212 protein-coding genes, 5 tRNA genes, 3 pseudogenes and 1 riboswitch (2 of these 221 running past the window's edge) are annotated in these 227,265 nt (G+C 62.9%); of the genes and pseudogenes, 98 read left to right on the top strand and 122 right to left on the bottom strand.

Going from position 1 to position 227,265, the window contains the following annotated elements; genetic code table 11:
* Positions 1–1,160 carry the 5' portion of a cysteine desulfurase family protein gene (locus EJ074_RS28800; RefSeq protein ID WP_095806169.1) on the bottom strand. 19 nt of this gene lie to the left of the window's left edge, so only the first 1,160 of its 1,179 coding nucleotides appear in the window; the start codon lies at positions 1,158–1,160; its stop codon lies off the left edge, out of view.
* 245 nt (positions 1,161–1,405) lie between these two features.
* Between EJ074_RS28800 and EJ074_RS28795 the strand changes: the two genes are divergently transcribed.
* On the top strand, positions 1,406–2,080 hold the full coding sequence (locus EJ074_RS28795) for an alpha/beta hydrolase (RefSeq protein WP_095806051.1): 675 nt from the start codon (positions 1,406–1,408) through the stop codon (positions 2,078–2,080).
* Positions 2,081–2,139: 59 nt separating this feature from the next.
* On the opposite strand, the gene EJ074_RS28790 is transcribed toward EJ074_RS28795, so the two are convergent.
* Both EJ074_RS28790 and EJ074_RS28785 read right to left on the bottom strand, forming a co-directional pair.
* Complete coding sequence (locus tag EJ074_RS28790; RefSeq protein ID WP_095806052.1) at positions 2,140–2,955, bottom strand: phosphatase PAP2 family protein; 816 nt, start codon at positions 2,953–2,955, stop codon at positions 2,140–2,142.
* Positions 2,956–2,999: 44 nt separating this feature from the next.
* Complete coding sequence (locus EJ074_RS28785; RefSeq protein ID WP_095806053.1) at positions 3,000–4,643, bottom strand: glycosyltransferase family 39 protein; 1,644 nt, start codon at positions 4,641–4,643, stop codon at positions 3,000–3,002.
* Positions 4,644–4,982: 339 nt separating this feature from the next.
* Between EJ074_RS28785 and tyrS the strand changes: the two genes are divergently transcribed.
* Positions 4,983–6,236: a tyrosine--tRNA ligase gene (tyrS, locus tag EJ074_RS28780; RefSeq protein ID WP_095806054.1), complete on the top strand. Its 1,254-nt coding sequence runs from the start codon at positions 4,983–4,985 to the stop codon at positions 6,234–6,236.
* Between the two features lie 9 nt (positions 6,237–6,245).
* Here the strand turns inward: tyrS and EJ074_RS28775 are convergent, their stop codons facing one another.
* Positions 6,246–9,644, bottom strand: a complete 3,399-nt coding sequence (locus tag EJ074_RS28775; RefSeq protein ID WP_095806055.1) for a DUF3971 domain-containing protein — start codon at positions 9,642–9,644, stop codon at positions 6,246–6,248.
* Between the two features lie 95 nt (positions 9,645–9,739).
* Between EJ074_RS28775 and EJ074_RS28770 the strand changes: the two genes are divergently transcribed.
* The gene (locus EJ074_RS28770; protein ID WP_095806056.1) at positions 9,740–10,207 is read left to right on the top strand and encodes a peroxiredoxin; all 468 of its coding nucleotides are present in this window, start codon (positions 9,740–9,742) and stop codon (positions 10,205–10,207) included.
* A gap of 140 nt (positions 10,208–10,347) precedes the next feature.
* A complete protein-coding gene (locus EJ074_RS28765) occupies positions 10,348–11,625 on the top strand; it encodes a M23 family metallopeptidase (RefSeq protein ID WP_095806057.1) in 1,278 nt (425 codons plus the stop codon).
* 64 nt (positions 11,626–11,689) lie between these two features.
* Here the strand turns inward: EJ074_RS28765 and EJ074_RS28760 are convergent.
* A tRNA-Val gene (locus EJ074_RS28760) sits at positions 11,690–11,765 on the bottom strand.
* 218 nt (positions 11,766–11,983) lie between these two features.
* On the opposite strand from EJ074_RS28760, the gene EJ074_RS28755 reads away from it, so the two are divergent.
* Both EJ074_RS28755 and EJ074_RS28750 read left to right on the top strand, forming a co-directional pair.
* Positions 11,984–12,060, top strand: a tRNA-Asp gene (locus tag EJ074_RS28755).
* A gap of 387 nt (positions 12,061–12,447) precedes the next feature.
* A complete protein-coding gene (locus EJ074_RS28750; protein ID WP_095806058.1) occupies positions 12,448–12,660 on the top strand; it encodes a hypothetical protein in 213 nt (70 codons plus the stop codon).
* A gap of 155 nt (positions 12,661–12,815) precedes the next feature.
* Here the strand turns inward: EJ074_RS28750 and rbsK are convergent, their stop codons facing one another.
* Genes rbsK through ugpC form a run of 3 tightly spaced genes read right to left on the bottom strand, consistent with a single transcriptional unit; the run spans position 12,816 to position 15,302 of the window.
* Positions 12,816–13,760: a ribokinase gene (rbsK, locus tag EJ074_RS28745; RefSeq protein WP_095806059.1), complete on the bottom strand. Its 945-nt coding sequence runs from the start codon at positions 13,758–13,760 to the stop codon at positions 12,816–12,818.
* Between the two features lie 4 nt (positions 13,761–13,764).
* Positions 13,765–14,217, bottom strand: a complete 453-nt coding sequence (locus EJ074_RS28740) for an RbsD/FucU family protein (protein WP_095806060.1) — start codon at positions 14,215–14,217, stop codon at positions 13,765–13,767.
* Between the two features lie 26 nt (positions 14,218–14,243).
* Complete coding sequence (gene ugpC, locus EJ074_RS28735) at positions 14,244–15,302, bottom strand: sn-glycerol-3-phosphate ABC transporter ATP-binding protein UgpC (protein WP_095806061.1); 1,059 nt, start codon at positions 15,300–15,302, stop codon at positions 14,244–14,246.
* A 279-nt stretch (positions 15,303–15,581) separates the two neighbouring features.
* On the opposite strand from ugpC, the gene EJ074_RS28730 reads away from it, so the two are divergent.
* The 3 genes from EJ074_RS28730 to EJ074_RS28720 all read left to right on the top strand — a co-directional run bounded on the left by EJ074_RS28730 (position 15,582) and on the right by EJ074_RS28720 (position 19,395).
* Positions 15,582–17,246: a sugar ABC transporter substrate-binding protein gene (locus tag EJ074_RS28730; protein WP_095806062.1), complete on the top strand. Its 1,665-nt coding sequence runs from the start codon at positions 15,582–15,584 to the stop codon at positions 17,244–17,246.
* 97 nt (positions 17,247–17,343) lie between these two features.
* Positions 17,344–18,465 (top strand): sugar ABC transporter permease, encoded by a 1,122-nt coding sequence (locus tag EJ074_RS28725; protein WP_095806063.1) that lies wholly within the window; start codon positions 17,344–17,346, stop codon positions 18,463–18,465.
* Positions 18,466–18,477: 12 nt separating this feature from the next.
* Positions 18,478–19,395 (top strand): carbohydrate ABC transporter permease, encoded by a 918-nt coding sequence (locus EJ074_RS28720; protein ID WP_095806064.1) that lies wholly within the window; start codon positions 18,478–18,480, stop codon positions 19,393–19,395.
* A gap of 43 nt (positions 19,396–19,438) precedes the next feature.
* Here EJ074_RS28720 and EJ074_RS30500 read toward each other — a convergent pair whose 3' ends face one another.
* From EJ074_RS30500 to EJ074_RS28705, 3 genes are all read right to left on the bottom strand, one after another.
* Positions 19,439–19,633 carry a hypothetical protein gene (locus EJ074_RS30500; RefSeq protein WP_245420342.1) on the bottom strand — a complete coding sequence of 65 codons (195 nt, stop codon included), beginning with the start codon at positions 19,631–19,633 and terminating at the stop codon, positions 19,439–19,441.
* Between the two features lie 260 nt (positions 19,634–19,893).
* The gene (locus tag EJ074_RS28710) at positions 19,894–20,640 is read right to left on the bottom strand and encodes a creatininase family protein (protein ID WP_095806066.1); all 747 of its coding nucleotides are present in this window, start codon (positions 20,638–20,640) and stop codon (positions 19,894–19,896) included.
* Between the two features lie 4 nt (positions 20,641–20,644).
* Positions 20,645–21,199: an SIS domain-containing protein gene (locus EJ074_RS28705; RefSeq protein WP_095806067.1), complete on the bottom strand. Its 555-nt coding sequence runs from the start codon at positions 21,197–21,199 to the stop codon at positions 20,645–20,647.
* 181 nt (positions 21,200–21,380) lie between these two features.
* Here EJ074_RS28705 and EJ074_RS28700 point away from each other — a divergent pair, with 181 nt between their 5' ends.
* Positions 21,381–22,403, top strand: coding sequence for an aldo/keto reductase (locus tag EJ074_RS28700; RefSeq protein WP_095806068.1), 1,023 nt, complete (start codon positions 21,381–21,383; stop codon positions 22,401–22,403).
* 87 nt (positions 22,404–22,490) lie between these two features.
* Here the strand turns inward: EJ074_RS28700 and hupB are convergent, their stop codons facing one another.
* From hupB to clpP, 4 genes are all read right to left on the bottom strand, one after another.
* On the bottom strand, positions 22,491–22,763 hold the full coding sequence (hupB, locus tag EJ074_RS28695; protein ID WP_027166452.1) for a DNA-binding protein HupB: 273 nt from the start codon (positions 22,761–22,763) through the stop codon (positions 22,491–22,493).
* A gap of 197 nt (positions 22,764–22,960) precedes the next feature.
* Positions 22,961–25,372 (bottom strand): endopeptidase La, encoded by a 2,412-nt coding sequence (lon, locus tag EJ074_RS28690; protein WP_095806069.1) that lies wholly within the window; start codon positions 25,370–25,372, stop codon positions 22,961–22,963.
* A 283-nt stretch (positions 25,373–25,655) separates the two neighbouring features.
* Positions 25,656–26,930: an ATP-dependent Clp protease ATP-binding subunit ClpX gene (gene clpX, locus EJ074_RS28685; RefSeq protein WP_040969491.1), complete on the bottom strand. Its 1,275-nt coding sequence runs from the start codon at positions 26,928–26,930 to the stop codon at positions 25,656–25,658.
* Positions 26,931–27,225: 295 nt separating this feature from the next.
* Entirely contained in the window at positions 27,226–27,855 is a 630-nt protein-coding gene (gene clpP / locus EJ074_RS28680; RefSeq protein ID WP_095806070.1) for an ATP-dependent Clp endopeptidase proteolytic subunit ClpP, read from the bottom strand.
* 343 nt (positions 27,856–28,198) lie between these two features.
* On the opposite strand from clpP, the gene EJ074_RS28675 reads away from it, so the two are divergent.
* Positions 28,199–28,792 carry a hypothetical protein gene (locus tag EJ074_RS28675; protein WP_095806071.1) on the top strand — a complete coding sequence of 198 codons (594 nt, stop codon included), beginning with the start codon at positions 28,199–28,201 and terminating at the stop codon, positions 28,790–28,792.
* A gap of 64 nt (positions 28,793–28,856) precedes the next feature.
* On the opposite strand, the gene EJ074_RS28670 is transcribed toward EJ074_RS28675, so the two are convergent.
* Both EJ074_RS28670 and cysE read right to left on the bottom strand, forming a co-directional pair.
* Positions 28,857–29,060, bottom strand: coding sequence for a DUF3126 family protein (locus EJ074_RS28670; protein WP_042644432.1), 204 nt, complete (start codon positions 29,058–29,060; stop codon positions 28,857–28,859).
* 229 nt (positions 29,061–29,289) lie between these two features.
* Positions 29,290–30,138 carry a serine O-acetyltransferase gene (gene cysE, locus EJ074_RS28665; protein WP_095806170.1) on the bottom strand — a complete coding sequence of 283 codons (849 nt, stop codon included), beginning with the start codon at positions 30,136–30,138 and terminating at the stop codon, positions 29,290–29,292.
* A 123-nt stretch (positions 30,139–30,261) separates the two neighbouring features.
* On the opposite strand from cysE, the gene EJ074_RS28660 reads away from it, so the two are divergent.
* Positions 30,262–30,864, top strand: coding sequence for a hypothetical protein (locus EJ074_RS28660; protein ID WP_095806072.1), 603 nt, complete (start codon positions 30,262–30,264; stop codon positions 30,862–30,864).
* A 6-nt stretch (positions 30,865–30,870) separates the two neighbouring features.
* Here EJ074_RS28660 and EJ074_RS28655 read toward each other — a convergent pair whose 3' ends face one another.
* Genes EJ074_RS28655 through EJ074_RS28645 form a run of 3 tightly spaced genes read right to left on the bottom strand, consistent with a single transcriptional unit; the run spans position 30,871 to position 32,787 of the window.
* Positions 30,871–31,638: an alpha/beta hydrolase gene (locus EJ074_RS28655; protein ID WP_095806073.1), complete on the bottom strand. Its 768-nt coding sequence runs from the start codon at positions 31,636–31,638 to the stop codon at positions 30,871–30,873.
* A 14-nt stretch (positions 31,639–31,652) separates the two neighbouring features.
* Positions 31,653–32,165 (bottom strand): DUF192 domain-containing protein, encoded by a 513-nt coding sequence (locus EJ074_RS28650; RefSeq protein WP_095806074.1) that lies wholly within the window; start codon positions 32,163–32,165, stop codon positions 31,653–31,655.
* Between the two features lie 25 nt (positions 32,166–32,190).
* Positions 32,191–32,787 (bottom strand): cold-shock protein, encoded by a 597-nt coding sequence (locus tag EJ074_RS28645; protein ID WP_095806075.1) that lies wholly within the window; start codon positions 32,785–32,787, stop codon positions 32,191–32,193.
* Positions 32,788–33,047: 260 nt separating this feature from the next.
* On the opposite strand from EJ074_RS28645, the gene gloA reads away from it, so the two are divergent.
* Positions 33,048–33,488, top strand: a complete 441-nt coding sequence (gene gloA, locus EJ074_RS28640; protein WP_095806076.1) for a lactoylglutathione lyase — start codon at positions 33,048–33,050, stop codon at positions 33,486–33,488.
* Positions 33,489–33,491: 3 nt separating this feature from the next.
* Here the strand turns inward: gloA and EJ074_RS28635 are convergent, their stop codons facing one another.
* Positions 33,492–33,761, bottom strand: a complete 270-nt coding sequence (locus EJ074_RS28635; protein WP_095806077.1) for an SDR family NAD(P)-dependent oxidoreductase — start codon at positions 33,759–33,761, stop codon at positions 33,492–33,494.
* Between the two features lie 321 nt (positions 33,762–34,082).
* Between EJ074_RS28635 and EJ074_RS28630 the strand changes: the two genes are divergently transcribed.
* The gene (locus EJ074_RS28630; protein WP_095806078.1) at positions 34,083–34,382 is read left to right on the top strand and encodes a DUF2218 domain-containing protein; all 300 of its coding nucleotides are present in this window, start codon (positions 34,083–34,085) and stop codon (positions 34,380–34,382) included.
* Between the two features lie 5 nt (positions 34,383–34,387).
* On the opposite strand, the gene EJ074_RS28625 is transcribed toward EJ074_RS28630, so the two are convergent.
* Positions 34,388–34,948 (bottom strand): DUF1697 domain-containing protein, encoded by a 561-nt coding sequence (locus EJ074_RS28625; RefSeq protein WP_095806079.1) that lies wholly within the window; start codon positions 34,946–34,948, stop codon positions 34,388–34,390.
* Entirely contained in the window at positions 34,945–36,201 is a 1,257-nt protein-coding gene (gene ilvA / locus EJ074_RS28620; RefSeq protein ID WP_095806080.1) for a threonine ammonia-lyase IlvA, read from the bottom strand. The genes EJ074_RS28625 and ilvA overlap by 4 nt, the downstream gene beginning before the upstream one ends.
* Positions 36,202–36,327: 126 nt before the next feature.
* On the opposite strand from ilvA, the gene EJ074_RS28615 reads away from it, so the two are divergent.
* The 3 genes from EJ074_RS28615 to EJ074_RS28605 all read left to right on the top strand — a co-directional run bounded on the left by EJ074_RS28615 (position 36,328) and on the right by EJ074_RS28605 (position 40,193).
* Positions 36,328–37,731: a M24 family metallopeptidase gene (locus EJ074_RS28615; RefSeq protein WP_129553931.1), complete on the top strand. Its 1,404-nt coding sequence runs from the start codon at positions 36,328–36,330 to the stop codon at positions 37,729–37,731.
* Positions 37,732–37,832: 101 nt separating this feature from the next.
* Complete coding sequence (locus tag EJ074_RS28610; RefSeq protein ID WP_095806171.1) at positions 37,833–38,909, top strand: alpha/beta hydrolase; 1,077 nt, start codon at positions 37,833–37,835, stop codon at positions 38,907–38,909.
* 120 nt (positions 38,910–39,029) lie between these two features.
* Entirely contained in the window at positions 39,030–40,193 is a 1,164-nt protein-coding gene (locus tag EJ074_RS28605) for an alpha/beta hydrolase (protein WP_095806082.1), read from the top strand.
* Positions 40,194–40,301: 108 nt separating this feature from the next.
* On the opposite strand, the gene ade is transcribed toward EJ074_RS28605, so the two are convergent.
* Positions 40,302–42,134 carry an adenine deaminase gene (ade, locus tag EJ074_RS28600; RefSeq protein WP_095806083.1) on the bottom strand — a complete coding sequence of 611 codons (1,833 nt, stop codon included), beginning with the start codon at positions 42,132–42,134 and terminating at the stop codon, positions 40,302–40,304.
* Positions 42,135–42,279: 145 nt separating this feature from the next.
* On the opposite strand from ade, the gene EJ074_RS28595 reads away from it, so the two are divergent.
* From EJ074_RS28595 to EJ074_RS28585, 3 genes are all read left to right on the top strand, one after another.
* Complete coding sequence (locus EJ074_RS28595; protein ID WP_095806084.1) at positions 42,280–43,131, top strand: alpha/beta hydrolase; 852 nt, start codon at positions 42,280–42,282, stop codon at positions 43,129–43,131.
* A gap of 33 nt (positions 43,132–43,164) precedes the next feature.
* Positions 43,165–43,377 (top strand): hypothetical protein, encoded by a 213-nt coding sequence (locus EJ074_RS28590; RefSeq protein ID WP_095806085.1) that lies wholly within the window; start codon positions 43,165–43,167, stop codon positions 43,375–43,377.
* Positions 43,378–43,468: 91 nt separating this feature from the next.
* Complete coding sequence (locus tag EJ074_RS28585) at positions 43,469–44,134, top strand: outer membrane protein (protein ID WP_095806172.1); 666 nt, start codon at positions 43,469–43,471, stop codon at positions 44,132–44,134.
* A gap of 243 nt (positions 44,135–44,377) precedes the next feature.
* On the opposite strand, the gene EJ074_RS28580 is transcribed toward EJ074_RS28585, so the two are convergent.
* The gene (locus tag EJ074_RS28580) at positions 44,378–44,602 is read right to left on the bottom strand and encodes a hypothetical protein (protein WP_095806086.1); all 225 of its coding nucleotides are present in this window, start codon (positions 44,600–44,602) and stop codon (positions 44,378–44,380) included.
* A gap of 365 nt (positions 44,603–44,967) precedes the next feature.
* On the opposite strand from EJ074_RS28580, the gene EJ074_RS28575 reads away from it, so the two are divergent.
* Positions 44,968–45,228 (top strand): hypothetical protein, encoded by a 261-nt coding sequence (locus tag EJ074_RS28575; RefSeq protein WP_245420343.1) that lies wholly within the window; start codon positions 44,968–44,970, stop codon positions 45,226–45,228.
* 119 nt (positions 45,229–45,347) lie between these two features.
* Here the strand turns inward: EJ074_RS28575 and EJ074_RS28570 are convergent.
* Positions 45,348–45,433, bottom strand: a tRNA-Leu gene (locus tag EJ074_RS28570).
* 724 nt (positions 45,434–46,157) lie between these two features.
* Positions 46,158–46,736 (bottom strand): NUDIX domain-containing protein, encoded by a 579-nt coding sequence (locus EJ074_RS28565; RefSeq protein WP_095806087.1) that lies wholly within the window; start codon positions 46,734–46,736, stop codon positions 46,158–46,160.
* A gap of 150 nt (positions 46,737–46,886) precedes the next feature.
* Here EJ074_RS28565 and EJ074_RS28560 point away from each other — a divergent pair, with 150 nt between their 5' ends.
* The 8 genes from EJ074_RS28560 (at position 46,887) to EJ074_RS28525 (ending at position 52,364) form a co-directional block, all read left to right on the top strand.
* On the top strand, positions 46,887–47,990 hold the full coding sequence (locus tag EJ074_RS28560; RefSeq protein ID WP_095806088.1) for an NADH:flavin oxidoreductase/NADH oxidase: 1,104 nt from the start codon (positions 46,887–46,889) through the stop codon (positions 47,988–47,990).
* A gap of 86 nt (positions 47,991–48,076) precedes the next feature.
* A complete protein-coding gene (locus EJ074_RS28555; RefSeq protein ID WP_095806089.1) occupies positions 48,077–48,355 on the top strand; it encodes a DUF982 domain-containing protein in 279 nt (92 codons plus the stop codon).
* A gap of 31 nt (positions 48,356–48,386) precedes the next feature.
* Positions 48,387–48,626 (top strand): DUF2188 domain-containing protein, encoded by a 240-nt coding sequence (locus EJ074_RS28550; protein ID WP_095806090.1) that lies wholly within the window; start codon positions 48,387–48,389, stop codon positions 48,624–48,626.
* Positions 48,627–48,849: 223 nt separating this feature from the next.
* Complete coding sequence (locus tag EJ074_RS28545) at positions 48,850–49,590, top strand: competence/damage-inducible protein A (protein ID WP_095806091.1); 741 nt, start codon at positions 48,850–48,852, stop codon at positions 49,588–49,590.
* Between the two features lie 87 nt (positions 49,591–49,677).
* Positions 49,678–50,511, top strand: coding sequence for a universal stress protein (locus EJ074_RS28540; RefSeq protein ID WP_095806174.1), 834 nt, complete (start codon positions 49,678–49,680; stop codon positions 50,509–50,511).
* 110 nt (positions 50,512–50,621) lie between these two features.
* Positions 50,622–51,122: a xanthine phosphoribosyltransferase gene (gene gpt, locus EJ074_RS28535; RefSeq protein ID WP_095806092.1), complete on the top strand. Its 501-nt coding sequence runs from the start codon at positions 50,622–50,624 to the stop codon at positions 51,120–51,122.
* Positions 51,123–51,333: 211 nt separating this feature from the next.
* Positions 51,334–51,822: an NUDIX hydrolase gene (locus EJ074_RS28530; RefSeq protein WP_095806093.1), complete on the top strand. Its 489-nt coding sequence runs from the start codon at positions 51,334–51,336 to the stop codon at positions 51,820–51,822.
* Between the two features lie 230 nt (positions 51,823–52,052).
* Entirely contained in the window at positions 52,053–52,364 is a 312-nt protein-coding gene (locus tag EJ074_RS28525; RefSeq protein WP_095806094.1) for a PilZ domain-containing protein, read from the top strand.
* Between the two features lie 43 nt (positions 52,365–52,407).
* On the opposite strand, the gene EJ074_RS28520 is transcribed toward EJ074_RS28525, so the two are convergent.
* From EJ074_RS28520 to EJ074_RS28510, 3 genes are all read right to left on the bottom strand, one after another.
* The gene (locus tag EJ074_RS28520) at positions 52,408–54,213 is read right to left on the bottom strand and encodes an ABC transporter ATP-binding protein (protein ID WP_095806175.1); all 1,806 of its coding nucleotides are present in this window, start codon (positions 54,211–54,213) and stop codon (positions 52,408–52,410) included.
* A gap of 366 nt (positions 54,214–54,579) precedes the next feature.
* Entirely contained in the window at positions 54,580–56,259 is a 1,680-nt protein-coding gene (locus EJ074_RS28515; RefSeq protein ID WP_095806095.1) for an NAD+ synthase, read from the bottom strand.
* A gap of 123 nt (positions 56,260–56,382) precedes the next feature.
* Positions 56,383–57,102: a DNA-3-methyladenine glycosylase I gene (locus EJ074_RS28510; RefSeq protein ID WP_095806096.1), complete on the bottom strand. Its 720-nt coding sequence runs from the start codon at positions 57,100–57,102 to the stop codon at positions 56,383–56,385.
* A 319-nt stretch (positions 57,103–57,421) separates the two neighbouring features.
* Between EJ074_RS28510 and EJ074_RS28505 the strand changes: the two genes are divergently transcribed.
* Positions 57,422–57,985: a DUF1003 domain-containing protein gene (locus EJ074_RS28505; protein WP_095806176.1), complete on the top strand. Its 564-nt coding sequence runs from the start codon at positions 57,422–57,424 to the stop codon at positions 57,983–57,985.
* Positions 57,982–58,590 carry a DedA family protein gene (locus EJ074_RS28500; protein WP_095806097.1) on the top strand — a complete coding sequence of 203 codons (609 nt, stop codon included), beginning with the start codon at positions 57,982–57,984 and terminating at the stop codon, positions 58,588–58,590. Before EJ074_RS28505 ends, EJ074_RS28500 begins: the two co-directional genes overlap by 4 nt.
* Positions 58,591–58,608: 18 nt before the next feature.
* Here the strand turns inward: EJ074_RS28500 and EJ074_RS28495 are convergent, their stop codons facing one another.
* A complete protein-coding gene (locus EJ074_RS28495) occupies positions 58,609–58,968 on the bottom strand; it encodes a diacylglycerol kinase (RefSeq protein WP_095806177.1) in 360 nt (119 codons plus the stop codon).
* A gap of 77 nt (positions 58,969–59,045) precedes the next feature.
* Positions 59,046–59,465, bottom strand: a complete 420-nt coding sequence (locus EJ074_RS28490; protein WP_095806098.1) for a GFA family protein — start codon at positions 59,463–59,465, stop codon at positions 59,046–59,048.
* 323 nt (positions 59,466–59,788) lie between these two features.
* Here EJ074_RS28490 and EJ074_RS28485 point away from each other — a divergent pair, with 323 nt between their 5' ends.
* From EJ074_RS28485 to EJ074_RS28475, 3 genes are all read left to right on the top strand, one after another.
* Positions 59,789–60,859: a GGDEF domain-containing protein gene (locus EJ074_RS28485; protein ID WP_095806099.1), complete on the top strand. Its 1,071-nt coding sequence runs from the start codon at positions 59,789–59,791 to the stop codon at positions 60,857–60,859.
* A gap of 70 nt (positions 60,860–60,929) precedes the next feature.
* Positions 60,930–61,307, top strand: coding sequence for an MbcA/ParS/Xre antitoxin family protein (locus EJ074_RS28480; RefSeq protein WP_095806178.1), 378 nt, complete (start codon positions 60,930–60,932; stop codon positions 61,305–61,307).
* Positions 61,267–62,034, top strand: a complete 768-nt coding sequence (locus EJ074_RS28475; RefSeq protein WP_095806100.1) for an RES family NAD+ phosphorylase — start codon at positions 61,267–61,269, stop codon at positions 62,032–62,034. The genes EJ074_RS28480 and EJ074_RS28475 overlap by 41 nt, the downstream gene beginning before the upstream one ends.
* Before the next feature lie 66 nt (positions 62,035–62,100).
* Here EJ074_RS28475 and EJ074_RS28470 read toward each other — a convergent pair whose 3' ends face one another.
* The 4 genes from EJ074_RS28470 to EJ074_RS28455 form a co-directional block, all read right to left on the bottom strand.
* Positions 62,101–62,805 carry a hypothetical protein gene (locus tag EJ074_RS28470; RefSeq protein WP_095806179.1) on the bottom strand — a complete coding sequence of 235 codons (705 nt, stop codon included), beginning with the start codon at positions 62,803–62,805 and terminating at the stop codon, positions 62,101–62,103.
* Between the two features lie 180 nt (positions 62,806–62,985).
* Positions 62,986–64,359, bottom strand: coding sequence for a 3-deoxy-7-phosphoheptulonate synthase class II (locus tag EJ074_RS28465; protein ID WP_095806101.1), 1,374 nt, complete (start codon positions 64,357–64,359; stop codon positions 62,986–62,988).
* A gap of 156 nt (positions 64,360–64,515) precedes the next feature.
* Complete coding sequence (gene mfd / locus EJ074_RS28460) at positions 64,516–68,013, bottom strand: transcription-repair coupling factor (RefSeq protein WP_095806102.1); 3,498 nt, start codon at positions 68,011–68,013, stop codon at positions 64,516–64,518.
* An 11-nt stretch (positions 68,014–68,024) separates the two neighbouring features.
* Complete coding sequence (locus tag EJ074_RS28455) at positions 68,025–68,312, bottom strand: succinate dehydrogenase assembly factor 2 (RefSeq protein ID WP_095806180.1); 288 nt, start codon at positions 68,310–68,312, stop codon at positions 68,025–68,027.
* Positions 68,313–68,626: 314 nt separating this feature from the next.
* On the opposite strand from EJ074_RS28455, the gene recG reads away from it, so the two are divergent.
* Positions 68,627–70,735, top strand: a complete 2,109-nt coding sequence (recG, locus tag EJ074_RS28450; RefSeq protein WP_095806181.1) for an ATP-dependent DNA helicase RecG — start codon at positions 68,627–68,629, stop codon at positions 70,733–70,735.
* On the opposite strand, the gene EJ074_RS28445 is transcribed toward recG, so the two are convergent.
* The 3 genes from EJ074_RS28445 to glmS form a co-directional block, all read right to left on the bottom strand.
* A complete protein-coding gene (locus EJ074_RS28445; protein WP_095806182.1) occupies positions 70,687–71,442 on the bottom strand; it encodes a DUF502 domain-containing protein in 756 nt (251 codons plus the stop codon). The genes recG and EJ074_RS28445 overlap by 49 nt on opposite strands.
* Before the next feature lie 83 nt (positions 71,443–71,525).
* The gene (locus EJ074_RS28440) at positions 71,526–71,825 is read right to left on the bottom strand and encodes a HigA family addiction module antitoxin (protein ID WP_095806103.1); all 300 of its coding nucleotides are present in this window, start codon (positions 71,823–71,825) and stop codon (positions 71,526–71,528) included.
* Positions 71,826–71,986: 161 nt separating this feature from the next.
* Positions 71,987–73,810 carry a glutamine--fructose-6-phosphate transaminase (isomerizing) gene (gene glmS, locus EJ074_RS28435; RefSeq protein ID WP_095806104.1) on the bottom strand — a complete coding sequence of 608 codons (1,824 nt, stop codon included), beginning with the start codon at positions 73,808–73,810 and terminating at the stop codon, positions 71,987–71,989.
* Positions 73,811–73,919: 109 nt separating this feature from the next.
* Between glmS and EJ074_RS28430 the strand changes: the two genes are divergently transcribed.
* Positions 73,920–74,504: an MAPEG family protein gene (locus EJ074_RS28430; RefSeq protein WP_348626981.1), complete on the top strand. Its 585-nt coding sequence runs from the start codon at positions 73,920–73,922 to the stop codon at positions 74,502–74,504.
* 110 nt (positions 74,505–74,614) lie between these two features.
* Here EJ074_RS28430 and glmU read toward each other — a convergent pair whose 3' ends face one another.
* On the bottom strand, positions 74,615–75,982 hold the full coding sequence (gene glmU, locus EJ074_RS28425; protein ID WP_095806106.1) for a bifunctional UDP-N-acetylglucosamine diphosphorylase/glucosamine-1-phosphate N-acetyltransferase GlmU: 1,368 nt from the start codon (positions 75,980–75,982) through the stop codon (positions 74,615–74,617).
* A gap of 362 nt (positions 75,983–76,344) precedes the next feature.
* Between glmU and EJ074_RS28420 the strand changes: the two genes are divergently transcribed.
* A complete protein-coding gene (locus EJ074_RS28420; RefSeq protein WP_245420345.1) occupies positions 76,345–78,177 on the top strand; it encodes an adenylate/guanylate cyclase domain-containing protein in 1,833 nt (610 codons plus the stop codon).
* Positions 78,178–78,263: 86 nt separating this feature from the next.
* On the opposite strand, the gene EJ074_RS28415 is transcribed toward EJ074_RS28420, so the two are convergent.
* Positions 78,264–79,010 carry a cytochrome c biogenesis CcdA family protein gene (locus EJ074_RS28415; RefSeq protein WP_095806108.1) on the bottom strand — a complete coding sequence of 249 codons (747 nt, stop codon included), beginning with the start codon at positions 79,008–79,010 and terminating at the stop codon, positions 78,264–78,266.
* A gap of 162 nt (positions 79,011–79,172) precedes the next feature.
* On the opposite strand from EJ074_RS28415, the gene EJ074_RS28410 reads away from it, so the two are divergent.
* From EJ074_RS28410 to rpmG, 8 genes are all read left to right on the top strand, one after another.
* Entirely contained in the window at positions 79,173–79,550 is a 378-nt protein-coding gene (locus EJ074_RS28410) for a hypothetical protein (protein ID WP_095806109.1), read from the top strand.
* A 324-nt stretch (positions 79,551–79,874) separates the two neighbouring features.
* On the top strand, positions 79,875–82,442 hold the full coding sequence (gene topA / locus EJ074_RS28405; protein WP_129553930.1) for a type I DNA topoisomerase: 2,568 nt from the start codon (positions 79,875–79,877) through the stop codon (positions 82,440–82,442).
* A 5-nt stretch (positions 82,443–82,447) separates the two neighbouring features.
* Positions 82,448–84,757, top strand: a complete 2,310-nt coding sequence (gene rnr, locus EJ074_RS28400) for a ribonuclease R (protein WP_095806111.1) — start codon at positions 82,448–82,450, stop codon at positions 84,755–84,757.
* On the top strand, positions 84,757–85,191 hold the full coding sequence (locus EJ074_RS28395) for a DUF983 domain-containing protein (RefSeq protein ID WP_095806112.1): 435 nt from the start codon (positions 84,757–84,759) through the stop codon (positions 85,189–85,191). The genes rnr and EJ074_RS28395 overlap by 1 nt, the downstream gene beginning before the upstream one ends.
* An 85-nt stretch (positions 85,192–85,276) precedes the next feature.
* Positions 85,277–86,017 (top strand): NUDIX hydrolase, encoded by a 741-nt coding sequence (locus EJ074_RS28390; protein WP_095806113.1) that lies wholly within the window; start codon positions 85,277–85,279, stop codon positions 86,015–86,017.
* A 20-nt stretch (positions 86,018–86,037) separates the two neighbouring features.
* Entirely contained in the window at positions 86,038–87,213 is a 1,176-nt protein-coding gene (locus tag EJ074_RS28385; protein ID WP_095806114.1) for an MFS transporter, read from the top strand.
* Between the two features lie 98 nt (positions 87,214–87,311).
* Entirely contained in the window at positions 87,312–87,770 is a 459-nt protein-coding gene (locus EJ074_RS28380) for a hypothetical protein (protein ID WP_095806115.1), read from the top strand.
* A 211-nt stretch (positions 87,771–87,981) separates the two neighbouring features.
* Complete coding sequence (rpmG, locus tag EJ074_RS28375; protein WP_040995604.1) at positions 87,982–88,149, top strand: 50S ribosomal protein L33; 168 nt, start codon at positions 87,982–87,984, stop codon at positions 88,147–88,149.
* Positions 88,150–88,652: 503 nt separating this feature from the next.
* On the opposite strand, the gene EJ074_RS28365 is transcribed toward rpmG, so the two are convergent.
* Positions 88,653–90,026, bottom strand: coding sequence for a PleD family two-component system response regulator (locus EJ074_RS28365; protein WP_095806116.1), 1,374 nt, complete (start codon positions 90,024–90,026; stop codon positions 88,653–88,655).
* Between the two features lie 27 nt (positions 90,027–90,053).
* Positions 90,054–90,425, bottom strand: a complete 372-nt coding sequence (locus tag EJ074_RS28360; protein WP_027166515.1) for a response regulator — start codon at positions 90,423–90,425, stop codon at positions 90,054–90,056.
* A gap of 240 nt (positions 90,426–90,665) precedes the next feature.
* On the opposite strand from EJ074_RS28360, the gene EJ074_RS28355 reads away from it, so the two are divergent.
* Entirely contained in the window at positions 90,666–90,965 is a 300-nt protein-coding gene (locus EJ074_RS28355; protein ID WP_095806117.1) for a DUF3572 domain-containing protein, read from the top strand.
* Positions 90,962–91,615, top strand: a complete 654-nt coding sequence (locus EJ074_RS28350) for a hypothetical protein (protein WP_095806118.1) — start codon at positions 90,962–90,964, stop codon at positions 91,613–91,615. Before EJ074_RS28355 ends, EJ074_RS28350 begins: the two co-directional genes overlap by 4 nt.
* A gap of 9 nt (positions 91,616–91,624) precedes the next feature.
* On the opposite strand, the gene EJ074_RS28345 is transcribed toward EJ074_RS28350, so the two are convergent.
* On the bottom strand, positions 91,625–93,169 hold the full coding sequence (locus EJ074_RS28345; RefSeq protein ID WP_095806119.1) for a hypothetical protein: 1,545 nt from the start codon (positions 93,167–93,169) through the stop codon (positions 91,625–91,627).
* A gap of 87 nt (positions 93,170–93,256) precedes the next feature.
* Positions 93,257–93,832, bottom strand: a complete 576-nt coding sequence (locus EJ074_RS28340) for a GNAT family N-acetyltransferase (RefSeq protein ID WP_095806120.1) — start codon at positions 93,830–93,832, stop codon at positions 93,257–93,259.
* A 65-nt stretch (positions 93,833–93,897) separates the two neighbouring features.
* Here EJ074_RS28340 and EJ074_RS28335 point away from each other — a divergent pair, with 65 nt between their 5' ends.
* Complete coding sequence (locus EJ074_RS28335) at positions 93,898–95,226, top strand: DNA polymerase IV (protein ID WP_095806121.1); 1,329 nt, start codon at positions 93,898–93,900, stop codon at positions 95,224–95,226.
* Between the two features lie 18 nt (positions 95,227–95,244).
* Here EJ074_RS28335 and EJ074_RS28330 read toward each other — a convergent pair whose 3' ends face one another.
* The 5 genes from EJ074_RS28330 to EJ074_RS28310 form a co-directional block, all read right to left on the bottom strand.
* Positions 95,245–95,748: a hypothetical protein gene (locus EJ074_RS28330; RefSeq protein ID WP_095806122.1), complete on the bottom strand. Its 504-nt coding sequence runs from the start codon at positions 95,746–95,748 to the stop codon at positions 95,245–95,247.
* Between the two features lie 156 nt (positions 95,749–95,904).
* Complete coding sequence (locus tag EJ074_RS28325; protein WP_129553929.1) at positions 95,905–97,083, bottom strand: hypothetical protein; 1,179 nt, start codon at positions 97,081–97,083, stop codon at positions 95,905–95,907.
* A 42-nt stretch (positions 97,084–97,125) separates the two neighbouring features.
* Entirely contained in the window at positions 97,126–98,136 is a 1,011-nt protein-coding gene (locus EJ074_RS28320) for a succinylglutamate desuccinylase/aspartoacylase family protein (RefSeq protein WP_095806124.1), read from the bottom strand.
* 9 nt (positions 98,137–98,145) lie between these two features.
* On the bottom strand, positions 98,146–98,490 hold the full coding sequence (locus EJ074_RS28315; RefSeq protein WP_095806125.1) for a RidA family protein: 345 nt from the start codon (positions 98,488–98,490) through the stop codon (positions 98,146–98,148).
* A gap of 37 nt (positions 98,491–98,527) precedes the next feature.
* A complete protein-coding gene (locus EJ074_RS28310; RefSeq protein ID WP_095806126.1) occupies positions 98,528–99,853 on the bottom strand; it encodes an alanine racemase in 1,326 nt (441 codons plus the stop codon).
* A gap of 59 nt (positions 99,854–99,912) precedes the next feature.
* Here EJ074_RS28310 and EJ074_RS28305 point away from each other — a divergent pair, with 59 nt between their 5' ends.
* The gene (locus EJ074_RS28305) at positions 99,913–100,848 is read left to right on the top strand and encodes an amidohydrolase family protein (RefSeq protein WP_095806127.1); all 936 of its coding nucleotides are present in this window, start codon (positions 99,913–99,915) and stop codon (positions 100,846–100,848) included.
* Here EJ074_RS28305 and EJ074_RS28300 read toward each other — a convergent pair.
* From EJ074_RS28300 to EJ074_RS28285, 4 genes are read right to left on the bottom strand one after another with little or no spacing between them, the layout of a single operon-like run.
* On the bottom strand, positions 100,822–101,793 hold the full coding sequence (locus EJ074_RS28300; protein ID WP_095806128.1) for an ABC transporter permease: 972 nt from the start codon (positions 101,791–101,793) through the stop codon (positions 100,822–100,824). The two genes, EJ074_RS28305 and EJ074_RS28300, sit on opposite strands and share 27 nt — an antisense overlap.
* Entirely contained in the window at positions 101,790–102,755 is a 966-nt protein-coding gene (locus EJ074_RS28295; protein WP_095806129.1) for an ABC transporter permease, read from the bottom strand. Before EJ074_RS28295 ends, EJ074_RS28300 begins: the two co-directional genes overlap by 4 nt.
* Positions 102,752–104,260, bottom strand: a complete 1,509-nt coding sequence (locus EJ074_RS28290; protein ID WP_095806130.1) for a sugar ABC transporter ATP-binding protein — start codon at positions 104,258–104,260, stop codon at positions 102,752–102,754. Before EJ074_RS28290 ends, EJ074_RS28295 begins: the two co-directional genes overlap by 4 nt.
* Before the next feature lie 18 nt (positions 104,261–104,278).
* A complete protein-coding gene (locus EJ074_RS28285; protein WP_245420346.1) occupies positions 104,279–105,328 on the bottom strand; it encodes an ABC transporter substrate-binding protein in 1,050 nt (349 codons plus the stop codon).
* Positions 105,329–105,569: 241 nt separating this feature from the next.
* Between EJ074_RS28285 and EJ074_RS28280 the strand changes: the two genes are divergently transcribed.
* Together EJ074_RS28280 and EJ074_RS28275 are read left to right on the top strand one after the other, a co-directional pair.
* Positions 105,570–106,370, top strand: a complete 801-nt coding sequence (locus EJ074_RS28280) for an IclR family transcriptional regulator (protein WP_095806131.1) — start codon at positions 105,570–105,572, stop codon at positions 106,368–106,370.
* Positions 106,371–106,451: 81 nt separating this feature from the next.
* Positions 106,452–107,339, top strand: a complete 888-nt coding sequence (locus EJ074_RS28275) for a DMT family transporter (protein ID WP_095806132.1) — start codon at positions 106,452–106,454, stop codon at positions 107,337–107,339.
* Position 107,340: 1 nt separating this feature from the next.
* On the opposite strand, the gene dnaE is transcribed toward EJ074_RS28275, so the two are convergent.
* Complete coding sequence (dnaE, locus tag EJ074_RS28270; RefSeq protein WP_095806184.1) at positions 107,341–110,823, bottom strand: DNA polymerase III subunit alpha; 3,483 nt, start codon at positions 110,821–110,823, stop codon at positions 107,341–107,343.
* 264 nt (positions 110,824–111,087) lie between these two features.
* The gene (locus tag EJ074_RS28265; RefSeq protein ID WP_095807245.1) at positions 111,088–113,100 is read right to left on the bottom strand and encodes an acetyl/propionyl/methylcrotonyl-CoA carboxylase subunit alpha; all 2,013 of its coding nucleotides are present in this window, start codon (positions 113,098–113,100) and stop codon (positions 111,088–111,090) included.
* A 267-nt stretch (positions 113,101–113,367) separates the two neighbouring features.
* Here EJ074_RS28265 and EJ074_RS28260 point away from each other — a divergent pair, with 267 nt between their 5' ends.
* The 7 genes from EJ074_RS28260 (at position 113,368) to EJ074_RS28230 (ending at position 119,024) form a co-directional block, all read left to right on the top strand.
* Positions 113,368–114,495 (top strand): S-(hydroxymethyl)glutathione dehydrogenase/class III alcohol dehydrogenase, encoded by a 1,128-nt coding sequence (locus EJ074_RS28260; protein WP_095807244.1) that lies wholly within the window; start codon positions 113,368–113,370, stop codon positions 114,493–114,495.
* A 61-nt stretch (positions 114,496–114,556) separates the two neighbouring features.
* Positions 114,557–115,126: an S-(hydroxymethyl)glutathione synthase gene (gene gfa, locus EJ074_RS28255; protein WP_095807243.1), complete on the top strand. Its 570-nt coding sequence runs from the start codon at positions 114,557–114,559 to the stop codon at positions 115,124–115,126.
* A 63-nt stretch (positions 115,127–115,189) separates the two neighbouring features.
* Positions 115,190–115,657, top strand: coding sequence for a YaiI/YqxD family protein (locus EJ074_RS28250; protein ID WP_165350028.1), 468 nt, complete (start codon positions 115,190–115,192; stop codon positions 115,655–115,657).
* Positions 115,658–115,677: 20 nt separating this feature from the next.
* Positions 115,678–116,355 carry a DUF1345 domain-containing protein gene (locus tag EJ074_RS28245; protein ID WP_095807281.1) on the top strand — a complete coding sequence of 226 codons (678 nt, stop codon included), beginning with the start codon at positions 115,678–115,680 and terminating at the stop codon, positions 116,353–116,355.
* A gap of 98 nt (positions 116,356–116,453) precedes the next feature.
* Positions 116,454–117,332 (top strand): cytochrome b/b6 domain-containing protein, encoded by an 879-nt coding sequence (locus tag EJ074_RS28240; protein ID WP_095807241.1) that lies wholly within the window; start codon positions 116,454–116,456, stop codon positions 117,330–117,332.
* A gap of 1 nt (position 117,333) precedes the next feature.
* The gene (locus EJ074_RS28235) at positions 117,334–118,143 is read left to right on the top strand and encodes a molybdopterin-binding protein (RefSeq protein ID WP_095807240.1); all 810 of its coding nucleotides are present in this window, start codon (positions 117,334–117,336) and stop codon (positions 118,141–118,143) included.
* Between the two features lie 254 nt (positions 118,144–118,397).
* Positions 118,398–119,024, top strand: a complete 627-nt coding sequence (locus EJ074_RS28230; protein WP_095807239.1) for a Fic family protein — start codon at positions 118,398–118,400, stop codon at positions 119,022–119,024.
* A gap of 36 nt (positions 119,025–119,060) precedes the next feature.
* Here the strand turns inward: EJ074_RS28230 and EJ074_RS28225 are convergent, their stop codons facing one another.
* The gene (locus tag EJ074_RS28225) at positions 119,061–120,065 is read right to left on the bottom strand and encodes a hypothetical protein (protein WP_095807238.1); all 1,005 of its coding nucleotides are present in this window, start codon (positions 120,063–120,065) and stop codon (positions 119,061–119,063) included.
* Between the two features lie 166 nt (positions 120,066–120,231).
* Positions 120,232–121,431, bottom strand: a complete 1,200-nt coding sequence (locus tag EJ074_RS28220) for an IS256 family transposase (RefSeq protein WP_127863054.1) — start codon at positions 121,429–121,431, stop codon at positions 120,232–120,234.
* A 354-nt stretch (positions 121,432–121,785) separates the two neighbouring features.
* A riboswitch (glycine riboswitch) is annotated at positions 121,786–121,872 on the top strand.
* 151 nt (positions 121,873–122,023) lie between these two features.
* Between EJ074_RS28220 and gcvT the strand changes: the two genes are divergently transcribed.
* Genes gcvT through gcvP form a run of 3 tightly spaced genes read left to right on the top strand, consistent with a single transcriptional unit; the run spans position 122,024 to position 126,326 of the window.
* Positions 122,024–123,124: a glycine cleavage system aminomethyltransferase GcvT gene (gene gcvT, locus EJ074_RS28215; protein ID WP_095807237.1), complete on the top strand. Its 1,101-nt coding sequence runs from the start codon at positions 122,024–122,026 to the stop codon at positions 123,122–123,124.
* A 6-nt stretch (positions 123,125–123,130) separates the two neighbouring features.
* Positions 123,131–123,499, top strand: a complete 369-nt coding sequence (gcvH, locus tag EJ074_RS28210; RefSeq protein WP_095807236.1) for a glycine cleavage system protein GcvH — start codon at positions 123,131–123,133, stop codon at positions 123,497–123,499.
* A 16-nt stretch (positions 123,500–123,515) separates the two neighbouring features.
* A complete protein-coding gene (gene gcvP, locus EJ074_RS28205) occupies positions 123,516–126,326 on the top strand; it encodes an aminomethyl-transferring glycine dehydrogenase (RefSeq protein ID WP_095807235.1) in 2,811 nt (936 codons plus the stop codon).
* Positions 126,327–126,332: 6 nt separating this feature from the next.
* Here gcvP and EJ074_RS28200 read toward each other — a convergent pair whose 3' ends face one another.
* The 9 genes from EJ074_RS28200 to cpaB form a co-directional block, all read right to left on the bottom strand.
* Positions 126,333–127,511, bottom strand: a complete 1,179-nt coding sequence (locus EJ074_RS28200) for a GGDEF domain-containing protein (protein WP_095807234.1) — start codon at positions 127,509–127,511, stop codon at positions 126,333–126,335.
* A gap of 263 nt (positions 127,512–127,774) precedes the next feature.
* Positions 127,775–128,248 carry a hypothetical protein gene (locus EJ074_RS28195; protein ID WP_095807280.1) on the bottom strand — a complete coding sequence of 158 codons (474 nt, stop codon included), beginning with the start codon at positions 128,246–128,248 and terminating at the stop codon, positions 127,775–127,777.
* Between the two features lie 171 nt (positions 128,249–128,419).
* Complete coding sequence (locus EJ074_RS28190; protein WP_095807279.1) at positions 128,420–129,382, bottom strand: type II secretion system F family protein; 963 nt, start codon at positions 129,380–129,382, stop codon at positions 128,420–128,422.
* 4 nt (positions 129,383–129,386) lie between these two features.
* Positions 129,387–130,352 (bottom strand): type II secretion system F family protein, encoded by a 966-nt coding sequence (locus EJ074_RS28185; RefSeq protein WP_095807233.1) that lies wholly within the window; start codon positions 130,350–130,352, stop codon positions 129,387–129,389.
* A gap of 3 nt (positions 130,353–130,355) precedes the next feature.
* Complete coding sequence (locus EJ074_RS28180; protein ID WP_095807232.1) at positions 130,356–131,777, bottom strand: CpaF family protein; 1,422 nt, start codon at positions 131,775–131,777, stop codon at positions 130,356–130,358.
* A complete protein-coding gene (locus EJ074_RS28175) occupies positions 131,774–132,988 on the bottom strand; it encodes a response regulator/pilus assembly protein (protein WP_095807231.1) in 1,215 nt (404 codons plus the stop codon). The genes EJ074_RS28180 and EJ074_RS28175 overlap by 4 nt, the downstream gene beginning before the upstream one ends.
* Before the next feature lie 13 nt (positions 132,989–133,001).
* Positions 133,002–133,274 (bottom strand): hypothetical protein, encoded by a 273-nt coding sequence (locus EJ074_RS28170; RefSeq protein ID WP_095807278.1) that lies wholly within the window; start codon positions 133,272–133,274, stop codon positions 133,002–133,004.
* 3 nt (positions 133,275–133,277) lie between these two features.
* The gene (locus tag EJ074_RS28165; RefSeq protein ID WP_245454757.1) at positions 133,278–134,639 is read right to left on the bottom strand and encodes a type II and III secretion system protein family protein; all 1,362 of its coding nucleotides are present in this window, start codon (positions 134,637–134,639) and stop codon (positions 133,278–133,280) included.
* Positions 134,640–134,754: 115 nt separating this feature from the next.
* Complete coding sequence (gene cpaB / locus EJ074_RS28160) at positions 134,755–135,693, bottom strand: Flp pilus assembly protein CpaB (RefSeq protein WP_095807229.1); 939 nt, start codon at positions 135,691–135,693, stop codon at positions 134,755–134,757.
* A gap of 255 nt (positions 135,694–135,948) precedes the next feature.
* Here cpaB and parE point away from each other — a divergent pair, with 255 nt between their 5' ends.
* Complete coding sequence (gene parE, locus EJ074_RS28155) at positions 135,949–138,003, top strand: DNA topoisomerase IV subunit B (RefSeq protein ID WP_095807277.1); 2,055 nt, start codon at positions 135,949–135,951, stop codon at positions 138,001–138,003.
* A 43-nt stretch (positions 138,004–138,046) separates the two neighbouring features.
* Complete coding sequence (locus EJ074_RS28150) at positions 138,047–140,119, top strand: FUSC family protein (protein WP_095807228.1); 2,073 nt, start codon at positions 138,047–138,049, stop codon at positions 140,117–140,119.
* A gap of 78 nt (positions 140,120–140,197) precedes the next feature.
* Here the strand turns inward: EJ074_RS28150 and EJ074_RS28145 are convergent, their stop codons facing one another.
* A complete protein-coding gene (locus EJ074_RS28145; protein WP_095807227.1) occupies positions 140,198–141,319 on the bottom strand; it encodes a DUF2336 domain-containing protein in 1,122 nt (373 codons plus the stop codon).
* A gap of 150 nt (positions 141,320–141,469) precedes the next feature.
* Between EJ074_RS28145 and EJ074_RS28140 the strand changes: the two genes are divergently transcribed.
* Both EJ074_RS28140 and EJ074_RS28135 read left to right on the top strand, forming a co-directional pair.
* On the top strand, positions 141,470–141,922 hold the full coding sequence (locus EJ074_RS28140) for a MaoC family dehydratase (RefSeq protein WP_095807275.1): 453 nt from the start codon (positions 141,470–141,472) through the stop codon (positions 141,920–141,922).
* A complete protein-coding gene (locus EJ074_RS28135) occupies positions 141,922–142,803 on the top strand; it encodes a CoA ester lyase (protein ID WP_095807276.1) in 882 nt (293 codons plus the stop codon). Before EJ074_RS28140 ends, EJ074_RS28135 begins: the two co-directional genes overlap by 1 nt.
* A gap of 11 nt (positions 142,804–142,814) precedes the next feature.
* Here the strand turns inward: EJ074_RS28135 and EJ074_RS28130 are convergent.
* From EJ074_RS28130 to EJ074_RS28120, 3 genes and pseudogenes are all read right to left on the bottom strand, one after another.
* A pseudogene (locus EJ074_RS28130) lies at positions 142,815–142,943 on the bottom strand (isoprenylcysteine carboxylmethyltransferase family protein); the annotation flags it as partial.
* 18 nt (positions 142,944–142,961) lie between these two features.
* Positions 142,962–143,570, bottom strand: a complete 609-nt coding sequence (locus EJ074_RS28125) for a flavin reductase family protein (protein ID WP_095807226.1) — start codon at positions 143,568–143,570, stop codon at positions 142,962–142,964.
* Positions 143,571–144,155: a nitroreductase gene (locus tag EJ074_RS28120; RefSeq protein WP_095807225.1), complete on the bottom strand. Its 585-nt coding sequence runs from the start codon at positions 144,153–144,155 to the stop codon at positions 143,571–143,573.
* A gap of 161 nt (positions 144,156–144,316) precedes the next feature.
* Here EJ074_RS28120 and EJ074_RS28115 point away from each other — a divergent pair, with 161 nt between their 5' ends.
* Entirely contained in the window at positions 144,317–145,282 is a 966-nt protein-coding gene (locus EJ074_RS28115; protein ID WP_095807224.1) for a hypothetical protein, read from the top strand.
* A gap of 164 nt (positions 145,283–145,446) precedes the next feature.
* Here EJ074_RS28115 and thrS read toward each other — a convergent pair whose 3' ends face one another.
* The 4 genes from thrS to EJ074_RS28095 all read right to left on the bottom strand — a co-directional run bounded on the left by thrS (position 145,447) and on the right by EJ074_RS28095 (position 149,874).
* Entirely contained in the window at positions 145,447–147,420 is a 1,974-nt protein-coding gene (thrS, locus tag EJ074_RS28110) for a threonine--tRNA ligase (RefSeq protein WP_095807223.1), read from the bottom strand.
* Positions 147,421–147,564: 144 nt separating this feature from the next.
* Entirely contained in the window at positions 147,565–148,374 is an 810-nt protein-coding gene (blaOXA, locus tag EJ074_RS28105) for a class D beta-lactamase (protein WP_095807222.1), read from the bottom strand.
* Between the two features lie 141 nt (positions 148,375–148,515).
* Entirely contained in the window at positions 148,516–148,890 is a 375-nt protein-coding gene (gene yidD / locus EJ074_RS28100) for a membrane protein insertion efficiency factor YidD (protein ID WP_095807221.1), read from the bottom strand.
* A 537-nt stretch (positions 148,891–149,427) separates the two neighbouring features.
* Positions 149,428–149,874, bottom strand: coding sequence for an iron-sulfur cluster assembly scaffold protein (locus EJ074_RS28095; protein ID WP_095807220.1), 447 nt, complete (start codon positions 149,872–149,874; stop codon positions 149,428–149,430).
* 240 nt (positions 149,875–150,114) lie between these two features.
* On the opposite strand from EJ074_RS28095, the gene folE reads away from it, so the two are divergent.
* The 3 genes from folE to EJ074_RS28080 all read left to right on the top strand — a co-directional run bounded on the left by folE (position 150,115) and on the right by EJ074_RS28080 (position 152,421).
* A complete protein-coding gene (gene folE, locus EJ074_RS28090; protein WP_095807219.1) occupies positions 150,115–150,741 on the top strand; it encodes a GTP cyclohydrolase I FolE in 627 nt (208 codons plus the stop codon).
* A 168-nt stretch (positions 150,742–150,909) separates the two neighbouring features.
* Complete coding sequence (gene hisI, locus EJ074_RS28085) at positions 150,910–151,368, top strand: phosphoribosyl-AMP cyclohydrolase (protein ID WP_095807218.1); 459 nt, start codon at positions 150,910–150,912, stop codon at positions 151,366–151,368.
* A gap of 84 nt (positions 151,369–151,452) precedes the next feature.
* On the top strand, positions 151,453–152,421 hold the full coding sequence (locus EJ074_RS28080) for a patatin family protein (RefSeq protein ID WP_095807274.1): 969 nt from the start codon (positions 151,453–151,455) through the stop codon (positions 152,419–152,421).
* A 25-nt stretch (positions 152,422–152,446) separates the two neighbouring features.
* Here EJ074_RS28080 and recJ read toward each other — a convergent pair whose 3' ends face one another.
* The 5 genes from recJ to EJ074_RS28055 form a co-directional block, all read right to left on the bottom strand.
* Positions 152,447–154,231 (bottom strand): single-stranded-DNA-specific exonuclease RecJ, encoded by a 1,785-nt coding sequence (gene recJ / locus EJ074_RS28075; protein WP_095807273.1) that lies wholly within the window; start codon positions 154,229–154,231, stop codon positions 152,447–152,449.
* A gap of 143 nt (positions 154,232–154,374) precedes the next feature.
* Positions 154,375–155,358 carry a class II fructose-bisphosphatase gene (gene glpX, locus EJ074_RS28070; protein ID WP_095807217.1) on the bottom strand — a complete coding sequence of 328 codons (984 nt, stop codon included), beginning with the start codon at positions 155,356–155,358 and terminating at the stop codon, positions 154,375–154,377.
* Between the two features lie 154 nt (positions 155,359–155,512).
* Complete coding sequence (locus EJ074_RS28065) at positions 155,513–156,826, bottom strand: homoserine dehydrogenase (RefSeq protein ID WP_095807216.1); 1,314 nt, start codon at positions 156,824–156,826, stop codon at positions 155,513–155,515.
* A gap of 49 nt (positions 156,827–156,875) precedes the next feature.
* Positions 156,876–158,093 carry an LL-diaminopimelate aminotransferase gene (locus EJ074_RS28060; RefSeq protein ID WP_095807215.1) on the bottom strand — a complete coding sequence of 406 codons (1,218 nt, stop codon included), beginning with the start codon at positions 158,091–158,093 and terminating at the stop codon, positions 156,876–156,878.
* Between the two features lie 47 nt (positions 158,094–158,140).
* Positions 158,141–158,491, bottom strand: coding sequence for a hypothetical protein (locus EJ074_RS28055; protein WP_245420405.1), 351 nt, complete (start codon positions 158,489–158,491; stop codon positions 158,141–158,143).
* Positions 158,492–158,641: 150 nt separating this feature from the next.
* On the opposite strand from EJ074_RS28055, the gene phaC reads away from it, so the two are divergent.
* The 3 genes from phaC to EJ074_RS28040 all read left to right on the top strand — a co-directional run bounded on the left by phaC (position 158,642) and on the right by EJ074_RS28040 (position 162,190).
* Positions 158,642–160,477 carry a class I poly(R)-hydroxyalkanoic acid synthase gene (gene phaC, locus EJ074_RS28050; RefSeq protein ID WP_129553928.1) on the top strand — a complete coding sequence of 612 codons (1,836 nt, stop codon included), beginning with the start codon at positions 158,642–158,644 and terminating at the stop codon, positions 160,475–160,477.
* A 222-nt stretch (positions 160,478–160,699) separates the two neighbouring features.
* Complete coding sequence (locus EJ074_RS28045) at positions 160,700–161,959, top strand: YcbK family protein (protein WP_245420404.1); 1,260 nt, start codon at positions 160,700–160,702, stop codon at positions 161,957–161,959.
* A gap of 156 nt (positions 161,960–162,115) precedes the next feature.
* Positions 162,116–162,190: transfer RNA gene (locus tag EJ074_RS28040), tRNA-Glu, on the top strand.
* 19 nt (positions 162,191–162,209) lie between these two features.
* Here EJ074_RS28040 and EJ074_RS28035 read toward each other — a convergent pair.
* Positions 162,210–162,929, bottom strand: coding sequence for a DUF4145 domain-containing protein (locus EJ074_RS28035; RefSeq protein WP_165350027.1), 720 nt, complete (start codon positions 162,927–162,929; stop codon positions 162,210–162,212).
* A gap of 299 nt (positions 162,930–163,228) precedes the next feature.
* Between EJ074_RS28035 and EJ074_RS28030 the strand changes: the two genes are divergently transcribed.
* Positions 163,229–163,939, top strand: a complete 711-nt coding sequence (locus EJ074_RS28030; protein WP_129553926.1) for a hypothetical protein — start codon at positions 163,229–163,231, stop codon at positions 163,937–163,939.
* Between the two features lie 4 nt (positions 163,940–163,943).
* Positions 163,944–165,011 (top strand): XRE family transcriptional regulator, encoded by a 1,068-nt coding sequence (locus EJ074_RS28025; RefSeq protein ID WP_129553925.1) that lies wholly within the window; start codon positions 163,944–163,946, stop codon positions 165,009–165,011.
* 54 nt (positions 165,012–165,065) lie between these two features.
* Here the strand turns inward: EJ074_RS28025 and EJ074_RS28020 are convergent, their stop codons facing one another.
* The 4 genes from EJ074_RS28020 to EJ074_RS28005 all read right to left on the bottom strand — a co-directional run bounded on the left by EJ074_RS28020 (position 165,066) and on the right by EJ074_RS28005 (position 170,212).
* Positions 165,066–167,324 (bottom strand): CHAT domain-containing protein, encoded by a 2,259-nt coding sequence (locus tag EJ074_RS28020; protein ID WP_129553924.1) that lies wholly within the window; start codon positions 167,322–167,324, stop codon positions 165,066–165,068.
* A 249-nt stretch (positions 167,325–167,573) separates the two neighbouring features.
* The gene (locus EJ074_RS28015) at positions 167,574–168,263 is read right to left on the bottom strand and encodes a hypothetical protein (RefSeq protein WP_129553923.1); all 690 of its coding nucleotides are present in this window, start codon (positions 168,261–168,263) and stop codon (positions 167,574–167,576) included.
* Positions 168,264–168,362: 99 nt separating this feature from the next.
* Positions 168,363–169,799 carry a hypothetical protein gene (locus EJ074_RS28010; protein WP_129553922.1) on the bottom strand — a complete coding sequence of 479 codons (1,437 nt, stop codon included), beginning with the start codon at positions 169,797–169,799 and terminating at the stop codon, positions 168,363–168,365.
* On the bottom strand, positions 169,796–170,212 hold the full coding sequence (locus EJ074_RS28005; RefSeq protein WP_245454756.1) for a hypothetical protein: 417 nt from the start codon (positions 170,210–170,212) through the stop codon (positions 169,796–169,798). Before EJ074_RS28005 ends, EJ074_RS28010 begins: the two co-directional genes overlap by 4 nt.
* A gap of 618 nt (positions 170,213–170,830) precedes the next feature.
* Here EJ074_RS28005 and EJ074_RS28000 point away from each other — a divergent pair.
* From EJ074_RS28000 to EJ074_RS27990, 3 genes are all read left to right on the top strand, one after another.
* The gene (locus EJ074_RS28000; protein WP_129553921.1) at positions 170,831–171,301 is read left to right on the top strand and encodes a hypothetical protein; all 471 of its coding nucleotides are present in this window, start codon (positions 170,831–170,833) and stop codon (positions 171,299–171,301) included.
* Positions 171,298–171,915, top strand: coding sequence for a hypothetical protein (locus EJ074_RS27995; protein WP_129553920.1), 618 nt, complete (start codon positions 171,298–171,300; stop codon positions 171,913–171,915). The genes EJ074_RS28000 and EJ074_RS27995 overlap by 4 nt, the downstream gene beginning before the upstream one ends.
* A gap of 251 nt (positions 171,916–172,166) precedes the next feature.
* The gene (locus tag EJ074_RS27990) at positions 172,167–173,582 is read left to right on the top strand and encodes a caspase family protein (protein WP_165350026.1); all 1,416 of its coding nucleotides are present in this window, start codon (positions 172,167–172,169) and stop codon (positions 173,580–173,582) included.
* 228 nt (positions 173,583–173,810) lie between these two features.
* Here EJ074_RS27990 and EJ074_RS27985 read toward each other — a convergent pair whose 3' ends face one another.
* The 5 genes from EJ074_RS27985 to EJ074_RS27965 all read right to left on the bottom strand — a co-directional run bounded on the left by EJ074_RS27985 (position 173,811) and on the right by EJ074_RS27965 (position 179,017).
* On the bottom strand, positions 173,811–174,314 hold the full coding sequence (locus tag EJ074_RS27985; RefSeq protein ID WP_129553918.1) for a hypothetical protein: 504 nt from the start codon (positions 174,312–174,314) through the stop codon (positions 173,811–173,813).
* A gap of 248 nt (positions 174,315–174,562) precedes the next feature.
* On the bottom strand, positions 174,563–176,644 hold the full coding sequence (locus EJ074_RS27980; protein ID WP_129553917.1) for an AAA family ATPase: 2,082 nt from the start codon (positions 176,642–176,644) through the stop codon (positions 174,563–174,565).
* Positions 176,634–177,095: a hypothetical protein gene (locus tag EJ074_RS27975; RefSeq protein ID WP_129553916.1), complete on the bottom strand. Its 462-nt coding sequence runs from the start codon at positions 177,093–177,095 to the stop codon at positions 176,634–176,636. The genes EJ074_RS27980 and EJ074_RS27975 overlap by 11 nt, the downstream gene beginning before the upstream one ends.
* Positions 177,096–177,099: 4 nt before the next feature.
* Positions 177,100–177,372 carry a hypothetical protein gene (locus EJ074_RS27970; RefSeq protein WP_129553915.1) on the bottom strand — a complete coding sequence of 91 codons (273 nt, stop codon included), beginning with the start codon at positions 177,370–177,372 and terminating at the stop codon, positions 177,100–177,102.
* Positions 177,373–177,847: 475 nt separating this feature from the next.
* Positions 177,848–179,017, bottom strand: a complete 1,170-nt coding sequence (locus tag EJ074_RS27965; protein WP_245454755.1) for a site-specific integrase — start codon at positions 179,015–179,017, stop codon at positions 177,848–177,850.
* A 447-nt stretch (positions 179,018–179,464) separates the two neighbouring features.
* On the opposite strand from EJ074_RS27965, the gene EJ074_RS27960 reads away from it, so the two are divergent.
* Complete coding sequence (locus tag EJ074_RS27960) at positions 179,465–180,046, top strand: hypothetical protein (protein ID WP_129553913.1); 582 nt, start codon at positions 179,465–179,467, stop codon at positions 180,044–180,046.
* Positions 180,047–180,392: 346 nt separating this feature from the next.
* Here EJ074_RS27960 and EJ074_RS27955 read toward each other — a convergent pair whose 3' ends face one another.
* The 5 genes from EJ074_RS27955 to EJ074_RS27935 form a co-directional block, all read right to left on the bottom strand.
* The gene (locus tag EJ074_RS27955; RefSeq protein WP_129553912.1) at positions 180,393–180,656 is read right to left on the bottom strand and encodes a hypothetical protein; all 264 of its coding nucleotides are present in this window, start codon (positions 180,654–180,656) and stop codon (positions 180,393–180,395) included.
* The gene (locus EJ074_RS27950; protein ID WP_129553911.1) at positions 180,619–180,930 is read right to left on the bottom strand and encodes a hypothetical protein; all 312 of its coding nucleotides are present in this window, start codon (positions 180,928–180,930) and stop codon (positions 180,619–180,621) included. Before EJ074_RS27950 ends, EJ074_RS27955 begins: the two co-directional genes overlap by 38 nt.
* Positions 180,927–181,337 carry a hypothetical protein gene (locus EJ074_RS27945; protein ID WP_129553910.1) on the bottom strand — a complete coding sequence of 137 codons (411 nt, stop codon included), beginning with the start codon at positions 181,335–181,337 and terminating at the stop codon, positions 180,927–180,929. Before EJ074_RS27945 ends, EJ074_RS27950 begins: the two co-directional genes overlap by 4 nt.
* Positions 181,338–181,743: 406 nt before the next feature.
* On the bottom strand, positions 181,744–182,826 hold the full coding sequence (locus tag EJ074_RS27940) for an AAA family ATPase (protein ID WP_129553909.1): 1,083 nt from the start codon (positions 182,824–182,826) through the stop codon (positions 181,744–181,746).
* Positions 182,826–183,101 (bottom strand): hypothetical protein, encoded by a 276-nt coding sequence (locus EJ074_RS27935; protein ID WP_129553908.1) that lies wholly within the window; start codon positions 183,099–183,101, stop codon positions 182,826–182,828. The genes EJ074_RS27940 and EJ074_RS27935 overlap by 1 nt, the downstream gene beginning before the upstream one ends.
* Before the next feature lie 324 nt (positions 183,102–183,425).
* Between EJ074_RS27935 and EJ074_RS29850 the strand changes: the two genes are divergently transcribed.
* On the top strand, positions 183,426–183,632 hold the full coding sequence (locus EJ074_RS29850) for a hypothetical protein (RefSeq protein WP_150827876.1): 207 nt from the start codon (positions 183,426–183,428) through the stop codon (positions 183,630–183,632).
* Here the strand turns inward: EJ074_RS29850 and EJ074_RS27930 are convergent.
* The 3 genes from EJ074_RS27930 to EJ074_RS27920 form a co-directional block, all read right to left on the bottom strand.
* A complete protein-coding gene (locus tag EJ074_RS27930) occupies positions 183,629–183,820 on the bottom strand; it encodes a helix-turn-helix domain-containing protein (RefSeq protein WP_129553907.1) in 192 nt (63 codons plus the stop codon). The two genes, EJ074_RS29850 and EJ074_RS27930, sit on opposite strands and share 4 nt — an antisense overlap.
* A 93-nt stretch (positions 183,821–183,913) precedes the next feature.
* Entirely contained in the window at positions 183,914–184,435 is a 522-nt protein-coding gene (locus tag EJ074_RS27925) for a hypothetical protein (protein ID WP_129553906.1), read from the bottom strand.
* Positions 184,432–185,706 (bottom strand): site-specific integrase, encoded by a 1,275-nt coding sequence (locus EJ074_RS27920; RefSeq protein WP_129553905.1) that lies wholly within the window; start codon positions 185,704–185,706, stop codon positions 184,432–184,434. Before EJ074_RS27920 ends, EJ074_RS27925 begins: the two co-directional genes overlap by 4 nt.
* 239 nt (positions 185,707–185,945) lie before the next feature.
* Here EJ074_RS27920 and EJ074_RS27915 point away from each other — a divergent pair, with 239 nt between their 5' ends.
* Positions 185,946–186,293, top strand: coding sequence for a VanZ family protein (locus tag EJ074_RS27915; RefSeq protein ID WP_095807211.1), 348 nt, complete (start codon positions 185,946–185,948; stop codon positions 186,291–186,293).
* 74 nt (positions 186,294–186,367) lie between these two features.
* Here the strand turns inward: EJ074_RS27915 and EJ074_RS27910 are convergent, their stop codons facing one another.
* Positions 186,368–186,682 carry a DUF982 domain-containing protein gene (locus EJ074_RS27910; protein WP_095807210.1) on the bottom strand — a complete coding sequence of 105 codons (315 nt, stop codon included), beginning with the start codon at positions 186,680–186,682 and terminating at the stop codon, positions 186,368–186,370.
* Positions 186,683–187,151: 469 nt separating this feature from the next.
* On the opposite strand from EJ074_RS27910, the gene map reads away from it, so the two are divergent.
* Together map and radC are read left to right on the top strand one after the other, a co-directional pair.
* Positions 187,152–187,979: a type I methionyl aminopeptidase gene (map, locus tag EJ074_RS27905; RefSeq protein WP_095807209.1), complete on the top strand. Its 828-nt coding sequence runs from the start codon at positions 187,152–187,154 to the stop codon at positions 187,977–187,979.
* Between the two features lie 32 nt (positions 187,980–188,011).
* Positions 188,012–188,773 (top strand): DNA repair protein RadC, encoded by a 762-nt coding sequence (gene radC / locus EJ074_RS27900; RefSeq protein ID WP_095807208.1) that lies wholly within the window; start codon positions 188,012–188,014, stop codon positions 188,771–188,773.
* A 67-nt stretch (positions 188,774–188,840) separates the two neighbouring features.
* On the opposite strand, the gene EJ074_RS27895 is transcribed toward radC, so the two are convergent.
* Positions 188,841–190,895 carry an NADH:flavin oxidoreductase gene (locus EJ074_RS27895; RefSeq protein WP_129553904.1) on the bottom strand — a complete coding sequence of 685 codons (2,055 nt, stop codon included), beginning with the start codon at positions 190,893–190,895 and terminating at the stop codon, positions 188,841–188,843.
* 92 nt (positions 190,896–190,987) lie between these two features.
* On the opposite strand from EJ074_RS27895, the gene EJ074_RS27890 reads away from it, so the two are divergent.
* The 7 genes from EJ074_RS27890 (at position 190,988) to EJ074_RS27860 (ending at position 197,212) form a co-directional block, all read left to right on the top strand.
* Positions 190,988–191,929 carry a LysR substrate-binding domain-containing protein gene (locus EJ074_RS27890; protein ID WP_095807207.1) on the top strand — a complete coding sequence of 314 codons (942 nt, stop codon included), beginning with the start codon at positions 190,988–190,990 and terminating at the stop codon, positions 191,927–191,929.
* A 142-nt stretch (positions 191,930–192,071) separates the two neighbouring features.
* A complete protein-coding gene (locus EJ074_RS27885) occupies positions 192,072–192,956 on the top strand; it encodes a cytochrome c oxidase subunit II (protein WP_095807271.1) in 885 nt (294 codons plus the stop codon).
* Between the two features lie 21 nt (positions 192,957–192,977).
* Positions 192,978–194,747 carry a cbb3-type cytochrome c oxidase subunit I gene (locus tag EJ074_RS27880; RefSeq protein WP_129553903.1) on the top strand — a complete coding sequence of 590 codons (1,770 nt, stop codon included), beginning with the start codon at positions 192,978–192,980 and terminating at the stop codon, positions 194,745–194,747.
* Positions 194,744–195,448 (top strand): cytochrome c oxidase subunit 3, encoded by a 705-nt coding sequence (locus tag EJ074_RS27875; RefSeq protein ID WP_095807205.1) that lies wholly within the window; start codon positions 194,744–194,746, stop codon positions 195,446–195,448. Before EJ074_RS27880 ends, EJ074_RS27875 begins: the two co-directional genes overlap by 4 nt.
* Positions 195,449–195,458: 10 nt before the next feature.
* Positions 195,459–196,178: a heme-copper oxidase subunit III family protein gene (locus tag EJ074_RS27870; protein WP_095807204.1), complete on the top strand. Its 720-nt coding sequence runs from the start codon at positions 195,459–195,461 to the stop codon at positions 196,176–196,178.
* A gap of 9 nt (positions 196,179–196,187) precedes the next feature.
* The gene (locus EJ074_RS27865) at positions 196,188–196,580 is read left to right on the top strand and encodes a cytochrome C oxidase subunit IV family protein (protein WP_095807203.1); all 393 of its coding nucleotides are present in this window, start codon (positions 196,188–196,190) and stop codon (positions 196,578–196,580) included.
* A 158-nt stretch (positions 196,581–196,738) separates the two neighbouring features.
* Positions 196,739–197,212, top strand: a complete 474-nt coding sequence (locus EJ074_RS27860; protein ID WP_095807202.1) for an aminoacyl-tRNA deacylase — start codon at positions 196,739–196,741, stop codon at positions 197,210–197,212.
* Between the two features lie 42 nt (positions 197,213–197,254).
* Here the strand turns inward: EJ074_RS27860 and EJ074_RS27855 are convergent, their stop codons facing one another.
* Positions 197,255–198,073: a DUF2189 domain-containing protein gene (locus EJ074_RS27855; RefSeq protein ID WP_095807270.1), complete on the bottom strand. Its 819-nt coding sequence runs from the start codon at positions 198,071–198,073 to the stop codon at positions 197,255–197,257.
* Between EJ074_RS27855 and EJ074_RS27850 the strand changes: the two genes are divergently transcribed.
* Positions 198,072–198,374 (top strand): hypothetical protein, encoded by a 303-nt coding sequence (locus EJ074_RS27850; protein WP_135905077.1) that lies wholly within the window; start codon positions 198,072–198,074, stop codon positions 198,372–198,374. The genes EJ074_RS27855 and EJ074_RS27850 overlap by 2 nt on opposite strands.
* Positions 198,375–198,432: 58 nt before the next feature.
* Here EJ074_RS27850 and EJ074_RS27845 read toward each other — a convergent pair whose 3' ends face one another.
* From EJ074_RS27845 to tig, 4 genes are all read right to left on the bottom strand, one after another.
* A complete protein-coding gene (locus EJ074_RS27845; RefSeq protein WP_095807200.1) occupies positions 198,433–199,359 on the bottom strand; it encodes a heme o synthase in 927 nt (308 codons plus the stop codon).
* A 32-nt stretch (positions 199,360–199,391) separates the two neighbouring features.
* Positions 199,392–199,772: a cytochrome c family protein gene (locus EJ074_RS27840; RefSeq protein ID WP_095807199.1), complete on the bottom strand. Its 381-nt coding sequence runs from the start codon at positions 199,770–199,772 to the stop codon at positions 199,392–199,394.
* Between the two features lie 267 nt (positions 199,773–200,039).
* Positions 200,040–200,558, bottom strand: coding sequence for a hypothetical protein (locus EJ074_RS27835; protein WP_245420403.1), 519 nt, complete (start codon positions 200,556–200,558; stop codon positions 200,040–200,042).
* A gap of 178 nt (positions 200,559–200,736) precedes the next feature.
* The gene (gene tig, locus EJ074_RS27830) at positions 200,737–202,221 is read right to left on the bottom strand and encodes a trigger factor (RefSeq protein ID WP_129553902.1); all 1,485 of its coding nucleotides are present in this window, start codon (positions 202,219–202,221) and stop codon (positions 200,737–200,739) included.
* 342 nt (positions 202,222–202,563) lie between these two features.
* Here tig and EJ074_RS27825 point away from each other — a divergent pair.
* Together EJ074_RS27825 and EJ074_RS27820 are read left to right on the top strand one after the other, a co-directional pair.
* Positions 202,564–202,648, top strand: a tRNA-Leu gene (locus EJ074_RS27825).
* 612 nt (positions 202,649–203,260) lie between these two features.
* On the top strand, positions 203,261–203,920 hold the full coding sequence (locus tag EJ074_RS27820; RefSeq protein WP_129553901.1) for a hypothetical protein: 660 nt from the start codon (positions 203,261–203,263) through the stop codon (positions 203,918–203,920).
* 48 nt (positions 203,921–203,968) lie between these two features.
* On the opposite strand, the gene EJ074_RS27815 is transcribed toward EJ074_RS27820, so the two are convergent.
* Entirely contained in the window at positions 203,969–204,550 is a 582-nt protein-coding gene (locus tag EJ074_RS27815) for a GDYXXLXY domain-containing protein (protein ID WP_095807196.1), read from the bottom strand.
* Positions 204,547–205,665 carry a DUF2157 domain-containing protein gene (locus tag EJ074_RS27810; protein ID WP_095807195.1) on the bottom strand — a complete coding sequence of 373 codons (1,119 nt, stop codon included), beginning with the start codon at positions 205,663–205,665 and terminating at the stop codon, positions 204,547–204,549. Before EJ074_RS27810 ends, EJ074_RS27815 begins: the two co-directional genes overlap by 4 nt.
* 234 nt (positions 205,666–205,899) lie before the next feature.
* On the opposite strand from EJ074_RS27810, the gene EJ074_RS27805 reads away from it, so the two are divergent.
* The 4 genes and pseudogenes from EJ074_RS27805 to EJ074_RS30495 all read left to right on the top strand — a co-directional run.
* Positions 205,900–206,040, top strand: a complete 141-nt coding sequence (locus EJ074_RS27805; protein ID WP_006335194.1) for a DUF1127 domain-containing protein — start codon at positions 205,900–205,902, stop codon at positions 206,038–206,040.
* Positions 206,041–206,091: 51 nt separating this feature from the next.
* Complete coding sequence (locus tag EJ074_RS27800) at positions 206,092–206,232, top strand: DUF1127 domain-containing protein (protein WP_095807194.1); 141 nt, start codon at positions 206,092–206,094, stop codon at positions 206,230–206,232.
* Positions 206,233–206,589: 357 nt separating this feature from the next.
* Entirely contained in the window at positions 206,590–207,999 is a 1,410-nt protein-coding gene (trmFO, locus tag EJ074_RS27795; protein WP_095807193.1) for a methylenetetrahydrofolate--tRNA-(uracil(54)-C(5))-methyltransferase (FADH(2)-oxidizing) TrmFO, read from the top strand.
* A 31-nt stretch (positions 208,000–208,030) separates the two neighbouring features.
* Positions 208,031–208,235: pseudogene (locus EJ074_RS30495) on the top strand (type II toxin-antitoxin system RelE/ParE family toxin); the annotation flags it as partial.
* Positions 208,236–208,244: 9 nt separating this feature from the next.
* Here EJ074_RS30495 and EJ074_RS27790 read toward each other — a convergent pair.
* From EJ074_RS27790 to yajC, 4 genes are all read right to left on the bottom strand, one after another.
* Positions 208,245–209,093 carry a phytoene/squalene synthase family protein gene (locus EJ074_RS27790; RefSeq protein WP_165350025.1) on the bottom strand — a complete coding sequence of 283 codons (849 nt, stop codon included), beginning with the start codon at positions 209,091–209,093 and terminating at the stop codon, positions 208,245–208,247.
* The gene (locus EJ074_RS27785) at positions 209,094–209,483 is read right to left on the bottom strand and encodes an Mth938-like domain-containing protein (protein WP_095807192.1); all 390 of its coding nucleotides are present in this window, start codon (positions 209,481–209,483) and stop codon (positions 209,094–209,096) included. It lies immediately after the preceding gene.
* A gap of 117 nt (positions 209,484–209,600) precedes the next feature.
* Positions 209,601–212,150, bottom strand: coding sequence for a protein translocase subunit SecDF (gene secDF, locus EJ074_RS27780; protein ID WP_095807191.1), 2,550 nt, complete (start codon positions 212,148–212,150; stop codon positions 209,601–209,603).
* A 55-nt stretch (positions 212,151–212,205) separates the two neighbouring features.
* Positions 212,206–212,544 carry a preprotein translocase subunit YajC gene (yajC, locus tag EJ074_RS27775; protein ID WP_095807190.1) on the bottom strand — a complete coding sequence of 113 codons (339 nt, stop codon included), beginning with the start codon at positions 212,542–212,544 and terminating at the stop codon, positions 212,206–212,208.
* Positions 212,545–212,786: 242 nt separating this feature from the next.
* Between yajC and EJ074_RS27770 the strand changes: the two genes are divergently transcribed.
* Positions 212,787–213,659 (top strand): ATP-binding protein, encoded by an 873-nt coding sequence (locus EJ074_RS27770; RefSeq protein ID WP_095807189.1) that lies wholly within the window; start codon positions 212,787–212,789, stop codon positions 213,657–213,659.
* 115 nt (positions 213,660–213,774) lie between these two features.
* A pseudogene (locus EJ074_RS27765) lies at positions 213,775–214,599 on the top strand (isocitrate lyase/phosphoenolpyruvate mutase family protein).
* Positions 214,600–214,726: 127 nt separating this feature from the next.
* On the opposite strand, the gene EJ074_RS27760 reads toward EJ074_RS27765, so the two are convergent.
* From EJ074_RS27760 to EJ074_RS27710, 11 genes are all read right to left on the bottom strand, one after another.
* On the bottom strand, positions 214,727–216,253 hold the full coding sequence (locus tag EJ074_RS27760) for a peptidoglycan DD-metalloendopeptidase family protein (protein WP_095807188.1): 1,527 nt from the start codon (positions 216,251–216,253) through the stop codon (positions 214,727–214,729).
* A gap of 226 nt (positions 216,254–216,479) precedes the next feature.
* Positions 216,480–217,133 (bottom strand): protein-L-isoaspartate(D-aspartate) O-methyltransferase, encoded by a 654-nt coding sequence (locus EJ074_RS27755; protein ID WP_095807187.1) that lies wholly within the window; start codon positions 217,131–217,133, stop codon positions 216,480–216,482.
* A complete protein-coding gene (gene surE, locus EJ074_RS27750) occupies positions 217,130–217,888 on the bottom strand; it encodes a 5'/3'-nucleotidase SurE (protein WP_129553900.1) in 759 nt (252 codons plus the stop codon). The genes EJ074_RS27755 and surE overlap by 4 nt, the downstream gene beginning before the upstream one ends.
* A 4-nt stretch (positions 217,889–217,892) precedes the next feature.
* Positions 217,893–219,197, bottom strand: coding sequence for a serine--tRNA ligase (gene serS, locus EJ074_RS27745; RefSeq protein WP_095807185.1), 1,305 nt, complete (start codon positions 219,195–219,197; stop codon positions 217,893–217,895).
* Positions 219,198–219,393: 196 nt separating this feature from the next.
* The gene (gene tatC, locus EJ074_RS27740) at positions 219,394–220,257 is read right to left on the bottom strand and encodes a twin-arginine translocase subunit TatC (protein ID WP_095807184.1); all 864 of its coding nucleotides are present in this window, start codon (positions 220,255–220,257) and stop codon (positions 219,394–219,396) included.
* Entirely contained in the window at positions 220,254–220,979 is a 726-nt protein-coding gene (gene tatB / locus EJ074_RS27735) for a Sec-independent protein translocase protein TatB (RefSeq protein ID WP_095807183.1), read from the bottom strand. The genes tatC and tatB overlap by 4 nt, the downstream gene beginning before the upstream one ends.
* 83 nt (positions 220,980–221,062) lie before the next feature.
* On the bottom strand, positions 221,063–221,284 hold the full coding sequence (locus EJ074_RS27730) for a twin-arginine translocase TatA/TatE family subunit (RefSeq protein ID WP_095807182.1): 222 nt from the start codon (positions 221,282–221,284) through the stop codon (positions 221,063–221,065).
* A gap of 180 nt (positions 221,285–221,464) precedes the next feature.
* Positions 221,465–222,220 (bottom strand): SMC-Scp complex subunit ScpB, encoded by a 756-nt coding sequence (gene scpB / locus EJ074_RS27725; RefSeq protein WP_095807181.1) that lies wholly within the window; start codon positions 222,218–222,220, stop codon positions 221,465–221,467.
* Positions 222,217–223,017, bottom strand: a complete 801-nt coding sequence (locus EJ074_RS27720) for a ScpA family protein (RefSeq protein WP_095807180.1) — start codon at positions 223,015–223,017, stop codon at positions 222,217–222,219. The genes scpB and EJ074_RS27720 overlap by 4 nt, the downstream gene beginning before the upstream one ends.
* A gap of 62 nt (positions 223,018–223,079) precedes the next feature.
* Complete coding sequence (gene nagZ, locus EJ074_RS27715) at positions 223,080–224,099, bottom strand: beta-N-acetylhexosaminidase (protein ID WP_095807179.1); 1,020 nt, start codon at positions 224,097–224,099, stop codon at positions 223,080–223,082.
* Positions 224,100–224,232: 133 nt separating this feature from the next.
* Positions 224,233–227,265: the 3' portion of an SPOR domain-containing protein gene (locus EJ074_RS27710; RefSeq protein WP_095807178.1), read on the bottom strand. 444 nt of this gene lie beyond the right edge of the window; only the last 3,033 of its 3,477 coding nucleotides appear in the window; the start codon falls outside the window, past its right edge — the gene reads right to left on this strand; it ends in the stop codon at positions 224,233–224,235.

Raw genomic sequence — 227,265 nt, 5'->3', positions numbered from 1 at the left:
CCGGCCTTGTCCCGGCCGGCTTGCCGCGCGGCGATGTCCGCCAAGGCAGTCCGGAACAAGGCCACTTCTTCCGCGCTCGTCGCCGCGCCGATCGAAACCCGCAGCGCGCCGAGGCTGTCGCCGTGCCCCATTGCTTTCAGGACATGGCTCGGTCCGACTTTTCCAGACGAGCAGGCGGAACCCGCCGACAGCGCCACGCCGGCAAGATCAAAGGCGATCTGCGCCGTCTCGGCCTTGACGCCCGCAATAGCGAAGAATGTCGTATTGGCAAGCCTCGGCGCGCCATTTCCGAAAATTTCCGCATCCGGCGTCAATTCCCGCACAATCGCCTCGATGGCATCGCGCCGACGCGCGACGGCACGCATGGCGTTCAAGCCGGCGAACGCGACCCGCGCGGCGGCGCCGAAGCCGGCAATGCCGGCAAGGTTCTCGGTGCCGGCGCGATGGCCCTTCTCCTGGCCGCCGCCGTTGACCAGCGGCTTCGGCATCATCAGGTCGGATGCAGCGACGATGGCGCCGACACCCTTCGGGCCGCCGATCTTGTGCGAGGACAGGATCAGGTAATCGGCATAACCGGCCGACATATCGATCGGAATCCGGCCCGCCGCCTGCACGGCGTCGACGATCAGCACGCCGCCAGCAGCCTTGACGATCTCGGCGATGCGGCCGATCGGCTGGATCACCCCGGTCTCGTTGTTGGCGGCATGGATCGCTACCAGGGGCAGGCCGTCGGCCTTGTCATGCGCGGCCAATGCCTTGGTCAGCGCATCGAGATCGGCAATGCCATTTCGGTCGACGCCGGTCCGCGTCACCTGCCCCGCCGCAAACCGCCCGCCGCCTAAGATGCAGGGATGGTCGGCCTCCGAGACATAGAGATGGCTCATCCGAACGGCGCCGCGACCCATCTGCCAGTCGGAGGTCAGCAGCGTCGATGCAGCCTCCGTCGCGCCTGAGGTGAACACGACATGTTCCGGCCTTGCGTTGACCAGCCTCGCCACATCGCGCCGGCCATCCTCGATCAGCCGCCGCGCTGCGCGGCCCTCGCTATGAACCGACGACGGATTGCCGGCGACATCGAGCGCAGCGACCATCGCCGCCCGCGATTCCGCGATGAGCGGCGCGCTGGCGTTGTAGTCGAGATAGGCGCGGGTTGCGGCCATTTTCCTTCGGTCGATCCTGTCAGCAGCCATTCCGCGAGGATGGAGCGTTATTTCCTTGAAATCACAAGGCAAGCCGTCCTATTTACGCGGCTTGCGGCGCGGGCGGACGGACGGATGTGTTCGGCCACCCAGTTTTGAACAATTCTAAACTAGCTTCTAGGAAGACGCTTGCCCGGCGTCAAGGCCACAGTCGGGCCACAGAAGAGTTCCGGGCCTGCGCCTTCGTATGCCACGTGGAGTGTTTTATGCCTGAGGTCATTTTCGCCGGTCCGGCCGGTCGCTTGGAAGGTCGTTACCAGCCGTCCAAGGAAAAGAGCGCGCCGATCGCCATCGTGCTGCATCCGCACCCGCAATTCGGCGGCACGATGAACAACAAGATCGTCTACGACCTCTTCTACATGTTCCAGAAGCGGAATTTCACCACGCTTCGCTTCAATTTCCGCGGCATCGGCCGCAGCCAGGGCGAGTTCGACCACGGCACCGGCGAACTTTCGGACGCGGCCGCCGCACTTGACTGGGTGCAGTCGCTGCATCCGGATTCCAAAAGCTGCTGGGTCGCCGGCTATTCGTTCGGATCGTGGATCGGCATGCAGCTCCTGATGCGTCGTCCCGAGATCGAAGGCTTCATCTCGGTCGCGCCGCAGCCCAACACCTACGATTTCTCCTTCCTCGCGCCCTGCCCCTCGTCGGGCCTGATCATCCACGGCGATGCCGACAAGGTTGCGCCGCCGAAGGACGTGCAGGCGCTGGTCGACAAGCTGCACACGCAAAAGGGCATCACCATCACGCAGAAGACGCTGTCGGGCGCCAACCATTTCTTCGCCAACGACACCGAACTGCTGATCGAGGAATGCGCCGACTATCTCGACCGGCGGCTGGCCGGCGAATTGGCCGATCCGAGGCCGAAGCGGCTGAGATAGGTTTTCGGGCCCTCAGGGCTCCTCCAGGGGTAGCTGGCCGACAGATGCTCGCGGCTCTATCACGCCAGCGATGTTTTTCTCTTCGACCTGTTGGGCCATCGCAGCCGGAAGGTGCGCTTGGACACCGGCCTTGCCGAAGACGGCCGGCGGAAGATGAAACCCAGCCGCGCGAACACCAGCCCTGACGCAATCGCGAAGGCGAGGCCAAGCCCGAAGCCGGCCACCGTGTCGCTCGGATAGTGCGCGCCGACGAAGACGCGCGTCGAGGCAATGCAGGCGGTGGCTGCCAGCGCGATATGCCAGCGCCTCGGGAAGAGAAGCAGCAGGACACCAAAAACCGCGCCCATTGTCGTGGCATGACCAGAAGGAAAGCCTGCAAAGCGCGCGTCCATGGCGAAGGGATGCAGCGACAGCACCCCAAAACTGTCGAAATAAAGCGGCCGCGCGCGGCCGATGCCGTATTTCAAAAGATTGACCGCGAGCCCGGAAAGTCCGACGGCGCAAAGCACCAGGAAAGCCAGGCAGGTCCAGTTGTAGACGAACAGGCGCGACTGGCGCGAAAGGCTCCGCCAGTCCGTCAGATTGGCCGCCACGAGGCAGAGCGCCGCGGGGATGAGATACCAGCCGCCGAGGCCGAAATCCGTGAAGAAATCGGTGACGTGGACGAAGCTCGGGCCCCACCCTGCGCGAAGCCTGCCGGCGCCGCTGTCGAGCATGAGGCCGACAGCAACGGCCAACAGAAGCCATCCTGCCACCCAAACGAGCCACGGAATCTCAGGATAGCGCGCCCGGCGCACGGCAAAACGCCGCCTCACGATCGCGATCGTATCGACAAGATTGCCGAGCGAGCGGCGGTAGAGGGTGACGGCGGACATGGCCGACGCAGAGCCTGCGGGAGCTTTCGATGGCCCGATGCTGTTCACGGAGCCACTCGATAAAGGCCGAGCGCCAGCTTGTCTCCTGACGAATAGTTGAGCCCGTCGATTTCGGTAAGGCGCTTTGCCGTCTTGCCCTGCCCCGCAAGCAAGCCGTTGAGTTTCTGCTCTTCCCCAACCGGCGCCAGCCCGAGCGCGCAGGCCGGATCGGCCAGCAGGTGCTTGGCGACCCCGTCGACATCGGTGAGCAAAGTCTTGGTGCCGACGAGGAATACGAGGCTCGGCTCATGATAGGGCGCCGAGGCGAGCACGGTGGTATCGCATGGACGGTTGGCCTCGACCGCTGCCTTGATGGCCGGGCTCAGCCAGATCGGCTTCAGCGAGGGCGCAATCACGCCGAACAGCAGGCTGAAGGTGATGCCTGCGCCGACAGCAATCGCCGCGATGCGCCCGAGCGGGATCTGCAATTGTCGCGGGAAAGCCAGCCAGCCGGTGACGAGCGCCGCCATGGCCGCCGGGACGCTCCACCAGGAAAAGCTCTTCGACAGGTAAAGAGGGGCTCCGATGCATATCACCGCCAGGCCGACCGCAACCACGCCTAGGCCGAAGGCGGTCGCCCACCACAGCCATGTCTGCCAGCGCTTCAACGGTGCGTTCGCCTCTTCGGCCGGCAAGGTCAGCAGCCAGCCGATCAGCAGCGCCATGCCGGGATAGGCCGGCATCACATAATGCGGCAGCTTGGTCGGGATCGCCTCGAAGACCAGCCAGAACGGTATATACCAGGCTAGGCAGAAACGCAGGCGCGGGTCGTCCCAGAAGCGGTTCATGGCCTGCAGGCCCGCGCCGACCGCGATCAATCCGAACGGCCACATGAACAGCGAATAGGTCAGCATGTAGAAGCCCGGCGGCAGCCCGTGCGATTCCTCTCCCTGAGCCACCTTGTTCAGCATGTCCTTGCCGACCGCTTCCTGGAAGAAGGCGCCGCCGCTCTTCAGCGTGATGAGGATGAGCCAGGGCAGCACGATGACGAGCACGATGGCGATGCCGCGCACGAGCTTCAGTTTCAGGAGCCATCGCCAATCGCGCTCGAACGCGAACAACGTGGCGGCCGTCAGCAGCGACAAGACCGGCGCCACCGGGCCCTTGATGAGGATGCCGAGTCCCTGCGCGATCCAGAATATCCACGGCAGTTGCGCCGCCACCGGCTCGTTGCGGCGCGCCGCCAGGTAGACTTGCGCCAGCGCGCCTTGCGCGGCCACGCAGCAGGCCAGAAGCATGGCGTCTGTCTTTGCGTCGCGGCCCTCGAAAGCAGTGGCGAAGATCGCCGCCATCATCAGTCCGGCGGCGAGACCGGCTTCGGCGCCGAATAGCTTCTTGCCGGTCCAGGCGATGCCGACGACGGCAAAGGCGATGCCGAGCATCGAGACCAGCCGGTAGACCCAGATCGGCGCCGCGGCGCCGTCGCCGCTCAGCGCCACGACCGCCGACTGAAGCCAGTATATGCCGACGGGCTTCTTGTAGCGCGAAGTTTCCTGGAAGCGGATATCGACATAGTCGCCGGTCTCGACCATCTGTTTCGTCGCCTGCACGAAGCGGGACTCGTCGCGGTCGATCGGCGGCAGGCTGACCAGCCCGCCGAAAGTCATCAGCAGGCTGAACAGAAGGAGGATGAGGTAGTTTCTGTTCATCGCGGGAGCGTTCCGGACATGATCTGCGGGATTGCCCCGTCGCGGCGGCTTGTGGGCCGCCCTTGCGCGGGCGCCTCATTACGCCAGCAGAAGGGATGAGGCAAGGACGTGCGCCCGGCCGCAAGGCGGACTCGAACCGACCAACGGCGGATCGCTGGCTTGGTTTGGCGGGCGATCGGACGCAAAACCGGAAACCACTTTTGCTGATCCGCCCGTCTTTGCCTGGCGGGCGATCGGACGCAAAACCGGAAACCACTTTTGCTGATCGCCCGCGGATGCTAAACGCGCGCCTTCATGTCACGCCTGGCTGAGAGCCGGGCGATCTCCGGGAAGAAACAGATGTCCGCCTACAAGTCCGATTTCCTGCGCATCATGAGCGAGCGCGGCTTCATCCACCAGATTTCGGATGAGGCCGGCCTTGACCAGCTCTTCGCCACGGAGACGGTGAGTGCCTATATCGGCTTCGACGCAACGGCCAAGAGCCTGCATGCCGGATCGCTGATCCAGATCATGATGCTGCACTGGCTGCAGCAGACCGGGCACCGGCCGATCGCGCTGATGGGCGGCGGCACCTCGATGATCGGCGATCCATCCTTCAAGGACGAGGCGCGCAAGCTGCTGACGCCGCAGGATATCGAGGACAATCTCGTCGGCATCCGCCGCAATTTCGCGCCTTACCTGAAGTTTGGCAGCGGCGCTGGCGATGCGGTCATGGTCAACAATGCCGACTGGCTAATGGAGATCAACTACGTCAATTTCCTGCGCGATGTCGGCCGGCATTTCTCCGTCAACCGCATGCTCGCCTTTGACTCTGTCAAGCTCAGGCTCGATCGCGAGCAGTCGCTGTCCTTCCTCGAATTCAACTACATGATCCTGCAGGCCTATGACTTCGTCGAGCTCTACAAGCGCCTCGGCTGCCGCCTGCAGATGGGCGGCTCCGACCAGTGGGGCAACATCGTCAACGGCATCGACCTCGGTCACCGCATGGAGGGCGTGCAGTTGTTCGCGATGACCACGCCGCTGCTTACCACCTCTTCAGGCGCCAAGATGGGGAAGTCGGCCTCGGGCGCGGTCTGGCTCGACGGCGACATGCTGTCGCCTTACGAGTTCTGGCAGTACTGGCGCAACACCGAGGACGCCGACGTCGGCCGCTTCCTGAAGCTCTATACGACGCTGCCGCTGGACGAGGTCGCCCGCCTCGAAAAGCTCGGCGGCTCGGAGATCAACGAAGCCAAGAAGATCCTCGCCACCGAGATCACTGCCATGCTGCACGGCCGCGTGGCCGCCGACACTGCCAGCGAGACAGCCCGCAAGACCTTCGAGGAAGGCGCGCTCGCCGACACGCTGCCCAGCGTCGAGGTGGCCAAGGGGGAGCTCGAGGCCGGTATCGGCATCCTGTCGCTCTTCGTCACCGCGGGGCTCGCCACCTCCAACGGCGAGGCACGCAGGCACGTCCAGGGCGGTGCAGTGCGGCTCAACGACCAGCCGGTGACGGATGACCGGCGCATGGTGACGCGCCAAGATCTGGGCGCTGAGGGCGTCGTAAAGCTCTCGCTAGGCAGGAAGAAGCACGTTCTGGTGCGTCCGATCTGATCTGCCGGATCAGCGGTATTCGAAGATCGACCGGAATATTCCGGGCGCAATCACCGAGAGCGGGTTGATGTCGAGGCTCGGCTTGTTGGCGTTGCCCCTCAGCCGGAAGGTGACGCCGATCAGGCCGCGGTCCCGGCCGTTGCCGAGCAGCGGACCGAAAAGCGGCAGTTCGCCGAAGATGCGGTTGAGGCCGTAGACCGGCATGAAGGTGCCGGTCATATCCATGTTGTTGTTCTGATCGTAAAGGATGCCCTGGAAGGTGGTGCCGATGCGCGGTCCGCGCAGCACGCCGTTCGCCAGCCTCAGATAGCCCTCCCCCTTGTCGATCTCGGCAAAGCCGCGCTCGAACTGAACCCTCGATGTGTCGATGTCGGCCTTGACCGCCTGGTTCAGGCTGCGCGTGTCGCCGGCGGGCTTGGTCGACACGATCGAGGCGAGCTTGGGCTCGTTGACGACATAGAAGTTGCTGGCATCGACCTGGCCCTTCATCGGACCGTCGGCCGCACCCGAGAGCGACAGCGTGATCGCCCCACCCTCCATGTGCTCGTATATGTTGAGGAACCGCAGGATCGCACCGGCATCGGCCGACTTCATCCTGAGCGTGCGCCCGGCGTCGCCGGTGGTGTTGCTTACGCTGACCGCGGCGCCGGAACTCGCCGTTGCGCTGACTTCGAGTCCCTTCACCTTTGACCCGGCGCCGCTGTAATCCAGCTTGAGATTGGACAAGACCTCGTCGTGAAAGCCGGTCAGCGATTTCACGTCGGCGCTGACCGAGATCGCATCGGCCCCGGCGCCTTTTGTGGCCGTATCGACGTCGGAGGTGAACTGCTTGATCAGCGAGCGGGCATCGAGCGACTCGCCGCTGACATCGACCGCATAGCTCTTGCCCGACCGCTTCACCGAGACGGCGACATTGTCGCCCCGGTTGAGCGCGACCTTGCTGAAGCGGGCCGAGGTCAGCGCGCCGTTGACGAGAGTCACATCCCCATCGATGGAGAAGCTTTTTCCGTCGAGATCGAAATCCGACAACGTGGTGGTGCCGCCGGACTTGGCCATTGTGAAGTTAACCTTCGCGGGGATGCCGGCGCCCTTGCTCCACCCCGCCCATGGGATATCGAGTTTCGCACTGGTTAGGTCGGCGGAGACCTCCTGACTGCCCTCGCCGCTCTTGTCGATCGCCACCTTGATCGTTCCGGAAAGCAGCGGCGACAGCCCCGGCATCATCGCCGCGCGCGTCTGGTCGTCGATCAGGAGCGTAACCTTGCGGCCCCGCGGCGGCCCGTTGTCCTCGAGCGGCTCGACCAGATCGAGTGCTGCCGGAATACCGTTGAGCCTGGCGTCGGCCGAGATCACCGCCCGGTCGGGGCTGACCGTGATCGAGCCGTCGGCTTCCGTGACCGTCTGGTCCTCGAAGGGCTTGGCGAGCGACAGATCCTTGTAGTCCAGAGCCACCTGCCAATCGAGCGTCGAGGTGTCGACACCGGAGGTCAGCGGGATATCGGCGCGGACGTGTCCGGTAACCGTTCCGGTCAGGTCTTCCGGTGCCAGTCCGACATGGCGCATGGCGTTGATCGGCTCATAGGAAGCGAGTTCGGCGATCGCCGGCGCCTCGCCGGCGACGTCGATGTCGAGCGCGCCGATCACCGGCGAGTGGTTCGCCTCCTTCACCGTCAGCGTGCCGCCGCTTGCTGCCACCGTGCGGCCGCTCGCCATGAAGACGCTGCCCGAGGAGAGCGAGATGTCGACGTCGTTGCCGTGGAAGGCGACGACGCCGACCGCGTCGCGGATCGGCGGGATGCGTCCCGCCGTGTCGAAACGCGAGCCCTCGACCTGGAAGCGGCCGAACACCTCGTTGCCCGAGAGCGGAACGCCATTGCCGAGCCGGCCCGGCGCCACCTGGAACTGCAGGTTGGCATCGACGACGCGTCCGCCGAACAGATTGTCTAGCACCCAAAGGCGCGCGTTGCGCGCCGAGAACCAGGGCCACAATTGCTTGACATGCGAGACCGGCATGTCGTGCACGTTGAGCGAGAGGGAAATTCCCGGCGGACCATTGTCGATGAAGGCGAGCGCCGCCGAACCCAGTACCTCGCTCTGGCTGCCGGAGCGCACGCCGATCTGCTCGGCGACAAGCTTGCGGCTCTTCGTCTGGTAGACGCCGGCGATGCGGGCGAGGAATTTGAGCGCCGGCTCCGGCGATTCCGAAGGCGCAAGCGTCGAGCCGTCGCTGGTGAGGTCGTAGCGATAGGAGGGCTCGCCCGCCGCGCTCGCCGGCTTCGGCCCGATCGAGCCAGCGAAATCGAAGCTCGAGCGGCCGGTCTTGATCTGCAGCCTGTCGACAGAAATCTTGTTCGAGCCAGCCACCAGCGTGGCATCGGCATCGACATCGGCCGACAGTTGGCCGCGCGTGCCGAGATCGAGCACCGAGCCGGTGAGCGCCAGCGAGACCGACAGGCGCGACGGCGTTTCGCCGGACGCTTCCGCGCCCGAAAGCTTCAGCGCAACCGTCCCGAGCCGGCCTCCATCGGCAGCCGCTGTGTCGCTGGCGGTTGAGTGTGCGGCGGCGTCAGCCATCTGAAGATCGGCGTCGAGCGTCGCCACCCGCCTGGCGTTGGCGTCGCGGGTGGCGGATGCGATCAAGGTGACGTGCCTGCCGTCGACATCGGCATCGGCTGAAAGCTGCATGCTGCCCGTGCCGCTTTGGGCGACCGTCGCGTCGCCGACAGTCACGCGCTTTATCGGTCCCGAATTGGGTAATTCGAACTCGACATTGCGAAGCTCGATCCGGCGCATCGAGTCCTCGCGCACGGCGTCCAGCGCATCATTGACGCCGGCAAACACCACGGCCGCCACCTTTTCGGGATCGACAAGCCCGTCCTCGTTGCGCAGCGCCGCCGCCCAGTCGCCGCCGCCGGACGGCATTGCCGCGGTCACGATGCGCGCGTCGGAGAACCTGGCGCTCGTCAATCGCACCTCCCCCGACAGGAGCGGCAGAAGGCGGATGCCGAAGCGGACGCGACCGACATCGGCCATCGGCCTGCCGTCGGCGCTTTTCAGGCTGACATCGCTGACCTGCAGGGCAACGAAGCTCGATCCGTCGAGCGTCAGCCGCGCCGGGCCGACGGCGACGTTGACATCGACGCCGGCCAGTTTCTCGATCGCCGCCTCGGCCTCGGCCCGCAGCCGATCGGTGCCGATGCCCGAGGAGCCGAGCACATAGAGTGCAGCGGCGGCGAGAAGCACGAGCGTGCAGAGCCCGGCAAACAACCGGCCGAGAATACGGAAACGGCGGCGGACCGAAGCCCGGCCGAGCGGCGGCACGCTGCACGCGGACGGAAACGTCCCCAGGTCGGTGATCTCGTCACGCCTGAACCTGATCTTCTCGTGCTGCGGTTGCTCCTGATCCACGCAATATTCCGTTGTGACGAACTCGTCATGGACGAATCCCCGCTTCACGTTATATCGATGCCTTCCCGCGCGTAACCATAAACAGGGGCATCGATATGGCAGATCTCGAGGTGGGCGACCTTGCGCCGCAGTTCGATCTCCCGCGCGACGGAGGCGGCACTCTCAGCCTCGCCGCGTTGCGGGGAAAGCCAGTCGTACTCTACTTCTATCCCCAGGACGACACCACGGGCTGCACCAACGAGGCGATCGGCTTTTCGCAGCTGAAGCCGGAGTTCGAGAAGGCTGGCGCCGCAGTAATCGGGCTTTCGCCGGACAGCGTCAAGAAGCACGACAAATTCAAACAGAAGTACGACCTCACCGTCGATCTCGTCGCCGACGAGGAGCGGAAGGTGATCGAGGCCTTCCACCTGTGGGTCGAAAAGGCCATGTACGGACGCAAATACATGGGCGTTGAGCGCGCCACCTTCCTGATCGGCAGGGACGGACGCATAGCCCGCATCTGGCGCCGGGTGCGGGTCAAGGGTCATGCCGAGGACGTGCTGGAGGCGGTGCGAACCCTCTGAGGCTCCCGGTCCCGGCACCGCAGGGCACTCTCGCGGCCGCATACATTCGTTACCGCGAGCATCCAGTCCGCAAAGCTTTGTTAACCCTAATAATGTGTAATTCGGGCTCGTCGTCGGCGTTGCAACGAAAGCTCGGTCCCGTGAAGTCAACCGGTCAGTCAGCAGTTTTCGGCAGGCGCAAGGAACCCCACACGGTCATCATCGCGCGCGGCAACGAGATCCGGCATTTCACCATACGCCCCTGGCTGGCGGCCCTCATCGGATCCGCCCTGGCGGCAATCGCCATCGGCTACCTGCTCGCCACGTCCTATCTGGTGCTGCGCGATGACCTGATCGGCGCGGCTACGGCCAGACAGGCGCGCATGCAGCAGGCCTATGAGGATCGCATCTCCGCGCTCCGCGCACAGGTCGACCGCATTACCAGCCGCCAGCTTCTCGACCAGCAACTCATGGAAACCAAGGTCGGCGAGCTCCTGGCCAGGCAGACCCAGCTCAGCCAGCGTCACGGACGGCTTGGACCGCTCCTTGAACGCGCCGAAACCGAAGTCGGCGATGCGCCGGCGACCGGCGATGCGGCGACCAAACCCGACGACCGCGCCGAAGTGACGGGCAGCATCTCGCAGGCGCCGACCTACTCCGTCAGCCTCGGCGCCGGTGACACCAGGCCGTTCTCGCTGTGGGCGACGAGATCGGATCCGCTGGACAACGAGACTGCCGCCGATCGCGCCGACAAGCTGTTCGTGTCGATCAACGCCTCGCTCAAAGCCATCGAAACCCAGCAACTCTCCCGCATCGCCACCCTTGCCGACAACGCCTACCGGAACGCCGACGCGATCACGCAAGCACTGCAGACAGCCGGCCTGCCTGTCGACAGCGAACTCGACAAGAACGACGTCGGCGGCCCTCTGGTCCCGCTCGATTCCGCGATGATCTTCGACAGCAAGGTCAAGGAGCTGGACGAGGCCCTTGATGCGCTTGACCAGATCAAGAAAGAGGCACGTAAGCTGCCACTTACCAACCCTGCCCCCGGCCATAACGTGACCAGCCCGTTCGGCGTGCGTACCGACCCGATCCTCGGCACGGCGGCCTTGCACACGGGAATGGATTTCAGGGCCCCGATCGGCATGCCGGCCAAGGTCACCGCGGCAGGCACCGTCACCAAGGCCGGCTGGGCCGGCGGCTACGGCCGCATGGTCGAGGTCGATCACGGTAACGGCTTTTCCACACGCTACGGGCATCTCAGCGAAATCGACGTGACCGTCGGCCAGAAGCTTGCCGCCGGCGACGAGATCGGCAAGACCGGCAGCAGCGGCCGCTCGACCGGCCCGCATCTCCACTATGAAGTGCGCCACAACGGCGAAGCGGTCGACCCGCTGCGGTTCCTGATCGTCGGCAAGAAGCTCGCGCAATACCTCTAAGCTTGCAAAGCCGGCGACCCGAGAAGGGGCGCCACGGCAGACTTGTTTCGGTGATCCGACGAAATGGTGGGCGATGACGGGCTCGAACCGCCGACATCTTCGGTGTAAACGAAGCGCTCTACCAACTGAGCTAATCGCCCGCTCCGGGCCGGACCTTTAAGCAGTTAGGGCGGCATTCGCAAGGCCAAATGAACCGACGCGAGGCTGGTCGTCGAGCGGAATTCCGCAACTGCTGTGTGCCTGTCAAAAAACCTTCTCCTGTTTGCGTTTATGAACAAATGCCGCGCTTGACACCCGCAGGCGAACCCCTTATCCAGCGCCCCAACGACGAACACGGCTGACACGTGCTCGTCAGTGCGCGGGTGTAGCTCAGTCGGTTAGAGTGCCGGCCTGTCACGCCGGAGGTCGCGGGTTCGAGCCCCGTCACTCGCGCCATTTGGATCACGGATAATCCTGCCTTATCGCCGCGTCATGACATCCAGGACCGTCGTTCGCTTTCTCGTGGCAGCACTCTGCGACCGCGAGACGTCCGATCTGGGATAGTCGTGGAAACTCCATAACCCGACGAGCGCGTCGAACCAATTCTTCGCAAGACCCGATGCGGTGCCCGCAGAAAGCGGTCAGCTCCCACCAGCAGCGGTATTTTGACCTGCTCCCGATGCGAGAAGGCCGGGAGTGAGTTCACCCCTGGCCTGCCCATGGAAGACTTCTCTGCCTGCGACGCGAAGCCCAATGCGACGACCTGTGCGAGCCGTGTGTCGGAACCAATCCGGTGCGCACCGATTTCGAACTTGAAGGGATGTCAAATCCGAAGGAAGGGCAATGGCCGAAATCATCAGCTTTGAACTGGCCCAGGCGAGACAGCGCCTGAAGCGGGCCGAGCGGGCTCTTAACCGCGCTAACGAATTGCTCGACGATGGCTGCGGCGGCGTTGGTCTCAATCTTGCGCTTTGCTGCAGGATCCGGTCCGAACAGGCGCGAGTGATCGACGCACGAACGCGCCTCGGGAAGATCAATCTCACCGCGCACTACTGAGGGTCACCTCACGATCGCGACCTTCGCCCTCGAGACTGCAAAAACATAGCGACTCGTATCGTGCGGCCAGGCTTGCGCTTTTGGCTACTGGGTTATCCGGCACATCGCTTGCGCCAAATTCGCCACCGCGAGGCAAAAGTCCTTGCTGACGGAAATCAGCGCCCGGCCAGCAGCGCCTCGACTTCCTCCAGCGTCGGCATCGACGGGGCGGTGCCGGGTCGGGTTACCGAAATGCCGGCGACCGCGCAGGCAAAGCGCACGGCGTGCAGGGGCGCATCGCCCTTGGCCAGCGCCGCCGCCAGGCCGCCATTGAAGGCATCGCCCGCCCCGGTGGTCTCGACCACAGGGCCGGCGTTCACGGCGCCGACATGGTCCGAGCGATCTTTCGTGTGCAGCAGCGCGCCCTTGTCGCCAAGGGTGATGATCGCCGCGCCGCAGCCCTTCGCGAGCAGCTTGTCGGCGGCCCGGCGCGCGTCGTCGACCGACGACACCTTGATGCCCGTCAGTCCTTCGGCTTCCGTCTCATTCGGCGTGACATAATCGCAAAGCGCATAGATGCGGTCCGGCAGGCTGGCGGCCGGTGCGGGGTTGAGGATGGTGGTCACCCCTGCCCCGCGCGCGATCTCCAGTGCCTTCAGCGCCGCCTCGATCGGCTGCTCGAGCTGGGTGACGAAAACGCCCGCTGAGCGGATCAGATCGGCATGCGCCTCGATATCCGCGGGCGAGATCAGCATCGCCGCGCCCGGGCTGACGATGATGGCATTGTTGCCGCTACCCTCCTCCACGAAGATATAGGCGGCACCGGTGTAGCTGTCCGGCGTGTCGATGACGGCGCTCTTGACGCCAGCGCCGCCCCAGGTCTGCTTCGCCATATCGGCGAAGGCATCCACGCCGAGCCTGGTCAGGAAGGTGACGTCGGCGCCGAGCTTGCCGGCGGCCACCGCCTGGTTCGACCCCTTGCCGCCCGGCCCCAGCTTGAACGAATTGCCGAGGATCGTCTCGCCCATGCGCGGCTGGCGATCGGCGCGGTAGGCGGTGTCCGCGACGAAGACACCCAAAATCACGATAGGCTTAGTGACGACAGACTTGCCGGCAGCCATCTCCTTACTCCGCGTCCGGCGGAATGACGCCCTTGCGGAAGGCGAAGCAGCCATAGAAGCGGCGCTCACCGGTCTGGATGACGCAATAGGCCTTCTTGGCCCGCTCATAGAAGGCGTAGCGCTCGATCGAGATCATCGGCCACGACTTGCCTTCCGCCGCGTCGATCTCCTTCTGCACCTCCTTCTGAACCGGCGGGATCTCGTTCGGCTTGCCGACAATCTCCATGCGGGCGGCTGCATCGTTCACAAAGGTGTCGAGCGGATAGATGGACAGCACGGCCTTCGCCACCGCCGCCGCCGGCGCGTCGATGCGCAGCAGCTTGCCGAGCACGGTCCGTTTGGCAACCGAGTCGGAGGGGAAATTGGTGTCGGCGATGATCAGGTCGTCGCCATGTCCCATGGCGCGCAGCGCCTGGAGCACATCAGCATTGAGCAGCGGATCGATTCCTTTGAGCATGATTCCCTCATGAAGTCTGGTTGCGGTCAGAGACGAATGCCGGTCCCTGCGTCGAAGAGATGGACATGGTCGAGCCGCGGCCTGAGCTTCAGCGTATCGCCCGGCTTGAAGTCGTGGCGCTCGCGGAACAGCGCCACCATTTCGCCCTCGCCGAAACGCACGAACACCAGCGTTTCCGAGCCGGTCGGCTCGACCACCGAGATCGTGGCCGCGACGCCTTCGGGATGAATCTCCAGATGCTCCGGCCGCACGCCATAGACGACGGCCTGTCCTTCCTGCGCGGAACTGCCGGCCGGAAGCGGAAACGCCGTGCCTGCAATGTCGACAACCGCCTTCTCGCCTTTGCGCACGGTGCCCTTGAGCAGGTTCATCGCCGGCGAGCCGATGAAGCCGGCAACGAACAGGTTGGCCGGCCGGTCGAACAGCTGGAGCGGCGCCCCGACCTGCTCGATGCGCCCATCGCGCATGACCACGATCTTGTCGGCCATGGTCATGGCCTCGATCTGGTCGTGGGTGACATAGATGGTGGTGGTCTTCAGCCGCTGGTGCAGTTCCTTGATCTCGGTGCGCATCTGCACCCTGAGCTTGGCGTCGAGATTGGAGAGCGGCTCGTCGAACAGGAACACCTGCGGATTGCGCACAATGGCGCGGCCCATGGCGACGCGCTGGCGCTGGCCGCCGGAAAGCTGGCGCGGATAGCGCTTGAGGTAGGGATTGAGATCGAGGATGTCGGCCGCGCGCTTGACGCGTTCGGCCACCACCGCGGGATCGGTTTTGCGCAGCTTCAGAGCGAAGGCCATGTTCTGCTCGACCGTCTTGTGCGGATAGAGCGCATAGTTCTGGAACACCATGGCAATATCGCGCTTGGCGGGCGGCAGGTTGTTAACAATGCGGTCACCGATCGAAATGGTTCCGCCGGAGACTGTTTCCAGTCCCGCCACCATCCTCAACAGCGTGGACTTGCCGCACCCCGAAGGTCCGACCAGAACGACGAACTGGCCGTCGGCAATGTCGACGCTGACCTCATGCAGAACCTTGACGGGTCCGAATGCCTTGGCCACATTGGTAATCGCGACTTGAGCCATCGTCTCCCCTATCGTTTTGGGTCAAGCTAGCCATTGCCAACAGCAAGGGCAAGTCGGTATCTTATAGATAAAAAGCCATTCTTGTTGACAGGGTAATCGATTACGCGAATAGTGGAGTGCGCCAATCCGAACAACCGATCCTTGTCCCCGGAATCGGATCTCCAGGCGACGCAGGGTGGGGTCCGACGTCCCCCTATGGTATAGGAGAACCGCAGACGTTTCGGCGTCCGAGAGATTGGCAATTCAATTCACGACTGAAGTTCTGGGAGGAACCTTGCGATGAGAGTCGATCTTTACGAAAAACTGGTGCGTGCCGGGGCGTCCCGCCGCGATGTGTTGAAAGGTGCGGCCAGCATGGCTGCAATCGCCGCGGCATCGGGCGCCGGGCTTGGCGCGCTGACCCGGCCGGCCGCTGCGGCTGACGATCTGCGCGCGAAAATCCTGCAGATTCCGGGCGTCGGCAAAGGCCAGCCGACGGACGCCGACTTCCAGAAAGTCGGCGAGCTTTGCCTGGAAGCGACCAAGGCGAACGTCAAGGAAGGTGAATTCGCCGGCGTCGAGCTCACCTTCATGGGCCTCAACAACCAGAACCTCCACAACGTGCTGTTCCGCGGTTTCCTGAAGCCTTGGGAGGCCTATACGGGCGCGAAGATCAGCTGGATCGACCTCGCCCAGGCTGACTACAACGCCCGCCTGCAGCAGTCGATCGCCACCGGCACCGTCGACTTCGACATCATCGAGATGGGCGCGCCCTTCGAGGGCGACGTCTGCGGCAAGGGCCTTACCTCCGAAATGCCCGATTGGGTCAAGAAGCAGATCGACATGGACGATCTCGTCAACTACCTGAAGCCGCCGGTCGGCACCTGGGACGGGAAGCAGTACCGCGTCACCATCGACGGCGACACGCACAACTTCAACTACCGGACTGACGTGTTCTCCGATCCGGACCTCGCCAAGGCGTGGAAGGAAAGCGGCGCGACGACCGAATGGGGCGTTCCGAAGACCTGGCAGGAAGTGCAGGCCGTCACCAAGTTCCTCAAGGGCAAGCAGTTCAAGGGCCAGGACGTCTACGGCTATCTCGACGCGCCCAAGCCCTGGGGCGGTTTCGGCTTCTACTTCCTCGGCAGCCGCGCCAGCGCCTATGCCAAGCATCCCGACGACAAGGCCTGGCTGTTCGATGCCGACACCATGAAGCCGCGCATCAACAACCCAGCCTGGGTGCGGGCCATCCAGGACGTGATCGACGCGCTGCCCTCCGAGCCGCCGGATCAGATCAACGCCGACCCGAACACCACCGGCTTCCAGCAGTTCCTGGCCGGCACAGGTTCGATGATCCCCTGGTGGGGCGACATCGGCTCCAACGTCAAGACCAACGATTCCTCGGTGATCGGCGACGTCACCGGCTTCTCGATCCTGCCGGGTTCGGACGACGTCTACAACTCCAAGACCGGCAAGTGGGACAAGCTCGCCAGCGGCCCGAACTATGCGCCGAACTGCGCCTATCTCGGCTGGGGTGTCTATGTCATGGCCCGCGTCGACAGCGACGAGAAGAAGAAGAAGGCGGCGTGGTCGGCCGCGGCCCATCTCGGCGGCAAGGACCTGTCGCTGTGGTGCGCGGCCTATCCTTCCGGCTTCCAGCCCTACCGCAACTCCCACTTCAACATTCCGGAATGGGTGGCTGCGGGCTACGACGAAGCTTTCATCACTTCCTATCTCAAATCGGAAGGCGATTCGTACAACCATCCCAACGCAGCCATCGAGCCGCGCATCCCCGGCATCTTCCAGTATTATTCTACCGCCGAGGACATCCTGGCCAACACCTTCGCCGGCAAGATGAAAGCGCAGGAAGGCGCCGACGCGATCGCCGCCGCCTGGGAAAAGCTGACCGACCAGATCGGTCGCGAGAACCAGATCAAGCTCTACAAGGCCTCGCTTGGCATGTAGGCAGGCGTTATGATCAACTCGTGGCCCGGCGGCATGTCGTCGCCGGGCCATATTTTTAGACCGGCAGGACGGTCATCGGCGCAAAGAGGCGAACGGCGTGGCTGATCAGATTTCGACCGCGAATGCGTGGCCGGCACATTCCGCTTCCACCGATCTTGTTCCACCGGGCCGCAAGCGCCTCGGCTGGGCCTTGATGGCCGCGGCCTCGCTCGGCCTTCTGGCGATGATCGTGGTTCAGATTCTCTACAAGACTGAAGTCGACACGGTCGGCTTCGACAATTGGCGTCCCGTCGTCTACGCCTACGTTCTATGGGGCATAGCGCTTGGTGTCGGTCAGGTTCTGACGCGCGGCGAGGACGGCCAGCGCGCGCTGTTTCTCCTGCCGGCGCTGCTGTTCACCATCGCCATGGTGGTCTTCCCGACCCTGTTCGGCTTCTACATCGCGCTCACCGACTGGAACCTCAGCTCTTTCTCGGGCCGAAAATTCAACGGACTCGACAATTTCTGGCAGATGCTGCGCGACCCCTACTACCGCAATGCGCTGTTCAACATGGTGCTCTATGTGCTGGCGGTGCTGGTGGAATACGTCATCGCCTTCGGCTTGGCACTGCTCCTCAACGCGCAGATCAAGGCGCGAAAATTCTGGCGCGTCGTCTTCCTTCTGCCGCTGATGCTGTCGCCGGTCGCCGTGTCGTGGATGGTCGGCAAGTCGCTGATGGAATATCGGTTCGGGCCGGCTGCGACGCTGGCACGGCATCTCGGCTGGGATAACCCCGCCTTCTTCTCGAACCCGATCACGGCCCGCATCTCGATCATGGTGCTCGATGCCTGGACTTTCATCCCGTTCATGATGATCATGCTGCTTGCCGGCCTGCAGGCGATGTCGCGCGAGGTGCTGGAGGCGGCGCGCGTCGACGGCGCGACCCCGTGGCAGACCTTCTGGCAGGTCACCTTCCCGCTGATGCTGCCGGTTTCGGTGACGGCGGTGATCCTGCGCATCATCTTCAAACTGAAGCTTGCCGACATCATCATCACGGTGACCTCCGGCGGCCCCGGCGGCGCGACCGACTCGATATCGAGCTTCATCTACCGCGAGTACCGCGACCGTTCGAATGTCGGATACGGCACGATGCTTGCCATGGCGTATCTGATCATCATCATCGTGTTCGTGACCTGGCTGCTGAAACTCGCCAGCCGCTTCGTGCGTAACGTCAACTGAGCGGTCGAGATCATGAGCGTCCAGACCACCGATTACACCGTCTCCGACATCCGCTCGCCGGCCGCCTTCATCACCAGCCGCATCTTCATTTACGGAGCGCTGGTGTTCTGGGCCTTCATCTGCCTGTTCCCGATCTATTGGACGATATCGACGTCTTTCAAATCGGCGGTCGACGTCACGCAAGGCCATCTCATCCCCTTCGTGGATTACCAGCCCGACTGGAAAGGCTGGCGCTCGCTCGGGCTGTCGCCGGACTCGATCTTCCAGACCTCCACCGTGCGTGACGAGTTCCTCAAGCGTTTCATGAATTCGGTCATCACCTCGGTCGGCGCTTCGAGCCTTGCCATCGTCATCGGCAGCCTCGCCGCTTACGGTCTCACCCGCTATCGCTATCACTTCGCCTGGTTCAAGAACGAGGATATCTCCTTCTTCTTCCTGTCGCAGTTGATCCTGCCCCCAGTGGTTCTGGCGCTCCCGTTCCTGGTCCTCTACCGGGAGGTCGGGCTGCTCGACACACGCATCGGGCTGGTCCTGCTCTACACGCTGATGGTGCTGCCGATCGTCATCTGGATCATGCGCGACCAATTCAATTCGATCCCGGTCGAGCTCGAGGAAGCCGCCCTCGTTGATGGGCTCACGATCTGGGGTGCCTTCTTCCGCATCGTCATGCCGATCGCCTTGCCCGGCATGGTCGCCGCCTTCATCCTGGCGATGGTGCTGTGCTGGAATGAATACTTCTTTGCCGCGCTGCTGACATCCACCGACGCCAAGACCATCCCCGTCATGGTCGCGAGCCAGACCGGATCGCAAGGCATCAACTGGTGGTCGATGGCGGCCCTTGCCACCGCCGCCATCACCCCGCTGGCGGTCATCGGCATCCTGCTCGAACGCTACCTGATCATGGGCATGACCGCCGGTGCGGTGAAGTAGCAGTCCGTGCGGATCAATTGGCGGGCGAACCCGGACGACAGACCTACATCGCCTCAGCCGGCGCAAAGAAGCAGTTCTCATGCTCTTCGGTCGGATGCAGGCAGATGTGAAATCTCTCGTCCCCTGATGGAATGACGCTGTCATAGGGGACGAAATAACGATTCTGGTGGGTAACCTTGCGATGATCGCCCGGTCGAAGGATGATCACATAGCCACCAGCTTCAGGCGTGACCGTCATGCTGGGAATGCTGCCGCAGTCGCCTGTAGTCCTATCACCCCGACAGCAGGCTGGCGGATATGTCCAGCCGCCGTCAGCTTTGTGCGCAGATGCAGACACAGGCTCAAGGATCGCAGTCATGACAATCATGCCTGCAATGCACGCCATTCGTCGGCCTACGACCCCGCGCACCGCTCCATATGCCCTCGGCGTTGGTCGCATAGTATAATATTATGAGTATCTAATATATAGGGAGCCTTGCCACGCCTGAGAAGCGACCATCAGCGCGCCGTGAGCGCCGTCCGCAAATGCTCGAGGATCATGGCGACGCCCGTCTGGCCCAGCTCGGCCGACGCGTCCGATGCGCCTTTCGTGTACCAGCTTGTATTGTCGGCGAAGCGGCCCGCATCGACCGCCTCGGGACAGAGTGCGAGCATCAGCGAGGTCTCGCCGATGCCGGCATGGTCGAACGGATACTTGCCGATCACCGCGGCCGGCATCAGCGGGTGCACCTGGACCCAGTTGAAGACGTTCTCGCCCTGGGCGTGGCCGGCATAGTAGTCGGCCATCTTGTCGGAGCCCCACCACCCCTCGCCGCGCTCCTTCTCCAGAAAGCGAAAGATCGCTTGCCGGCCGGCGGTCTTGAAGGCGAGATCGGTCGGCATGCCGGCGACGAAGTTCTCGGTCTGGTGGTGGACAATGGCGTGGATGTTGCGAAAGCCGACGCGCAGCAGGCTGAAGAACAGCTCCTCCGCGAATGGCGCCAACTGTCCGCCGCCGACCTGGATCGATCCGCTGCCTTCCGGGGCCGCCACCGCATAGCTCGCCGCGCCATAGTAGAAGGGCGGCAGGATGACGATGTCGGCCTCCTTCTCGAACAGCTCCAGCATCTTGACGACCGCCAGCGTGTCCATGCCGACCGCCATGTGCTCGCCGTGGTATTCGAGCACGCCAAGCGGCAGCACGACCGGCCAGTTCTCGTCGATCGCCGTGCGGATCTGGTGCGGCAGCATCAATTCGTAGCGCATCGCCCTACTCCATGTTCGTATGGCGGGCGCGCATTGTTTCCGGCGTCGCGCCGGTGAGCGCCTTGAGTTTCAACACCATGATCTCGAACAGCAGGAACAGCGCGCCTTCGAACAGCGAGCCCATCGGCAGCACCGAGGTTCTGGCGGCCCCCTGATCGCTGGCCATGGTCTGCGCCGGAATGAGCAGCGCAAAGTCGGCGAGCTTCGTTGCGCTGCCAGCGGCCTCCGCCGTGACCAGCAGCCGCTTGGCGCCCGCCTCGCGCGCCACCCGCATCAAGGTCAGCACCGTTGTTGTCTCGCCTGGTCCGGAACTTGCCAGGAAGACATCGCCCGGCCCCAGCGGCGGCGTGGTCATGTCGCCGACGACCGAGACCGGGAGACCGAGATGGAACAGCCGCATGGCGAAGCCTTTGAGTTGCAGTGCTTCGCGGCCACAGCCATAGACGACAATCTTGCCGGCGCCGGCCAGCATTTCGCAGGCGGCATCGACCCGGGTGTCGTCGATGCGCCGCACGACGGCGGCAAGCTCGTCCAGCGCGGTATCGAACATCTGCGTCATGACGGTTTCATCCTATCGACACTGGAAAGGCGGAACGACCGCGACAGCATTTCCAGCGAAAGGCTTGTTTTTGTTCATGCTATCACCGCGAAAATTCGTCGCCAACGAGCCGCGGCGCTTTTGCTGAGCCGCCAGCGTGATAGTGTCATGTCTGACAAATCAATCCAGGATATCGCAGCAGATGAAGACACGGCATTTCGAACGTATCGGCAATGGCGGCATCACCTTCACCGAACTCGGCTTCGGCACCGCTCCGCTCGGCAATCTCTACCGCGCCATCTCCGACGAGGACGCCAACGCCGCACTTGAGGCGGCATGGCAGACCGGCTGTCGTTACTTCGACACCGCGCCGCTCTACGGGCTCGGCTTGTCGGAGACCCGACTGAACCCGTTCCTGCGATCGAAGAAGCGCGACGACTACGTGCTCTCCACGAAGGTCGGGCGCCTGATGCGCGCCTGCCCGCCGGGCGAACGCACCGGCATCGGCAAGTTCTTCGACACGCCCTCGCGCAAGGAGGTCTACGACTACAGCTATGACGGCGTCATGCGCTCCTTCGAGGCCTCGCTGGAGCGGCTGGGCGTCGACCGCATCGACATCCTTTTCGTGCACGATGTCGACATCTTCACGCATGGCAGCAAGGAGACGTCGGACCGGCGCATCGAGGAATTCATGTCGTCCGGCTATTACGGCCTGCTGGCGCTGCGCGACCAGGGCGTGATCAAGGCGTTCGGCGGCGGCATCAACGAATGGCAGGTCTGCCAGACTTTGGCCGAGCGCGGGGATTTCGACCTCTTCCTGCTTGCCGGCCGCTATACGCTGCTCGAGCAGGAGGCGCTGGCTACCTTTCTGCCGCTCTGCGAAAAGCGCGGCATCGGCATCGTTCTCGGCGGCCCCTACAACTCCGGCATCCTGGCCACAGGTCCGAAGCCCGGCGCCTTCTACAATTATAGCGAGGCGCCAAAGGATGTGCTTGACCGCGTGGCGCGCATCGAGGCGGTCTGCAAGCGCCACGGCGTGCGGCTGATCGAGGCGGCGTTGCAGTTCCCGCTTCGGCACCCTTCAGTCGTGTCGGTGATCCCCGGCGGCCAGCGTCCGGCCGAGGTTCAAGGCAACCGCGCGCTGCTCGACACCAAGATACCGGCTGGCCTGTGGGCGGATCTCAAGCAGGACGGGCTGATGCGCGCCGATGCGCCGACGGCCTAGTCTAGTTCGAAGCTTTGGCTTTCCGAGGCGGGGGCAAAAAGAAAAGCCGGGCACGCCCGGCTTTTCTGGACTTAAAGAAAAAAGGTCTTAGTTGACCGCGTCCTTGAGGCCCTTGCCGGCCGAGAACTTCGGCACCGTGCGGGCCGGAATCTTCACTTCGGCGCCGGTCTGCGGGTTGCGGCCGGTCGAAGCAGCGCGTTTTGACACGGTGAAATTTCCGAAGCCGACAAGCCGGACATCGCCGCCCTTCTTCAATTCGCCAGTGATCACGGAGAACACCGCATCGACGGCCGACTGCGCGTCAGCCTTCGAAATGCTTGCGGAGTCGGCGACAGCGGACACCAGTTCGTTCTTGTTCATCAAAATTCCCTTCCATGAGAAAACCGGGACTTACGACTCGTCCCGGCAGGAAACGGACTTTAGAAAGAAGCGTCTCGGAACCCAAGTCGAAAAGCGACCGGGAATGCGAAAAAAGCCCGGAATTCTGCGGTTTTTAACATGAAAAAGCCGGGCGCGAAGCCCGGCTCTCTCTTTGTGCAATGCAACCTTAGCAAGATCTAATGCGCGAGCGACTTGCCAGCGTCGTCCCCGGCCTCGACATCGGCCGGAGGATTGACAGGCTCGACCCACTCGATCGGCTCCGGCATGCGGACCAGCGCATGACGCAGGACCTCGCCGACCCGTGAGACCGGGACGATCTCCATGCCGTTCTTCACATTGTCCGGAATCTCCGCCAGATCCTTGGCGTTATCTTCCGGGATCAGCACCTTCTTGATGCCGCCGCGAAGCGCTGCAAGCAGCTTCTCCTTCAGGCCGCCGATCGGCAGCACCCTGCCGCGCAGCGTGATCTCGCCGGTCATCGCTACATCGGCCCTGATCGGAATGCCCGTCAGGACGGAGATGATCGCGGTGGCCATCGCCACGCCGGCCGACGGGCCGTCCTTGGGCGTGGCACCCTCCGGCACGTGGACGTGGATGTCACGCTTGTCGAACAGCGGCGGCTCGACGCCGAAATCGAGCGCTCTGCTGCGGACATACGAAGCCGCCGCGGAGATCGATTCCTTCATCACGTCGCGCAGATTGCCGGTCACCGTCATGCGGCCCTTGCCGGGCATCATAACGCCTTCGACAGTCAGCAGTTCGCCGCCGACTTCCGTCCAGGCAAGCCCGGTGACCACGCCGACCTGATCGTCGGCCTCGACCTGGCCGAAGCGGAAGCGCGGCACACCGAGATAGTCGGCCAGATTGGCCGGCGTGATGTTGACCGTCTTCTTCTTCGTCCTCAGGATCTCGGTCACAGCCTTGCGTCCGAGCTTCATCAGCTCGCGCTCCAGGCTGCGCACCCCGGCTTCCCTTGTGTAGGTCTGAATGATGCCGCGGATCGCGTCGTCGGAGACGGAGAACTCCTTCGCCTGCAATGCATGATCGCGCACCACCTTGGGCATCAGGTGCCGCTTGGCGATCTCGATCTTTTCATCCTCTGTATAGCCGGCGATGCGGATGATCTCCATGCGATCCATCAGCGGCGCGGGGATGTTCAACGTGTTCGCCGTCGTCACGAACATCACGCTCGACAGGTCGTATTCGACCTCGAGGTAATGGTCCATGAACGTCGAGTTCTGCTCGGGATCGAGCACCTCGAGCAGGGCCGAGGACGGATCGCCGCGGAAGTCCTGGCCCATCTTGTCGATCTCGTCGAGCAGGAAGAGCGGGTTGGACTTCTTGGCCTTCTTCATCGACTGGATGACCTTGCCGGGCATCGAGCCGATATAGGTGCGCCTGTGGCCACGGATCTCGGCCTCGTCACGCACTCCGCCGAGCGCCATGCGGATGAACTCGCGGCCGGTCGCCTTGGCGATCGACTTGCCGAGCGAGGTCTTGCCGACGCCGGGAGGACCGACGAGGCACAGGATCGGCCCCTTCAGCTTCTTCTGGCGGCTCTGCACGGCAAGGTACTCGACAATGCGCTCCTTGACCTTGTCGAGGCCGAAATGGTCGGCGTCGAGCACGTTCTGCGCGAAGGCGAGATCATGCTTGACCTTGGAGTTCTTGCCCCACGGGATCGACAGCAGCCAGTCGAGATAGTTGCGCACGACGGTCGATTCAGCCGACATCGGCGACATCGACCTGAGCTTCTTCAACTCGGCCTCCGCCTTCTCGCGGGCCTCCTTGGAGAGCTTGGTCTTCTTGATGCGCGCCTCGATCTCGGCGGCCTCGTCGCGGCCGTCCTCGCCCTCGCCGAGTTCCTTCTGGATCGCCTTCATCTGCTCGTTGAGGTAGTATTCGCGCTGGGTCTTCTCCATCTGGCGCTTGACCCTGCTGCGGATGCGCTTCTCCACCTGGAGCACCGAAATCTCGGCTTCCATGAAGCCCATCGCCTTCTCGAGACGCTCCTTGACGGACAGCGTAGCTAGCATCTCCTGCTTCTCGGGGATCTTGATGGCGAGGTGCGAGGCAACCGTGTCGGCGAGCTTGGAATAATCGTCGATCTGGCTAGCGGCGCCAACCACTTCGGGCGAGATCTTCTTGTTCAACTTCACGTAGTTCTCGAAGTCGGTGACGACCGAGCGGGCCAGTGCCTCGATCTCGACCTCTTCCTCCTCCGGCTCGACCAGCGCGGTGGCGCAGGCCTCGTGGAAGTCGGGACGGTCGGTGAACGAGACGATCTTGGCGCGCGAGGCGCCCTCGACCAGCACCTTCACGGTGCCGTCGGGAAGTTTCAGCAGCTGCAGCACGTTGGCGAGCGTGCCGATGTCGAAGATGGCATCCGGCTCGGGATCGTCGTCAGCCGCGTTCATCTGGGTGGCAAGCAGGATCTGCTTTTCCTGACCCATCACTTCTTCCAGCGCCTTGATCGACTTTTCGCGCCCGACGAAGAGCGGGACGATCATGTGCGGAAACACAACGATGTCGCGCAGCGGGAGGACCGCGAAAACGCCGTCGCCGGAAGCCCTGGATGTTTTGGCCATTGTCCAACCTTTCATGTCGCGGCCGCTAATCAAGCCAGCCGCGAATCTTATATTAACGACCGAGCGTCGTTCCGCCTACCACCCTTTGTGACGGGAGTTTTACAGCACAGAATTCGGCACCTCGGCCTTCCGCTGTTAGGTGGATGCTTGCGCGGCAAAGATCAAGGGTCAACATGTCCGCTGATCCATTCCGTGAACTGGCGAGCCCCCCATTGAAGGCCCTTCACAGCAAAACGGCGCCGCACCGGCGCCGTTCCACGAAAATTGCGGCTTCAGGTCCATTTCAGGCGCTGACGTTGCCCTTCTTTTCCTTCTGCTCGGAATAGATGTAGAGCGGCCTGGCGTTGCCGGAAACGACCTCCTCCGAGATCACCACTTCGCGCACGCCTTCCAGCGCGGGAAGCTCGAACATGGTGTCGAGCAGGATCGCTTCCATGATGGAGCGCAGCCCGCGCGCACCGGTCTTGCGCTCGATGGCGCGCTTGGCGATGGCCGACAGCGCGTTCTCGTGGAATGTCAGGTCGACATTTTCCATCTCGAACAGCCGCTGATACTGCTTGACCAGCGCGTTCTTCGGCTCGGTCAGGATCTGGATCAGCGCCGGTTCGTCGAGATCTTCCAGCGTTGCCAGAACAGGCAGACGGCCGACGAACTCAGGGATCAGGCCGAACTTCAGCAGATCCTCCGGCTCGACCTGGCGGAACAGGTCGCCGGTGCGGCGATCCTCGGGCGAGGCGACGGTGGCGCCGAAACCGATCGAGGTCTTGCGGCCGCGATCCGAGATGATCTTGTCCAGCCCGGCGAAGGCGCCGCCGCAGATGAACAGGATGTTGGCGGTGTCGACCTGCAGGAACTCCTGCTGCGGATGCTTGCGGCCGCCCTGCGGCGGCACCGAGGCGACGGTGCCTTCCATGATTTTTAGCAGCGCCTGCTGCACGCCCTCGCCCGACACGTCGCGGGTGATCGAGGGGTTGTCCGACTTGCGCGAGATCTTGTCGATCTCGTCGATGTAGACGATGCCGCGCTGCGCCCGCTCGACATTGTAATCGGCCGACTGCAGGAGCTTCAGGATGATGTTCTCGACGTCCTCGCCGACGTAACCCGCTTCTGTCAGCGTCGTGGCGTCGGCCATGGTGAAGGGCACGTCGATGATGCGGGCGAGCGTCTGCGCCAGCAGCGTCTTGCCGCAGCCGGTCGGCCCGATCAGCAGGATGTTGGACTTCGCCAGCTCGACGTCGTTGTTCTTGCCGGCATGCGCAAGGCGCTTGTAGTGGTTGTGGACGGCCACCGACAGCACGCGCTTGGCGTAGGGTTGGCCGATGACGTAGTCGTCGAGGACCTTGAGGATCTCCTGCGGGGTCGGCACACCCTCGCGCGACTTCACCATCGAGGTCTTGTTCTCCTCGCGGATGATGTCCATGCAGAGCTCGACGCATTCGTCGCAGATGAAGACCGTCGGACCGGCAATCAGCTTGCGCACTTCGTGCTGGCTTTTGCCGCAAAACGAGCAATAAAGCGTGTTCTTTGAATCACCGCCGTTGTTGCCTACCTTGCTCATTTTCCTGTCCTTTCATGGACGCCCGCCGATGGTCTGACTGCTGGGCGTCTACCCCAATCTATCGCGGGAACCCGCCGGCGCCAGTGTCCCGGCTCACACAGCGAATTCCGTACGAAACACAAATCAGAAAACGCGGCAATGATTCGCAGCACCCCCACGCAAAGCTAAGCCGTCGAAAATCAACATAGCCTTAACGTAGGCAATCCCATCCGTCGAGGGAACAGGCAATTGTGGCCGAAATGCCGCAAGCCGCGCCAAAAGCACGTTTTCCCGCTATTCAGCTGACAATCAGGGCCTATGCGAGGACGCCCTCGACCGGCTCTCGCGTGGTGATGACCTTGTCGATAAGGCCGAACTCCCTGGCCTCGTCGGCGGTCATGAAGTGATCGCGGTCGAGCGTCCGCTCGATCTCGTCATAGCTCTTGCCGGTGTGCTTGACATAGACCTCGTTGAGCCGGCGCTTCAGTTTGATGATGTCCTGCGCATGACGTTCGATGTCTGATGCCTGACCCTGGAAACCGCCGGACGGCTGATGGACCATGATGCGGGCGTTCGGCGTCGCGAAGCGCATGTCCTTGTGGCCGGCGCAAAGCAGCAGCGAGCCCATCGAGGCCGCCTGGCCGATGCAGAGCGTCGACACTGCCGGCTTGATGAACTGCATTGTGTCGTAGATCGCCATGCCCGAGGTGACCACGCCGCCCGGCGAATTGATGTAGAGGTTGATTTCCTTCTTGGGGTTCTCCGCCTCGAGGAACAAAAGCTGTGCACAAACCAGCGTCGCCATGCCGTCTTCGACCGGGCCGGTGATGAAGATGATGCGCTCTTTCAGCAGGCGCGAGAAGATGTCGTAGGCGCGCTCGCCGCGATTGGTCTGTTCGACCACCATCGGAACGAGGTTCATGTAGGTTTCGACGGGGTTCTTCATGGATTACCCTTGTTGGATAAGATTCCGGCGCCGGGAACGATGAGCATTCGGGCAGAATCGGTTCTGGATCGTTAGGACCTAAATAGGATGCCGGCTCACCCTAGCGCAAGGCCGCCACTCCTAGCCACCTGGTTAAGTCGAATCAAGCGTCCGGACCGTTGAACACCTTGATCGCGCCCTGGGAAAACGGCTCTGCCGACCCGCCCCGAACGCCGCCGTCCGACACGATAGCAATTTCTTAACCGCACCGCTTAACGAAAAGCTTTGAAAGCCCTGTGCGGCAACGGAGCTTTGGCTACAGTCCTGCGTTGAACCGGCGTCCTTTTTTCAACGGGGGAATGTCATGATCCGCAACAGCTCCGTCTCCCTGGCCGCGGCCAGCCTCGCCATGCTTGCCACCATCCCGCAAACCGCAGCCGGCGGCCGGGTGCTCGAATGCTACGAAGCGCGGCACCGGCCGGCCCTCTATGACACTGTCTATGAGGATGTGATGGTCAGCCCCGGCGGGCAGTTTGTACACTATGACGCGCCCATCTACGGCACGCGCGAGAGCGTAGAGCCGATCGGTCCGGCTCGCGTCACTTATGAAGCGGTGCCGGCGGTCACGCGCACAGTCTACCGCACGGTCAAGGTCGACAATGGCGGCTACGGCTGGGAATGGCGCGTCATCCATGGCCGCAAGGTGCTGTGCAAAGTGTGGCGCAAGGCACGCTATGCGCGCATCGCCGAGACTGTGGTCGTCGAGCCTGAGCGCGTCCGGCGCGTCGTTCTGCCGGCGGAGTATGAAAGTGTCGCGCGAGAAGTGCTGGTGCGGCCCGGGCAGCGCCGCATCACAGAAATCCCGCCTTCATACCGGACCGTGGCGCGTCGGGTGGTGCTGCGGGACGGCTCGACCAGTTGGCGCCGGGTGCATATCCGGCAGCACTGTCCGGGTTAGCCGGTGGTCCGTCTGAGCTTGGTTCCGACCGGGCAGTCGCGCGCCCGGCCGGCGATGGCTTGGTTTAGCCGAGATCGATATCGAGGATCGCCATCGAGAAATTGTAGTCGCCGTCGTCCTCGTCCTTGAAGACGATGCCGAGGAACTCGTCGCCGACATAGACCTCGGCCGAGTCTTCCTTGCGCGGCCGCGCCTTCACCTGCAGCTTGGGGTTCTGGAAGACGCGCTTGAAATAGGCGTCCAGCTTTCTGATCTCGTCAGGCTTCAAAAGTCTTCTCCGAAATGTCGGGCTTGCTCGTTGGAGCGCGCTTCTGACACGCCGACAATGGCGATGTAAAGGCAAGCTGGCAGATAACCCGGGACAACAACCCGGAAACGGCGGCCGCAGCCCGGCCGCCGTCGTCGGCCGCCCAATGCACGCCGGCCGGAACACGACATCAAATCAAAAACATAAAGCGCGTCGCCTGAATCCGTTCGCCACGACGTGCTTTAAAAAGTCAGATGTCGAAGCTGACGACGTGATCCATCGTCTGCGACGGCAGAAGCTGGTCCATCTGCCGCGAAGGCTGGTCGCAACCGGTCTCGCCGACGACGCGTGCCGGCACGCCCGCGACCGTCTTGTTGTGCGGCACGGGCGACAACACCACCGAACCGGCCGCGATCTTCGAGCAGTGGCCGATTTCGATGTTGCCGAGGATCTTGGCGCCGGCGCCGATCAGCACGCCACGGCGGATCTTAGGATGGCGATCGCCGCAAGCCTTGCCGGTGCCGCCGAGGGTGACGCCATGCAGGATGGAAACGTCGTCCTCGATGACGGCCGTCTGGCCGACCACCAGGCCGGTGGCATGGTCGAGGAAGATGCCCTTGCCGATGCGGGCGGCTGGATTGATGTCGGTCTGGAACACCGAGGACGAGCGGCTCTGCAGATAGAGCGCGAAGTCCCTGCGGCCCTGGTTCCACAGCCAATGCGCCAGCCGATGCGTCTGGATGGCATGGAAGCCCTTGAAATAGAGCACCGGCATGATGAAGCGGTCGCAGGCCGGATCGCGGTCGTAATAAGCCTGGATGTCGACACGAACCGTCGTGCTCCACTCTGGATCGTCGGTGAGCATCGCCTTGAACGTCTGCCGGATGAGATCGGAACCGATATCCTGATGCGCCAGACGTTCGGCCAGCCGGTGAATGACCGCTTCCTCGAGGCTCTCCTGGTTGAGGATGGTGGAATAGAGGAAGGCCGCGAGCAACGGATCGCGATCGACTGCTTCCATCGCCTCGTCGCGGATCGAGCGCCAGATCGGATCGACCGGCTGCACCATGCTGGGGCGGGCAATCGTAATGCTGTTCATCGGCGTCTCCGGCTTGCCGGCTCTTTTTCCGGCCGCACATATAGGCCAGATCATAGCACGGGTGAACTCAATTTTCCTTAGTGCTTTGTCAAATGGTTTTGGTTCACGCAGATTCAAGCGGCCATGGAAAACGAACCCTTGATCGACGAAGCCCTGAAAAGCGAGCTTTCGGCCCTCTATCAAGCCGAGGATCGGCACTACCACAGCCTGGCTCATATCGAGGCCATGCTGGCCCTGGCCGCGGACTGCAGGCACCTGCTCCATGACCCGGATGCCGTTGCCGCTGCGATCTGGTTCCACGACGCGGTCTACGACAGCCGGGCCAAGGACAACGAACCAAAAAGCGCGGGATTGGCGGAGCAGAGATTGTCCGGCCGCGCCGACGCGCAGCGCCTCGCCCGCATCGCAGCAATGATCAATGCCACCGCCACGCACCAGCTGCCGTCGTTCGCCGATACGAAGGCGGCACATGACGCGGCGCTGTTCCTCGACATGGACCTCGCTGTCCTCGGCGCCGAGCCGGACGCGTTCGAGGCTTATGAGACGGCAGTCCGGCGCGAGTACGATTGGGTCGAAGAGCCGATGTGGCGCGCCGGCCGCGCGGCGGTCTTGAAGAATTTTCTAGCTCGCCCGCACATCTATCACACCGACGAATTTCGGCAGCGTTTCGAACCCCAAGCCAGGCGGAACCTGGAACGCTCGCTCGCCGCGCTCCAAGCCGGGTAGCCTCGTTCAGAGCGGGTTTTCGGCATAGAACTCCAGCACGCGTTGCTTGAAGCTCTTGTCGCCGACCGCAAGCATGTGATCGCGGCCCTCGATGTGAAAGGCCGTTGCATTGGGCATCAAGGCGGCGAGTTCGTCGGGCGAGCCGCCGATGTCGTCCTTCGTTCCGACGGCGACCAGCGTCGGCGGGGCTATGCGCGCCAGGTCGTGCTCGGTCAGCAATGCGCGCGAGGTGGAAATGCAGGCGGCGAGCGCATGGCGGTCGCTGCGCGTCTGGTCGGCGAAGGCGCGAAACGAGCGGCCGCGCGGATCCGTGATGGTCGCCGGATCCTGCGCCAGCAGCGCTGCCGCGATCGGGTCCCAGTCGCCGACGCCGTCGACCATGCCGATGCCGAGGCCGCCGAACACCAGCGTCGCCACCTTGTCGGGGTCGGAGAGGGCCAGGAAGGCGGAGATGCGCGCGCCCATGGAATAACCCATCACGTGCGCGCGGCCGATGCCGAGATGCTCGAGCAGCGCGGCCGCGTCCGAAGCCATCTTCGGCGGCGTGTAGTCGGCCTCGTCATAGCTCTTGGACGACGAGCCATGGCCGCGGTTGTCAAAGGCGATCGCCCGGTAGCCCGCGTCGTTCAGCGTCTTGAACCAGCCGGGTGCCACCCAGTTGACATAGTGGCTCGACGCAAAGCCGTGGATCATCAGGACCGGATCACCCTGACCCGATGCAGGCTGGCGATCGAGGTAGGCAAGCTCGAAACCATCGTGGGAAAAGACTTGCATCGGTGCCGCCGCGATCAGTCGGAGCCGGCGTGGGACGCCTTGGCGATCACCGGATGTCGCAGAAGATCGCCGTCCTTGAGGCCTTCCTTTGCGGCCGTTCCCGCCTTCAGCTCGAGCACGAAGCGAACCGGTTGCCCCGGCGAGATGATCGCCTCCGATTCCGGTTCGCCGCGCTTGATCGCCTTGATCCTTCCGTCCTGGCCGACAAAGACCAGGTCGAGCGCCATCGGCGTGTTCTTCATCCAGAAATTCACCTCGCCCGCCTTCTCGAACACGAACAACATGCCGTGATCGTTGGCCATGGTCTGGCGGAACATCAGACCGGCCTCGCGCTCGGCCGAGCTGTCGGCGATTTCGATGGAGAAGGAATGCTTGCCGGAACCGGTTACCGCGACCAGCGGCGCGGGATCCACCGGCAGCACCATTGCCTGGCCGTCCGCCGAACTCGGCTGCAGCGAATAGACATGGACAAGGACGACGATCGCAGCGCTGACAACGCCAGCAGTCAGCCAGTTCCGACGAGCCATTCGATATCCTCTGCCGGTCTCGGCCCTAGTGCGAGACCGGCAAGGTGCCCATATCGGGATGAATTTCGGCAGCCATAAGGCCTTTGTCGCCGCGCCCGAAGCGAACCAGCACGACCTGGCCGGGCCGCAGCTCGGTAATGCCGTACCGGCGCAGAGTCTCCATATGGATGAAAATATCCTCGGTGCCCTCGCCCCGGGTCAGGAAGCCGAAGCCCTTGGTGCGGTTGAACCACTTGACCAGCGCCCGCTCGAGGCCGCTCTCAGGCGTCACCGTGACATGCGTGCGCTGTTCCTGCTGCTCGGCCGGATGGATCGCGGTCGAAGCGTCCATCGACAACACACGGAAGGCCTGCAAGCCACGTTCGCCCTGCCTGACGAGGCAGACGACGCGCGCGCCCTCCAGCGCGGTCTGGAAGCCGTCTCTTCGAAGGCAGGTCACATGGAGGAGGACATCGCCCGAAACGCCATCGTCCGGGAGAATGAAACCGTAGCCCTTGGCCACGTCGAACCATTTGATTGCGCCGGCGATTTCGACAAACTCGGCGGCATCGCCGCCGCTGTCGCGTCTCAAGGCGTCCTCAAGGCTTCCGTCTCGCCTCGTGAAAGAGGCTTTTTCCCCCATAAGAATGCCCCCTTTTTTCAACTGCAACCGGTGCTGATTCTTGACATGAGATTAACACTGCCGCTTCCGGGGTGTGCAAGACCTGACGTGCCTTTTTTCACCGTTGAGCACCGGAAAGCCTTAATAGTTGTTTGCCGGAGCTGCCGGACGCCTGTCTGCACGAGCTGAAATCGACCGCACCACCCGCTTTTTGTCGGACGATTGCCCTTTGGCCGGGCGACTTCTATGGTGCACTGCAACGCAACTCGCGAGGACTCCCCATGCGCTACCTCCACACAATGGTCCGCATCACCGACATCGATCAGTCGCTCGACTTCTACTGCAAGAAGCTCGGCATGAAGGAAGTGCGCCGCTACGAAAACGAGCAGGGACGCTACACGCTGATCTTCCTTGCTGCCCCGCAAGACGAGCAAAGCGGCATCGCCGACAAGGCGCCACTGGTCGAGTTGACCTACAACTGGGATCCGGAAGACTACAAGGGCGGCCGCAATTTCGGCCATCTCGCCTATGAGGTCGACGACATCTACGCCACCTGCCAGAAGCTGATGGACAATGGCGTGACCATCAATCGGCCGCCGCGCGACGGCAACATGGCCTTCATCCGCTCGCCCGACGGCATTTCGATCGAGTTGCTGCAGAAAGGTCCGGCAAAACCCAAGGCCGAGCCCTGGCTCTCGATGCCGAACACGGGGAGCTGGTAGCCGTCAGTCCAGCGCAACGCGCTTCTTATCGTAAGTGGCTTGAACAGCTCGATTTACCTGCTCGTCGATCGCGACATCAGCCTCGATGAATAGAACTTGGTGGCCCTCGTTGCGCAGCCTGGTCTCCAAGGCACGTCCGGCGTTGCCATTGCGGTCGACAAACGCCACTTTCGCGCCCTCCTCAAGGAAAGCAACCACTGATGCTGCACCTGCGCCGTTGGCGCCTCCGGTTATTAGAGCGGTCTGCCCTTCCAATCGATTGCGCTTACCCATACGTCTCCTCAGTCGACCTTTCTATCTGATCCAAGGCCCCATCCCGGCCTGTTGGCGCATTGTCGGTCCGTTTGATGGCCTGCGCCAGCATAAGGACTTGGCTTTATCCTGAACACCATTTTTGCATAGCGACCGAGGCCGGTTTCGAAGCTGCGCCGGGAACTCTGGCTCGCGCAAATTTGAAGCCGTTCCGGTCCAGGCGAACGAGAGCGCCCAATGGGGGCAGCGGGTCGCCCTCGCGTTTCGCAACAGGGTGCCTATCTATGCAGCTGACGGCAGCCGGCCAGGCTGACGCTTTTTCTGATCCGCGAGGAGAATTTTATGCTGACCAGCCGCGCCGACGTCGCCACCGAACATGCCAGTCGCTATCTGCAGCAGCTCTGCAAGCATTGGGCGCACAAGTTTCCGGTCGAATTCGACCCGCATCACGGCGCCATTCAGCTGTCGCTCGGCCGCACCGTCATGGATGCTGATGCCGCCGCGCTCCACATTGCTGTCGCCGCCGATGATGCGGCCACGCTGGAACGGTTGGAAACCGTCGTCGCCGACCATATCAAGCGCTTCGCCTTCCGCGAGGAACTGACCTTCGATTGGAAGCAGGCTCCAAGCGAGGCTGCATAAAACGGCTATGCGTGACCGGCCTTGCCCGCCATCTCGAGCAGGGCAAGGACGCTGCGCCAGTTCCGCGCCGTGACCGGCACCTTGAGCGTTCGCCCGATGAGATTGGCAAACACCGATTTGCCGAGCCCGTCCGGCGCATGCAGATAGAGCACGTCACCCTTGATCTCGAACCGCTCCGGCCCGGTGCATTTTTCCGCGAGCCGCTTTGTCTCCTCCGCGGTTGGCTCGCGCTCAAGCACACAGGCGTGCAGCTTGGTCGGCTCGCCGGCAACCTCCGGATAGGGGTTGTCCTTCACCATCTGCTCGAACCAGGCACAATCGCGCACCATGATGCGCGAATGGAATCCCCATTTCTTCTCGAAGGCCGCTTCGAGTTGCTTCCTCAGCGCCGCGGCATCCCCATTCGCGCAGAACACCGCGTTGCCGCTCTGCACATAGGTCGCGACGCCGCGAAAGCCGAGTTCCTCGAAGAATGTCCGAAGCTCCGCCATCTTGACGATGCGGTTGCCCCCGACATTGATGCCGGAGAAGAGCGCCACGAAGGTCTTTGCCTCGGGCCCGCTCATATGATGAACCCGGCCAGCGTCTCGTTGTCGGTGATGTCCTGATATTGCACGCCCTCGGCGTCGAAATTGGCTTTCAGCAGGTCGAAATTGCGTCGGTCCTTGGTCTCGATGCCGATCAGCACCGAGCCGAAATTGCGCGCCGACTTCTTGAGATACTCGAAGCGAGCGATGTCGTCGTCCGGACCGAGCATCTCGAGGAAATCGCGCAGTGCGCCCGGCCGCTGCGGGAAACGGATGATGAAATACTTCTTCAGGCCCTCGAAGCGTAGCGCCCTCTCCTTCACGTCCGGCAACCGTTCGAAGTCGAAATTGCCGCCCGAAACCACCGCGACGATCGTCTTGCCCCTGATCTCCTTGCGCGAAAAATCCTTGAGCGCATCGATTGCCAATGCGCCGGCGGGCTCGAGCACCACGCCTTCGACATTGAGCATTTCGATCATCGTCGCGCAGAGCCGGTTCTCCGGAATGAGCCGCATGGCGTCGGCCGTGAATTCCTTCAGGTAGCGCAACGGCTCGCGACCGATTTCCGCCACCGCCGCGCCATCGACGAAATTGTCGACCTTGGCAAGCCTTACCCGCTTGCCGCTGGCGAGACTCTCCTTGAGGCTTGGCGCTCCCGCCGGCTCGCAGAAGACGAAGCGCGTGTCGCGGTGCAGGTCGGCGAAGTAGTGCGTTACTCCGGCGGCGAGCCCTCCGCCTCCGACCGGAAGCATGATGAAGTCGGGCATGCGCCCGCCGGGCATCTGAGCGGCGATCTCGCAGGCGACCGTCGCCTGGCCCTCGATGATGTCTTTGTGATCGAAGGGCGGCACCATATGCGCGCCGGCGCTCTCGGTGAATTCGAAGGCGGCGCGGTAGCAATCGTCGAAGAAATCGCCGATCAGCCTGATCTCGACGAAATCGCCGCCGAACAGCCGCGTCTTGTCGATTTTCTGCTGCGGCGTCGTCACCGGCATGAAGACGACGCCCTTCTTGCCGAAATGGCGGCAGACGAAGGCGAAGCCCTGCGCGTGGTTGCCGGCCGAGGCGCACACGAACAGTTCCGCGTTGTTGCCGGCGGCGAGCGCCTTGCGGAAGAAGTTGAAGGCCCCCCTGATCTTGTAGGAGCGGACTGGCGTCAGGTCCTCGCGCTTGAGAAGAATGCGTGCGCCGGTCTTCTTCGACAGATAGTCGTTCTCCTGCAGCGGCGTTTCCGGAAAGATCCCGCGGATCGCCTCGGCCGCAGCGGCGACACGAGAAGGAAAACTATTCATCAGGCTACCGGCTCCGGGATCACATGGTTTGCTGCAAGCCTATTGCATAGTTTGCCTTTTGCGGCCACCGATGCAGGGTGGCCTCGCCGGGGCCGCCCCCACGATAGTCCCCGCGGAGCCCTAACCATGCCCGTTTCGGCCGTTGCCCTGAAGACCGTGTCACTCCCAGAATTCGGCGAGCCGACGGTGATGCCGCGGCTCCCGCGCTCCGCTTACCTGGCACGTATCGAAATGCTGCTGGAGCGCGCCGGCAAGGCCGGCTTCGACGCCGTGGCCGTATATGGCGACCGCGAGCATGCGGCCAACATCGCATATCTTTCAGGTTATGACCCGCGCTTCGAAGAGGCGTTGCTCGTCGTCGCTCCCGGCAGGGAACCGAGTCTGCTGGTCGGAAATGAGGGCTGGGGCTACGCCGAGCTTTGCGACGGGCCCTATCGGCGCATCCTCTACCAGACCTTTTCGCTTCCGGCGCAGCCGCGCGACCGCTCCAAGGCCTTGCCCGACATACTGGCCGATTGCGGTTTGAAAGCCGGTCAGCGCATCGGAGCCATCGGTTGGAAGCCATTCGGCGCCGACGATGCCGGCTTTGGCCAAGCGACGCTCGATCTGCCCTCCTTCATCGCCGACAGCTTGCGCGGACTTGCCGGCGAGCGCGGCTTGGTTCTGAACGCGGCGGACCTCCTGATGAACCCGGCGGATGGCCTGCGCGCCATCAACGAGGCCGACCAGCTTGCCAGCTTCGAATTCGCCGCCACCTATACCTCGCAAGGGCTGCGCAACGTCCTGCAAGGCATCGAGCCCGGCATGACCGAATTGCAGGCCGCCAGGCTGATGGGCATCAACGGCCTGCCCCAGTGCTGCCATCCGATGCTCTCGGCCGGCCGGCGTGCTGCTTACGGCCTGCCCAGCCCCAGCCTGGACTTAATCAAGCGCGGCGATCCGATCACCATGGCCTACGGTATCCGGGGCTCGCTCAATGCCCGCGCCGGCTTCCTGGCCGAAAGCGCCGCCGAACTGCCGAAGGCGATCGGCGACTACGTCGAAAAGCTGGTATCGCCCTATTTCGCCGCGGTCGTCGACTGGTACGAGACGATCGGCATCGGCGTTCGCGGTGGCGACCTGTGGAAGGCAATCCATGACCGGATCGGCGACCCGTTCTTTGGCGTGTCGCTCAATCCCGGTCACCTCATCCACATCGACGAATGGATGCACTCTCCAGTGTTCCCCGGCTCGACGATCGAGCTCAAATCCGGCATGGCGCTGCAGGTCGACGTCATCCCGGCGACCGGCACAGACTACTTCACCACCAATATCGAGGACGGCATCGCTCTCGCCGACCAGGCGCTGCGCGAGGAAATCGCGGCGCGATACCCGCAGGCCTGGGCCCGCATCGAGGCGCGCCGAGCCTTCATGGCCGAGGCGCTGGGCATCCGGCTGAAGCCGGAGGTGCTGCCCTTCTCCAACATTCCGGCCTTCCTGCCGCCCTTTTGGCTTTCGCGCAACAGTGCCATGGCCGTCACCCGGCGCTGACGAAATTTCCCCTGGGCGCGACTTACTTCCGCCGCACTTCGCCTGTCGGGGAGATTTCGCGGAGGCAGTTGGCCATTTTGGGCCGGAGCGGATTTTTCGACGTGCATCTGAAGACGATTTGCATCATTGCCCTGGCCCTGTTGACGGCAGGCTGCGGCGGGCGGAAGACAGAGGAAATTCTGGGCAGCGTTGTCGTGCCGACGACGGCGACGGAGATCGCCGGCAACCACTCGATCTTCATCGCCACCACGCGCAAGCGTTCCGACGACCCGAACCAGGTCTTCGACGGCGAACGCTCGGCGACGCTCAACTACGCCCGCGTCAACGTCACCGTTCCGCCGGTTCACCAGACTGGGCAGATCGAGCGGCGCTCGCGCGGCAAGTCGAACGACCCGACCAAATATTTCATGGCTTCCGAGGTCGTCGGCTACGACACGCAGCCGAAATTCGCCAGCGCCCTCAATACCGACATCGACGCCCGCGGCGGTCGCGTCATGGTCTTCGTCCACGGCTACAACACCGGCTTCGACGACGCCGTCTACCGGTTGACCCAGATAGTCCACGATTCCGGCTACCCCGGCACCCCGGTGCTGTTTTCCTGGGCCTCCGGCGCCAAGACCACCGACTATGTCTATGACAAGGAAAGCGCCAGCGCCGCCCGTGACCAGTTGGAGGTGACGCTGAGAATGCTCGCGCAGACAAGCGCGCGGCGCATCGATATCGTCGCGCATTCGATGGGAACCTGGGTGACGATGGAGACGCTGCGGCAGCTCGCCATCACCGGCGACCGCGATCTGAGCGGCAAGCTGGGCGACGTGGTGCTGGCCTCGCCCGACATCGATGTCGACGTCTTCAAGAGCCAGATGCGCCGCTACGGCAAGCCGGACAAGCCCTTCATCCTGCTGCTGTCGGACGACGACCGCGCGCTGAGACTGTCTGGCCTGATTGCAGGTGCCCGGCCGCGCGTCGGCGACTACAAGGACGCCGCCGACCTTGCTTCCTACGGCGTAACGGTTGTCGACCTCTCAACCATCAAGGGCAACGACAGTTTCAACCACACCAAGTTCGCCGATAATCCGGTGCTGGTGAAAATGATCGGCCAGCGGCTGCGCGAGGACGACGGCTTTGCCAGCGACCGCGAGGTGACCGACCGCATCAGCCAGGCTGCCGGCCAGTAGCTCACCTTTTCGGCGCGTGGCCAGAGCGCACCGCTGCGCTCGCACCGAACTGGGATTGTTCCGGCTTTATCGGAACAGCCGGAGACGCTATAAGAATGCGGTGCCCTTGGGGGATCCTGGGTGGTCGTGCGTTCGAAGATCGTCGTGCTTGCGTTCGCGCTCGCCCTTGCCGGCTGCGCCGGCCGCAACACCCATGAGCTGTTGAACAAGACGAATGTCGCCGTTCCCGCCTCTGCCATCGCCGCGACACATGAGATTTTCGTGGCGACGACCCGTGAGCCGGCGACGAAGGATCCGCGCCAAGTCTTCGACGGTGACCGCTCGCTGACCACCAGCTACGCCCGGGTCGACGTGACCGTGCCAAAGCTGCACCACCTCGGTGCGATCGAGCGCGCCAAGGGTTCCACCGACAGCGATCCTGCCAAGCAGTTCAGCGCCACCGAGGTGGTCCACTATGGCGACGCGCAGCAGTTCGCCAAGGCGGTCGGCGCCGACATTTCCGTTCGCGGCGACCGCGCTCTGGTCTTCGTGCACGGCTTCAACAACGGCTTTGACGACGGCGTCTACCGGCTGACGCAGATCGCGCATGATACCAATTATCCCGGCACGCCGATCCTGTTCTCATGGGCGTCGCGCGGCAAGGCGACCGGCTACATCTACGACAAGGATAGTTCCACCGCCGCACGCGACGACCTCGAGGCGACGCTGAGGATGCTTGCCAAAACACGGGTGAAGAGCATCGACATCATCGCGCATTCGATGGGAACCTGGCTGACGATGGAGGCGCTGCGCCAGCTCGCCATCACCGGCGACCGCGATCTTGGCGGCAAGATCGGCTATGTCGTCCTGGCGTCCCCTGATATCGACGTCGATGTCTTCAAGAAGCAGATGATCCGCTACGGCAAGCCAGACAAGCCGTTCGCCATCCTGCTCTCTGGTGACGACAAGGCGCTCAAGCTGTCCAGCTTGATCTCAGGCGACAAGCCGCGCGTCGGCGACTATGGCAATGCGGCCGACCTCGCCAGCTACGGCGTGGTCGTTGCGGATCTGACCAAGACCAAGAGCGGCGATCGCTTGAACCATGCCAAATTCGCCGACAATCCGGTCTTGGTTCAACTGCTCGGCGACCGGCTGCGCACCCCGGCGGCCCTGCGAGCGGCCGAACCCGAATCGGCCCGGTTGGACAATATCGGCCAGGGTATCGGCAAGGCCGTGGGATCGGTCGCCGAAGTGGTCATCACCACACCCTTCAAGGTGCTGACCATCGCCACCGACGGCGAGTGATCAGCCCAATAAGAGCGCGACAGGCCGTGATGCATGTCGCGCAAAAATGTGCAGCGGTTTTGCGAAAACGTTCATAAAACAAAGACTTAAAGCGCGCCTGGATCCGTCTCAGCGCGACGCACTTTGGACGAAAAGGTCGACCTTCTGGAACGTCGTCACGTCGACCAGGCCGACATCGGAAATTCTGAGTTCCGGAATGACGACCAGCGCCAGCAGCGAGTGCTGCATATAGGCATTGTTGAGCGAGCAGCCGACCTTGCGCATGGCTTGCGTCAACTGTTCGGCCTTGGCCGCGACGATCTCCGCGCGCTCGTTTGACATCAGCCCCGCGATCGGCATCTCGACCAGCGCCAGTTCCTTGCCTTTGGAGTAGAGCACGACGCCGCCGCCCACCTCGGCCAGTCGGTTAACAGCCAACGCCATGTCCTGCTTGTTGGTGCCGACGACGATGATGTGATGGGCGTCATGCGCCACGCTCGATGCCATCGCGCAGTCCTCGACATAGCCGAAGCCCGAGACGAAGGCGTTGGTGACGCCGCCCGTGCCCCGGTGGCGTTCAACGAGGGCGATCTGGCAGACGTCGTTGCGGCGGTCCATGGCGACCAGCCCGTCCTCGACCGGCAGGTCGGCCTCGAGCGCCCGCGTCGGCGCCTGGTTCTCGATCACGCCGATCACCCGGGCCCGCACCTCGTTGGCGCCCTGAGGTGCGGAGATGTCGAAATCCGCGGCGTTGAGTTTCTTGCCGAGCCTGACCGTGTTCTTCGCCGATTTCGGATAGTCGTAGGCGGGAATGTCGATCTCGAGCTTGCCGGCCTTGGCCAGCCTGATGCCGCGGCCATAGACCTCGTCTATTGCCATTTGAGCAAGATCCGAGACGATCAACAGGTCGGCCAGCCGCCCCGGCGCGATCGATCCGATTTCGCGCTCCAGCCTGAAATGCTGCGCTGTGTTGAGCGTCGCCATCTGGATCGCGGTCACGGGCTTCAGGCCTTGGCTGATGGCATGCCGCACCACCCTGTCCATATGGCCTTCGTGCACCAGCGTGCCCGAATGGCTGTCGTCCGTGCACAGGATGAAATTACGGGGGTCGATGCCGCCTTCGGTGACCGCCTTGATCTGCGCTGCAACGTCGTACCAGGCGGAACCCAGCCGAAGCATCGCCTTCATGCCCTGGCGCACCCTGGCGATCGCATCCTCCGCTCGCGTCCCTTCGTGGTCGTCCTCGGCGCCGCCGGCGACATAGCCGTGAAACGGCAGCCCAAGATCGCGCGAGGCATAGTGCCCGCCGACCGTCTTGCCTGCCCTGACAGTCTCGGCGATCTCGCCCGACATCACCGGGTTGTTCGCGGCGACGCCCGGAAAGTTCATCACTTCGCCGAGCCCGATTATATTTTCCCAGGTCATCGCCTCGGCAACATCGGCGACCGTCAGTTCGGCGCCGGCATGTTCCAGCCCTGGCGCCGACGGCACGCAGGAGGGCATCTGCACATGCACGTTGATCGGCATTGCGACGGCCTCGTCATGCATCAGGCGAACGCCCGGCAGGCCCAGCACATTGGCAATCTCATGCGGATCGATGAACATCGAGGTGGTGCCGTGGGGGATCACCGCGCGGCAGAATTCCGTCACCGTCACCATGCCGCTCTCGACATGCATATGCGCGTCGCAGAGCCCCGGCACCAGATAGCGACCGTCGGCATCGACCACCTTGGTCCCCCGCCCGATCGCATGGCCGGCATTGGGCCCGCAATAGGCGAACCTTCCGGCCGCAATCGCGAGATCCGTGCCAGCGATGATCTCGCCCGAGTGGACATTCACCCAACGTCCGTTGCGGATGACGAGATCGGCGGGCTTGCGCCCCATCGCTACGTCGACGAGATGCGTCGCCACCTCCGTCCAGGGCTTGGGCTTTGCGGCGTTTGCGGGTCTGGCATCTGTCATCGGCGTGTCCTCTGTTGCTGCCAATCTGGCAAAAGTCGGCACCCGGAGCCAGAGCCGTTTGCCCGACCGCGGCGGGCAAGCGCCAATGTTGACTATTCGAGTGAGAAAGCGATGCTGCGTATCCACTGAACTGTAAGAGGGAACCATGACCCGTTTCTGGAAAGCGTTCGCCGCCGTCATCCTGTTCATCACGTCAACCACGTTGGTGGCTGCCGAGGAACGCTGGCAGACCTTGCCGGAACCGGCCGGGATGCCCAAGCCGGAGCAAAGCGGCTATGCGCCGGTCAACGGCATTCAGATGTATTACGCTGTTTTCGGCACAGGTGAGCCGGTGCTGCTCATTCACGGGGGGCTTGGCCATGCCGACATCTGGGCCAGCCAGGTGGCAACACTCTCCAAGACCCACAAGGTGATCGTCGCCGACAGCCGCGGCCACGGCCGTTCTACCCGCACGGATGAGCCCTTTGGCTACGACCTTATGGCCTCCGACTATCTGGCGCTGCTGGACTACCTCAAGATCGACAAGACCGCCCTTGTCGGCTGGAGCGACGGCGGCATCATCGGCATCGACATAGAGCTCCATCATCCGGAGCGGCTGACGAGGCTGTTCGCACAGGCCGCCAATGTCACCACCGACGGCGTCGACCCCGGCGTGATGACCAACAAGACCTTTGCCGCCTACATCGAACGCTCCGGGCGGGACTACAAGAAGATGTCGAAGACGCCGGACCAGTATGACGCCTTCGTCGCGCAAATCAGCCACATGTGGGAATCGCAGCCGGCCTGGACCAAGGAACAGCTCGGCAAGATCACCACGCCGACAGCCATCGTCGCCGGCGACCATGACGAGGCGATCAAGCGCGAGCACACCGAATACATGGCTTCCGTCATTCCCGGCGCGAAGCTTATCATCCTGCCCAACGCCAGCCATTTCGCCATGCTTCAGGCGCCCGACAAATACAGCCAGGCGGTGGCGGACTTCATTGACGCCAAGTAGCGCAAATTCACACGGCTTCTAGCGGACGGAAAAATGGCACAGACGGTCCGCTTTGCAATCTTCGCCGCATCGGCCGGCTTGGCTGGCCTCGCCTTCTTTGTCCTGCATTCTTTCTGGACGTGGGCCGGGCCGGTCCTGATCGTCGTCGTCGGCTCCGTGCTTGCCGAACATGCTTTCAAAAAGCTGGCCTCCCACGACGACAAGCAGCGCGATCTGGAAGACCGCGTGCGCAATCCACCGATGTAGACCAGTGTTGCATGGAAGCAATTCCGTTTCGCTGAGAATGCGTCTAGGTTGTGGCGAGGAGTTTTTCGAAACCGCCATTTCGGAGCGCTCGATGCGTCGGCTGACATTTGCCAGTGCTGGCTTTCTCACCCTGATGTCCGGGTCGGCTTTGGCCGCGGATGTCGGCGCCGACCTGCCCATGACCGCGCCCGGCTTTGACTGGACCGGCTATTATGCCGGCATGCAGGCGGGCTATGGCTGGGGATCGGCTGACATTACCGGCACCGAGGGCGAGCCTTTTTCGGTCTCGACCAGCCCCAAGGGCGGTTTCGTCGGCGGTCATATCGCCGGACTCTGGCAGTTCGACCAGGCGGTACTGGGCGCGGAAGCCGACCTGAACTATGCCTCGATCAATGGCACGACCGAAGCAGAGCCTGGAAACACCTTCGGCACCGACATCACCTGGTTCGGGTCGATGAACGCCAAGGCTGGCTATGCGGCGGATCGCCTGCTGGTTTACGGCATCGGCGGCGTCGCCTTCGCCGGCATCGAGACCTCGCAGGCTGCGGGCACGGCCTTTGCACAGACCCGCACCAGCACCGGCTGGACGCTCGGCGCCGGCGTCGACTATGCATTCACCAACAATGTCGTCGTCGGCGCGCAGTACCGCTACTACGATTTCGGCACGGAGCACTTCGATGTCCCGGACGGCTTCACCGACCGCGACCAGGACGTCAAGCTTCAGACGCTCGGCGTGAACTTCAGCTACAAATTCTGATTGCCGCCGTCGTAACCCGCGAAACATTGACGTGGCCGGCGCCCGCAGGGGGCGGGGGGAATGGGTTGGACCTGATGGACGCCGGCCTCGGCGGATCAGGTCCGCCGCATGCACCATCTTAGACTTCTCCCATGGCGGCGAAATTCCGTGATCGCACCACTTTCCGGCCCGCCTTCGGACCCCAGGGAGACGACGGAGAACCTCGCAATAAGCCAGACTGTTGCATGTTCGGCTTGGTCGCGATCAGGCTGCCGACGCCGCCTTTCCGGTGGGCATGGCGGCGAGGCATTCTTCAAGCCGCTCCAGCCGCGCCTTCTGCCGCCGCAGTTCATGCGCGATCTCGTGCAGGTTCCATTTGGCTTTCGAGTTGGCGGCCTGGATCAGATCCAGCTCGAGCTGGACGATCTCGCTGCGCAACTGCAGCGCCTCGGCTTCCCGCAGTCCCTTGATCCAGCCCGCCCCACGCATGGTCTGACGCGTTCCCAGCCGTCTACGCCCTCGGATATGATGGCGCCAAGGTGCTAACGAGAGTGATCCGCACAATCTCGCATTTTAAATACCGCTAACATTGCGAGGCCTCTCAGGCAGGCGTTTGCGCCATGCATCTCGCCATGTCCCACAGTGCTCTAACCGATCTGCGGCTGAAATGACGCGGTCTGCTTTGAGCAGTTTCATGGCAGGGCCAAGCATCGAGCATGGCGGGACGACTGGTTCACAAGAATGATCATCGCCTGGCCCCCTCATCCATAAGGAGAGGAGTGGAGGAATTGCAACCGTTGAGGCCCATGCGGGTTGCTGCTAGGCTGTTCGGGCGGCAAGGAGAGGAAGGGGGAATGCACATGCTCAGTCGCAGCTCATTCTATCGCATGGCCGTCATTTGCGGCATGTTCGCGATCTCGGTGGTCGGCAACGGTCTGGACATCCCTGCAGCGCAAGCAAAGGCAGTCGTGATCCAGAAGACGACTATCTACATCACCACGCTGCCCAAGGGATGCGTGAAGACCACCTACAGCGGCGGAATCGTGGTCTGGAAATGCGGCACGAAATATTACCAGCCCTACAAGGGCCGCTTCGTCCTGGTTTACATCAAGTAGGCCGCTCGGTCCGCGAGGGATAGCGAAACCAGCCGGGCAAGATCTGTCACCGGCCGCGGTCCATCCGGGGTTCCCCGTTGGGCGTAGGACTTGCTTTGCCCGAAAGCACCGCAGACTCCTGGTGCGGACGACGGGAATCGAACCCGTACGATCGGAGATCGAGGGATTTTAAGTCCCTTGCGTCTACCACTTCCGCCACGTCCGCGCCCGTTGCTTTTCGAGGCTCCGGATCAAAACGTCAACCGCTCAAAGCCTGCCGCGTGGGCGAAAGTGCCGAACCTACCCGACGATCGAGCGCAATTTCCGATGCTAGATCGGGATGATGGTCTTGGCATCGATGATGATGCGGCCGTCGGCAGGCCGACCAGCGACGCAGGCTGGGACAGTACCGGCCGACAACACCACTCAGCGCGAGCGGCGCGCACAGGCCGGCCCGGGGCCCCGCATGTAGTAGAGCTCCGGCCGGTAGCGCGGTGCGACGAATTCGCGAAAGGCTGAGGCCAACCGAGTGATCAAGGACCACATGAAATGCCTCCTATGACCTTGTGACGGTCGGCGGACATGGCGGCAAAGACCGCGACGCCGACGCCGATACGGCCGCAGCTGATGCACCGCTTGAACAAAAGATTGAATGGGATTGGATTTCAGTCAGAAGTCGCCAGGCAGTCTCGGATGAGAAGAAGGCTATCCCGAGGGCCGTGGCCAAGAACAGTGCGGGAAGTCCAAACAGAACCTTGTGCGACAGCATTGTCCCAACCTCACACACGCCGGTGTTGATGTGGAACAGGGTCTACGCGCCCGGCGCGCCTGAAATTGCAACAGCAAGAACCGTGCCACGCTTGCATACGGACGAAGGAACTGCCCGACCATCAGCAGAAAGCCTGCGCTGCCGGGCAGCCAGCCTTGCCGCGTCGGCGAAAGTGCCGAATCTATCCGACGATCGCGTGCAATTTCAGATGCTGGATCAGGATGATCGTTTTGGCGTCGATGATACGGCCGTCGGCAATACCGGCCAGCGCATCGTCGAGCGACACTTCCAGAACCTCGATGTCCTCGCCCTCTTCCGGCGCGCCGCCGCCGTCGGAAATGCGGTCGGCGGGCGTGTAATGCGCTATGAAGAACCAGAGCCGCTCGGTCACGCTGCCGGGGCTCATATAGGGCGAGAACAGCCGTTCCACGTCCCTCAACCGATATCCGAGCTCCTCCTCCGCTTCCTTGCGGATGCAGGTTTCCGGGTCGTTTTCGTCGAGCAGACCTGCACAGGCCTCGATCAGCGGCTCACGATGGCCGGTGACATAGGCCGGATAGCGGAACTGCCGCACCAGAAGCACGGTCGACCGGTCCGGATCGTATGGCAGGATCACCGCGCCGTCGCCGCGATCGTATGTCTGCCGGACCTGTCGCTCCCAGGTTCCGTCACGGCGGCGATAGTCGAGCACCGTCTTTTTCAGAACCGCCCAGTCATCGGACAGGATTTCCTCGGAGCGGACGCGAACGCGATCTTCCATGACGATCTCCCTGCTGAGGCGGGCAGCGGTAGCCCGGAACTTGTCCCCGTGCAATCCAGTGAAGCTGCTGGTCCAGCAGGTGTTTGACTTCTCGTCTGGCCGCGGCCGCATCACTTGCCTAAATAGGCTTGTCCCTTCCGGAGCCCTTCCATGACCTCATCGCTTTTCCGGCCGATCACCCTTGGCGGCATCACCTTTCCGAACCGCATCGCCGTGGCGCCGATGTGCCAGTACTCGGCGCAGGACGGCTCGGCCAGCGATTGGCATCTCTACCACTGGATGAATCTGGCCATGGCGGGTGCCGGCATGGTCACGGTCGAGATGACCGATGTCGAACGGCGCGGACGCATCTCGCATGGCTGCCTTGGCCTCTATTGCGACGATAACGAAGCGGCTGCGCGGCGCGCGCTCGATGCCGCCAAGCGTGTCGCCGCGCCCAACACCAAATTCGGCGTCCAACTGGCTCATGCCGGCCGCAAGGCCTCCAACCGCAAACCTTGGGAAGGCGGAGGTCCCTTGCAGCCCGGCGAGGACCCCTGGCAGACAGTCTCGGCCTCGGCCGTTGCCTACGACACTGGCTGGAATGTACCGCGCGCGCTCGGGGAAGAAGAAATCCTGAGGCTCGTCGAGCACTTTGCCGACGCCGCCCGGCGGGCCGAACGCGCAGGCTTCGATTTCATCGAACTGCATGCCGCGCACGGATATTTGATCTTCCAGTTCCTCTCGCCACTCTCCAATCAGCGCACCGACCGCTGGGGTGGCCCGCTGGAAAACCGCATGCGCTTTCTCCTTGAGATCGCCAGGGCGGTAAGGAAAGCCGTTCCGAACCTGATGCTCGGCGCTCGTCTTTCGGTCAAGGAATGGGTCGATGGCGGTTTCGACGTCGAGGATGCCATCGAAGTCGCTAAGGCGCTGAAGGCGGAGGGCCTTGCCTATCTCTGCTGTTCCAGCGGCGGCAATTCGCCGCTGCAGAAGCTGCCGAGCGGGCCGGGCTACCAGGTGCATCTGGCCGAGGCCGTGCGCAAGGGTGCCAGCATTCCGACGCGCGCGGTGGGATTGATCGACGATCCGAAACAGGCCGAGGCGATCGTCGCCGATGGCCGCGCCGACATGGTGGCGCTGGCGCGCGCCTTCCTTGCCGATCCACGCTGGGGCTGGCGCGCGGCGGCGGCATTCGGCGAGGAAATCCACCCCGCGCCGCAGCTGGCGCGTTCGGTCACGACGATGCGGCACTGGATGAAGCCGGCCAGCTGAATCTGCGAACCGACGCAGGCTGAGACCTTTGGGCGCAGGGGTTTTGCCACGATTGCAACCAAATTGCCCGCTTTGCGTTGGCGGCCATGACAGACAACAAGCCGTTTGAAAAGCCGGTGGTGGTCGAGCTCGGCCATGTCGGCAAATATCGCCAGATCCGCAGCACCCGGGAAGCCGCCGAGTGCCTGATGACCGTGTGGCCACTCAATCGCGGCCAGCGGCATCGTGATGCGTTGGACACTTGCCTCAAGGCGCTGGAGGGATATCGTTCGACCGCGGACGCTCGCCGCGCCTTGATAGAGGCAGCCGAGGAATCGGAAGTATTGGTTCCCGAAGACAGGTTGCCGGACGCAAGACTGCATTGAGCAGGCAGGAGCTTCTGAAGCGGAGGATCCCATGGCGAAACTGACCTACAAGATCGTCGAGCACGATGGCGGCTGGGCCTACAAGGTCGGCTCGACCTTCTCGGAGACGTTCCCCACCCACCAGGACGCGCTGCGCGCTGCCGAAATCGCTTCGGCCGAGCAGCAGATCGCCGGCACCACTGACGGCATCCAGTACGAGGACGCCGACGGCAAATGGCACGACGAACTGGCCGACGGCCGCGACCGGCCCCAAACCGAAGTGTCGGACTAGCTCTTCGCCTCTCCCGCCCCCGCGGAGCGCGCCCGAGCCGTTCATTCCGGCCGCTCGGAGCGGGACGGTCACTTGCCGCAATACCCGTCGTTGACGTTCTGCCCGACATCGGCGCCAAGCCCGGGCGCACCTTACCCTGTCACAAGAGCGCAAATTGCTTGTCGCATTGCTGCCTCGCACAGGTCGCGCTATCTCAGGCGACCCTCGTCCGCCGGAGCTCGCCATGCCTGAAATCGTCACCGCCGCCATGCTCGTCATCGGCGACGAGATCCTGTCCGGCCGCACCAAGGACAAGAATATCGGTCACCTCGCCGACATCATGACCGCGATCGGTATCGACCTGAAGGAGGTGCGCATCGTTCCGGACGAGGAGGACGAGATCGTCGCCGCCGTGAACGCCGTTCGCTCCCGCTACGCTTACGTCTTCACCACCGGCGGGATCGGGCCCACCCACGACGATATCACCGCCGATTCCGTCGCCAAGGCGTTCGGCGTGCCCTGCGAATACGACGCCAAGGCCTACGCCATGCTGGAGGCAAGCTATGCCCAGCGCGGCATCGAGTTCACCGAGGCGCGCAAGCGCATGGCGCGCATGCCGCGCGGCGCTGACCACATCGACAATCCCGTCTCGACCGCGCCCGGCTTCCGCATCGGCAATGTCCATGTCATGGCCGGCGTGCCAGCGATCTTCCAGGCCATGCTCGACAATGTCGTGCCGACGCTGAGGGCCGGCACCAAGATGCTGTCGGCGACTGTGCACTGCCCGTTCGGCGAAGGCCTGGTCGGCGGACCGCTGGCCGACATCCAGAAGGCGCATCCGCACACAATCATCGGCTCCTACCCGAAATATGGCGACGGCAAGTTCTGGACCGAACTTGTCGTCCGCGCCCGCAGCGAAGACGCCCTCGAAGCCGCGCGGAAGGACGTCGAGGCCATGGTTGCGGGCTTCGCCACCGCTGGTTGACCGGCGGCGCTGCCCCCGCCGGAACCAAGCGCCGCACTGGCACGTTTCCTTGGCGCGCCGATGCGCCGGCAATTTGAGGGAACCATCATGCGCTTCAAGACAATCGTCGCCATTCTCCAGAACGAACAGGACGCCGAGCGTGTGCTCGACTGCGCCATTCCGCTGGCCGAGCGTTTCGAAAGCCATCTCGTCGGCATCCACGCCGAGGCGCTCCCGGTGCCTTACACTTCCGCCACCGGTTTCCCCGACACCGAATTCCTGCAGGTCTCGTCGGAGATGAACAAGGAGCGCGCCGGCAAACTTAAGGCTGTGTTTCTGGGGCGCGTCGAGGAATCCGGCCTGTCCTTCGAATGGCGCAGCCTTGAGAGCTTTTCCGGCGACAGTGCGCTGACCGGCATTTCGAGCGTTCGCGCGGCGGACCTGATCATTGCCGCGCAGCGCGATACCGGCGGCGATCCCGGCGCCGATGTCGACACGCTGGTCTACGATGCCGGCCGCCCGGTGCTCGTCGTGCCGCATGCAGGCCCGAACATCACCACCTTCAGGCGCGTGCTGCTTGCCTGGAACGGCAGCAAGGAGGCGGCCCGCGCCGCCTTCGATGCCCTGCCCTTCATTGTCGAGGCGGACAAGACCGACATTCTGGTCATCGATCCGCCGGAGACGCTCGACGAAACGCCGGAGGCTGCCGGCGCCGAAATCGCCGCGGCACTTTCCCGCCATGGCGCCAATGTCAGCGTCTGCGTGCAGAAATCGGCCGGCCATTCCGTCGACGACATGATCCAGGCCAGGATCGCCGAATCCGGCGCCGATCTGCTGGTGCTTGGCGCCTACAGCCACTCATGGCTGCGCCAGCTATTGTTCGGCGGAGTCACGCGGACGGTTCTGCGTACGGCGGACGTGGCGGCATTCCTTTCCAGATAAGTCCAGCCTTCGCCAGCCCGACCTTGCCAAGCCAGGTTCTTTCCGGCTAATTCCGCCTGCATTCCATCGTGTTTGCGCGCTCGGCGCGCGCCTTGCGGAGTGCGTCAATCATGTCCCTTCCCGAAAAAGCCTTCCCGGTCTCCTGGGATCAGTTCCATCGCGACGCCCGTGCGCTCGCCTGGCGGCTTTCAGGCACCAACAAGGGGCAATGGAAGGCGATCGTCTGCATCACGCGCGGCGGCCTCGTGCCCGCCGCCATCATCTCGCGCGAACTCGGCATCCGGGTCATCGAGACGGTCTGCGTCGCTTCCTACCACGACTACACCAGCCAGGGGCAGTTGCAGGTGCTGAAGGAAATCTCCCCGGCCCTGCTCGCTGACGACGGCGCCGGCGTGCTGATCATCGACGACCTGACCGACACCGGCAAGACCGCGGGCATCGTGCGCGCCATGATGCCGAAGGCGCATTTCGCCACTGTCTATGCCAAGCCGAAGGGTCGGCCGCTGGTCGACACATTCGTCACCGAAGTCAGCCAGGACACCTGGATCTACTTCCCTTGGGATATGGGCTTCACCTACCAGAAGCCGATCGCCGACGATCACGCCGGCTGATTCGTCAAAAAAGTTATTTTCTGTCCGGCCCTCCTCCAAGAGCATGCTTTGCTTCGCCACGCCCTAAGCGAAAAGGACGATATTTCGTGAAATCGTCCCACTTTGGTTGAGCTTAACCAATCGGAGTGAAGTTTTTTACTTTTGTTGTCCACGATACCTCGTAAGATTCGGAAGGTGATAACGATTCTGGAGGCTGGGGGCAGCTTCTTCAATGCTGACGAAGCCGACGATGCACAATCTCATGGCCGAAAGAGTCCGCAAGCTCTTCGGCACGGCGCCGTGCCGTCTCCAGGTCGCCGCCCTGCCTTGGCGCGAGGGCGAAGACGGCGTCGAGATCATGCTGATAACCAGCCGCGATACCGGACGCTGGGTCTTGCCTAAAGGCTGGCCTGAAGCCAGGGAGCCGCTTTGCGAGGCGGCTGCCCGCGAGGCGGGCGAAGAGGCCGGATTGCGCGGCACCATCTCGCATTTCGAGGCCGGCCGTTACTTCTACGGCAAAGTGCTTGCTTCCGGTGAGGAAGTGCCCTGCGAAGTGCTCGTGTTTCCGCTCAAGGTCGAGCGTATCGCCGATCGCTGGAAGGAAAGGCGGGCGCGGACCCGCAAATGGGTCGGCTCCGCGGACGCGGTTCGCATGGTCAACGAGCCCGATCTTTGCCACATCATCGCAAATTTCTGCGCCGATCCTCATCGGCTGGGCTGAGTCATCAAACAGCACTGCAATTTGCAGCCTGAACGCGTCGCACTGGAACGGATTCGGGCGTCGCGCTTTAAGTGTTTGTTTTGATGCATGTTGTTGGCCGGAAATGCTGCACGCGTGAGGATGACATGCATCAAAGCGCGTCGCGCTGAAGGGACGCGCATTGCGCCCGGCTTGATTGGGTGCTTTGTTGCGGCATCCGGGGGCGGAGATTTGTCTTTTGGCGTTTTGTTATGGCCAGCACCCGAAACCCGCCCGAACAGGGCTCCAGCGAGCATCGACGCCAGCATCGCCAGCGGGTGCTCAAGGGTGGGACGATCATCGCCGGCATCCAGAATTCCGAGGTGAGTTGCACCTTGCGCAACCAGAATGCCGGGGGCGCCGAGTTGAAGGTCGCGCCGGAATCGCGCGTTCCTGATCAGTTTCTGCTCTACGTTCCGGTCGATGGAGTAGCCTACCGGGCACAAGTGCGCTGGCGCCGCAATGACCGCGTCGGTGTCCAGTTCACCGGCACCGAGCCTAAACCCAGGCTGCACTACGGCTGACGGCTCAGGCGGCACCCGGCAGAAGCCCGATGCCGCTGCTTCTTCAGGCGACGAGCCCCTTGGTGAGCTCGAGCGCCTGGCGTTCGAACAAGCGACGGTAGACGCCACCGCTCAGGCGGATCAATTCGTCATGCGCACCTTCCTCGATGATGCGGCCGCGGTCGAACACCATGAGCCGGTCGAGCGCCCGTACGGTCGAGAGCCGGTGCGCGATGACGAGCGTCGTGCGCCCGACCATCAGCCGCTCCATCGCCTTCTGGATCAGCACCTCCGATTCCGAATCGAGGCTCGATGTCGCTTCGTCGAGGATCAGGATGCGCGCATCGGCCAGGAAGGCGCGTGCGATCGCCACGCGTTGGCGCTCGCCGCCGGACAGCTTCACGCCGCGCTCGCCGACCAGGGTTCCGTAGCCCTTGGGCAGGTTGGCGATGAAATCGTGCGCGCTGGCGAGCTTCGCTGCCTGCTCGATCTCGGCCTGGGTGGCGCTCGGCCGGGCATAGGCGATGTTTTCGGCCAGCGACCGGTGGAACAGGATCGGCTCCTGCTGGACGATGGCGATCTGGCTGCGCAGCGAGGCTTGCGCCACCTGGGAAATGTCCTGGCCGTCGATCAGGATGCGGCCCGCATTCACGTCATAGAGACGCTGGATCAGCTTGACGAAGGTGGTCTTGCCCGATCCCGAATGCCCGACCAGGCCGATGCGCTCGCCCGCAGCGATCTCGACCGAGAAGTCGCGATAGAGCGGCAGCCGGTGATTGCCGTAGTGAAACGTCACCTTGTCGAAAGCGATGCGGCCGTCGCTGATCAGGATCGGCCCGGCTGCGGGGCGATCCTCGATCCCGAGCGGCTCGGACTGGAAGTCGACCAGTTCCTCCATGTCGTTGACCGAGCGCTGCAGGTTGCGGATATGCGTGCCGATATCGCGCAGATAGCCTTGCAGGACGAAGAACGAGGTCAGCACGAAAGCGACATCACCAGCGCTCGCCTCGCCCCATGACCAGAGCACCAGAGACAGGCCAATGACGGCTGCCCTGAGCAGCATCAGCATGACGCCCTGAGTGGTGCCGTTGATGGTACCGCGCACCCAGGTGCGGCCGGTGCGCAGGCGCCATTTGCCGACAACGCGGGCAAGGCGTGCCTCCTCACGCATCTCGGCGCCGAAGCTCTTGACGACAGCGTTGCAGCTCACCGCGTCGGCCAGCGCGCCGCCGAGGCGCGTGTCCCATGCGTTGGCGAGCCGTGCCGCGGGCGCGACATAGCCGAGCGAGAGCGCGGCGGTGACGGCAATGAACAGCACGGAGCCGGTGGCGACCACCAGGCCCATCAGCGGCCAGAACCAGCCGAGCAGCAGTGTCGAGCCGACCAGCATCACCAGCGACGGCAGCAGCGCAATCAGGATTGTGTCGTTGAGCAGGTCGAGCGCCCACATGCCGCGCGTGACCTTGCGCACGGTGGACCCGGCAAAGGCGTTGGCGTGCCAGTCCGTCGAGAACCGCTGCACTCGGTGAAAGGCATCGGCGGCGATGTCCGACATCATCTTCAGCGTCAATTCGACGATGCCCATGAACGCGGCATTGCGCAGCATGACGCCGGCCAGCGCCAGTGCCACCAGGATCGAGAAGGCCGTCATTGCGGCTTGCCACGCCATCGCATCCGCGCCGGCGCTGCTGGCGACCGCATCGACCAGCCGGCCGGAATAGAGCGGCGTCAGCACGTCGGCCAGAGTCGAGAGCAGGAACGCGACCATGATCAGCGACAGCCGCCACGGCTGGCGCCGCCAGTGCGCGAGCGTGAAGCCGAGCACGCTGCGGAAGGCGCTCGCGCGCAGATCGATCTTGAAACGAGCCATGATGTCATCCAGGCGCAAACGAGCCCGGTCCTATAAATGCGAAATTGGAAAACCCGCGTCGGCGCCGTGCAGCGCCTGGGTAGGCGGAGGTTCAGTATGGTCGGCCGCGCGCCCTAAGGACGGTGACCGGCAGCGGCAAAGGCCTTTGCTGGTGCGGCCTTCCGAACGAACTTCGGAATGCCGGAGCAGAGCTAGGCTTCGCGGCCTCGCACAACGATGTCAAATCCTGCCATACGGTCCTCCCGCAAGGGAAAGCGCGGAGAAGCTCTTATAAGGATGCGCCATCGAGCCGCCAAGACAGACCATGACTGAAAGCGGATCTGCTCCAAGCACTGAGGCGATTTTGCAACAGTAGTGGGTACGCGGCTAACCGCGATCGCGAAATCGGTTGGTGATCGGGTAGCGGCGGTCGCGGCCGAAATTCTTCCTGGTGATCTTCACACCGGGTGCTGCCTGCCGGCGCTTGTACTCGGCGATGTAGAGCAGGTGCTCGACCCGCGTCACGGTCGCCCGGTCATGGCCGCGCGCGACGATCTCCTCGACGCCCATCTCGTGTTCCACCAGGCATTCGAGAATATCGTCCAGCACCGGATAGGGCGGCAGCGAATCCTGGTCGGTCTGGTTTTCGCGGAGCTCGGCCGACGGCGCCTTGTCGATGATGTTCTTCGGGATCACCTCGCCCGAGGGGCCGAGCGCGCCCGGCGGCACATGCGAATTGCGCCAGCGCGACAGCCCGTAGACCTGCATCTTGTAGAGGTCCTTGATCGGATTGAAGCCGCCATTCATGTCGCCATAGAGCGTGGCGTAGCCGACCGACATCTCGCTCTTGTTGCCGGTGGTGACGACCATGGAGCCGAACTTGTTCGAGATCGCCATCAGGATCGTGCCGCGTGCGCGGCTCTGCAGGTTTTCCTCGGTGATGCCTTCCTGCGTGCCCTCGAAGAGCTGCGTCAGCGCATGTCGGAAGCCTTCGACAGGCTCCGAGATCGGCACGATGTCGTAGCGGCAGCCCAGCGCCCTGGCGCAGTCCTCGGCATCCTTGAGCGAATCCTTCGAGGTATAGCGGTAGGGCATCATGACGGTGCGCAGCCGCTCCTCGCCGAGCGCGTCGACTGTCAATGCAGCACAGATGGCCGAATCGATGCCGCCCGAGAGGCCAAGCACAACGTTCTTGAAGCCGTTCTTGTTGACGTAATCGCGCAGGCCCAGCATGCAGGCCCGGTAGTCGGCCTCCTCGCGCTCCGGGATCTTCGACATCGGGCCTTGCGAACAGACCCAGGTGCCGTCCTTTCGCTTCCAGGTGGAGACGTCGACGGTCTCCTCGAATTGGCTCATCTGGAAGGCAAGCGTCTTGTCGGCGCCGATGGCGAAGGAGGCGCCGTCGAAGATGAGCTCGTCCTGGCCGCCGAGCTGATTGGCGTAGATCATCGGCAATCCGCATTCGATGACCTGCCGGATCACCACCTGATGGCGGACGTCGATCTTGGCGCGATAATAGGGCGAGCCGTTCGGCACCAGCAGGATCTCGGCCCCGCTTTCGGCCAGCGTTTCGCAAACGGCGATATCGCCCCAGATGTCCTCGCAGATCGGAATGCCGATCCGCACGCCGCGGAAATTGACCGGACCTTGCAGTTCCGGCCCGGCCTGGAAGACACGCTTCTCGTCGAACTCGCCATAATTCGGCAGGTCGAGCTTGTAGCGCTCGGCGATGACCTTGCCGCCATCGGCGAAGATGATCGAATTGTGTGTGCCGCTCTTGCGCTTCAGCGGCGTGCCTATGATCACGCCAGGCCCGCCGTCGGCCGTCTCCTTGGCGAAATCCTCCGCCGCCTTTTCACAGGTCCTCAGGAAGGCCGGCTTCAGCACCAGGTCTTCCGGCGGGTAACCGGCAAGGAACAGCTCCGTATAGAGGACGAGATCGGCGCCCTGTCGCGCTGCATCGGCCCTTGCCTCCCTCGCCTTGGCAAGGTTGCCGGCGACGTCTCCGACGGTTGGATTGAGCTGGGCGACGGCGATGCGCAGGATCTCGGGAGCGGACTGGGTCATGCTGCGGATTTAGCGTGGCGGCAATCGTCCGGCAATGGCCATTGCTTGTGCCACCCAGGATCGATCGACCCTTGTCGATCGTATCCGATCGATCGAAAGATCGTATCCTGCCCAATCTCCTGCCTAGGCCTGCTCGCCCATATATTCGCGCAACGCCTCCGGCGAGTGGTTTTCGCCAATAGACATGGCCAGGATGCGGGATATGTGCCGCCGTGGCAGCCCGGTTTCCCCCGACCAATGGTTGATCTGGCCTTGGATCTTGTCGAGATCGCGCTTTGAGCTGGGGCTTTCGGCGATGTCCAGGCCAGCGTCTCGCAAGGCCGCCGCCATGTCGGCCGTGACGATGAAGGTGTCCCACTCCAGCCAGCGCAGGAAATACTGGCCGGTGTTGCCGCCAAGCCGGCTGCCGTGCTTGCCGAGATAGGCTGTCAACCCGACCTGATCGTCGGCCGGCCACTCGGCGAGGAATTTGCCGAAGCCGCCATGCTCCTTCGAGACGCTGTCGACGAAGGCTGCGTTATCGCGCACGGATCTGATCTTCTGCGGATTGCGCACGATGCGCTTGTCGGCGGCGAGTTCGTGCCAGAAATCATCCGGCTGGAACAGAAGCCGCTTCGGCTCGAAGCCGAGGAATGCCTCCTCGAAGCCAGGCCATTTCTGCTCGATGACGCGCCAGACGAAGCCCGCGGCGAAGATGCGCTCGGCCATGGTGGAGAGAATGCGGTCATCAGGGATTTTCGCCACCGCCGCGTTATCGGGGATCGGTCCGAGCAGAGATGCCAGCGCATCCTCGCCGCCCTTGCGGCTTGCCGCCCGGGCCCGGATCGTCTCGAAATCAAGCATCTCAACCTCGCTGGTTTCGGGGCAAATCTATCCACTTCCCGTCCGGACCGGTAGCCTCTACCTCTATGAGCAATTCCAGGAAAAGTGTGCTGCGGTTTTCCGTCCGGAATTGCGTGAAAAAAAGAGCAATTCCAGGAAAATTGTGCTGCGGTTTTCCGTCCGGAATTGCGTGAAAAAAAGAGCAATTCCAGGAAAATTGTGCTGCGGTTTTCCATCCGGAATTGCGTGAAAAAAAGAGCAATTCCAGGAAAAGTGCACCGCGGTTTTCAGTCCGGAATTGCGTGAGAACGAATATGTGGTGCTGAAGACGGAGGCGAGGATGAACAAGACGATCGACGACCTGGCACACCGCTGGATGAAGCGCAAACCCGACGGCCTCTCGGCGCTCGAAAGCCGCGTGCTGCAAAGCGCGCTCGAACGCACCACCATCACCAAGGATACCAACAAGGCCGTCGCCTTTCACTCGACCTATGGCGATCGCGTCGCCGACACCATCGCCCGGATCGGCGGCTCATGGTCCTTCATCCTCGGCTTCATTGCCTTTCTCATCCTTTGGACTTTCGGCAATGTCTGGCTTTTGACGCGCAATGCCTTCGATCCCTACCCGTTCATCTTCCTCAATCTCGTCCTCTCAATGGTCGCCGCCCTGCAGGCGCCGGTGATCATGATGTCGCAGAACCGGCAGACCGAGCGCGACCGCATCGACGCCGCTCACGACTACGAGGTCAATCTGAAGGCCGAGATCGAGATCATGGCTCTGCACGAAAAGCTCGACGAACTGCGCCACAGCGAGATCATCGGGCTGCGCGACGAGATCCTGCGCATGGCCGATCAGATCAAACGGATAGACGAGAAGCTCTCGGCCTGGCCGGCAAGCCGATGACCGAAACCATCCATCGTCTCGTCGAGCAGTATGGGCTGGTCGCGGTCTTCCTGGGCTGTGTCGCCGAGGGCGAAAGCGCCGCCATCCTCGGCGGCTTCTTCGCGCATCAGCATGTGTTCGTGCTCTGGCAGGCATTCGTGGCAACGTTTCTGGGCGCCTTCGTGGGCGACACCTTCTTCTTCACGCTCGGCCGCAGCTTTGCTGATCACCCCTACGTCGTCAGACTGCGCAAGCGGCCCGGATTCCACCGCGCCTACCGTCTGCTCAACACGCACCCGAATATTTTCGTGCTGACCAACCGCTATGTCTACGGAATGCGGCTCGTCGGCGGGATCGCCGCCGGCCTTTCGAGCGTGTCGGTGCCACGCTTCGTCGTCCTCAACGCCATCTCATCCGCCGCCTGGGCGGCCCTGTTCGGGACCCTCGGCTATGTCTTCGGCTTGGGCGCCGAGCGCATGGTCGGCCAGGCGCTCGCTCGCCACGAGCGAGTCGTTGTCGCGCTCGCGGTTGGGGTAGGCATCGCTGTCCTCGCCTGGCTGGTCGCTCGCCATTTCGCCGGAAGGGAGCGCGCCAAGGACGCGCGGGAAGGCCAGACAAATCAGTGAGGTTGCTCTCGTAGCGGACTAGATCGGAACCCCGGTCAAACGTTCGATGAGGGCGATCCCCCAGACGCCGGCAACGATGACGATCGAGATCAGGACGGCCAGCGAGCCGCAGTCCTTGGCGAGTTGGATGTCGACGTTGAATTCGCGGCTGAAGGCGTCGCAGGCCGCCTCGATCCCGGTGTTGAGCACCTCCACGATGATCAGAAGCAGCACCGCGGCGATCAAAAGCGCGTAGCCGCGCCATGATACAGAGATGAACCAGCCGGCAGGCAGGGCAAGCGCCAGCAGCAGCAGTTCCTGCTGGAAGGCTGCTTCATGCCCAGCCAGCTTGCGGAAGGCCCGCACGGAATTGATGAAAGCGTCGATCAGCCGCTGCATGCTCAGCCCTTTTCCCATTAACCGGCAGGGGATATCCCAATGGCCGGATCAAGGGAATAAGGCAGCAAGCCCAAAATTCATTCGTCCGCGACCTTGACCGATGGGGTCGACTTCTCGAACTGCGGCAATCCGTCGTCGATGGAGTAGTAGTCGCCCTTGTCGCCAACGAAGATGTGGCAGAGCCCTTGGAGTCCTGTCGGTTCCTCGAACGACCCTGCCAGCACCGATGTGTAGGCATGGTCCCTCGGCTTCCAGAACAGCAGCGAGCCGCAGTTCCTGCAAAAACCGCGTTTCGCAAAGGAAGACGCCTCATACCAGCTGATGTTTTCCGTGCCTTCGATTGCGATATTGGCGTCGGGAATATTGGTTGCGGCATAGAAGGATCCGCTTTGCTTGCGGCACTGAGAGCAGTGGCAATAGATCACTCCGCGCAACGGCCCTCTGGTCCTGAAACGCACCGCGCCGCACAAGCATGACCCACTGTGATTTTCGTCCATTCCCAGCTCCTTCCCATGTCGCCCGATTCGGTCACTGTCGGACAGAATTCCATTTTGCGCTCGTCGGGGCATAGGCAAATGCGACACCGGATTGGCGCTATTCGAAGGCCGTCCGCACCGGATTGCATCCTGTGGTAGCAGAGACGATGAGGAAATTCCGGCCATTAAGGAAACTTTAGCGCGGCTGCACATATGATTTATGCAAGCGAAGGTCGCGTTGGGGACGCGCCGCCGCATCGCATTTCTCAATCAAATCCCCGTATGCGCGACGTCTGGCGGTGGCAGATTCCCGGTCGCTCTGAAGGGGTACAGTGAAGCAGAATATGCAGCCGGCAGCCGTCCCGACCGAGAGGAACACCGACCTCGCCAGCAGCGTGGTGGCGACCATGCGCCAGCTCGGCGTGCTTGGGTTGCCGCGCAACTACGAGATCTTCTACGAGGCGCTCAGCGGCAGTAACCACGAACTCAGCCTTGCCGTCGTCTCTTTGAGCAATCGGCCGACCCAGGAGGATCTCGACCGCATCGGCCGCACCTTCTTCCCCCAGCATCACGGCCCAGCGATTGTCGAGCATGCCAGGGAAGTGGTCGCGAAGGAACTCGAGGACGTTGCCGCGCTGCTGCGCAGCGAGCGCACGCATGTCGAGAAATACGGCCGCATCCTCGATGAGACGTCGAGCGGCTTGAGCAATCGCAGCCTGCTGTCGCAAGAACTGCTGCACAAGATTGCAGGGGCCATGTCAGCCGCCACCAGCTCCACGCTGGACCACAACCGCCAGATCGCCAGCACGCTCAGCGAAAAGACCGCCGAGCTCGAGAGCGTCAAAACCAAGCTCGAGGAATACAAGCGGCTGGCCGATACCGATCCGTTGACGCAGATCAGGAACCGTCGCGCCTTCGACAAGGAAATCACGCGCATCTACAACAGCAATCGCGGCATCCTGTTCAATGCGCTGATCCTTGCCGACATCGATCGCTTCAAGGACATCAACGACCGTTTCGGCCACCCGGTTGGAGACAGGATCATCCAGATCGTCGCCGAAATCTTCCAGTCCAGCGTTCGCGGCGACATGTTCGTGGCTCGCACCGGCGGCGAGGAATTCGCGCTCATCGTCGAAGGCGCCAGCGAGGACACCACTTTCGAGATCGCCGAGCGCATCCGCGTGCTGATCGAGCAGACGCCGTTCACCAGCAGCCAAACCGGCATGAACTACGGCACGGTGACCGTCTCCATGGGCGTTTGCATGGCTTCCGAGGCCGACAGCCCCGAGGATCTGTACACCAAGGCCGATCGGGCGCTCTACCGCTCCAAGGTGAGCGGTCGCAACCGCGTGACCAGGCACTCGAGCATGGCGGGCCGCAACGGCAAGGGTTGGCAGCTCTACAAGAAAGACTGACGCTCAGCGCGACTCTTTCCAAATGAATTTCTGTGACTTATATTTTCCACAGAAATAGATGGGTGCGCACATGCAACGTCCAGTCGCCGCCGCGACGGCGGCAGAGAATGCCGTCATCACCAAGGCCACGCTGCGAGCGGCCGACCTGCTCGACATCACCGCGAGAACGCTTTCCCTCGTCATCGGCGTCTCGGAGGCGAGCGTTTCGCGCATGCGCAAGCAGGAGTTCCTGCTCGAGCGTGGCACCAAGCCATTCGAGCTTGCAGTGCTGTTCGTCCGCCTGTTCCGCTCGCTCGATGCCATCGTCGGCGGCGACGAGACCGTCGCCCGGGCGTGGCTGAAGAACCCGAATACCGCGTTCGACGGCACGCCGCTCCAAAAGATCCTGACGATTGCCGGACTTGTCGATGTCATTGCCTACCTGGACTCCCGACGCGCTCTTGTCTGAGGCCGTGAGGCTCGAAGGCAAGTATTGGCGCATGGTGGAGGCGCAGCACCGCGTCTCGACGTTGAAGCTCGTCGACACGCTCGACGAGCAGGGCCTGCTCGAGGATCTCATCGAGGACACCAAGCCGCAGATCCCGCTGGAATGCCGCCATCTTCACTACCTGCTGGCGACGCCCTTCCGCTACGGCTCGGTCTATCCGCACGGCTCGCGCTTTCGCCGGGCGGGCAAGACCAAGGGCGTCTACTATGCCGCTGAGACGGTGCTCACGGCAGTGGCGGAGATGGCCTTCTATCGCTTGCTGTTCTTCGCCGAGTCGCCACAGACCCAGTGGCCGAGCGATGCCGCGGAATACACGGCCTTCGCTGCGGCGATCAGATGCGAGCTGGCCATCGACCTCTCCCGGCCGCCGCTCGACCACGACGAGACCGCGTGGACGCGTCCGACCGACTATGCCGCCTGCCAGGCCATCGCCGATGTCGCGCGCGAGGCCGGGATGCAGGCGATCCGCTACCGCTCGGCGCGCGATCCGAAGGGCGCCAACATCGCGCTCTTGACCTGCAAGGGATTTGCCAAGGCCAAGCCGCTGGAGCCCCACACCTGGCGCATCCGCATCGGCCCGCTGGGTGTCCAGGCGATCTGCGAATTTCCGGACAGGCGCCTCGAATTCTCGCGGACAGCTTTTGCCGATCCGAGGCTGGCGAACATGCGCTGGGAGCGCGGCCGCTAGTGCATGTCGCCCACAAATGTGCGCGGTTCTGGGCCAACGACATGCATGAACAGCAAAGCCAGCCTCCTATCCCAGGATATTCACCGCCCGCGCCGCCACCAGCGCGATCGTCAGCAGCGAGATCATCGCCTCCGCCATCATCAGCAGCTTGGCGCGCTGGGAGAGCGGCAACGTGTCGGTCGGCGAAAATGCGGTCGCGTTGGTGAACGCCAGGAAGACATAGTCGACGAAGCCGGGCAGCCACCCCTGGATTTCCCGGTCGGGCAGAGTCATCTGCGGAAACAGGAAGTCGGCATGCGCGCGCTTGACCAGGCCGCAGGTCGGGGGACCGCCACGATCGGTGCTCCAGAACCACAACGCGAAGACGATGACGTTGGTGAGCCAGATGTTGAGCGCATCGACGAGCAGCGTCGTGCCGGCGCCCGCATGCCCTTCGAGCAGCGCCCGCACCAGGAAGACCAGCGCTCCGCAGTTCATGAAGCTGATGACGCCGGTCATGGCCAAGGCGGCGCGTCGAATGAAGAGTCTAAACCGGCCGATCGCGTACCAATGTTCGTGGTCGACGGCCTTCTGCGTCGCCATTTGGGTCCACGCCGTTGCGATTGACAGCGGAGCAAGCAGCGCCGCTTCGATCGACGGCGCCAGCCAGCGCGGGCCGAACGATAGATCGTTGATGACCAGAAGCTGCAGGCAGATGACGACGAGCACGGCGGCACGCGCGGACCAGAAGTCGACCGCGCGGTGATGAATGATGGCATGCTCGTGGCGCATGAGGATCGCGAACAGGTTCAAATGCAGCGATGCATTCCAACGCAATCCCGGTTTTGCAATGGCCGCGCAGGGACACTTTTTTGTCAGTCCGACGTGACCGCACTCCGTCTGTTTCATCGCACAAGGAAAAGGCGCCGGATCTCTCCAGCGCCCGATCAGTCAATCAAATATCGCAACAGTTCAGCCGTTGGCAGCCTGCTTGTGCTGGATCGAATGGCTCTTCTTGAGCAGGTCCGAGACCAGGAAGGCCAGCTCGATCGCCTGGTCGGCATTCAGGCGCGGATCGCAATGGGTATGATAGCGGTCCTGCAGGTCTTCCGCCGTTATGGCGCGAGCGCCGCCGGTGCATTCTGTGACGTTCTTGCCGGTCATCTCGACATGGATGCCGCCCGGATGCGTGCCTTCGGCGCGGTGCACCTCGAAGAAGGTCTGCACTTCCTTGAGAATGCGGTCGAAAGGACGGGTCTTGTAACCTGCCGCCTCGATCGTGTTGCCATGCATCGGGTCGGACGACCAGACCACGCTGCGGCCTTCCTTCTGCACCGCGCGCACCAGCTTCGGCAGGTGCTCGGCAACCTTGTCCGAGCCGAAACGTGCAATCAGCGTCAGCCGGCCCGGTTCGTTTTCCGGATTGAGCAGGTCGATGAGTTCAAGCAGTCCGTCCGGCGTCAGCGACGGCCCGCACTTCAGGCCGAGCGGGTTCTTGATGCCGCGGCAATATTCGACATGCGCATGGTCGGGCTGGCGGGTGCGGTCGCCGATCCAGATCATGTGGCCCGAGGTCGCGTACCAGTCGCCGGACGTGGAGTCGACACGGGTCAGCGCCTCCTCATAGCCGAGCAGCAGCGCCTCGTGGCTGGTGTAGAAGTCGGTCTCGCGCAGCGCGAAATTGGTTTCCGACGTGATGCCCACCGCGCGCATGAATTCCATCGTCTCGGTGATGCGATTGGCGAGCGACTCGTATTTCTCGCCCTGCGGGCTGTCGGCGACGAAACCCAGCATCCAGCGGTGAACGTTCTCCAGGCTGGCATAGCCGCCCTGCGCGAAGGCGCGCAGAAGGTTGAGGGTCGCCGCCGACTGGCGGTAGGCCATCTCCTGCCGGGCAGGATCGGGGATGCGCGACTTGGCGTCGAACTCGATGCCGTTGATGATGTCGCCGCGATAGCTCGGCAGCGTCACGCCGGCCTTGGTCTCGTTGTCGGAGGAGCGCGGCTTGGCGAACTGGCCGGCGACGCGTCCGACTTTCACCACCGGCTGGGCGCCGGCGAAGGTCAGCACCACCGACATCTGCAGGAAGACGCGGAAGAAGTCGCGGATATTGTCGGCGCCATGCTCGGCGAAGCTTTCGGCGCAATCGCCGCCCTGGAGCAGGAAGGCGTCGCCCGCGGCAACCGCGGCCAGTTGCTTCTTCAGCTTGCGCGCCTCACCGGCGAAGACCAGTGGCGGATAGGTGGCAAGTTGGGCCTCCGTGGTCTTCAACGCGGCAAGGTCCGGATAGGCAGGGACCTGCTTGATCGGCTTTGCTCTCCACGAATTCGGCGACCATTTCGTCATCGCTGTACCCAACACTTCTTCCCGGCGAGCGCCCTCGCCCGCCATTGCTGCCCCAATACGAGGTGGCGGCTCCTTACACGAAGCCGATTTGCTATTCTAGACGGGAATTTCGGCAGTGGCGAATGCTTGTCCTGCTGGAAACCCGTGGCGTGCCGGTTAGGCGGCTTTGTCGACCAAACGCGCCAATTGCGTCATGACGACAGCGGAGCCCGCCAAGCGCTTTTCAGCGTTCGGCCATTCGCGCATGAAGACGACGCTGTGGTCCGCCCTGATCTTGGCCAAGGAGCCCTGTTCGCCGATGAACTTGACCAGCCCGACCGGGTTGGGGAACTCGCGTTTGCGGAAATGGATGACGACGCCCTTGGGGCCGGCATCGAGCTTCTCGACATTGGCCTTCCGGCACAGCGCCTTGATGAAGACGATCTTGAGCAGATGCGTCACTTCCTCGGGCAGCGGCCCGAAACGGTCGATAAGCTCGGCGCCGAAGCCATCGATTTCCTCGGTCGTCTCGAGGTCGCCAAGACGGCGGTAGAGTGCCATGCGGAGCTGCAGGTCGGGCACGTAGCTCTCCGGGATCATCACGGCGGTGCCGACCGCGATCTGCGGCGACCAACCGCCGTCCTGCACCTCGCCTGAATCCTTCACCTCGGCCACCGCCTCTTCCAGCATCTGCTGGTAGAGCTCGAAGCCCACCTCCTTGATATGGCCGGACTGTTCTTCGCCGAGAAGATTGCCGGCGCCCCTGATGTCGAGGTCGTGGCTGGCGAGCTGGAAGCCGGCGCCGAGCGTGTCGAGCGACTGCAGCACCTTCAGCCGGCGCTCGGCCGTGTCGGTGAGCTTGCGGTTTGCCGGCAGCGTGAACAGCGCATAGGCCCTCACCTTGGAGCGGCCGACACGACCGCGCAGCTGGTAGAGCTGCGCCAGGCCGAACATGTCGGCGCGGTGGATGATCAGCGTGTTGGCGGTCGGGATATCGAGGCCGGATTCGACGATGGTCGTCGACAGCAGCACGTCGTACTGGCCGTCGTAAAAGGCGTTCATGATGTCGTCGAGCTCGCCCGGCGGCATCTGGCCATGGGCCACTGCCACCTTCAGCTCCGGCACTGATCCCTTCAGGAAATCATGGATTTCCGAGAGGTCGCTGATGCGCGGCACGACATAGAAGGAATGGCCCCCGCGATAGCGTTCGCGCAGCAGCGTCTCGCGTATGACCAGCGGATCGAAGGGTGAAATGAAAGTGCGCACGGCCATGCGGTCGACCGGCGGCGTCGCGATCAGCGACAATTCGCGCACGCCGGTCAGCGCCAGTTGCAGCGTGCGCGGAATCGGCGTCGCCGACAGCGTCAGCACATGCACGTCGTTCTTGAGCTCCTTCAACCGCTCCTTGTGCTTGACGCCGAAATGCTGCTCCTCGTCGATGATCAGCAGGCCGAGATTCTTGAACGAGATCGAGCTGCCGAGCAGCGCGTGCGTGCCGACGACGATATCGACCGTGCCTTCGCTGATGCCCTTCTTCGTTTCCGCCAATTCCTTGGCGCCGACCAGGCGCGAGGCCTGAGCGATACGGATCGGCAGGCCGGAGAAGCGTTGCGAGAAGGTCTTGAAGTGCTGGCGAGAGAGCAGCGTCGTGGGCACCACGACCGCGACCTGGAAGCCTTCCATTGCGGCGATGAAGGCAGCGCGCAGCGCGACCTCCGTCTTGCCGAAGCCGACATCGCCGCAGACCAGCCGATCCATCGGCTTACCGGCGCCGAGATCATCCATGACGGAATCGATCGCAGTCTGCTGGTCGTCGGTTTCCTCATAAGGGAAGCGCGCGGCGAACTCGCCATAAAGCCCATCCGCGGGGATCATGGCGGGTGCGGCGCGCATCTGCCGCTCGGCAGCAAGCCGGATCAACTGGCCCGCCATGTCGAGCAGCCGCCGCTTCAGCCGCGCCTTGCGCGCCTGCCAGGCGCCGCCGCCGAGCTTGTCGAGCGGCGCTTCGGCCGAATCCGAGCCGTAGCGCGACAAGAGCTCGATGTTTTCGACCGGCAGGAACAGCCGATCATCGCCGGCATAGTGGATTTCGAGGCAGTCATGCGGCGCGCCGACCGCCTCGATGGTGCGCAGGCCGATGAAGCGGCCGATGCCGTGGTCGGCGTGGACAACGATATCGCCCGAGGACAGCGACGAGGCCTCGGCGATGAAATCGGATGCCTTCTTCTTGCGCTTCGAGCGGCGAATCAGCCTGTCGCCGAGAATGTCCTGTTCGGCAACGACGACCATGGCGTCGGTTTCGAAGCCGGATTCCAGCGGCAGCACGGCGAGACCCGCCTGCCCCGGCTCGAGCTTTTCGACCTCGGCAAGCGTCGCAACCGGCTTCAGATTGCCAAGATGATGTTCGGCGAGGATCTGGCCGAGCCGGTCGAGCGAGCCTTCGGTCCAGCCGGCGACGATGACGCGGCGGCGCGCGGCGCGCTCGTCGGCGATATGCTTCACCACCACGTCGAAGACGTTGGTGTTGGGATCGGCGCGCTCCTCGGCGAAGCTGCGGCCGTGCCGCGAGCCGGCGTGAAAGACCTTTTTAGCTCCAACGTCTGGCGCGTCGAAAACGGTGAAGTCGATGTCTTCACGCGGGCCGAGCGAGGCTTTGAGGTTCTCCGGCGAAAGATAAAGCAGGTCCGGCGCCACCGGCTTGTAGGGCACCGCGTCCTTCAGCGCGCTGTCGGCCTGCTTCCGGCGCGCCTCGTAGTGGTCGAGGATCAGCGTGTGCCGCTCAGCCAGCGCCTCATGTGCCAGATGGTCGAAGACGACAGGCGCATCCGGCAGATAGTCGAACACCGTCTCCAGCCGCTCGTAGAAGAAGGGCAGCCAGTGTTCCATGCCGGCAAAGCGGCGGCCTTCGCTGACTGCCGCATAAAGCGCGTCGTCGCGCGACGGCGCGCCAAAGGCCTCGATGTAGGAGCGGCGGAAGCGGCTGATCGTCTCCGGCGTCAGCGCCACCTCGCTCATCGCTTGCAAGGACATCGACTTGCGCTGCCCGGTCGTGCGCTGGGTCGCCACGTCGAAGACGCGGATCGATTCCAGTGTGTCGCCGAAGAAGTCGAGCCGCAGCGCCTCGCTCCAGCCCGGCGCGAAGAGATCGAGGATGCCGCCGCGGACCGCGAATTCGCCCAGGCCGCGCACCGTCGGCACGCGCTCGAAGCCGGAGGTCTCCAGCCGCGCGATCAGCGCGTTCATGTCGACCTGGTTGCCGGGCTTGGCGTGGAAGGTCTGCGCCTCGATCAGTTCGGCTGGGGGAATGCGCTGCAGCAGCGCGTTGGCGGTGGTGAGGATCACGGCGCGATGCGGCTTCTTCGCCAGCGCGATCATGGCGGAGAGCGCATCGAGCCGCCGCGCGGCCGCATCCGCTCCCGGCGAGACGCGGTCGTAGGGTAGACAGTCCCAGGCCGGCAGTTCCAGCACCGGCAGGCCGGGCGCCGCAAAGGCGAGCGCCTCGATGATCGCCGGCAGCCGCTGGCCATCGCGCGCCACGAACAGCACCGGCTTGTCGGGAGCGATCTCCTGCGCCGTCTGCACCAATGCAAAGGCTTCATAGCCGTCGGCGACGCCGTCGACGATGAACTGGCCGGCCCGGCCCTTTGGCAGACCGATGATAGGAATGAGGCTCATGCTTGATACGTTCAAAATGTCATCGTTCGGCGCGACGCCAGGATCTTCTGCAGCACCGCGCAATCGATATCGGGCGGAACCGGGCGCTCGCCGGTGATCAACGGAAGGAATTCGGTATCGGGGATTTCGAGGAGCTTTTCATATTGGGCGATTTCGTCGCCGGTCAAGGCGCCGATCTCGGCATCGGCGAAGGTACCCAGGATGAGATCCATCTCGCGCATGCCGCGATGCCAGGAGCGGAACAGGAGCTTGCGGCGGCGGGCATCCAGCCCCTCGCTTGATCGCTGTGTACCGGTCATGGCGCCGCATCCCTGTTCGAAGCGGCGCATATAGCGTGGATAGAGATCGGTGTCAGCCTTGCAAGGCAAAGTAAGACAGCCGACAATCAATTTGAAATGACTGCATTCCTTCATGCCCCCCTCGGTCCTGCCGGACATCTCCCCTACGAGGGGGGAGATCAGCCTGCACGTCCGTTTTCGCCAACCTTCAACGTTACGGAATGGGTGAGGCGCCGAAGCTGGCAATCTCCCCCCTTGTGGGGGAGATGTCCGGCAGGACAGAGGGGGGCGCGAAGGAACTCGGCCTTTCCGGATACGCAACAGGCGCTGCGCTGATGCGTCCCTCCGTCCTCGACCCATTATTCGTTCCGATAACCTCGCTTGCCGGCGTTGGTCCGAAAGTGGGAACGCTGATCGAGCGGGTCGTGCCGGCCGATCTCGGCGACCGCGCCGCGCGCGCCGCCGATCTTCTGTTCGTACTGCCCAACACGGTGATCGACCGGCGCAACCGGCCCGGCATCGCGCTCTCCGCCGAGGGCCAGATCGTCACGCTCGAGGTGCGCGTCGACCGCCATCAGCCGCCGCCGCGCGGCAACAGGTCGGTGCCCTACCGGGTCTACGCTCACGACGACACCGGCGAGATCGCGCTGACCTTTTTTCATGCCCATGCCGCCTATCTGCAGAAGATGCTGCCGGAAGGCGAACGGGTCGTCATCTCCGGCCGCATGGAATGGTTCAACGGCCGGCCGAGCATGGTTCATCCCGACCATATCGCGCCGATTGACGAGGCCGAGGGCCTGCCGTTGGTCGAGCCGGTCTATCCGCTGACGGCAGGCTTGTCGGCTAAGGTGCTGCGCCGAGCCATCGGGCAGGCGCTCAGCCGTCTGCCCGACTTGCCGGAATGGCTGGATGACGCTTTCATGCGCCGCCACACCTTTCCGTCCTTCGGCGACGCGCTCGCCCGCATTCATTCTCCCGCCGACCCGATCGACGTTGCCGTCGAAGGCCCGGCCTGGCGGCGCCTCGCCTATGACGAATTGCTGGCCGGCCAGGTCTCGCTGGCGCTGGTTCGGGCAAAGATCCGTCGTCTGTCGGGCCGCCCGCTCACTGGCGACGGCCGCATTGTCGAGAAACTGCGCTCGGCCCTGCCCTACAAGCTCACCCCTAGCCAGGAATTCGCGCTCGGCGAGATCAATGCCGATCTCGCCGATCCCGAGCGCATGCTGCGCCTGCTGCAGGGCGACGTCGGCTCCGGCAAGACTGTGGTCGCGCTGCTTGCCATGGGCCGCGCGGTGGAGGCTGGCGGCCAGGCCGCGTTGATGGCGCCGACCGAAATCCTGGCGCGCCAACACCTGGCAACCATCGCACCATTGGCAGAGCAAGCCGGCCTGCGCACCGCTATCCTCACCGGGCGCGAAAAGGGCCATGAGCGCACAGAGACGCTGGAAGGCCTCGCCAGCGGTGCGATCGACATCGTCGTCGGCACGCATGCGCTGTTCCAGGAATCCGTGACCTTCCACGACCTCGTCCTTGCCGTGGTCGACGAGCAGCACCGCTTCGGCGTCCACCAGCGGCTGGCGATCACCGCCAAGGGCGACGCGCCCGACATGCTGGTGATGACGGCGACGCCGATCCCGCGCACGCTGGTGCTCACCGCCTTCGGCGACATGGACGTTTCGAAACTGACCGAAAAACCGGCCGGCCGGCAGCCGATCCGCACCGTCACCTTGCCCCTGGAGCGGCTGGATGAGCTGGTCGCACGGATGCGCGATGCCGTCGCCGAAGGTCAGAAGATCTACTGGATCTGCCCGCTGGTCGAGGAATCCGAAGAGATCAAGCTGATGTCGGCGGAAGACCGCTTCGCTTCACTCAAGCCGCTCTTCGGCGACCAGATCGGCCTGGTTCACGGGCGCATGAAGGGGGCCGAGAAGGACGAGGCGATGCGCGCCTTCAAGCAGGGCGAAACACGCATATTGATCGCCACCACCGTCATCGAGGTCGGCGTCGATGTGCCGGACGCCACGATCATCGTCATCGAACACGCCGAGCGCTTCGGCCTTGCCCAGTTGCACCAGTTGCGCGGCCGGGTCGGGCGCGGCGACAAGCCCTCCTCCTGCGTGCTGCTCTACAAAGACCCGCTCGGCGAGACGGCGAAGCGCCGTCTGTCGGTTATGCGCGAGACTGAGGACGGTTTCCGGATCGCCGAGGAGGACCTCAAGCTGCGCGGCGAAGGCGAGCTTCTTGGGACCCGGCAATCCGGCACGCCTGGCTTCCAGGTCGCACGCATCGAGTTCCATGCCGACCTGCTCGAAGGCGCGCGCGACGACGCAAGGCTGATCCTGTCGCGCGATCCGGAACTGCAGTCCGAACGCGGACAGGCGCTTAGGCTGTTGCTTTACCTGTTCGGGCGCGATGAGGCGGTGCGGCTGCTGCGCGCCGGCTGAGCCGTGCCGAGCGCCGGATTGGCGAGCGCCCCCTCGATCGGCTCGCCGTTCAGCGTCACCAGCTTGGCCTTGACCTCCGGCGCCACCATGCCGGCCGAAACGATCAGCTTGGCCCCATCCTCGATCGTCATGTCGAGCAGCACGATCTCGGATTTATGCACATACATCAGGAAGCCGGTGGTCGGGTTCGGCGTGCACGGCATGAATACCGCAATCAGCGGATCGCCTTCCTGATCGAGCTTCTGGTTGATCTCGGTTTCCTTCTCGCTGGCGACGAAAACCAGCGACCAGACGCCTTTTCGCGGATACTCGACCAACCCGACCTGGCGGAACATGTCGCCCTTGTTCGACAGCACCGTCTCGAAAATCTGTTTCAGCGAGCGATAGATGCCGCGCACCAGAGGCATGCGGCCGAGCAGCCGCTCGCCGGAATTGACGATGGCACGGCCGACGATGTTTGCCGTCAGGAAGCCAATCAGCGTGATCAGCACCAGCGCCACGATCAGCCCGAAGCCCGGAACCGGAAACGGCAGATAGGTATCGGGGTTATAGCGCGCCGGGATGTAGGGCTTCACCCAGGAATCGACCCAGCCGATGAGTGACCAGGCGATATAGGCGGTGATCGCCAGCGGCGCGCAGACGATGAAGCCCGTCAGGAAATAGTTCCTGAGCCGGGTCATGCCAGAAGTCTTCAGGGCGTCGGACATGGGTTCACCGCAGCGCAGGTTGCGGTTGAACATTAGTGAACCGCAAGCCGCTTTGGAACTGCGAAGTTTTTAAAGAATCCGCGCTATGCGGCGGCTTCGAGCGGCACGATCTTCTCGAGTTCCGCCGCGATCTTCATCGCTTCGGTCTCCAGCTCATAGGCCTTCTGGAAGTTCATCCAAAACTCAGGTGTGGTGTTGAAGAACCTCGCAAGGCGAAGCGCCGTGTCAGGCGTCAGGCCTACCTCTTCCTTGACGATACGCTCGATACGCGTACGCGGAAGATTGAGCTTTTTTGCGAGCGCGCCAGCACTCATGCCGAGAGGAACAAGATATTCCTCGCGGACGAATTCTCCAGGATGGATGGGGCGTGCGAACTTGAGCATAGCTCAGTATCCTCAAAGGGTTAGGGCGAGTGCCCGCTCATGGTAATCAACGATCTCCACATCGCCTTCCCGGCGGCGACCGCTTCAACTGTCTTGCCTTTGAATGAAGTGCAAGGCCCTGTATCATTAATTGATACAGCTCGGCGTATCGTTATGTAGACCTATTCCACCGTCACCGATTTGGCCAGATTGCGCGGCTGGTCGACGTCCGTGCCCATGAACACGGCGGTGAAATAGGCCAGCATCTGGATCGGCAGCGCGTAGATGATCGGCGAAATGATCTCCGGCACATCGGGCAGGATGATCGTCTCCATCGTCTTGATACCCGCCTGCGCGGCGCCCTTGGCGTCGGTGATGAGGATGATCTTGCCGCCGCGCGCCGCCACTTCCTGCATGTTCGACACGGTCTTCTCGAAGATGCGGTCATGCGGCGCGATCACGATCACCGGCATGTTCTCGTCGATCAGCGCGATCGGGCCGTGCTTCAGTTCGCCGGCCGCGTAGCCCTCGGCGTGAATGTAGGAGATTTCCTTGAGCTTCAGCGCCCCTTCCATGGCCAAAGGGAAATTGGTGTCGCGGCCGAGATAGAGCACATCCTTGTAGCGCGAGAGTTCGCGCGAGATGCGTTCGATCTGCTCGTCGAGCTTCAGCACCTGGGTGGCGAAGCGCGGCGCCTCGGAAAGCTCGCGCACCAGCCGCTTTTCCTCATCGCGCGAGATCGCTCCGCGCGCAACGCCAGCCCGCACCGCCAGCGACGCCAGCACCGACAGCTGACAGGTGAAGGCCTTGGTCGAGGCGACGCCGATCTCCGGCCCGGCGAGCGTCGGCAGCACGACATCGGATTCGCGCGCCATGGTCGATTCGCGCACGTTGACGACCGCGCCGATCTTCATGCCGGCCTTGCGGCAATAACGCAGCGAGGCGAGCGTGTCGGCGGTCTCGCCCGATTGCGAGATGAAGAAGGCCGCGTCATTGGCCGACAGCGGCATCTCGCGGTAGCGGAACTCCGAGGCGACGTCGATGTCGACCGGCAGCCGCGCATAGCGTTCGAACCAGTATTTGCTGATCAACCCGGCGAGATAGGCCGTGCCGCAAGCCGAGAGCGCCAGCCGGCCGATCTTGGCGAAGTCGAACGGCAGGTCGAGCGGCTTCGACACGCCGGAGACGAAATCCACGTAATGCGCCAGCGTGTGCGAGATCACTTCCGGCTGCTCGTGGATTTCCTTTTCCATGAAATGCCGGCGGTTGCCCTTGTCGACCATGAAGCTGGTCGACAGCGACTGCTGGCGCTTGCGGTCGACCTTGTTGCCGTCGATGTCGTAGATGGTCACGCTGTTGCGGCGCACTTCGGCCCAGTCGCCGTCTTCCAGATAGGTGACGGCGTTGGTGAAGGGTGCCAGCGCAATGGCGTCGGAACCAAGGAACATCTCGCCGTCGCCATGGCCGACGGCCAAAGGCGGACCGTTTCGGGCGCCAACGATCAGATCCTCGTCGCCCTTGAACATGATCGCCAGCGCGAAGGCGCCTGACAGCCGCTTCAGCGCCTTGTGCGCGGCCTCGACCGGCTTCAGCCCTTTCGCAAGCTCCCGCGCAATCAGATGCGCAACGACCTCGGTGTCAGTCTGCGACGAGAAGCTGTAGCCGTCGCGAACCAATTCATCGCGCAATTCGGCGAAATTCTCGATGATGCCATTGTGGACGATGGCAACGCCGTCGGAAAAATGCGGGTGCGCGTTGGTCTCGTTCGGCACGCCATGCGTCGCCCAGCGTGTATGGCCGATGCCGATCGTGCCGTCGAGCGGGTCTTCCTTCAGCCGGCGTTCGAGGTTGACCAGCTTGCCCTCGGCCCGGCGGCGGCCGAGCTCGCCGTTTTCGATGGTGGCGACGCCCGCCGAATCATAGCCGCGATATTCGAGCCGCTTCAGCGCATCGACGATGAGCGGCGCGACCTGCTGCTGGCCGACAATTGCAACGATACCGCACATACCCTGACCCCGATTCCCAGCGCAAACCCAGCGCTATCTAAGGATTGCCGGCTTGCCGCGAAAGTCACTTTGCGTTTCGTTCCGTATCAGCCGGAACGGTCTTTGATGCATGCAACATGACACGCCGCACTTGCAACCCGGTTACTGCAATCGCTCGGCTTGTCAACGCCTCTGGAATGCGAACGTTTATCTTTGCGGTTGCAATTGTTGTTCGGCCGTACTCCATCTGCAAACCACGACGGATTGCATTCCGGCGACAGGTCGCGACCCGATCCGACAAACTGAAGAGGTATCCGAGATGGAACAATATTATCCGGTGGCGATTGTCACGCTTTTGTGCGGCTTGGCCATATTCGGCATGGCGCTGACCGTCGCCCGAACGCACTCCACGACCGGGATCCTTGCGCCGACAATGACAGGTGACCCTTTGCTCGAACGCGCCGTTCGCGCGCATTTGAACACAATCGAATGGCTGCCGATTTTCCTGCCGGCCATGTGGTTGTTCGCCGTCTATTGGAGCCCGAACTGGGCCGCCGGTTTCGGCCTTGTCTGGCTGATTGGCCGCATCGCCTATTTTGTCGGATATCTGGCCGCCCCGCTGAAGCGGTTTCCTGGATTCTTCATCCAGTCGTTCGCCGCCTTGACGCTGCTGCTCGGCGCGCTCGGCAGAATAGTCTATCTTTGGCTGTTTTAGCGTAAGCCGGGAAAATGCGTAGAGTTTTCCGTCGGGAATTGCGCAAAAACAAATACTTAGAGCGCATCAGCGATCCTGGCAAAAGCTGAACGCTCTAAGACCTATCCGACCTATTCCGCCGCCTTCTTCTTCGCCGCCGCGACCGACGCAAACCGCTCCCGCAGCTCCTTGCCTTTGCCGGGCAGCGTCTTCTGGCGGGCGCGGCCGAAGGCCAGCGCATCGTCCGGCACGCTTTCGGTGATCACGCTCCCGGAGGCGATATAGCTGCGGCTGCCGATCGTGACCGGCGCCACCAGCGAGGAATTCGAGCCGATAAAGGCGCCCTCGCCAATGTCGGTGAAGAATTTGGAGTAGCCGTCATAGTTGCAGGTGATGGTGCCGGCGCCGATATTGGCCCCCGCACCGACGCGCGCATCGCCGACATAGGTCAGGTGGTTCACCTTGGCGCCCTCCTCGACAGTCGCCTGCTTGACCTCGCAGAAATTGCCGACCTTAGCCTTCTTTCTCAGATCCGCACCCGGCCGCAGCCGCGCGAACGGCCCGACCTCGCAGTTCTCCCCGATCGTAGTGCCCGTCATATGGCTGAAGGCATGGATGGTGGCGCCAGCGGCAATCTTGACGCCCAGGCCAAACCAGACATTCGGTTCGACAATGGTATCGGCGCCGATCTCGGTGTCGTGCGAGAAATAGACGGTTTCCGGCGCAATCAGCGTCACACCGCCGAGCATCGCTTCGCGCCGCCGGCGTGCCTGCCAGATGGCTTCCGCCTCGGCAAGCTCGGCCCGGTTGTTGATGCCGAGCGCGCTCTCGAAACCGGTTTCCGTGGCAACGACCGTCAGGCCCGTCGCGCTGGCGATCTCGACAATGTCGGTGAGATAGTACTCGCCCTTGGCATTCCGGTTGCCGACCCGATCGAGCAGCGCGAGCGCATGCCTGCCCGCCACCGCCATCATGCCCGCATTGCAAAAGCCGATCGTCCTCTCGGCCGCGGAGCAATCCTTCTCCTCACGGATGGCGACGAGCCGGCCGCCTTCTTCGATCAGCCGGCCGTAGCCGGTCGGATTGGGCGGACGAAAACCGATGACCGCTATCGCCGCGCCGTCCGCCAGCTTTTGCCGGGCGGCTGCCAGCGCTGCCGCGTCGATCAGCGGCGTGTCGCCGAACATGACGAGGATATCGTCGTAACCTTTTGATATCGCTTCTCGCGCGGCAAGCACTGCATGTGCCGTCCCCAGCCGCTCCTCCTGCACGAAGGTCTCGGCCTTCGGCGCAAATTTCTGCGCGGCCTTGCGCATCTCCTCGGCGCCATGCCCGATCACCAGCGCCAGGCCCGTTGCGCCCGCCGCCTCCGCGGCCTTGACGACATGCGCCACCATCGGCAGGCCGGCGATGGAATGCAGCACCTTGGGCATCGCGCTTTTCATGCGCGTGCCCTCGCCGGCGGCAAGGATGACGGACAGGCAGGATCTCTGGCTCATAAAAGGGCAACCGTACGAAAAGCGTTTGAATCAGCATGCTAGCAACGCTGCTCATGCTGCACCAATGCGGTTAAATTCCGGTGAGACGGCGGAGCCTCTCTAAGCGAACGTCTGGTGTGATACCAGATACAAAAGCACCGCCACAGTGGCGTCAGCCGGTTACACAGGGCAGGAAATATCTGCGGTCTTCTGGGAGTGCTGTGTCGGCACTTCCGGATATTGCGTCGGCGTGTCGTCGGTTGGCTGTTGGTGCGGCGACCGGAATGCTCCACGCCTCGCAAGCGGGATAGCGAAATCTCGTGAAGGCAAGGTCAAGCCGCGTTTTCCGCGCCATAAGCGGCGACGGGCGGAGACTGGGAGAGATGGATACCATGCGCGTGGCGCGTCTGGAAGTTGGCAGGACATGGACGCGGGGCGGCCCGCATGCAGGCGCTTGGCCGAACGGTGCATTGACCACGCAGCGCCACCTCGCAGCCATCCTGGCGTGCGACGTCGTCGGCTATTCGCGCCTTATTGAGCGTGACGAACGCGGCACGCTCGAGCGGCTGAAGATCTACCGCAAGGACCTTCTCGAACCGCTGGTCTCCGAGCACCGGGGTCGCATCGTCAAGCTCACCGGCGACGGCATGCTTTGCGAGTTCGCGAGCGTCGTCAACGCGGTGACCTCGGCGATGGCGATCCAGCAGGCCCTGGCAGAACACGAGGAGCAGACGCCCGAGGAAGAGCGGATTCGCCTGCGCATCGGCGTCAATCTCGGCGACGTGGTCTGCGAGGAGGACGGCGACCTCTACGGCGACGGGGTCAACATCGCGGCCCGCCTCGAAAGCATCGCCGATCCCGGCGCCGTGGTCGTCTCGGGCACTGCCTACGACCACCTTCAGGGCAAGCTCGACTGCGGCTTCACGCCGCTCGGCGACGTGCGCCTCAAGAACATCGAACGGCCTGTGCGCGCCTACCGCGTCGAGACCGACGCCGGCGCCTCGGCGGCTGCACCGCCTCCCCTGCCCGAGAAACCCTCGATCGCGGTTCTGCCTTTCACCAACATGAGCGGCGACCCCGACCAGGAATACTTCGCGGACGGGCTGGTGGAGGACATCATCACGGGATTGAGCCGGGTGAACTCCTTCTTCGTGATCGCCCGCAACTCGTCCTTCACCTACAAGGGCCGGGCGGTAGACCTGCGCCAGGTCGGGCGCGAGCTGGGCGTCCGCTACGTGCTCGAAGGCAGCATCCGCAGAGCAGGATCGCGGGTGCGCATCAGTGGGCAGTTGGTGGATGCGATCAGCGGACACCATGTCTGGACCGGCCGCTTCGAGGGCGAGGTGAGCGACATTTTCGACCTGCAGGACAAGGTGACGGAGAGCGTCGTCGGCGCTGTCGAGCCGAGCATCCGGCTGGAGGAGATCAAGCAGGCGCGCATGAAGCCGACCGACTACATCAGCGCCTACGACCTCTATCTTCGCGCGCTGCCGCGCTTCTACAGCATGACGCGCGAGGGCTTTGCCGACGTGCGCCGGCTCACCAACGAGGCGCTCAGCATCGACCCCGGTTTCAACCTGGCGAAGGCACTCGGCGCCTATATCCGCAGCCTGTCCGTGAGCCAGTGCTGGCACGAGCCCGACGATACCCGAGTCGCCGCGCGCATGGCGCGCGAGGTGCTGGCGGAAGCGCGCGACGATCCCACGAGCCTACGCTTCGCGGCGCAGGTGATCGCCTACAGCGCGAAGGAATACGAAATGGCGCTGGGCACGATCGAAAGATCCCTGCTGCTCAACCCCAATTCGGCGCAGGGCCACACGGGCTGCGGCTGGGTGAACGCACATGCCAGCCGCCCGCTCGTCGCGATCAAGCACTTTCACCGGGCCATGCGGCTGAGCCCGGTCGACCCGGAGAAGGGAATCGCGCTCTCCGGCATCGGGATGAGCTATCTGATGCTCGAGCGCTACAAGGAAGCGCTGGCGTGGGGAGAACGCGCTCTGCACGAGATGCCGAATTATGGCTCCTCGCACCGGGTGGTCATCATGGCGCTGGTCAAACTCAACCGGCTGGAAGAGGCGCAGGCGGCGGCGCAGCGGCTGATGGAGGCGTTCCCGACCTACACGCTCACCCTACAGAGACAGATCAACCCGTGGCTGGACAAGGTTTTCGCCGAGCGTTACGTCGAGGCGCTGGGCATTGCCGGCGTGCCGGAGTGATCGTCGTGCCGGAGTGATCGTCGCGGTTGCAGATATGCGCGCTCCTGGGCGTCGCGTCCGGCCACGCGACGTCCCTTATGGCAAAATCACCCCAGCCGTCCCAGCGCCGGAAAATTTTCCAGCAGCCAGTAGGACGCGCTCTGCACGCCGCCGGTGAGGAAGAACACGCCGGCCACGACCAGCAGCGCGCCGATCGCCTTCTCGACGCGACCGAGATGGACGCGGAATTTTCCCAGGAATCGCATGAAGGCGCCGGAAAACAGCGCCGCGATCAGGAAGGGGACACCGAGCCCGAGCGAATAGGCCGCGAGCAGCAGCGCGCCTTCTCCCACCGTCTCGCGTCCGCCGGCCAGCGTCAGGATCGGCCCAAGCACTGGGCCGATGCAGGGCGTCCAGCCAAAGGCGAACGCCAAGCCCATCACATAGGCCGCAACCAGGTTGGCCGGCTTGCCTTGCGACTGGAACCGCGCCTCGCGCGACAGGAGCGGAATGCGCAGGACGCCGAGGAAATTCAGCCCCATGACGATGATCAGCGCGCCCGCCACCATCGCCAGCGGTTCCTGCCAGACGCGCAGCAGCCTGCCGATGGTGGAGGCGCCTGCGCCGAGCGCAACGAAGACGGTGGAGAAGCCGAGCACGAAGGCAAGCGAAGCGTAGAGCAGCGCGCTGCGCGCGCCTTCCCGCGCCGTCACGCCTTGATTGCCGCGGAAATCGTCGACCGAAACGCCGGCCATATAGCAGAGATAGGGCGGCACCAGGGGCAGCACGCAGGGCGACAGGAACGACACCGCCCCTGCCCCGACCGCGCTGACATAGCCGATGTCCAATGCCATTTCATGGCCCCACTGTGCTGGCGCCGATATAGCGACGCCGGCCGCCTCCTGCCAATCACCATTGTGTGGCATGTGGTCGCCTTGTCGCGGAAGAAACGGCCTCCTCGATGCGTTGACGACAGGCGCGCGATCGCCGCGTGCTTGTTCACAGGGAGATTTGTCATGAAATCGATTGCACTCGGGTTTGCAGCCCTCTTGCTCGGCTCTACCGCGTCCCATGCCGCGGAGGCGTGGAAGGAAGCCGAGGTCGGCGGCAAGAAGATCTATACCGATGCCATGGGCATGACGCTCTACACCTACGACAAGGACGAGAAGGGCAAGTCCAACTGCTACGACAAATGCGCCAAGAACTGGCCGCCGCTGAAGGCGGAGGCCGGCGCCAAGGCTGACGGCGAGTGGTCGGTGGTCGAGCGCACCGACGGCACCACGATGTGGGCCTATGAGGGGAAGCCCGTCTACACTTTCGTCAAGGACAAGAAGGCCGGCGACATGACTGGCGAAGGCGCCGGCGGTGTCTGGCACATGGTCGAGGCCGACTGAGTTTCATCGGCCGGCTGCCGGCATCGTCTTTCGCCGGCAGCCGGAACTGGCTTTCGACAGCGCTGCATCGAAGGCATCGGCAAGGCTCGGTGGAGCGGTCGGGTCATCGGTGTTTCTTTGACGGCTGCGAGGCAGGAACCGCCGCATCTCCAAAAATGTGATCTTCGCCATACACTCTAAGAGTGTAAGGCCGGCAATGGCCCGGCAAATTGGCTCCTTCCCCTTGACCGATCGCAAAAGCGCGGCCATGTGAGCGACGAAAAGGTGGGATTTCGTCGTGCGTTGCGGAGTTCTTCCGCCGCCTCACAGCTGATATGAGACCTCATGGACGTCGTCGTCGTCGAATCGCCGGCCAAGGCAAAGACAATCAATAAATATCTCGGCAGGAACTATAAGGTCCTGGCCTCGTTCGGCCATGTCCGCGACTTGCCGGCCAAGGACGGCTCGGTGCGCCCGGACGAGGACTTCGCCATGTCCTGGTCAGTCGACACCGCCTCCGGCAAGCGGCTTGCGGACATCGCCAAGGCTGTCAAGGACGCCGACGGGCTGATCCTCGCCACCGACCCGGACCGCGAGGGCGAGGCGATCTCCTGGCATGTTCTGGAAGTGCTCAAACAGAAGCGCGCGCTGAAGGACAAGCCGGTCAGCCGTGTCGTTTTCAACGCCATCACCAAGGCTTCGGTGATGGAGGCGATGGCGCATCCGCGCCAGATCGATGCGCCGCTGGTCGACGCCTATCTCGCCCGCCGCGCGCTCGATTATCTCGTCGGCTTCACGCTTTCGCCGGTGCTGTGGCGCAAGCTGCCTGGCGCTCGCTCTGCCGGCCGCGTGCAGTCGGTGGCCCTGCGCCTGGTCTGCGACCGCGAATCCGAGATCGAACGCTTCATCCGCGAGGAATACTGGCAAATCGCCGCCATCCTCGGCACGCCGCGCAACGACAGCTTCGAGGCCCGGCTGACCGCCTATGCCGGCAAGAAGCTGCAAAAGCTCGACATCGCCAACAAGGCGCAGGCCGACGACATCAAGGCGATGCTGGAGGGCGCTGTCTTCAAGGCGATGTCGGTCGAAGCCAAGCCGACCAAGCGCAATCCCGGCCCGCCCTTCACCACCTCGACGCTGCAGCAGGCCGCTTCGTCGCGGCTGGGCTTCTCGGCCAACCGGACCATGCAGGTCGCGCAGAAGCTTTACGAAGGCATGGATGTCGGCGGCGAGACCGCCGGTCTCATCACCTATATGCGAACCGACGGCGTGCAGATGGCGCCGGAGGCGATTGCTGCGGCGCGTGATGCTATCGCCAGCGAGTTCGGCGCGAAATACCTGCCCGAAAACCCGCGCTATTATTCGGCCAAGGCGAAGAACGCCCAGGAAGCGCACGAGGCGATCCGCCCGACCGATTTCAAGCGCACGCCGGCTTCCGTCCGGCAATATCTCGATGCCGACCAGGCGCGGCTTTATGAACTGATCTGGAAGCGCGCCATCGCCAGCCAGATGCAGCCGGCCGAGATCGAGCGCACCACGGTCGAGATCGAGGCGGTCAACAGCGCCCGCACCGCCGAGCTTCGCGCGGTCGGCTCGGTCGTGCGCTTCGATGGCTTCATCGCCGCCTATACCGACCAGAAGGACGAGGACGAGGAGGACGAGGAGAGCCGCCGCCTGCCCGAGATCCGCGCCGGCGAACAGCTTGCCCGGCAATCGATCAACGCCACCCAGCACACGACCGAGCCGCCGCCGCGCTATTCCGAGGCGTCGCTGATCAAGAAGCTGGAAGAGCTCGGCATCGGCCGGCCGTCTACCTACACGGCGATCCTGAAGACGCTGGAGGACCGCGACTATGTCGCCATCGATCGGCGCAAGCTGGTGCCGCAGGCCAAGGGGCGCTTGCTCTCCGCCTTCCTCGAAAGCTTCTTCGAGCGCTATGTCGAATATGACTTCACCGCCTCGCTCGAGGAAAAGCTCGACGAGATCTCCGACGGCAAGCTCGCCTGGAAGGACGTTCTGCGCGACTTCTGGAAGGAATTTTCCGGCGCGGTCGACGACATCAAGGAACTGCGCGTCACCGACGTGCTCGACGCTCTCAACGACGAACTGGCGCCGCTGGTGTTCCCGGAGCGTGAAGACGGCTCCAACCCGCGCATCTGCCCGAAATGCGGCTCAGGCAACCTGTCGCTGAAGCTCGGCAAGTTCGGCGCCTTCGTCGGTTGCTCGAACTATCCCGAATGCTCCTACACCCGCCAGCTCGGCGACGCCGCCAACCCGAACGGCGAGAACGGCAACGGCGAGGACGGCGTCAAGCTGCTCGGCAAGGATCCGTACACTGCCGAAGAGATCACGCTGCGCAGTGGCCGTTTCGGCCCCTATATCCAGCGCGGCGAAGGCAAGGACGCCAAGCGCTCCAGCCTCCCCAAGGGCTGGACGGCCGAGTCGATCGATCATGAGAAGGCGCTCGCCCTGCTGGCATTGCCGCGCGATGTCGGCAAGCATCCGGAAACCGGCAAGATGATCTCGGCCGGCCTCGGCCGCTACGGCCCCTTCGTGCTGCATGATGGCACCTATGCCAATCTGGAAAGCATCGAGGACGTGTTCTCGATCGGTTTGAACCGCGCCGTCTCGGTGATCGCCGAGAAGCAGCAGAAGGGCAAGGCAGGCCGCAACGGCGCGACACCCGCGGCGTTGAAGGAATTGGGCGACCATCCCGACGGCGGCGGCAAGATCGTCGTGCGCGACGGGCGTTACGGTCCCTATGTCAATTACGGCAAGGTCAATGCGACGCTGCCGAAGGGCAAGGACCCGCAATCGGTAACCATGGAAGAGGCGCTCGCATTGATCGCCGACAAGGAAGCCAAGGGCGGAGGCGGCAAGAAGCCCTTCCGCAAGGCAGCGAAGAAAGGATAGCGGGCGTGGCGCGCAGGATCTCCGGAAGAAGCCACGGCGATCCGCGCAGCGCCGACACGAGGGCGAAGGTCGTCAAGGACGACTACCGGCCCTCCCGCGACGAAGTCCTGCGCTACATCGCCGAGAACCCCGATCGTTCCGGAAAACGCGACATCGCCAAGGCTTTCGCGCTGCGCGGCGAGGACCGCATCTGGCTGAAAGACCTTTTGCGCGACCTGCAGGACGAAGGGCTGCTGACAAAGGGCCGCAAGCGTCTCACTCGCGCGGGCGCGCTGCCCCATGTCGCTGTGCTCGACATTGTCGGCCGCGATGACGACGGCGTGCTGCTGGCCAATCCGAGCGAATATTCCGGCGCCGGCTCGCCGCCGGTCATCGCCATCCGCATCTCGCGCGGCGCAAACGGCCCTGTGCCCGGCATCGGCGACCGCGTGCTGGCCAAGACCTTCCCGACTGAGGATCCCACAGGCCCAGCCTACACCGGGCGCGTGATGAAGATCTTCGAGAAGCGCAGCGACGCTGTGCTCGGTGTCTTCCGCGTGCTGAAGGACGGTACTTTCCGCATCGAGCCGGTGGAAAGGCGTCAGCCTGAACTGGTGGTCGAGAAGGAATTCCAGAACGGCGCCAAGAATGGCGACCTTGTCGAGGTCGAGCCGGCTCGCGCGTCGCGATACGGCCTCCCGCGCGCCAAGGTGCTGGCGGTGCTGGGTTCGCTCACCAGCGAGAAGGCGGTCTCGATGATCGCCATCCATGCTCACGACATCCCGCACATCTTTCCTGCCGACGTCATCGCGGAAGCCGACGCGGTCAAGCCGGCGACACTTGCCGGGCGCGAGGACTGGCGCGACCTGCCGCTGATCACCATCGACCCGGCCGACGCCAAGGACCATGACGACGCGGTCTTCGCCACGCCCGACAGCGATGAGAAGAATGTCGGCGGGGTTATCGTCACGGTGGCGATCGCGGACGTCGCCGCTTATGTCCGCTACGGCACGGCGCTCGATCGCGAGGCGCTGAAGCGCGGCAATTCGGTCTATTTTCCTGACCGCGTCGTGCCGATGCTGCCGGAGCGCATCTCGAATGACCTCTGTTCGCTGCGGGAAGGTGAGGATCGGCCGGCAATCGCCGTGCGCATGACCTTTTCCGCAGAAGGCCGCAAGCTCAGGCACTCCTTCCACCGCGTCATGATGAAGTCGGCCGCCAAGCTCGCCTATCCGCAGGCGCAGGCCGCGATCGACGGCGCGCCCGATGCCAAGACAAAGCCGATCCTCGACGCCGTGCTGAAGCCGCTGTGGGACGCCTATGCCGTGCTGAAGCGCGGCCGCGATGCCCGTCAGCCGCTGGAACTCGACCTGCCGGAACGCAAGATCCTGCTCAAGGAGGACGGCACGGTCGACCGCGTCGTCGTTCCGGAGCGCCTCGATGCCCACAAGCTGATCGAGGAGTTCATGATCCAGGCCAATGTCGCGGCCGCCGAGACGCTTGAAGGCAAGAAGGAGCCTCTGGTCTATCGCATCCACGACTCGCCGTCGCTCGCCAAGCAGGAATCGCTGCGCGAGTTCCTGCACACCCTCGGCTTGTCGCTGGCGCGCGGCGCGCAGATGCGGCCGGGACAGTTCAACGGCATACTCGAGCGTGTGCGCGGCGCCGACAACGAGGCGCTGGTCAACGAGGTGGTGCTGCGCTCGCAAAGCCAGGCCGAATATTCGCCGAAGAACATCGGCCATTTCGGCCTTAACCTGAAGCGCTATGCGCATTTCACCTCGCCGATCCGCCGCTATGCCGACTTGATCGTGCATCGTGGACTGATTGCCGCGCTCGGCCTCGGCCCGGGCGGCCTGACGCAGGCCGAAGCCGATCGGCTGGAGGAAGTCGGCGCGCTGATCTCCGCGACGGAACGCCGCGCCCTGGCAGCCGAGCGCGACACAGTAGACCGGCTGATCGCCGCTTATCTCGCCGAGCGCATCAACGATACCTTCGACGCGCGCATCTCGGGCGTCACCAAGGCGGGACTTTTTGTCCAATTGCCGCAGTATGGCGCAGATGGTTTCATTCCGGTGTCAAGTCTGAACGGCGATTACTATATCTACGACGAAACCGCTCGATCGCTGTTCGGAGAACGCACCGGCAAAGGGTATCAGCTTGCCGACCGCGTCGAGGTTCGGCTGCGTGAGGTCGCGCCCATGGCCGGCGCGATGCGTTTCGAGATGCTGACCGACCCGAAGCCTTTGCCGGGCTCGCGTCGGTCGTTTCACAAGGCCAAGGGCCGCGCCCGCGCGTCGCAATCGCGTTTCGGGCCGCGCGGCAGGAGAAGATGATGGAGCAACAGGTTTTTGGCGGCGAACATCATTCGGGCCGCGTCGCGCGTCCGCTGTGGGCGGCGATGAAGCGCGGCATGCTCGGCCGCTGCCCGCATTGCGGCAAAGGCAAACTGTTTCGCGGCTTCGCCAAGACCCTGGACGTATGCGAGGTCTGCGGCGAGGAGCTTCACCATCACCGTGCCGACGACCTGCCCGCCTATCTGGTGATCGTCATCGTCGGCCACATCGTGGTCGGCGGCTTCATGGGCGTCGAGGCAACCTCGACGCTCACCATGTGGCAACACGTCCTGATCTGGGTGCCGATGACCATCCTCCTTGCGGTTGCGCTCCTGCAACCGGTCAAAGGCGCCGTCATCGGTCTGCAATGGGCGCTCTATATGCACGGATTCGGCGGCGAAAAGGATGAGTTCGAGCCACATTCGCGCGCCTGAAGAAAAGGACCGGCCGCAGGCTGGTGCAAAGGCCGGGATGCGCAAGTCACTTTCCCATTCGAGAAGTTTCCGCTAGGTCGGGCGCATGGAAGGACTGACCATGGCGGATGTCGACAAGCTCGACAAGGGCTTGGCCGTACGCAGCGGCCCGGCGCTTCGTCCCCGCGACGCCGCGACCCTCATCCTGCTCGACCGCAAGGGCAACGACGTGCGGGTCCTGATGGGGCGGCGCCATGCCGGTCACGCCTTCATGCCCGGAAAATTCGTCTTTCCCGGTGGCCGCACAGATCCCGCCGACAGCCGCATTCCTATCGCCGCCGCACTCCACCATCAGGATGAGGCCAAGCTCGCGACCGGTCCGGGCCGCACAAGCGCTGCGCGGGCGCGGGCCATCGCCCTGTCGGCGATCCGCGAGACCTATGAGGAAGCCGGCCTGCTCATCGGTCGCAAGGGCCCGTTCGCGACGGCAAAGCGCGATTGGCAGGGCTTTGTCGAGCATGGCGTGATGCCGTCGCTCGATGGGCTGCGCGTCATAGCGCGCGCCATCACGCCCCCGAATCGGGTGCGCCGCTTCGACACGCGCTTCTTCAGCGCCTGGCGCAGCGACGTCGCCGTGGAACTGCCCGATGGCGGGCCGACCAACGAGTTGGAGGAACTGGTCTGGCTGCCGCTTGCCGAGGCCCGCAAGGCCGACATTCCCGACATTACCCGCATGATCCTGGAAGAACTGGATAAGCGGCTCGCCCGTGATCCATTGCTGGGCCCGGGCGGCGCCGTGCCCTTCTTCCGGCTGATCCGAAACCGCTTCGTCCGCGAAGTCCTTTAGAAGCAGAGCATTCATATCCCATGACGGTCGATACCCAGCAACAGGGCGACGAACGCGTACACTGGCTGCCGATGATCGCGGCCATCTCCTCGATCAGCGTCGTTGGCATCGCCATCGGCCTCGGCATGCCGCTGCTGAGCGTCATTCTGGAAACGCGCGGCCATTCGGCCTCGATGATCGGCCTCAACACGGCCATCGCCGGCCTCGCCTCGATCGCCGGTGCCCCGCTCGCCACGCCGCTTGCCATGCGGCTCGGCGTTGCCTGGACCATGCTTTTGATGATCGCCGCCGGCGCGCTCGCCTTTGTTGGCTTCCATTTCGCACCGGCCTTCTGGATGTGGTTTCCGCTGCGCGTGGTGCTGCACATTTCGCTGACAGTGCTCTTCATCCTGTCGGAATTCTGGATCAGCACCTCGGCGCCGCCGCATCGTCGCGGCCTGGTGCTCGGCATCTACGCCACGGTCCTTTCGCTCGGCTTCGCCGCCGGCCCCTGGCTGTTCGCCCATCTCGGTTCGAGCGGCTTCCTGCCCTTCGGCGTCACCATAGGACTGGTGACGCTCGCTGGCATTCCCGTGCTTGCGGCGCGCAACGAAAGCCCGGCCATTGTCGCCGATGGCGAAACCAGCCACTTCCTGCGTTATATCTGGCTGGTGCCGACCGCCACTTTCGCCGTGCTGGTGTTCGGCGCCGTCGAGACCGGCGGCTTTGCCCTGTTTCCGGTCTATGGCAGCCGCATCGGCTACTCGGAAGCCGACGCCGCGCTGTTGCTCACCATGATCGGGCTCGGCAACGTCCTTCTGCAGATCCCGATGGGCATGATCAGCGACCGGGTTCCCGATCGCCGCCATCTGCTTCTGGCCTGCGCCGCGGTCGGGCTCATCGGCACCGCCTTCATGCCTTACTTCGCGCAGGATTGGCACCTGATGGCCGCTCTGCTGTTCGTCTGGGGCGGCGTGGTCGCGGCCATGTACACGATCGGCCTCGCGCATCTGGGATCCCAGCTTTCCGGCCACGAACTCGCCTCCGCCAACGCCGCCTTCGTGCTCTGCTACGGCGTCGGCATGGTGCTCGGTCCCCAGGCGATCGGCATCGGCATGGATGCCTTCGGCCCGTCGGGCTTCGGCTGGTCGCTCGCGCTGTTCTTTGCCGCCTATATGCTGCTGATCTGCGTCAGGCTGCTGCGAAAGATTCTTTGACCTCCAATCCGCCGGCGCCGGCCGATCCTGACATCACCGTGTCAGCAGCACCCCTGCTATACCCTTGCTTCAACGCAGGAAGAGTGAGGAGAGATCGGATGATCGACAGCGGCTTTGAAACCAGGTCCCTCAGGATGGAACTGCTTCTGCTCGTCACCTTTCAGGCGCCTGCCGCCGATGTCGAGCGCATCATGGAGGCGGTGACGGCGATCACGCCGCTGCGCATGGGCAAGTATGACAGCAATGCCTATCAGAGCGCCCAAGGCATCGAGCGCTACCGGCCGCTCGATGGTGCCGCGGCCGGCGCCGAGACGGAACTGCGCCGCCGGCCGGGCACGGTCGAGGTCTCTTTCGAACTTCCCGACGACCAGGCGCTCGCCGCCCGCGTTGTAGAGGCGATATTCCAGGCTCACTCCTACCAGGAACCGGTGATCCGCATCCAGCCGCTGCTTGCCAGCCGCTCCAAGGGTCTCGACGACCGCGCCAATCCGAACCGCTGGTGGAACACGACGGGCGACTGGAAGAAGGCCGACTCGTTGGTCCGGCAGGAAGCCTGATCCCGCCGAGGCTGTCCTCGGGATGGGGTTGATAGCTGTCCTCGGGATGGGGTTGATAACAGAGGGGCTGCAGCGGTTGAGCCCGCCCAAAGGCGGCCCGGGCTTGACTTTCCGGGCGCGTTCTTTATGTGTCGCGCCAAGTTTCCCGCGTCCGGGTGTTTTCCCCGTGCTCCAGCGGCCAAAACTCCACGAACATTAACGGACGAACATCATGGCCAAAGCCGCAAACATCAAGATCAAGCTTCTGTCGACCGCCGACACCGGTTTCTTCTACGTGACCAGCAAGAACAGCCGCACCAAGACGGACAAGCTGTCGTTCCGCAAATACGATCCGATCGCCAAGAAGCACGTCGAATTCAAGGAAACCAAGATCAAGTAATCTGGTTCTCCTGATATGTCGAACGCCGCCCTCGAGGCGGCGTTTTTGTTTGGCGATCCCCCCACGCAACAACCATCGCGGGCGGCTGCGGCGGGACTCTGTCTGTCGTGAATAAAGGGGGCCGGTCGGCGGTTGGCAGCGGTACGAGGAGGCCACTATGTGCCAGCGCCGGCCGGCCGACCCCACGGACCCAGGAGATGCGGCGGACCTGAGCATCATGGGGTATTTTTCTGATCGAGCCGGGCAGTCTACCCTCGTGCCGGCTTCGTCTTCGTTCTATGTGCCCCCAGATTTGCGCAACAACGTATGAAAATCAACCATTTCTTAACCAAAGACCGGGAATCGCTTGGGTTAAGGTAAATTCGTAACCCTGTCGGGTTGACGCCGAATCGGCCTCGCGCGCTGAAGCCCATCGCGACGCCACGTGTTTAGACGACGCGCTTGAGGCTTTGCTCCTATCCATGTCGCCGCCCAAACCGCCGCGCACTTCTAGGCGACATGCGCTAAGCGGCCTTGGCAACGACCCGGTTGCGACCACCGCTCTTGGCCTCGTAGAGGGCGAGGTCGGCGCGCTTCATAAGCGCCGCCACGGTGTCGTTGCCTTTCAGCACCGACGACACCCCGACGCTTACCGTGACTCCGATCGTCTTGCCCTCGCTCCCGACGGCGAAGGGCACCTGTGCGATCTCGGCGCGGATGCGTTCGGCCACCTTCTCGGCAACCGCGCCATCGGTATCCGGCATGACCACGACGAACTCCTCGCCGCCGAAGCGGCAGGCCAGATCGATGCCGCGCACGTTCTTGCGCAGCCGCCTGGCGAACTCGCGCAGCACGTCGTCGCCGCCGTCGTGGCCATGCGTGTCGTTGATCGCCTTGAAGCGGTCGAGATCGGTGATCATCACCGATAGCGGCCGCCGCCTCGCCACCGCGCGGTCGAACAGCGTTTGCAGATGGCTGTCGAGATAGCGCCGGTTGTGCAGTCCGGTCAGCCCGTCGGTCACAGCCATCTCGATGGTCTGGGTGACGCTGGCGCGGAGCTGATCGTTGTAACGCTTGCGCCGCACTTGCGTGCGCAGGCGGGCTGTCAGTTCCTGCTGATCGATCGGCCGCGTCAGGTAGTCGTTGATGCCGAGCTCGAGGCCCCGGATGATACGTCCTTCCTCGCCCTGCTCGGCCAGGAGGATGATCGGCAGGAAACGGGTGCGGTCGAGCGAGCGCAGTTGCGAGCAAAGCCTGAGCGGGTCGAACTCGGCGAACGCCGTCGAGATCAGAACGCACTCGTAGGGCGTCTCGGCGGCTTGGAAGAAGCCGGCATTCGGATCAGTCGCGACATCGATCTCGGCGCTGCCGCGCAGCATCTTCTGGATGCGCTCGCTCGAGGATTTGCGTTCGTCGATGAGAAGCACTCTGGGCTCGGACGCTTCCGTCGCGAAGTTGCGGCTCAAAAGCTCCTCGATGCCGATATTGCGGGTGGTCGAGGCGCGCAGGCGCAGCTCGTCGGTCAGCGACTTCAGCCTGACCAGGCTCTTCACCCGTGTCATCAGCTGGAGATCATTGACCGGCTTGGTGAGGAAATCGTCGGCGCCGGCCTCCAGCCCGCGCACCCGGTCCGAGACCTGGTCCAGCGCGGTGATCATCACGACCGGGATGTGGGAGGTCGCCGGATCGCTCTTCAGCCGCCGGCAGACCTCGAACCCGTCCATGCCCGGCATCATCACGTCGAGCAGCACGACGTCGACCTTGCCGTTCTCGCAGGTTTCGATCGCTTCCGGGCCATTGCCGGCCGTCAGCACCTCGAAATATTCGGCGAGCAGCCGAACCTCCAGCAGCCGCACATTGGCGGGGATGTCATCGACGACAAGGATCCGCGCTGTCATGTTACAAGGCTCCGGATCGGCTCGCCATCAGGCATCGCCCAGGTATGATTTGATCGTCTCGATGAAGCGCGGCACCGAGATCGGCTTGGAGATGTAAGCCTCGCAGCCACCCTGGCGGATGCGCTCCTCGTCGCCCTTCATGGCGAAGGCCGTGACGGCGATCACCGGGATCGAGTGCAACTCGTCGTCTTCTTTCAGCCACTTCGTCACTTCCAGGCCCGACACTTCGGGCAGCTGGATGTCCATCAAGATCAGGTCCGGCCGGTGCTGGCGCGCGAGATCGAGCGCTTCCAGGCCGTTACGGGTGCGAACAGTCTCATAACCGCTGGCTTCGATGAGGTCCCGAAAGAGCTTCATGTTGAGCTCGTTGTCCTCGACGATCATGACCTTCTTAGCCATCAGTTTCCCGTTTCGGCTAGCCTCTCGCTGGGAGGCTGCCGCCATGCGTCCGAGCCGGATCGCACCCAAACCCGCATCGACTTTACGCCAATATCATTGACGAAACGCAAACCGGGGTTCTGCAAAAGGCGCCCGGATTTGACTTGCGGGTGCAGGTCGGAAGCGGCGCAGACTTGCCGCAAGCGACGCTTGCCATTACTGCGGAAAGAGACTCAATCCACACCACGTCAAAAGGTAACGATGACAAACGCAGCGTCAATGCGCGAGGAAGCCGAAACCCTTGCCATCCGGGCGCTCGGCTTCGTCGCTGCCGATCCGGAACTGCTGCCGCGCTTCCTGGCGATTACGGGCATAGAGGCGCATTCGATCCGCCAGGCGGCCGGGGAGCCGGGATTTCTCGCCGGCGTGCTGCAATTCATCCTTGCCCATGAGCCGACGCTGCTGCGGTTTGCCGAGGAGACCGGAACGCCACCGGCGGCCATCGGCAAGGCCTTGCGGGCGCTGCCGCTCGGCAATGAGGATCACGAGCGTTCGATATGAGCGACGATCCGGAAACAGCGCGCCAGATCGAGGAACTTGCCGCCGACGACCGTCCGCTGCTGGTGCTGGATGTCGACGACGTGGTGCTCGAATTCATCCGTCCATTTCCGCATTACCTGAAAAAGCGCGGCTTCGGGCTGACGCTCGCCTCCTTCCGCCTCAGCGGCAATATCGCCGAGACGGCATCCGGGCGGCTGATCGAGCAGGCGGAGGTGACGGCGCTTCTTGGGGATTTTTTCGACGCGCAGGCCGATTGGCAAAGCGTCACAGACGGCGCCGCGGAAGCGCTGGCATCGCTTGGCGGGCGTGCCGAAATCGTCTTGCTGACAGCCATGCCGCACAAGCATCGCGCCGTTCGCCGGGCGCATCTCGATGCGCTTGGCCTGAACTATCCGCTGCTGACCACGGAAATGGCGAAAGGGCCGGCCATCGCCAAGTTGCGCGGAGCCAAGGGCCGGCCCGTCGCCTTCGTCGACGATCAGCCGTCCAATCTGCTATCGGCGCGCAATTCGGTATCGGACGCCCACCTCTTTCACTTGATGGCCGACAATTCGCTGCGCGCCTTCCTGCCGCCGACGCCCGACGGCATCATCTCTGTCGAGGATTGGCGTGAGGCAGCCCCCAAGATTGCCGGCGCGCTCGGACTGTAGTCCAAGCGCTTACGGCTGCAGCTTCGCTCCGGCCCCGCCATCGTCGTTCTCGCCCGAGCCGTTATCCTCGCCGGAGCCGCTGTCCTGGTCAGCGCCATCATTCTGAACGACATCGGCCGGCTTCAACATCGCACCGTTGACCGTGACCGAGCCGTCGGCCTTGGCATTGATGACCCATTCCAGACGACCGTCAGGCAGCGTTTTGCCGAACCCTTTCACGGCCAGGGCAAAGGGAAAAGCCTGGGCCATTTCCTGGTCGCTCTTGGCTCCCTCTTTCAGGGCATCGACGATCTTGTCGTAACCGGCGACATCCACGGTCATGGTCGCATCCGGCTTTTTGCCGGGAAACGTCATCTCGCCTTCCATCGCGATCTCGATGCTGCCGTTCTTCAGCGTGCTGTGGCCGAGGACGAACTTCGGTTTCTTAGCCAGGAAATCTGCGGCCAATGCGTCGCCGAACTGATCCGACAGCGGCGGATTCTTGTTGAGATCAAAGGCTTCGATCGCCTTCTTCGCCATGCTGTCGAGATCGATATTGGCGCCGCCGAAATTGAGATCGACATCCGTCGGCAACAACGCCACGCTCCAACTGGGCAGCATCTGCTGCGGGATCGTCAGGCCGGTGGCCTTGATCGCGTAGTCGATCTTCCCGTCCTGCGCGACGCCGTCCATGCCGAACACGGTGCTGAACTGCGTCGCCCCGAATTTGCCTACAGGGCTCTCCACCTCGAAGTTCTTGAAGCCGTAGGTGCCGTCGATCCTTTCCCAGACGGGCAGCGCGGCCAACATGAGCGATTTGAGCTCCGCCTGGTTAGCCTTGAGCTTGGCTTCGTCCTCGTTGGCGACAGCAAAGGCAAGAAGGTCGAGCAAAGGCTTCGTCCGCACGCCCTTGCCAATCGCATCGACCGAAAGTTCGGGCGTTTTCAGGGTGACCGGAAAATTCATTCCGCTGCCGGGATCGTCGATCTTGATCGTCTCGACGAAGCTCGAGACCTTTTGCGTTGCCTTGAAGTCGACGCCGCCATTGGCCGACTTGGTGGCGGCAATCGTCGCGGTGCCGGCACCGGCGGTGACGTCCGCCTGCTGCTTGGCTTCACGAGACGTCATCGTCATGCCGGCCATCGAGCTGGTGCCGCTGGTGAACGCGGCCAGGTTCGGATCGTAGACGGCGGTGCCCTTGCCGTCCTTGACCGAGACTTGCATGCTTTGCGGGCCTTCGGGTCCGTTGAATTCGAACGACATGGTTTGGGAGAAATCCGAGGTGACGTCCCAGGATCCATCGCTGCGCGGCTTCACCATCAAAGCATAGGGCGCGAGGTCGATCTTGAACGGCTTCTGTTCCGGCAGGGCGCTGACCAGGGCCTTGACGTCGACTGCGATCTTGTAGGCGTCGCCTTCGACCGAGACCTTGAGCACGCCCTTCTCGAAGGCCTGCTTGCCGAAATAGCGCGCCAGATTGTCGGAAAGCTGTTTGGCGCCCTGGCTGTCGACGGCCTGTGCAAGCGCCGGCGCGCTGAAAGCAAGAATGAAAACAAGTGGCAAAACACGCTTCACGTCAGTCTCCGTCGGTCTCGGAAGGCAAATCGTTTCGTCTTCTGGTGGAAAAGAAGCATTACAGCCGCAAGACGAATCCTCAAGCGGCTAAAGCACAAGCCGCATCAGCGGCCGCCCGGGCTTGCGCTCCAGCAGTCTCTCAAACCCGGCCTTCTCGAACACCCGCGATGAGCCGACGAACAGTCCGATCGAGCGCGAATCGCGCGACAGGTCGATCGGGCAGGCTTCGAGCAGCCTGGCGCCGTTCTCGCGCGCGAATGCGATGCCGCCTTCGACAAGGCCATGGCTGATGCCCCTGCCCCGCGCCTTGACGCGGATGAAGAAGCACGAAATCGCCCAGACGCCCGGATCATCAGCATCGGCGGGATCGACCGGCGCGGAGCCCCTGCCCTGATTGTTCCATTCGGGCACGTCGGCACGCGGACCGATCTGCATCCAGCCGACCGCCTTGTCATCTTCGAAGGCGAGAAGCCCAGGCGGCGGGCCGGCTTCGATGCGCGCCTTGATGTGATCCTTGTTGCGCTCGCGGTCGCTGGCGCGGCGCTCTGCCGGCGTCAGGCGGAAATGCGTGCACCAGCAGCCGTAACAGGCGCCTTGCTTGCCGAATAGATCCTCGAAGTCGGGCCAGCGCTCGGGCGTCAACGGCACTATGGTCGTGCTCATGCGTTCTCCCCAGGCCGAGCTTGTTGCCGGCCCTGCACTGTCGTACCATTGCATTTGTTCTCTTTATGTTCGCAGCGATGGCGGCTCCTGTCAACAATCCCGATCACGGTTTTTGCCGCGACTGCCTGGCTCTCCAGCGCAGCGAAACACGCCGCTGCGAACGCTGCGGCAGCCCCCGCCTTGCCCGCCACCCGGAGCTCTACCGGCTGCACCTCGCGCATATCGATTGCGATGCTTTCTATGCCTCGATCGAAAAGCGCGACAACCCCGCGCTGAAAGACCGCCCGGTGATCGTCGGCGGCGGCAGGCGCGGCGTCGTCTCCACCGCCTGCTATATCGCTCGTATCCAGGGCGTGCGCTCGGCAATGCCGATGTTCAAGGCGCTGGAAGCCTGCCCTGAGGCCGTGGTCATCGCGCCCGACATGGAAAAATACGTCCGCGTCGGTCGCGAAGTGCGCGCGCTGATGCAGGCTTTGACGCCGCTGGTGGAGCCGCTGTCCATCGACGAGGCGTTTCTCGATCTCGCCGGCACCGAGCGGCTGCATGGCATGCCGCCGGCGCTTGTGCTGGCCCGCTTCGCTGTGACGGTCGAAAAGGAGCTCGGCATCACGGTTTCGGCCGGCCTCTCCTACAGCAAGTTCCTCGCCAAGATCGCATCGGATTTCCGCAAGCCGCGCGGCTATTCGGTGATCGGCGAGGTCGAGGCGCCGAGCTTCCTCGCGGCACAGCCGGTGACGCTGATCTGGGGCGTCGGCAAGGCGTTGGCTGCGACGCTGGAGCGCGACGGCATCCGCACCATCGCCCAGTTGCAGCGTATGGAGCGCGGCGAATTGATGCGTCGCTACGGCGTCATGGGCGACCGCCTCTACCAGCTTTCGCGTGGTGAGGACGACCGCCGCGTCGATCCCGACGGCGATGCCAAGAGCGTGTCGGCCGAAACCACTTTCGACGCCGATATTGGCTCGCTGGCCGAACTGGTCCCGGTGCTGCGCGGCCTTTCGGAAAAAGTCTCGGCGCGGCTGAAGAAGGCAGGCATTGCCGGGCGCACGGTGGTGCTCAAGCTCAAGACCCAGGATTTCAAGATCCGCACCCGCAACCGCCAGCTTGGCGATCCGACCCGACTCGCCGACCGCATTTTCCAGACCGGGCTCGACCTGTTGCGACGCGAGGCCGACGGCACCAAGTTCCGCCTGCTCGGCATCGGCGTCAGCGATCTCTCCGACGACGAAAAGGCCGATCCGCCCGATCTGGTCGACGTCCAGTCGCGCAAGCGCGCGATGGCCGAGTGTGCCATCGACGCCTTGCGCGACAAGTTCGGCAGGAAGGCCGTCGAGACCGGCTATACGTTCGGCAAGGGTCGCGGCGCCAATCCGCCTGAGCCGCTCGAGGAATGAATTCGGGAAGGGCGCCCGTCACGTACGCTTCAAATCGATACGGCTCGTCACCACCGTCTTGCCGGTTCTCGGATCGGCGTCGGTGACCGTCAGCCGCATGCCGTCGCCGCTGGTCTTCTCGACGGTCAGCCGCGCTGTGCGGTCGCCGTTCACCTCTTTGGCCCAGCGGATCGCCAGGCTGAGCGCGTTGCCTGAACGCTTGCCGTTCAGTTGCGCCGGTCCAGTGCGGGAGCCCACATAGACCCCGGTGTAGCCCTTGCCGTTGGATTTGAGGTCGGCGCTGATCGCCCGCGTCACCACGACGAGACCCCGGCAGTTGCCGTCCAGCGACAGCGACGTCGAAGTCGCGCCGGAATTGAAGGTGCAGGAGACATTCACCGTCGGCGCGTCGGCGGTGACCTTGACCGTGCCGCTGCCGGCAAAATTGCCCTGGAACGAACGCAGGAAATCAGCGTCGTCGGCATGGGCGTGCGCGGCGGCCAACAGGCTGCCGGCGAGGACGAACGGAAACATTGGTCTCATGGATGTTCTCCCCCGATGGAGCTTGTGAAGCGTGCTTGCTGCCCGCGCAAGCACCGAAAGACTCAAAACGTCAGCGATGGCGCCAGGTTCCGCCATCGACATGACCGTTTTGCAACGGGGTCGGATTGGGGCGAGGTTTTTGTTACCCTGCAGCGCTCAAGTCGAGACGGCTGCTTTGACCCAGTCCAGCCGCGCCGCTGGAACAAGCCCGTAATTGTAGAAATTGATGCCGTCCGCACCTGGCGTCCGTGCCGGCTTCACCTTGGCCGCGAGCACCTCGGGCCCCGGCATCTCAGGATAGAAGAGCCGGTAGCCGGTGCCGAGGAACTTTTCGGCGCCAAGCGCCGCGCGGCCGGCTGCCATCAGTTCGGCAACACCGTCTGCCTGCATGTCATAGGCGCACAGGATCGCCCCGTCGCAGACCTTGCCGAGCGCCGCCAGATCGCAGCCGCCGAGCCAGCCCTCCTTGAGGTCGATGATAACGACCTTGGTCGCCGGATGCGTGGCCTCGCGCAGTTCGGCGACCAGGCTGGTCACCGGCTCGAAGCGCCAGAGGAGATAAGCGTGGAGCTCGGGCCAGGGCCTGAACAGGTCGAGCCCGCCGGCCGGAAAGTCGGGGAAGCGCCGCTCCGGCACCGCGCGCTCGCAGGTCTCGGCGATCCATTGCCTGACGAGCTTGCGCGCCGCCTCGCCGTTGGCCCCAGCCTTCGCCGCGCGCTCCAGGCAGGACGGACAGAAGCACAGCGACAGCAGGAAATCCTCTTCCGGCGTCAGCCCGACACCGTCCTTCTCGTGATGATATTCATGCGCGAAGCCCATGAAGGACGGGCTTTCGAGCTCGATCCTGTTCGGCCTGTAGCTGTGCGAGATGTCCGCTACCAGCGCGCGGACATAGGCGCGCGCGTGCGGATGCGAGGGACAGAGATTGTAGTAGTTGGCATCGCCAAAGGCGTTGCGGGTGACGGCTTCAGGATGACGCATGCCAAGCCGTGTGTTGTGCAGGCAGACCGTCCAGCACGAGATCGCAGGCCCGCCCGCATCGCGCCGGCGCACGAGTGCGTCCAGCACGTCGCCGCCCTCACTGATCACGTCCGCCACCTTGGGCTGGATGGCAAGGTCGGCCCAGCGCGTGGCGGTCGGCTTGAAGTAGATCGTGCCGTCTTCCGGAAAATAGGCCTTTCGGCGCGGGCTGCGCGGCTGCAGGAACCGCCCGGCATGATAGGACGTCGCGAGGCTGATCATGTTCAGCCCAGCACGCTGCGCAATATCACGCTCGACCGTCTCCTGCCCGAGATCCTGGATGTCCCAGGGATAGGTCCACATCGAAAGCTGCATGCTCGTCCTCGGTTTGTTTGCGCCGCCCCGTGCCGTTCGTTGTCAGCCTTCGACCGGCTCGGCCACTTGCATGAGACAGTCGCCCGCTTCGCACATGGTGTGCAAGCGTCGCGAGAGCACGATCCCGCTTTCGGCGAAATGGAGCGCCTCCTCCGCAAGCTCCAGCCGTTCGAGGTCGTGATACCAGCCAGCCACCTGTCCGGCGCTGACGCTGTCGCCCAGCCGCACGGCCGGCTCGAACCAGCCGCGCCGCGTCGCATAGAGGCCCTGGCTGTGGCGCGACAGCGCAAGCAGCCGTGTCGGCGACGCCGTCTCGGCGTCCGGCGCAAGCACCGGCGCCTCGATCACGCCCAGCGCCATCATCAGGCGATCGAGCGCGCGAGCGGTCAGCGCCATCGAATCGACAGTGGCGGTGCCGCCGCCGCCGAATTCGCCGCTGACGCCGATCGCTCCGGCCCGGCGTGCTGCGCCCATCGAGGTCGGCGAAGCCTGGCCGTTGTCGGCGATGAAGCCGAACGGCATGCCGAGCCTGCGCATCAGGTCGACGCCGCGCTGGTGACGCTCAGGATCGGCGTTGCGCTCGACCAGCGCCGTCGGCAGGTGTTCCATCGACGTGCCGCCGGAATGGATGTCGAAGACGACCTCGTGGCAGGAAAACAACTCGGCCTCCAGGAAACTGGCGAGACGGCTGGTCGGCGTGCCGGACGGATCGCCCGGAAAAGCCCGGTTGAGATTGCCGCCGTCGAGTGGCGAGCAGCGCCTGGCAGCCATCACCGCCGGCGCATTTGCCATCGGCAGGATGGTGACGCGGCCCTTCATCCGCTGCGGCTCGAGCCTGCGGATCAGCTTTGCCAGCGACAGCTCGCCCTCATATTCGTCGCCATGGTTGCCGGCCATCAAAAGCAGCGACGGTCCCTCGCCGTTGCGGATCGTGCAGATCGGCACCTTGATCTGGAAATAGGGCGAGCGGTCGATCGAGAACGGGATGCTCAGATGGCCGAGCGTCTTGCCGTTGCGGTCAAAATCGAGCGTGTGGACGAGGCCGGTATGCATGGCTGCCCCTCACACCGCCGCAACCGCGGTCACCTCGATGCGCAGGTCCGGGTCGGCAAGACGCGCCTCGACGCAGGCCCGCGCCGGCAGGCGCTCGGGATCGACCCACGCGTCATAGATCCTGTTCATCGCATCGAAGTCGCCGATCTGCGGCAGGAAGATGTTGACCGCGACGAGCTTCGACTTGCTGCTGCCGGCCTCGTGAAGAAGCGCCTCGACCTTGGCCAGCACATCCTTCGTCTGGAGCTCGATGCCAGCCTTGCGGTCGTTGGCGACCTGGCCGGCTATATGCACCAAGCCGCCATAGACGACCGCCTGCGACATCCGGGAGCCGGACTGGAAGTATTTGATCATATCGGATCCTTTCAAAGGTTCTCTTCTTGGGGCCGGGTCAGCCGAAATAGGTTGGAAAGGCGTGAACTACGCGCCCGCTCTCATCCACGCCGAAGATGACGCGGTAGCGGTCGAGGCAGGTGCAGGGATGCGATATGCCAAACTCGATGACGTCGCCGACGACGAGGTCATCGCCGGGCTGCAGCTTCAGGAAGGCGTGCTGGTCGTTGAGCTTGGTGACTTGCGCTTTCTCCGGCAGGGCGGGCAGCGGCTTACCCGAGCGAAACACTGTCAGCGGCTTTGGAAAACCCTGGTCGAACGAAACGTCGCGCATGCCCATGCCGCAGATCGCCAGGCCCGGTTCGGGCCGGGACAGCACTTCGGCCCAGACGCGCAGCGCGGGGCGGAACGAATGGCGCGCCGAAATGATCGCGCCTTCGACATCAAAACCATTGCGGCCATCCACCGCCCCAAGCGACCGGTCATAGACGCCGTGATCATGGAAGAAGATGGCGCCGCTGCGCAGCACCAGCCTCGCTTTGGCATCCTTTGCGACGATAGGCGAAAGCAATGCGATCACCTTGTCGAAGAACACCGATCCGCCGGCTGTCACGATCAGCGGCGCTTCGCCGCCAACGCTAGCGCGGAGCCTGAGGAACATATCCCCGACCGAAGCCAGCAATCCGGATACCGCCTCGTCGCTCCGCACGGGATTGGGCTGGGCGGCAGCACCTTCGTAGGTCGCGACGCCGGCGATGCGCAGCCGTCCGTCGGTCGCCATGATCGCATCGGCGGTCGCCTCGGCCTCGGCAACGGTTCGCGCGCCTGCTCTCGCCGCCCCGAGCTCGATCAGCACGCGCAAGGGAGCAAGAGCTGCGCTAGCACGCCATGCCGCGGCAAGCGCGTTCACGGCTGCGACCGAGTCGGCGAAGACGTACAACTCGACCTGCGGCCAGGCACCGGCGAGCGCCGCCAGCCGGTTCGCGCCGCCCGTGCCGCCGACCTCGTTGGCGAGGATCAGCCTTGTCAGGCCAGCCTTCAACATCACCGTAGCCTGCCGGATATCCGCGACCGTCGTGCCCCACGCGCCGGCTTCGACCAGCGAGCGGGCAAGGTCGGGCGCCATCGGCGTCTTGCCGTGCGGCGCCACGCTGGCGCCGTGCTGGCGCGCATAGCGCAGGAAGAGGTCGCGATTCGAGGCGAAGGCTGCCTCGTCGAGGGTGAGCAGCGGCAGCGACATGCGGCCATCGGCCGGATGCCAGCCATGCTGTCCGACCAAGCCCGAGTCCAATCCGGACGTCCCTGGCGGGACGCCGCGGATGCGATCGTCGAGGAAAAAATTTTCACGCACGCCGAGCGGCGCAACCGGTGTGTTCGCGCTCATCTGATGCTAACCCTTCCGGCGCCGCCGAATGACTGCCGGCGAAAGATTGAGAGAAGAGCGTGGCCTACTCCGGACCGATCATCGACGCTCACCATCATCTGTGGGATCTCGGCCTCGGGCGGCATCCCTGGCTGGCCGACACCGCGAACGAGCGCGGCGGGCTCGGTGACCTTGGCGCGCTGCGCCGGAATTACCTTCCGCAGAATTATGCGCGCGACGCTGCCCGCCACAATGTCATTGCAACCGTCCATGTCGAGGCCGGCTGGGCGAGCGACGACAGCATCGGCGAGACGCGCTGGCTGGAAACGCTCGACAAGTCGCGTGGCGTGGCAGCGCGATATGTCGTGCATGTGCCGCTCGCCAGCGCGCAGGCACCAGCGCTGATCGAAGCGCAGGCCGCGTTTGATCGCGTCGTCGGCGTGCGAGACATATTGAGCTGGGATCCCGATCCTGCACGGCGTTTCGCGGTCCGCGACGGCATCATGGACGATCCGGCCTGGCGCGCCGGCCTCGCCCTGCTGGCCCGTCACGGCCTCTCCTTCGACCTGATGGTGTTCCCACGCCAGCTTGCCGATGCCGCGCGCCTCGCAGCGGCCTTTCCCGGCCAGCAATTCGTCCTCAATCATTGCGGCAGCCCGATCGATCGCGATGCCGAAGGCATGCGGAGGTGGCGCGACGGGCTTAGGATTCTCGCCGAGCGTGACAACGTCGCCATCAAGATTTCCGACCTCGTCGCCTACGATCATGACTGGACGCTCGACAGCCTGCGCCCCGTCGTCCTGCACTGCATCGACTGCTTTGGGACGACGCGCGCCATGTTCGGCTCCGACTTCCCGGTTGCCGGGATGCACGCCTCGTTCGACGAGGTGTATGACAGCTTCAAGGCCATTGTGGCGGACCTTTCCGCAGGCGAGCAGGCGGCGCTGTTCTTCGGCAATGCCAGGCGCATCTACCGGATGGGCGATTTCTCATCGGCGGGCTTGCTCCCGGCCTGAAAGCAGCAGCAGGCCGAGGATCAGCGAACCGAACAGGATGCTACGCCATCCGGGCGATGCATTGACGACGGTGATCAGCGCGGTGATCGTCACCAGCAGGATCGCGCCGGGAATGGTGCCGGCATAGGTGCCGAGCCCGCCGAGGATGGACGTGCCGCCAAGCACCACCGCGGCGATCGAGGCAAGCAGGTAGGGATCACCGATGCCGACATAGCCCTGCCCGTTCATGCCCAGCACCAGCACGCCGGCCAGCCCCGCCGTGAAGCCGCTGACCCCGTAGACAGCCAATGTCGTTGAGGTGATCGGCACGCCGGACAGCGAAGCCGCCAGCGGATTGGCGCCCATGGCGAAGACGCGCGCGCCGAAAGGCGTGGCGTGCATGACCGTCAGCACAAGCACGGAAACCGCGATCCACAGCAGGATGCCTGCCGGAATACCGGCCGGTCGCGCGTTGCCGAGCCAGTGGACCAGCGGGTTCTCCGCGGTCACGGCGCTGCCACCGGCGATGATGATCAACAGGCCCTGCAGGAAGGTGGCCATGGCGAGCGTCATGATCATCGGATGGACACGCAGCAGCGCCACACCCAAGCCGTTGACCATCCCGATCGCCGTCGTCAGCGCAAGCACCGCGAGCACCGAGGCCAGGCCGGTCGGATCGGCCTGCCATGACAGCAGCGGCAGGCTGATGGCGCTGACGGTGACGATTGCCGCGACCGAGAGGTCGATGCCGCCTGCGATCACCACAAAAGTCTGGCCGGCCGCGACCAGGCCGATGACGGCGCCGAGTTCGACCAGGTAGCGCAGATGGCCATAGGCGCCGAAGCCGCGCGAGACGAAGCTCGCCACGATCCAGACGCCCGCGACGATGGCGAGCGTGAGGAAGGGCCGGCTGCGGAGGATCGCCTTGGCACGTCGGCCGCCGACACTGTCGTTCAAGGCTGTCACGGCTGCACCTTGCGGAATTGCGGGATGGCGACGGCGCCGATGATGATCAGCCCTTGCGCGACATACTGCGCGACCGGCGTGAAGCCGAGGAAGAACATGACGCTGATCATCAGGCTGAGCAGCAGGCTGCCGGCGAGCGCGCCACGCATCGTGCCCTGCCCGCCGAGGAAGCCGATGCCGCCGAGCACCGCGGCGGCGATCGAGTTGAGGGTGAAGGCTGTGCCGATCACTGGATCGCCCGAGCCCGTCTGCGCGGCCACGAACAGGCCGGCGCCCGTCGACAGCAGCCCGCTGATTGCATAGGCGGCGACACGCGCGGCATCGACCGGCACGCCGGAGCGATAGGCGCCGACCGGGTTTTCGCCGGCGGCATAGAGGCTCAAGCCCAGTGGCGTGGCGAGGTAGAGCTTCCACAACAGCACGATCATCACGAGCAGCACGAACGCTGCCGGTGTGTCGCCGGCTAGCAGGTCGGACAGCCATGCCGGGATCGAGCCGCCCGGCCGAGGCAGGATCAGCAGCGCCGCGCCGCCTATGATGAAGGAGCCGGCAAGCGTCACCACGATCGCCGGCAGGCGAAGCCTGACCACGATGAAGCCCGTCGCGGCGCCGATGCCGAGCCCGGCCAGGGCCACCGCAGCAGCGCCGCCGGCGACACCGAGCGGCCCGGCCATGGTGGTCGCGGCGATGACCGCGCCGAGGCTGACGCTCGCGCCGATCGCCAGGCTGATGCCGCCGGTCAGCATCAGGATCGCCTGCGCCATCGCCACCAGCGCCAGGGGGAACCAGCTCTGGGTGAATTTGGCGAAGCCGGCGGCCGTGAAGAGACCCGGGAACAACACGCCATAGGCGATGAGAAACGCCAGCACGACCACGAACAGGCTGCGCACACCGATGTTGCGGCGCGCCTGCACCGGCCAGTAGAGCGCGCGGCTCGGTTTGGCGGAAGAAAGAGCGCTCATGCCGCAACCTTCTGCTTCTCGGCGCCCATCGCTGCCGAGACGATGGCTTCCTCGCTGAGCGCCGCGCGTGAAAGCGTGGTGACGATGCGACCTTCCCGCACCACCGCGACCCGGTCGCACAGATGCACCAGCTCAGGCGTATCGGAACTGAGCAGCACGACGGCCTTGCCGGCGGCGGCGAAGGCGCGAAGCATCAGATAGATCTCGCGCTTGGTCTCGACATCGACGCCGCGCGTCGGATCGTTAAGAAGCAATACCAGCGGATCGTGCGGCATCCATTTCGCCAGAGCGACCTTCTGCTGGTTGCCACCGGAGAGCGCTTGCGCCGGCCTTTGCAGATCGCCCTTGATGGCAAGCTGTGCGGCAAGGCTTCTTGCCTTCTCCCGCTCGGCCTTGCGGCTCCGCAGCTTCAACGCCGGCGGCCGCGCAAAGGCGGGCAGCATCATGTTGGTGATGATCGGATGGATGAGATGCAGGCCCTCGCGCTTGCGATCCGCCGGCACATAGGCGAGCCCCAGCGCATTGGCCTTGGGCACGCCGCCCGGCAGGCCCGAAGTCCCATTGACCGTTGCCGATGCTGTCCTGGCCGGTATGGCGCCGTAGAGCCCAAGCAGCAGGTCCTCTTGACCCTGCCCGACCAGGCCGCCAATGCCCAGCACTTCGCCGGTCCTGATCTCCAGATCGACATCGCGCATGAGCCCGGCGGACAACTTGCGAATGGTGATCGCCGTGGTCGGCGATGATGCTGGCTGCCACTTGGGAAAGAGATCGCCAGGGTCGCGCCCGACCATCAGCCGCACCAGTCCGGCCGCATCTGTGCCTTGCAGCGAGCGGTCCGCCGTGCAGGTACCGTCCTTGAGCACGGTGACGTGATGGCAGAGCGCCATCACCTCGTTCAGCCGGTGCGAGATGTAGAGAATGGCGACGCCTTCGCCACGCAGCCGTTCCAGCAGATCGGTGAGAATTTTCGTCTCCGTTGCCGATAGCGACGAGGTCGGCTCGTCCAGAATGAGAACGCGCGGTTTGCGATAGAGCGCCTTGGCGATCTCGACCATCTGCCGCCGGCCGAGCGAAAGGTTCCCGACCGGCGTCGACAGCGGCTCATGCAGCCCGACCAGGTCGCACGCCGCCTTCGCCCGGGCGGCAAGCTCTCGATAATCGACCAGGCCGAACCGTTTCGGATAGGCGCCCAGCCCGATGTTTTCGGCGATCGACAGGCTGGCCGTCAGGCTGAGTTCCTGCTGCACGACGGCAATGCCGGCCTGCCGCGCCAGCGCCGGTGTCATGCGCGCCACGGCGCGCCCGTCGACCTCGATCGCCCCGCCATCCGGGCGCAACGCGCCGGACAAAAGGTTGATCAGTGTCGACTTTCCTGCGCCGTTCTCGCCGAGCAGCGCATGCACGCGGCCCGGCTGGAGAGCAATGGAAACGTCGCGCAGGACGGGGTTGCCGAAGAAAGCCTTCGACACCCCCCGCGCGGCCAGGAGCGGAGCCGTGGTTGTCAATGCCGCAACCCTTCTGGCTTATTTCTGCGCCAGCAGCTTCTTGAACAACTCCTCATCGTAAGGCGAATAGATGTAGCCGTCAGCCGGGAAATCCTTGGCTCGGGCCAGGTATTCGTCGATGTTGGAATTGTCGATGACCGGCAGCGGGATCTTCACGAAGGCCGGCACGTCCTTGCCTTCGAGCGCCTGGACCGCGGTGTAGGTGGCGAAGGCGCCGAGCCAGTTCGGCTGCATGGTGGCCCAGCTCTTCAGGCCCTTCTCCTTCCACAGCTCGAGGAACTGGCGCGCGTTCTCGCCGGTGATCGGCACCTGGTCGCGGCCCTGCTTGTCGAGCGCCAGAACCGCGCCGGCCGACAGCGCGCCGCCGAGCGACAGGATGCCGTCGATCTCGGGGTTGGCGAAGAGCAGGCTGGTCACGGCTTCCTGGGCCGGCGCGACGTTGTAGGGGGTGTTGGTCTCGGCCAGCACCTTCACGTCGGGATGAGCCTTGAGCTCCGCATCGGCACCCTTGCGGCGATCGTCGCTGACCGAAACGCCGGCCGGTCCGTTGAGGATGAGGATCTTGCCCTTGCCGCCGATGGCGTCGATCAGGAACTTGGCAGCCTGATCACCCCACTGCGAGGAATCGGTGTTGACCTTGGCGGTCACCTGGTCGGTGTCGACGAGGCTGTCGAAATTGATGATGGCAATGCCCTTGGCGCAGGCATCCGCGATGACACGCGCCGGCGCTGTCGAGGACCCGGCGATCAGGATGATGGCGTCGACATTGGAATCGATCATCGACTGGATCTGCTGGATCTGCACGTTGGCATCGCCCTGGGCGTCGGTCACCACCAGCTTGTCGACCAGCCCCTGCTTCTTCAGCGCCTCGACCTCGGCTTCGATCGTGCCCTGCGTCTGCTTCATCCAGGTCGGCACGGAATAGATGTTGGCCCAGCCGATCGTGTACGGCGCCTTGCGATCGCCCTTGATGCACTTGGCGGCGGCATTGGCCTCCGAGCCGGCTCCAAAGGCCATGACGAGACCGAGGCAAAGGGCACTGGCGGATGCGAAAAGCGATGTTCTCATGATGACGGTTCCCCTTCTGTGGTTGTGTCCGGACATGCGGGGTCGGGACGACGAAACGCCCCGGTCGCCGCGCCGCGGAGACCGCTCGTTTCCCGTCTGGACTTCTCTGTCCGTCTTGTTAGTTTGTCCGATATTTCAGACAATGTGTCTGTATATCGGACAAGGCGGATGCTAGACTGAGCCTTGACATCTTTCAAGCGCCTTGAGACGAGGACCGAAAAAATGATCCTGGGCGACAGATATGACTGACGGTGCGACTGAACCGATCGGGGCGGGTGCCGGCGTACAGCCGCAGGGCGGCGAGCGGCGGCGCGGCATCGATCGCGTCATCATGCTGCTCGAAGCGCTGCTCAAGCATCGCTCGCCGATGCGGGTCGGCGACATCGCCAAGATGATCAACGCGCCGCGTTCGACGACATACGAGATAGTCAACAGCTTGCTCGACGCCGAGATGCTGGAGAATGTCGGTTCCGAGGGCTACGTCTATTTCGGCCGGGCGATGCATCTGTTCGGCTGGGCCTATTCGCATCACAATGCCCACTATCGCCGCATCCTCGAAACCCTCGATAGGATGGCGGCCGAGACAGGCGAGACCGTTCAACTCTGCGGCCTGCGCGGCAACAAATACGTCGTCCTTGATTGCCGCGACTCCCCCGGTCCGTTCCGCATCTCCAGCGACGTCGGCGTCGAGGTGCCGATCCCGTGGACGGCATCGGGGCGGCTGCTGGTCGGCCATATGAGCCCGCCGGATCTGAAGAGCTTCATCCCGGCCGAGGATTACAAGCTGCCCGACGGACGCATAATCGCTCCGCAGGATTTCTTCGCCGATGTCGACCAGGCGCGCATGCAGGGCTTCAGCGAGACCTCGGCGCTTGCCGACCGCTTCACCTGGTGCATGGCAGCCCCCATCTGCGACGGCCACGGCGCCATCAACAGGACGCTTTGTTTCGTGCTGCCGATCGACACGCCGGAACCGCGGCGCAATCAGTTGCTCGAATTGCTGCGCGAACGAGCGCGCGGGCTGTCGCTCGCCGGAGGTTAGAACAGAAACACTGCCCTCTGGCCCAGTGGAATGCCGTGGCTACCGGTTGCGGCGAAAGCCCCGGCTTGCCACATAGCGCCGATGGCACCCACTCCCTCGATCCCCAGGGCGGCGCTCTGGATGGCGCTCTCGATCGCCTCCTTCCTGGGCATGTCCATTGCCGGGCGCGAGACGACAGCCGAGTTGAACGTGTTCCAGGTCCTTGAGCTTCGCTCGGTGATCGGCTTCTTCATCCTGCTGCCGCTGGTGATGATGAATGGCGGCTTCGCGGCAATGCGCACGAAGCGCCCGCTTGCCCATGTGGCCCGCAATGTCATCCACTATACCGGCCAGGCAGCATGGCTCTATGCGCTGACGCTGATCCCGCTCGCGGTGCTGATCTCGATCGAATTCACGACGCCGATCTGGACTGCCATCCTGGCCGTCAGCTTTCTCGGCGAGCGGCTCTCAAAGCCAAGGTTGGCAGCGATCGTGCTCGGACTGGTCGGCGTGGTGATCATCGTGCGCCCCAGTGCCGGCTCCATGGATCCAGGCCATCTGGTGGTGCTGGGCGCCGCCGTTTGTTTCGGCATCTCGATGGTGCTGGTGAAATCGCTGACACGCACCGACAGCGTCGTGCGCATCATTTTCTGGATGCTGCTCATCCAGTCGGCAATCGGCCTCATCCCGGCGCTCTATGAATGGCGCAATCCGTCGCTTGCGCTCTGGCCATGGATCGTCGTCATCGCCTTCACCGGCATGTCATCGCATTTCTGCCTGGCCCGCGCGCTCGCCTATGCCGACGCCACCATCATTTCGCCGATGGATTTCCTGCGCGTGCCGCTGTCGGCGCTGGTCGGCTGGCTGCTTTACCACGAACAGATCGACGTCTTCACCGCCGGCGGCGCCATGCTGATCCTGTTGGGCAATCTGCTAAATCTGCAGCGCAAAACGCCGCGGGTGGCCGAAGCCGAAGCCGCGACTCCCTGAGCTAGACCAGTTCCACTTCCACCACGCCGGGAACCGCGCGCATGGCCGATGCGACCTGCGGCGAGATGCGATAGCGGTTGGGCAATTCGATCTCGACCTCGCCCTGTCCGGCCTCCTTGATGAGCACGAAACTCACCTGCCCTTCGCCCTTTACGGCGAGCTGGTTGGCAAGGGTGCTGATCGGCTGGGCGTCGCGCACGAAAATGCGCAGCGCCTTCTGGATGCGGCTGGCCTCGTCCTCCAGCGACTGCACCGTCTGGATGCGAAGATTGATGCCTTCCGGCCGGTCTTCCGCCGAGACCGTGATCACAACCGAGCGGCCTGGCTCCAGCATGTCGCGATATTGCGCCAGTCCTTCCGAGAACAGCACGGCTTCATACTGTCCGGTCGTATCTGAAAACTGCACGACACCCATCTTGTTGCCGGTGCGGGTCTTGCGCTCCTGCTTGGTGGTGACGGTGCCGGCAAGCCGGCCGGCGGCGGCGCCGCGTTTCACCGCCGCCGAAAACTCCGCCCAGTTCTGCACCCGCATCTTCTGCAGCGCCGCCTTGTATTCGTCGAGCGGATGCGCCGACAGGTAGAAGCCGACCACCTGGAATTCGCGGTGCAGCTTGTCTGCGGCCAGCCAGGGATCGGTGGCCGGGAGGTTGAGCGCCTGCGACTGCGCACCGAGCGAGGCACCAAAGATATCCGCCTGGCCGGAGATGGCATTCTGCTGCGCTAGAGACGCCAGCCCCATCATGCGCTCCACGCCGGCCATCATGGCGGCGCGGTCATGTCCGAAGCAATCCAGCGCACCGGCCATGATCAGGCTCTCGAAAACGCGTTTGCCGACGATCTTCGGATCGACCCGTTCGCAGAAGTCGGCAAGGCTCTTGAACGGCCTTTCGCCGCGCGTCTGCACGATGTGCTCGACCGCCGCATCGCCGACGCCCTTCAGCGCCGCCAGCGAATAGAAGATCTTGTTCTCGCCGACCTCGAAGGGGCGGAAGCTGGTCATCACCGAAGGCGCAACCACTTCGATGCCGAGGCGCATCGCATCCTGCCTGAAATCGGCAAGCTTGTCGGTGTTGCCCATATCGAGCGTCATCGACGCCGCCAGGAATTCGACCGGATAATGCGCCTTCAGGTAGGCGGTCTGATAGGAGACGACCGCATAGGCGGCAGCGTGCGACTTGTTGAAGCCGTAATCGGCAAACTTCGCCAGAAGGTCGAAGATGAAGTCGGCCTGCGCCTTGCCGACGCCGCGTTCGACCGCACCCGTGACGAAGCGCTCGCGCTGCTTGTCCATCTCGGCGCGGATCTTCTTGCCCATGGCGCGGCGCAGCAGGTCGGCTTCGCCCAGCGAATAGCCGGAAAGCTCCTGCGCGATCTGCATCACCTGTTCCTGGTAAACGATGACGCCTTGGGTCTCCTTCACCAGATGGTCGATCTTGGGATGGATCGAGGCCATCTCCTCCTCGCCATGCTTTCTGGCATTGTAGGTCGGGATGTTCTCCATCGGGCCGGGTCGGTAGAGCGCGACCAGTGCGATGATGTCCTCGATGCAGTCCGGCCGCATGCCGATCAGCGCCTTGCGCATGCCCGCACTTTCAACCTGGAACACGCCGACCACCTCGCCGCGCGACAGCATGGCGTAAGTGTCCTTGTCGTCGAGCGGTATCGTCGCGAGATCGATGTCGACGCCGCGCCGGCGGATGAGCTTCACGGCCGTTTCCAGCACCGTCAGCGTCTTCAGGCCGAGGAAGTCGAACTTCACCAGCCCCGCCTGCTCGACATATTTCATGTTGAACTGGGTTACCGGCATGTCCGAACGCGGATCGCGATACATCGGCACCAGTTCCGACAGCGGCCGATCGCCGATGACGATGCCGGCGGCGTGCGTCGAGGCATGACGGTAGAGGCCCTCGAGCTTTTGCGCCGTTTCGAGCAGCGTCTGCACGATCGGCTCTTTCTCGGCCTCCTCGGCGAAGCGAGGCTCGTTGGCGATGGCATCGGCCAGCTTGACGGGATTGGCCGGGTTCTGCGGCACCATTTTGGAAAGCTTGTCGACCTGGCCGTAAGGCATCTGCAGCACGCGGCCGACATCGCGCAGCACGGCGCGAGCCTGCAGCGTACCGAAGGTGATGATCTGGCCGACCTGGTCGCGGCCGTATTTCTGCTGAACGTAGCGGATCACCTCCTCGCGCCGGTCCTGGCAGAAGTCGATGTCGAAGTCGGGCATCGACACGCGGTCGGGGTTGAGGAAGCGCTCGAACAGCAGTGAAAAGCGCAGCGGATCGATATCGGTGATGGTCGTCGAATAGGCGACCAGCGATCCGGCGCCGGAGCCACGGCCCGGCCCGACCGGGATGCCCTGCGATTTCGCCCATTTGATGAAGTCGGCAACGATCAGGAAGTAACCCGGGAACTTCATCTTCTCGATGATGCCGAGCTCGAACTCGAGCCGCTCGCGATATTGCTCCACCGTGTAGCCCGGGGTTGGCCCATGCGCCGCAAGCCGTGCCTCCAGCCCTTCGCGAGCCTGGCGGGCGAGTTCAGCCGCCTCGGCCTTTTCCGCCGCGTCCTTGTCCGCGGCATCGGCGCCGGTGAAGCGCGGCAGGATCGGGCTGCGGTTCTTCGGATAATAGGAGCAGCGCATCGCGATCTCGACCGTGTTGTCGATCGCCTCCGGCAGGTCCGAGAAAAGCCGCGCCATCTCGGCCTGCTCGCGCAGGAAATTGTCCGGCGAAAGCCGCCGGCGGTTGTCGGCGGCGACCACCGAGCCCTCGGCGATGGCGATCAGCGCGTCATGCGCCTCATAGTCCTCGCGCTTGGAGAAGAAGGCTTCGTTGGTCGCGACCAGCGGCAGCTCATGGCTGTAGGCGAGGTCGACCGTCGACTTCTCGACGGCACGGTCGTAGCCCTGAACGCGCTCGAGCTCGACATAGAGCCGGTCGCCGAAAAGCGCCTTGAGGGCAAGGAGCCGCTGCTCGGCGAGATCGCGGCGATCCGCCTTCAGCGCGCTGCCGATCGGGCCGCGCGGACCGCCGGTCAGGCAGATCAAGCCGTCGCACAAGCCTTCCAGCATCGCGCTGGTCAGATGCACCGGCTCGCCGGGGGGCGTCTCCAGATAGACCCGGCTGATCAGCCGGACAAGATTGGCATAGCCGGCTTCGGTCGCGGCGATCAGCACGATCGGCGACATCTCGGGACCGTGACGGCGGCGATCGCGCTGCGCCTCGACAGCCTCGCCGGAAAAGGCGAGATCGATCTGGCAGCCGATGATCGGCTGGATGCCGTCCTTGACCGCCTTCTGCGCGAATTCCAGCGCACCGAACAGATTGTTGGTGTCGGTGACCGCGATCGCCGGCGCTTCGTTCTTGACCGCGTGGCCGACGATGGCGCCGAGCTGCAGCGCGCCTTCCAGCAGCGAATAGGCCGAATGCACCCGCAAATGGATGAAGGTGCGCGCCGGCAGCTCCGGTCGGCTCGCCCTTTCCATGGCTTCCTGCTTCAGCGGATCGCGTGTCGTTCCTGCGTCTGCCAATCGACTTAGGCCCTTGCTTGTCTTCGAGAATCTCGGCTCGGCCCTAATCTAGTCGCCCGGCGGCCCATGTGCCAGCGAAACAGGCCCGTCTTCCCCCGAAACCCGTCGCTACCGCATTGTGAAGCGCTTCATGGTCGCCGCGCAGTGAGTCCGGCATGTTGAGTGAAGGTGGCGCCGGAGCGAGGGTGGGGGCTGGGTGGGGAACCTGCCCTCGCAGCATCAGGCGAACTCCATGATCACGGCGTCCACCGCCAGGCTGTCACCGGGCTTGGCGTTGAGCTTTGAGACGGTGAGATCGCGCTCGGCGCGCAGCACGTTTTCCATTTTCATCGCCTCGACCACGGCCAGCGTCTCGCCCGCCTTGACCTCCTGTCCTTCGGCAACGGCGATCGACACAACGAGGCCGGGCATCGGGCAGAGCAGCATTTTCGAGGTATCGGGCGCCAGCTTCTCGGGCATCAGCTGTTCGAGTTCTGCAATGCGCGGCAGCATGGCGCGCGCCGTCACCGACATGCCCTTCCAGGCGATGCGAAGGCCGTTCGGCACCGGCCGGATCTGCGCCGCGAGTCTGTTGCCGCCGACGCTGCCCTGCCAGATCGCGTCACCTGGGCGCCAGTCCGAGGCGACGGTGATGGGCTTGCCGCCGTCGATCGACAAATCGACCTCCATGGGTATCGAGATCATGCCGTCGACGACGCAGGCCCGAAGATAGTCGGCGCCGAGCTTCACCACCCAGTCGCGCTTGAGGTGGCCGGAATGCGGCGCCAGCCGTCCGCCGAGACGATCGAGCCGGTCGCGCCGCAGCAGCTCGATCGCGGTGGCGATCGCGGCAAACACCCCCCTTTCCTCGCCATCCGGTGCGACCTGGGTGAAACCGTGCGGATACTCCTCGGCGATGAAGCCGGTCGAGAGCCGCCCTTCCCGCCAGCGCCGGTGCTGCATCAGCGCCGCCAGGAAGGGAATATTGTGCTCGATGCCGTCGACGATGAAGCTGTCCAGCGCCTCCGACATGGCGTCGATCGCCTCGAGCCTCGTCGGCGCCCAGGTGCACAGCTTGGCCACCATGGGGTCATAGAACATCGAGATTTCCGAGCCTTCGGTGACGCCGGTGTCGTTGCGGATCACGACATTGCCGAACGTCCCCTCTTGCGGCGGGCGGTAACGCGTCAGCCGGCCGATCGAGGGCAGGAAATTGCGATATGGATCCTCGGCATAGAGACGACTCTCGACGGCCCAGCCGTTGAGCGTGACGTCGTTTTGCTTGATCCCAAGCTTCTCGCCGGCGGCAACGCGGATCATCTGCTCGACCAGGTCGATGCCGGTGACGAGCTCCGTCACCGGATGCTCGACCTGCAATCGCGTATTCATCTCGAGGAAATAGAAGTTCTTGTCCTTGTCGACGATGAACTCGACCGTGCCGGCGCTCTGGTAGTCGACGGCCTTGGCCAGCGCCACGGCCTGCTCGCCCATCGCCTTGCGCGTCCTGGGGTCGAGAAATGACGACGGCGCCTCCTCGACCACCTTCTGGTTGCGCCGCTGGATCGAACATTCGCGCTCGCCGAGATAGAGCGCATTGCCATGCGCGTCTGCCAGCACCTGGATCTCGATGTGGCGCGGGTCGACGACGAACTTCTCCAGGAAGACCCGGTCGTCGCCGAACGAGCTTTTTGCCTCCGACCGCGCCCGCTCGAAGCCGTCGCGCACTTCCGCCTTGCTCCAGGCGATGCGCATGCCCTTGCCGCCGCCGCCGGCCGAGGCCTTGATCATGACGGGATAGCCGATCTCGCCGGCGATCTTCTCGGCATGGTCCGCATTTTCGATGACTCCCAGCCAGCCGGGCACGGTCGACACCTTGGCCTGGCTGGCGAATTTCTTCGATTCGATCTTGTCGCCCATGGCACGAATGGCCTTGGGCTTCGGACCGATGAAGACGATGCCCTGGTCTTCCAGCGCTTCGCAAAAGGAGGCGCGCTCGGAGAGAAATCCGTAGCCGGGATGCACCGCCTGAGCGCCGGTTTCCTTGCAGGCGGCAATGATCTTCTCAGGCAGGAGATAGCTCTGCGCGGCAGGCGATGAGCCAATATGCACGGCCTCGTCGGCCATCTCGACATGAACGGCGTCGCGATCGGCGTCCGAAAAGACCGCGACGGTGGCAATCCCCATCTTGCGCGCCGTCTTGATCACGCGACAAGCGATCTCGCCGCGATTGGCGATCAGGATCTTCTTGAACATTCGGATGTCGTCCTCCGGCGAAGTCTTCCAAGTTCTATGGGCTATTCCGGGGCGTCTCAAGGGTCTGGAGATTTTGCCCTTTGCGGTTGAAGCCGCAGGATTGCAGAAGCGCCGAAAAACGTCGCAAGAAACATTGCCCTTACCCCCGAACCCGCTAATGTGGTAGCGGGCGTATGATTGATGGCAGGCTGTTACTCGCTTCGCCGGGCGGGCTTGGCAGCCTGTCGTAACCTGAAACTTTAAGATTGCCTTGGGAGGAAAAGCCTCATGAAAACGCGTGCTGCAGTAGCTGTCGCCGCCGGAAAGCCGCTGGAGATCATGGAGGTCGACCTCGAAGGTCCGCGCGAGGGCGAGGTGCTGGTAGAGGTCAAGGCGACCGGCATCTGCCACACCGACGAGTTCACGCTGTCGGGTGCCGACCCGGAAGGCCTGTTTCCGGCGATCCTGGGCCATGAAGGCGCCGGCATCGTCGTCGACGTCGGCAAGGGCGTCACCTCGCTCAAGAAGGGCGACCACGTCATTCCGCTCTACACGCCGGAATGCCGGCAGTGCCCGTCCTGCCTGTCGCGCAAGACCAACCTGTGCACGGCGATCCGCGCCACGCAGGGACAGGGCTTGATGCCGGACGGCACCTCGCGCTTCTCGGTCGGCGGCGAAAAACTGTTCCACTACATGGGCTGCTCGACCTTCTCCAACTTCACCGTGCTGCCAGAGATCGCGCTGGCCAAGGTCAATGCGGACGCCCCCTTCGACAAGATCTGCTACATCGGCTGCGGCGTCACCACCGGCATCGGCGCGGTGATCAACACCGCCAAGGTCGAGCAGGGCGCTACCGCGGTGGTGTTCGGGCTTGGCGGCATCGGCCTCAACGTCATCCAGGGCCTCAAGCTTGCCGGCGCCGACATGATCATCGGCGTCGACGTCAACAACGACAAGAAGCCCTGGGGCGAGAAATTCGGCATGACGCATTTCGTCAACCCTAAGGAGATCGACGGCGACATCGTCCCTTACCTGGTCAACATGACCAAGCGCGGCGCCGACCAGATCGGCGGCGCCGACTACACCTTCGACTGCACCGGCAACACCAAGGTGATGCGCCAGGCGCTCGAAGCCTCGCATCGCGGTTGGGGCAAGTCGATCATCATCGGCGTCGCCGGCGCCGGCCAGGAGATTTCGACGCGGCCGTTCCAGTTGGTGACCGGCCGCAGTTGGATGGGCACCGCCTTCGGCGGCGCGCGCGGCCGCACCGACGTGCCGAAGATCGTCGACTGGTACATGGAAGGCAAGATCCAGATCGACCCGATGATCACCCATACGCTGAAGCTCGAAGACATCAACAAGGGCTTCGACCTCATGCATGAGGGCAAGTCGATCCGGAGTGTCGTGGTTTACTGAGGAAAGCCAGCGGCCGCCGGCGACCACGCCCGCGGCCTGGCAAACATGGGAGGAAATACGAATGGCGGAAAAACTGCATCCGAAAATCGACAATGGCCTGCCGAAGGAAAGCGCGAGCTTTGCCGGCGGCACGTTGGTCTGCGCCTGCACCAGCAATCCGGTGAAGGTGAAGGTCAAGGGCCAGATCGCCCACAACCACGCCTGCGGCTGCACCAAATGCTGGAAGCCTGAGGGTGCTGTGTTCTCGGTCGTGGCCGTTGCCGGCACCGGCGACGTCACCGTCACCGAGAATGGCGACAAGCTGAAGGTGGTCGACCCGGCAGCGCTCATCCAGCGCCACGCCTGCACCAATTGCGGCGTTCACATGTACGGACCGGTAGAGCGCGACCATCCGTTCAAGGGGCTGTCCTTCATTCATCCCGAGCGTTTCGAGGAGGATGGCTGGTCGCCACCGGGCTTTGCCGCCTTCGTGTCGTCGATCATCGAATCCGGCGTCGACCCGAGCCGGATGGACAGCATTCGCTCCCAGCTGAAGTCGATCGGGTTGGAACCCTATGACTGCCTCAATCCCGGCCTGATGGATTATATCGCCACCTGGACCGCGAAGAAGTCCGGCGCCCTGGCGGGCTGACAATTCCAGGGTTTCATGCAAGGGGCCGGCTATTGCTGGCCCCTTGTTGCGTTGGAGAGACGATTGCCTGCACCCTCCATCTACGTCGACGCCGATGCCTGTCCGGTCAAGGCCGAGGTCGAGAAGGTGGCGGAGCGCCATGGCGTCCTGGTCACCTACGTTTCCAATGGCGGCCTGCGCCCTTCCCGCGATCCGATGATCCGCAATGTCGTCGTCTCAAAGGGCGCGGATGCCGCGGACGACTGGATTGTGGAAAATACCAAGTCCAACGACATCGTCGTGACGGCCGATATCCCGCTTGCGGCACGCACGGTTGCGCTCGGCGCGCATGTGCTGGGACCCACCGGCCGTCTCTTCACGCCCGAAACCATTGGAATGGCGGTGGCCATGCGCGATCTCAAGCAGCATCTGCGCGAGACCGGCGAGAGCCGCGGCTTCAACGCCGCCTTCACGCCGCAGGACCGCTCGCGCTTTCTTGGCGAGCTTGACCGCATCTTGCGGTGGGCCCTGAAATCCGCCACACCGGGCTGAACGCTTTCGCAAGGCTGGCCATGGTTGACGACACCTCCGTCAAACCACCGCTGTACCGGCACATGCAGTTCGCCGTCGCCGCGATCGTCGGAGCCGTGGCGCTAGCGACTGCGCTGCTGCTGCGTGCGCCGCTCGCCTACTCGATCGGCGCCAACGCCTTCTTCGTCGCCTATATCGGCCTCGTGCTCGCCCTGATGCCGAGGCTTACCGGCCGCTACCTCAGCAAGAACGCGCGCGCCACCGACCTTCCGGTGTTGCTGATTTTTGCGGTCACCCTGTTCGTCGTAGGCATCGCCCTTGGCTCCCTGTTTCAGCTTATCAACCAGAAGGGCAGCGCGCATCCGGTCGAACTGACGTTCGCGCTGCTGTCGATCCCGCTTGGCTGGTTCACCATCCACGCCATGGCGGCGCTGCATTACGCGCATGTTTATTGGATGAACGGCGATGACGTCGACGGGAAAGGCAAGAAGAAGGATCCGGTCGGCGGCCTCGATTTTCCGGGCGGCAAACGGCCGGAAGGGTCCGACTTCCTCTATTTCGCGACTGTCATCGGCATGACCGCGCAAACCGCCGATACGGGTATCACGACTTCGCATATGCGCCGTGTCGTGCTTGTCCACTCGATCCTGTCGTTCTTCTTCAACACGGTGATCGTCGCCGCCGCGGTCAACCTCGCCGTCACTCTCGGCTCACCGTAATAAATCCGTGATGGCGTGAAACATCACCTTGTCCCGCAACGTATTGGGGGAAGACAATGAGTTGATGCCGCGACGGAGCACGCGGCCGGAGGACAATGATGGGATCGGTTGCCAGGAGCCAACCCACCGCGGAAGCGGAAGCCTCGCCGAAACAGGCGACGCTGATCTACCGGCAGTCGCGCTGGACGCGGCTCACCCACTGGCTGTGGGCTTTCTCGCTGTTTTTCATGCTGCTTTCCGGCCTGCAGATCTTCAACGCCCGCCCGCAGCTCTATGTCGGCAAGGAATCGGGCTTCGAGTACAACAACACGATCCTCAAGATCGGCGCCGAGAACACCGACAGCGGACCGCGCGGCTTCACCGAGATCCTCGGCCATCGCTTCGATACGACCGGGGTGCTTGGCTGGTCGGGGCCTCCCGGCCAGGAGACGCCGCGCGCCTTCCCCGCTTGGGCGACGATCCCCTCCTACTACGACCTCGGCACCGCCCGCGTCGTGCATTTCTTCTTCGCCTGGCTGCTCTCCGCCACTTTGCTCGTCTGGCTGGTCGCCGGCCTGGTCAACGGCCATATCCGGCGCGATCTCGCGCCGCGCCTGGAGGATCTGCGCAGGCTGCCGCGCGACATCGTCGACCACGCGAAGCTGAAGTTCCATCACACGCGCGAATACAACACGCTGCAGAAAATGGCTTATGGCGGTGTGCTCTTCGTGCTTTTGCCGCTGATGATCATCACCGGTCTTGCCATGTCGCCGAGCATGAATTCGGTTCTGCCGTGGCTCAATGAAGTTCTGGGCGGCAGACAGACGGCGCGCACCATCCATTTCACCGTCATGGTACTGCTCGTCCTCTTCTTCATCATCCACATGCTGATGATCCTCGCCGCCGGTCCGATCAACGAGCTGCGCTCGATCATCACCGGCTGGTACCGAACCGATCCGCCCGCCGAGCACGGCGAAGCGTCCGAGAGGAGCGCCTGACATGGCGAAATTCCAGATCGACCCCAAGTTCCAGATGAGCCGGAGGAAGTTCCTGACCTCTGCCAGCCTCGGCTTGTCGGGAATCGCGCTATCCGGCTGCGATGCCTTCGACAGCGGACTTGGCGTAGGTGGCGGCCTGCGCAGCTTCCTCGAAAACGCCAACGGCCTGACCTGGCGCGCGCAGCGGCTGCTTGCCGGCCGTGATGCGCTGGCACCGGAATTCACCGAGGCCGACATCCGCCAGCCGCAGCGTCCGAACGGCATTACCGCACCCGACGACGACGCCTACAAGAACCTGCTCACGAAGAATTTCTCCGACTGGCGTCTGGAGGTTACCGGCCTTGTCGAGAAACCGCTGTCGCTCACCCGCGAGCAGTTGCAGAACATGCCGAGCCGCACTCAGATCACGCGCCACGATTGCGTCGAAGGCTGGAGCTGCATCGCCAAATGGACCGGCACGCCGCTGTCGCTCGTGCTCGACCAGGCCATCGTGAAGCCTCAGGCACGCTACGTCATGTTCCACTGCCTGGACACGATTGACCGCAGCCTCTCCGGCGACATCAAATACTACGGCTCCATCGACCTGGTCGACGCCCGCCATCCGCAAACGATTCTGGCCTATGGCCTCAACGGCAAGCCGCTGCCGGTCGAGAACGGCGCGCCGCTGCGCGTGCGGGTCGAGCGCCAGCTCGGCTACAAGATGCCGAAATACCTCTACAAGATCGAATTGATCGACGGCTTTGCCAACATCGGCGGCGGCCGCGGCGGCTATTGGGAAGACAATGGCTACGACTGGTATGGTGGGATTTGAATCGACAGAAAATGCGAACGACGGCCAAACTCGAACCAAAAGTCTTCCCACCAAACAATGGGTTCGCGTTTGATCAGCATGTGGTATCGTAGAGTCGATGAAAAAGCCCTCCCGACCAAATCGCTCCGCAAAAAGCGGACAGTATGTCCTTACGAGTGACCGAGGCGCCAAAATCAGCGCTGTCGAAGGTATGAAACTGAGCTCTCGGATGGGGCATATCCTTGAGCAAAGCGCGCGGCGGGGGCTGAGCGGGGATGAGCGACGCAAGCTTATCAAGGAACAGGCGCACAAGAAGTAAGCGCGTTGTGATTTATGCCGCTGAGGACGACCCTCTATGCTACCCCGGGACAACAGTCCTGCGGAACATCCTCGATATTCACGACCAAGCCAAGCTTGATGAATTCGAGCTCGCGCTTTTCCTAACCCGCGCCGACGAAGCATTTCCATCTGGAGATCTGGATTATTCGCATTATCGGGCTCTGCATCGCCACCTGTTTCAAGATGTCTATGCGTGGGCCGGCGAGCCGCGCACCATTCGCATCGGCAAGGACGGTAACTGGTTTTGCTATCCCGAGTATATCGAGACCGAAATGCGGCGTGTTTTCGCGGAACTCTCGGCGGCCAGCCACTATGTTGGTGCGAAGCCGGAGATTTTTGCTGCCGGCGTGGCGCACGTTCTTGCCGAGATCAACGCAATCCATCCGTTCCGGGAGGGTAACGGTCGTACTCAATTGGCGTTTCTAGCAATACTAACTGACAACGCCGGATATGAGTTCGACGACGATAAGCTGGAGCGTGACCGAGTCATGAAAGCGATGATCGATAGTTTTTCCGGCGACGAAGCCCCTCTGACTCAATTGATCCAAGATATCATCGCTTGAAGGACTCCGATCGACGTCTCATTGGCGGTCAAGACCCTAGGCGACTTTGTCGAGCAGCGGCTTCAAAGCCGGATGGATTTCCGGCGAAGCATGCTTGATCAACGTCAGCAGCGCGCGTTCGTTCTCCCGCAGCGGCCGCTTGTCGCCGCCGACGCGGTCGGCGAGCCATTTGGCCTCGCCGGCGTCGATCGTTTCGGCGCGGCGCGCGAGCGCCTCCGCAGCCCTGTTCTTGGCTTCCCAGTCCGCCTCGACGTCAGCGGGCGAATGGTAGGCCTCCATGATGCCGGCGAGCCCGCCCGACACCATGCGGCTGAAGAAGCTGCCGATCTCCGGTTCCGCGTGCTGGAGAAAGCTCTCGTGGCGCAGAGCCGCCTCGCGCGTCGGCGGCTCGTAGCCGGCCGAACACATCACATAGTTGGCGATCGCCTTGACGAAGAGAGCGTTCCAGGACGGGTCGTTGTTGGCCGCCGCGGTCTTGTCGTTGATTTTGAACAGGATCTCGGCTTCGGCCCTGGTGATGGCGATGTTGCCGTCGCCGCCATAGGCATAAAGGATGCGGCGCAGCAGGTCGACCTCTGCCTTGGCGATCAGCCCCGGAACCAACTGGCCGCCCAACATCAGCGGCCCCTTGCCGTCGATCACGGCATGGGCGACCTGCTCCAGCGCATAGGCCGCCAGCAGGCTGGGCGAGGTTTTGGCTTCCTCCAGCACATGCACCAGAAGTTCGAGTTCGGTGCGGCTGTCGACCATGCCGTCGCGCGAGATGGTGCGAACCAGCCAGTCGGCATTTTCCTGCGAGATATAGCCCTCCGGCTTTTCCTGGCGGACGATGTAGTCGGTCACCGCCTCAACGAAGAAGGGCGCCCATTCCGGACATTTGTCGCGCGCCGTCTGTTCGAGCGCGAACAATGCCTCGGCCTCGCCCCGCGTAACAACGCCGTCGGCGAATACTTCGCGCCGCAGCATCGTCACGTCCTCGGCCGTGATTCGGTTCTTGGAGATCAGCCCCGCCACAGGAGCGCTCATGATCAATTCGCCCATTTGTCGTCCCTGCCCATCGCCGCCGTCGGCAGACCCAAAGCGTTATTGCATCCTGCTCTATCAGAAGTGTCTTGAGAAACCGGCAAACGGCGTGGTGATCGTGCCCACTGGAGTGGTGTAGCTGACGGCATTGGTCGCCGTGCTCTCCGGCATGGGCCGGAATTGATCAGCGCGCCACTGCCGGCAGGCTGATGAGCGGATCATCGCTCATTTGGCTGATGGTCTCAAGAGTCATGTAGCGCGCCCGCTGCACGGCCCATTCATCATTCTGTTCAAGCAGCAACGCGCCGACGAGACGGACAATGGCATCGTCATTGGGGAAGATGCCGACGACCTCGGTGCGCCGCTTGATCTCGCCGTTGAGACGCTCGATCGGATTCGTCGAGTGGAGCTTGGTGCGATGTTCCTTGGGGAAGGTCATGTAGGCCAGCACGTCGGGCTCGGCCTCGTCCATGATTGTCGCCAGCTTCGGCACCTTCGGCCGGATCTGGTCGGCGACGGCACGCCATTGGGCGCTGGCAGCCTCGGGCGTCTCCTGGGCGAAGGCGGTCGCGATGAAGGCCGAGACGACCCTGCGGCCGCTCTTGCCGGCGTGCGCCAGCACGTTTCGCATGAAGTGGACCCGGCAGCGCTGCCATGTGGCGCTGAGCACCTTGGTGACGGCGGCCTTGAGGCCCTCATGAGCATCGGAGACGACAAGCTTGACGCCGCGCAGGCCGCGACGGGTCAGCTTGCGCAGGAACTCGGTCCAGATCGGCTCGGCCTCGGAGGTGCCGACCTCCATGCCCAGCACCTCGCGGCGGCCGTCCGCGTTGACGCCGACGGCGATGATGACGGCGACCGAGACGATGCGGCCACCGCGGCGCACCTTCAGGTAGGTGGCGTCGATCCACAGGTATGGCCAATCGCCCTCGATCGGCCGCTCGAGAAAGGCCTTCACCTTGCCGTCGATCTCCTCGCAGAGCCGGCTCACCTGGCTTTTGGAGACGCCGCTCGCGCCCATCGCCTTGACCAGGTCGTCGACCGAGCGCGTCGAGATGCCCTGCACGTAGGCCTCCTGGATGACCGCGGTGAGCGCCTTCTCGGCCATGCGTCGCGGCTCCAGGAAGCTGGGGAAGTAGGAGCCCTTCCTCAGCTTTGGGATGCGCAGCTCGACCGTGCCGGCCCGCGTCTCCCAGTCCCTGTCGCGATAGCCGTTGCGCTGGACAAGCCGCAGCGGGTTCTTCTCGCCATGGGCCGCGCCGGTCGCCGCGCCCACTTCCAGCTCCATCAGCCGCTCAGCGGCAAAGCCGATCATCTCGCGCAAGATATCGGCGTCGGGGGTCTTCTCCACGAGCGTGCGCAGGTCCATCATGTCGTCGGTCATCGGTGCTTCCTTCGAATCAGGTTGTGTCAGCAACCCAACCCTACCGAAGAACATCGATGACCACCGCTACGCCGCTCGCTCGCTACGGCGCTGTTGAGGGCGCGCTCGCGAGCGGCTTCGCTACCGCCGAGCTACACCACTCAGCGGGGCACGACCGGCGTGGTTAGCGAAGACTTGTCGGCCAATGCACCTCGCCCAAGAGCACCCTTCGGGGCTCGACCAGCGGTCTGCAGCAGTTTTGCGGGAACGAGATGCGTCAGACGAAGGTCGATGTGCAATGGATGTCGCAGGGAGGTGACAAGGTGTCGTTGACGGGCTATGGATGGCGCGTCGGGGGCTCGGAACTCTGAGTCCCACCTGTTTGCGGGAGAGAACAGCGAAAGCTGTCGCCGAAGGGGAAATCGCCCGAAATCTCTCAGGCAAAAGAACCGTGGACGGGAAAAACACTCTGGAAAGTCGGGGCTCGCGCCCCGCGCCGAAGGTGTAAGCGCTGCCGACAGAGTTACGGGGCGCGAGTCTCTCAGGCTTCAGACAGAGGGGCACGGACTAGGCCGCCATTTGGCGGTCGATTGCGTGTGACTCTGGAGAAGACATGACGGTCGACGACACCAAACACCTGCCGCTTGAGGATTTGCACAGCGCCGCCGGCGCGCGTTTCGGTGCGTTTGCCGGCTGGTCTATGCCGCTCACCTACCCGGCCGGCGTGATGAAGGAACACCTGCACACGCGCGAGCATGCCGGCTTGTTCGACATCTCGCACATGAAGCTGTTCGAGGTCAGCGGTCCGGGCGCCGCGGCGCTCCTCGAGCGCGCCTACCCGCTCGATGCCGGCGCGCTGGACATCTCCCAATCCAAATACACCTTCTTTCTCAACGAGGCCGCCGGCATCATCGACGACCTCATCGTCACCCGGCTCGGCGACGATCGCTTCATGATCGTCGCCAACGCCGGCAACGCGGTCGAGGACGAGAAACACCTGCGCGAGCTCGCCGCGGATTTCGACGCCAGGGTCGAACCGCTCGACCGTGTCTTCCTCGCGATCCAGGGGCCCGATGCGTGGGCAGCCCTTTCGCGGGCCGGCATCGAGACGGGCTCCCTGCTTTTCATGCATGGCGTCGAGCCGCGGCCGAACTGGTTCATGAGCCGCTCCGGCTACACGGGCGAGGACGGTTTCGAGATCGGCCTGCCGGAAGCGGATGCCCGCGACCTCGTCGCCAAATTGCTGCAGGACGAGCGCGTGCAATGGATCGGCCTCGCCGCCCGCGACAGCCTGCGGCTCGAGGCCGGGCTCTGCCTGCATGGGCAGGACCTTACCCCCGAGATCGACCCGGCCAGCGCCGGATTGATGTGGGCGATCCCCAGGGAAGTGCGTGCTGCAGGCTCCTTCATTGGCGCCGACGCGCTACGGTCGATTCTCGAGCGCGGCGCGGCGCAAAAACGCGTCGGCCTCAAGCCGGACGGCCGCCAGCCGGTGCGGGCTGGCGCGGCGCTTGTCGACGCCGACGGCAATCGGGCCGGCCATGTCACCTCGGGCGGCTTTGGCCCCTCGACCGGCCATCCGGTCGCCATGGGCTACGTCGAAACATCACTCGCAAAGCCCGGCACAAAGCTCTTCGCCGACGTCCGCGGGACCAAGATCCCGATCGACGTCACGTCCCTGCCCTTCACGCCACATCGCTACCGCAAAGGATAAGTCCCGATGGCAAAGACCTATTTCACTGAAGATCACGAATGGCTGCGCGTCGAAGCCGGCGTCGCCACCGTCGGCATCACCGATTACGCGCAGGAGCAGCTCGGCGACCTCGTCTTCGTCGAACTGCCGGAAATCGGTCGCAAGCTCGCCAAGGGCGACACCGCGGTCGTCGTCGAATCCGTCAAGGCCGCCTCGGATGTCTATGCCCCGGCCGATGGCGAGATCACCGAGGCCAACACCTCGCTGTCGGCCGATCCTTCGCTGGTCAATTCCGCGGCGACGGGCGACGGCTGGCTCTGGAAGATGAAGCTTTCGAACGAGAGCCAACTTGACGGCCTCATGGACGAAGCCGCCTACAAAGCCCATATCGGCTGATAGCAGGACAGTTACGATGACCGCAGCACCAATCCCCTTCTCGGCCCGCCATATCGGCCCCGGCCTCAACGATGTCCGGGCGATGCTCGCCTCCCTCGGCGTTCCCTCCGTCGAGACGCTGATCAGCCAGGCCGTGCCGAGATCGATTCGCCTCGATGAGCCGTTGGATCTGCCCGCCCCCGCCAGCGAGGCGGAAGCGCTGGCCGAATTGTCGGCGATCATGGCGAAGAACACGGTGCTGAAAAGCTTCATCGGCGCCGGCTATCACGGCGTGCACGTGCCGCCCGTCATCCAACGCAACTTGTTCGAGAATCCGGCCTGGTACACGGCCTATACGCCCTACCAGGCCGAGATCAGCCAGGGCCGGCTGGAAATGCTGTTCAATTTCCAGACCTTGGTCGCAGAACTCACCGGCCTGCCGGTGGCGTCCGCCTCGCTGCTCGACGAGGCGACCGCGGTCGCCGAGGCCGTCGGCATCGCGCTGCGCCATCACCGCGACAAGCGCACCAAGGTTGCGCTCGCCGGCACCCCGCATCCGCAGACGCTGGATGTCGTTCGCACCCGCGCCGAGCCGCTCGGCACCGAGGTGGACGGCGAGAGCATCGACGACAACACCGCCGCCCTGCTCGTTTCCTGGCCGGACACGTTCGGTGTCTATGGCGACCACAAGACGGCGATCGAGAAGGCCCGCGCCACCGGCGCGCTGGTCATCTTCATCGCCGATCCGCTTGCGCTCACCCTGACAGACGCGCCGGCGAAGCTCGGTGCCGACATCGCCGTCGGCCCGATGCAGCGCTTCGGCGTGCCGATGGGTTTTGGCGGTCCGCACGCCGCCTATTGCGCCGTCTCCGACAGGTTGACCCGCCTGATGCCCGGCCGCCTCGTTGGCCAGTCGACCGACAGCGAGGGACGTCCAGGGTATCGGCTAGCGCTGCAGACGCGCGAGCAGCACATCCGCCGCGACAAGGCGACCTCCAACATCTGCACGGCACAGGCGCTGCTCGCCAACATGGCCACCGCCTATGCGATCTGGCACGGCCCCGCGGGCCTGCAGGCGATTGCCGAGCGCGTCCACGGGCTCGCCAGCCGCCTCGCGGCCGGCCTGAGGGCTGCGGGCGTTTCGGTGCTTGGCGCAAACCGCTTCGACACGGTGACGGTCGAAGTCAAGGGAAAGGCCGGCTCGATCGCCGCCGCCGCCGAAAAGGGCGGCCGCCTGCTGCGTCTCATCGACACCGACCACGTCGGGATCAGCTTTGACGAGACCTCGACCGAGGCAGACCTCGAGGCGATCGCCGCCCTGTTTGGCGCCAATGCAGCGGACGCTGCCGATGGCACCATGCCCGGAAAGCCGCGCGGCAGCGAGTTCCTGACGCAGCCCGTCTTCCACGAAAACCGCTCCGAAACCGAGATGATGCGTTTCCTGCGCCGGCTCGCCGACAAGGATCTGGCGCTCGACCGCGCCATGATCCCGCTCGGCTCCTGCACGATGAAGCTCAACGCCGCGGCCGAGATGATGCCGGTGAGTTGGCCAAGCGTCGCCAACTTGCATCCCTTCGCGCCGGCCAGCCATTCGGCGGGGTACCGCGCCATGGCCGCCGAACTGGAAGGCTGGCTGTCGGAGATCACCGGTTTCGACGCGGTCAGCCTGCAGCCCAATGCCGGCAGCCAGGGCGAATATGCCGGGCTGCTTGCCATCCGCGCCTATCACCGCTCGCGCGGCCAAGGCCATCGCACAGTCTGCCTGATTCCGTCTTCCGCGCACGGCACCAATCCGGCGAGCGCGGCGATGGCCGGAATGAGCGTCGTCGTCGTGCGCTGCACGGACGACGGCAACATCGACATGGACGACATGAGAGCCAAGGCCAACGAGCATTCGAAGAACCTCGCGGCGCTGATGTTCACTTATCCCTCGACGCACGGCGTCTACGAGGAAGGCGCGCGCCACCTGTGCGCCCTCATCCACGAGCATGGTGGCCAGGTCTATTTCGACGGCGCCAACCTCAATGCCTTGGTCGGCCTCGCGCGTCCTGCCGACATCGGCGCCGACGTCTGCCACATGAACCTGCACAAGACCTTCTGCATCCCGCATGGCGGCGGCGGCCCTGGCGTCGGCCCGATCGGCGTCAGGGCACATCTCAAGCCCTATCTGCCGGGCCATGTCACCGAAGGCTCCGCACACGCAGTTGCGGCGGCACCGTTCGGCAGCGCCTCCATCCTGCCGATCACCTGGATGTACATCCGCATGATGGGCGGTTCCGGCCTGAAGCAGGCGACCGAGACGGCGATCGTGTCGGCCAACTACGTGGCGACGCGGCTGGCGCCGCACTTCCCGCTGCTCTACAAGGGCAGGAGCGATCGCATTGCCCATGAGTGCATCCTCGATACCCGCGTGCTGAAGGACAGCGCCGGCATCAGCGTCGACGATATCGCCAAGCGCCTGATCGACTACGGTTTCCACGCACCCACCATGTCGTTCCCGGTGGCCGGCACGCTGATGGTCGAGCCGACCGAATCGGAGCCCAAGCGCGAGCTCGACCGCTTCTGCGAGGCTATGATTGCGATCGCCGGTGAGGCGGCGAAGGTGGCGAAGGGCGAGTGGCCGCTGGCCGACAATCCGCTGGTCAACGCTCCGCACACCGCCGCCGAGGCGCTCGCCGCCACCTGGACCCATCCCTATTCGCGCCTGGAAGCCGCCTATCCCGCCGGCGACGCCGACCTGGCCGCGAAATACTGGCCTCCGGTGTCGCGCATCGACAATGTCGCCGGCGATCGCAACCTCGTTTGTTCCTGCCCGCCATTGTCGGAATATCTCGGCGCGGCCGAGTAAGCGCGTTCAGGCCGAACGCAGGGCCGGCCCGGTATCGGGCTGGCCCGGCTCAGCCTCGGTGGCGATGACGACGCGGTTGCGCCCGCCGCGCTTGGCGGCATAGAGCGCGGCGTCGGCCTCGGCCAGCACCTCGTCCAGCGGCCGACCAGCCACCGCGCCAAAACCCATGCCGCCGCTGACGCTGCTGCGCAGCGGACCGCGATGTGTGGCGACGACCTCCGTGCCGAAGGCGACGCCGATCCGGCTTGCCATGTCGTGGGCCTTTTCAGGGGTCATGCGCGACATCACCACTGCGAATTCCTCACCGCCCAGACGGAAGGCGTCGACGCCCGTTCTGCCGTATTTCCTGATCACAGCCGCGAAGCGACACAGAACCTGGTCGCCGACTGGATGGCCGTAGACGTCGTTCGTGGTCTTGAAATGATCGAGGTCGAACATGGCGATGGCCATGAAGGGACCGAAGCTCCGCTCGCCGTAGAGCTCGTTCAGCGCGCGCCGGTTCATCAGGCCGGTCAACGGATCGGTCAGCGTCTCGGCCTTGAGCTCGATCTGCGCCTGCAGGTGATGCAACGAAAGCGTCAGCGCTCCGAGGCCGGTCATGCACGCGACCGCGACGACGGAGTTCAATTGCTCCGCCCAGTTGTCGGGCGCGGCGCCAAGGACCCATTGTCCTTGGACGAGCAACACCAGCCCGCAAAGCGCGAAGGAAATGCCGCAGACCCCGCTCAGGAAGGAGACGACCAGCAGGATCCGGCGGTCCTGGTCGCCTCTCGACCAGAACATGATTCCGATCGCCGCGAGCAACGCCGTCACCGCCGCATAGGTGATCTGGAAGCCGACGCCGTCGAAGCCGAAAAACGTGACGATCGCACAGGCGCCCATCGCCACGAGCGCCGGGATGACGGCGCGACGAAAGCCACGATAGCCGAGATACTGCATGGCCGACAGGCAGAGGATCAGGAACCCCAGCGTGAGCAGCGCGAGCACGGCCTGGCAGAGCCATGGGCCGGCATCCCTGGTATAGCGCCAGAACAGGACGACATGGACAACCAGGATGAGCATGCCGCACGCGACTGTCAGAACGAAACGCGCCCGCGGCGTGGTGAACCAGATCGCAAGCATGGTAACGCTGAGGCATGTGCCCGACAGCGCCGCCGCGAGCAGAAGCGAACTGAAATCCAACATCGGTGAAGAACTGCCTTTTGCGGGTCGTCGCCCCCTGTATTGTAAGTCGCCAGCGGCGCGCGCAAACCGTTTTCAGCGAGCGCTTCGGCCCCACCTCGATAAAGGGTTTACAAACGGTCGACGTGGTGGCCGAAATGCCCGCGCGGCTGAACTGTCCTGGGACAATCTCCAGGAAGGCGCATACCGACCCTGCGTCTGGAAGTGACCGCAAAGCAGATTTCTGAGGCGGTCGGTTGCATCGAACACTGAGCCCGCGCGGGTGATCAGCTCTTGTCGAGCAGCGCCAGATTGGCGTTGACGACGGTCTGGTCGGCCATGCCGGCGCGGGCCTCGAGCAGCAGCGCCCTGGCCTTCTTCTTGTTGCCGCGCAGGAGCTGCGAATAGCCCATGTTGTTGACGATCTGCGGCTTGCGCCCGGCAACCCTCAGCAACTGGGCATAGGCGCGGTCGGCGAAATCGAAACGGCCGAGTTCGTCATAGGAGGCTGCGAGGCCCATCCAGGCTTCCGCATTGTCAGCCCTGAGTTCCACCGCCTTGCGGAAATGCTGTTCGGCAAGGCCGAAATTCGCCTCGCGGAACTGCGCCTTGCCCTCAGCGAGATCGGTGGCGCTAACGTCCTTTGCCTTCGGCTGGATGGCGGTGGTTTTGGTGGTATCGACGTTGTTGTCGGTCGTGCAGCCGGTGACCAGGAGAACCGCAGCCAGCGCGGCCGCTGCCGTGGATAGTCTGTGACGCATGCCCTGCCCCATCGCCCGATTTGCCGGGTCGTTCTTCACCAATGACCATAAAGGACAGCGATTAAACTTCGGTGCCGAAATGCGCCTAAAATTCGGTTGCGGGCAAAGGATGCGTTAACCAGCGCCGCCGGGCGCGCCTTGGCTCGGCTCAGGTCGGCTTTAGCTGAATACTCAATGCGCCGCCGTCAGCTTCACGATGATCGGGATGATGGCGACCATCAGCACCACCGGCAGGATGCAGACCGTTACCGGCACCGACATCTTGGCCGGCAGGGCATGCGCCTTCTCCTCGGCGAGCGACATACGCTTGTGACGCATCTCGTCGGAGAAGACGCGCAGCGCGCCCGACAGGCTGGTGCCGAGTTCCTTGGACTGCTGCAGCAGCGTCGCGAAAGATCGGACCTCATCGAGGCTGAGGCGGTCCGCCAGCGCTTTCAGCGCGTCGTCGAGGCTGCGGCCGGCCCTGAGTTCCAGCGACACCAGCTGCAGGTTCTGGCTGAGCGACGGATAGGTCTTGCCGAGCTCTTTCGAAACGCGCTCGATGCCGGCCTCCATGCTCATGCCGGCATCCGAACAGACGATCATCAGGTCCATGAAGTCGGGGAAGCCGTTGCGGTATTCGCGCATCTTCTCCCGCACCTTCTGCGTCAGCACCAGTCCGGGCAGGAAATAGCCGCCCGCGCCCGACAGGATGACGAGGGTCCAGCGGCTGGTCATGCTGGACTCGGCGCTGGCCGCCCAGTGGTTGACCACGAACGCACCAAGTGCCGCGCCGACCAGGGCGGCAAAACGGATCAGGAAGAACATGCCGACGGCGCGCGGATCCATGTAGCCGGCTTGGATGAGCTTCAGCCGCAGCCGGGCGACGTTCTCCGGATCGCTCTTGGCATAGAACTCCTGCGCCCGCTTCACCGCCTTCTCGCGCACGGCGCTGGAATTCTTCCTGGTCGTCGGCTCGACCTCGACCGGCTGGCTCGCCTCGACCTTCAGCCGTCGCTTGACTTCGCCCCGGTCGCCCTTGGCAACGACGAGCGGCCAGGCCATCGCGCCGCCGCCCAGGACCAGCAAGAGCACCGCCACCGGCATCAGCGATGTCGGCGCGAGCGAAGCCAGGAAGCGGATCGCGTCTTCCATCATCTCAGAACCGGAAATTCGACATCTTGAACATGGCCGCGTTACCCAGCATCAGCCAGAACACCGAACCGCCCAGCATGTACCAGGTCTTCGGCACACCCCAGACATCCCGGTAGAATTGCGGCATCAGCACCATGATGGCGGTGAACAGCAGCGCCGGCACGGCGGTCAGGATGTAGGCCGACATGCGGCCCTCGGTCGAAATGGCGCGCACCTTGCGGCGCAGCTTGCCGCGCTCGCGGATTGTCGACGACAGCCCGTCGAGGATTTCGCGCAGGTTGCCGCCCGAACTGTTCTGGATGGATACGGCGGTGACGAACAGCGGCAGGTCCTCATGGCCGACCCGGTCGAACAGATTGTTGAGCGCCGAAACCAGGTCGGAGCCATAGGTGACCTCGTCGGCGACGACGCCGAACTCGGTGCCGATCGGATCGCCCATTTCGCGCGCCACCATGGCAATCGCCACCGGCACCGGATGGCCGGCTTTCAGGCCGCGCGTGATCAGTTCCAGCGCCTCCGGCAACTGCATGCCGAACCTCTTGTGACGGCGCTTGCGCAGCGTTCGCATCGCCATCACCGGCAACACGGGCACTAGCACCAGGAGCAGGACAAGTCCGAACAGCAGGGGCAAGCCCTTCCAGACGGCGAGGAGCGCGAGCGCGAACGCTATTCCCGAGGTGATCGTAAGGAATTTGGGCAGCGGCATGATCATGCCGGACTGCATGCGCAAGGCGCGAAACCGATCGACGGAAAGCACGAAGCTGCCGCCTTCGACGCCTCGTTCCTTGCGCAACTGGATCAGCACCTGTTCCTGGCTGATCTTGTTTTCCTGCAGCTTCATGCGGCGGTTGATGGCCTTGCGCTTGTCGCTGCGGCCGGCATAGAGCAGGTAGCAGCCTTCGGCGATCATGATGCCGGTAAGGGCCGCCGCGGCGTAGACGACATAGACCGGGCTGAATCCGTCGAACACCGGCTACTCCTGTGGCCGGCCGGGCTCGAAATATCTGCCCGGGAATTCGATGCCCATGTTGCGCAGGTCCTCGAGGAAGCGCGGGCGGATGCCTGTCGCTTCGAAATGGCCGATGATCTTGCCGTCGGCCTCCATGCCGGTGCGCACGAAGCGGAAGATCTCCTGCATCTGGATCACGTCGCCTTCCATGCCCGTCACCTCTGCGACGCTGGTCACCTTGCGCTTGCCGTCGGAGAGGCGCGTCAGCTGGACGATGATGTCGAGGGCGCTGGCGATCTGGCTGCGGATCGACTGCACCGTCATCGGCATGCCGGTCATGCCGAGCATCTGCTCCAGTCGCGAGATCGCATCGCGCGGCGTGTTGGCGTGGATCGTCGCCATCGAGCCTTCATGGCCGGTGTTCATCGCCTGCAGCATGTCGAATGCTTCCTCGCCGCGGCATTCGCCGAGGATGACCCTGTCGGGGCGCATGCGCAGCGCGTTCTTGACCAGGTCGCGCTGCTTCAGCTCGCCGTGGCCTTCGATATTGGCGGGTCGTGTCTCCATGCGCGCGACATGCGGCTGCTGCAATTGCAGCTCGGCGGCGTCCTCGATGGTGATCAGGCGCTCGTCCTCGGGAATGAACGCCGACAGCGCATTGAGCATCGTCGTCTTGCCGGTGCCGGTGCCGCCGGAGATGATGGTCGTCTTGCGGGCATGCACGGCCGCCGCCAGCACCTCGGCCATGTTCTGGGTGATGGCGCCGAATTCGACCAGCTTGTGCAGGCCGAGCTTGTTCTTGGAGAATTTGCGGATCGACACCAAAGGTCCGTCGACGCCCACGGGTCGGATAGCCGCGTTGAAGCGCGAGCCGTCGAGCATGCGCGCGTCGACCATCGGCTGCGATTCATCGACTCGCCGGCCGACCGCCGCAACGATTTTGTTTATGATTCGAAGCAGATGCGCCTCGTCCTTGAACGGGATATTCACCTGCTGCAGCTTGCCGCGCCGCTCGACGAAACAGTTCTGGTGGCCGTTGATCAGGATATCGTTGATCTCGGGGTCCTTGAGCAGCGGCTCCAGCGGACCGAGGCCGACCATTTCGTCGACGATGTCGTCGACCAGTGCTTCGAGCTCGGCGGTGTTGATCGCCATCCGCTCCTGGCGCGTCTTTTCGGAGACGAAATCGTGCACCTGGCGGCGCATCTCCTCTTTCGGCAGCCGCTCCAGCGCGACGAGGTTGATCTCCTCGAGCAGCATGCGGTGGATGCGCACGCGCGCGTCGAGCACCTTGTTGGCGCTTTTTGCCGGGGCTGCTTCCGGTTTTGGCGCCGCAGGCTTGCGGGTCGTCGGAATGACCACGGCGTGATGCGTGACGGGCATCGGTTCCGGCGGCCGCTGCGGGCGCGCGTCACGGTTCTGCAGGGTGGAAAAGCGGCTGCTCATCCTGCCTTCCTCTTCAGCAGGCCCCTGCCGAGATCGAACAGCGATTTCGACCTGGTGGTCGTCGCGACGGCCTCTTCGGGCAGGATGATCTTCTTCAAGTCGTTGACGACATTGGCATTGGGATCGATGTCGTGCAGCGGCACGCCACGGTCGACAGCCTCGCGCACCAGCCGGTAGTTGTTGGAGATGCCGCCGACGAAATGCTCGCCCAGGATCTCCTCGACGTCCGCCTGCTTGATGCCGCTGTCGAACATCTTCTGCTCGAAGCGGTTGACGATGACATTGGGCTTCACTTCCTTGCCGGCGGTCTCGTAGATCGCCTGGATGAGGCGCTGCGTGTGGCGCAGGCACGGCACGGTCATCTCGGCAACGATGTAGAGCTTGTTCGAACCGAGCAGCACCGTCTCCGTCCACGGGAACCAGGTGCGCGGCATGTCGATGACGACATTGTCGAAATACGCCGAGACCAGGTCGAGCATGCGCACCACGACATCGGTCTTGAACGAGCGCATTTCAGAGGGGCGCGTGGGTGCTGCCAGCACGCAAAGCCCGCTCGCGTGCTTGGAGAGCATCACGTCGAGCAGCTGCCGGTCGAGGCGCTCCGGCTGGTTCTCGATTTCGGTGATGTCGAAGCGCGGCTCCAGATCGAGATATTCCGCGCAGGCGCCCTGCTGGAAGTTGAGGTCGACCACGCAGGTCGAGGCGCCGCGCGTTACCGAATGGTGCAGCTGGAACGCCGTCTGCAGGGCCAGCGTCGTGGTGCCGACGCCGCCGGCGGCAGGCATGAAGGTATAGATCTGCGACTCGGTGTTTTCCTCCCGACCCGGCCCCTGCAGCGCCCGGATGACCGAGCGCACCAGATCGGCCGTGGTGATCGGCTTGACGAGGAAATCGGCGACCTTGAGCTGCACCAGGATGCGCACCGCGGCCGCGTTGAACTCCTGGGTGACGACCACCACCGGGACCCGGCCTTCGAGCCGCCGCATGATGCGCTGCAGCGACTCGATCTCCTCGAGCTTGGCCGCATCCATGTCGACGATGACGGCGCCGAAATCGGTCTCCTGGACCTCGCCGCGAAGCTCGTTGACGCTCTTGTCCACCGTGAGAAGCTCGATGACTTCTGAGGCAGCGAAGGCCGTGCGCGTGTCCTGCAGGAACGCCCTGTCGGTCGACGCGAGTAGGATCTTCTTGGTCTTGGTGCCCGATGCCATGGTCGTCAGCCCATCAATTGGATGTCGTCGATGCCGACGCCTGAGCGCTCTGTGCGCCGGCCGCCTGGGCGGCGGAACTCGTCGTGGAACTGCTGCGCTGCGCCGGCACCAGTAGCCTGGTGTTCTGAACGCCGTTCTGCCAGGGATCCACCATCTGCAAGACGGTGTTGGACGCCTGCGCGTTGCCGGCCGCCGGCGTCACCCCCTCGGTTCGCACATAGTCGTCGCTGGTGCAGCCGACGAGAAGGCCGATGGACAGGAGCGCAATGGAAACGAGCGGGCGCATCAATCAATCCTTCGGCAGGTCGAGGAAATGACCGGACGTGGTGGCCGCCACCGGGCGCGCAGCACTGCCGTCGGCGAATGCCATCGGCTTGTTGGCGTCCGAAGCCTTCACCTCTTCGGTGTTGTTGAGGAAATAGTCGGCGTTGCTGGGAGGCTGGGTGCCGTCGGTCGGCTCGACCATCTTCTTCGAGGGGTCGACCGGCTTTACCAGATAAGGCGTGACGATGATCACCAGGTCGGTCTCGCGCCGCTGGTAGGATTTGGAGGAGAACAGCGGACCCAGGACCGGCAGCTTGCCGAGGCCCGGCAGGCGTGAGGTGGTGATGTCGTTTTGCGACTGCAGCAGACCCGCGATCATGAAGCTCTGGCCGTTCTTCAGGTCGATCGAGGTCTTGGCGCGGCGCACGATGAAGGCCGGAATGGAAATGCCGCTGCTGACCTCGATGGAGGCGGAGGGATCGATCGAGGACACTTCCGGTGCGATGTCCAGGCTGACCAGCCCGTCCTTCAGAACGGTCGGCGTGAAGTCCAGGCCGACGCCGTATTTCTTGTAGGTGACGCTGATCTTGCCGTTGTCCTCGGAGACCGGGATCGGGAATTCGCCGCCGGCAAGGAAGCTCGCGGTCTGGCCGGAGCGGGCGATCAGGTTCGGCTCGGCCAGCCGTCGGGCCAGGCCGCGCTCCTCAAGCGCCTTGATGGCGATGTCGATCGACACGCCGTTGGACAGCAGCCGGCCGATGATCTCGCCGGTGCCGGCCGTCGGCACAGTGCCGGGATCGATGACGACATCGCGGCCGCCGAGGCCGACGGCGAAGTTGGCGCCGTATTTGGCGCCCAGATCCTGCCCGGCCTGGCGATTGATCTCGACGAAGCGGACATTGAGCTGCACCTGCTGCGAAGACGAGATGTTGACCGAGTTGATCACCTCTTCATTGCCGGAGAAGCGCGAGGCGATCTTGCTGGCCTTGTCGGCCGCGACCGCATCTTCGGCCTGCCCCGACAGCACCACCCGTCCATTGGCGGACCCGACCTTGATGTTGGCGTCAGGCACGCTGGCGCGGATCGTGTTGGCCAACTGCTCGGTATCCAGCGTCACCTCGATGTCGATGGTGCCGACGAGCTGCTTGTTCTGGTCGAATAGCGCGATGCCAGTGGTGCCGAGATTGTTGCCCAGCACATAGAAGGACTTGTCGGTCAGCGGGTTGACGTTGGCGATCTCCGGATCGCCGATGACGATCTGGTAGAAGGCCGCGCTGGTCATGATCGTCTTCGGCTTGCCCTTGGCCACCTTGATGGAGGCGTTCTTGGTCGCCGAGACGTAGACGACGTCGTTGTTTGCCTCGGCCGGCGCGCCGAATGCAAGCATTCCGGCGGCCGCCAGGAAGGCCCCCGCTGTCATTGCGCGCAGAAGGCGCAGCCCTCTCGTCGTCCGCTTTCCATTCAACACAGGCATTGTCCCGTCCCCGGCCGGTCCCCACCGGCTATTGTTCTTGTTCCTTGGAAGGAACCTCGTATTCCTCGGCTTGCCTGGCAGGAACCTTGTATTCCTCGGCCTTCGTGCCGCGCGTGACGATGATCGTGCGGAACGTCGGCTTCTCCGGCTCCTTCACCACGGCATCGATCACGGAACCGGCCGCAGTCTGCGCCTTGGCCGCCACCGAGCCGCCGAAGGAGGAGATGGTGGTGATCTCGCTGTTGCTGGCGCTCGCGTCGGCGGCGGATCGCAAGGACAGCGACAATGAGCCGACGGTGCGCGCCAGCGCCACCTTTTGCGCCCCTTCATTGGTCACTTCGATGGTCACCGAATTGGCGACCTTCGGCTCGGTCTTGCGCTCGTCAGCGCCCTGCCCGACCGAAAGCACCTTGGCGTCGGAGACGACGATCTCGGAGGTGACCGTGGATCCGGCCGCCCCCTGTGCATTCTTGGCCACTTCCTGGATTTCCCCGGCATCGCGGGTCAGCACGACATCGACCCGGTCGCCAGGCGTGATGAAGCCGCCGACGCCTGCGATTTCGTCCGTGCGGATGGTGACGGCCCGCATCCCTGGCGAGAGCATGTTGGAAAGCGTCGCGCGCCCATTCGGCCCTGACAGTTTGGCGAGCAGCACCGGCTCGTTGACTTCCATCGGCGACAGAACCACGCGGCTGCCATCGGCTAGCAGCTTGTCGATGGTGGGAAAGGCGCCCTGCGGCAGGGAATCCTGCGGCCACGGGATCTCGGTGAGCTGGGATCGGCCGAGTTCCATGCCGTAGCGCAGCGGCGCGCTCGCCACCACGATGGTCTTGAATTCGACCTTGGGTTCCTGTGGCGATGGCACGGAGACCACCCTGACCTCGGACTGGGCTTTTGCCTGGCTTTTGACCCAGAAGTCCGCGGCAAAGATCGAGATCGCGCCGAACACGGCGGCGATACCGATCATGGTTATGGCCCTGCCCCTCACAATGAAACCCCTGACGCCCCGTGGTCTTTTGCTTGTTGCACTTCACGTTAGGCATCATTGTTAAAGAATCAGGAATCCGACGGTGTGCGGAGCGCCCTATTTCCGGCGGCTTGGTTATCGAATGGTTTTAGAATAAGAGAGACTTTGAACCCTGAACGGAACAGGAACTCGTTCGCCCGCCAAAAGCGTGGCAGTATCGAGCAGTGATTCGCAGTACCGGACTTAATGGCCAGCATGGACGACACCAGCGATCTTTTCGGCAATCGTGAGAAGCAGCCGCAGCAGGTGCGGGCGCCGTCGCGCCCGGCCGATCCGCTGGTGCAGGCCGCCAAGCGTTCGAGCGCCGCCCGCGACAGCAGCGACAGCTACAGCGCCGCCGATATCGAGGTGCTGGAGGGCTTGGAGCCCGTCCGCCGGCGGCCCGGCATGTATATCGGCGGCACTGACGACAAGGCGATGCACCACCTGTTCGCCGAAGTCATTGACAATTCGATGGACGAGGCGGTTGCCGGCCACGCCACCTTCATCGACGTCGAGCTGTCGGCCGACGGCTTCCTGACAGTCACCGACAATGGCCGCGGCATCCCGGTCGATCCGCACCCGAAATTCAAGAAGCCGGCGCTCGAAGTCATCATGACGACGCTGCATTCGGGCGGCAAGTTCGACTCCAAGGTCTATGAGACCTCCGGCGGCCTGCACGGCGTCGGCGTCTCCGTGGTCAACGCGCTGTCGGATCACCTCGAGGTTGAGGTCGCGCGCGGCCGTCAGCTCTATCGCCAGCGCTTCTCGCGCGGCATTCCGGTGAGCGGGCTGGAGCAGCTCGGCGAGGTGCACAACCGGCGCGGCACCAGGATCCGCTTCCATCCCGACGAGCAGATCTTCGGCAGGGGCGCCGCCTTCGAGCCGGCGCGCCTTTACCGCATGACGCGCTCGAAAGCCTATCTGTTCGGCGGCGTCGAGATCCGCTGGACCTGCGACCCGTCGCTGATCAAGGAAAAGGATCAGACGCCGGCCAAGGCAGAGTTCCATTTTCCCGGCGGCCTGAAGGACTATCTCAAGGCGACGCTGGGCGACGAGTTCCAGGTCACGCGTGAGGTTTTCGCCGGAAAAAGCGACAAGCAGGGCGGCCACGGCTCGCTGGAATGGGCGGTGACCTGGTTCGGCGGCGACGGCTTCCTCAACTCATACTGCAACACCATCCCGACCGCCGAAGGCGGCACGCACGAGGCCGGCTTCCGCAATGTGCTGACGCGCGGCCTGCGCGCCTATGCCGACCTCATCGGCAACAAGCGCGCCTCGATCATCACGTCGGAAGACGTCATGATCTCGGCGGCCGGCATGCTGTCGGTGTTCATCCGCGAGCCGGAGTTCGTCGGCCAGACCAAGGACAGGCTGGCGACGATCGAAGCGATGCGCATCGTCGAGACCGCGATCCGCGACCCGTTCGACCATTGGCTGGCCGACAATCCGCAGGAAGGCTCCAAGCTTCTGGAGTGGGTGATCGCTCGCGCCGACGAGCGCGTGCGCCGTCGCCAGGAAAAGGAAGTTTCGCGCAAGACCGCTGTGCGCAAGCTGCGCCTGCCGGGCAAGCTCGCCGACTGCACCCAGAATGCCGCCGCCGGTGCCGAACTGTTCATCGTCGAAGGCGACTCGGCCGGCGGTTCCGCCAAGCAGGCACGCGACCGCGCCAGCCAGGCAGTGCTGCCGCTGCGCGGCAAGATCCTCAATGTCGCCAGCGCCGGCAACGACAAGCTTGCCGCCAACCAGCAGATCTCGGATCTGATCCAGGCGCTCGGCTGCGGCACGCGTTCGAAGTATCGCGACGAAGACCTGCGCTACGACCGCGTCATCATCATGACCGACGCCGACGTCGACGGCGCGCACATAGCCTCGCTCCTGATCACCTTCTTCTTTCAGGAAATGCCGAATCTCGTTCGCGGCGGCCATCTCTACATGGCGGTGCCGCCGCTCTATTCGATCCGGCAGGGCGGCAAGGTCGCCTATGCGCGCGACGATGCGCACAAGGACGAACTGCTGCGCAGCGAATTTACCGGGCGCGGCAAGGTGGAGATCGGCCGCTTCAAGGGCCTGGGCGAGATGATGGCCTCGCAGCTCAAGGAAACAACCATGGACCCGAGAAAGCGCACGCTGCTCAGGGTCGATGTGATCGATGCCGAGGACGCGACCAAGGACGCCGTCGACGCGCTGATGGGCACCAAGCCCGAGGCGCGCTTCCGCTTCATCCAGGAACGCGCCGAGTTCGCCGAGACGGACGTGCTGGATATCTGAGCGCCGACCGGTCCATAACAGGCTCCGCGACGGAGACTTGGACGTGACCTGGACGCGGCTGAAAGAGCTTGCCAAGACACCGCTCAACGGACTGACGCAGCCCACGCGCTCGGACTGGATCTTTGCCCTGCGCACGGTTTCGGCAGGGCTGATCGCGCTGCTTGCCGCCTACGCCCTCAAGCTCGACCATCCGCAATGGGCGATGATGACGGTGTTCATCGTCGCGCAGCCCGTAGCCGGCATGGTGCTGGCGAAAGGCTTCTATAGGCTGCTCGGCACGCTGGCCGGCGGCCTTGCCGCCGTCGGCATCACGTTGCTGTTCGGCACCAATCCCTGGCTGCTGGTGACGATGCTGGCGCTTTGGATCGGCGTCTGCACGCTCGTCTCGTCCCTGCTGCGCAATCCGGAGGCCTATGGCGCCGCCCTTGCCGGCTATACGGCCATGATCATCAGCTTGCCGGCCTTTGGGCAGCCGCATCTCGTCGTCGATCTCGCCGTCGCCCGCTGCGCCGAAATCGTGCTGGGCATCGTCTGCGCCGGCGTCACCAGCCGTCTGATTCTGCCGAAGCTGGCGGCCGACGCCATCATATCCAGGCTGAAGCGCAGCATCCTCGATCTTGCCGAGTATGCGGGAGGCGCGTTTTCGGGCGGCGTTCCAGCAACCCTCGCCGCCCTGCAGCGCAAGCTGATCACCGATGCCCAGACGCTCGCCGAGATGCGCACCTATGCGCGGCTGGAGGCGCCAAGCTTCGCCACGCGCGCCCATCCGGTGCGGCGCACCATCGGCCAGCTTCTGTGGGCACTCTCCGCGGCCCGCGCGCTGCATACACATGCCGCGCCGAAGAACGCCGCGCTCATCCCTGTGCGCAGCGAGTTGAAGGCCTTGGTCGGCGAACTGGCGGCGACGGACGCGCTCGACGACACCGCCCGTTGGGTGGCGCGGCTCGATGCGATCGCGGCCAAGGCGCTGGAGACGCCCACCACGCCTGCCGATCCCGGCGAAGACAGGGTCGGCACCATCACCCGCCTCACCATCGCCGCCGATTTCGCCCAGGCGCTAAGCCAGGTGATGCGTGGGCTGGACGCGCTTCGCTCTCCCGTCGCCAAGCCTTCCCGCGGGCGGCGGCAGCCGGCGCTGGTGGTGCACCGTGACTATCACGCCGCCTGGCGCAATGCCGTGCGCGCCGCCCTCGCCACGCTTCTGGTGACTGCCTTTTGGCTGACGACCAAATGGTCGGAAGCCGCCGGCACCGTCATTCTCGTTGCCGTCGTCTCGAGCCTGTTCGCGTCGCGTCCCGATCCGGTCCAGTCGGCCTGGGGCTTCTTCACCGGAACGGTGCTGGCGTTGCCCTTTGCCTTTCTCGTCGGTCAGATCGCCCTGCCGGCGCTGCCCGGCTTTGGTTGGTTCGCGCTCTTCGTGGTGCCGATCATGGTGCCGGCCGCGCTCGGCATGGCCACTCCGCGCCATGTCGGCGTCGCCACCGCCTTCGCCATCAACTTCCTCGCCTTCCTCAGCCCACATCAGTCGATGACGTACAACCCCGGCCCGTTCCTCGCCGGATCGGCCTCGATCCTGGTCGGCATCCTGATTGCCATCGGCGTCTTCATCGCCGTGCTGCCGGCCGACCCTTGGGGCACCGTGGAGCGCATCTTGCAGGCGATGCGCGAGGACCTGGCGCGCCTTTGCCTGCATGAGCGCATTCCCCGGCGTTCGGCCTTCGAAAGCCTTGCCTACGATCGGATCAACCAGTTGATGCCACAACTGCAGCGAACCGGCCGAAAAGGCGATCCGATTTTGGGCGGCAGCATCGCAGCCGTCACCATCGGGCTGGAAGTGCTGCGGCTGCGCCAAGCGCAAGCGAACGCCGCGGTGCCGCACGAAACGGTCGAATCCATCGGCACCTTCCTGCGCGGTCTGGCGCGCGAACTGCTGTTCAGGCGGCAAGGCGAGCCGCAGACTGCGATCATAGCCGTGGCAAGGCAGTACGCGGCCGGCATCGCCGATCGCAGCGACCGGCCCGAAATGCTGCAGGCCGCGGCCTCGCTGCGCATTATCGCCGCGGCGATGGAGGACTATCCGGACTTCTTCGCCAAACCAATCCCGGGAAAAACGTGAAACGGTTAGCCTCGGCGCCTTCGGCGTAGCCCCCCGTCCTGAATTGCGTCAACAAAGTGACAGGGCCGAGCCTGACGGCTACGCCGCCGCTATGGCGAGGGCATGGCCGCGCGCGTTCTCGCGCAGCGCGTCGAGGTGGATCGACTTCACCAACCCGACCAGATCGCCCTCGGCCGATTGCCCGCCGAGTTCCTTCAGCATCAGCCAACTCACTTCCTGCACACCGGCGACGCGCTTGCCATTGGCGACCTCGCGCCAGACCTTCAGCGCGCGCAGGATGATGCCATGCGTGGCGGCGGCGAGGCCGGCGCTGCGGAACAGCGCTTGCAGCGCCACGTCATGCCCACCCGCCAGCAGCGCTCTCACCCGCTGCTCGGATTGCTGGGCCAGCGCCACCAGCGCCGAGCCGAAGAAATCCACCTTGCCATGGGCGATGGTGCGGATGATGAAGCTTGCGGTGAGATCGCCGCGCAGCCGCAGATGCTCGATGAGCGCGCCATGTTCCTCCGCGCGCGTACCCTCGATCAGGGTCACGGATGCCTTCACGCAAGCGTCGCGCGTCACCCGGTCGGCGCGCGCCGCGCCCATCAACGCTAGAACCAGCGGCGAACCCTTGAGCGTCTCGCCGAGCTTGACCAGCAGCATGTGCCGGCAGTCGGCGGGGAGCCGCGCATCGGCAATCATCGCCTCGCGCACCAGCGGCAGGTGGCCATGCCGTTCGGCCATGCGGCGAAAGCTCAGCGAGGCGATGTCGGCACCGCTGTTGGCGATCAGCGCGGCGCAGGCCTCCGGCTCGCCGATCTCGGCGATCGCGGCAGCGAGCGGCATCGAGACGACCGGGCGGTTGGCGATCAGCTTCTGCGTCGCCTTCCGGCCGCAGGCGACGCGATCGATGAGGTCGGCATCTGTAAGCAAGGGCGAGCGGGCAAGGACGAGCGCGGCCACTTCCGGCTGGTCGGAAGCCAGCGCGCTGATCACCTGCAGCGGCGCATGATGGCTCATCGACAAGGCTTCGGCGAGGGCCTGGCGAACCTTCGACGAGGCATCGTCGAGCAGCAGCGTCAGCGCCGCCTCGGCCGCACACCGGTCCTCGAACGGCAGGTCGGAATTGATGTAGGCGCGGGCTAGCGCGCTTGCGGCGGCAGCGCGCTCCGAGACCCTAGCCGTATCGATCCACCTCAGAAAATGCGAAACAACCATGCGGTCTTCTTGCGCCCCTTGCCGGAAGTCCCCGACCCCAATGGAAACGGTATGCCGGAAATGGTTTACGAACCGTTCACGATGTTTATTAACTGGCTTGCGGGGGCGACGGGCAGCGCTTATCCAACGCTGACCAGCGGAGGAAACGACATGGCCGGGCTTTACCTCGAGGAGTTCGTCGTCGGTCACACGTTCCGGCACACCCTGCGCAAGACCGTCACCGAGAGCGACAATATGCTGTTTTCGGTGATGACGCTGAACCCGCAGCCGCTGCACATCGATTTCGACTTTGCCGCGAAAAGCGAATGGGGCAAACCCCTGGTCAATTCGCTGTTCACGCTCGGCCTCATGATCGGCATTTCGGTGAACGACATCACTGTCGGCACCACGGTTGCCAATCTCGGCATGAAGGAAACGGTGTTTCCGCACCCTGTCTTCCATGGCGACACCATCCGCGTCGAGACCACGGTTGTCTCGACGCGCGAATCCAAATCGAAGCCGGACCGCGGCATCGTCGAATTCGAGCACCGCGCCTATAACCAGGATGATGTTCTCGTCGCCAAATGCACAAGGCAAGCGATGATGCTGAAGAAGGCCGCCTGATGCGCTCGCTGCTTTTCGTGCCTGGGGATTCGGAACGCAAGCTGGAAAAAGCATTCGGATCCGCCGCCGACGTGGTCATCGTCGACCTCGAGGATTCCGTCGCCTTCGCCAACAAGACAGCGGCCCGCGCGGTTGCAGCAAGTTTCATCTCCGGCCAAAGACGGCAGACAAGCTCAGCCATTTATGTGCGGGTCAACGACCTGTCGACCGGCCTGACCGACGACGATCTTTCGGAGCTGGTTCCGGTGAGGCCCGACGGCATCATGCTGCCGAAGTCGAACAGTGGTCAGGATGTCCAGCAGCTCGCGGCAAAGCTCAGGGTGCATGAAGCCGAACACGGTCTGCCCGACGGAGGGATAAGAATCCTGCCGATCATCACCGAAAGCGCCGCCGGTGTGCTTGCGGCGGCGAGCTATGCCGGAGCAAGCGCGCGCCTGTCCGGGCTGACCTGGGGCGCCGAGGACCTGTCGGCGGCAATTGGCGCACGCGCGGCACGCGACGAGAACGGGCACTACACTGACGTTTTCCGGCTGGCGCGCGCCATGACCATCCTGGCGGCGGGAGCGGCGGAAATCGTCGCTGTCGACACGATCTTTCCCGATTTCCGTGACATGGCTGCGTTGGAGGCCGAATGCCGCGAGGCCGAACGCGACGGCTTTACCGGCAAGATGGCGATCCACCCCGCGCAAGTGCCGGTCATCAATGCCGTCTTCACCCCCTCGGCCGAGGCGATCGAGCGTTCGCGGGCGATCGTCGACGCCTTTGCGGCGGCCGGGAATCCCGGTGTGATCGGCATCGACGGCAAGATGTATGATCGGCCGCATCTTCGTTTGGCCGAACGGCTGCTGGCTCGCGCCAGGGCCGCGGGCATGTCTGCGTGAATCCAACTCCGCTACCAGCTCATCGGGATCACCCGGTAGCGAACATTCGCCGCGTAGTCGTCGTAGCCGCGCAGGCCGGTGCGCAGCGTCTTTTCTTCGATCGGGATGCGAATTGCGAGCAGCGCAATGAAGACAAGCATCGTGCCGTGCCCGGGCGGCTAATCCTTTCCCCAGCGCGGCCGGCGCATCGAAAATATCTCGTTGACGCTGGCATAGTCCATATAGCCGAGGCGGGCGACATTGCCGGCCCTGACGATGTCGAACTGGCCGTCTTTGAGATAGGCATCGTCGATGTGAACGCCAATGACCTCGCCGGCAACGACGATGGCGCTGGTCTGCGAACCGTCCAGCGCCTTTGGCCGCAGGATTTCCGTCACCCGGCATTCCAACGCGGCCGGCGCCTCCGCCACGCGCGGCGGCGCAACCAGGCGCGATGGCGCCATGGCGAGATCGGCGTAGCCGAACTCGCTGACGCCGCGCGGCGCATCGACCGCCGTGCGGTTCATCTTTTGCGCCAGCTCGCGGCTGACGAGATTGGCGACGAACTCGCCCGTCTCTTCGGCGAAAGTGGCGCTGTCCTTCGCGCCTTCCGATGAGAACCATACGATGAAGGGGCGTGTCGAAAAGGCATTGAAGAAGGAATAGGGCGCGAGATTGATCTCACCCGCCCTATTCAACGTCGAGATCCATCCGATGGGGCGCGGCGCGACGATCGCCTTCGACGGATCGTGCGGCAGGCCATGCCCCTTCGAAGGCTCGTAGAACATCTATCCGACCCAGGGCCCGCAATAGTCGGCGTAGAGCCTCGCCGGATCTGGCCGGGGCCGTTCCGGCGCGGGGCCCTGGTAGGAGCCGATATGAACGAAACCGACGACGCGCTCCTGCGGCGACAAACCGAGGATCGCCCTGCCCTCGGCAACGTCGGAATACCAGTTGCTGATCATGTTGGTGCCATAGCCTAGCGCATTGGCCGCGATCATCAGATTCATAGCCGCCATTCCGCCCGACAGGAACATCTCCCATTGCGGGATCTTAGGATTCTCCCGCGGCACCGAGACCACGCCGATCACCAGCGGCGCGCGCGAGAAACGCGCCAGTTCCTGATTGCGGCGGCCTTCGGTCAGTGGCCCTTCCCGCTGCTCGGCAAGTGTCGCGAGCTTCCTGCCGATCTCGTTCCGCGCCTCGCCGCGATAGAGGATGAAGCGCCAGGGCTCGAGCCTGCCATGGTCCGGCACCCGCGAAGCGGCGGCGATCATTGTAGCGATCTCCGCATCGCTCGGCGCCGGCTCCTTGAGGTCCGGTATCGGCGCGGAATTGCGGCTCAGCAGGAAGTCGATGATGGGCGACGCCATGGGCGGAAGTCTCCTGAATTCAATTTTGAGCTGAAGCGCGCCATCGGGAGGTCGGGCGGCTCGGGCATTGACGCAGTATGCGCCGGACAAAAGAGCCGTTGGTGGGAGCCCCGAACTCTTAAGCCTTGAAATTGCCACCGCCTTAAGCTTCAACGCAAGGCATGTTTGAGGGGACTCTGCGCCTTTTCGTGATCGGGCTCATCGCCGCGCTGTTCGCGGTGCCGTTTTCCTTCGCGCTGGCACAGAACGCCAATGAAGTCGACAAGCTCAAACTGCCGGGAATTTCGAGCTATGCGACGCCGAAGAGCGAGGGATCGCTGGCCCGCGGCAGCGGCGGTGCCATCACCCTCTCTGCCCAGTTGACCGACAAGGGCGCCGATATCGGCCGCGGCGTGGTCTGGCGGGTGTTCAGGCCCGAAGCTGCCGGCGACGGCAAGCTGCCGATGGTGGCATCCGCCCATGGCGGCACGGCGGTGTTCCAGCTCGACCCCGGCAGCTATCTGGTGCATGCCTCCTACGGGCGTGCCGGCGCCACCAAGCGCATCACGGTCGGCAAGGAGCCCAAGCGTGAGAACGTCGTGCTCGACGCCGGCGGCCTCGAGCTCGACGCCGTGACCTCAGGCGGCGCGCATATCGCACCGAAGAAGCTGCGCTTTGCGATCTATGAAGGTCAGGCCAAGCCCAATGGCGACCGAGCGCTGATCATTCCCGATGTCGAGCCGAACACGGTGGTGCGGCTGAACGCCGGCACTTACCACGTCGTCTCTACCTATGGCGCGGTGAACGCCGTGATCCGCTCGGACATCCGCGTCGAGGCCGGCAAGCTGACGCAAGCCACCGTCGAGCACCGCGCGGCTGAAATGACGATGAAGCTGGTGCGCGAGGCCGGCGGCGAAGCGATTGCCGATACGTCCTGGTCGCTGCTCAACGAATCCGGCGACCCGATCAAGGAAGCCGTCGGCGCCTTCGCCTCGATGGTGCTGGCCGAGGGCCAATACACCATCATCGCCAAGAACCGCGACCGCATCTACCAGAAGGATTTTGCCGTCGTGGCCGGCCAGAACCAGGAAATCGAGGTTTTGGCCAATGAATCCTCCGCCATCGATCCGGAGGAAGGCGCGGACTAGAGCAATCCCAGGAAAAGTGTGAAACGGTTTTCCGTCCGGAATTGCGTCAGAACAAGGCCACCGAGCGGTCTGCCGTTTCCCTGAAACGGTGAACCGCTCCAGCCCCGCCGGGCGCAAATGGCGGTGGCGCATGCCACCGCCATCCGAGCAGAAGTCTTGGGAATTCAGGCGGCGCGGCGCCTGCGGTCCGGAGAGATCGCCTCGTCTGCCAGCGATTTCACTGCGTCAGCGAGCTTGAGCGATTCCTGGTCGCGGGAGCCGAGCCGGCGCATGTTGACCGTCTCTTCTTCCGCCTCGCGCTTGCCGCAGACGAGGATGACCGGAACCTTGGCCAGGCTGTGCTCGCGCACCTTGTAGTTGATCTTCTCGTTTCGCAAGTCGACCTCGGCCAACAGGCCTGCGGCCTTCAGCCGGTCGACGACCTTCCTCGCATAATCGTCGGCATCGGAGGTGATTGTCGCCACCACCACCTGCAGCGGTGCGAACCAGAGCGGGAAATGGCCGGAGTAGTTCTCGATCAGGATGCCGAGGAATCGCTCCATCGAGCCGCACACCGCGCGATGCACCATCACCGGCTGCTTCTTCTCCGAATCCGAGCCGATGTAGAAGGCGCCGAAACGCTCCGGCAGGTTGAAGTCGACCTGCGTCGTGCCGCACTGCCATTCGCGGCCGATGGCGTCCTTCAGCACATATTCGAATTTCGGGCCGTAGAAGGCGCCCTCGCCCGGGTTGATCGAGGTCTTGATGCGGTTGCCGGAGCGCGTGCGGATCGTCTCCAGCACGTTGCTCATGATCGCCTCGGCATGGTCCCAGGCCTCATCGGTGCCGACGCGCTTGTCCGGCCGCGTCGACAGCTTCACGCTGACTTCGTCGAAGCCGAAATCGGCATAGGTCGACAAGATCAGGTCGTTGATGCGCAGGCACTCCGCCGCAAGCTGCTCCTCGGTGCAGAAGATATGCGCGTCGTCCTGGGTGAAGCCGCGCACGCGCATCAACCCATGCAACGCACCCGACGGTTCGTACCGGTGTACATTGCCGAACTCGGCAAGCTTTACGGGCAGTTCGCGATAAGACTTCAACCCATGCTTGAAGATCTGCACATGGCCGGGGCAGTTCATCGGCTTCAGCGCGAAGACGCGGTCGTCGTCAGTGTCGTCGCCGGCGACGGTGACCTTGAACATCGCGTCGCGATACCAGCCCCAGTGGCCTGAGGTTTCCCACAGGCTCTTGTCCAGCACCTGCGGCGCATTCACCTCCTCATAGCCGTGCTCGTCGAGGCGGCGGCGCATGTAGTTGACCAGGTTCTGGAATATCCTCCAGCCCTTGGCGTGCCAGAAGACGACGCCCGGTCCCTCTTCCTGGAAATGAAACAGGTCCATCTCGCGGCCAAGCTTCCGGTGATCGCGCTTTTCGGCCTCCTCGAGCAGCGTCTGGTAGGCATCGAGCTGCGCCTGGTCGGCAAAGGCCGTGCCATAGATGCGCGTCAGCATCGGATTGTTGGAATCGCCGCGCCAGTACGCTCCCGCCACCTTCATTAGCTTGAAGGCGTTGCCGATCTGTCCGGTCGAGGCCATGTGCGGTCCGCGACACAGGTCGAACCAGTCGCCCTGCGCGTAAATCTTCAGGTCCTGGTCTTCCGGGATGGCGTCGATCAGCTCGATCTTGTAGCGCTCGCCCTTGTCGGCGAAGACCTTCTTCGCCTTCTCGCGCGACCAGACCTCCTTGGTGAAGGGTTTGTTGCGCTGGATGATCTCGCGCATCTTTTTCTCGATCGCCGGGAAATCGTCCGGCGTGAACGGCTCGTTGCGCGCGAAATCGTAGTAGAATCCATTCTCGATGACCGGTCCGATGGTCACCTGCGTTCCCGGCCACAATTCCTGCACGGCCTCGGCCAGCACATGGGCTGCGTCGTGGCGGATGAGTTCCAGCGCACGGGGATCGTCGCGGGTGATGATCTCGACCTTGCCGGACTTGCCGAGCGGATCGGAAAGATCGCGAAGCGTGCCGTCGATGGCATAGGCCACGGCCTTCTTGGCCAGCGACTTGGAGATCGACTCGGCGAGACCGGCGCCGGTCATCGCCGCGTCATACTCACGCATGGAACCATCGGGAAATGTCAGGGAAACGGAATTCAGCATCAGAGTTCTCCTATCCAGTCCCGCAAACGAGCGCGGGTGGTGAATTGCATGTCGCGCGAATGTGCTGAGCCATGCAGGGCCGGAGGTTCCGGCGGCGCAGTCTTTTATGGGCAGATTCCGGCGCCGTAAAGTCGCGAGCCGGCTCTATTTGATGAGAGCGGGCAAATCCTTCAGGAAAGCGGCCCGGGTAGCGGGGCCCTTCGGCATATTGCCGCGCGTGGCATCGGCGACCAGCCGGGCGAAGACGATCCGGCGGCCGTCCTTCTCGGCCCAACCGATGAACCAGCCGAGCGACCGCTTGCTGCTGCCAATCCTCGTGGTGCCGGTTTTGCCCTGGACGGTCCAGTCGCCGGCGTTGAAGCTTGGGATGATCGCCCTGGCCAACTCTTGGGCCTTGGCGGACGCCGGCATCTTGCCGGCGAGCAGGCTGCGCAGAAACGCCGCCTGCTCCACCGGCGAAATTTCGAGCGAGGAATCCACCCAGGAATTGGTCAGGCCGTCATTCTTGCCGGCGCTGCCGGAGACATCCGCATTGCCGTAGCCGAACTTCGACACATAGCCGGCGAAGCGATCGGCGCCGAGCCGGCGCGTGATCTCGCGGGAGTACCAGATGATGGAATCGCGTTCCCAGATGATCGGGTCGACCGTTTTCTGGTCCCGTTTCACGGCGTTGAACTCGGCCTTGTAGTCCCAGCTCGGCGTATGCTCGTCGCTGAGGATTCCGGAATCGTAGCCCATCAAGGCCAGAGGCACCTTGAAGGTGGACGCCGGGCTGGCGCGCTGGTCGCAGATCCCGTCCTGGTACAGCGTCGCCCCGCTTTCAGCATCCTGGATCAGCGTGCAGTGAATGTCCGCAAGAGGTGCGGACTGCGCCCGCATCGGCAGACCCAGCATCCAGGCCAACAGGAAGAGAACGACAGCAAAAATAAAGGGATAGCGGTCCATCTGGCGCATGCGAATCTCACTCCTGGCTGGGATTACCCAGCGCGGCTTAGCGAGGCGCCTTGTCTCGATTTTGTCTCAAATTCGCAGTGTTTGTGCAGATCGATGTTAAGCCTAACAGAGCGTAAAAACGCCCCAGCGAAAGGTCCCCAGCTAAGCGTCCCTTTCGCCGCGCTTCTTGCCGATCTGCCAGTAGCGCCATGGCATGAACCAGACATAGCGTTGGGCAAGCGTCTCCGGCACCCGGTCGATGCCATGGGATCCGAATGGTCCGCAGCGCGAGACCCGAAATAGGGCCATCCAGCCGCCGGCCCATAGACCATGGCGGGCGATCGCCTCATGCGCGTATTCGGAACAGGTCGGCAGATGCCGGCAGCTGTTGCCGACAAAACCGGAGAGCGTCAGCTGGTAAAGGCGCACGAGCGACGTGCCGAGGACGCGGCCCGGCGTCTTGCGCCAGGGCCCCGGCCAGTTGCGTCCGCGCTGGATGGGCCGGGCGCCATGCGCATGTCCATGGTGGTCAGCCAACCGCTTTGCTCCGCAGCGCGTTTCGCTGCGCGATAGATGTGGGCTTCGGGCCGGGAACGCAAAGCTCTTTTGCCCTTATGGCCTGGAGCTGCCGATCGACTCCTACTTTGGCTGCGCGCTGGACAACGTATCTCGGGAATCGAACGTGACGACCATTTCGCGCCAGACTTCATAGCTATCGGCATAAACCGCCAATCCGGTGAAGGGTGCGCATCGGACAATTGATCGAACCGCGCTATCATTGAATCTCTTGTCCTGCAGGGCTTTCGCAGGATTGAGTACTCTTGGCGATCCCGCTAGCGAACCATCCCGATTCAAACTGATTTGGACACGCGTGACCACAGGCCCGCCGTCGGCCGGGAGAGCCCAGCAGCCAGCCAGCTTGTTAGAAAGGTAGACGCCAGCTTTCTGCATCGCAGCGCTCTCTGCACTTATCGCAGAGCTGTTCAGTACTACCGAAACAGTAAGGCCCAAGGCTGCCATCAACCAACGCAAGCGCTTTCTCCGTGATGGTTAGCTCAAAAGCCGAGTGAAATATCAAGCCGCCTGTCCGGCGCGCTTCTTCTCGATCTGGCCGATCGCGTCGACCACCGCGTCGAAGGTCAGCATGGTCGAGGCGTGGCGCGCTTTGTAGTCGCGCACCGGCTCCAGATATTTCAAGTCGGCGAAACGGCCTTCCGGCGGCGCGCCGTTCTCCTTCAGCATCTTCAACATCGTCTCGCGCACCGCGCGCAGCTCATCGGCGTTAGCGCCGACAACGTTGCGGGCCATGATCGAGGACGAAGCCTGGCCGAGCGCGCAAGCTTTCACGTCATGAGCGAAGTCGGTCACGACATCGCCATCCATTTTCAAGTCGACGGTGACGGTCGAGCCGCACAATTTGGAGTGCGCCCTCGCGGTCGCATCGGGGTGGTCGAGCCGGCCGATGCGCGCGATATTTCCAGCAAAACCAAGAATTTTCGTGTTGTAGACTTCGTCGATCATATTTTTCCGGTCCGTCGCCGCCGAGCGAACAGGCTTTGCCGTTCTTGCGTCTTCCTTTCGCTGGGCACGACCATATATAATGCTGGCAGCCGGGCATCGACAAGGCAACCATAGGCCGCCGTCCTTGCTCACTCTGTTCACGCCGCTTACGGGCTGGAAACGGGCGAGTTTCTAACACCCGAAAGGTCGTGGTCCGTTCAACTCGTTCCTCCTGAGAGGGGAACTACGGGAGACGCCTTTATGGATGCCGTCATCAAGAAACTCATGCCTGCTTCGTCCTACATGGAAAAGCCGGTCACCGATCGCCCAAGCGAGGCCGAGGTCGAGGTCGCTGTGCGCACGTTGCTGCGCTGGACCGGCGACAATCCGGACCGCGAAGGCCTGGTCGATACCCCTAAGCGCGTCACCAAGGCGTTTCGTGAGATGTTCAACGGCTACGACATGTGCCCGGCCGAGGAACTCGGCCGCACTTTCGAGGAGGTGGCCGGCTATGACGATCTCGTCATCGTCAGGGATATAAAGTTCCACTCGCACTGCGAGCACCACATGGTGCCGATCATCGGCAAGGCGCATGTCGGCTATCTCCCGGATGGCAAGGTCGTCGGCCTCTCCAAGATCGCGCGCGTCGTCGACATCTTCGCCCATCGCCTGCAGACCCAGGAAGCAATGACGGCGCAGATCGCCGGCGTCATCCAGGACGTGCTCAACCCGCGCGGCGTCGCCGTGATGATCGAGGCCGAGCATATGTGCATGGCCATGCGCGGCATCCGCAAGCAGGATTCCACAACGCTGACCTCGACGTTCACGGGTGTCTTCAAGGATACGCCCGAAGAGCAGGTCCGCTTCGTGACCATGGTGCGCAATTAGGCGCGCCTGCGCTCACCTGCAAAAGGCGTAGCCTCGATCGAAAATGGTGGTTTGCGGCCTTCGGAGCAGAGCGTATTTGTAGTACGCGAGCACCGGAAGCGCAGGACGCCGCCATTTCGCAGGCCTCGCCGGATATCAGCACGCCTTCAAATCAGACAAGGACCGGCGATGTCGGCACTGCAGTTTTCCGAAGCTCCAAAGGACAAGAAAGCGCTGGAGGAAGGTACCGCACTTTCTCCGCGCTTCGACGCCGCCGGCCTCGTCACCGTGGTCGTCACCGATGCCGGCGACGGCATGCTATTGATGGTCGCCCACATGAACGCGCAGGCGCTGTCTCTGACACTTGAAACGGGCATCGCCCATTACTGGTCGCGCTCGCGCAACGCTCTGTGGAAGAAGGGCGAAACCTCGGGCAATTTCCAGCACGTTGTCGAGATGCGCACGGATTGTGACCAAGACGCGATATGGTTGCGCGTGAAAGTGTTGGGCCACGACGCAACTTGTCACACGGGAAGACGTTCCTGCTTTTATCGGACGGTGGGGCTCAACGACGGCAAGGCGGTGCTTGCCGACGATGGCAGCAAGCCGCTGTTCGATACTGAACAGACGTATCGGAAGCCGGTGTGAACCATTCAATATTCACCAACCACTCATATTCACTATTCTCAAACAACCTTCCTGTAGAAGGGATGTGGGACAAGGGAGATCATGATGCTCGAATGGGCGTCATTGCGCAGCAGACCTGACGTTCAGGAGGCCAACGGCCCTGCATCGTCCGGCGGCGTGCCCGACCCGAAGTCGGCGAAGAGGATGGGCATTTCCCTGGCGCTCGGCGGCGGCTGCGCCCGCGGCTGGGCCCATATCGGCGTGCTGCGCGCCTTGGACGAAGCCGGCATCGAAGTGTCGATGATAGCCGGCACCTCGATCGGGGCGCTTGTCGGCGGCTGCTATCTTGCCGGCAAGCTCGACGAGCTGGAAGAGTTCGCCAGGAGCCTGACCAAGCGCCGCATCTTCGGCCTCCTCGATTTCAATCTGCGCGGCAGCGGCCTGTTCGGCGGCATGAAGCTCGACGCGCGTTTGCGCGAGCATCTGACGGGCACCCGCTTCGAGGATCTGTCGAGGCCGTTCGTCGCCGTCACCTCTGAAATCCGCACCGGGCACGAGATCTGGCTGTCGAGCGGCTCGCTGATCACAGCGATGCGCGCATCCTACGCGCTACCCGGCGTATTCGAGCCGGTGACTTGCAACGGCCGCGTGCTGGTCGACGGCGCGCTGGTCAATCCGGTGCCGGTATCGGTCTGCCGCGCCTATGAACAGCCGCTGGTGGTGGCGGTTAATCTCCACTACGACCTGTTCGGTCGCGCCGCGGTCATCAAGCACAGCGCCGGCGAACTCGTCATCGAAAACGACGCGCCGAGCAGCGCGGGCCTGTCCGAGCACCAGGCGCATCACACACGTCTCGGCATCACCGGCGTCATGGTCGAGGCCTTCAACATTATTCAGGATCGGATCTCGCGGGCCAGAATGGCCGGCGATCCGCCCGACATGTCGTTGCAGCCGAAGCTCAGCCACATCGGCCTCACCGAGTTCCATCGCGCCGACGAGGCCATCCGTCTCGGCTACCAGGCGACGATGGCGCAGATCAGCGAGCTGACCCGCCTGCAGTCGGTCCTGGCCTGATCGCAACCCCGCCCGAGCATTGTTGTCAGGCGAGCACCGCATCGGTGATGCGGAACTGCACTGTGCGGTTCCCGTTCCAGTGGTTCGCCGAAAGAGATCCGGCAACATGCACCGTCTTGCCCCTGTTCCTGAACAGGAATTCGCCAAGCAAAGTATCGACGGCGCGAAAGGCCATCGCCTGGATACGGCCGCCACTTTGCGAGATCAGTTCGGCGCGGATGTGATTGGTGCCGACCGGCCGCGCATCGGCCAGCCTGTGCCGCGGCAGCGCGAAAACCGGCGCTGCGTGCCCGGCCCCGAAAGGTCCGGCCCTTTCCAGCTCATCGATCAGATCGAGCGTTGCGCCTTCGGCGGCGAGCGCGCCGTCGATGGCCAGGCTCTCCTCATTCTGCAGCCGGAAGACATCCGCGGCCGCATGCTCCTCGAAAAATGCCCTCAGCGCACCGAGCTTTGCCCGCTCGACCGTGATGCCCGCCGCCATGCCGTGGCCGCCGCCCTTGACGATCAGCCCGGCCTCGGCGGCCGCGCGCACCAGCCGGCCGAGATCGAAGCCGGACACCGAGCGGCCCGAACCGGTTCCCACGCCGGTGGAATTGAAGGCAACGGCGAATGCCGGCCGGCGCGAGTGCTCCTTCAGCCGGGAAGCGAGCAGTCCGACGATGCCGGGATGCCAGCTGTTGCTGGCGGTGACGACGATGGCCGGGCCGCTGCCGCCGGCAAGCTCGGCGTCGGCTTCGGCGCGGGCTTCGGCCAGCATCTCCAGTTCCATCTGCTGCCGTTCCTGGTTGAGGCGATCGAGCGTCTCTGCAATGCTTGCCGCCTCGACGGGATCGTCGGTCGCCAGCAGCCGGCTGCCCAGCGCCGCATCCCCAATACGCCCGCCGGCATTGATCCGCGGCCCGATCAGATAGGCGAGATGGAAGGTGTTGATCGGCTCGCCGATACGCGAGACCCGCGCAAGCGCTGCCAGCCCTTCGCTCTTCTGCTGGCGCGCCACCTGAAGCCCCTTGACCACGAAGGCGCGATTGACGCCGGTGAGCGGGACGACGTCGCACACCGTCGCCAGCGCGGCGAGGTCGAGCAGTGAGAGCAGATCGGGAGGCGTTCTGTCCGGCAATCTCTCGCGCAGGACCTTCGCCGTCTGCACCAGGCAAAGGAAGACGACACCCGCGGCGCAGAGATGCCCCTGCCCGGACAGATCGTCTTCGCGATTGGGGTTGACCACGGCATCCGCAGCCGGCAGCGGCCCGCCGACCTGATGATGGTCGAGCACCACCACATCGGCACCCGCCTGCTTCGCCGCATCGATTGATGCGGCGCTGTTGGTGCCGCAATCGACGGTGACGATCAGCTTCGCGCCGCGCGAGATGAGCTCTCTTATGGCCTCCGGGTTGGGGCCATAGCCTTCGAAGATCCGGTCTGGGATGTAGATCTCGGACGGCACCGAAAAATGCGTAAGAAAGCGCTTGAGCAACGCCGACGAGGCCGCGCCGTCTACGTCGTAGTCGCCGAAGATGGCCACCTTCTCATGGGCCACGATTGCGTCAGCCAGCCGCGCGGCCGCCTTTTCCATGTCCGTCAATGAGGCTGGGTTAGGCAACAACTCGCGGATGGTCGGATCGAGAAAGCGCTCGGTCTGTTCCACGGCGACGTTGCGCCCGGCCAGAACGCGCGCCACGATGTCGGGCACGCCAAAGCCCTGCGCGATGGCAAGCGCCGTCATGTCCTGCCGCTCAGTCAGCCGATGTTCCCAGCAAACACCGTTGGCCGACTGCCTGACATCGAGGAAGAAACGCCTTTCGCCCGTCATTCGGCGCGCCGTCTGCATAGTGTCATGCATGCGATATCAATATGCGACGACCGGAGCAATTCCGCGAATGGGGCAACTCCAGGAAAACTGTGAATCGATAGCCCCGCCCGCAACAGCGCCAAAGGGCCCCCGGCCGGACGAAATCAAAACTTCTCCAGATCCTGGTGGCGTGCCTTGATCTCGCGCACGGTGCGCGAGGACGAGCGCAGCACGATGGTATGGGTGGTGATGAAGGTGCGGCCGAACCTGACGCCATCGAGCAGATTGCCGTCGGTGACGCCCGTCGCCGCAAACAGCACATCGCCGCGCGCCATATCCTGGACGCGATAGATCCGCGTCGGATCGGCAATGCCCATCTTTTGCGCCCGCTCGACCTTCTCCGGCGTATCGAGCAGCAGCCGGCCCTGCATCTGGCCGCCTGTGCAGCGCAACGCGGCCGCCGCCAGAACGCCTTCCGGCGCCCCGCCGGTGCCGAGATAGATGTCGATCCCGGTCTCCTCCGGATCCGTCGTGTGGATGACGCCGGCGACGTCGCCGTCGCCGATCAGCCGGATCGCGGCACCCGTGGCGCGCACGGCCTCGATAAGCCTGGCATGACGCGGCCGGTCGAGGATGCAGGCGGTGATCTCGGACACCGCCACGCCCTTGGCCCTGGCAAGATTGGCGATGTTTTCGGCCGGTTCCGCGTCGATGTCGATGACACCCTCGGCATAACCCGGCCCGATGGCGATCTTGTCCATATAGACGTCCGGCGCAAACAGCAGACTGCCCTTCTCCGCGATGGCGATGACGGCGAGCGCATTGGGCAGGTTCTTGGCGCAGATCGTCGTGCCCTCGAGCGGATCGAGCGCGATGTCGACAGCCGGACCGTTGCCCATGCCGACCTCTTCGCCGATATAGAGCATCGGCGCCTCGTCGCGCTCGCCCTCACCGATCACCACCGTGCCCTTGATGGCGAGTCGGTTGAGCTCCTGGCGCATCGCATCGACCGCCACCTGATCGGCCGCCTTTTCGTCACCACGGCCGCGCAGCCGAGCTGCGGCGACCGCGGCCCGCTCGGTAACGCGCACCACCTCCATGGTGAGGATTCGGTCGAGTCCGGCTGCGAAGTTCTGGGCCATGTTCATGAACGGGTATTCCTCGTTGACTGTTCGCTTCGAGCAATTCCGGACGGAAAGCCGCTAAACACTTTTCCTGGAATTGCTCGCACCTCCCGCCAGGGGCGCGCTTCTTCTGTCAAAGCTCTGTGACAACGGCAAGACTTGCCGGATCAGAGGCAGATCATTCCGCTCGCTCGATGCGGATCACCTGCGGCTTGTCGGTCAGATGGCCGTCCTTGGTGACACCCTCGACGGCCTTGCGGACGGCGGCTTCCGTCGTCTCGTGGGTGACGAGTATGACCGTCTTCTGCGCCTCGGTTTCCGGCCCGGCGGCCTGCTGGACGATCGATTCCAGCGAAATGTCGTTATCGGCCATGCGTTTGGCGATCGCCGCGAAGACGCCGATCCGGTCATGCACGGTGAGGCGGATGAAATAGCCGCCGGCATGGCTGCGCATCTGGGCTTTCTTGTATGGCTTCAGCTCCTTCGCCGGCCAGCCGAAGACAGGCCCGTGCTGGAAGCCCGGCCGGCTCTTGGCGATGTCGGCAATGTCGCCGACCACCGCCGAGGCGGTGGCATTGCCGCCGGCGCCGGGACCCGAAAGCAGCAGCTCACCGAGAATGTCGGTCTCGATCGCCACCGCGTTGGTGACGCCATGCACCTGCGCGATGACCGACGCCGTCGGCACCATGGTCGGGTGCACGCGTTGCTCGATCCCGCTCTCGGTGCGCTGCGCGACGCCAAGCAGCTTGATCCGGTAGCCGAGATCGGCCGCCGCGCGGATGTCGGCCTGGGTGATGTTGGAGATGCCTTCCAAATAGATGTCATTGGCGGCGATCTTCGTGCCGAAGGCAAGGCTGGTCAGGATCGACAGCTTGTGCGCCGTGTCATGCCCCTCGATGTCGAAGGTCGGATCGGCCTCGGCATAGCCGAGCCGCTGCGCATCCTTCAGCACGGCGTCGAAGGAGATACCTTCGGCCTCCATGCGGGTCAGGATATAGTTGCAGGTGCCATTGAGGATGCCGAAGACGCGCGTCACCGCATTGCCGGCCATCGCCTCGCGCATCGTCTTGATCACCGGGATGCCGCCGGCCACCGCCGCTTCGTAGTTGAGCAGCACGCCCTTCTTCTCGGCCGTCTCGGCTAGTTGCACACCGTGCTTGGCGAGCAGCGCCTTGTTGGCGGTCACGACGTGCCGGCCGGCATCGAGCGCCGCCTTGACCGAGGATCGCGCCGCCCCCTCGTCCCCGCCGATCAGCTCGACGAAGACGTCGATCTCGGCCCTTTCCGCCATCTTGACGGCATCGTCGAACCATTCCGCGGTGCTGAGATCGACGCCGCGGTCGCGCTTCGGATCGCGGGCCGACACAGCGGCGACGACGATGTCGCGTCCGCACTGACGGGTGAGCTCGGCCGCCTTGTCGCGCAGCACACGCGCCACCGACGCGCCAACCGTGCCGAGACCGGCGATTCCAACACGCAGCGCTTCAGCCATGTCCGGCGACGTCCCTCAAAAATAAACTGGTCGTGAATATCAGCCGAACTCACCGGTGAGCGGCAAGCGGCACCACATTGTTGGGCTGCTTGGCGGTCGATGCCAGGAAGCGCTTGATGTTACGCGCCGCCTGGCGGATCCGGTGCTCGTTCTCCACCAGCGCCAGGCGCACGAAGTCGTCGCCGTGCTCGCCAAAACCGATGCCGGGCGCCACCGCCACATCCGCATGCTCGATGAGCAGCTTGGAGAACTCGAGCGAGCCGAGCTGGCGAAACTGCTCCGGGATCGGCGCCCAGGCGAACATCGATGCCGCCGGCGCCGGAATGGTCCAGCCGGCGCGGCCGAAGGAATCGACCATCACGTCGCGGCGCTTGTGATAGACCTCGCGCACCTCGGCAATATCGGCACCGTCGCCGTTGAGCGCATGCGCCGCCGCCACCTGGATCGGCGTGAAGGCGCCGTAATCGAGATAGGATTTGACCCGCGTCAATGCCGCGATCAGGCGTTCGTTGCCGACCGCGAAGCCCATGCGCCAGCCCGGCATGGAGAAGGTCTTCGACATCGAGGTGAACTCGACGCAGACGTCGATCGCGCCCGGCACCTGCAGCACCGACGGCGGCGGGTTGCCGTCGAAATAAATCTCCGAATAGGCAAGGTCGGACAGGATGATGATGTCGTTCTTCTTGGCGAAGGCGACCACGTCCTTGTAGAAATCGAGCGAGGCGACCAGCGCCGTCGGGTTCGACGGATAGTTGAGGATCAGCGCCAGCGGCTTGGGGATCGAATGGCGGATGCCGCGCTCGAGCGCCGGGATGAAGCCGTCATCCGGCTCGACTTGCAGTGAGCGGATGACGCCGCCCGACATGATGAAGCCGAAGGCGTGGATCGGATAGGTTGGATTGGGGCACAGCACGACGTCGCCCGGCGCGGTGATCGCCTGCGCCATGTTGGCGAAGCCTTCCTTCGAGCCAAGCGTCGCCACCACCTGCGTGTCTGGGTTGAGCTTCACGCCGAAGCGGCGCTGATAATAGTTGGCCTGGGCGCGGCGCAGACCCGGAATGCCGCGTGAGGAAGAATAGCGATGCGTGCGCGGATCGCGCACCACTTCGCACAATTTGTCGACGATGGCCTTCGGCGTCGGCAGGTCCGGATTGCCCATGCCGAGGTCGATGATGTCGGCGCCGCGCGAGCGGGCGCTGGCCTTCAGCCGGTTGACCTGCTCGAACACGTAAGGCGGAAGCCGGCGGACCTTGTGAAATTCTTCCATGGGAGTTCCAGACGATCAAAGAGGCGCTTTCGGCGCGCGATATAAACCTAATTGCAGTTAGGGTCGAGGGCGGGATCGCATTTGCCTTCGATCTGTTTCAGGGCGTCGTCGCCGTGGGTCTTGGCCAGCGTGTTCAGATCTGTCTGGTTCGCGGGCTTCGCCCGACCCCCCTTGGAAAGCTGCGCCTGCTGGTCGGCCTTCAGCTGCGCGAGGTTCGCAGCGGTTTCTTCCTTGGTCAGTTGCTTGGCAGCCGCCCGTGGCGGGATGTTGAGGTTCGGATAGGTGCCGGTGTCCTTCGGTCCTTCCACGCCGGCGACCGCCGCCTGACGGCTGCCGCTGTCGCTGGTGCAGCCGCCGGCCGGCATCAGCGCGCACAAAAGCGCAGCCGTCATGGCCATGCGGCACAACGAACCGCTAGCGAGAAAAAGATACCGGCCGTTATTAATCGTCATATTGTTTTCCTGGCAGCCGGGCTAGAGCATGTTGGACCCGGTCAGATCTCGCATGATAATATGTCAGCAAAACGCTCCGGGAGGAACCCGCGAACCATGGCCAAGGCACCCGATTCGGGCAAAGCGGAAGATGACGGACCTTCGACCGTCGAGCAATATCTGGTGAAAGACCCCGAACGCTTTGCATTGAACATGGCGCGCATGGTCGAGCAGGCAGGCAAGGCCGCTTCCGCCTGGGCCGAGCCGCGCGAAAAGGGTGAGGTGCGCGACCACGTCGCCGAGCCCGTGGTCGACATGGTCAAGACGTTCTCCAGGCTGAGCGAATATTGGCTCGCCGACCCGCAGCGCGCGCTGGAGGCGCAGACGCGGCTCTTCGCCGGCTACATGACGGTCTGGGCAAATGCCATCCAGAAGGTCAGTCCGAATGCGGAGCCTACCGAGGATGCGGTCAAGCCGGAGCGCGGCGACAAGCGCTTCCAGGATCCGGAGTGGGGCCGCAACGCCTTCTTCGATTTCCTGAAACAGGCCTATCTCGTCACCTCGCGCTGGGCGGCCGACCTTGTCGACCATGCGGAGGGACTCGACGAGCACACCCGGCACAAGGCCAGCTTCTATGTCAAGCAGGTGTCCAACGCGATCGCACCGTCGAACTTCATTCTGACCAATCCGGAATTGTTCCGCGAGACGGTGGCCTCAAACGGTGAGAACCTGGTGCGCGGCATGAAGATGCTTGCCGAGGACATTGCGGCCGGCAAGGGCGACCTGAAGCTGCGGCAGGCGGATTACTCGTCCTTCGAAATCGGCAAGAACCTGGCGATGACACCCGGCAAGGTGGTCGGCCGCAGCGATGTCGCCGAGATCATCCAGTACGACCCGGCGACCGAGACCGTGCTGAAGCGGCCGCTGCTGATCTGCCCGCCCTGGATCAACAAATACTACATCCTCGACCTCAACCCGCAGAAATCCTTCATCCGTTGGGCAATCGAGCAGGGCCACACCGTTTTCGTCATCTCCTGGATCAACCCCGACGAGCGCCACGGCGCCAAGGGCTGGGAAGCCTATATCCGCGAGGGGCTGCAATATGGCCTCGACATCGTCGAGAAAGCCACCGGCGAGACCGGCGTCAACGCCATCGGCTACTGCGTCGGCGGCACTCTGCTGGCGGCAGCACTTGCCCTTTTGGCGCAGGAGGGCGACGACCGCATCAAGTCGGCCACCTTCTTCACCACGCAGGTCGACTTCACCCACGCTGGCGATTTGAAGGTGTTCGTCGACGAGGAGCAGGTCGCTGCGGTCGAACGGTCGATGAGCGAAAAGGGCTACCTCGAAGGCACCAAGATGGCGACCGCCTTCAACATGCTGCGCTCGGGCGACCTGATCTGGCCCTATGTCATCAACAACTACATGCGCGGCAAGGACCCCCTGCCCTTCGACCTGCTCTACTGGAATGCCGATTCGACCCGTATGGCCGCTGCCAATCATTCCTTCTACCTGCGCAACTGCTATCTCGAGAACAATCTCACGCGCGGCACCATGGAGCTTGCCGGCCGCACCGTCTCGCTCGCCGACGTCAAGATCCCCATCTACAATCTGGCCACGAAAGAGGATCATATCGCTCCGGCGCTATCGGTGTTCCTCGGCTCGCGCTATTTCGGCGGTGACGTCGAGTATGTGATGGCTGGCTCGGGCCATATCGCCGGCGTGGTCAATCCGCCCGCGGCCAAGAAGTACCAGTACTGGACCGGCGGCAAGCCGGTGGGCGACTTCGGCCAGTGGTTCGCCGCGGCGGTGGAGCATCCGGGCTCCTGGTGGACGCACTGGCAGCACTGGATCGAAACCCAGGAGGACGCCCGGGTGCCAGCCCGCAAACCCGGCAAGCGGATGAAAACCCTGGGTGATGCGCCGGGCACCTATGTGAAGGTGCGTGTGTAACGAATTGTAACGTCTGGTGAGTTGACGGCCTGCCAAAACAGGGCGAAATGGTGGCGTTAATCGTTTTCGCAGCCTCAATTCGCCTCCAGACGCAGAACAAATCCGAGGCTTGCAGATTCGATGCAGATCCCGTTTCCGGTTCGGGAACAGGACGTCATTGCCGCAGGTGCAGGGGTGCCGCGGCGATGATGAGCGGACCGGATACCGAGGGGGATTTTTATTTTGAAATCAGTAGGTTGGCGTCTCGCACGAAGGGAAAGCCGCAGCATCGCGGCCGCACTCTTCTCCGTGCTTCTGGCCTCCTGCACCTCGACTACCGACCCCACCCTGTCGGTCGTCACGCCGGGCTATAATACAACTGCCGGCGAGATGAGCGCAGCTTCCAGCGCCAAGACGGCGACCACCACCGATTCGTCGCTGCAGGTGACGTCCGCCTCCTCGGAAGCGACATCGACCGTGATGAGCGAAGGCGACACGCCTTTGCCGGAAAAGGTGGCCTATGTGCCCGTGACCAACCCCCAGGCCACATTCCCGATCGCGGTGCCCGCCGGCGCAAGCACAGTCGCCGGAAACACGCCGGAACCGCTGGTTCCATCGGCGCAGACGGCCGACGAGACGAAGGCCGTCGCCCAGCAGGTTGCCGCCGGCGATGCCGCTGCGATTGCTTCGCAGGCGCAGGCAACCACGCAAGCAATGAGCAATGGCGTCTATGTGACCGCGGGCGATGCCCCGCAGGCGCAGATCGCCGCGCCGAAGAAGGGCCTCTTTGCCTCGCTGTTCAGCACCACGCCGGCGGCCGCGGCGCCCGCGCCCCTGGTCAACACGCGTGCCGGCGACCAGCCCTCGGCTCAGGCCAAGACCACGCCGCCGCCGGCAAAGCCGATCATCAACCTCGCTTCGGCGACACCGGCCGAAAAGCCGGTGCAACTCGCCTCGCTCGGCGATGAAAGCGGCCACATCACTGGCGCCGACGCCTTGCCCGGCGTTCGCCGGACCGCGCTGTTCGAGATCAAGCGCAAATCCGGCATCGACGACGAGAGCGACGTTGACCTCAACGAGGATGAAGGCGGTGCTTACCAGGTTGCTTCTGCCGCCGGCATGGCCAGGCTTGCACCCAACGGCCTGCTCAAGCAGAACGAGAGCGTCGACGTCGCCTGCCTCAAGCCGTCGCTGGTGCGCGTGCTGAAGACGATCGAGGGCCATTTCGGCCGCAAGATGATCGTCACCTCCGGCTATCGCGACCCGGCCCGCAACCGCCGCGCCAACGGCGCCAAGAACTCGCTGCACATGTATTGCGCCGCCGCCGACATCCAGGTGCCCGGCGTCTCCAAGTGGGAACTGGCAAGCTACGTCCGCACCATGCCCGGCCGCGGCGGCGTCGGCACCTACTGCCACACCGAATCCGTCCATGTCGACGTCGGCCCCGAGCGCGACTGGAACTGGCGCTGCCGCCGGCGTGCCAGCGGTGGCGACGACGGGTAGTCTTTCGGTGCCACTGCCCGCAGTTTGCCTGCATCGAAAACAGTGCGCATCGCTGAAACAAAGGCGTTCCAACCGGTTTGGAAAAAAGTTGTCGCATCTGACGGCAGATGGGTTGCCGGTTGCGAACAACGCAATTATAAGCCGCTTCGTCTGAGCGCGCCCATCGTCTAGCGGTTAGGACACCGCCCTTTCACGGCGGTAACAGGGGTTCGATTCCCCTTGGGCGTACCAGAATTTTCAGTAAATACAGCTACTTGGCTATCTCCGGCAGGTCCGCGGCTGCGACCTGAGTTAATTCTGGGGTAATATGGGAATCAATAGATGGCGTCGGATTCGAATCGAGCGAAGGGGCCCTGGTCCTTCCTGTCCTTTGTTTTGTTGGCCTGACGGGCACGAATGCGTTCATCATCGCAACTTTGGCGTCGAGCCGCTTCTTTAGCGCGGGCGTGACGAACGCATCGTGGATGAACTGCTCCAGAACATCCATCATTGTGTTCAGGTCGTCGGCGCCAGGCTTCCATCCCCGATGTACCGAAGCGCTGCCGGCGTCGACGAGCGCTCCCAGCCTAGTCTGATCAACTGAGCCAATGTGACCCGCGTCGACCAGCCCTTTCAACTTTGCCTGAAAGGAAAGATTGGGATCGATCCCCAGCAGCTCCGATGCAATGTCGAATGAGGTCCGCATGCCTATGGCAGCTAGTGTGTTCAGTTCGCTGTCTAGAGCCCCGTAAAGTTCAAGCAGCGATTCGCCCAGGGGGCCAGTCCCCTCAATGTGAATGCCGACCCCAGACATCCAGTCTGGCCTCTTCCTTTTTGTCTGAGCTGGCCACGTCTTAGTTACCTCCAGATAGTCAGTGATCGTCTCGCCCCCACGGCCGTAAGAATAGTCAACGTCCTCAGAATTGGAGCTTATGGTCTGAGCAAAGACGTGCTCGCAGCCTCTGCACTCCAACAGATACCATTCGGTCATCCAGTCATAGTTTTCGTCGCCGCCGCGCTGAACATGGTGCCCACGTACATCGCAATTACGAACACCACCGCATTGCGAGCAGTGTGCCTTGATGACGGTTTCTTGTACGGGCTGGGATGTCATTTCAGTTTACTCTGCGGTTTGGCCGAATACGGTCAGCGTATTAGAACCAGCCACGTACGGAAAATCAACGGCTCCCCGGGCCGACGTGCCGCCCCGGCGTCGGCGTGAGCATGGCATGATACCACAGCGCCGCGCCGAGATGGTGAAGAAGCCGTTGGGGAAAGCCCAGACCGCAGTTGACCGCGATAATTTTTTCCTCCACATATGAGGCAGGAAAAATTATCGAGGATTCGCGCTCTATGCTTGCCTCTCGTATCTACTCGGAAGAATGGGAAATCGACGCACGGCTTGCTTCTGGTTTCGGTGTTACTCGCGACGATCTAGTCGACGTGATCCGCAACACGCTGGCCGAACGTTCTAGCTCGGTTGAGGTTGATCCCATCAACGCGCCCGGCCAGCTGGCATACATTGCTGGTACGCGGCATATGCGTTGGCTGTTCATGTCAAAGGGCTTTGTCATCAGCCGAGACCGCAATGTCGAATCCGTCATAAATCCGGCGACCGGCATGAAGATCGCCTATCAGAATGTTGACCTTGCCTGCGCCCAGCGCGCGCCCCGCGCCATTTCCGGCAAAAAAGCTGGCTCAGCGAAGATCATTGGAGATGCACAAGGCTTGCTGTTCCCCCGTCCCGGCGATTTGCCGGAGGCAGTCGATCCCGAACTCGTTAAGGGGCTTAAGAGCGCAGTGTGGTATCTCTGCGCATCCTTCGATGGTGACGACATTCGCGCAGAGCTGTCCTTGCCGGCATCGGTGAAGGATGGAAACTTTTACGGTTTCCTAGAGCGGATCTTCATTATCCGTGGTGGAGATTGGGGTGGTTTTGAGTCTCGCAGCCATGACGACGACGGCCCGGTCAATGTCGAGCCTGTGATTTCCCGAAGGTAGTCAAATGTTCAATCTGGGAAGGCTTGAACTGGCCCGAAAGCGCCGCCGGTTTACCGCAAAGATTCTCGCAGAGCGATCGGGCATCGCTCCCGTAACTCTATCTCGCGTTGTCAACGGCAAGCAGGTGCCCGACGAAGATACGATCTCGAAACTGGTAAAGGCCTTGGCATTCCCAGCGGAATTTTTCGAAAAGGATACTGCCGACGAGATTAATGTCGACGCCGCCAGCTTCCGAAGCCTCACAACTATGACGGCCAGGGAACGAGACGCGGCGCTCGCAGCCGGAGCGCTGGCATTCGAAGTCGCGGACTGGCTCAACTCCGAGTATCAACTCCCCGAGCCCGATTTGCTCGACCTAAGCCATGAACGGAACCCGACCGCTGCCGCGCGCACGCTGCGACAATATTGGGCTATCGGTGAAAAGCCAATTGGCCACATGATAAAGTTCATCGAAACAAAAGGCATCCGTGTGTTCTCGCTTGCTGAAAGCACAAAGAACGTCGATGCTTTTTCGGTCTGGAGAAATAGCGAACCGTTTATATTTCTTAATACCTTTAAGACTGCAGAAAGAAGCAGATTTGACGCCGCACATGAGCTTGGCCATCTAATTTTGCATAAGCACGGAGGTCCAAATCAACGTTCTGCCGAGATGGAAGCCAATGAGTTTGCAAGTTCTTTTCTTATGCCGAGCGCTGATGTTAGGTCTCAGATACCATATATTGGCAGCCTATCTCAAATCATCTCGGCAAAGAGGCGATGGGGTGTTTCGGCGGCTGCACTCTGTTATCGCCTGCATAAAATGGGAATTATCACCGAGTGGCAGAACAGAACCTTCTGTATTCAACTCAACCAACGCTATCGAAACTCCGAACCAAATGGCATCCCTTCTGAGAGATCATCCATCTGGCAGATGGTTCTGCAAGACCTCTGGCGACGCGGTTCAACCCGTTCGAAGATTGCAAAGGAACTACATCTTCCCGAGTCGGAACTTGAGAACCTAATCTTTGGCCTAACTTCTGACAATTCGCCGCCGAGGCAAGATGGTTCACAAAACATACGCGTTGTAAAATGAACTCACCGCGCCTAACCCCAGCGCCGCTCAAAACGGAGTCGGGGGAGCGACAGTCTAGCTCACATTCTCTTGGTCCAGAGCCGCGACACTTTCCGTCCATTTCTTGAGGTTCTCAGCTGAATTAATCAAAATTGTTTCCGGGCGGCCAAGGTGGAGATAGCTTATGGTGCTCGACGTAGCGATCGCCGTGTGAATTTCTCGATCCAGTTCGCTCTCGGAAATGCCGTAGTCGAGAAGAGCCCGACGTATATGCAAGAAGGGGTCGTCGAGGTCGGAATCGGCAAGCCAATGCATCTGCTGGAACATGTTTCTGGCGTCCGCTTCGACGATCAGGCGCTGCGCTTCCAAATGGCGAATGATATCCGTCGTGAGTTGGCGGCGCAGCATACCCGAAACCACTTCAAGCCACGTCAATGAGCGTTGGAATCGGTCGACAGCTGCTGGAATATAGTCGGACACTCGGTAGAGAAGCCGAGAGGTGAAAACCGCCGCGTGGAACGCATGCAAGGGGAACACTGATCCCAACACTGAGCGGCAGCCCAGAGCAAGGAAGCCATTTGCCACCGTCGCGTGATTGCGATCAGCCGCATGTGTGTCACAGGCGCTCAGGATGACAATAGGCGGCGGGCGGCGGATTTCTCCTCCCAATCCCCAGACGTCGACTGCCTCTTCACCGAGCCACAAAACACCGGGCTCGTCCGGCCTATGGGAACCATGGCCGTCGAAGACCATTAGCATACCTTCGAATGCATTGATCGCCTCAACTAAAGCTCGCCGAGACGCCACCCGCACAAACTTGATACGCAGCCTGTCGCGCCATTGTTTGCCGAATATTTCGAAGGCTATTTTGAATTGCCGAGCAATGATGTCTGCCTCTGGCAGACCGCTCACGACGAGAATGTCCCGGAACTGCTCAGGTGTCGCGTGGATCGGCACTGGCGTTGAGAGCGTATCGATAAACAAATTCCCGGGTGTGACCGGTATCCGAGATACGTTGTGCCGAAGGCCTAATGGGATGCCCCTAACGTCTAGCCATTCGACATGAGCATCGGAGATAACTCGGATGCCGTCCCGAGACCGCGCCAGCAGCGCCTGCAAGTCATCGGGAAAACACTCCGCGATGGCACGTTGCACGCTTCGAAACAACTCACTTCGCTTCAGCATCTGTGGCCGATCGGCGCGGTAGTGCTGGGCGAATTGGCGAACAAGACCTCGCGTGCGATTCATTCTGTTGGGCAGCCTTACTACTCCGCCAATTTCTGAGGTAGCGAGACAAGCGACGGCTTCAGTTCCGAGCCACACTTCGAGCTGTCTCATTCTCATGATGGGATTTGGAGTTGGCCTTTTGCGTTGAATAAGCACCTCGTCGGTGAGGCCGAGTATCGCCTTCTTTTCGGCTTCCGACGACGCTTCGAAGCTGTAGCCGACTTGCTTGTCCAAGATGCGCAGAACAGCTTGCATGTCTCGCCTTACCCCACGATCCAAGTCGCGTCTCAACGACAGTGCTTTGAGATCGTAAGTTGCGGGAAGATATAGATTTAGGTCGGGCGAGCGCGGGTAGACCTGATTCAAGCGACTTGGCGGGTTCGCCTCGCGTTCATCGAAAACTGAGTTTGTAGTTAGTACAATCTGTTCGATATGCGCTTTCTCACCCTGATGATGCCGCGAAAAGGGCTTCTCCCCTATGCCCACATAGCCACAGGCTCGAAGAACCGCGACGTTTGGCAAGATGGTGCCGTGTCCACCTATTTCATAAGGAAGGCGGCGTTCGGCTGGCTCTACCCAAGAAGCAATGGCCGCCTCCGCCACCGCGACATTCTCGATAGTACCCAGGACGTTCAGTAGCCCACATACTTCAAGAAATCGCGCCCGCACAGCCTGAAGAGACAAATCGGAATAGGCGATCTGCCCCCCGCTTTCAGCCACCAGCGTAACGGGCCCCGGGCACTTGGCCAACCATTCCTCATAGTCAATTACCTTTTCGCTCCGATCGAGCAAAATGATTGTAAAAGCGGCCTCGAGCGGGTGGGGTTGGGACGTCAGCGCGCGAGGTGACTGCCCGTACCAATTGATCGGCGCTTGGCCGGCAATGCGGCGCGCGATTCGAAAAGGAAACACTGTGGGGGTTAGCTCAAAGATATCGGTGGGCATTTGCTGGAAGAATTCAAGCAGCCGGCTTTTTTCGCAGAGGCTGTAGGCAAATCCCTGAAACGGTGTTGCGTTTTCTGGCTGTCCGTCTGGGATGCTAACGAGGAAGCGGATCTTTGGATCGAGCGAGATGCGGGGGATGCTCACTAGTGATTTACTCGCCATTCCGCAGAACCATCTTTACACGAACTGTCATTTCGAACTACTTCCACGACGATGCCGGCCGAAACTCTGGAAGGCTTTGGCCCGAAACCATCGTTGCGAAAATTCGATTACTCCGGAGAAGCTTTCTAGATTTTAACCAGAGGCAACAGATTAGCGAATGTCTGGCCTTCGGCACCAAGGTTGGATGAATGGTACCGCGCTACCTGCTAACTGTGCCGGGCAATAATGATTTCTGACTGGCGTAACACCCTAAGCTATTTCATCGGCGCCGGGCTCGCGATTATCGCGGACTTGCCCGTCCCCGTCCAGCCTCGTGTCCGTTCTTGCGACTATCATTCTTCTCGCCGCGGCGGCGGCCCGATGCAACTCCTCCAAAGCGTCTTCAGCGTCTTTGCGTAGCTGTACCTGCTCAGGATGGAGTGCAGAGCGAGAACGGTCTCTGATCACATTGAGCCCCTCGTCCGCAAGCCCGGAGAGAAAGCCGGGGGCATGGAGCACGGCCCCGACTAGCCGAGCATCGTCAAGGTGGTTCAATACAAAGCCGGCGGGATTCTGCTGTGCTCTCACGTGAGCGCGAAGCTCCTGCGCAAGCGCAACTTCGGCTAGACCGGCGGGCGGCTTTGGGAGGTCGATCATCCCGGCCTCGAACAATGAGAGGGCGCTGGCAACGGCCGATTCGGCCGATCTTTGGGGTGCAAAGTCGACCAATTCCCCTAAAGCTCGACGGGCGATATCAACCCGCTTGCGCGCAATTCCTTCAAGGCTGAGGTCAGGATCCTGTTCCACCACCTTGCAATTGGCATCCACGGCAGCGACGAGCATGCGGATCGCATCTACCGCCTTCTTAAGCTTTTCCCAGTGAATTGCCGTGCTTGGCCACCGGATTGCAGCCGGCGCAATGCGCGCTGCGATATCGAGTTCTGTAATCTGCTTCGGCATTCCGGATTCCTCTCCTAGAAATAAAGTTCAGCAGAACCGCATTGCTGCGCTCTCCGACGACCCACCGTCGGAGGTAGCGGCTTGGCGCGGATAGTCCCATCAGACTTCGCTCCACGAGATGGGGCCACAGTTGCCATAGCCGCCGATCGCTCCGACCATCACAACGGCCTTTGCAGCCGAAGGTGCGAGCGCTAAGGCCCCCGCGACGGCGTTTGCTAGATCGTCATGGCCGCCCGAGGGATGATCGACGATGTCACGTCCGCTCCTGCTGGTTCGCCTTTCCAGACTGACCAGTTGGCTCTCCAAACGGGGGACGTCGAGAAGCTCCACGCGCTGTGAGTTGATCGCCGGAACGAGAGCCAGGTAAAGATCGGAACGGTTCTGCTCGGACAGGCGGTACTCGACGCCGTGGCGCCGAAATAGTTCGCGCGGAAACTCGCCTCCGTAGCGGTCACCGGTGACGGAACGAATACCATAGGAGCGGATTACCGCCGCGAAGGTGGCGACGACAGCCTCGGGCGAGAACGGGGGCCTTACCTCGCGGACGGCATCCAGAATAGCATCGTCTCCGTGCGCGTGCGCGATTGCCAGCGTCATGCTGTCCGCGCTACCCCCCGATGGATCGACGAAGGCTGCGTATCGTGCATGCCCCATCGGCGGACGCTCCAGTATGCCGGGGGAGACGCATTCCGCGACCGACTCGCGAGTGAGTAGCATCTCCATATCAGTGCGGAACTCGGCCAAGTATTCCGCGCGAGCGGACACAGCGTCCCGACTCATCGCCTCGTCGATGACGGACGGCGGCACTGACGGGTTCATTTCTAGCGTGGTGGCTCGCCAGACAAGTGGACCGGCCTCCTGTCCCCAGTACCGGCGGAATGCATCCCACAGCGCACCGCGTCGCGCGTAGGGGCTCGACGCACACAAGAGCATGGCGCCGGGTATAGTCACCAAGCCAGGTCGGATAGCGTCCAAGATGGCATAGTCGGGCTCGGCGCTATCGTCGGTGCGCCAAAACGCAAGCTCGTCGCACAGCACGGCGGCCAGCGTGTAGCCTCGCGTCGAACGATGAGAAGCGGTCCCAACCTCGATCGTCACGGAGTTGTTGAGATCGAATGCCTCGGCCGTCTCGTTTTTCACCATCCTCGATAGGATTGGGATGTTCGTCAGAAGACCCCGGACATAGCGCATGATCATGCGGGCCTGTTTCCGGTCCGCAGCTATGACAAGGATCGTGGCACGCTCACCGGGCTGAAGGTGATGGCGATACTGGCGAAAGCAGGCAAGGTATACGGCAATCAGCGCCATTACGAAGCTCTTCCCGCCGCGTCGCCCAACGACGAGCCAAGATTCAGTCACTGGATCAGATGGCGGATTCAGCCGCCCGGTGTGATGCCGAAACAGGGCCAACTGTTCGTCGTCCAACGGCAAGCCGAACAACACCGCTAGGTAGACAAACCACACATTCCAACTTGCCTGGCGGCGGAACCACGGGCCGAACAAATTGGAATCGGCGCACGCCTGCAGGATATTCATGCCTCCTCCTGAGCGACGGCGCGTATGTATTCATCGATCGTTGGCGTGATGTCGCGCGACCTTCGCTGAAGGTCGTTCATGTCGAGCAGGCGGCGGAGGGTATTTGCCAGGCGCGAGTACAAGCTGAGGCTATCAAGGCCTGGCCCCGCCTCCCCGGCGAGCGCGAAGAAGCGCTCTAGCCGCTCCATCTCGACCGTTATAGCGGCGGCACGCCTGATAATGCTCTTCTCAGCCTCGCTGCAGGCTTCGACGCCTCCAAGGTCGGAGACATGGAGAGCCATCACGTCGCGCATGCGGCGAACCCAGAACGTACGACCATCGACGCCGGGCAGAAGGTCCTTCCCGTTCGTGACGCGCGAGCGATGGGTCGCCGGATAGACCGGTCGCACGCCCGAAGGGGCGGCGCTCGTCACTTCGGCGCTCCTCTTCCTGCTTGGAACGCGATCCATCCAGCCCTGTAACTGCGAAGGAGTTGCCTTAGTGCAGCTCGAATATCTCCCACCTCTTCGGCGAAAGCCCCGACGGTCATTCGGTCGTGATACAAACGGACCGCGCGAGGATGCAGCACCCGGATGAGATCGTTGGCGCCAACGCCTGAAACCAACATCCCCTGCCCTTCGGCCGCTCTGGGCCTAGCGCCCCGCGACCTACCGCGTTTGCCCCATGCCACATCGGGGCGAGCGGAGGGGTAAGTACGTGCCATATTTACCTCCATATTAACTGACGAAGGTAAGTATAGCGTGCCGATCCGATCTAAGTAATTGATTATCTTAGCTTTTGGAGACTAGCGTGGGCTATCCGTTTCCGCCCGGTAGGGGCGGACGCCCGCGCCAAAATATCTAATCGATGGGTAGCGCCGAGCGGCGAGCATGGGCCCAGAAAACTCGCGGCCTTTACTTAGCGACCCAAGGGCGCCCTTCTGCTGTTTACTCCACTGTTTCAACCTCATTGCCGAAATGATGTCGGGGCGGTATCTCTAAATCAAACACGGCGTCGGGGTGGTGGTTGTGGCACGGGGCAGAATTTGGCCGTTGATCGTCTTATTGATCGCAATGGGACTCTCGTTGATTCCGATCTTCCGCTTTTGGCACACGCCGATAGGTGGCATTTGTGCGCCGAGTTCTAGCGAGCAGACAAAACAGACTTTCGACATACTAAATCAAGTGATCGACCTTGATCTAACACTGTGCACCGCGATAATCGGCCTGTGTGCGGCAATACTCCTTGGAATACAAGCGGCGGTCAGGATTACCACTCTAGTCTTCATATTGATTGGCCTCGCCATTCTGGCGATGTCCGAGGCAATATTCTATGCCATATGGTGGAAATTTGCTGTCGCCAATCTCTGGTTTGACGGCTGTGCGGGTCAACTAGATTCCGCGGCACTACAGAACCCCTATGTTGCTCATTTCTGGGCAATGGGTGTCGGTATATTTTTCTTGGCCCTGCTAGTCCTGGCAAAGGCCCTTGAGCGAATGGGCAATCCTACGGTGGAAACATGATGCAGAGAGGTTTTGCGAAACTTATTTCAATTGGTTTGCTGGCACTCGGATTCCCGTTGACCGCAGCCTCCGAGGATCAAAAATACAGTTTCTCGCCGGACGTCGCCCTAACAACTTGGTCAGCGGAAACCGGGATCGTCGTCACAACTGCTTCAAGAAAGACTCTTCTGCTTTTGATCGCGCAACAGTTACCAGAAAGCGGGATGGAAGCAGGAATAAACCCGGACAAGGTAAAGCAGCTTTACGACATGATGGTGGACACAGGGTACATCACTGCCACCCCAGGGGGAAAAACCGGATTTTGGACCAACGGGGAGCTCCGGCTCCCCGTAGAGGGCGCAGAGCTGAAATGGGCAGAAGCAGCATTCTCCCCGGCTGCAGTTTCGCGAATTATAAGCCATAGACCCCGAGTGAAGATCATTGTGAAACCAGTGCCACCGTTGAACTATGTCGTTCGGATAAATGGCGAGGTTGCCCCCTCCACCGAACAAAGCGAATACGTCGTGGACGAGGGCGAGACGATCGTTTTGGTAACGCGAAAAGGCAAGGCTGATTGCCAATGGCAGGGTCCGCTGGCGGTCGGCGACATTCAACAGGTAAGCTGCAAAATGTAATCTCGGGCGAGAATGCGGTTATCAGAATTCAAGTTCGTCCGGGGCGGCGGGGTTCGTGCGAGCCCTTTTTGCACAGCCACCACATCGCACCCGAGCCGCGCGGCAGACAGAGAAACCTGTTAAATGTTAAATGGGACGCGGCTGATTAGATGGATTGACTGGCGGTCCAAAAATCGCGTTAGGATTCGGTTCCCGAATCCAGGTTGGCTCCAAACGGGCACTCTGGTCGTTAGATTAATCAAGGGCCGGTTGTGGCAAATATTGCAATCCTAATTGGCAATGCACAGTACGAGAAACAGAAGCACCTCCCGTGCTGCAAACATGATGTTGCTGCAATTAAGTCAGCTATCGTAGCAACGCAAAAGTTTGACCGAGTTCTAGAGTTGCTTGACGTCAGCGCTGCCGAAATGAAAGAGGCACTTCGCGACGCACTTTCCACCCCTGTGAGCAATGGTGAAGTATTCTTCTATTTTACGGGACACGGGTACCATCACACAACCGACTTCTTCTATTGCGCAAGAGATTTCGATATAGATCGTCCTAATGAGACAGGGTTATCTAATACAGATTTACACTCACTCTTGCGCGCCACTGATCCGGGGTTGGTGGTCAAATTGATTGACGCCTGCAACTCCGGTACGCTGCTTATCAAGTCGGATGCATTCTGGAGAGACGATAAAGCAGCGTTCAAAAAGCTGATCCAAATAGCATCTTGCCTGGACAATCAGAATAGCTTAACCGGTGATCCTCTTAGCCTTTTTACTCAGCAATTCATGAACGTTCTACTTAAGAAAAACGACGGCCCTATATACTACATGGACATAATTGGATCGTTAAGAGACTTATTCATCAACAATAATGATCAAACGCCACACTTTATCAGTCAGTGGACCGGCCGGGAAACCTTTGTTGATGATGCCTCAAAGCTGGCGCTGGTTAGAACCACTCTTGCGCCGCCTGCGTTGAATCCAACTAAGGATGATACCTCGTCAGAAATTTCAAGTGGTGACGAATCCTTGCTTGCAAAATTAAAGGCTATCGAATCTGACTATGCCGACCGCCAGAAGATGGAGGCTTACATTGCTAAACTTTTTTCCACACTAAGAGGCTTATTTACAAACGGGAGCTCTTTTGGGGATTGTTATACCGTTGAGTTCTCTGAGTTTAAGAATTATACGGACGACAGAGATGACGAATTCATCGTCAGATGTTTGAACAAGGAAAATCGACCGGACAATTTTGTATCAGCGGAGATAATAAGAACGCCGATCAAGAAAGATTATTTTTCTGCCATTATGGCGTCAGCGTTTGTTGGCCGAATACCGGGAACTGAGTATGACGAGAAATTTTCCCTAAATCTCAACTGCTCGCTCGATTCAGTACAGATGCAAATAGTCATGACGCCGCTCTTTCGAAGTATAAAGAAGATAACACTTCTCGTTACATGCGCACCTAGTCTTAATAATTGCTATATTTTCGAGGGTCCTCGGATTCATTCTCTGAACGACTGGAACGCTTATGATTCGGTCGGAGTTGAGCTGAAGCGTAGATGGTTTGAAAGAAGTTGGAACTCCGAGCCGACCGAGGTTGCACATTTGATCTTCAACCAGCTCAAAGAGCTAGTGGTCGGCCACATCAAGGCGGTGGTCCGGAGTTCTACGGAATAGCTATGAGAGAATGACTGTGTCCTTCGGCGCGGCAGACTAGGCGCCGACTGCCGCTGCCCCTCCAGGCGGCGCTTATGCGCGCCCGAACTAGCGCCACCGTCGCTGCCACCGCCATCGTGTAGGGTGTCCCTGCGGCCCGAGCGGCGGAGGGCGCGCCGGCCCAATCGACGCTGCGACGGAGGAGAATAACGGGAGTGGGGCGTTAGCAAAGATTTGAGCCGCTGCGTGTCACAGACCGCCCGATTCCCCGGCCTTTGGGAGTTTTTCGTAGTCGATGCTGCAGGTGGGAGTGAGCTTGAAGTATCTATAGTAGATGGAATTTTGGTTCGCTGTGTCACGCCAGTCCGTCGTGTGAAGAACCTCGCCGTCCCGATCGTCGACAGATGCTCCGTAGGCTTCCTTCAACACGTACCTAAGTCTCATGCACTTTCCTTCTGATGCGTTCTGCACATCCAGCCTAACCCCACTCAACCCTTTGGAGTCGAACATATACCTAGCTTCGAAGTTGAACTCCTCGGTCGCGTAGGGACTGCTCAGAAGATGATGGACGCCTTTGCGAGTGATCTCGTCGACGATTTTTGGCTTTGCAGCGGTGCCGCCGGTGGCAACCCTCACTTCCTGCTCAGTCATGCCCCACCGCGTGAACTGCCAGTCCGCACGAGCGGGATATCCAAAGGACATAACTGAGATGACGCTCATGACGAGCAAATACGATAGGCGATAGACATACATTCCGAACCCCCAATCTTTAGCTACGCACTATCTATATTATGAGGGTGAGCACAGCTCCAAGAGACATTAAAGAGGTAACTTCGACTTGGAGCATATCCGACGACCCATTTCGCCGGAAGCGGCCGGAAGCGGTTAAGGACCCTAGGGCCGGTAGCGCCTTACCGCCTTACCTTGTTTCGGTTTGAAAAAAGGTAACCCGGTAAAGGGGGTAGGATTATTGTGTGGGGCCTACCCTACCGCCTTACCGGCTAGATCGGTAGCTCCTCCTGCCTCCCCGGCAGATACCAGAGCCAAGCGCCGTTCTTCCCCGGCGTCTTGTTGCTCTTCACGCCTATCTGATTCTTGGCATTGTCCAATGTGTCTCGGCCAATCCCCTCGGCCTCGGCGAACCGGACCAGCTCGGTCATCGCTACCGGTCCGTCCCGCAGCATGCGTCGCAGTAGAGCAGCCGCCCTGTCCTTCTTGGCCGTCTTTGGCCCCGGCTTCGTGTCGTTGCGATAACCGATCGCCTCATCGGCGGTCATCTGCTTCTTTTCGGCCCAGTGGACGTACGGGGCAACGATCCCTTGGCAGATCTCGCGCGTCGCAACCTCGTAAACCATCGTCTGGTCGGCACTATCGGGACCGATGTTGTTCTTTGCCACCGCAACCAACCGCCGACCGGTTTCGAACTTCTCCTTCCTGCCGTCCTCGTCTTCGACCTCCTCGATCTCCTTCGAAACGATCAGCACTGTCCGCGCCGCCGCAACGAAGGCTACACTGCCGTTCACGCTTCCGATGGCCTCGCGACCGCCGGCCTTGATTAGATGAGTCACGCATACGATTGCGACCCGGTGCGCTTCGGCCAGTCTTTTAAGCGGCTCAAGGACCCCGCGAACGTGCGTGTTACTGTTCGAGTCCATCCTGCCCGTGTTGCCGAGATAGGCTGATATTGGATCGACGATTACAAGCACATAGTCACCATCGTCGAGTTCGCGGTCTAGAGCGTCGATGTCCGTACTTAGATCGAAGGTCCGGTCGCCTTCTTTGGCCCTCACTGCCTCCAGCACCGTGACCGAAGCCGGGTCACCACCTGCGGCAAGCATTCGTGGCAGGATGGTGTCGGCGGGATCGTCCTCCGCCGACAAGACTAGAACCCTTCCTAGCTTCGCGACTCCCTCGTCGAACGGCCATGCGCCTCCGGTCGTGACTTTCGCCGCAATGTACATCGTCAGCTGCGACTTTCCTAAGCCGGGGTGGCCAGCAACGATCGATAGCTTGCCGACGGCGATTCGTCCCGGCCATAGCCACTCGACTGGCACGATGGTGAATTCTGACAGATTCGTAACCACCGGCAGCACCCGCCCGTTGACGAGACGCGGCGGATTGCCCAGTCGCATGCCCTTGTTCAGGTTGTATCGCCAGCACTGGTCGAAGTCGGCGTCGCTCTTTCCTCGTTGATGCCACGCCGCACGCGCTTTCAGCTCGCCGGCGTCAAGGTCCACATTGACGGCATTCGCCCATCGGCCTAGGTCAATAGCTAGCCGAAATAGACTGTTGTCAGCGTCTTTCCGCGGAGCATCGGCCAGCTTGAGCAACTTCGCAGCAAACCACTCATCGAACTCGGAAACCGTTGGAGCGGTTTCAGACGGCTTGCTCTGCCGCGTCGGCAGCGGAGCCGCTATCTGGCCAGGCGCGACCTTTCGGCTCTCAGCCGTGTACAGAAACTCCTCGGCGGTCATCGCCAGGCCGCCCCTCTTCACGGCGAAGCGGTCCGTTTGGTCGCCTCCGAAATAAGGCATGTTTAGCCAGCTCGGCCACTTATGACCGTCGTCGTCAGGGGGCAGTTGGCTTAGGCTTCGCTGCTTCGGAAATACCTCTGTCTTCGGGGGCAAGCCGAGGCAGGCAGCGGTAGCCCTTAGGAAGTCCTGCATCTGCGACGCCGGAACCGGATCGGTCGCGAACAACAGCAGGTGTGCTCCTCCAGACTTCGATCGGCAGATTGTAACAGGAAGTTTGTCTCGCTCGATGATCGCGTTTAGGTCAGAGAGCAATGAAGGGGCAATGTAGTCGTCGACGTCGATCGCGCCCCAGATGCACATGTCATCCGACCGATGCGGCGACACCCCCAGCGGATAGACGCCGGCGAGGTGCCTCCGCCACAGCTCTACCGTCGGTCCAGTTTTGACCGTGCGAGCTGAGCTTTTTATCTCGACCTTTACGCCGGCCTTCGGTGACACAACCTCAAGATGGTTGTATGTGCCGTGGTAATCCTGCGCGCCGGCGAACAAATCTAGAAGGCGCTGTGCCTGATCCGGCTTCGATCGTGTCGAAATCGGATCAGAAGGCATCGTGCCTATCTCCCGGAATAGGCAGGCTATCCATGTCCAGCACGGCCACGGGGTCGTGTCCGGTGGCTTGCAGCACGGCGTAATCGTCCTCTTCGATCGCCCAGAGCAGGGCGACCTCGTACCGGTTGAATTGAACCGCTGGCGCTGCCGGATTCGCGCGTAAGATGGCGCGCTTGCACGTGCGGTCGGCTGCTGCCTCAAGCTGGGCTCGCCGCAGCAGTCCAGCCTCGATTGCTATGCCACGCGCGAGCGCGGCGCACTCCTTCGGAACCACGACCCCGGCATCGTCCAGGCGGTACACCCGGAACCTCGGGCTTTGGTCGTCGAAGCTGTTGAGCGACACCGTCTCGCGAACGCCGCCTTGAACCCGCACCGCAGCCGCCACTCGCTCGAACAATGTACCGTCGACACGGCGGCCGACACGCGTGCGCTCCCTTTCCCTCCTGTTCATGGTTCTACCGGCCGCCCGAGAGTGCATACTTCGAGCGCGCCTTCATTCTGGCACGCTGATCCGCCGTCTTTTCTTCGTCCTGGGCGTCGGCGAGCCAGTCGCAGATGGCCTCCGGCGTTATGCGCACGACCGAGCCAGCTATGCGAACCTCGCGTGGGCCCCGGCCTTTTGCGCGTATAGAGTAGTAAGTTGGTGTGCTGATCCCGAAGCGGCGACAGAACTCGGGAATCGAGATCGCCGTGTCTATGTTGTGCCCCGATTTATCCATATGTTTCATTGGCTTAACTCCAGCTACTTAGCCAGGTATAGCCTAAGCGGGCCACCGCAAATAAGGGTAAAAAAGGGTATCTATTTGCCCTTGAGGCTGTTCTGGATCTGATCGACAGAAACACTATGACGATCCGACAACCGCTGGATTGCTGCTGTCCTAAGACCGCCTCGCGGACGCTCGCCAATAGCCTTCATTCGAGCAATCTCTTCCTGCAATAAGCACCGAAACAGCACCCGTCGCAGGGCTTTGTTGGCCCGCTGCCAATCGGTCATTCGTGGGCGACCAGACGGCGGATTTTCTATCAGCGCAATCGCCTCACGATCTCTATCCGTGAGTGGCCTGCCACTCGCAACTAGGGCCGCGTATGCGTCGCGCTCGCCCTTCGTGATCCCGCTCTTGAGTTTCGAGATACGATCAACAATGGACGAAAGGCTCTCTTGCTCCGACGCCGGACCTTCGGGGTGAGCACGCCGGACGTGACTCACCGTCGCATCTCCATTGGCACGACGTTCCCCACCATCGTCACCCCGAAGCGCGGTCCACTTACGCGGATCGCTTGGTCCCGATAGTCCTCGGTTAAATGGCCATAGTGCTTCTCGACCATGCGCGTGTCGGCGTGGCCTAGGTTCTCTGCCACGATCATAAGCGGCATCCCGTTCATCACAGCCAGTGAGGCCCACGTGTGGCGCAGCTGGTGGAAGCCCACGGCCGGAATGATCTTCGCGGCGGCGCAGGCGTCGCGCATGGGCCTCGCCTGATGGGATTTGGCCCACGCCGAGCCGTCAGCGTGCGCAAACATCAGGCCATCCGTCGGGCGGCCCGCCGTGAGTGACTTGAAGAAGGCCACCCCCTCGTCGGTCAGTCGAACGTCGCGCGGCTTCCCACTCTTCGATTCGCGCACCACGATGCGGCCGCGTTCAAAGTCGCCGACCAGCAGTCGGCACAGCTCCCCATAGCGGCAACCGGTCAAGAGCGCGCCGTGGGCTATGTGACGGAAGCCGCTGTCGGCGTCGGCGGCTTTGATGAGCCGCTGAGCCTCTGCGACTGAAAGGTGCCCGGGGCGGGCTACATCAACCTTGTCAAATGGCTTCAGTCGGCGCCACGCGAGGTCGTCGTTGACCCGGCCATGCTCGAACGCGCGGTTCAGCGCTGCCTTGAGCACAGTCAGCGTCCGATTGACCGTCGCGCGCCGCGCTCGACCCTCGCCGGGGGTGGTCGGTGCAGGCCGGTAGCGCTGCTCTTTCCTCTCGCCGGTGGCCCTGTCCTTTCCCGTTCTCAGGCGGGCTGGTTTGATGGCCATCGCGTCGCGCCACTGGACCAATCGGTCGGTGGTCAGCTCGCCGACTTTCAGGCCGCCCAGCTCGGGAAGGATGAAATTGTTCGCGCGCCTCTCGGCGTCACGCCCGCTTCGCCGCTCCGCCTTTAGAAAGGTGATATAGTCCGCGACGACGTCGCGCACTGTCGGATGCTGGGGGAACGCGCCCGACGTAATTGGCGAAGCGAGCTTCGCTCGCTCGTGAGCAACTCGCTGCGCGTCGGCGTAGGACAGCACTGTCAATCCGTCTGCGTCCTGGTAGTCGTCGGCAAATCCAAGCGTTTCCTTATGGTAGGGACTCTTGCCCACGCCCATCGCGCCCAAGTAGCGACGCATGACCCACTTTCCTGGCGCATCGGCGCGCCTTTTTCGGTAGCCCAGATGAAGTTCGCCGGGAACAACCGTTCGCCAGTAGGGGTCCTTACTCTTCGGAAGCCTGGACCGGGCCGCCCGCGTCTCCAATTTCGAGTCCCTGACCGTCCTTGCCACGTTTCACCTCCAGTTACCGCGCACCACGACGAGGTAAAAAGTAGGGTAATATCCGGGGCGCGCCAGCGCTAGCCCCTGCGCTCATCAAAATGGGAAAAATTTCGAACAATCAAAGGCTTGACTTAGCCAGCGCTAGCTCGGAGAAACGAGCTAATCGGCCTCTTTCACGGCGGTAACAGGGGTTCGATTCCCCTTGGGCGTACCAGTCTTTTCAAGCACTTAGCTCCAAATCTCGTTTCTCTGTCCAGTTTCTGGCCAATATCCAATGAGTCCAAGTGACACGGCGGGGGTGCAATGGATCAGCTTGTGAGTCTCCTGCAGTCTGTTCTGGGCCTAAATCCCAGGCAGGGTTGGACCTGGGTCATTGCCGGTACGGCCGTGCTCGGCCTGCATTATTTTGGGGTTGGTCCGTTTGCGAGCCTCGACACCGGCTGGGTCGCCGTCGCTGGCATTGCTGCGGTTTTCGGGGCTGCCATCCTCATTGTATCCTTGGGGGCTTATTTCGTTAACAAGGCGGCTTCTCGCTCAGAGACGCGTCGGGCTATTAAGGACACGCAACAGCAGTGGGACTTCCTAAACCAGGAGGCTCTCAGGAATGTGGAGATCTTGAGCCAGTCTGAACAAGCGGCACTGGCATGGATAGTTCGGAACGGGCAGAAGCGATTTCGGACTGAGTTCTTTCAGCACATGGATGGAAATCTCGTCGCTAAGAGAATCGTCCTTGGACCGGTCGGCAACACCAACGACGTTTACGAGGTGATCGACAGCATCTGGGCAATGCGGGATCAGTTGAAGGAGCGCTATGAGCAGATTCAGCTCAATGTGGAGCCTCCCTGGTCGCCGTATGGGCAAGTCGGAAGATACCTGCCTCGATAGAAACCAGCCTCCCGCAACGTTGCCAGTGTCACGCGCTGCGAGTGCGGGAGGTGTCAACCCGGGTTGACAAAAGAAGGCCCGGAAGTGCGAGCCGCCGGGCCGATGGGTACTTTGACCCACAAGGAGTTGAACGCCGCCAGCTTACTCCCAACTCGTCGACCCCACAAATCAAAAGCCGGCCACTGCGCAGACAAAGAAAGGGCCCGGAAGCCAAGGAGGAGCCGCCGGGCCGAAATAGCTGAGAAGATCTCAACCTATGGGACGTTCATCATACGCCCGATCCTATGAAGCACAAGGCCCGGCCACCTCACAGCAGCCGGGCCTTTGCAACCGCGTGGTTGCCTGTCTAGCTCATGCGTTCGAGGTCGGCGATGATGCTTTTGAATATGATCATCTCGCTATCCTCGTCTTCGAGGTTCCAGTGCCGCCGCAGCTTCGCCTTGGCAGTTAGGCCTTTGAGGCTCGTCGCCCGCGCCTTCCACACGCGATACCAAGCGCGGTCTGCCTTGGCCGACAGCTTCTCCTCTCTGGCTTCGGCCTTGCGCAGGCGCGGTAGGTCGGGCTTGGGCTTCTCACCGATCTTGAACGTCTTGTCCGATGCCCTTTGCATGCGCTCGTCTGCGGCGTAGAACTCCGCTAGGCGCCTTCACATCCTTGCCGGAGCGGCGGCCACAGACGAACCAGCCCTCGGTTACTGGTGCCGTGGGTGCCTCGTCCCTGCCGGTGAGTTCGGTGAAGACGGCAAGCTCTGCCTCGTCCAGCGGCTCGCCGAACAGGGCCTTGTCGATGACGCGCCATACACCCCAGCTGTCGGCAGCGAACCATGGCCCGAACAGGTCAGGGTCCTGGCAAGCCTCGGCATAGGTGAAGGCGGGAGCGCTCATGCTGCGCTGCTGGCCTTCTGTGCGGCCCTGGAAGCCATGAACGTGGTGATGTCGGGCGTGACGTCGCGCGGCTCGGGTCCGCCTATCTGCTCGGCATCGCGGCGCCGACTGTTGAGTAGGGTCGCTATCTCGCTGATGCCGATCTGCTCACCCTTGAGCCAGCGAACCTGAGCATCGCGGATCATGGCCGACGTGATGGCGACGTCTTCAATGAACCGAATGCGCATGGCATCGAGAGCGGATTCCCCGCCACGCTCGCCAATCAGCTCATCCCTTAGCTCGACCGCCTGCTGATATGGCTTGGTGCGCTTGTCCAGGTCCTCGAATGAAAGCAGCCTCACCTTGCCGCCTTTCGACGGTGCAACTGGCGGGGAACCTGGCTCTACCGTGGCGGTATCTTCGGGCATTTTTGCGCCTCATATCGTCCATCTGTTGGACATAATAGCGCAAGTGAGAAACTAACTCACTGTATTTATTGTTCTATTGCTGTCTAGCTATGTTCAAGTTACCGCTTTGCTCAGGCGTTAACGCCAATTCCGAACGCTCGAGGCAAGGTGCTTCGAAGCAGCGGCAGAAAAAAGTCCGTAGTTGGAGCGAGTATGCCACCAATTCCGAACGCTCGAGGCAAGGTGCTTCGAAGCAGCGGCAGAAAAAAGTCCGTAGTTGGAGCGAGTATGCCACCAGAAATATGAGCCACAATTCCTTTCATATGAAATCAGCGTGACAAGCGTGACAGAGCGTTACATGTCACGGTGCGTCACGGCGCATGCAAGCGTGACGTGACGTGACACCCCCTTATAAGGGTGTCACATGTCACGCTGCTGCCTTGCCGTCGAAGCATCGCCATACGTGATCGTCATAGAACTGGATGTGGCCACCATCCCGAAGGAAGTTCTTGGCTCGATTGAACGCCTGGCGTTTCGTGTCTGGAGCATCCTCGTGAGAGTGCAGGTAGAAGTGATGGCGCCACTGTTCGACCTGGACGACGTTGCATGGTGGCCAGTCCTGCCCGAACTTGCGCACGCCGCTAGCTTGGAGAGCATCATCGAGAGCGATCAGCGCCGCTCGGTTCTTCGGCGACAGCGATTGCTTGCGCGCCGCCGTGATTGTGCTGTCCATCTCAGGAACGAGACTGCCGCCCGATGGTGTCAACCTGAAGCCCCAGGAGCCGGCGCTGTCGGCGTCCTTGTGCCGCTCGACGGTCAAGGTTGCCGTCATGGCGCCTTTGTCGCCCTCGACCTTGAGGCGCGTGTCGAACGAGCCCCAGAAGTGAGAGTGGCCACGAATGCGGCTGTCGTCCTGATATGGCGCGTGGGCAACCACCAGAACTGCCACGCCGGTTTCGCGTAGGATGCGCTGGATACCATGCACCCAGGCCCGCGCGGTCTTATCCTCGATCTCGCTACCGGCCATGCTGCCGCCGAAGATATCGATGACGATCAATTGGAAAGCTGGATAGTACGACATCGGATGCTGCGAAAACTCGGCTTTGTCGACGGCATCAATCAGCGCTGTGACATCATCAGCCACGTCGAGTCGAATTTCTCTTGGGTACAGGAAGGCAGTTCGTTCGGCCTCCGGGACATTGTGGTGGTCGTACCATGCCGGAATGCGCTTGCGGCCGACGCCGTTGCCGCCCTCTGTCGCCACGATGAGAACGGTCGGCAAGGCGTGTGAGTTGTCGAAATCGGGCAAGACCTCATGGCTATGCCATGGCCGATGCGAGGCCACGGAAAGGGCGATGTCGATCGCCAGGAAGGACTTGAACGAGTTCGACTTGCCAAACATCAGGGCGGTGGTGTTTTCCTGAATGAGCCCGTCGATAAGCCATGCAGGCTCAGGAAGGTCCTTCATGTCGGCATAGGAGAGGATCTTGAGCGGTTCGGGTTTGCTCATCAGTAGCAACTCCTACGCATGCGCCGATATTCCTTGGCCGCTTCCGCGATGTGAGAGGATTCCGGCGTCGGCGCCGGGCGCCACGGCCTGCCATTGAACTCGGCCACGATGCCCGCGACGAAGCTGTACGACCGGGCGCTCGGGTCATGTTCGTAGCCCGCATCATCGAAGCGTAGCACCGCGCATTGAAGGTGGTTGCGCGCCGCCGTCAGATGTCGGACGGCTGCATCGATATAGAGTTCCTCGATGCTCGGAAGGTTCGGACGAATGGTCATGCCTCCGCCTCGCACTTCAGCCGGCGATGCTCAGCCTTATGGTGAAGGCGACAAAGCCAGCGAACGGACATTGGCCGCTCGTAATCATCGTGATGAGCTTCGGCGTTCGGGTCGCCACACTCCGCACAACATTCCTGGATGACGAGGCCGCGTCTCACGGCGCTCCTGAGAGCTTAGTGGGCCCATACCTTTATCGGGTTGGCTTGCTTCCAGCGCTCTTGCCGCGGGTTCTTGGAACGGCTAGACTTGCGGTGTGAAATGTTCTCCTTGCCGCCGTTCCCGATTGCCGTCGGGGCGGCGGTTTCTCGTTCAAGAGGTGCGTGCATGAGCGCCTCCCTGCCAATCCTGGCGAAGCAGGGCGAGGCGCATAACCTGGCAAGCCTCAGGTGCGGAGATACCGAACCGGCGGCGCAAGGCTGGCACGATCGGCCGCTCACAGCTCATATAGTTCGCGGCATACCATTCGATGGCGTCGGCAAGGTGCGCGGGCGAAGCATGATCAGTCGTTTCAACAAGGCGCCGATTCATTAGGCGGCCTCGCTGGTTTCGCAGGCCTTGCGCCAGTCGGCGGCGGCTTCCTTGGAAATCAGAACGCGACCGCCAACCTTCATGGTGCGTGGTGCGGTGCCCGCATTGATGAGGTTGTAGAAAGTGGCGCGGCTGATGCGGTGAGCCGCGCAAAACTCAGGAATGCTGTAGGCTTCGAAGGCGTAGTCCATCTGGGTTGCTCCTGTGTTTGGACAGGACCAAGATGGATGCGTTTGGAATTTCGCTCTACGGTTGAAGGGGTCCGCAGTGATGGGGTAAAGGGTTCACCCCTTACGTTTCGGGTTGCCCCCGCCCATCGCTTCTAAGGGCCGAACAGCGGTTGCCATCGCCTCCGCCATTCGGCGAGTAACCTTTTTGCCCCCCGGTAGTGGTTGGCTCAAAAAGAAGTGCTCAAGCGTTTTCACTAGGGGCGGCGGCCGATCTGGTTGGATGTCAAATTTTTTGATGGCCTCGATCATCACCACCATAAAGGGGGATAGATAGATGCCATCCAGCGATGGCACCGCCGCTTGTGCCTCTTCCTTCGGTTTGACAACCAAGATCGGTTCACGGACATGATCGAGTGCCGAAGTGCTCCATCGTCCCGTCTCCAGCCAGTACGTCGCGGCGAGTTGTGACCAGTCGTCGGGGAATATCTGATAGCGGCGTCCGGCGTACTCATCATATCGCACAGCCTCCAGCTCACCGCTGAAAAGCTTCCTCCGAACGGCCTCAACGTCGCCGCCGTGCTCCTGGATGACGGTTCGCAGTTCCACATGCCCGGGTGGGACAAAGTTCACCATCATGCGCCTCCCATCTGAGCCACGTTGTCAGCCTTGACGGTGCCGAACCTCGGCGCACCAGCCCTCACCGCTTCGGCAATGTAGGACGGCGACAGGTGCCCGTAATGCTTCTCCACCATCCGAGTGTCTGTGTGCCCCAGATTCTTCGCCACCACCATTAGCGGCATTCCATTCATGACCGAGAGGCTCGCCCAGGTATGACGCAAGCCATGGAAGCCGATGGCCGACGATATCTTGGCGTTCTTGCAGGCCTCTTTCATCGGCCGGAACTGGTGAGACTTCTCCCAAATGCCGCCGGCCTCCGTCGTCAGGATCAAATCGCCGCGATTCTTGCCGCGCACCAGTTGTGTGAACAGGTCGGCGCCCTCGTCGGTCAGGATGATGTGACGCGCCTTCCCAGATTTACTCTCGCGGATCGTCAACGTTGACACGTCGGCGTTGAAGTCTTCGCGCTTAAGGCGAGCGAGTTCGCTATAGCGAGCACCTGTCTGCAGCGCGGCTTGTACGAGATCCCGGAACTTGCCCGATGCGGCGTTCACAAGCCGCTGAGCCTCGGCGATCGAGAGATAATGGACGCGGGCGCTCTCGACGTCTTCGAACGGCTCGACGCGCCGCCATTCCCGATCGGAAGCCGCCTTCCCTTCCCTCCAGGCATAATTGAGCGCGGCCTTAAGCGTCGTGAGAACGCGATTGGCCGTTGCACGACGCTGCCTAACCGATTCCGAGTCCTCCCCGAGTTCTCTGAACCTTTGTTCCTTCCCGGCCTTTGTACGTACACGCGGCGCGGTTGTTGCGACCCCGCTATGCCATTTCCTAATCCGCTTGGCGTCGAGCTTGGCAAGATCGATTTCGCCAAGTTCGGGAAGGATCAGCGCCTCGGCGCGCCAGCGAGCATCCCTAGATGATTTGCGGTTGCCTTCCATCCACAGGAGGTAATCGTCGATCGCATCCTTGACCGTGTAGACGCCAGCCACCTTGCCGCCGTCGCCAGACATGGCCTTGTGGACTTCCCTCGCCTTGTCCTGCGCCTGCCAGAACGTCAGGGTGGTCGAGCCATTCGCGTCCAACTGGTCGTCCGCATCAGCGATCGTCTCGACGCGGTAGTCCTGGTTTCCGACATACATCCGCACCACCCAGCGGCCGGCGTCTTTGCCCTTGCGATAGCCGACATGAAGGCCGGGCCCGATGCTGCGGTAATAGGGCTTGCCGCGCGGCTTGAGCTTCTTGCGCGCATCCTTGCTGTCTAACGTTGCGTCCCGAACTCGTTTGGCCATGATGTTCCCGCCTGTCGTGTCCAACTATTTGTCCAATATACCGGCTTAGATGCTATTGGACAAGCACAAACATAACAGGACGCAAACCCTTATGGTGCAAGGCTTTCAGAAAATTCGGCTGGACGGCGCTAGACGGCTTAGAAGCCCTTTCACGGCGGTAACAGGGGTTCGATTCCCCTTGGGCGTACCAGTCTTTTCAAGGTCTTCGACAAACATCTCGCGCTCCTGTATGAGCGGGCATGACCTCGATCTCCCGTTTTGTCGCGCTTATGCTGTTGGTGGCGATCACCTTCGCGACGCTCTCACCGATCCAGATGCGGCCTCACCTCGGTGATGCGAATGTCGAACGTGGCTTGGCTTACGTCCTCTTGGGGATCGCCCTAGCCTTCGGGTTCCCCGCCCGATTGCTGCAGACATTGCTGTTTGTCTGCGCCGTCGCCGGCGTATTGGAATTCCTCCAAGCCTTTGATCCAGGCCGGCATGCGCGCCTCACTGATGCGCTTCTCAAAGCGGCAGCGGGCGTCATCGGGATTGCCGTCGCACGCGTCATCCTTGCTATCGCGCGGGCGCCACGCGCCACGGGCTAGATGCCGGCAGCAGCTAGGCCACGTGGCGGGCCACGCCTAGCTCGCAGAATGCAGCCAAGGATGGAATACCAAGTTCAGCTTGAATGCATGGCGCGCGCTTGGCGAAATGCCTTGCCGCCGCCGCGCTTGCCGGGAATCATCATGTCCCTGGCGAGCAGGCCGCTGACACGGCAGAAAGCCATGAATGCGCGGCAGGCGTCCTCTGTGCTGACGACGTCGACCGTCGCCCCGAAGCAGGCGTTGAAGGCGGCTTCGTGGACCTTGCCTTGCCGGCGCGCCGGCCAGTTCTGCAGGAAATCAAGCGCCTGCTCGACGCTGTAGATTTCCTCGACAGGCAGGCCGGGCGTGGACGTAATGCGCACCGGCACCTGAAATTGCAGTCTGTCCATTCCCTGTCTCCCGAACGATCGTCGCGTGAGAACGTCATTCATTCTGAAAACTTGCAATGCATGGCATCCGGAGGCGTGCGGCGGTTCTGGGGCGGCATATGCATCCACAAAACCAAAGCGCGTCGCCTGAACCCCGTTTCAGCGCGACGCTTTGGGTTTCTGACCCAGGAATGTGACGTCAGTGCGATCAACCGGAGCCCGGCTTCCACGGCTTGAAAGGCCATGCGGCGCATCAGCACATGGGCCGACGGCCGGGCAAAGCCCGCGCCCAGAATGAGCGCGGCCGTCCTTGCCATGCGCGGCCGATATCGCGCGGGTACGGGGACTCGCCCAGGCGATGGACTGAAGAAAGTCGCGGCATTCCGTTCTGCGGGCACTTCGTCCTTGAACGTTGCGGCTTCCGGTGCCAAATCTGGGGAGATTTCAGCATCGGCTCGCTTCAGCAGCCACACCCGGCAAAAACGGACAAATGGTCACTTACCTCGACGCCGCTACGGCTCCCCTGAGAAACACCGGCCAGATCCGCCTCTATGGCGAGGACGGCTTTGCTGGCATGCGCAAGGCTTGCGACCTCACTGCGCGCTGTCTCGACGAGCTTGTGCCGATGGTGAAGCCCGGCGTCACCACCGAGGCCATCGACCGCTTCGTCTTCGAGTTCGGCATGGATCATGGCGCCCTGCCCGCCACGCTCAACTATCGCGGCTACACCAAGTCGTCCTGCACCTCGATCAATCATGTCGTCTGCCACGGCATTCCCGATAACAAGCCGTTGAAGGACGGAGACATCGTCAACATCGACGTGACCTTCATCCTCGACGGCTGGCACGGCGATTCCTCGCGCATGTACCCGGTTGGCACGATCAAGCGCGCCGCCGAACGCCTGCTCGAAGTGACTTACGAATGTTTGATGCGCGGCATTGCCGCGATCAGGCCCGGCGCCCGTACCGGCGTCATCGGCGCGGCGATCCAGACCTATGCCGAGGCCGAGCGCTGCTCGGTGGTCCGCGACTTCTGCGGCCACGGCGTCGGCCAGCTATTCCATGACGCCCCAAACATCCTGCACTACGGCACCGCCGCCGAAGGCGTCGAGATGCGGCCCGGCATGATCTTCACCGTCGAGCCGATGATCAATCTCGGCCGGCCGCATGTGAAGGTGCTGTCGGACGGCTGGACGGCGGTGACGCGCGACCGCTCGCTGTCGGCGCAATACGAGCACACCATCGGCGTCACCGACACCGGCTGCGAGATATTCACGCTGTCGCCGAAAAAGCTCGACCGTCCTGGCCTGCCGGCCTAGGCTTCAACGGAAGCTCGGAGGGACAGGCGGCAATGGGAAAGACCGATAACGAGCGGGCGTTCTTTTCCGAGGCCTGGAGCTCGCCACCGCAGAAATCACAGAAAAGCACTGCAGAGGCGGAGAAGCCGCATTATCACGGCCACCGCGATCGCCTGCGCGAACGCTTCGTTTCGGCCGGCCCGGATGCTCTGCCCGACTACGAGCTGCTCGAGCTCCTGCTTTTCCGGCTGATCCCGCGCGTCGACACCAAGCCGATCGCCAAGGCGCTGATCGCCCGCTTCGGCTCGCTCGCCGAGGTGCTCGGCGCGCCGGCATCCCTGCTCGAGGAGGTGAAAGGCATCGGCCCGGCGGTGGCGACCGATCTCAAGGTGATCGCGGCCACCGCGCAGCGCATGGCGCGCGGCGAAGTGCGCGGCCGCGAGGTGCTGTCCAACTGGCCGCAACTTCTCGACTATTGCCGCTCGGCCATGGCGTTCGAGGCCCGCGAGCAATTTCGCATCCTGTTCCTCGACAAGAAGAACGGGCTGATCGCCGACGAGGTGCAGCAGACCGGCACCGTCGACCACACGCCGGTCTATCCGCGCGAGGTCGTCAAGCGCGCGCTCGAACTCTCCGCCAGCGCGATCATCCTGGTGCACAACCATCCGTCTGGGGATCCCACCCCTTCCCGCGCGGACATCGAGATGACCAAGCAGATCATCGATACGGCCAAGCCGCTCGGCATTGCCGTGCATGACCACATCATTATCGGCCGCAAAGGCAATGCGTCGATGAAGGGCCTGCTCCTGATCTAATTCAAAGGCTCCATCGACCGCCCTCGTAGGCCAAAGCCCGAGAAGAGATGCGGAGGCCCTGTGCTGTCTACAAGCGCGAGCAGAGTCGATAGGCCTCATAGATTGACGAGTAGATATCTCTGCTCGCGACCGCGTCTCCTATGCGGTGCAGTATGAACGATCCTGTAGCTGGGGGATTTTCGCCGCCCTCCGTGCTTGCTCCCGTCATGAGCGCGATGTCGGTGACGCCGTCATTGGAGGAGCGGGGGCGCAATTCCTGATAGACGTCCTCTACCGGTGCCGTGCCACGCTCGACGATGAGTTGGGCCGTGCTCATCTCAATTTCCCTGCCGGTGAGCTCATGGCGAAATCTGGCGACGATTCCGCTTGATTGGCGCACCGCCCGAACCAGGCGGACATCGCTGACGATCCGGATGCCGAGTTCCGATATGCGCTTGCGGAAACTTACCCGATCTGGATAGGGAGTCTCGACCGCCAGCGTATCGTCCACGATGGCCAGGCTGACCGCATGGCCCAGTCTGGCCAAATGCAGGGCGCAGGAAACGGCGGCCTGGCGTCCGGTCTCGTCATAGACAAGCACATCGTCCTTCGCCGGCACGACGCCCGTCAGCACGTCCCAGACGCTGTCGCAGTGTTCGGCGCCATCCAGCCATTCCAGATCGGGAATGCCTCCGGTGGCGACGATCACCGCTTCAGGTTTCGCGGCTAGCACGACTTCCGCATCCGCATAGGCGTTGAGGCGGATATCGACGCCAAGGCGGGCGAGTTCATCGCTGCGCCAGTCCACGATGCCGATCAGATCCTTGCGATCGGAGGCCGAGGCCGCGACGAGCACCTGGCCGCCAAGCCGCGCGCCGGCTTCGAGCAGGGTCACGTGGTGCCCGCGCTCGGCGGCGACCCTGGCCGCTTCCATTCCGCCCGGGCCACCGCCGACCACAACCACGCGTCTTGGCGTTTCGGCTCGGCTGATGACGTGGCTGACGGTCGTTTCGTGGCCGCTGGCCGGGTTGTGAATGCAATGCACCTTCTTGTAGAGGCAGTAGGAGGCGCCGACGCATGGGCGGATGCGGTCTTCTTCTCCCCGCATCACCTTGTTGACGATATGCGGGTCGGCAATATGCGCCCGCGTCATGCCGACCAGGTCGACAAGGTTCTCGCGGATGGCATGCCGCGCGGTGGCAATGTCGCGAATGCCCCCGGCGTGGATGACGGGCAGCCTGATTTCCCGCTTGAACTGGCCGACCAGCGGCAGAAACGGCGCGCTCCGGCTGAACATGCCGGGCATGTTCTCCTCGGCCAGCGCCAGGTCGGTGTCCATGCGGCCAAAAATGCAATTGAAGAAATCGATATGGCCTTCCCGCTCGAACAGTCTGGCGAAGGCTAGGCATTCCTCGAAATCCGAACCGTCGTCGACCGCCTCGTCGATGACGAACCGGATGCCGACAGCGAAGTCGTCACCCACCGCGCGACGGATCGCCTCGTGCACCATGAGGCCGAAGCGCGCGCGGTTTTCGAGCGACCCACCGAAGCCATCCGTCCGCCTGTTGGTCCTGCGCGAAAGGAATTGACCGATCAGATGCCCGCCGGTGACCGTTTCGATGCCGTCGAGATCGCCCTCACGGCAGCGTCTGGCAGCATTTGCATAATCGTTGACGATCCTGCTGATGTCCGCCGCATCCATCTCCTTCGGAAAATTCCGGTTTCGCGTCTCGCGAACGCGCGATGGCGCGACCGGTGCAAGCCAATTGCCGGCATAGGCAGTTGCGCGCCGGCCGAGATGCGACACCTGGCACATGACGGCCGCGCCGTGGCGATGGACCCGCTGCGACAGCGATTGCAGATGCGGCACGATGCGATCGCTCGAAATGTCCAGCTGACCGCCGCCCCAACTCGAGTCAGCTGACGTCATCGCTGAGCCGCCCGCCATCGTCATGGCCAGGCCGCCGCGCGCCTTCTCCTCATGGTAGCGCTGATAGCGTTCGAGCGGCAGGCCACCATCGTCGAGCATCGAAGCGTGGCTGGTGCTGACGATGCGGTTGCGCAGCATCAGACCTTTTAGGTGAAACGGCTGGAGTATCGGATCAGTGCTTGTCTCCCCTGCCTGAGGCGACGTGATGTTCATGTCCACTCCGAGCCATTCATGGGAGTTATGGTCCGCCATTTTGAAAGATTGAGAAAGCTTGAAAATTCTTGGGGTAGCTATACGCTGGACGTATGGCTGGTTTCGCGAAACTCGTTCCCTGCGCGCGCGGACTTCTTGTGTTTGAGGCGGCTGTCCGTCTGGGAAGCTTTACGGCCGCCGCCCGAGAATTCAACGTCACGCAACCTTCCATCAGCCGCAGCATTGCCCAGCTCGAGGCTGATTTTGGTGTCGCTCTTTTCGCCCGAGGGCCGACTGGATTGACCGTGACCGCCGACGGCCGTGCGCTCTATTCGGCTGTACGGGAAGGATTCGACGGCATCGCGGAAGTGATCCGGAGATTCAAGCAGAACAGCGCTGCAAGACCGGTGGTTACACTCTCACTTTCGAGTTCGCTGGTAACGCATTGGTTCGTTCCGCGATTGGGTGTGTTCAACACGAGGTTTCCAGATGTGGACCTGAGGTTCGAACTCATTGCGGGCGTTTTGCGAGGACCTGCCGAGAATGTCGACCTTGCTACAAGAATTCTGGCCGATGACGACATGCACTATCACAGCTGGCCGTTCTCACCGGAAATCATCGTTCCGGTGTGCAGCCCGTCCTATTTGTCGGCCCACGGTCGGCTGATGCATGAATCGGACGGCCAGGGTCATGTCCTGCTTCATCTCACAGACGCCAGGTTGCAGTGGCTGGACGCCTGGGGCAGCGTTGCCGATCGCAAGATCAGCAAGGCAAAGCGGCTCGAATTCTCTGATTATGCTGTCGTCCTCCAAGCGGCGATGAACGGCGAAGGCGTCGCGCTCGGCTGGCTGAGCAACGTTTCGAGAGCATTGCTCCAGGGAACACTTGTCCCGGCGTCGGACCGACAGATCAATACGGGTCGGATCCATCAACTGGTTGCGCCGCGCTCGCGGCCGGTACGGCCCGTCGTCTCCGATATCTGCGCCTGGATGATCGCCGAGATGCAAGCCGAGTTGAAAGCCTTGCGCCCAATATTGCGGCTGGACATCTCATAGCTGCTGCAGGCGATACAGCAGCGCCGCAGCAACGTTTTCCCCTTCAGACAGTCGGCTCTGGAATTTCAACTGGAAATCGAGCATGATGCGCTCTGGCTTTCGCGGATGTTTCGTGCGTCGCGAATGCCCGGAGGAACGGGACATGGCCGTTGCGCTTGTACTCGTTTTGGTCGTCGTGGGCTCGGTGTTGTTCCACTTCCTGAGCCCATGGTGGTGGACGCCCATTGCCTCGAATTGGGACTATATCGACCACACCATCATCATCAGCTTCTGGATCACCGGCGTCGTCTTTTCGGCTGTCGTGCTCTTTATGGCCTATTGCGTCTTCCGCTTCCGCCATCGGGAAGGCAATCGCGCTGTATACGAGCCGGAAAACAAGCGGCTCGAATCGTGGCTGACGATCGTCACCGCGGTCGGTGTCACCGCCTTGCTGGTTCCAGGTCTGTTTGTCTGGAGCCGCTTCGTCAACGTTCCAACCGATGCGACAGAAATTGAGGTCATCGCCCAGCAATGGCAGTGGAGCTACCGCTTGCCAGGCAAGGACGGCAAGCTCGGCACTTCGGACACGCGCGACGTGACGGCTGAGAACCCGTTAGGCATCGCGCCCAAGGATCCCAACGGCCAGGACGACGTCGTGGTCGAGGCCGCCGACCTGCACCTGCCGGTCGGCAAGCCGGTCAAGGTGCTGCTGCGTTCGATCGACGTGCTGCATGACTTCTACATCCCGGAATTCCGCGCCAAGATGGATATGATCCCGGGATCCGTCACTTATTTCTGGTTCACTCCAACCAGAACCGGAACCTTCCAAGTCTTGTGCGCCGAGCTCTGCGGCCAGGGACATCCGCTGATGCATGGCGTGGTCATGGTCGACAGCGAGCAGGATTATCTGGCCTGGCTCGGCCAGCAGCAGACTTTTGCGCAATTGTCGGCGCCGCAGCAAACAGGCTCGGCGAACCAGTTGCCGGGAAAGAAGGTGGCGTCCGGTTTGGACGTCGCGGCAAAAGTCGAATCTGTCGAGGCCCGCTGAACAGGGCACGGAGGTGCTCCCATGGTCGACGTCACACCCGCCGATGCCGTTCCACCCGCCGAAGTGGGCGAGATGGAACTCTACCATCCGCACAGCTGGTGGACGAAATACGTCTTTTCACAGGACGCCAAGGTCATCGCGGTGCAGTATTCGGCAACGGCGACGGCAATCGGCCTTGTGGCCCTGGTCCTGTCCTGGCTGATGCGCCTGCAACTCGGCTTTCCCGGCACTTTCGACTTCATCACCCCGGAGGCCTATTACCAGTTCATCACCATGCACGGCATGATCATGGTGATCTACCTGCTCACCGCCCTCTTCCTCGGTGGCTTCGGCAACTACCTCATTCCGCTGATGGTGGGCGCCCGCGACATGGTCTTTCCCTATGCCAACATGCTGAGCTACTGGGTCTATCTGCTCGCCGTGCTCGTTCTGGTGGCGAGCTTCTTCGCGCCGGGCGGTCCGACCGGCGCCGGCTGGACGCTCTATCCGCCGCAGGCGATCATGACCGGAACGCCGGGAGGCCAGGACTGGGGCATCATCCTGATGCTCTCTTCCCTCATCCTGTTCATCATCGGCTTCACCATGGGCGGCCTGAACTATGTGGTGACGGTGCTGCAGGGCCGCACCCGCGGCATGACCCTGATGCGCCTGCCGCTCACCGTCTGGGGCATCTTCACCGCCACGGTCATGGCGCTGCTTGCCTTCCCGGCCCTGTTTGTCGCCTGTGTCATGATGCTGCTTGACCGCCTGCTCGGCACCTCCTTCTTCATGCCGGCGATCGTCGAGATGGGCGAGCAGTTGCAGCACAATGGCGGCAGCCCGATCCTGTTCCAGCATCTGTTCTGGTTCTTCGGTCACCCGGAAGTCTACATCGTCGCCCTTCCGGCCTTCGGCATCGTGTCAGACCTGATCAGCACGCATGCGCGCAAGAACATCTTCGGCTACCGGATGATGGTGTGGGCGATCATCGCCATCGGCGCCCTGAGCTTCGTGGTCTGGGCGCACCACATGTATGTCAGCGGCATGCATCCTTATTTCGGCTTCTTCTTCGCCACCACGACGTTGATCATAGCCGTTCCCACCGCCATCAAGGTCTACAACTGGGTGCTGACGCTGTGGCGCGGCGACATCCACCTCACCATCCCGATGCTTTTCGCGCTCGCCTTCATCGTCACCTTCGTCAATGGCGGCTTGACCGGGCTGTTCCTCGGCAATGTCGTCGTCGACGTCCCCCTGTCGGACACGATGTTCGTCGTCGCCCATTTCCACATGGTGATGGGTGTCGCGCCGATCCTGGTGATCTTCGGCGCAATCTACCACTGGTATCCAAAGGTCACCGGACGGATGCTGGACGAGACGCTCGGCAGGTTCCACTTCTGGGTCACATTCCTCGGCGCTTACCTGATCTTCTTCCCCATGCACTATATCGGCCTGATGGGTGTGCCGCGGCGCTACGCCGAACTGACGGACATGACGATAATGACGGAGTCAGCCCACCATCTGAACTCGTTCATCAGCATCATGGCCTTCATGGTCGGCTTCGCCCAGATGGTCTTCCTGTTCAACCTGATCTGGAGCATCCGCCACGGGCGCGAGGCAGGCGGCAATCCTTGGCGGGCCACGACGCTCGAGTGGCAGACGCCGCAGACGCCGCCGGCTCACGGCAATTTCGGCAAGGAACTGCCGATCGTCTACCGCTGGGCCTACGACTACAGCGTGCCGGGCGCCAAGGAGGACTTCATTCCACAAAACGTCCCGGGCGACTTCGGCCCGACCAAGGAACCGGCATGAGCGTCATCCTGGTCTTCCTGCTGGTGATCGCCGGCTTTGCCGGCTGGTGGCTTTCGCACCAGCGGCTGACGGCCAAGCCGTGGCTGGAGCAAGGCCTGGCCGGGGACTACGTCGGCCTCGAGCGGTCCGCCCTGCCCACCGCCAAAATCGGGCTCGGGGTCTTCCTCGCCGTCGTCGGCTGCCTGTTCTCGCTGTTCACCAGTGCCTATTTCATGCGGATGGGCCTGTCGGACTGGCGGCCGCTGCCGCTGCCGCGCCTGCTTTGGCTCAACACCGGCGTCCTGGTGCTGAGCAGCATCGCTCTCCAATGCGCGGTGGTCGCCGCGCGCAAAGGTCAGTTGGATATGGTCAGGCTCGGGCTGGCAACCGCCGGGCTGACGGCGCTCGCCTTCCTGGCCGGCCAGCTGATGGCCTGGCGGCAGCTGACCGCAGACGGCTACTGGCTGGCCTCCAACCCGGCCAACAGCTTCTTCTACCTGATCACCGGAATGCATGGCCTGCACATCGTGGGCGGTCTGGTCGGCCTGGGCAGGACGAGCATCGGCGCGTGGAACGGAGCACGGCCCGAGAGGCTCCGCCTCAGCGTCGAGCTCTGCGCCATGTATTGGCATTTCCTGCTTTTCGTCTGGCTGGCCATCTTTGCCCTGCTCGCCGGCTGGGCCGCGACCTTCATCGACATTTGCCGACAGCTGCTGACCTAGGAGACCGGCGATGGCTGAGACGACAGTGACGCATAGCGGCCAGATGGATCGGCCCGAGGGCTGGCACGGCATCGTCGCCGACTGGGCGTCGGATCAGAGAGCATTCAAGAACGTGTCCTGGGGCAAGGCCATGATGTGGATCTTTCTGCTCAGCGACACCTTCATCTTCGGCTGCTTCCTGCTCTCCTACATGACCGCCCGCATGTCCACGCGCGTGCCCTGGCCCAACCCGAGCGAGGTCTTCGCGCTGCGCATTGGCGGTTCGGAGATCCCGCTGATCCTGATCGCCATCATGACCTTCGTGCTGATCTCGAGCAGCGGAACCATGGCCATGGCGGTCAATTTCGGCTACCGCCGCGACCGCCGCAAGACCGCGATCCTGATGCTCTTGACCGCAGCGCTCGGCGCGACGTTCGTCGGCATGCAGGCCTTCGAATGGACCAAGCTGATCACCGAAGGGGTACGGCCATGGGGCAATCCCTGGGGCGCCGCGCAATTCGGTTCGTGCTTCTTCATGATCACCGGCTTCCACGGCACCCACGTCACGATTGGCGTCATCTTTCTGATCATCGTGGCGCGAAAGGTCTGGCGCGGCGACTTCGACGTCGGCCGGCCTGGTTTTTTCACCAGCCGCCGGGGCCGCTACGAGAATGTCGAGATCATGGGACTCTACTGGCACTTCGTCGACCTGGTCTGGGTGTTCATCTTCGCCTTCTTCTATCTTTGGTGAGAGGCAGACATGGCTGAAGCAACCGCAAACGGTCTGGGACAACACACGCTGCACACCACCCATGATGCAGTGGCCGTCTCCAAGTCCGACACGCATCAGGAGCACCCGATCAAGCTCTATCTTGTGGTCTGGGCATGGCTGTTCATTCTCAGCACCTGCTCCTACTTGGTCGACTATTTCGGCCTCCATGGCTATCTGAGATGGTCGCTGATCCTGATCTTCATGATGCTCAAGGCGGGCCTGATCGTCGCCGTCTTCATGCACATGGCCTGGGAGCGGCTGGCAATGATGTATGCGATCATCCTGCCGCCGATACTGGTGCTGGTTTTCGTGACGATGATGGTCTTCGAAGCCGACTACACGCTTCTGACCCGTATAGCGTTTTTCGGGCCGGGCCCCTGACCGCGGTTCGAATCCGTTCGCGGCGGCCGGGACCGCGAATGCCGGCGCCTTGAAACGATAGGCAGTCGATCCAGTTTTCCTGGTGTGGCAACCGGGGCACGAGAGTGATCGCCCTCGTTTGCGCATGCGTCGTGAACCCAAGCAAAAGGACGCGAAAAATGACGATAGCAAACAGACTGAGGGATTTTATCGACGGCAAGGGCATCCCGTACGACACCGTCGCGCATCACCGCACGTCCACCAGCAGGCAGGCCGCCATTGCCGCGCATGTGCCGGGCAGCATGATGGCCAAGTCGGTGGTCGTTCACCACGAGCTTGGCTATGCGCTGGCGGTTGTCCCAAGCACCCACAGGATCGAGCTCGGCAAGCTGCAGGATGTCATGGACAAGCGCCTCGGGCTGGCTTCCGAAGACGAGGTGGTCTCGCTCTTCGATGATTGCGACGTCGGTGCCATTCCGCCGATCGGCGCGGCCTATGACGTGCCAGTGATTCTGGACGAAAGCCTGGGCAATGCGGCCGATATCTATTTCGAGGGCGGCGATCACAAGACGCTGGTGCATGTCAGCGGCAAGGATTTCCACAACCTGACCACCGGCGCGCGCCAGGCGCGGTTCAGTCACCCGGCCTACTGAACGCACCGGCCCACCCGCCGATGCGTTCGAGGCAGGGACCGCTCAGCTCGCCGGTCTGGGGGCGGCCGGCGGCTCCACCACCTTGCGGTAGACATGCCAGGTTGCGTGACCGAGGACAGGCAGAACAACCGCCAGCCCCGCGAACACCGGCAGCGAGCCGATGATCAATCCGACAGCGACGATCAAGCCCCAGACCGCCATGACGATCGGGTTCGCCAGCACCACGCGCACAGAGGTGTGAATGGCTTCGTAGGCACCTACGTCACGATCGAGCAGCAGCGGGAAAGCCACGACGGTTGTGCATAGCACCACCACGGCGAAGACGAAGCCGATGGCATGTCCGAGGATGATCAGCGTCCAGCCGCGTCCGGTCGCGAATATCTGGTCGATGAAGCTGGACAGTGACGCCGGAGGCTCGGGCCCGAACAACTGCTCGTAGAAAAGCTTGGCCGTCAAAAGCCACGTGATGAAGATGGCAAACAGCATGATCCCGACCGCGGCGATTGCTGGCAGCGCCGGGGAGTTCCGGACTTCGAATGCGTGGCGCCAGGATGCGTCCAGTCCGGCTTCGCGTCTGCGGCTGATCTCGTAGAGGCCGATCGCCGCGAAGGGACCGATCAGCGCAAAGCCCGATACAAGCGGAAACAGCAGCGGCAACGCATTGGCGCCGGAAGTCCACACCGCAAGCACCACCCCGACAAGGGGGTAGATCAGGCATAGAAACACGATATGGGACGGCTTCACCATGAAATCGTCCACACCGCGCCTGAGTGCGTCGAAAAGATCGGACACACCGATTTTCCGGACTTTCGTGTGCTCCAGCGTCTCGCTGGCACCTGCAATCACATGGAAATTAGCCATGACCATTCCTCCAGACCAGGTCCGGCAAAGGTCGCGGCCGATGGTGCTGCCGTTTGGCATGGGTGGCCACGCAAACCGCGACCTGCACCGGTGCCAATATACGCTTCTGCATGGCATTTGTCGCGCGTTGTCGACGAGCTGCGCAAAGCACGCATGGCTCGCAGGGATGCTGGCAGGCAAGGCCTTTCTTGGATATTATTTGAAGCCGAAGGAGAAGGTCATGGACTCAAGGACGCTTCTCATACTGGGGATCGGCATAATCGCCCTGCTGGTGCTGGGCTTCTATTCGCTGCCGGCCTAGGTCGACGGCATGGCGCGAAAATTGCCGGCCTGAGTTCCGGGCGACCTCGCGCAGGCCGTCAGTTCGCTGCCAGCCGCATAACGATCGTGTCCGCGAGCAGCATCGCGAACAGCGCGAAAAGGTAGACGATCGAATAGGCAAACAGCGCTTTCGCCGGCCTCATGTCCTGGTCCGGAGCGGCCAGAACCTTCCAGGCACGCCAGATGAAGCCGCCGCCCAATACAGCCGAGGCGATTGCGTAAAACCCGCTGGCAAATCCAAATGGCCACGGCAGCACGCCGACCGGCGCAAGAAGCAGCGCATAAACCAGGATCTGTCTTTTCGTCGAAGCCTGGCCGGCTACGTTCGGCATCATGGGGACACCGGCGGCGGCGTAGTCGCCAATCTTGAACAACGCCAACGCCCAGAAATGTGGAGGCGTCCAGAGGAACACGATCAGGAAAAGGATGAGGCTTTCGCTGCCGACCTCGCCGGTGGCAGCCGCCCAGCCGATGACGGGTGGCAGCGCCCCCGCCGCTCCGCCAATCACGATGTTCTGCGGCGTCGAGCGCTTCAGCCACATCGTGTAGATCACGACATAGAAGAAGATGGTGAAAGCCAGGAGCGACGCGGCAAGCCAATCCACGAGCACGCCAAGCGTCATGACCGAAAGCGCCGAAAGCACCAGCCCAAAGCCGAGCGCCTCGCCTGGCGCGACGCGGCCGGACGGCACCGGCCGCTTGGACGTGCGCGACATCAAGGCGTCGATGTCCGCGTCGTACCACATGTTGAGGGCGCCGGCCGCCCCGGCGCCCACGGCGATCGCACCGATCGCGATAATGGCGATGATCGGATTGATCCCAGCAGGCGCCACCATGAGACCGACGAAAGCGGTGAAAACGGCCAGGGCCATGACGCGCGGTTTCAGCAGCGCGAAGAAATCGGCAGCCGTCGCTTCCGAAAGGCCGACGCGCGTGTCTCTAAGGTCGCTTTCCTTCACCGACATTGCGCTACCAACGATGAGGCAGGAACAGTCGACTAGTTGGAGAATTGCTTCAGATAGGCAATGACGTTGGCCACGTCTTCATCCTGCTTGAGGCCTGGAAACGCCATTTTCGTCCCTTTGACCATCGCCTTGGGATCATGAAGATAGGTGGCCAGCGTGGCTTCGTCCCATTTCACGCCGGATTTGCCGGCTGCGATCATCGCCTCGGAATATTTGAAATCCGGATGTGTGCCGGCGGTCCGGCCGATCACGCCATGCAGCGATGGCCCGACCTTGTTCTTGTCCTCGTCCGCAACGTGGCAGACTTTGCATTTTACAAAGACCTTCTCACCTGCCGCAGCATCCTGTGCCTGTGACGGATGCACAATGAAGACGACAGCAGGGATGATGGCAAAGAACGCGATCGAGCGCATGGCATTTCCTTTTCTGATCGCCGTTGGTGCGCGTGCCAATCGCGGTGGCATGCGCCCTTCACAGCAGAGCGGAATATCCGCATCTCCCCAGTGGAACTGCGTTACCTACATACCATGGAATTTGGCGCCCGGGTAGGAAAAGCCAAGATTTGCCGAGGTTTAATGCTTCTGACCCAGAGGTGTGCAGCGGTTCTGGGACGACGTGCATCAAACAAAAGCTTGTTGGGTAGCCTGAGCCCGCTCCGCGCAACGCGAAGCCCGACCGGCTCAGGGCGGATCGGTGTTGCAACTCGCAGCCATCCGGCCGACCGCCTCGGACAGTCCGGCCAGCTCGAAATCGGCCTCGCCCCGCCCCGAAAGCAGGCCAAAGCGCCACGAAAGTGAAAGCCGGCTCGCCGATGCCAGCCGTCTGATGCCGTCGGCTCCCTCCCGGACCAGCATCCTGCCGCGCGGCCCTACTGACCAGCTTTCATCGAACTTCCTGCCGTCGTCGACCATGACCGACATGGTAATCTTGCGGCTGGCCGATACGGCGTCGCTAAGCTGCAGCCATTCGCTCCAGCGCGGCTCGCCCTCAGTGCGGCAGGCCAGCGTCAGCACAGGGCTGTAGCCCAGCGCACCGCCGCCGGTGAGCAGCTTGTTGGTAGCATGGAGCGAAGCCGTGACCTGGCCGTCGCTGCCGGTATCGATGCGCCAATCGCCGAGATCGGGCCCGGCCTGGGCCGCGGTGGCAACCAAGAACGCTGCGGCCGCGACCACGCCCCTCATATTGAATGCCAGCCCCACCGGTGCCTCCAACGACCTGCGAAACGCATTATCGCGCAGATAATCATCAACGTCCGGTATCTCCAGCGGCGGGCAAGCATCTGAACTTGGTCGTGTTGCCGCCTTGCCACAATGATAGCAGCTGGCAACAAAAAAGGCCGCCTCTTGGGCGGCCTTTTGAAATCAGCTTGCTGAACCTTTACTCGGCGTCCTTGGCGGCCTTCTTCTTCGGAGCGGCCTTCTTCTTGGGCTCCTCTGTCTCCTCGGCCGCTTCACTTGCCTTGGCCTCGGCCTTCTTCGACGCAGCCTTTTTGGCCGGCTTTGCCTTGGACTTGCTTTCTGCTTCCTCGTCGTCAGCCATCAGCTCTTCCTTGCTGACCTTGAGGTCGGTGACCGAGATCTGGCCGAGCAGGTGATCGACGACCTTCTCTTCGAACATCGGCGCGCGCAACGAATTCAGCGCATCTGGATTGTTGCGGTAAAACTCGAAGGCTTCCTGTTGCTGGTTGGCCGGGACGCGGCGGATCTGTTCGAAGAGGCCACGCTGCAATTCCTCATCGGACACACTCACGCCGGCCTTCTCGCCGATCTCGGCAAGCACGAGGCCGAGGCGCACGCGGCGTTCGGCCAGGCGCATATATTCGGCACGCGCCTCTTCTTCCGTCGTCTCTTCGTCGGCAAAACTGCGTCCGGCCGCCTCGAGGTCGCGATTGACCTGGGCCCAGATGTTGTTGAACTCGGCCTCGACGAGCTTCGACGGCGCCTCGAACGAATAAGACGCGTCGAGTTGGTCGAGCAGTTGACGCTTCACCTTCTGACGGGTCATTGAGCCGAACTGGTTTTCGATCTGGCCGCGCACAATCTCGCGCAGTCGCTCGAGCGATTCCAGGCCGAGATTCTTGGCCGTCTCATCATTGATCTCGAGTTCGCCCGGCTTCGCCACTTCCTTGACGGTCACGTCGAAGGTGGCTTCCTTGCCGGCGAGATGCGCGGCCTGGTAGTTTTCCGGGAACGTGACCGTGACCAGCTTCTCGTCGCCGGCCTTGGCACCAATCAACTGGTCCTCGAAGCCCGGAATGAACTCCTTGGAGCCGAGCACCAGCGGCTGGTCGGTGCCGGCGCCGCCAGCAAAAGCCTCGCCGCCGATCTTGCCGACATAATCGATGGTCACGCGGTCGCCTTCGGCGGCCTTGCCGGTCTTCGGCTCGTAGCCGCGGGCCGACTCCGCCACGCGCTTGACCTGCTCGTCGATCTCCGACTCCGGCACGTCGTAGACCTGACGCGTCACCTTGATGTCGGAAAAATCCTTGATTTCGATTGCCGGGATGATTTCGTAATTGAGGCTGAATTCGAAGTCGGCGCCGCCCGCCAGGATCTTCTCGGCCTCCTTCTCGTCCTCGGTCATGATCACTTCGGGCTGCATGGCGGCCTTCTCGCCGCGGCCCGAGATGATCGAGCGGGTCGAGTCATTGAGGATCTCGTTGACGACCTCGGCCATGAACGACTTGCCGTAGACTTTGCGCAGGTGCTGCACCGGGACCTTGCCGGGGCGGAAGCCGTTGATCCGCACCTTGCCGCGCGCATCGTTGAGCCGGGCCATCAGCTTGGCTTCCATGTCACCGGCCGGCACGGTGATCTTGATCTCGCGCTTGAGACCGGAGTTGAGCGTTTCGGTGACCTGCATCCTAAAACCTTTGTTTTCACCAATGAGGCTGCCAAACGGGCTCACCCGTTTACAGCCTGCCGGTACAATCTTGCCGGAAATGGCTTTTGGTACGGAACCGGGTGATTTGACCGCCGAGCGGCTCAAACTCTCCTGAACTACGCATCCAAAATGTGAATAAGTCTTTGTTTTTCCTACTTCTTTTCACATTCTACAGAAGCGGATCGTCGCGTCCCGTCACATTCGACACGCCTTTTGTCACAGGCGAGCCTAATTTTCAACCATCTTCGCGATTAGCCGAATGTCGGCCATTTGGACCCCGACATTGACAGAATGATGACTACATGGGATTGCCGGGGGAACGCGGATGTGGCGGAATTGGTAGACGCCCTGGATTTAGGTTCCAGTGCCGAAAGGCGTGGGGGTTCGAGTCCCTTCATCCGCACCACCCTTCGCTCTTCGAGCTTCGGGTGGCAGGCCACCTGAAGATGGATGGACGAAGGGGCCTCGCCGAAGCCTTGGGAAAGATCGGAGCCATCAACTCCTGGCGGCGCAAGCAAGTCCTTACGTTCGCGAAGACAATTCGCTTTTGCGTTTCCGATACACTTGAAATAGTCCGATAACAGGTTCTTAGTTGCAACAGGCGGGTTGGGGCTCTGTCAGGTTGTGCGCGCAGTTTCTCTGGTTCTGGGGATTGGGTCAGTTGTCTTGGCAGCGACGTGTCAGGGTGAGGCTCTGGAGTTCACTCCGGCTACCTCTCCAGGCGGGCAGCCCATGCTTGTTGTCTCCGGTGAATTTGGCGCCAATGAGCCCGTGAACGCCTTTGGCAACGCGGTTGCGAGCAGCGGGGCCAGGGTAATTGTATTCAACTCCCCCGGCGGCAACGTCGGCAGTGCGATGCGTCTAGGGCGTATGATCCGCGCGGCAGGGTTGGATCCTTCAGGTTCACCAATTGCAGTGCGCTTCGGCCTGTTCACTGGCTTTCTTGGGCGGCGTCCACCGGGTTGCAGAACCGGGTTCTATCGGCGTTCATCGGGCTTTTTTGAAACCGGCGGACGGGATGTCCATCGAAGAAGCGGCGGCCCGTGTCCAGCTCGGAACGGCCGCAATCATATCCTATGTCATCGAGATGGGAGTGGATCCCAGCCTGATGGAATTGGCTTCGAGCTATGACCAGCATGACATAAGATACCTGTCGGCCAGCGAAATGGCTGAGTTGCGGGTGACCAATGCCACAGCGGACCAATCGCCCGCAGATACATCGCAGCTGTCTACGAGGGTAAACCCGGCGCCCGCGCCTGCTCGCGCACCAGATGCCGTGCAACAGCCGGAAAGCGTTGCGGTCGCCTTCATCAGGGATCTCATCGAGCATCATGGCGACAACGACGATTTCGCTCTTGCTCAAGCCCAGGCGTCCTACGCTCCCACGGTTGAGTATTATGGCAAGTTGACGAATCTGGGTTCGATCATTCAGGGCAAGAGGAGCTACTACCGGCGTTGGCCTGAACGCGGATATAGCGTCCGCAATGACAGCATTGTGGTCACCTGCGCTGACGATCGCTGCAAGGTCTCGGGCGTCTATGACTGGGTTGTGCGCAGCCCCTCGATACACAAGCAGGAAAAAGGCGCAGCAAACTTCAGCTACACGATTTCGATCGGTGCTTATCCAAAAATTATCGCAGAGACAGCAGTGTTCAGCGATAACCGGGACCACCGTTAACGCCGACCGTTGCGCCGACGCCGAGACCCTATACTCTAACCCTATACTCTAATAGAGCGGCTCCTCGAACAGAATCCTGTCGCCATCCATCAGCGCCTTGATCTGCGCCGTGCCGTTGGCCGAGAGCGCCAGCTTGATGCCAAACGGCCGCACGCGCATGTCGTTCTGGATCGCCATGCCCTCGCCTTCCGGCAGATAGAACCGCTCGATCCCGTATTCCGGCGTGATCGTCATGTCGGGCGAACGCAGATCCCACCCCTCGGCGACGTGTCCTCTTATGTCGGCCTCGTCCGGAGCCGCCGGCGTCGGTGCCTGGCCGAACCATGCCGCCGCCGGCTGCCAATAGGCGTCGGCACCCTTCTTCAGCCGCACCACGATCGAGGTGTCGTCACTCGAGAACTTGCCTTGCGGAATGTTGGCGATGAGCTTTACCGGGATCCGCGATATGTCATAGCCGAGCGATATGTAGTCGCCGCGCAGCAGATCGCGCGGGTCCACCGGCTCGACCTTCAAGACCACTTCCTTGCCATGGCGTAGCATCGCCGCGCGGCCGGCGATGATCCAACTGAGGAAGCCGGTCTGGACAAGCGCCAGCACCAGCGCGGAGATGATCAGTCTTTTGCCGCTCATGCCGCTGCTCCTCCCCCGGCTGGTGCTCTCATGCGCTTCTCGATGCGGATGATTGCGAGCGCCAGCACGCCGAGCAGCACGGCCGCCGCCAGGAAGAAGCCGGCGGTGCCGAGCATCGATTGCAGCATCACCACATAGATGATGGCGAGTTCGAAGGCGAAGCCGGCATAGGCCAGCCAGCGCAGTCCGCGGCTCTTGGCGCCGCCCAGCATGATCGCCGCTACGATGCCGGCCAAGGCTATGATGGAAGCCACACCGAAGCCGCTGTTGTAAGTGCTTTCGTCGGCGACCTCGAACTGGACCATGGCGATGCCGGCGAGGAAGCCGGCCAAGGCGTGCAAGGGTAGCCGGCCGCCAAGCTGTACGATCCGGTCGACGGGATCGGCCGCATAGACTGATGCCGCGAACACCCCCGCCGAGACGATCGCCAGCGGCACGGAAACCCGCAACACGTCATGCTCCATCCCGAGGAGCAGGAGATAAAGTATGGTCGACAGGATGATCAGGTGGCGCGCCGCCCGGCTGCGCGTCCAGAATGAGATTGCGAACAGAACGATCGCCATGGCGATGAAGAAATGCGGAAAGCCCGCACGCCAGTAAAACCCGAATCCCTTGAGGACCAGCCAGGCGTCGGCAAGGCCGACTGCGGCCACGGTGAGCGGGTTCGAACGCAATGCGATCGCCGCCAGGGCCGTGCCGCCGCACCAGGTGACCAGTGCCGACGCCTCGTCGCCCGACAGATGATACATTTGGCCGATCAGCGCGATCGAGCCGCCGAAGGCCGCCGCGGCAACGATCCACAGCGCCTCGCCGATTGCCGGATGATCGCGTGTCTTCAACATCGCGCCGCCGACATAGCCGCCGAGGATGACGGCAAACAGCGCCACCACCCGTGCGAGACGCGGAATGGCTTCCCAGTTGGCGGCGACGAAGATCAGGACGGCGGCGCCGAACAGAAGTGCCGCCATCATCGCAAGGATCGAGCCGAAACTGAGCGAGCCCCGCTCCTTGGCGGCAATGTCGCGCGTCAATGCGTCGGCCGTCGCCCCATCGAGCAGGCCCGCTTCCTGCCATCGGACGATATCCGCCCTCACCCTAGCCGCATAGCCCGCCATGCGTTTCCCCCAAGCTCGGTCTTTTTTTCAGCCGCGTGTCTCAAGCCGTTGACGTTGCGGCATTTTCCGATTCTGTCTTCTTTGTGTCCCAAGCGTGAATGGCCGTTAATGGTGCAATGCACAATTTGCATTGCTGCCATGCGCCAATGGCACTTTTAAACCGATATGACCCCACTTATTTCCTGTTCGTACGCAGACGGAATAATCCGAACGAAAGACGAAACGAGCACTACCATGAACCTGATCCGCAACTACCGCAACTGGCGCCGTTACCGGGACACCGTCTCGGAACTGAGCCGCCTGTCGAACCGTGAACTGACCGACCTCGGCATCAGCCGCAGCGACATTCATTACGTCGCCCGCAAGGCGGTCTAATCCGCTTCGGACCGCGAATGGTCCGAACCAGTTTTGAAGAGTGACAAGACCATGAACCTGATCCGCAGCTACCGCAACTGGCGCGTTTATCGCGACACGGTTACCGAGTTGGGTCGGCTTTCGAACCGCCAGCTCAATGATCTCGGCATCGTTCGCGACGAGATCAAGATGATCGCCCGCAAGGCGGTCTAAGAGGAATTTCGCCAGGGTCGACCTCCTCCCCGACCCTGACGGATACGGTCAACCCCTACCTCCTCCCAGGGGCTGACCATCGAAACGGCGCCCGCCGGACCTCCTCCCCCGGCGGGCGTTGTTCCCGAAGCGAACGCAGTTCGTCTTCCAGGCAAAAAGGAATTTCGTCAAAGCCGACCTCCTCCCCGGCAATGACGAATAGGCCGATCTTCACCTCCTCCCGAGGATCGACCAACAAAACGACACCCGCCGGACCTCCTCCCCCGGCGGGTGTTGTGTTTTTTGGCGCGTTTTCCCAGATCCACTTCTCGCGGCCGGCAATTGCAATCGCTGCGCTAAGCGACTATTGCGGCGCTCATGGAGAAAAATCCCGTCCACGTCATCGGCGGCGGCCTCGCCGGCTCCGAAGCGGCATGGCAGATCGCCGAGGCCGGAGTCCCCGTCGTGCTGCATGAAATGCGGCCGGTGCGCGGCACCGACGCGCACAAGACCGATGGGCTGGCCGAACTCGTCTGTTCCAACTCCTTCCGCTCCGACGATGCCGAGGCCAACGCCGTCGGACTGCTGCATGCCGAGATGAGGCTCGCCGGCTCGCTGATCATGAGTGCCGGCGATGCGCACCAGGTGCCTGCGGGTGGCGCGCTTGCCGTAGACCGGGACGGCTTTTCCGATGCGGTCACTGCCAAAATCAAGGCGCATCCGCTGATCACCATCCAGCGCGAGGAAGTGCCCGGCCTGCCGCCCAAGGACTGGGACCAGGCGATCGTCGCCACCGGTCCGTTGACGGCGCCTTCGTTGGCGCAGTCGATCGCCGAAGCCACCGGCGCCGACGCGCTCGCCTTCTTCGACGCCATCGCGCCGATCGTGCATTTCGATACGATCGACATGACGACCTGCTGGTTCCAGTCGCGCTACGACAAGGTCGGCCCCGGCGGCACCGGCAAGGACTACATCAACTGCCCGATGGACAAGGAGCAGTATCTCGCCTTCGTGGCGGCTCTGCTGGAGGGGCAAAAGACCGAGTTCAAGCATTGGGAAGGCACACCCTATTTCGACGGCTGCCTGCCGATTGAAGTGATGGCCGAGCGCGGCGTCGAGACGCTTCGCTATGGACCGATGAAACCGATGGGCCTGACCAATGTCCACAATCCCTCGGTCAAGGCCTATGCGGTCGTGCAGCTTCGCCAGGACAATGCGCTGGGCACGCTCTACAACATGGTCGGCTTCCAGACCAAACTGAAGCATGCCGAGCAGGTGCGCATCTTCCGCACCATTCCGGGGCTCGAGAATGCCGAGTTCGCGCGTCTCGGCGGCTTGCACCGCAACACCTACATCAACTCGCCGACGCTGCTCGATCCGTCGCTGCAACTGAAATCGCGTCCTGGCCTGCGCTTCGCCGGTCAGATCACCGGCTGCGAAGGCTATGTCGAGAGTGCGGCAATCGGCTTGCTCGCCGGCCGTTTCGCCGCCGCCGAGCGGCTCGGCCAAGCACTGTCGCTGCCGCCCCTCACAACGGCTTTCGGCGCGCTGCTCAACCACATCATCGGCGGCCACCTCGTGTCGGATGACGAGCCGGGCAAGCGTTCCTTCCAGCCGATGAACATTAATTTCGGCCTGTTCCCTCCGGTGGAAGCACCCAGGATCGAGGGCAAGCGCCTGCGCGGCAAGGACAAGACGGTTACCAAACGCCGCGCGATCACGGCGCGCGCTCTGTCCGATTGCCGTGAGTGGCTGGGGCTGCCTCCGCGGGCGCAAGCGGCGGAATAGGCCTTTCGATTGCGGTTGGACAGTCCTGCATATTGAGGACCGCTGCCAGAGCATCAGCAACGCGCCTCGCGGCGGACGCCGCGTGACGATATCATGCCGGGACTAAGGACAGTTCCGTTCGAGCATTCCGCCGTCATTGCCTAATCGTCGATAGCGACGTCGTACGCATCGTTAATGTCCTCCATGGCGGCCGCGATTATGAAGCGCTGGTGCGTGGCAATGGCGAACCGTCCTGATGGGATGGGTCAAAGACCTGCCCAACCTCGCATTGCGTGACGCAAGAGCAGCCAGTGCCGCCGCAAGGTCGAGAGCACCACAGCGCCGTCGAGTGGCGACCGGCCGGTCTTTTCCATCTTGTCGAGATAGCCGCGTGTGAGCGCCAGCGGAAGGAAGGCGGGGCGCAGTGACACGGGAAGCGCTGGCGCGCCCTTCTCAAAGGCGCTGAGGTGGTCCCGCGCCAGCGCGATCATCGCGGCCGCTGCTCGCTGCTCCGCGGCCCCGCCCTCCCCCTTGACGAACTCTTCCGGCGAAGAGCCGGCGGCCGCCAGTATGTCGGCCGGGACGTAGCACTGTCCACGCCGACGATGCAGCGGCAACAACAGCAGCAAGCCGGTGATGGCCTGTGCGCAGCCTGCCCTGCCCGCGAATTCGGCAAAGCCAGGCGCGGCTATCGGATCGAGCGCCATCGCCACCAGTTGGATGAGTGCGGCGGCCGTTTCCCCGCAGTAACCTTCGAGGTCGGTCCGCGACGGCATCGGATCGTCGTAAAGATCGAAGATGCGCGCATCTAGCATGTTCTCGAAGGCGGCCTTGGGCAGCCGGTTGGCGGTGATCGTCGCCTTCAGCGCATCGGCGGTCGGGTGACCGGTATCAGCCCCATCTTCGCTCGCGATGACGTCGCGCCACCACTGCAGCCTGACTTCGCCCGGCAACGGCTCGTGGATGCGGTCGCGCACGCCGGCGATCTCAGCGTTGAAGGCATAGAGCGCGAGCAGCGCGTCGCGTTTGTCGGCTGGCGCGTAGAGAGCCGAAAGATAGCGGTCATGGTCAGCGGCACGTACCGCCTCCATGACGAGGTTGGATGAGCCCGCCATTCAATCGACGGCGATCAATGCTGCAGCCACGGCACGGTCCTCGGCCAGCAGCACGTTGTAGGTCCGCACGGCCGCTCCCGTCGACATCGGGTCGGCCGAGATGCCCGCCTGCTTGAGTGCTGCGCGCAACGCGGCAGGCAAGGGCCGAAGATCCTTGCCGGTGCCGACCAGCAGGATCTCTATCCTGTCGGCCTGGGCGAAAAGCTTGTCGAAGTCCGACGCCTTCAGCGCCAGCGGATCGGCCGGCTCCCAGCCATGGATGCCGGACGGTAGGCACAGAAGCGAGCCGCGATGCGACATGTCGGCAAAGCGGAAGCCGCCATTGCCATAAGCCTCGATCGGCGCCTTGCCCGGGAAATGCGCCTCGCGAATGATGATGCCTTTGACCATGGGTCTAGAGCATGATGCCGAAAAGTGTGGTGCGGTTTTCGGACGACATCATGCTCTATCTCTTTGATTTGGAGCCGGCGTCAGGACTAGACCTGCAATCATCCGGCTCTTGCGGCGTCAGGTCGCCACGGCCTTGCCGTTCACCGGCTTATCCCCTTCGGCGCTCGCGGCCTGCGGCCGCAACTTGAACAGGATCAGCAGCGGCGCGGCGATGAAGATCGACGAATAGGTGCCGAACACCACGCCGAACAGCATCGCCAGCGTGAAGGATCGGATCACCTCGCCGCCGAACAGCACGAGCGCCAGCAGCGCCAGGATCGTGGTCACCGACGTCAGCGTCGTTCTCGACAGCGTCTCGTTGATGGCGTTGTTCAACAGCTGCGGCAGCGGCATCTTCTTGTATTTGCGCAGGTCCTCGCGGACGCGGTCATAGACGACGATGGTGTCGTTCAGCGAATAGCCGATGATGGTGAGGATCGCCGCCAATGAAGACTGGTTGAATTCCAGCCCTGTTATGACGAAGAAGCCGATCGTCATCACCACGTCGTGGATCGTCGCAATGATGGCGCCCACCGCGAACTGCCATTCGAAGCGGAACCAGACATAGAGCAGGATGCCGACCAGCGCGATCAGCATGGCGATCGTGCCCTGTTTGGCGAGCTCTCCGGAAACCGTCGGCCCCACCACCTCGACACGGCGGAAGTCGTACTGGTCCTGGAGCTCGCCCCTCACCTTGTCGATGACGGTCTGCTCGGCGTTCTCGCCGGCGTCCTGCGTGCCGACCCGGATCAGCACGTCGTTCGGCGCGCCGAACTGCTGTACCTGGATTTCGCCGATGTTGAGTTCCGACAGCCTGCTGCGGATATCGCCGAGATCGGCGTCGCCCTGCTTGGACTGCACTTCGATTATCGAACCGCCCCTGAAGTCGATGCCGTAGTTGATGTCGATGGTCAGGAACCCGACGACCGACAGGACCGACAACAGGCTGGACAAAGCAAATGTCCAGCGTCGGATACCCATGAAGGGAATCCTGGTGCCCGGCGGAATGAAAGTGACCGGCGCGCGCGGCAATTCCTTCGGACGAGCCCGACGCAGCCAAATGGACACCAGCATGCGCGTGAAGGTGAAGGCGGTGAACACAGTGGTCAGGATGCCAATCGCGTAGGTGATGGCGAAGCCCTTGACCGGACCGGTGCCCAGCCAGAACAGCACCACCGTCGCGATCAGCGAGGTGACGTTGGAATCGACGATGGTTGCCAGCGCCTTGGAGAAGCCGGTGTCGATCGATTGGATGACTGAGCGGCCGTTTCGCCGCTCCTCGCGGATGCGTTCATAGATCAGAACGTTGGAGTCGACCGCCATGCCGATGGTGAGCACGATGCCGGCGATGCCGGGCAAGGTGAGCGTCGCTCCCAGCAGCGACAGCAGCGCCACGATCATCGCGACGTGCACCGCCAAGGCCACATTGGCGAGGAAACCGAGGAAGCCGTAAGCGACGAACATGAAGGCGACGACCAGGATCGACCCGATCACGCCCGCGATCTTGCCGGCGTGGATGGAGTCCTGGCCGAGGCCCGGACCCACCGTGCGCTCTTCAATGATGGTGAGCTTTGCCGGCAAGGCGCCGGCGCGCAGCAGCACGGCGAGATCGTTGGCGCTCTCTGCTGTGAAGTTGCCGGAAATCTGCCCCGTGCCGCCGAGAATAGGCTCACGGATGACGGGCGCCGAAATGACCTGATTGTCGAGGACGATGGCGAAAGGTTTACCGACATTCTGCTGGGTCGCTTGACCGAACCGGGTGGCGCCCCGCGAATTGAATGTGAACGAAACCACCGGCTCGTTTGTTTGCGAATTATAAGTCGGCGTCGCCTGCGACAGGTCTTCGCCCGACACGATGACGCGGTTCTCCACCAAATAGGGAACTGGAGGATCGTCCTGGGAATACAGGATGGAATCGCCCGCCGGCGGCCGGCCTTTCATGGCATCCTGGACCGGCACCGAGGTATCGACCATTTGGAACGTCAGCTTGGCGGTCTGGCCGATAATGTCTTTAAGCCGCTGAGGGTTCTGGAGACCGGGCACCTGGACAAGGATGCGGTCGTCGCCCTGCCGCTGCACGATCGGCTCGGTAGTACCCAGCGCATTGACGCGCCGTTCGACAACTTCGATTGCCTGCGACAAAGCCGTCGAGGTCCGGTACTTGAGACCGGCATCCGTAACGGTAAATCTCAACAGCCCCGGCTCTGAATCATCCAGTGCCATCGATTGAACGGAACCGCCGGTGAATAGGCTGGCATTTACCGGATTTGTAATCGGTTTCAGCGCAGCTTTGGCCGCATCGAGCTGGCTCTGGTCGTTGATGCGCACCTGCACGGTGCGCCCGGTGCCGGAAAGCCCGGTATATTGGATCTTGGCTTCGCGCAGCAGGGTCCTGATCTCGTCGCGCGTCGTCTCCAGCTGATCTTTGATCAAGTCGTTCTGATCCATCTGGAGCAGGATGTGCGAACCGCCCTGAAGGTCGAGGCCGAGCGTCATCTGCCGCTTCGGCACCCAGCTCGGCAGCTGCGCCAGCGTGCTTGCCGGGAACAGGTTGGGCGCGGCGAGGATCACTGTTATGGCCACGGCGAGCCAGATCAGGATCATCTTCAGGCGCGAGAAATAAAGCATTCGTTCTTATCCGTTCAGGCGTACAAGCGGCAGCGTTGCGCCAGCGAGATCTGGATTACTTCTTCGCGTTCTGGTTCGCCACCGGCTCGCCCTTGACGCGCACGTCCGTGAGCGTCGAGCGCAGCGCCGTCACCTTGGTTCCACCGCCAAGGTCGATCTCCAGCTCATTGTCGTCGATCACCTTGGTCACCTTGCCGACGAAGCCGCCGCCGGTCACCACCGTATCGCCGCGGCGCACCGCAGCCAGCATCTCCTGGCGCTTCTTCAGCTGCGTGCGCTGCGGCCGGATGATCAGAAAATACATGATCACGAAAATCAGGACAAACGGCAAAATGCTGACGAACATGTCTGGCGAGGTGCCAACGCCCTGGGCGTATGCCGGTGTGACGAACATCAAGAAAACTCCTGGAAGGTGACAAACCGCCGGGGCGGCCCCGCGAAATTTGGCCGGAATATAGTCGGTAAAGTTGCCAATGCAACTGCGGGATCCGGCGAATCCGTTGCTTTTCCAGCCGTTTGCCGCGTGCTAGAGCGTCGCAGCGGGAAGCGCCTTGGAGGCTGCCGAAAGCTGGTTCTTGCGGCGCCCCAACGGAAGCTGCTCCCACGTCCCGAGAAGCGAGAACAAAAAGACCTCAGATGACCGACAGCCTGGACGCCCTGAACAAGAAGCTGGAACGCTTGATCGAGGCAGTCTCCCGTCTTGCCGCTCCGCCTGTGCCGCAGACCGACCTCGGCGCGGCCGACTGCTTCGTCTGGCAGGCCGATCCCGGCTACCTGGAGCCGGTCCGCAAGGTCAATCGGGTCGACATTGGCCTGATCCGCGGCGTCGACCGGGTCCGCGACATCCTGCTCGACAACACCCAACGCTTCGCCTCCGGCTATGCGGCAAACAACGTGCTGCTGTGGGGTGCGCGCGGCATGGGCAAGTCGTCGCTGGTCAAGGCCGTGCACGCGGCAGTCAATGCCTCCGACAAGCTCGACCGCGCGCTCAAGCTGATCGAGATCCATCGCGAGGACATCGATACGCTGCCGAAGCTGATGAGCCTGCTGAAGGCCGCGCCCTATCGTTTCATCCTGTTTTGCGACGACCTCTCCTTTGATCATGACGACACCTCCTACAAATCGCTGAAGGCGGCGCTCGAAGGTGGCGTCGAGGGGCGGCCGGCCAATGTCATCTTCTACGCCACGTCGAACCGGCGGCACCTGTTGCCGCGCGACATGATCGACAATGAGCGCTCGACCGCCATCAACCCGTCGGAAGCGGTGGAGGAAAAGGTTTCGCTCTCCGACCGCTTTGGCCTGTGGCTGGGCTTCCACAAATGCTCGCAGGACGAATATCTGGACATGATCGACGGCTATGTCCGCTATCACGGCCTGACCGTCCACCCCGAAACGTTGCGCGCCGAGGCGCTCGAGTGGGCGACGACGCGCGGCAGCCGCTCAGGCCGTGTCGCCTGGCAGTTCACGCAGGACCTGGCGGGACGACTCGGCAAGGCGCTCAAGGACTAGCTGCCGATAGAAATCGAAACATGCAGCCGCCCTGCCGGGTCGAGCGCTGAATGTTCTTTATCTGTTCCATCCATTGTGCCATTTTCCCAGGACTCATGAGTTGGGGGAAACGCGATTGAAAAGCAAAGGCGCAGCGTTTCGCAGGCTCCATCACGAGCCAGGCGCGTTCATCATCCCGAACCCCTGGGATGCCGGCACGGCGCGGATCCTGGCAGCCATGGGTTTTACCGCCCTGGCCACCACAAGCGCCGGCATGGCCTTTTTGCCTCGGCGTCGCCGAAGGGCAGGTTTCCAGAGAAGATACGATGGACCACTGCCGGGCCATTGTGGCTGCGACGCCGCTCCCTGTTTCCGCTGATCTCGAAAAAGGCTTCGGCGACAGTCCCGAGAGCGCTGCCGAAACGATCCGGGCGGCGGCAGGCATCGGCCTGGCCGGATGTTCCCTGGAAGATCATACTGGAAGACGCGAGGATCCGATCTACGACTTCACCCTTGCGGTCGAGCGGATCGAGGCGGCAGCACAGGCATGCCGCACGCTGTCGGATGATTTCGTGTTGACGGCACGCTGCGAGAACTTCTTGTGGGGACGTCCCGACCTGGACGATACCATTCGACGATTGCAGGCTTTCGAGAAGGCTGGAGCCGACGTTCTCTATGCGCCCGGCCTGCATGACCTCGGCGTGATCCGCACTGTCTGCGGCGCCGTGACGAAACCGGTCAATATCGTGATGGGCATGCCGGGCGCCACCTTTGATCTGGGCGAACTGGCCGATGCCGGCGTCAAGCGGATCAGCGTCGGCTCGGCGCTGGCACGTCTGGCTTTGGCAGTTTCGTCCGCGCCGCCCGTGAGATGAGATCGGAGGGAAGTTTCCGGTTCTCGCAGGAAGCCATGGGCTTCGCCGAACTGGAAGGTTTCTTTACCGGATCGAGGAAAGCCTGAAAGGCCAGCGTTGATCCGGCAAGGACGGTTCGTCCAGCGCAAAACTATTGAAAAAGCCCGCCCCTGACGGAACGGGCAAGCCGGCGGGCCGGACTGGAGGTCAGGCGGCCCGCAAATTATTCTTGTTCTATTCGAGATAGGTCGATGGGTCGACCGGGGCCGAATTCTTGCGCACCTCGAAGTGCAGCTTCGGCGAGTCCGTCGTGCCGCTCATGCCCGAAACCGCGATCTCCTGGCCGCGCTTGACCTTTTGGCCGCGCTGCACCTCGATCGAGCTGGCATGACCATAGACGGTGACCAGGCCGTTCTCGTGGCGCACCAGGACGGTGTTGCCGAATTCCTTCAGACCGTCGCCGGCATAGATGACCACCCCGTTCTCAGCCGCCTTGATCGGCGTTCCCTCTGGCACTGCGATGTCGACGCCGTCTTTGCCGGCGCCGAAGCCGGAGATGACGCGGCCCCGAACCGGCCAGCGCATCTTGCCGATGCCGGTCGCGTCCGGCGCCACGGCATCGTCGTCCTCGGCCTGCTGGATGACCTTGTCCTTTTTCGGCGGTGTGTAGGAGGCGAGCGTTTCAGACGGCGTGGTCTTTGCCGGCGGCGGCGTGGTCGCCGTCGTCACCGGATCGACAGCCGGCTTCGCGCCGGTCGTCGCGGCCGGCTTGGCGGCGGCCATCGCGACGGTGCCTCCGGCAGGAACTTTCAGGGTCTGGCCGATCTTCAGCAGGCCGTTCTCCATGCCGTTGGCCTGCTTCAGCGCCGCGACGTCGACACCGGTCTTGCGGGCGATCGAAGACAGCGAGTCGCCCTGCTGGACGGTATAGGTGCCGCCGGCTCCGGCCGGCTTGGCGTCGGCCAGCTGTGGCGCGGGCTTGGCATTCTTCGAGCCGCTGGCCGCAGCGGATGCATCGACCTGCGCAGCCGACTTGCCATCCTTGAGCTTCGGCTGCTGCGGCAGCACAGCGACCTTCTCCGGCGCGCCGGCAGGCTTCGGCGTGTTGGCGGGCTTGGCGGCGTCGGCAACCCTGGGCTCACCTTTTCTCGAATAGGCATAGGCGGGGATGACGATCTTCTGACCGATTCTCAGCCCCTTTTTGGCGTCCAGGCCATTCACCTTGACGATCGCATCGGCCGGTACATGATATTGCCGCGCCAAACCGGAAATGGTCTCGCCTTCCCTGACGACAATCTCGGTCGCGTGCGAAGCCGCACTTGCGTTGCGTACGGCGTCGGGGGCGGCGGTCTTGAACGGCTTCGGCGCGACGGTGCCGGTGGTCGTCTTGTCGACACGCGGCGCGGCAGGAGCGAGCGTCGGCGCCGAGGCGGTGCGCATCGGCTTGGCGGGCGCTGCGGCCGGCGCCGAGGGTGGCGGCAACTGCTGTGCCGTAACCGGCTCGAGGCTCGAGCGACTCACCGACTGTGTGTGGCTGCCGTCGACGGGGGCCGGCGCGACCGTGTCGCCCGGATAGGGCTGATCGACATTTTGCTTGTCGATGATGGCGCGCTGATTGTTGGTCGATGAGGTGAAAACGTCGTCGACGCCGTTGAAGCGCATGGCCTGGGAACTGCAGCCGGCGGCGGCGCCGGCGATCACGAGGACGGCGCAGCCACGCGCCAGATTCCGTCCGTTTGCCTTCAAAACATTGAATTGCATCGCACTAACCCGCACAGACCCGGTACAAACTGGTCATGATTAAAGCGCGTTAATGTTACTGGCCGGTTAACCCATTAGAATCCGTCAAAAATTTTCTTAAAACATTTTCGATCGGAGGCGGTGGGCCGAGATTCAGGTCAGCCGGAGACGAGAGCGGAGCGTGACGTGAGCATCGGAAGCGTGGAAGCCGCCAGTTGCCGGCTGGCCTCCCATGAATCCAACCCGGCTAAATCACCGCGGCGACGCTTCGCAATATCGGCTGCAGCCTGACCATGCCGATGTCCTCGCGTTCGAAACGGCTGCCGACCTTGGTCAGCTTGGCCAGCACCTGCTCGCCCTCTTCCGGGCCGATCGGCGCGATGACGATGCCGCCGCTCGACAACTGGTCGAGCAGAAAGCGCGGCAGGCTGTCGAAAGCAGCCCAGGCGAGGATGCGGTCGAACGGCCCTTCATTGGCCAGGCCGTTGGAGCCATCTGCCTGGCGCGCGATGGCGTTGCTGATGCCCAGCGCCTCGAAGCGCTGCTTTGCCTGTTCGGTCAGGGTCTTGTAGCGGTCGATGGTGACGACGCGGGCGGCCAGCCGCGACATCACGGCAGCGGTGTAGCCCGATCCGGTGCCGATCTCGAGCACGCGGTTTCCCGGCTCGATGGCCAGCGCCGCGAGCACCGCCGCCTGCAGGTCCGCGCCCTCGATCGCCTCGCCGCAGTCGATCGGCAGCATGCCTTCCGACCAGGCGATCGAATGGAACTGCGCAGACAGGAAGCCGCGCCGCGGCGTCGCCTCGAAAGCGGCGACCAGCGGCTTCGGCGCAGTGCCCCGGCCGCGCAGGCGAAGCAGGAAAGCAGCAAATCCTTCGCGGTCGTCGAGGGCCATGTTCATGAGAGCGCCTTGGTCAGCTGGTCGCGGAGTTCATGGGCGGTGAGGTCAAGCTGCAGCGGCGTCACCGACACCAGCCGATTGCGCATCGCGTGAAGGTCGGTGCCTTTCTTGCCTTCGACCGGCTCGCGGCCGAAGCGCAGCCAGTAATAAGGCAAGCCACGCCCGTCGCGCCGCTCTTCGACCCACAGGCTGTGCACCAGCTTGCCTTGCGAGGTGACGACCGTCCCTTCGATCTCGTCGGGCGCGCAGTTCGGAAAATTGACGTTGAGCAGCACCCCTTCCGGCAACGGCGTCGCAATCAGCTTCTTCAGCAGTGCCGGCGCCAGCGCTTCGGTCGTCTCGTAGGGGACAACGCGGTCCTCGCCGACGTAGGAATAAGCCTGGCTGACGGCGATGGAGCGCACGCCGAGCAGCGCGCCTTCCATGGCGCCCGCGACGGTGCCCGAATAAGTGACGTCGTCGGCGATGTTGGCGCCGGAATTGACGCCCGACAGGATGAGATCCGGCGGCCCGGGCAGTATCTTCTTCGCGCCCATGATGACGCAGTCGGTCGGCGTGCCGCGCACGGCATAGTGCTTTTCGCCGATCTTCCTCAGCCTGAGCGGCTCCGAGATCGACAGTGAATGGGCGTAGCCGGACTGGTCCTGCTCCGGTGCCACCACCCAGACGTCATCCGACAGCGTCCGGGCGATGCGCTCCAGCGACGCCAGCCCTTCGGCATGGATGCCGTCATCATTGGTCAGCAGGATGCGCATGAGCTCATTTGGATTCGATCTTCGCGAGACCACCCATGTAAGGCCGAAGCGCTTCAGGAATGGTTACGCTGCCGTCCTCGTTTTGGTAGTTTTCGATGACCGCGATAAGCGCGCGGCCGACCGCAGTGCCCGAGCCGTTGAGCGTATGCACGAAGCGGTTGCCCTTGCCGTCCTTGTCCTTGTAGCGGGCATCCATGCGCCGGGCCTGGAAGTCGCCGCACACCGAGCAGGACGAGATCTCGCGATAGGCGTTCTGACCCGGCAGCCAGACCTCGATGTCGTAGGTCTTGCGTGCGCCGAACCCCATGTCGCCGGTGCAGAGCGTCACCGTGCGGAACGGCAGGCGGAGCCGCTTTAGCACCTCTTCGGCGCATTGGGTCATGCGCTCGTGCTCGGCAAGCGAGCTCTCCTGGTCGGTGATCGAGACCAGCTCGACCTTATAGAACTGGTGCTGACGCAGCATGCCGCGCGTGTCGCGCCCCGCCGAGCCCGCCTCCGAGCGGAAGCATGGCGTCAGCGCGGTGTAGCGCAGCGGCAGCCTTTCGTGCGCCGTGATCTCCTCGCGCACGAGGTTGGTGAGCGGCACTTCGGCCGTCGGAATAAGTCCCAGGCGCCCGTCCCCATGCGGGGTAAAGAAGAGGTCCAGTTCGAACTTCGGCAGCTGGTTGGTGCCGAAAAGCACCTCGTCGCGTACCATCAGCGGCGGCTGGATTTCCTCATACCCATGCTCGGCGGTGTGCAGGTCGAGCATGAACTGGCCGAGCGCGCGCTCCATGCGGGCGAGCTGACTCTTCAGCACCGTGAAGCGCGAGCCGGATAGCTTCGCCGCCCGCTCGAAATCCATCATGCCGAGAGCTTCGCCGATCTCGAAATGCTCCTTCACCCAGTTCGGGCGCGGCGGCACCTCGCCGACGATGCGCTTGACGACATTGTCGTGCTCGTCCTTGCCGACGGGAACGTCGTCGAGCGGTACGTTGGGCAGCACCGCTAGCCCGTCGTTCAGCGCCTTGTCGAGCTCGCGCTCGCGTGCCTCGCCATTCTGGATGAATGCCTTGATCTCGCTGACTTCGGCCTTCAACTTTTCTGCAAGCGCCGCATCGCCCGATCGCATCGCGTTGCCGATCTCTTTCGAGGCGGCGTTGCGACGCTCCTGCTTGACCTGCAATTCGCTCAGATGCGCACGCCGCGCTTCGTCCCTGGCGATCAGCTCGTCGACGGTGGACTGCGCCTCACCGGCCGACCACGAGCGCTTCACGAGCGCTTCGACCAGAGCCTTCGGGTTGTCGCGAATCCATTTGATATCAAGCATGGTTTGTCGGTCCTCGGCTAAGCATGCCGCCCAAAAATGCATTGCGATTTTGGGACAGCGACATGCTCAAAACAAAAGCTGAAACGCATCGCATGAGGCGACGCATTTCAGGCCAGAGGGCGTAAACCGCATCCTTGATTGATGCAAGACAGGCGGCCGCGGCTGCGGCGTTTTTCCGGCTTTCCCGATGTGGCGATCAGCTCGAGGACGCGTCCGGCGCCTTGTCGGCGACCGTGCTTGCGCTCTCTTTCCGCTCACGCGCCAAGCGGTCGCGCTCCTGGTTGCGCTCGATTAGGCGCGAGGAGAAGATGGCGACCTCGTAGAGCAGGATGGTCGGAATCGCGAGGCCGATCTGGCTCATGGGATCGGGCGGGGTCAGCACCGCGGCGACGACGAAGGCGATGACGATCGCCCATTTGCGCTTTTCCGCCAGTCCCCTCGACGACAGCAGGCCGACACGCGTCAGCAGGCTGGTCACTACCGGCAGCTGGAACACCAGGCCGAAGGAGAAGATCAGCGTCATGATCAGGCTGAGATATTCCGACACTTTCGGCAGCAGCGAAATCTGCACCTGGTCGTTGGTGCCGACCTGCTGCATGGCGAGGAAGAACCACATCACCATCGGGGTGAAGAAGAAATAGACCAGCGAGGCGCCCATCAGGAACAAGATGGGCGATGCGATCAGGAACGGCAGGAAGGCGCTGCGCTCATTCTTGTAGAGGCCTGGCGCGATGAATTTGTAGATTTGGGTGGCGATCAGCGGGAACGCGATGACCATGCCGCCGAACATGGCGAGCTTCACCTGGGTGAAGAAGAACTCCTGCGGCGCGGTGTAGATCAGCTCGACCTTATGCGGATCGAGCCCGGCCCATTGTGTCGCCCATTTGAAGGGTATGACCAGTAGGTTGAAGAGCCGCTTGGCGAAGAAGAAGCACGCGAGAAAGGCGATGAAAAAGCCGCCGAGTGACCAGATCAGCCGGCGGCGCAGCTCGATGAGATGCTCGATCAGCGGCGCCGAGGACTTCTCGATCTCATCTCTTTCCTGATCCGAAACGCTCACTTGGCGGCTCCCGCCGTCTTCTTGGCATCAGAGGGCTTTTTCACGGCTGGCTTCCTGACCGTGGCCACCGCTTTGGGCTCTGCTTTGGGCGCTGCCTTCTTGGCTGGCGTTGCAGCCTTTGCCGCCGGCGAGGCCTTTGCAGAGGCGGCCGCGACCGGCGCCTTGGCCGTTGTCGCTTTCGCCACGCCGGGAGCTGTCTTCGCCTTGGATGTCGCCGCCTTTTTGGCCGGCTCCGCGGGCTTGGCGATTTCCGAAACCGGCGCGGTCACCGAAGCGTCTGTCATGACCGGGAAGGTTGGCGTGGCCGGCGTCACCTCAGCTCCGTTGATACCGGGCATTTCGGTCGCGCCGTTCTTGAGCGGCTCCGCAGCTTCCGGCGTCGCCGCGGCCTCCTGTGCCGGATCCGCGGCGGGCTTGGGCTTCATCATCGTGTCGACGCCGGCGCGAACATCCGCCGCGGCCTGCTCGAACGGATTGAGCTGCTTGCGGATCTCAGTCGCCGGGTTGAGGCCTCTCAACGTGTCCACCGACTTCTTGACGTCGTCGAGTTCGGCTTCTTTCAAAGCCTCGTTGAACTGCTTCTGGAAATCGGCGGCCATGGCGCGCAACTTCGACGTCGTGCGGCCGAAGGTGCGCAGCATGTTGGGCAAATCCTTAGGCCCGACGACCACGATCATGACGACCGCGATCACCAGCATTTCGGTCCAGCCGACTTCAAACATGGCTATTTATTCCGACTAGTGCATGTCGCCCAAAAGTTCGAAGCGGTTTTGGGACAACGACATGCACAAAGCAACAACCGAGCTCAGCTTTTGCTGACCTTTTCCTTGCCCGGCGAAACGGTCTCGTCGGCGCGATGCTCGACGGTACGCTTGTCCTCGGCGGTGTCGTCGTCGGCCATGCCCTTCTTGAAGCTCTTGATGCCCTTGGCCATGTCGCCCATCAGCTCCGGCAGCTTGCCGCGGCCGAACAGCAGCAGCACGATGACCAGCACGATCAGCCAGTGCCATATCGATAGTGAACCCATTGCACATCTCTCTCGAATGTTTTCCCTGGCGATGATCTATGCGTTTTCGCTTAGGGATTCAAACACAACTGCAGTGAAGTTGATAAAATGGCTGGCGGATGTCACGCATTTTCGGCGTGAGCAGCTTGCTACGAATCCGCGCACACCTGCCGTTAACGACCGAACAGCGGCTTTTTTGCGTCAGTCTTCCGTGACGCGCGGGGTCAGCAGCCCCAGTTCCTCGAGGTCGATATCGGTCAGCGCATCTTCGTCTTCTGCGAGCGCCTCGGGATCGGCCGGCGGCAGCGGTATCGAGAAATTGGACGGCATGCGCGTCGACAGCAGGCCGGCGCCCTTCAGTTCTTCCATGCCGGGCAGATCGCGGATTTCCTCAAGCGCGAAATGGTCGAGGAAAGCGTCGGTCGTGCCGTAGGTCACCGGGCGGCCGGGCGTGCGGCGGCGTCCGCGCATCCGGACCCATTCCGTCTCCAGCAGCGTGTCCAGCGTCCCCTTCGAGGTCTCGACGCCCCTGATGTCCTCGATCTCGGCACGCGTCACCGGCTGGTGATAGGCGATGATCGCCAGCACCTCGAGTGCCGCGCGCGAAAGCTTTCGCTGCTGCACCGTGTCCCGGCTCATCAGGAAGGCGAGATCGCCCGCGGTCCGGAACGCCCAGGCATCGCCGACGCGAACCAGATTGACCCCGCGCTTGGAATAGATCTCCTGCAGGTCGGCCATTGCCGCCGCGATATTGACCCCCTCCGGAAGGCGCGCCGTGAGCTGTTTCTCGCTTACAGGCTCCGCGCTGGCGAAGACGATCGCCTCGGCCATGCGGACGGCCTCCGCCAGTTGCAGCCGTTCGGCAGGGTTCTCGATGGAACCTTGTTCGACCATCTCGTCCTCGGGTTCGTCTTCGACCTTGAACGGGATGACCGAAGCATTGGCGCGTTCGCTCATGAGACCACCTCGACTGCCCTGACCCCTTGCGCGCGGCCGCGCAGGTAAATTGGCGCGAAAACCTGATCCTGCCGCACTTCCAGTTTGCCCTCGCGCACCATTTCGAGCGTCGCCGCGAAGGAACTTGCGACCGCCGTGCGGGTTTCTTCCCGGCTCGCCAGATATTCGATGAGGAAGCTGTCCAACGCGGTCCAGTCGCTCAACGTGCCGACCAGCCTTGCCAGCACCTGGCGCGCATCCTTCAGCGACCAGACGGCGCGCCTGGCGATCGTCACATTGTTGATCGCCTGCCTCTGGCGCTGTTGTGCGTAGGCGGTCAACAGATCGTAGAGCGAGGCCGAATAGGCGTTGCGCTTTTCGACGATCACCATTTCAGGCATGCCGCGCGCGAAGACGTCGCGTCCGAGCCGGTTGCGGTTGACCAGCCTCGCGGCGGCATCGCGCATGGCTTCCAGCCGCTTCAGCCGGAACTGCAGCACCGCCGCCAGTTCCTCACCGCTCTCGCCCTCTTCGCCGGGCTGCTTCGGGATCAGAAGCTTCGACTTGAGGAAGGCAAGCCAGGCCGCCATCACCAGGTAGTCGGCCGCCAATTCCAGTCTCAGCGCCCTCACCTTCTCGATAAAGGCCAGATACTGCTCGGCGAGAGCCAGGATGGAAATTCGCGCAAGGTCGACCTTCTGGTTGCGCGCCAGATGCAGGAGAAGATCGAGCGGTCCTTCAAAGCCGGCGACGTCCACCACCAGCGATGGATCGCCGGTAAGGCGTGAATCGTCATTCTCGGCCCACAGACGGTCCATCGGTGCGGCCTTCGCGGCCTTGCTGTCCAATGTCTCCGCCACTTGCCTTTCTGCCTTTCGGTTCAGGCCACCGCTTCGAAATAGGTGGCAAATTCCGCGCGTATCGCTGTTTCGTCGGCCCCGTCGCGGCCTCTTATATAGGTCAGCGCCCGCTCTGCCCGCTGCAAAGACTTGCCTTCGAGCGGCCTGCTGCGCGACGCGATGCCCGACATTTCCTCGAAAACCCCATTGCAGTGAAGGACGAGATCGCAGCCCGCCGCAAGGATTGCGGCCGCCTTTGTCGGGAAATCCCCAGAAAGTGCCTTCATCGAAGTGTCGTCGCTCATCAACAGCCCATCGAAGCCGATCTCGCCGCGGATCACCTCGTTGACGACCTTGGCCGAGGTCGTCGCCGGATTTTCGGGGTCGACGGCGCTGTAGACGACATGCGCCGTCATCGCCATGGGCAGGTCGTTGAGCGCCTTGAACGGGGCGAAATCGTGCGCTCGCAGCTCTTCCAGCGGGGCATCGACGGTCGGCAGCGCGAAATGGGTGTCGGCAGAGGCGCGGCCATGACCGGGAATGTGCTTCATCACCGGCAGCACGCCGCCCGACATCAAGCCCTCCGCGGAAGCCCGGCCCAGTTCGATCACGGCATTGGGCTCCTTGCCATAGGCGCGCGCGCCGATCACATCGCTGGCGCCTTCCACCGGCACGTCGAGCACCGGCAGGCAATCGGCGCTGATGCCGAACCGCAGAAGATCGAAGGCGTGAAGGCGAGCCAGCAGCCATGCAGCGCGGCGGCCCGCTTCACGATCCTCACGCCAGAGCGCCCCAAGCGCTCCGCCGGCGGGATAGTTCGGCGCCAGCGGCGGCCGCAGGCGCTGCACCCGGCCGCCTTCCTGGTCGATGAAGACCGGAGCGTCCGGACGCCGGACGCAATCGCGCATGGACGCGACCAGATCGCGGATCTGCTCGGGTTCGCCGATGTTGCGCGCAAACAGGATGAAGCCCCAGGGATGTTCGCTTTGATAAAAGCGGATTTCCTCAGGGGTGAGCGATTTCCCGGCGCAGCCGAGGATCATGGATTTTGATTCGGTCATGGACCTGAGCTTAGGGCTTTGAGGGCGCAAAGGGAATCACCCCTGCCTGCCAACGCCCGCGCGTGCAAACCCATCCACAAAGAAGAAGCCGGCGTGGCCTCGCGGCAACGCCGGCTGTCAGAGGCTGGATTGATCAGTGCGACACGAAGCAGTTGCCGCCCGCCGCCTTGTAGCTGGTGCAAAGGTTGATCGCGTCGTTGCGCGACTTCGCAGGAACGCGGACACGGTAGAAGGTGCCCTTGCCGGCGATCTCGGCCTTGACGATGTTGGCGGAACGCCCGGCAAGCACGCTGCCGTAGCGGCGCTGCAGGTCCTGATAAGTCGACTGCGCACTTTCAACCGTCGGCTGGGAGGCGATCTGCATCGACCACGAACCTGCGCCGGCCGAAGCAGTGGCCGCGTCGATGGAAGCGACCTGGTCCGGCTTGACCTCGCCGACGATGTCGACCGGCTGGTCGGACGGGCGCGGCGGCGCCACGGGCACCTTCGCGGGCGTCTTGGCCGACTGGACCTTGGCCTCGGTCTTCGGCGCAGCAACCGGCTTCACTGCCGCAGTGGGCTGGGCCGTATCGCCCTGATCGGCATCGGTCTGATCGGTAGATTGGTTGGCGCTCACGGTCGCCGTCGGCTGGGGGTCGGCCTGCCCTGCCGGCGCGACATGCTGCGGCGCCGGATCGGTCGGCTCTGCCGCGGCAACCTTCGGCGCGGCGGGAGCCGGATCCTCGCGCGGCACCAGCGAACCATCAGGCTTCACCATCATGGTCTTCACTTTTCGCGGCGCCACGGCGACGACATCGGCCTTGGCCTCGGACTCGGCATCCTGCTGCAGCACTTGGGCGATGCGGTCTTCGGACTTCGGCGCCGGAGCGGCGGGCTGGGCGCCTTCGGGCGCAGCCGCCTGAGCTTTGCCCGGCACCACCGCGTCCGGACCCGGCGCTGCTTCATCCGCGCCAGGCACTGCGGCCGCCCCCGGTGCTGCCGCTTCTGGGTTGGCGGCGGCGCCGCTGCCAGGAGCAGCATCGTTCTCGTCGGGGGAAAGGTCGACGACACGGCTTTGCGGCGGCTCCTTCGACGCCACGTCGACCGGTTCCTCGGTGTTGGTGACCAGTTTTTCCTGGACCGGCTCGGCGGTCTTGGCGGTGCCACCCTTGACCACCGCGTCATATACCTTGTTGTCCTGGTTCGGCACCACCGCGCCACCCGGATTCTGCGGTTTGACCTTGATCGGTGAATTGTCGGCCTTGACGAGCACCGGCGCTTCGGCACCACCTTTGCCGCCAAACGAGAAGGCAAGAGCGCCAAGCCCGCCGGCGATCACCACCGCACCAACAAGCGCGGCCATCATGAAGCCGCGACCTCGTGGCTTGGCAGCCTGGCTCTCGCCGAGGCCGGGTACGGTGATCGCCTCGTCGAGCTCCGGATCGTAGTCCAGTTCATCCGTGGCGAACTCATCCGCCTGCGAAACCGGGCGGCTGCCAGGCAAATCGTCGGCATCGAAATCGCGCATCACCGCGGCGTGGGAAGCGGCTGCCGGGGCGGCCTGCGTCTCGGCCCGCAACTCGCGACGATCGTAGCCCGTCTTGAAACCCGAACCGTAGGAGTCGTCGTCATAGGCGCGGCTCTGCACGGGCGCCGCAGCGATCTCGGTTGAGTTCATCTCGGTGAGCAGGCTGGCGAACTCGGCGTCGAGATCGTCGTAGGCCGGAGCCGACGGCTGGTCTTCCTCGAAATTGAGCTCGGGAATGTCGAGATCGTCGGCGAGCGCCACCACACGCTCCGGCACGTCGATGGTCTCGACATCGGGAACCTCGTCGTCCTGGCGAGACTGTGTCGCCGCAGCCGGCGCAGCATAATCCTCGACAGGTTCCGGCGCTGGCGTGGAATGGCCATGATAGACAGGTTCGGAAGCCGCAGCGGAATAATCCTCGAGAGATTCCTCGTGATAGGAGGGAGCCGACATATGCGGCACCGAAAACACCGGCTGGATCGTCGGCTGCGCGGCATAAGAGGGCTCGGGCGCCGCGACCGGGGTCACGCGGCTCCAGGACCGCGCAGGTTCGTTGCGCGGCGCATCGAGCTCGAGACCCTTGGAAAACGCCGCGTCGAACGCCTCGTCGTCGAAATCGATGCTCGGTTCGGCTTGGTTCGAAGTGGTGGCGCTTGGCGCATCGTCTTGATCGAGGTCGCCCGCGAGCAATGCGTGGAGATCAGCGTCGCCTGCCGGCTCGACAACCGGCTCGTCCTGCGCCGGCTCCTGCCCATCGATAGCCCAGGCGGCGGGTGCAACGTCCTGGACGATGTGGCTTGTCGGCTGCGCAACCGGCTGTGGCGTCGGGGCTGCTTCCTTGGGCATCGGCCGCGCGGTCATGGCACCCAGCAGCGCGTTGAGTTCGTCTTCCAGGCTGCGCTCGCCGCTGGCCGCGGCCGGCATCTCAGGCTCAGCGGCCGGCATCTCAGGCTCAACAGCCGCAACCGAAGCTGCTGCAGTTGGAGCAGGAGCTTCCGCAAACGGCGTCTGGGCTGCGGCGGCAGGCTCGACAGCCGGAGCTTCCGGCTCCTCGGCAAGCCCATCACGGAAGCTGAGTTCGAAATCGTCTTCGGCAACCAGGGCCGCGGTCTCGTGGTCGACGCCGGCGTCCTGATCGGCAGCAGCCTCCTGGGCGGCGACGGGTTCGGGATCAACGGCGGGTTCGGCATCGAACGCGGGCTCGGCATCGAAGCCGGGTTCCGGAGCGGCGGCGAAATGTACGACTTCGGCAGGCACCTCGTTGGTTTGCGGCTGCTCCTCGTCAACCGCCAGTTGCTGTTCCGGAAGCTGATCCGGCGAGTGGTCGAACTCCATCTCGACGTCGGCCATCGCATCCTCGAGATGGCCTGCAAAATCGTCTTCAGAAGCCGGCTGATCGGCAATGGGCTCGGCCTCGACCAGCTCGGCTTCAGTGGCCACGGCGTCCCGCTCGGGCATGCGATCGTCAAACGCCAGCTCGTCCTCGAGCGACACCCGCACAGCATTGTCGAAATCAGCGTCGAACGCGGCTTCGGCCGCTGATGCCGCAGCGGCTTCAACGATGCCACGATCAGCGCCGGCTTCGTGGTCGGCATGGAAGCCCTCGTCCAGTGAAGCGGCGATGTCTTGATCTATGGAAAGGTCGTCCTCGACCGGCGA

Origin of the sequence: Mesorhizobium sp. M3A.F.Ca.ET.080.04.2.1 (assembly GCF_003952525.1) — a bacterium.
Taxonomy (GTDB): domain Bacteria; phylum Pseudomonadota; class Alphaproteobacteria; order Rhizobiales; family Rhizobiaceae; genus Mesorhizobium.
The sequence above is the reverse complement of the archived record's forward strand: the minus strand, read 5'-3'. Positions and strand labels throughout refer to the sequence as shown.

Coding starts and splice junctions, on each gene's coding strand:
- EJ074_RS28795 (WP_095806051.1), top strand. CDS start 1,406: ATGCCTGAGGTCATTTTCGCCGGTCCGGCCGGTCGCTTGGAAGGTCGT.
- EJ074_RS28790 (WP_095806052.1), bottom strand. CDS start 2,955: ATGTCCGCCGTCACCCTCTACCGCCGCTCGCTCGGCAATCTTGTCGAT.
- EJ074_RS28785 (WP_095806053.1), bottom strand. CDS start 4,643: ATGAACAGAAACTACCTCATCCTCCTTCTGTTCAGCCTGCTGATGACT.
- tyrS (WP_095806054.1), top strand. CDS start 4,983: ATGTCCGCCTACAAGTCCGATTTCCTGCGCATCATGAGCGAGCGCGGC.
- EJ074_RS28770 (WP_095806056.1), top strand. CDS start 9,740: ATGGCAGATCTCGAGGTGGGCGACCTTGCGCCGCAGTTCGATCTCCCG.
- EJ074_RS28750 (WP_095806058.1), top strand. CDS start 12,448: ATGGCCGAAATCATCAGCTTTGAACTGGCCCAGGCGAGACAGCGCCTG.
- rbsK (WP_095806059.1), bottom strand. CDS start 13,760: ATGGCTGCCGGCAAGTCTGTCGTCACTAAGCCTATCGTGATTTTGGGT.
- EJ074_RS28740 (WP_095806060.1), bottom strand. CDS start 14,217: ATGCTCAAAGGAATCGATCCGCTGCTCAATGCTGATGTGCTCCAGGCG.
- ugpC (WP_095806061.1), bottom strand. CDS start 15,302: ATGGCTCAAGTCGCGATTACCAATGTGGCCAAGGCATTCGGACCCGTC.
- EJ074_RS28730 (WP_095806062.1), top strand. CDS start 15,582: ATGAGAGTCGATCTTTACGAAAAACTGGTGCGTGCCGGGGCGTCCCGC.
- EJ074_RS28720 (WP_095806064.1), top strand. CDS start 18,478: ATGAGCGTCCAGACCACCGATTACACCGTCTCCGACATCCGCTCGCCG.
- EJ074_RS30500 (WP_245420342.1), bottom strand. CDS start 19,633: ATGACGGTCACGCCTGAAGCTGGTGGCTATGTGATCATCCTTCGACCG.
- EJ074_RS28710 (WP_095806066.1), bottom strand. CDS start 20,640: ATGCGCTACGAATTGATGCTGCCGCACCAGATCCGCACGGCGATCGAC.
- EJ074_RS28705 (WP_095806067.1), bottom strand. CDS start 21,199: ATGACGCAGATGTTCGATACCGCGCTGGACGAGCTTGCCGCCGTCGTG.
- EJ074_RS28700 (WP_095806068.1), top strand. CDS start 21,381: ATGAAGACACGGCATTTCGAACGTATCGGCAATGGCGGCATCACCTTC.
- hupB (WP_027166452.1), bottom strand. CDS start 22,763: ATGAACAAGAACGAACTGGTGTCCGCTGTCGCCGACTCCGCAAGCATT.
- lon (WP_095806069.1), bottom strand. CDS start 25,372: ATGGCCAAAACATCCAGGGCTTCCGGCGACGGCGTTTTCGCGGTCCTC.
- clpX (WP_040969491.1), bottom strand. CDS start 26,930: ATGAGCAAGGTAGGCAACAACGGCGGTGATTCAAAGAACACGCTTTAT.
- clpP (WP_095806070.1), bottom strand. CDS start 27,855: ATGAAGAACCCCGTCGAAACCTACATGAACCTCGTTCCGATGGTGGTC.
- EJ074_RS28675 (WP_095806071.1), top strand. CDS start 28,199: ATGATCCGCAACAGCTCCGTCTCCCTGGCCGCGGCCAGCCTCGCCATG.
- cysE (WP_095806170.1), bottom strand. CDS start 30,138: ATGAACAGCATTACGATTGCCCGCCCCAGCATGGTGCAGCCGGTCGAT.
- EJ074_RS28660 (WP_095806072.1), top strand. CDS start 30,262: ATGGAAAACGAACCCTTGATCGACGAAGCCCTGAAAAGCGAGCTTTCG.
- EJ074_RS28655 (WP_095806073.1), bottom strand. CDS start 31,638: ATGCAAGTCTTTTCCCACGATGGTTTCGAGCTTGCCTACCTCGATCGC.
- EJ074_RS28650 (WP_095806074.1), bottom strand. CDS start 32,165: ATGGCTCGTCGGAACTGGCTGACTGCTGGCGTTGTCAGCGCTGCGATC.
- EJ074_RS28645 (WP_095806075.1), bottom strand. CDS start 32,787: ATGGGGGAAAAAGCCTCTTTCACGAGGCGAGACGGAAGCCTTGAGGAC.
- gloA (WP_095806076.1), top strand. CDS start 33,048: ATGCGCTACCTCCACACAATGGTCCGCATCACCGACATCGATCAGTCG.
- EJ074_RS28635 (WP_095806077.1), bottom strand. CDS start 33,761: ATGGGTAAGCGCAATCGATTGGAAGGGCAGACCGCTCTAATAACCGGA.
- EJ074_RS28630 (WP_095806078.1), top strand. CDS start 34,083: ATGCTGACCAGCCGCGCCGACGTCGCCACCGAACATGCCAGTCGCTAT.
- EJ074_RS28625 (WP_095806079.1), bottom strand. CDS start 34,948: ATGAGCGGGCCCGAGGCAAAGACCTTCGTGGCGCTCTTCTCCGGCATC.
- ilvA (WP_095806080.1), bottom strand. CDS start 36,201: ATGAATAGTTTTCCTTCTCGTGTCGCCGCTGCGGCCGAGGCGATCCGC.
- EJ074_RS28615 (WP_129553931.1), top strand. CDS start 36,328: ATGCCCGTTTCGGCCGTTGCCCTGAAGACCGTGTCACTCCCAGAATTC.
- ade (WP_095806083.1), bottom strand. CDS start 42,134: ATGACAGATGCCAGACCCGCAAACGCCGCAAAGCCCAAGCCCTGGACG.
- EJ074_RS28595 (WP_095806084.1), top strand. CDS start 42,280: ATGACCCGTTTCTGGAAAGCGTTCGCCGCCGTCATCCTGTTCATCACG.
- EJ074_RS28590 (WP_095806085.1), top strand. CDS start 43,165: ATGGCACAGACGGTCCGCTTTGCAATCTTCGCCGCATCGGCCGGCTTG.
- EJ074_RS28585 (WP_095806172.1), top strand. CDS start 43,469: ATGCGTCGGCTGACATTTGCCAGTGCTGGCTTTCTCACCCTGATGTCC.
- EJ074_RS28580 (WP_095806086.1), bottom strand. CDS start 44,602: ATGCGTGGGGCGGGCTGGATCAAGGGACTGCGGGAAGCCGAGGCGCTG.
- EJ074_RS28575 (WP_245420343.1), top strand. CDS start 44,968: ATGCACATGCTCAGTCGCAGCTCATTCTATCGCATGGCCGTCATTTGC.
- EJ074_RS28565 (WP_095806087.1), bottom strand. CDS start 46,736: ATGGAAGATCGCGTTCGCGTCCGCTCCGAGGAAATCCTGTCCGATGAC.
- EJ074_RS28560 (WP_095806088.1), top strand. CDS start 46,887: ATGACCTCATCGCTTTTCCGGCCGATCACCCTTGGCGGCATCACCTTT.
- EJ074_RS28555 (WP_095806089.1), top strand. CDS start 48,077: ATGACAGACAACAAGCCGTTTGAAAAGCCGGTGGTGGTCGAGCTCGGC.
- EJ074_RS28550 (WP_095806090.1), top strand. CDS start 48,387: ATGGCGAAACTGACCTACAAGATCGTCGAGCACGATGGCGGCTGGGCC.
- EJ074_RS28545 (WP_095806091.1), top strand. CDS start 48,850: ATGCCTGAAATCGTCACCGCCGCCATGCTCGTCATCGGCGACGAGATC.
- EJ074_RS28540 (WP_095806174.1), top strand. CDS start 49,678: ATGCGCTTCAAGACAATCGTCGCCATTCTCCAGAACGAACAGGACGCC.
- gpt (WP_095806092.1), top strand. CDS start 50,622: ATGTCCCTTCCCGAAAAAGCCTTCCCGGTCTCCTGGGATCAGTTCCAT.
- EJ074_RS28530 (WP_095806093.1), top strand. CDS start 51,334: ATGCTGACGAAGCCGACGATGCACAATCTCATGGCCGAAAGAGTCCGC.
- EJ074_RS28525 (WP_095806094.1), top strand. CDS start 52,053: ATGGCCAGCACCCGAAACCCGCCCGAACAGGGCTCCAGCGAGCATCGA.
- EJ074_RS28520 (WP_095806175.1), bottom strand. CDS start 54,213: ATGGCTCGTTTCAAGATCGATCTGCGCGCGAGCGCCTTCCGCAGCGTG.
- EJ074_RS28515 (WP_095806095.1), bottom strand. CDS start 56,259: ATGACCCAGTCCGCTCCCGAGATCCTGCGCATCGCCGTCGCCCAGCTC.
- EJ074_RS28510 (WP_095806096.1), bottom strand. CDS start 57,102: ATGCTTGATTTCGAGACGATCCGGGCCCGGGCGGCAAGCCGCAAGGGC.
- EJ074_RS28505 (WP_095806176.1), top strand. CDS start 57,422: ATGAACAAGACGATCGACGACCTGGCACACCGCTGGATGAAGCGCAAA.
- EJ074_RS28500 (WP_095806097.1), top strand. CDS start 57,982: ATGACCGAAACCATCCATCGTCTCGTCGAGCAGTATGGGCTGGTCGCG.
- EJ074_RS28495 (WP_095806177.1), bottom strand. CDS start 58,968: ATGCAGCGGCTGATCGACGCTTTCATCAATTCCGTGCGGGCCTTCCGC.
- EJ074_RS28490 (WP_095806098.1), bottom strand. CDS start 59,465: ATGGACGAAAATCACAGTGGGTCATGCTTGTGCGGCGCGGTGCGTTTC.
- EJ074_RS28485 (WP_095806099.1), top strand. CDS start 59,789: ATGCAGCCGGCAGCCGTCCCGACCGAGAGGAACACCGACCTCGCCAGC.
- EJ074_RS28480 (WP_095806178.1), top strand. CDS start 60,930: ATGCAACGTCCAGTCGCCGCCGCGACGGCGGCAGAGAATGCCGTCATC.
- EJ074_RS28475 (WP_095806100.1), top strand. CDS start 61,267: ATGTCATTGCCTACCTGGACTCCCGACGCGCTCTTGTCTGAGGCCGTG.
- EJ074_RS28470 (WP_095806179.1), bottom strand. CDS start 62,805: ATGCGCCACGAGCATGCCATCATTCATCACCGCGCGGTCGACTTCTGG.
- EJ074_RS28465 (WP_095806101.1), bottom strand. CDS start 64,359: ATGACGAAATGGTCGCCGAATTCGTGGAGAGCAAAGCCGATCAAGCAG.
- mfd (WP_095806102.1), bottom strand. CDS start 68,013: ATGAGCCTCATTCCTATCATCGGTCTGCCAAAGGGCCGGGCCGGCCAG.
- EJ074_RS28455 (WP_095806180.1), bottom strand. CDS start 68,312: ATGACCGGTACACAGCGATCAAGCGAGGGGCTGGATGCCCGCCGCCGC.
- recG (WP_095806181.1), top strand. CDS start 68,627: ATGCGTCCCTCCGTCCTCGACCCATTATTCGTTCCGATAACCTCGCTT.
- EJ074_RS28445 (WP_095806182.1), bottom strand. CDS start 71,442: ATGTCCGACGCCCTGAAGACTTCTGGCATGACCCGGCTCAGGAACTAT.
- EJ074_RS28440 (WP_095806103.1), bottom strand. CDS start 71,825: ATGCTCAAGTTCGCACGCCCCATCCATCCTGGAGAATTCGTCCGCGAG.
- glmS (WP_095806104.1), bottom strand. CDS start 73,810: ATGTGCGGTATCGTTGCAATTGTCGGCCAGCAGCAGGTCGCGCCGCTC.
- EJ074_RS28430 (WP_348626981.1), top strand. CDS start 73,920: ATGCAACATGACACGCCGCACTTGCAACCCGGTTACTGCAATCGCTCG.
- glmU (WP_095806106.1), bottom strand. CDS start 75,982: ATGAGCCAGAGATCCTGCCTGTCCGTCATCCTTGCCGCCGGCGAGGGC.
- EJ074_RS28420 (WP_245420345.1), top strand. CDS start 76,345: ATGGATACCATGCGCGTGGCGCGTCTGGAAGTTGGCAGGACATGGACG.
- EJ074_RS28415 (WP_095806108.1), bottom strand. CDS start 79,010: ATGGCATTGGACATCGGCTATGTCAGCGCGGTCGGGGCAGGGGCGGTG.
- EJ074_RS28410 (WP_095806109.1), top strand. CDS start 79,173: ATGAAATCGATTGCACTCGGGTTTGCAGCCCTCTTGCTCGGCTCTACC.
- topA (WP_129553930.1), top strand. CDS start 79,875: ATGGACGTCGTCGTCGTCGAATCGCCGGCCAAGGCAAAGACAATCAAT.
- EJ074_RS28395 (WP_095806112.1), top strand. CDS start 84,757: ATGGAGCAACAGGTTTTTGGCGGCGAACATCATTCGGGCCGCGTCGCG.
- EJ074_RS28390 (WP_095806113.1), top strand. CDS start 85,277: ATGGAAGGACTGACCATGGCGGATGTCGACAAGCTCGACAAGGGCTTG.
- EJ074_RS28385 (WP_095806114.1), top strand. CDS start 86,038: ATGACGGTCGATACCCAGCAACAGGGCGACGAACGCGTACACTGGCTG.
- EJ074_RS28380 (WP_095806115.1), top strand. CDS start 87,312: ATGATCGACAGCGGCTTTGAAACCAGGTCCCTCAGGATGGAACTGCTT.
- rpmG (WP_040995604.1), top strand. CDS start 87,982: ATGGCCAAAGCCGCAAACATCAAGATCAAGCTTCTGTCGACCGCCGAC.
- EJ074_RS28365 (WP_095806116.1), bottom strand. CDS start 90,026: ATGACAGCGCGGATCCTTGTCGTCGATGACATCCCCGCCAATGTGCGG.
- EJ074_RS28360 (WP_027166515.1), bottom strand. CDS start 90,425: ATGGCTAAGAAGGTCATGATCGTCGAGGACAACGAGCTCAACATGAAG.
- EJ074_RS28355 (WP_095806117.1), top strand. CDS start 90,666: ATGACAAACGCAGCGTCAATGCGCGAGGAAGCCGAAACCCTTGCCATC.
- EJ074_RS28350 (WP_095806118.1), top strand. CDS start 90,962: ATGAGCGACGATCCGGAAACAGCGCGCCAGATCGAGGAACTTGCCGCC.
- EJ074_RS28340 (WP_095806120.1), bottom strand. CDS start 93,832: ATGAGCACGACCATAGTGCCGTTGACGCCCGAGCGCTGGCCCGACTTC.
- EJ074_RS28335 (WP_095806121.1), top strand. CDS start 93,898: ATGTTCGCAGCGATGGCGGCTCCTGTCAACAATCCCGATCACGGTTTT.
- EJ074_RS28330 (WP_095806122.1), bottom strand. CDS start 95,748: ATGAGACCAATGTTTCCGTTCGTCCTCGCCGGCAGCCTGTTGGCCGCC.
- EJ074_RS28325 (WP_129553929.1), bottom strand. CDS start 97,083: ATGCAGCTTTCGATGTGGACCTATCCCTGGGACATCCAGGATCTCGGG.
- EJ074_RS28320 (WP_095806124.1), bottom strand. CDS start 98,136: ATGCATACCGGCCTCGTCCACACGCTCGATTTTGACCGCAACGGCAAG.
- EJ074_RS28315 (WP_095806125.1), bottom strand. CDS start 98,490: ATGATCAAATACTTCCAGTCCGGCTCCCGGATGTCGCAGGCGGTCGTC.
- EJ074_RS28310 (WP_095806126.1), bottom strand. CDS start 99,853: ATGAGCGCGAACACACCGGTTGCGCCGCTCGGCGTGCGTGAAAATTTT.
- EJ074_RS28295 (WP_095806129.1), bottom strand. CDS start 102,755: ATGAGCGCTCTTTCTTCCGCCAAACCGAGCCGCGCGCTCTACTGGCCG.
- EJ074_RS28285 (WP_245420346.1), bottom strand. CDS start 105,328: ATGAGAACATCGCTTTTCGCATCCGCCAGTGCCCTTTGCCTCGGTCTC.
- EJ074_RS28280 (WP_095806131.1), top strand. CDS start 105,570: ATGACTGACGGTGCGACTGAACCGATCGGGGCGGGTGCCGGCGTACAG.
- EJ074_RS28275 (WP_095806132.1), top strand. CDS start 106,452: ATGGCACCCACTCCCTCGATCCCCAGGGCGGCGCTCTGGATGGCGCTC.
- dnaE (WP_095806184.1), bottom strand. CDS start 110,823: ATGGAAAGGGCGAGCCGACCGGAGCTGCCGGCGCGCACCTTCATCCAT.
- EJ074_RS28265 (WP_095807245.1), bottom strand. CDS start 113,100: ATGTTCAAGAAGATCCTGATCGCCAATCGCGGCGAGATCGCTTGTCGC.
- EJ074_RS28260 (WP_095807244.1), top strand. CDS start 113,368: ATGAAAACGCGTGCTGCAGTAGCTGTCGCCGCCGGAAAGCCGCTGGAG.
- gfa (WP_095807243.1), top strand. CDS start 114,557: ATGGCGGAAAAACTGCATCCGAAAATCGACAATGGCCTGCCGAAGGAA.
- EJ074_RS28245 (WP_095807281.1), top strand. CDS start 115,678: ATGGTTGACGACACCTCCGTCAAACCACCGCTGTACCGGCACATGCAG.
- EJ074_RS28240 (WP_095807241.1), top strand. CDS start 116,454: ATGGGATCGGTTGCCAGGAGCCAACCCACCGCGGAAGCGGAAGCCTCG.
- EJ074_RS28235 (WP_095807240.1), top strand. CDS start 117,334: ATGGCGAAATTCCAGATCGACCCCAAGTTCCAGATGAGCCGGAGGAAG.
- EJ074_RS28230 (WP_095807239.1), top strand. CDS start 118,398: ATGAGCGACGCAAGCTTATCAAGGAACAGGCGCACAAGAAGTAAGCGC.
- EJ074_RS28225 (WP_095807238.1), bottom strand. CDS start 120,065: ATGGGCGAATTGATCATGAGCGCTCCTGTGGCGGGGCTGATCTCCAAG.
- EJ074_RS28220 (WP_127863054.1), bottom strand. CDS start 121,431: ATGACCGACGACATGATGGACCTGCGCACGCTCGTGGAGAAGACCCCC.
- gcvT (WP_095807237.1), top strand. CDS start 122,024: ATGACGGTCGACGACACCAAACACCTGCCGCTTGAGGATTTGCACAGC.
- gcvH (WP_095807236.1), top strand. CDS start 123,131: ATGGCAAAGACCTATTTCACTGAAGATCACGAATGGCTGCGCGTCGAA.
- gcvP (WP_095807235.1), top strand. CDS start 123,516: ATGACCGCAGCACCAATCCCCTTCTCGGCCCGCCATATCGGCCCCGGC.
- EJ074_RS28200 (WP_095807234.1), bottom strand. CDS start 127,511: ATGTTGGATTTCAGTTCGCTTCTGCTCGCGGCGGCGCTGTCGGGCACA.
- EJ074_RS28195 (WP_095807280.1), bottom strand. CDS start 128,248: ATGCGTCACAGACTATCCACGGCAGCGGCCGCGCTGGCTGCGGTTCTC.
- EJ074_RS28190 (WP_095807279.1), bottom strand. CDS start 129,382: ATGGAAGACGCGATCCGCTTCCTGGCTTCGCTCGCGCCGACATCGCTG.
- EJ074_RS28180 (WP_095807232.1), bottom strand. CDS start 131,777: ATGAGCAGCCGCTTTTCCACCCTGCAGAACCGTGACGCGCGCCCGCAG.
- EJ074_RS28175 (WP_095807231.1), bottom strand. CDS start 132,988: ATGGCATCGGGCACCAAGACCAAGAAGATCCTACTCGCGTCGACCGAC.
- EJ074_RS28170 (WP_095807278.1), bottom strand. CDS start 133,274: ATGCGCCCGCTCGTTTCCATTGCGCTCCTGTCCATCGGCCTTCTCGTC.
- EJ074_RS28165 (WP_245454757.1), bottom strand. CDS start 134,639: ATGCTTGCATTCGGCGCGCCGGCCGAGGCAAACAACGACGTCGTCTAC.
- cpaB (WP_095807229.1), bottom strand. CDS start 135,693: ATGATCGGTATCGCCGCCGTGTTCGGCGCGATCTCGATCTTTGCCGCG.
- parE (WP_095807277.1), top strand. CDS start 135,949: ATGGACGACACCAGCGATCTTTTCGGCAATCGTGAGAAGCAGCCGCAG.
- EJ074_RS28145 (WP_095807227.1), bottom strand. CDS start 141,319: ATGGTTGTTTCGCATTTTCTGAGGTGGATCGATACGGCTAGGGTCTCG.
- EJ074_RS28140 (WP_095807275.1), top strand. CDS start 141,470: ATGGCCGGGCTTTACCTCGAGGAGTTCGTCGTCGGTCACACGTTCCGG.
- EJ074_RS28135 (WP_095807276.1), top strand. CDS start 141,922: ATGCGCTCGCTGCTTTTCGTGCCTGGGGATTCGGAACGCAAGCTGGAA.
- EJ074_RS28125 (WP_095807226.1), bottom strand. CDS start 143,570: ATGTTCTACGAGCCTTCGAAGGGGCATGGCCTGCCGCACGATCCGTCG.
- EJ074_RS28120 (WP_095807225.1), bottom strand. CDS start 144,155: ATGGCGTCGCCCATCATCGACTTCCTGCTGAGCCGCAATTCCGCGCCG.
- EJ074_RS28115 (WP_095807224.1), top strand. CDS start 144,317: ATGTTTGAGGGGACTCTGCGCCTTTTCGTGATCGGGCTCATCGCCGCG.
- thrS (WP_095807223.1), bottom strand. CDS start 147,420: ATGCTGAATTCCGTTTCCCTGACATTTCCCGATGGTTCCATGCGTGAG.
- blaOXA (WP_095807222.1), bottom strand. CDS start 148,374: ATGCGCCAGATGGACCGCTATCCCTTTATTTTTGCTGTCGTTCTCTTC.
- EJ074_RS28095 (WP_095807220.1), bottom strand. CDS start 149,874: ATGATCGACGAAGTCTACAACACGAAAATTCTTGGTTTTGCTGGAAAT.
- folE (WP_095807219.1), top strand. CDS start 150,115: ATGGATGCCGTCATCAAGAAACTCATGCCTGCTTCGTCCTACATGGAA.
- hisI (WP_095807218.1), top strand. CDS start 150,910: ATGTCGGCACTGCAGTTTTCCGAAGCTCCAAAGGACAAGAAAGCGCTG.
- EJ074_RS28080 (WP_095807274.1), top strand. CDS start 151,453: ATGCTCGAATGGGCGTCATTGCGCAGCAGACCTGACGTTCAGGAGGCC.
- recJ (WP_095807273.1), bottom strand. CDS start 154,231: ATGACGGGCGAAAGGCGTTTCTTCCTCGATGTCAGGCAGTCGGCCAAC.
- glpX (WP_095807217.1), bottom strand. CDS start 155,358: ATGAACATGGCCCAGAACTTCGCAGCCGGACTCGACCGAATCCTCACC.
- EJ074_RS28065 (WP_095807216.1), bottom strand. CDS start 156,826: ATGGCTGAAGCGCTGCGTGTTGGAATCGCCGGTCTCGGCACGGTTGGC.
- EJ074_RS28060 (WP_095807215.1), bottom strand. CDS start 158,093: ATGGAAGAATTTCACAAGGTCCGCCGGCTTCCGCCTTACGTGTTCGAG.
- EJ074_RS28055 (WP_245420405.1), bottom strand. CDS start 158,491: ATGGCCATGACGGCTGCGCTTTTGTGCGCGCTGATGCCGGCCGGCGGC.
- phaC (WP_129553928.1), top strand. CDS start 158,642: ATGGCCAAGGCACCCGATTCGGGCAAAGCGGAAGATGACGGACCTTCG.
- EJ074_RS28035 (WP_165350027.1), bottom strand. CDS start 162,929: ATGACCGAATGGTATCTGTTGGAGTGCAGAGGCTGCGAGCACGTCTTT.
- EJ074_RS28025 (WP_129553925.1), top strand. CDS start 163,944: ATGTTCAATCTGGGAAGGCTTGAACTGGCCCGAAAGCGCCGCCGGTTT.
- EJ074_RS28020 (WP_129553924.1), bottom strand. CDS start 167,324: ATGGCGAGTAAATCACTAGTGAGCATCCCCCGCATCTCGCTCGATCCA.
- EJ074_RS28015 (WP_129553923.1), bottom strand. CDS start 168,263: ATGCCGAAGCAGATTACAGAACTCGATATCGCAGCGCGCATTGCGCCG.
- EJ074_RS28010 (WP_129553922.1), bottom strand. CDS start 169,799: ATGAATATCCTGCAGGCGTGCGCCGATTCCAATTTGTTCGGCCCGTGG.
- EJ074_RS27995 (WP_129553920.1), top strand. CDS start 171,298: ATGATGCAGAGAGGTTTTGCGAAACTTATTTCAATTGGTTTGCTGGCA.
- EJ074_RS27985 (WP_129553918.1), bottom strand. CDS start 174,314: ATGTATGTCTATCGCCTATCGTATTTGCTCGTCATGAGCGTCATCTCA.
- EJ074_RS27980 (WP_129553917.1), bottom strand. CDS start 176,644: ATGCCTTCTGATCCGATTTCGACACGATCGAAGCCGGATCAGGCACAG.
- EJ074_RS27975 (WP_129553916.1), bottom strand. CDS start 177,095: ATGAACAGGAGGGAAAGGGAGCGCACGCGTGTCGGCCGCCGTGTCGAC.
- EJ074_RS27970 (WP_129553915.1), bottom strand. CDS start 177,372: ATGAAACATATGGATAAATCGGGGCACAACATAGACACGGCGATCTCG.
- EJ074_RS27965 (WP_245454755.1), bottom strand. CDS start 179,017: ATGCGTCGCTACTTGGGCGCGATGGGCGTGGGCAAGAGTCCCTACCAT.
- EJ074_RS27960 (WP_129553913.1), top strand. CDS start 179,465: ATGGATCAGCTTGTGAGTCTCCTGCAGTCTGTTCTGGGCCTAAATCCC.
- EJ074_RS27955 (WP_129553912.1), bottom strand. CDS start 180,656: ATGCAAAGGGCATCGGACAAGACGTTCAAGATCGGTGAGAAGCCCAAG.
- EJ074_RS27950 (WP_129553911.1), bottom strand. CDS start 180,930: ATGAGCGCTCCCGCCTTCACCTATGCCGAGGCTTGCCAGGACCCTGAC.
- EJ074_RS27945 (WP_129553910.1), bottom strand. CDS start 181,337: ATGCCCGAAGATACCGCCACGGTAGAGCCAGGTTCCCCGCCAGTTGCA.
- EJ074_RS27940 (WP_129553909.1), bottom strand. CDS start 182,826: ATGAGCAAACCCGAACCGCTCAAGATCCTCTCCTATGCCGACATGAAG.
- EJ074_RS27935 (WP_129553908.1), bottom strand. CDS start 183,101: ATGACCATTCGTCCGAACCTTCCGAGCATCGAGGAACTCTATATCGAT.
- EJ074_RS29850 (WP_150827876.1), top strand. CDS start 183,426: ATGAGCGCCTCCCTGCCAATCCTGGCGAAGCAGGGCGAGGCGCATAAC.
- EJ074_RS27930 (WP_129553907.1), bottom strand. CDS start 183,820: ATGGACTACGCCTTCGAAGCCTACAGCATTCCTGAGTTTTGCGCGGCT.
- EJ074_RS27925 (WP_129553906.1), bottom strand. CDS start 184,435: ATGATGGTGAACTTTGTCCCACCCGGGCATGTGGAACTGCGAACCGTC.
- EJ074_RS27920 (WP_129553905.1), bottom strand. CDS start 185,706: ATGGCCAAACGAGTTCGGGACGCAACGTTAGACAGCAAGGATGCGCGC.
- EJ074_RS27915 (WP_095807211.1), top strand. CDS start 185,946: ATGACCTCGATCTCCCGTTTTGTCGCGCTTATGCTGTTGGTGGCGATC.
- EJ074_RS27910 (WP_095807210.1), bottom strand. CDS start 186,682: ATGGACAGACTGCAATTTCAGGTGCCGGTGCGCATTACGTCCACGCCC.
- map (WP_095807209.1), top strand. CDS start 187,152: ATGGTCACTTACCTCGACGCCGCTACGGCTCCCCTGAGAAACACCGGC.
- radC (WP_095807208.1), top strand. CDS start 188,012: ATGGGAAAGACCGATAACGAGCGGGCGTTCTTTTCCGAGGCCTGGAGC.
- EJ074_RS27895 (WP_129553904.1), bottom strand. CDS start 190,895: ATGAACATCACGTCGCCTCAGGCAGGGGAGACAAGCACTGATCCGATA.
- EJ074_RS27890 (WP_095807207.1), top strand. CDS start 190,988: ATGGCTGGTTTCGCGAAACTCGTTCCCTGCGCGCGCGGACTTCTTGTG.
- EJ074_RS27885 (WP_095807271.1), top strand. CDS start 192,072: ATGGCCGTTGCGCTTGTACTCGTTTTGGTCGTCGTGGGCTCGGTGTTG.
- EJ074_RS27880 (WP_129553903.1), top strand. CDS start 192,978: ATGGTCGACGTCACACCCGCCGATGCCGTTCCACCCGCCGAAGTGGGC.
- EJ074_RS27875 (WP_095807205.1), top strand. CDS start 194,744: ATGAGCGTCATCCTGGTCTTCCTGCTGGTGATCGCCGGCTTTGCCGGC.
- EJ074_RS27870 (WP_095807204.1), top strand. CDS start 195,459: ATGGCTGAGACGACAGTGACGCATAGCGGCCAGATGGATCGGCCCGAG.
- EJ074_RS27865 (WP_095807203.1), top strand. CDS start 196,188: ATGGCTGAAGCAACCGCAAACGGTCTGGGACAACACACGCTGCACACC.
- EJ074_RS27860 (WP_095807202.1), top strand. CDS start 196,739: ATGACGATAGCAAACAGACTGAGGGATTTTATCGACGGCAAGGGCATC.
- EJ074_RS27850 (WP_135905077.1), top strand. CDS start 198,072: ATGACCATTCCTCCAGACCAGGTCCGGCAAAGGTCGCGGCCGATGGTG.
- EJ074_RS27855 (WP_095807270.1), bottom strand. CDS start 198,073: ATGGCTAATTTCCATGTGATTGCAGGTGCCAGCGAGACGCTGGAGCAC.
- EJ074_RS27845 (WP_095807200.1), bottom strand. CDS start 199,359: ATGTCGGTGAAGGAAAGCGACCTTAGAGACACGCGCGTCGGCCTTTCG.
- EJ074_RS27840 (WP_095807199.1), bottom strand. CDS start 199,772: ATGCGCTCGATCGCGTTCTTTGCCATCATCCCTGCTGTCGTCTTCATT.
- tig (WP_129553902.1), bottom strand. CDS start 202,221: ATGCAGGTCACCGAAACGCTCAACTCCGGTCTCAAGCGCGAGATCAAG.
- EJ074_RS27820 (WP_129553901.1), top strand. CDS start 203,261: ATGTCCATCGAAGAAGCGGCGGCCCGTGTCCAGCTCGGAACGGCCGCA.
- EJ074_RS27815 (WP_095807196.1), bottom strand. CDS start 204,550: ATGAGCGGCAAAAGACTGATCATCTCCGCGCTGGTGCTGGCGCTTGTC.
- EJ074_RS27810 (WP_095807195.1), bottom strand. CDS start 205,665: ATGGCGGGCTATGCGGCTAGGGTGAGGGCGGATATCGTCCGATGGCAG.
- EJ074_RS27805 (WP_006335194.1), top strand. CDS start 205,900: ATGAACCTGATCCGCAACTACCGCAACTGGCGCCGTTACCGGGACACC.
- EJ074_RS27800 (WP_095807194.1), top strand. CDS start 206,092: ATGAACCTGATCCGCAGCTACCGCAACTGGCGCGTTTATCGCGACACG.
- trmFO (WP_095807193.1), top strand. CDS start 206,590: ATGGAGAAAAATCCCGTCCACGTCATCGGCGGCGGCCTCGCCGGCTCC.
- EJ074_RS27790 (WP_165350025.1), bottom strand. CDS start 209,093: ATGGCGGGCTCATCCAACCTCGTCATGGAGGCGGTACGTGCCGCTGAC.
- EJ074_RS27785 (WP_095807192.1), bottom strand. CDS start 209,483: ATGGTCAAAGGCATCATCATTCGCGAGGCGCATTTCCCGGGCAAGGCG.
- secDF (WP_095807191.1), bottom strand. CDS start 212,150: ATGCTTTATTTCTCGCGCCTGAAGATGATCCTGATCTGGCTCGCCGTG.
- yajC (WP_095807190.1), bottom strand. CDS start 212,544: ATGTTCGTCACACCGGCATACGCCCAGGGCGTTGGCACCTCGCCAGAC.
- EJ074_RS27770 (WP_095807189.1), top strand. CDS start 212,787: ATGACCGACAGCCTGGACGCCCTGAACAAGAAGCTGGAACGCTTGATC.
- EJ074_RS27760 (WP_095807188.1), bottom strand. CDS start 216,253: ATGCAATTCAATGTTTTGAAGGCAAACGGACGGAATCTGGCGCGTGGC.
- EJ074_RS27755 (WP_095807187.1), bottom strand. CDS start 217,133: ATGAACATGGCCCTCGACGACCGCGAAGGATTTGCTGCTTTCCTGCTT.
- surE (WP_129553900.1), bottom strand. CDS start 217,888: ATGCGCATCCTGCTGACCAATGATGACGGCATCCATGCCGAAGGGCTG.
- serS (WP_095807185.1), bottom strand. CDS start 219,197: ATGCTTGATATCAAATGGATTCGCGACAACCCGAAGGCTCTGGTCGAA.
- tatB (WP_095807183.1), bottom strand. CDS start 220,979: ATGTTTGAAGTCGGCTGGACCGAAATGCTGGTGATCGCGGTCGTCATG.
- EJ074_RS27730 (WP_095807182.1), bottom strand. CDS start 221,284: ATGGGTTCACTATCGATATGGCACTGGCTGATCGTGCTGGTCATCGTG.
- scpB (WP_095807181.1), bottom strand. CDS start 222,220: ATGAGCGAACGCGCCAATGCTTCGGTCATCCCGTTCAAGGTCGAAGAC.
- EJ074_RS27720 (WP_095807180.1), bottom strand. CDS start 223,017: ATGGACCGTCTGTGGGCCGAGAATGACGATTCACGCCTTACCGGCGAT.
- nagZ (WP_095807179.1), bottom strand. CDS start 224,099: ATGACCGAATCAAAATCCATGATCCTCGGCTGCGCCGGGAAATCGCTC.